This window comes from Neobacillus rhizophilus, assembly GCF_018343535.1.
In the GTDB taxonomy this organism is placed as follows: domain Bacteria; phylum Bacillota; class Bacilli; order Bacillales; family Cytobacillaceae; genus Neobacillus; species Neobacillus rhizophilus.
The window spans coordinates 57,672-288,357 of the sequence record NZ_JAGYPF010000006.1 but is presented as its reverse complement, the minus strand read 5'-3'; the positions used below and the strand labels follow the sequence as shown (position 1 = coordinate 288,357).

The window sequence follows — 230,686 nt, the reverse complement described above, 5'->3', positions numbered from 1 at the left end:
TGACTGATACTAATCGATCGAGGACTTAACCAAGTCATATTAAGTAAGGCGAACTCGTTTTTACTAAACTTCTTCTGCATTATCTAGTTTTGAGGGAATGAAACCTCAAATTCAATAGATCCGGTAGCAATGGCGAGAAGGTCACACCCGTTCCCATCCCGAACACGGAAGTTAAGCTTCTCAGCGCCGATGGTAGTTGGGACGCAAGTCCCTGTGAGAGTAGGACGCTGCCGGGCCAACAAAAAAAGACAACCTGAAAATGGTTGTTTTTTTTGTTGGCTATTTAGGATTGAATAATGCATGAGAACCGTCCCCATGCATCACCCCAGTATATAAATCAAATACCTCTTCCCAATTCCACTTTTCATAATAACTGCTTGGGACCGTAATGTTTTTAATCCAATGTTTTTCTCTTTTATTAAAGTGGGAAGTAAGTACGTCTGCTTTCTGTCGGTCAGTCCTTATCCAAAAAAGCTGTTCCTTTCTAACCATTGGTACAAAATCACCTTTATTTTTTGGAGGAAAGGTAATTTGCTTTTGTTTCTCGGTAAGGAGATTTACCTCTAATAACTGAGGAAAAGGCCGTTCATCCAGTCTGCCCTCCTTACTTTCGGCTGATCGGGAAACAATCACTACCGTTTCATTTTTCCAAACTAAATCCCGGTCGGCATATCCCTTAGCTGGCGTTATAAGCTCTTTTTTCAAAGTAGTAGGCCTTACCAGCAACAAATGCTTATTATAAGTCGCTTCCCTTCCGACTCCGCCAATATAAGCTAAATTAGTTCCGGCGGGCGCCCACTGCATCCATTCCGCATAATTCAGCATCTCATCCACTTTTTTAAAAACCGCCCCGTCAGCAGACAGAAGACAAAGTGTATTCGCATCTGCCGACATGGAAGCAGTCGGAATTAATAAAAAGCTAATCCAGCCCTTATCAGATGACCACTTAAACGAGCTTGTGCTGACAAAGTATTCATCCTCCCCAACTGGTATTGTAAACAGGTTCTTTAAAATCGGCCTTTGCCTGTCCACCTCTAACATAACCCTTGATAAATTAATATCAGAATGAAGCTGTTCACTTTTTTTGGCGGAGATCAATAAACCATCCCCGTTAGGAAGCCAAGAAAAGTTCTCCACGCCTTGAGCCAGCGTCGAAGCCACCAAGGATTTAGAAGGTTTAGTATCTACTACATAAAGAGTCCTGTTGATAAGATAAGCAAGTTTATTATTCCGGCCGGACCATTGAAAGTTTCTGTTAACTTTTGAAGCCATCTTAAAATGTTTATTAGTATGAAGATTACAGAGCCATAGCTCGCCATCATAAACGATATTTCCATCCTGTTTAACGGCCTTTAAATAGGCAAGCCATTGTCCGTCATAGGACCACTTTGGGTACCTTACATATTCACCTTTAGTTAACCGTCCTTCTTTATTGTTGATTTTTATCCATAAATCATCATGGCGAATAAAAGCTGCCTTTTCCTGAACAGTGGCGAAAGCATTACTTAGGAATGTAAAAGTAAGCAAAATGGCAAGCAGAACGGTTCTAATCACGAAATCACCCCATTTAACCTGATGCAAAGGGCCGGTTCCAGACTCCTGAAAAATACGACTTCTTGCACCGGTTTTTTTAAGATAAAAAAATGGCTGAGTGGAAGTTGAGATATCCATTATTCCCCTTCTTAAAAGACCATCATAAGGTCTTGAAGACCAAAATGGCTCACGCCAAGTGAAAAAATGGTCTTCATAAGGTCAATGAGGACCAAAATGGTTCACGCCAAGGAGGAAAATGGTCCTCATAAGGTCAATGAAGACCAAAATGGCTCATGCCAAGGAGGAAAATGGTCCTCATAAGGTCAATGAAGACCAAAATGGCTCATGCCAAAGAGGAAAATGGTCTTCATAAGGTCAATGAAGACCAAAATGGCTCACGCCAAGGAGGAAAATGGTCTTCATAAGGTCAATGAAGACCAAGATGCCTCATACCAAGGAGGAAAATGGTCTTCATAGAATCAATGAATATCAAAACGGTTCATGCCAAAGGGAAAAATGGTCTTTCATCAGCCCTTCTTTGGGAAGTGTTTTTTATTGTCTTGAATGGTTCTTTTGCTTCAACTTCACGGCTTTTTAAACGAAAGAACCGTCCCCATGCTTCCCCATGTTTCAATATTTTCCCCCAAAAATAGTAAATCCTGCGATTCTTTGTAAAGAATAAGGATAGGCGGGGTGAAGTGATGCACAAGAACCGTCCCCATGCTTCACTGGAGGTGGAATGATGGCATGGTTTGATTGGCTTGATGAGTATAAATTGACGAGTATTTTTTTTGCTGCTGTGATTGCTTGGTTGGGTGTGTTTGTGATTAATCGGGTTATTCATAAGTTTTTTCAGCAGACGCATTTTATTGAGGAGCGGAAAGAGGAGACGATTGCGAGTATGGTCCGCTCCTTTACTAGGTATTTTGCGACGATTGGGGTTATTTTCTACGCTCTATCTCAATATGTCGATAACTTTGGGAGATTTCTGGCCGGGGCGGGGGTAGTCGGGGTTATTGTTGGTATTGGTGCGCAAAGCCTGATTAAAGACCTCCTCTCGGGGACCTTTTTAATTTATGAAAAACAGCTTCATAAAGGGGATTTTATCACTGTTAATAATACCTTTAGCGGTAATGTTGAGGAAATCGGCCTGCGGTTTATTAAAATCCGTGAGTGGAGCGGGAAGTTGTTAACGATCAGCAATGGGGAAATCAAACAAATTCATAATTATAATATTGAACAAATGCGCGTGATTGAAAACGTGGTGATCAGCTATCGGGAGAACCCCGAAGAGGTTTTATCGATCTTGGAGCTGGCCTGTGAAAAAATAAATGAAGTTAATCAAGACTGCTTAAAGATGGACGGAGAAAATTGTATTGTAGAGCCCTTTAGTGTTTTTGGCATTACGGCTATCAACGCTAACTATCATGGGATTGAGTATACCATCACCGGACTGGTCGATGACGCTTTTTATTGGGAAGCCGGTATTAAGGCAAGAAGGATTATAGCCCAAACACTTTTTGACCACGACATCATGCTTGCGGAAGATACGCTGTTCATTAAACAGGCAGCGAATCGGCTTGCCAGGGAAAAAGCGAACGTCCCTTCTGACTGACCTTGATTTGATGAATATGTTAAAGTAGGGGAAGCACCGTTTAGGAGGGCATTCGTATGTTGGAAAATAGTTTTTTTATGGTGGCAATTATCCTCATCATTAATATTGTATATGTGTCTTTTTTTACTATAAGGATGATTCTAACTTTAAAAGGGCAGAGGTATTTGGCTGCGTTCCTTAGCATGATTGAGGTAGTCATTTATGTGATGGGGCTGGGCCTGGTTTTAAAAAATCTAAATGAGATTCAGAACCTGATAGCCTATGCAGTCGGTTATGGGATTGGCGTTATTGTCGGTATGAAAATTGAAGAGAAGCTGGCTCTCGGCTATATTACCGTCAATGTCATCACAGCAGAATATGATAAGAATTTACCGAAGCTGTTAAGGGAAAATGGCTATGGCGTGACCGACTGGGAGGCGCATGGGCTGGAAGGAAACCGGATGGCACTGCAGATTCTTACGCCAAGAAAGTTTGAGTTAAAATTATATGATACGATTAAAAATATTGACCCAAAAGCCTTCATCATTGCCTATGAGCCCAAAACCATTCATGGCGGTTTCTGGGTCAAATCCGTGAAACGAGGTAAATTATTTAAATGAGCAAAAAGAAAATGCAATTTGAGGTTCAGGATAATGAGAGTATTGAGGAGTGTTTATATCGGATAAAGGAGCAGGGGTATACGCCTGTAAGCCGAATAGAGAAACCTATTTTTCAAGAGGTCAAGAAAGGCAATGAAACCGTTTACGAACCAGCAGGGAGGAAAATTATCTTTGAAGCAAGAATTATTGAGTAAAACACGAACATTATAGTAGTATTTAAAAATAATGTTCGATTATTGGTTGACAGCCTACTAAAATGCTTGGTAAGATAAGTTTAGAAATTATGAAATTATTCTTACCCTCATATATCCATGGGAATATGGCCCATAAGTCTCTACCCAATAACCGTAAATTATTGGACTATGAGGGAAAGTCAATATGTTCGGCACATAAGGGGCATCCCCCTTAGATTTGTGTTCTTGATTTTCCATGCCCGGACAAATGGCTTTCTCTTCTAGAGATACCATTTGTTCCGGGTATTTTATTTTTCTAAAAAAGTTTTATAGGGGGACCAGCGGAATGAAGAACTTGGTCGGCGTAATTATGGGAAGCAAGTCGGACTGGGAAACTATGAAGCATGCATGCGATATTTTGGAAGAGCTTGAAATCTCATATGAGAAGAAAGTCGTTTCTGCACATCGGACACCAGATTTGATGTTTTCATACGCAGAAGATGCCAGACAAAAAGGCTTAAAGGTAATTATCGCTGGAGCAGGCGGGGCAGCGCATTTGCCGGGGATGGTGGCTGCGAAAACAACCCTTCCTGTCATCGGTGTTCCTGTCCAGACAAAGGCTTTAAACGGACTCGACTCCTTGCTGTCAATTGTGCAAATGCCGGGCGGCGTACCGGTTGCGACAGTCGCGATTGGCAAGGCTGGTGCAATGAATGCCGGGCTTTTGGCGGCACAAATTCTCGCTGCCACTGACATGGAGTTAGCGGACAGATTGGAAGCAAGACGGGAAGCTACTAAAAACGCAGTGTTAGAAAGCAGTGATGAACTTGAATAATAAAGTTATTTTACCAGGGGCGACAATCGGTATCATCGGCGGCGGCCAGCTTGGCAGAATGATGGCATTGGCAGCCAAGGCTCAAGGCTTTAGGATCGCCGTTTTAGAACCGACAGCGGACTCTCCTTGCGGGCAAGTGGCGGATGTGGAAGTCATCGGCGCTTATGATGACCGCGAGGCAATCAGCCGGTTAGCTGCGGTAAGTGACGTGATCACGTATGAATTTGAAAATATTGATGCAGATACATTAAGCTGGCTTTGCGAACAGGCCTATGTTCCGCAGGGACCAAAGCTATTGACCATCACCCAGAACCGGATTACTGAAAAGGCGGCGATTCGGCAGGCTGGGGTGGAAGTCGCTCCATACGAAGAGATTTACAGTATGGAAGATTTATTTTTAAAAATTGAGGCCATTGGTTATCCTGCTGTATTGAAAACGGCAAGAGGCGGCTATGACGGGAAAGGCCAGTTGGTTATAAAGGACCACAGTGACTTGGAAAAAGGGGCAGCCCTTATCAATCATGGTGATTGTGTGCTGGAGAAATGGGTGCCATTTAAAAAAGAAATTTCCGTGATTGTGACGCGCAGACTGGATGGGGAAACAGCGATTTTACCAGTAGCAGAAAACATTCACGTAGACAATATATTGCATCAGACGATTGTCCCGGCGCGGATTTCGGAGGCAACACAGGCTTTGGCGATTCAAAAGGCAAAGCAGATTGCCGACTACCTAGGATTGGCAGGAACGCTGGCGGTGGAGATGTTTGTGACTGCTGACGGTGAAATTTATATTAACGAATTGGCGCCGCGGCCGCACAATTCCGGGCACTACTCCATTGAGGCCTGCGAAACATCGCAATTTGAGCAGCATATACGGGCAATCTGCAGCTGGCCATTAGGGAGCACTAAGCTATTAAAACCAGTTGTTATGGTCAACCTATTAGGGGAGCATCTTGAAAGCTTATATCAAGAAATTCCGGCCATGAACGATTGGAAGGTTCACTTGTACGGAAAAAAAGAACCAAAGGTGAAGCGAAAAATGGGCCATGTTACTATCTTGCGTGATAATGTAGAAGATGCCCTTGTTGAAATCCAAAAGAGCAGCATTTGGGCGGCTGCCACAGTGAAGATCGGAGGATAAAAGATGATTGATCGTTATACTAGACCAGAAATGGGAGCCATTTGGACGGAGGAGAACCGCTATAACGCTTGGCTTGAGGTGGAAATTCTCGCATGTGAAGCGTGGGCCGAGTTAGGCGAGATTCCAAAAGAGGATGTTCAAAAGCTGCGCGAAAATGCTTCCTTTAATATTGACCGGATTAAGGAAATTGAGGAAGAAACAAGGCATGATGTTGTTGCCTTTACCCGTGCCGTATCTGAAACACTAGGCGAAGAGCGTAAATGGGTGCATTACGGCTTAACTTCTACAGATGTTGTTGATACAGCCCTCTCCTATGTTTTAAAGCAGGCCAATGCGATTTTATTAAAAGACATAGAAAACTTTATTGAGATTTTGCGAAATAAGGCAATCGAACATAAATATACGGTTATGATGGGCCGGACGCACGGCGTACATGCGGAGCCAACAACGTTTGGCTTAAAGCTTGCCCTTTGGTATGAAGAAATGAAGCGGAATCTTGAGCGTTTTAAGCAGGCTTCCCAAGGTGTGGAGTTTGGGAAAATCTCCGGTGCTGTTGGAACGTATGCCAACATCGACCCGTTTGTCGAACAGTACGTTTGTGAAAAATTAGGAATTCAACGAGCGCCGATTTCTACACAGACCTTGCAGCGTGATCGTCATGCTTATTACATGTCGACGCTTGCGTTAATTGCCACTTCTATTGAAAAATTTGCCGTAGAAGTCCGCGGCTTACAAAAAAGTGAAACGCGTGAGGTAGAAGAGTTTTTTGCAAAAGGACAAAAAGGGTCATCTGCGATGCCGCATAAGCGTAACCCGATTGGTTCCGAGAACATGACAGGGATGGCCCGCGTCATTCGTGGCTACATGATGACGGCTTATGAGAATGTTCCGTTATGGCATGAGCGCGATATCTCCCATTCTTCGGCTGAGCGGATTATTCTGCCGGATGCAACAATTGCATTGAATTACATGCTAAACCGCTTCGGCAATATTATTAAGAATTTGACGGTTTATCCGGAAAACATGAAGCGCAACATGGATCGCACGCTTGGCTTGATTTACTCCCAGCGCGTGCTGTTAGCACTGATTGATAAAGGCTTATCCCGCGAAGCGGCTTACGACACGGTCCAGCCAAAGGCAATGGAAGCATGGGAAAAACAGGTTCCCTTCCGCAGCTTAGTCGAAGCGGAAGAAAAAATCACCTCTAAGCTGTCTGCTGACGAAATTGCTGATTGCTTTGATTACAGCTATCATCTCCAGCATGTAGATACCATTTTTGATCGATTAGGATTAAATGTTTAAGGCGACAAGTTAACGCGAAAAAAAATTAAACAGGGGCATCACTAACATGGTTATGCCCCTTTACTTATTCCGAAGATTCCCAATATTGAAAATAAGGAGCGATCCATGATGAAAGAAATGCTATATGAAGGAAAAGCGAAGCGTATCTACACAACGGACGACCCGCAAATTGTCTTAATCGAATATAAAGACTCTGCCACCGCCTTTAACGGCCAAAAAAAGGCAGACATTACTGGCAAAGGCCGTTTGAATAACGAGATTACTAGTTCGCTATTTTTAAAGCTTAAAGAACAAGGAATAGACTCGCATTTCATCAAACGCGTATCCGAAACAGAGCAATTAGTTAAAAAGGTCTCCATAATCCCGCTTGAGGTCGTCGTCCGCAATACAGCTGCAGGATCCTTCTCAAAACGTTTGGGAGTCGAAGAAGGCCGCCCTCTATCAGCGCCGATCGTGGAATTTTATTTAAAAAACGATGACTTGGGTGACCCGCTCGTCACAAAAAGCCACATCCTCGAACTGAAAGCCGCGACTGCTGATGAAATCGGTATTTTACGTGATAAAGCACTGCAAATAAATGAAGTGTTAATAAACTTTTTCGATAATCTTGGTGTTAATCTTATCGACTTCAAGCTTGAATTTGGCAAAGACCAAGAAGGGCAAATTTTATTAGCCGACGAAATTTCTCCTGACACCTGCCGCCTGTGGGACCAGAAGACGAACGAAAAGCTTGATAAAGACGTATTCCGCCGCGATTTAGGAAGCTTAACCGAAGCCTATGAAACTATTCTTAAAAGACTTGGAGGACATCAGCATGTATAAAGTTAAGGTATTCGTCACATTAAGAGAGAGCGTATTGGACCCGCAGGGAAAGGCCGTTACCCATTCCCTCCACTCATTAAATTATCCAGAAGTAGCGGACGTCCGCATCGGTAAATACATGGAACTGACACTTGAAAAATCAGAACGCGATATCGATGAAGTCATCAACGAAATTTGCAGCAAGCTGCTCGCCAATCCGGTTATCGAAGACTACCGATACGAAGTAGAGGAGTGTGTCGCACAGTGAAATTTGCGGTCATCGTTTTTCCGGGATCCAACTGTGATATCGATATGTACCATGCCGTAAAAGACGAACTCGGTGAGGAAGTCGAATACGTTTGGCATGATACAGACAACTTAGATGAATTTGACGGAATTCTCCTCCCAGGCGGTTTCTCCTATGGGGATTACCTCCGCACAGGTGCGATTGCCCGCTTCAGCAAGGTCATGAAGGAAGTCATCAAAGCGGCCGAGGCCGGCAAGCCGGTAATGGGTGTATGCAACGGATTTCAAATACTCTTAGAAGCAGGCCTGCTGCCAGGGGCAATGAGACGAAACGAAACTCTTTCATTTATATGCAAACCAGTCGAATTAAAGGTAGAAAATAACGAATCAATATTTACAGGTGAATACGCACAAGGGCAAACCATCACCATTCCAGTCGCCCACGGCGAAGGAAATTATTATTGCGACGAAGCAACACTCGAACAATTAAAGGCAAACAACCAAATCGTCTTTACCTATCAGCAAAACCCGAACGGAAGCCTCGCTGATATCGCCGGAATCATCAATGAAAAAGGAAACGTGCTCGGAATGATGCCGCACCCTGAACGCGCTGTTGACAGCTTGCTCGGAAGCGCGGACGGTCTGAAAATGTTCCAATCAATCGTAAAGGCTTGGAGGGAAGCACATGTTGTTAAAGCTTGAACCAAATCCAGAACAGATTAAGCAAGAGAAACTATATCAGCAAATGGGTTTATCCGATGGGGAATTTGCCTTGGTTGAAAATATCCTGGGCAGGACACCGAATTATACCGAAACAGGCCTGTTCTCTGTCATGTGGTCTGAGCACTGCAGCTACAAAACCTCAAAGCCTGTATTGAAAAAGTTCCCAATCAGTGGCCCAAAGGTTCTTCAAGGTCCTGGCGAGGGTGCAGGTATCGTTGACATTGGCGATGGTCAGGCGGTTGTATTTAAGATTGAAAGCCACAACCATCCATCCGCGATTGAACCGTACCAGGGTGCGGCAACCGGAGTCGGGGGGATTATCCGTGATGTATTTTCGATGGGCGCACGTCCAATTGCCCTATTAAACTCGCTTCGTTTTGGCGAGCTGGATTCTTCCTCCAGAGTCAAATACCTTTTTAAAGAAGTCGTTGCCGGGATTGCCGGTTATGGAAACTGTATCGGAATCCCTACTGTTGGCGGCGAAATCCAATTCGAAGATTGTTATGAGGGCAACCCGCTCGTTAACGCAATGTGTGTCGGCCTAATTGATCATAAGGATATTAAAAAAGGCCAAGCGCACGGTGCCGGAAATACCGTTATGTATGTCGGCGCGAAAACAGGCCGCGATGGCATTCACGGGGCAACATTTGCCTCTGTAGAATTGACGGAGGAATCCGACAAAGACCGTCCAGCCGTACAAGTCGGCGACCCATTTATGGAAAAACTTCTTCTAGAAGCATGTCTTGAGTTGATCCAATCAGATGCACTTGTCGGCATTCAAGATATGGGTGCAGCCGGTCTTACCAGTTCTTCAGCGGAAATGGCCAGCAAAGCTGGAATGGGAATCGAGATGAACCTCGATCTTGTGCCGCAGCGGGAAACAGGAATGACAGCTTACGAAATGATGCTTTCAGAATCACAGGAACGGATGCTGGTAGTGGTGAAAAAAGGCCGCGAACAGGAAATCGTCGAGCTTTTTGAAAAATATGATTTAGAGGCTGTTGCAATTGGAAAGGTAACGGATGACAAGAAACTTCGCTTGATTCATCACGGTGAAGTGGTAGCCGACGTTCCGGTCGATTCCTTAGCGGAGGACGCGCCTGTTTACAACATGCCATCCATGGAGCCTGCATATTTTGCAGAATTCCAGGCGATGGAGAACGAAATTCCACAAGTAGAAAACTTAAAAGAAACACTGGTAAAACTATTAAGCCAGCCAACTGTAGCCAGCAAGGAATGGGTTTATCAACAATACGATTATATGGTTCGCACCAATACAGTCATCGCTCCAGGCTCAGACGCTTCCGTAGTAAGAATCCGCGGTACCCGCAAAGCACTAGCGATGACAACAGACTGTAATTCCCGCTTCGTCTATTTAGACCCGGAAACAGGCGGGCAAATTGCTGTGGCGGAAGCAGCAAGAAATATCATCTGTTCTGGCGCGGAACCACTAGCGATTACCGATAACCTTAATTTCGGTAATCCGGAAAAGCCGGAAGTATTTTGGCAGATTGAAAAAGCGGCGGACGGTATCAGTGAGGCCTGCCGGGTGTTAGAGACACCAGTTATCGGTGGAAACGTCTCTTTATATAACGAAACAAGCGGTACTGCGATTTATCCGACACCTGTTATTGGGATGGTTGGACTCGTCGAAGACCTTGACCATATTACAACCCAGCACTTTAAAACCAGCAGTGACCTGATTTATTTAGTTGGTGAAACGAAGGGCGAATTTGGCGGCAGCGAGCTGCAAAAGCTCCTTAACAATGGCCGGATTTTTGGAAAGGCACCGGAATTAAATATTCAAATCGAAAAAAACAGACAACAGCAAGTTCTTGCGGCGATTCGTGCCGGAGTGGTTCAGTCTGCTCATGACTTGTCAGAAGGCGGCCTTTCAGTCGCTTTAGCAGAATGTCTGTTTGAAAATCCACAGCTTGGGGCGAGAGTGAATGTCGCTGGAAACCTAGTTTCTGCCTTATTCAGTGAAACGCAGTCCCGTTTCCTTTTATCTGTGAAAAAGGAACACCAAGCTGAGTTTGAAAGTTTAGTAGAAGCTGCCTTGATTGGCGAAGTGAATAATTCAGGAACAATGAGCGTGGTATCTGGAGAGCAAACAGTCCTTGAGTCGTCTGTGGAAGAATTAAAAGCTGCCTGGAAGGGGGCAATCCCATGCTTGCTGAAATCAAGGGATTAAACGAGGAGTGCGGAGTCTTTGGCGTTTGGGGTCATAAGGATGCAGCCCAGCTGACTTATTACGCGCTGCATGCCCTGCAGCACCGCGGCCAGGAAGGAACCGGCATTGTCGTTAATGACGGCAATACACTGAAAGTGGTCAAGGGCGAAGGACTGGTTACAGAAATTTTTACTGCTGATAGAATGGCAGAGTTAACTGGCAACACAGCGATTGGTCATGTCCGCTATGCAACAGCGGGAGGAGGGGGCTACGAGAATGTCCAGCCCCTCCTGTTTCATTCGCAAACAGGGAGTCTGGCACTTGCCCATAATGGCAATCTAGTAAATGCGAATTCTTTAAAACATCAGCTCGAAGCCCAGGGCAGCATTTTTCAAACGAGCTCAGATACAGAGGTTCTCGCCCACTTAATCAGAAGAAGCGGATTTCCGAACATGAACGACAAGGTGAAAAACGCTCTTTCGATGCTAAAAGGAGCCTATGCGTATTTGATTTTGACCGAAACCGAATTAATGGTGGCACTTGATCCGCATGGATTACGGCCGCTTTCGCTTGGCTGCCTTGGCGATGCTTATGTGGTAGCTTCGGAAACATGTGCGTTTGACGTAATTGGCGCCGAATATATTCGTGATGTTGAGCCAGGAGAGCTATTAATCATCAATGAAAATGGAATCAAGTCAGAAATGTTTTCGGTCAGTTCAACAAAAGCGATTTGTACGATGGAATATGTTTATTTTTCAAGACCGGACAGCAACATCCAAGGAATAAATGTCCATACGGCCCGCAAAAACATGGGCAAGCGATTGGCCATGGAGGCGCCGATAGAAGCAGATGTGGTGACTGGTGTCCCAGATTCCAGCATTTCAGCCGCGATTGGCTATGCGGAAGAATCGGGCATTCCTTACGAAATGGGCTTAATTAAAAATAAATATGTCGGCCGGACCTTTATCCAGCCGTCCCAGTCGCTCCGTGAGCAAGGGGTAAAAATGAAGCTGTCGGCTGTCCGGGGGGTAGTCGAAGGGAAGCGTGTCGTCATGGTCGATGACTCGATTGTCCGCGGAACAACAAGCAGAAGAATTGTCAAAATGCTAAAGGAAGCAGGGGCGACCGAGGTGCATGTTGTCATCAGCTCACCGCCAATCAAAAACCCATGCTACTACGGAATCGATACATCCTCAAAGGAAGAATTAATTGCTTCGGATAAATCGGTTGAGGAGATCAGACAGCTGATTGGCGCAGATTCCTTAACGTTCTTAAGCCTTGAAGGGATGCTTGTCTCCCTTGGTCAGACGGAAGGAACAAACGGATTTTGCCTTGGCTGTTTTACCGGAAATTATCCGACTGAAATCTATCCAGATACACTTCAATACTACTACCAAAAGGGGTGACAGCAGTGGCTAATGCATACAAACAAGCTGGTGTTGATATCGAAGCTGGCTATGAAGCCGTAGCAAGAATGAAAAAGCATGTCCAAAAAACAGCCCGGGCCGGCGTCTTGGGCGGCCTCGGCGGTTTTGGCGGGATGTTTGACTTATCGACCCTAAACTTAAAAGAGCCGGTCTTGGTGTCAGGAACGGACGGGGTAGGAACTAAACTAAAGATTGCTTTTGCGATGGACCGACACGATACAATCGGCATTGATGCCGTGGCAATGTGCGTCAATGATATTGTCGTCCAAGGTGCAGAGCCATTGTATTTCCTTGATTACATTGCAACGGGCAAAGCGCTCCCTGAAAAGATTGAAGCAATTGTCAAAGGGATTGCCGATGGCTGTGAGCAGGCCGGCTGTGCCTTAATTGGCGGAGAGACAGCGGAAATGCCGGGACTCTACCGCGGAAATGAGTATGACCTGGCAGGTTTTGCGGTCGGAGCGTGTGAAAAGTCCAACTTGATTACCGGTGAATCGATTAAGGCAGGCGACGTCCTGATTGGTCTTGCGTCAAGCGGTATCCATAGCAATGGCTATTCCTTAGTACGGAAGGTATTTAACGATTGGTCATTGATTGAATTTGTGAATGAACTTGGCTGCACCTTGGGAGAAGAATTGCTGAAACCGACAAAAATCTATGTAAAGCCAATTTTATCAGCATTGAAAAAATTCAACATCAAAGGAATGGCCCACATCACTGGCGGCGGATTTATCGAGAATATCCCAAGGATGCTCACCCAAGGACTAGGGGCGGAGCTCGATGAGAAAAACTGGAATATTCCATATGTGTTTAAGCTGATCTCCGAGCTTGGACAAATTGACTATAAAGAGATGTATAATATTTTTAATATGGGAATTGGTATGGTAATAGCGGTGAATAAGGAAGATGCTGCGGATGTACTGGAACACTTCCGTCAAAGTGGCGAAACCCCTTATGAAATCGGAGTAGTAACTGATAGCGAAGGCATCAAAATTAATGGCAGGGGTGGACGTCGATGAAAAATATCGCAATTTTTGCATCCGGAAGCGGAAGTAATTTTCAAGCGATTGTCGACGCTGTCCAAGCGAAGCAGCTCTCTGCAAATCTCTCCCTGCTTGTTTGCGACCAACCGGGTGCTTATGTGATTGAACGGGCGCGGGAGGCTGAAATCTCTACATTCGTTTTTAACGCCAAAGACTATCCAAACAAGGAAGCTTATGAATCAGAAATCGTCATGTTATTGAAAAATAAACAAGTCGAATTGATTGTGCTGGCAGGCTATATGAGGCTGGTTGGCTCTACCTTGTTAAGTGAATATGAAGGACGGATTATCAATATCCATCCTTCATTGCTTCCTGACTTCCCGGGCAAGGATGCGATTGGCCAGGCATTAGCTGCACACGCCAAATGGAGCGGCGTGACCATCCATTTTGTCGATGAAGGAATGGATACAGGGCCGGTCATTGTCCGGGAACGGGTACGAATTGAGGAAAATGAAACGAGAGAAAGCCTACAGTGGAAGATTCAGGAGATTGAACACAAGCTATACCCATCCATTCTGCAGATGTTATTGACAAAAGGAGATGCATTACAAAATGAAAAAGCGCGCGCTAATTAGTGTATCAGACAAAAACGGGGTAAGCGAATTTGCAAAGGAATTGATCAATCTAGGATTTGAGATTGTTTCGACTGGCGGGACGAAAAAAATGCTCCAGGATCAGGGGCTGCCTGTTCTTAGTGTAACGGACGTTACCGGATTTCCGGAAATTTTGGAAGGCCGTGTTAAAACATTAAATCCATTTATTCACGGCGGCTTGCTGGCGAAACATGGCGAAGCAGACCATCAAAAGCAGCTAGAAGAGCATCACATCGATCCAATTCAGGTTGTTTGTGTCAATCTTTATCCATTCCAGCAGACAATTGAAAAGCCGGATGTGACGGTTGATGATGCGATTGAGAACATCGATATCGGCGGACCAGCAATGCTTCGCGCTTCTGCAAAAAACCATCAATATGTTACCGTGGTTGTCGATCCTGTTGACTATGAAACCGTGCTTGCAGAATTAAAAGCCAGCGGGGAAACAACGCTTGAAACAAGAAGAAAGCTTGCGGCTAAGGTATTCCGTCATACTGCCGCTTATGATGCGTTAATTGCGGAATATATGACTAACCTTGCGCAGGAAGAAAATCCGGAGAAATTAACGGTTACCTATGAATTAAAGCAATCGCTTCGTTACGGAGAAAACCCTCATCAAAAGGCTTCTTTTTACAAAAAGCCGCTTGGTTCCAAATTCTCGATTGCTTATGCCGACCAGCTTCATGGCAAAGAGCTTTCCTATAATAACATCAACGATGCTGATGCAGCGCTGCAAATCGTGAAAGAGTTCACCGAACCAGCGGCAGTTGCAGTTAAGCATATGAATCCGTGCGGAGTCGGCACGGGAAAAACTGTATTCGAAGCCTTTGAAAAGGCGTTTGCTGCGGACCCCGTTTCCATTTTCGGCGGAATTATTGCCTTAAACCAGGAAGTGGATGCAGAGACAGCCCGCAAGCTCCATGAAATTTTTCTGGAAATTATTATTGCCCCTTCTTTCTCGAAGGAAGCATTAGAAGTTTTAACCTCTAAAAAGAACTTGCGTCTTTTAACCATTCCATTTGAATTGGGGCAAAAAGCAGAACGGAAAATGACTACGATTGAAGGCGGACTGCTTGTACAGGATCAGGACCGATATAGTCTGGAAGATGCGAACATTACAATTCCAACGAAGAGACAGCCGACAGACGCTGAGTGGGCTGCGTTAAAGCTGGGCTGGAAGGTTGTTAAACATGTGAAATCCAATGCTATTGTCGTTTCTGACAAGGACATGACGCTTGGAATCGGTGCTGGACAGATGAACCGTGTCGGCTCTGCAGAAATTGCCCTTAAGCAGGCAGGTGCAAAGGCTGAAGGTGCGGCGCTTGCTTCCGATGCTTTCTTCCCAATGGACGATACCGTCGAAGCTGCAGCGAAAGCGGGGATTACAGCGATTATTCAGCCGGGCGGCTCCATCCGTGATGCGGATTCAATTAAAAAAGCGGACGAATATGGAATTGCCATGGTGTTTACTGGCGTCAGACATTTTAAACATTAATCGGGGTGAAGAACAGTGAAGATTATGGTAATTGGCCGCGGTGGTAGAGAGCATGCGATTTGCCGGAAAGCGAGCGAAAGCCAGCAGGTGGAGAAAGTGTTTGCTGCCCCTGGCAATGCTGGCATGACAGATGTGGCAGAACTTGTTGCGATTGAGGAATCCAGCCACGAACAACTGATCCAGTTCGCCAAGGAACAGGGCGTCGCATTGACGATAATCGGTCCAGAGGTGCCGCTTCTTGAGGGATTGGCCGACAAGTTTTCCGAGGCAGGGCTAAGGGTATTTGGACCGCGTCAGGCGGCGGCTGAAATCGAAGGAAGCAAGTCATTCGCCAAGGAATTAATGGAGAAGTACCAAATTCCAACGGCTGATTATGCTGTTTTTACTTCTTATGACGAGGCCCGTCAGTATGTTGAAGAGAAGGGTGCTCCAATTGTCATAAAGGCTGATGGGCTGGCAGCAGGGAAAGGTGTTACCGTGGCCATGACCATGGAGGAAGCACTGGAAAGCCTCAAAAGCATGTTATTGGATAAACAGTTCGGCGCTGCTTCTGCCCGGGTAGTAGTTGAGGAATTTTTGGACGGAGAAGAATTTTCCTTAATGGCTTTCGTCAATGGCGAGGTAGTGGTTCCTCTTGAAATCGCCCAGGATCATAAACGGGCTTTTGACGGCGATAAAGGACCGAACACCGGCGGGATGGGTGCCTATTCACCGGTGCCGCAAATTGGCGCAGAAATTGTTCAGACAGCCGTTGAAACTATCCTGAAACCAGCGGCCAAAGCCATGGTTCAAGAAGGTAGAAGCTTCTGCGGGATTTTATATGCAGGTCTGATTAAAACGGAGAACGGTCCGAAGGTAATTGAGTTCAATGCCCGTTTTGGCGATCCGGAAACTCAGGTAATTTTACCGCGCTTGAGATCAGACTTAGTTCAAGTGGTGAATGAATTGTTGGATGGTGGCACTCCTGTTCTTGAGTGGGATGAAGAGGCTATGCTTGGAGTGGTGGTCGCTTCCAAAGGATATCCTGGGGATTACGTAAAAGGTGCTGTTTTGGAGGGCTTGGGCGAACTAGATCCTGAGAAGGTTTATGTATTTCATGCTGGAACCGCTAAAAAGGAAGCCGGTGAGTTTGTGACAACTGGAGGCCGCGTTCTTTTGGTTGGTGCTAAGGCTGGGAATTTGGCAGAAGCCCAGGAAAAAGTTTATGCTGAGCTTGAAAAATTAACGCCGGATGGTGTTTTTTACCGGAGGGATATAGGTTTTAAGGCTATCGCGCACGTCTTCTAGATTCAAGGGCTGCCGCACTTGCGGACAGCCCTTTTTTAAAACTTTACTAATTTAAAAATCAGGTCGGATTATACGGCATGGCATCCCCGGTCAACCCTTCAACCCCATCAGCGGCATCAATGTTTCCATCAACAGATCCGCCGAGTTTCCCTTCATCGACCATGCACTGACACTTTTCAAATAATGCCGTCATCGGACAGTAGCGGACAATTCCTTCCGCCACCTTCATGGCCCCGCAAAGAGCGACGAACAAGTAGGAATCTCTCCATGGCTGCTTCACCAATTTAGCAGTGCACCAAGAAAGCAAGGTAAGTCCAACGGTAATACGGATTAGGGCGTTTAAAATCCCTATGTTTGGTGTTATTTTCATTTTTGTTCACTCCTTCACAAAAATTTTACAATATTTATCATTTTCTTTACTGCTTTAAATTACAAAATATGATAGTATAATAACTAAGAAATTTGTAAGGGTTTTCTTTATTGTAAAATCAACCAATTTATAAATAGATACGTTTCATTTTAGGGAGGGATTTTGTATGCTGGAACAGCGCTACCGCTGGAAAAACAGACAATTACGCATGCATGTATCCGTTTTGGATGGGACAACAGCCCCCACCATTCTGTTAAAAAACGCCTTATACTTAAATCAGACGTTTAAGAAATGGATGCGTGCCAATATTTGGATATATGACGATCGGATTGTTTATGTTGGCGAGAACCTGCCTGCCAACACAGAAAACTGTGAAATCATTGATTGTACGGAACAAATCCTTGTTCCTGGTTATATTGAACCGCATGCCCATCCGTTTCAATTATATAATCCCCATACTCTTGCGGCCTATGCATCACAGTTTGGAACGACGACATTAATAAATGACAATATGGCCCTGGCTTTGAATTTGCCAAAAAGGGAAGCGTTTTCATTATTGCGCGATTTCCGCTCGATTCCATCCACGATGTTCTGGTGGTGCCGGTTTGATTCGCAAACAGAAATTTTGTATGAGGAAGAAACTTTTTCACACAGTAAGATTAAGTCCTGGCTAGAGCACGACGCGGTCCTTCAGGGCGGGGAGCTGACGGGTTGGCCTAAGCTTTTAAACGGCGATGATATGATGCTTCATTGGATTCAAGAAGCAAAACGGATGCGCAAGAAAATTGAGGGCCATTTTCCGGGCGCTTCGGAAAAAACCTTGGCAAAGATGATGCTTTTGGGGGCTGATTGTGACCATGAGGCAATGACGGGTGAGGAAATATATAACCGCCTCATGCAGGGCTATATGGTTTCCCTCCGCTATTCGTCAATTCGCCCTGATCTGCCTAAAATTCTTGATGACATGAAACGGATGGGAATTGACGCATATGATAGATTAATATTTAATACGGACGGGGCTACTTCGACTTTTTACGAGCAGGGAATAACCGATGCCATGATTCGAATTGCAATTGAAAAAGATGTTCCGGTTATTGATGCCTATAATATGGCCTCAGTTAATATTGCTAGATACTACGGTATCGACCACCTTCTCGGGAACATTGCCACAGGCAGGGTAGCAAATATTAACTTCTTATCAAGCGTTGAAAATCCGACACCGGTTTCTGTACTGGCTAAAGGAAAATGGGTAAAACGGAATGGAATGAAGGTTGAGGATGCCTACCCTTCTGTTGATTGGTCACAGTACGGTTTAAAGCCGATGGAATTAGACTGGGAATTAACAATGGACGACTTGCAATTTTCCATGCCGTTCGGAATCAAAATGGAGAATTCTGTTATCACGAAACCATATTCCATCGCCATTGATGTTTCAGGAGATGAATTGACAACTGATCATGATGAGTGTTTCTTTACCTTGATTGACCGCAAAGGAAAATGGCGGATTAACACGATGTTAAAGGGATTTGCCAATAATTTATCTGCACTGGCGAGTTCTTTTTCCAATACAGGCGATATCATTTTAATTGGAAAAAACAAGCAGGATATGCTTATGGCATTTAATAGAATGAAAGAATTGGACGGAGGAATCGTCCTGGTCGAAGAGGGGGAGGTTATTTGCGAGCTGCAGCTGCCATTGGCTGGAATTATGTCAAATCTTCCGATGGAGGAGTTAATGGTCCAGGAGAAACGTCTGCTTGAGGAATTGAAAAATCGAGGCTACAGCTTTTCCGATCCGATTTATAGCTTGTTGTTTTTCTCAACCACTCATTTGCCGTATATTCGGATTACCCAGCAGGGGATGTATGATGTGATGAACAAAACAGTACTCTTTCCATCGATAATGCGTTAAACTATAATTAAGTTAATGATTTAACGCACGAAAGTAACTGGATGTATGGAGAGGAAACAGGGGTGTTGACTGGATGAAAAAATGGGCTGTTGCAGCAGCAGCGCTTCTTTTACTGTTCTCCGGATGCAGTAAGAAAGAAGAAACGGTAAAACCACTGGAACCAAAAGAAAAAGTGGTTGACAAGGTAGTGGAAAAAGAAGAAAAGAAGGAAGAAGTCGCCTACTATTTTCCTCTTACTGGCGTAAAATCAGAAACGAAAACAGATGGAAGAGCAGTCGCAGTCATGATTAATAATCACCCAAAAGCTAGGCCGCAATCAGGCTTGTCTAAGGCGGATATTGTTTATGAGCTTATTGCAGAAGGGGATATGACCCGTTTCTTAGCTGTCTTTCAAAGTGAAAAGCCGGCAAATATAGGTCCGGTAAGAAGTTCACGAGCCTATTATATTGAACTGGCAAAAGGTCTAAACGCTCTTTATATCGCCCATGGGTACAGTGAAGAAGCAAGGCAGATGCTTGAGAGCAACTATGTTGATAACTTAAATGGAATGCAATATGATGGTACATTGTTTAAGCGGTCCAGTGCCCGCCAAGCACCGCACAACTCGTACATTACGTACGAAAACATTTTAAAAGGTGTTGAACAAAAGCACTATACGATGGACAAAACACCACCAAGCTTTACATTTTTAAAAGAGGACGAAAAGAGTATGGTCACAGGAAATGAAGCAAAATCTGTCATGATTTCCTACTCAAGAGGAGGCATCTCTGATTCGACCTTTACGTTTGATCCCCAGTCAGGCAAGTACAAACGCTTTTCTGGCGGTGAACAGACCGTGGATTTAGAAAATAATGAGCCAGTCTTACTGGATAATATTTTTATCATCGAAGCAGTTCACGAGGTTTATGATTCGGCAGGCCACCTGAAAGTGGATTTAAAATCCGGAGGCAAAGCCTACCTGCTGCAAATGGGAAAAGTAAACGAAGTGAATTGGGAGAACAAGGACGGACGAATTGTTCCGGTGAAGGATGGGCAAGAGGTTCCTCTCGTTCCAGGAAAAACGTGGGTCAATGTAGTGCCGGCTAAACCAGGCCTTTCTCAAAGCGTCTCATTTGATGTACAATGACTTATACGGTAAAGGGGAAATTATATGCAAATTAATAAACTACGTGGTAAAGAGCTAGACCAATTATTTACAGCCATTCTTTCATTGAAGGATTTGGAGGAATGCTATCGTTTTTTTGATGATTTATGTACAATTAACGAAATTCAAGCTTTAGCCCAGCGCCTGGATGTAGCCAGAATGCTCCGTGAAGGAAACACGTACCACAAAATTGAATCGGAAACCGGAGCAAGCACAGCGACCATTTCACGCGTAAAACGATGCTTGAACTTTGGAAACGACACCTATGAAATGGTCTTAGAGCGGATAAAGGAAGAAAATAGCCAGGCATAACCTAAATATCAAAAGACCGGAGTGAGAGACTTTCCGGTTTTTTTCTTTTTTAGCTAATAGGAAAGTATAAATTCAACTACGTCTCTGTCTTCGTTCTATCGGACTCGCCAATCGGCGAGTTTTCATTTATCGTTCCGGTATTTTCCAAAAATAGTTTCATTGTATTGTTTTTGTATCGAATGCTCTAGTGCTATAATGGTTTAATGGAATTATGAATTGGGGGCCTAAATAGATGTATGATGTTCACGCGTGGCGCCACGTGTTTAAACTTGACCCAAATAAAGAAATATCCGATAAACAGCTTGAAAAAATTTGTGAATCTGGCACGGATGCTGTGATTGTTGGCGGAACGGACGGAGTCACACTTGAAAATGTTCTTGATTTGATGGCTAGAATCCGTCGTTATACTGTGCCTTGTGTACTTGAAATTTCAAACATCGAAACGGTAACCCCCGGCTTCGATCTTTATTTTATCCCAACCGTCCTAAATAGTACCGATACAAAATGGATTACCGGCCTCCATCATCAAGCAGTGAAGGAGTTTGGCGAAATTATGGATTGGGGAGAAATAGTCATGGAGGGCTACTGCATCCTTAATAGAGATTGCAAAGCAGCTAAACTTGCCTCCGCCAATGCCCAATTGACCATTGCTGATGTTAAGGGCTATGCGATGATGGCGGAAAAAATGTTTAATCTGCCCATTTTTTATCTAGAATACAGTGGCAAATACGGCGACGTGCAATTGGTTGCTGATGTGAAAAAGGTTCTTAATAACACGAAGCTGTTTTATGGCGGCGGCATTTCAACTCCTGAACAGGCTGCAGAAATGGCCAAGCACGCGGATGTAATTGTAGTAGGAAACGCTATTTATGATAACTTTGACCTAGCATTAGAAACCGTGAAGAGTGTCCGTTAAAATTTGCTTAAGGGCACAGAATCCGTTATGATAAAAATAAGAACAAACGTTTGTATTTGGTGGTGGATAGATTGCAATATTTAACTGATAAACTGCTAAACGGCTTGAACCCGGAACAGCAAAAGGCTGTAAAAGCCACGGACGGACCGCTGTTGATCATGGCCGGGGCCGGAAGCGGCAAGACAAGAGTGTTAACACATCGTATTGCTTATTTAATTGTGGAAAAACGGGTTAATCCCTATAATATTTTGGCTATTACATTTACGAACAAAGCTGCCCGAGAGATGAAAGAACGGATTGCGAAAATGATGGGCGGCGCTGCAGAAGAAATTTGGATTTCTACCTTTCACTCGATGTGTGTCCGCATTTTACGCCGTGACATTGACCGCATCGGGTTTAACCGAAATTTTACGATTTTGGATTCAAGCGACCAGCAATCCGTCATTAAAGGGATTTTAAAGGAAAAGAACATTGATCCAAAGAAATTTGACCCGCGGGCGATTTTGGGTTCCATCAGCTCGGCTAAAAACGAACTCATCGATCCGGAAGAATATGCAAAAACTGCTGGGGGCTATTTCGAACAGGTTGTCAGCGATGTGTACGAAGAATACCAGAAACGCCTCCGGAAAAATCAGGCCCTGGACTTTGATGATTTGATCATGAAGACGATTCAATTGTTCCAGCGTGTGCCGGAAGTATTAGAGTACTACCAGCGCAAGTTCCAGTATATTCACGTGGATGAGTATCAAGATACGAACAAAGCGCAATATTTACTGGTCAAACTGTTGGCAAACCGCTTCAAAAATCTTTGTGTTGTCGGTGACTCCGACCAGTCTATTTACCGCTGGAGAGGTGCGGATATTGCCAACATCCTTTCCTTTGAAAAAGATTATCCAAATGCTACAGTCATTCTTCTTGAACAAAACTACCGCTCTACCAAAAGGATACTTCTGGCAGCCAATAAAGTGATTGAAAAAAACTTTAACCGTAAGGCGAAAAATTTATGGACGGAAAATCCTGAAGGAAACAAAATAGTTTATTACCGTGCCGACAGCGAGCAGGGCGAAGCACAGTTTGTTACAGGCAGAATTAAGGAACTGACCCGCGACGGGAAGTACAAGCTTTCGGACATCGCCATTTTGTACCGTACGAACGCCCAGTCCCGTGTAATGGAAGAAGTCCTGCTTAAATCAAACATTGGTTATGCCATTGTCGGCGGTACGAAGTTCTATGATCGAAAAGAAATCAAGGATATGCTTGCCTATTTGCGATTAATCTCCAATCCAGATGATGACATTAGCCTGCAGCGGGTGATCAATGTTCCGAAACGCGGCATCGGTTCAAGCTCGCTTGATAAAATTATTGATTTTGCCGCGATGCATGATATGTCGATTTTTCAAGCGCTTGAATCCATTGATTTAATTGGTTTAAGTCCAAAAATTACAAAAGCAGCAGCAGAATTCCGCGATTTAGTCAAAAATTATACGAACATGCAGGAGTTTCTATCCGTAACTGAATTAGTGGAGGAAGTCCTCGATAAAACCGGCTATAGCGAAATGCTAAAGGCAGAAAAATCCATAGAAGCGCAAAGCCGCTTGGAGAACCTTGAGGAATTGTTATCTGTTACGAAAAATTTTGAAGAAACAAATGAAGATAAAACCCTTGTTGCCTTTTTAACTGATTTAGCTCTTGTTGCTGACATTGATTCCATGGATGATGACGGGGAAAAGGCAGACTCAGTTGTTTTGATGACCTTGCATTCCGCAAAAGGACTCGAGTTCCCGATTGTATTCTTAATTGGTATGGAAGAAGGAGTTTTCCCGCATAGCCGCTCCCTGATGGAAGAGGTGGAAATGGAGGAGGAACGCCGTCTTGCCTATGTAGGAATTACAAGAGCAGAGCAAAATCTGTTCCTTACAAATGCCCAAATGAGAACCCTGTTTGGACGGACTAATATGAATCCAGCGTCTAGGTTTATTAGTGAAATTCCCGAAGACCTTTTGGAAGCCTTTGAACCGGAAAGGCGAAATTCGCCGTTTGGCTCAAGAGGTTCTTCCTTTTCATCGGGCGGCAGTTCATTTGGCTCGAGCCGTTCTTCCTTTGGAGGAGCCCGTCCTTCCTTCGAATCAGCCGGGGCATCAGGAACCGGCCGGAGTACATTTGGAACTCCATCATCACCACGTAAGCCAGTTATGCGCCCAGTTTCAGCTGCTTCCGGCGGTGAGGGAGCTGACTGGAAGGTTGGCGACAAAGCTGAACATGGAAAATGGGGCATTGGGACCGTTGTCAGTGTGAAAGGACAGGGAGAAGGCACCGAACTTGATATTGCTTTCCCGAGTCCAACTGGCATCAAACGCCTGCTTGCCAAATTTGCACCGATCAAAAAAGTGTAACGATTTTTCCTGAAAAATCGTCTTAAAATAAGTGAAAAATAGGTTTCCTCTGTTTTATTGGGGAACTTGCTGCAATTAGATGAGGAAAGGGTTGGATATATGGACCTTCAAACCGCTGAACAAAAAATATCCGAAGTGCGGACACTATTAAACCAATACGGTTATGAATACTATGTCTTAGACAAACCATCCGTACCGGATGCGGAATATGACCGATTGATGCAGGAGCTATTGGAGCTTGAAGAAAAGTTCCCCCAATTAAAAACACCTGACTCTCCGTCTGTAAGGGTAGGCGGAGAGGTTCTCGATGTTTTTGAAAAAGTCGAGCATCGAACACCGATGCTGAGCTTGGGCAACGCTTTTAACGAACAGGACTTAAGAGACTTTGATCGCCGCACCCGTCAGGCTGTAGGGGATGACTTTTCATATGTCTGCGAATTAAAGATTGACGGTCTTGCAGTTTCTTTACGTTACGAAGACGGTTTGTTTATCCAGGGGGCTACCCGCGGTGATGGTACGATTGGCGAAGATATAACTGCTAATCTAAGAACAATTAAATCCATTCCGCTCCGCCTCACAGAACCTGTGTCCTTGGAGGTCCGCGGTGAGGCCTTTATGCCGAAGCGTTCCTTTGAAGCGCTGAATGAGGCAAGGAAAGAGCGGGGGGAGGAGCTATTTGCCAACCCAAGAAATGCGGCGGCAGGCTCACTCCGCCAGCTTGACACGAAAATGGCGGCTTCCCGGAGACTGGATATCTTTTTATATGGAATTGGAAATCCAGGGGACCTCGGCGTCGTCTCGCATAGCGAAGGCTTAGATTACTTGGACAAACTTGGGTTTAAAACAAATAAAGAGCGGAGAAAGTGCGTCAAGATCGATGAGGTAATTGACTATGTAAATGGCTGGGTGGAAAAGCGCCCGCATCTGCCTTATGAAATCGATGGGATCGTTATTAAGATTGACTCCTTAGAACAGCAGGCTGCCCTTGGAACGACTGCCAAAAGCCCGCGCTGGGCAATAGCATATAAGTTCCCTGCTGAAGAAGTTGTAACGACATTGAAGGATATTGAATTAAGCGTCGGCCGCACTGGCGTTATTACACCTACAGCGATTTTAGAACCAGTTAAAGTGGCTGGAACAACTGTGCAGCGTGCTTCCTTGCACAATGAGGATCTAATCCGAGAGAAGGATATCAAAATTGGCGACAAGGTCGTCATTAAAAAAGCCGGCGACATAATCCCGGAAGTCGTCAATGTTTTGGCTGATCAGCGCACCGGAGAAGAGGTCGATTTTCATATGCCGACACACTGTCCGGAATGCGAAAGCGAACTAGTCCGACTAGAAGGTGAAGTGGCCCTTCGCTGCATTAATCCGAAATGTCCGGCGCAAATCCGTGAAGGTTTAATCCATTTCGTTTCACGGGATGCGATGAACATTGATGGCCTCGGGGAAAAGGTCATCAGCCAGTTGTTTGCAGAAAAATTAATCAGCGATGTGGCTGATATTTATAAGCTATCCTATGACCAGCTTATTGCCCTTGAAAGAATGGGAGATAAGTCGGTTTCCAATCTGTTAAAAGCGATTGAAGCCTCTAAGGAAAACTCGCTAGAAAAACTGCTTTTCGGGCTTGGCATCCGTCATGTCGGGGCAAAAGCGGCAAAAACATTGGCCCAGGAATTTGGGACAATGGAAAGATTAGCGTCTGCTTCCAAAGAAGACCTGATTGCCATCAATGAAATCGGTGATAAAATGGCTGATTCCATCGTCAGCTTTTTCGAACAGGAAGAAGCAACGGAACTGCTTCAGGAATTAGCTTCTTTTGGAGTGAACATGGAGTTTAAAGGGGTAAGAAAGGTATCCGCCGAGGAATCCAATTCTATTTTTGCCGGCAAAACGGTGGTATTAACCGGTAAACTTGAACGCTTATCGAGAAATGAAGCAAAAGAAAAGATTGAGACGTTAGGCGGAAATGTGGCGGGAAGTGTAAGCAAGAAAACCCACTTGGTCATTGCTGGTGAAGATGCAGGCTCCAAGCTCACAAAAGCACAGGAACTGGGAATTAAAGTCTGGGATGAAGAGAAGCTCCTTGAAGAATTAAATAAGTAAGAGGTGTCAGTTTTGAGAAAACTCTCATTGCTCGCGCTTTCCCTTGTCTTTTTGCTAAGTGCCTGCGCACCTACTTTTCAAAAGCAAAACGAAGAAGTGCAAACAAAGGAGAAGGATAAAGGGAAGGCAATTATTCCGAAATATAATATTTCAGATAAATATTACCGGACCATTCTGCCATTTGAGCCTGGACAGGCCCGCGGATTGGTCGTCAATAATATCAATACAAGATATGATTTAAACGAGTTTGAAATGGGTTTAATGCGTATTGCCCAAAATAGCTTTGATACCGATAAATATTATTTCCGTGAAGGACAGGAAATCAAGGATAAAACGGTAAGACAATTGCTGAGCCGACAATATACAGAGGAGCAGCTAAAGGCAAAAAGCCTGAAAGCAACGGATAATATCGGATTAAACCCTGTTGATACAGGCCCTCCGGGTGAACCGAGCAGTCCGATTTATCTGGCCCATATTTTGGAGCATGATTATTTAACAAAAGATGATAAAGGTAACGTTTCACTTGGGGGAATTACCATTGGCCTCGCTCTTAATTCAACCTACTATTACAAGGTTCAAGTGGATGGCGGTACAGTTGAAAAAGAGCAGCATATTGACTTTGCAGACATGGATCGCGAAGGAAAGAAAATAGCAGAAGAAATGGTAAAACGAATTAGGACCATAAAAAATGTAACCGACGTTCCAATCACGATTGCATTATTCGCCCAGCAAAGCAAATCTTCGGTTGTACCAGGGAATTTCTTTGCTTATACAACCGTTGATAAAGGCAGCACAAGTCTAAACTCATGGGAAAAAATCGACGAAAAATATTATTTATTCCCATCTAGTGATGCCCAGGAAGCGCACCGCGATGATACAATCGCCTTTTTAAACTTTAAACAGGATGTTGAAGAATATTTTCCTAACTTCAACGGCGTTATTGGCAGGGCGTTTTACGTCGGCGATCAGCTGCAAAATTTAGATATCACGATTCCAATTCAATTTTACGGAAAGACAGAGGGAATTGGATTTACCCAATATGTCACAGGATTGGTCATGGAGCATTTTCCTGAATACATTTCGGTATCAGTAAATGTGTCCTCCGTGGACGGCCCTGAAGCATTGATTGTCCGTAAAGCCAATGAAAACGAACCGTTTGTGTATATCTACCAATAAGATTCGGCCGCTATAGCGGCCGGGTCTTTTTTTGGTTAACATTCTAGTTTTCGAGGCAAAATAGGATTGTTTATCGCGAAATTGGCCGCCTCCCGAATGAGGGGGTTTTCAGTGTATTTTTAGACAACCTATTATTTTTTCCGCAAGGATTAAATAATTGATTACATAGGAGGGGTTTTAGCATGGTACAACCATATAAACATGAGCCATTAACAGATTTTACTGTGGAAGAAAACCGCCAAGCCTATCTTCAAGCCTTAAAAACAGTTGAAGGCTATTTAGGACAGGATTATCCCTTAATCATCGGCGGTGAAAAACTGACTACCGAGGAAAAAATTGTTTCCTATAATCCCGCCAACAAAGAAGAAGTAGTCGGCAGTGTGTCAAAGGCCAATAAAGAGCTTGCAGAAAAAGCGATGCAGGCAGCTGTTGAGGCATTTAAAACATGGAGAAAAACCAAGCCGGAAATCCGAGCAGATGTACTTTTTAAAGCGGCTGCGATTATCCGTCGCCGCAAGCACGAGTTCTCTGCCTTGATGACGAAAGAAGCGGGTAAGCCTTGGAGAGAAGCAGATGCGGACACAGCCGAAGGAATAGACTTTTTAGAATTCTATGGCCGGCAAATGCTTGTCTTAAAAAATGGTGTGCCTGTTCAGAGCCGTCCCAATGAATTTAACCGTTATGATTATATTCCGCTTGGTGTAGGCATTATCATTTCACCATGGAATTTTCCATTTGCGATCATGGCTGGTACTACCGTTGCCGCGATTGTTTCTGGCAACACGGTCTTGTTGAAGCCGGCTTCCACTACACCAATTATTGCAGCTAAATTTGCGGAAGTAATGGAAGAAGCAGGACTGCCGAAGGGTGTGCTAAACTTCGTACCAGGCAGCGGCGCTGAGGTGGGCGACTACTTAGTTGATCATAAGGATACACGTTTCATCAGCTTCACTGGTTCCCGCGATGTCGGCCTGCGCATTTTCGACCGCTCTTCCAAAATCAGCGAAGGACAGCTTTGGATGAAGCGATTAATTGCCGAGATGGGCGGAAAGGATACGATTGTAGTTGATTCTGAAGCAGACCTTGAATTGGCTGCACAATCCATCATGGCATCGGCATTCGGATTCTCTGGTCAGAAGTGTTCTGCATGTTCTCGTGCCGTTATTGTTGAGGATGTATATGATCAAGTATTGAATCGAGTCGTGGAATTGACTAATCAAATAAAAGTCGGCGAGCCATCTGAACAAGATACTTTCATGGGCCCTGTTATTGATAATAATGCTTTCAAGAAAATCATGGAATACGTTGAAATCGGTAAGTCAGAAGGCAAATTGATGACTGGTGGCGAAGGAGATAGCTCCAAAGGTTACTTCATCAAGCCAACTGTATTTGCCGATTTAGATCCGAAGTCCCGCATCATGCAAGAGGAAATTTTCGGACCGGTGGTAGGTTTCTCAAAGGCGAAGGATTTTAATGAAGCACTTGAGATTGCCAACAATACCGAATATGGCCTAACTGGTGCGGTTATTACCAAAAACCGTGCCCATATGGAGCAGGCACGTGAGGACTTCCATGTCGGTAACCTATACTTCAACCGCGGCTGTACAGGTGCCATTGTCGGCTACCAGCCATTCGGCGGATTCAACATGTCTGGAACCGACTCTAAAGCCGGCGGCCCAGACTACTTGCTTCTTCATATGCAAGGTAAAACAACATCGGAATTGTATTAATTATAAACGAGACCTCTTCCCCACAGATGGTGGGAGGAGGTCTTTGTTTTGTGAAGGACAAATTAGTTGTTTTAAGCTGGAAAAATGTCCTTCATCGGGGTTATGATGAGGTTAGTCTAAAAAGTGGACACGTAAAAATGAGATTTAGTTTATAATACAATCATCATTTAAAAGGACGTGTTCACATGGGTCAACATCATTCTCAAGAGTATAAAGAGTATGTTGCAAAGTTAATCGTTGAGGAGGGGAGAAAAGCCTCCCAGGTAGCTTTTGAGCTCGAGCTCTCCCCTAAAACTGTTAGTCGATGGGTGGCAGCTTACAGGGCGAAAACAACCCTTGGGAAACCTGGAGAAAACTATCTTACACCCACAGAACTTGAAAAACTGAAAAAGCAACACGAAAAAGAGATACAAAAATTGAAAGAGGAAAACGAAATCCTAAAAAAGGCCATGCACATCTTCACGAAAAACCAAGCGTAATATATATCTTCATTCAAGCCCACTCTGATGAGCACGCCGTGGCGAAGATGTGCAAAGTTCTGAAAGTATCATCAAGTGGCTATTATAAATGGCTAAGGATCCAGAATAAACCTCAATCTGAGAAAGATGCTTACCGTAAAGAAATCAAGCAAAAAATAAGTAAATCATTTCACGAGAGCTTTGGTACGTATGGGAGTCCCAGGGTCCATGCCGACTTGGTGGAGTGGGGTTATACCATTTCTCAAAAGACGGTTGCCCGTATGATGAAAGAGATGGGTTTAACAGCTACACCAAAAGAAAAGTTTGTCGTTACCACTAATTCCAATCATGATTTACACATCTATCCTAACCTGCTTAATCGCCAATTTAATGTTGAAGAGCCCAACCGAGCATGGGTAACTGACATTACGTACATTTGGACGATTGAGGGCTGGGTTTATTTATCATCCGTTATGGATCTATTCTCAAGAAAAATCGTAGGCTGGAGTATGGCTTCACATATGAAAAAAGAGCTATCCATACAAGCATTGAATATGGCGATTGTTACAAGGCAGCCTAGTGAAGGGTTAATCCATCATTCGGACCGTGGGTCCCAGTATTGTTCAAATGATTATATCGACATCCTGAAAGGGAAAAACATGCATATCAGTATGAGCAGGAGGGGCGATCCTTACGACAATGCATGTATTGAGTCTTTTCATGCCACGATCAAGAAAGATTTGATCTACAGAAGACGCTTTAAGACCAGGGCTGAAGCCGTAAAAGCTATTAATCATTATATTAGTAGTTTTTATAATGAAAAGCGTAAACACTCTACTTTAGGGCACAAATCACCGAATCAATTTGAGAGAAACCACCGGCAAGATGAAGTTGCATATACCTCATAATATAGCCATTTGGTGTTAGGAAATGAGCAGTCATGCTTTTCGACTGATCATTTCTAATACCGTACCAAACGAAGTGCGGTAGTAGTTTTATTTCTAAAAGTCTCAAATTTTACTGTCCACTTTCTTGACAGAAGACCAATGAAGGACAAAATTGAGTGTGATAAAGCTGAAAATGTCTTTCATCGGGCTTATGAAGGACAAAATCGGGTGTGATGAAGCTAAAATGTCCTTCATCGGGCTTATGAAGGACAAAATTGAGTGTGATAAAGGTGAAAATGTCCTTCATCGGGCTTATGAAGGACAAAATTGAGTGTGATAAAGGTGAAAATGTCCTTCATCGGGCTTATGAAGGACAAAATTGAGTGTTATAAAGGTGAAAATGTCCTTCATCGGGCTTATGAAGGACAAAATCGGGTGTAATAAAGGTGAAAATGTCCTTCATCGGGCTTATGAAGGACAAAATCGGGTGTAATAGAGGTGAAAATGTCCTTCACTAACTATAATGCAATCTTAAAAACTCTTTTATTTTCTCATTAATTACTACCAACTGTTCCTCTGATGGGATATGCCCCATATTAAACACTTCATAGTTTGCTAGATTGGGGATGATTTCCTTAGCTGCCGGGCCTATTTTTTTCTCTGGAAAAAACACATCCTTATTGCCGGCGATAACAATGGTAGGAGCGGTGTAGCGCAGCAACTCCCTCTTTTCCGTCAGCTTAGGCATATCCTGTTCAAGTTTTGTATAGTTGAAGATGCTGCCGATAATCTCTTTATCTATTTCTTTCATAAAGCCATCAGACATATTATCCGCTATTTTCTGCAGTTGGACTGCGGACTTTGTTCCCTTGAAAATTATTAACGGAACCAAGATTTTTGTAATCATCTCAAATTTTGAACCAAGCGCAATCCCAGCAGGACAAATCAAAACAGAACAAGCTATTTTCTGAGGCATAGAAGCAGCTAGCCTTAAAAGGATACCTGCACCGTAGGAAGGTCCTGCAAAAGCAGCTTTTTCTACACCGAAATAGGTCATTAACTCTGAAATCCAGTGGGCAAAACTATCATCTTTCGCCGAAATCCTGTTCTCTGCACTATACCCGGGATGACCAATCGTATCAGGTGCATAAACCCTGTAGTGTTCAAAAAGAGGTTTAAACCATGACAATGTCATCGGGTTGATGCAATTTCCCCCTTGAAAAACAAATAACGGTTTCCCGTCTTTTGGGCCCGTAATCAATACATGTGTCCTGCCAAAAGAAGTCCCCACATAAGCTCTTTCCATTTCGAACCCAAATGAATTCAAGTAATTCTCATAGAATCTAAGAATATTTTGTTTACCTTCATCACTTTTATAAATCGTGTGTTCCGCCATTTCACACCTCAATCACCACAGATTATTCCAATATTATCCATCAACAAACGGTTTTATGACAATAATGTGAAATTATTCACAAACAACTACGGATTGTGACGAATCTCACAAATTTTCAAAAGACAGGAGTTTACAATTTAACTATAAATGAAACCTTAATAACCATTAAAAATAACTAAACAAAACATATAGGGAGCGACCCAACATGAAAAAATTGGTAATGATTGGTAACGGAATGGCTGGAGTCAGGACAATCGAAGAAATTCTTAAACTAGTACCTGAAAAATTTGAAATCACCATTTTTGGAGAAGAACCACATCCAAACTATAACAGAATTAAACTATCAAATATTCTCCAAGGCGATACCAGCTTTGATGAAATCATTATTAACCCGTTGGATTGGTACAGAGAAAACAATATTCAATTATATACTGGTGAGTCGGTTGTTAAAATTGATGCCAAAGCGAAACGGGTCATCAGTGACCAAGGCCGTGAAGTAGAGTACGATGAATTAATCATCGCAACAGGATCCAAGTCTTTTATTCTGCCAATTGCAGGTGCGGATAAACAGGGTGTGACCGGATTTCGTGATATCCATGATTGTGAAATGATGATCAAATCATCAAAGGAATACAAGAAAGCCGTTGTTATCGGCGGTGGTCTGCTTGGCCTTGAAGCTGCAAGAGGCTTGCTAAACCTCGGAATGAAAGTGGATGTCGTTCACTTAATGCCGGTGCTAATGGAACGCCAACTGGACCATATTGCAGCATCTATGCTTAAGGCAGAACTAGAAGCCCAAGGTATGAACTTTTTAATGGAGAAAGAAACCGTCGAAATTCTTGGAGATGAACGGGTAACCGGACTACGCTTTAAAGATGGTTTTGAAGTAGAAGCCGACCTAATCGTAATGGCAATAGGCATCAAATCAAACACAGAAGTGGCCAAAAACAGTGGCATCTATGTAAATAGAGGCATTGTCGTAAATGACTTTATGGAAACCAGCGTTCCCCACATTTACGCAGTCGGGGAATGTGCCGAACACAGGGAAATTGTCTATGGTTTAGTGGCGCCATTGTACGAACAAGGGAAGGTCCTGGCGAATCGCATCAGCGGTTTCGAAGCGGAGCCATATAAAGGTTCAGTAACAGGAACCCAGCTTAAGGTGGCAGGGGTTGACCTTTTCTCAGCGGGAGAAATTTTTGAAGACGGTACAACGAAATCAATCATGGCCTACAACGAATATGACGGCAATTATAAACGGATTCTAACAAGAGACAACAGGATTGTCGGGATTGTCCTTTACGGTGATACAAAAGACAGCACAAAACTGTTTCGGATGCTGACGAAACAAGAAGACATCAGCGGCATGACCAGCGTATCGATTCTTCAGTCAGAATGCAGTGCAAGCGGCACCTCCAGCGATGACATTGCCTCTATGCCCAACGATGAACTTGTGTGCGGGTGTAATGGCGTTACCAAAGGAGCCATTGTCGAGGCAATCAAAACACAAGGACTGACCACGCTTGACCAAGTCAGCCATTGCACAAATGCCGGCCGCTCATGCGGACGCTGCAAGCCGTTAGTCAGCAGCATCCTTGCCCATACTCTCGGCGACCAATTTGACGTATATGCAGCTCAAAAAACAAGCATTTGCGGTTGTACAACCTTAAGCCGGGAGGAATTGGTTGAAGAAATCAAGGCAAAGGGCTTAACAAGTGTCAAAGAAGTCATGAACGTTTTAGGATGGAACAACGAGGAAGGCTGTACCAAATGCCGCCCGGCCATCAACTATTACCTCGGCATGATTCACATGGACGAGTATAAGGATGACCGCGATTCCCGCCTTGTTAATGAAAAAATGCACGCCAACATCCAGAAGGACGGAACCTATTCTGTGGTGCCAAGAATGTACGGCGGGGTGACAACCCCACAGGATTTAATTAAAATTGCAAAAGTGGCCGAGAAATACAATGTTCCATTAGTAAAACTAACCGGTGGTCAGCGGATTGGCTTGTTTGGCATCAAAAAAGAAGACCTGCCAAACATTTGGGAAGAGCTTAATATGCCATCAGGGTATGCTTACGGAAAGACGCTTCGCACCGTAAAAACCTGCGTCGGTGCACAATTCTGCCGCTATGGTACACAAGACTCGATGGCACTTGGCATTGAGCTTGAAAAGAAATTTGAGCGTCTTGATACACCAAACAAAGTGAAGATGGGGGTATCTGCTTGCCCTAGAAACTGCTCTGAAGCAGGAATCAAGGATATCGGTTTCGTCGGCATTGATGGCGGCTGGGAGATCTATGTCGGAGGCAACGGAGGTGTTGATCTTCGCGCCGGCGACCTCTTCTGCACAGTGAAAAGCCAAGAAGAGGTTATGGAAATGACCGGGGCCTATCTGCAGTACTATCGTGAGACAGCAAACTATCTGGAGCGTACTTCCAAATGGTTAGAGCGCCTGGGCTTGGAACATATCCAAGGGGTCATGGCAAACGAGGAAACACGCAAAGCTCTAAACGAACGGATGGACAAAACTTTGAAAAAATATATCGAGCCATGGGATGAAGCCATTCATAGTGAAGAAATTCAAGAGAAATATTATACTAAACATACCATTAAGGTCGGGGAGTGAAGCAAAATGCTGCAAACAATAACTCGTATACCTGTTGCAAACTATTCAAACCTAAAAGCTAGAGCTGGTTATTCCATTAAAATCGATGACAAGGAAATTGCGCTCTTTAAAACAACTAATGGCATTGTTTATGCCTTGGAAAACCGCAGTCCCCATCCGAAGGGTGGTGTCCTTTCGGAAGGGCTTGTCAGTGGTGATTATGTTTTTTGCCCTGTCTATGATTGGAAAATCTCCTTAAAAGACGGGCTTGTGCAGGCTCCGGATACCGGCTATGTCAAAACATTTAACATAGAAATAGAAAAAGATATTATATTTGTCGTATTATAGAAGGAAAACATGGAAGGATGCTGCACGATGGGAACTGGAAAGGTTTTTTTAGTAGGAGCAGGGCCGGGCGACGTTGGTCTAATTACTGTGAAAGGGCTTGAAGCCATCAAGCAGGCCGGGGTTATTCTATATGACCGGCTAGCCAACCCGAAGCTTTTGGAGTTTGCTCCGGACAATTGCGAACTGATTTACGGGGGGAAATTGCCGGACCGCCATTTTTTAAGGCAAGAAAATATAAATGATGTTTTGGTCGCTAAAGCATTGGAAGGTAAAACTGTGATCAGGCTTAAAGGCGGCGACCCGGGTGTATTCGGCCGGGTTGGCGAGGAAGCGGAAGCCTTGGCGAACCACCAAATACCATTTGAAATTGTCCCAGGTATCACATCGGGAATGGCTGCCCCTCTTTATGCTGGAATCCCTGTTACCCATCGGGAACATGCGGAATCATTTACGGTCGTAACGGCCCACGATAAGTCACAGGAAGGCAAGCCGCTCCTTGACTGGGCAAGTCTTGCCCGCGGGATGGATACAATCGCTTTTTACATGGGAGTCCGGAACTTGCCATACATTTGTGAAAACTTGGTTGCCCATGGAAAGCCAGCCGAAACCCCAGTAATTTTAATTCAATGGGGCACCTTCGGCCGTCAGAAGACATTGCAGGGGACATTGGCTGATATTGCTGCCAAGGCTGAAAAGGCGAAGTTTAGCAATCCGGCGATTATTTTGGTAGGATATGTCGCATCTCTCCGTGAAAAAATAAGCTGGTTTGAGAAAAAACCATTACATGGCCGGCAGATTCTTCTGGCGCGCACGAGTGAAGGCGAGAGCGAGTTAGCGAAGGAACTGATGCGTCAAGGTGCCGATGTTATCGAGTTTCCAAGGTGGAAAAGAATCGCAGCCCCTGTTAATGAAGAGATTATGGGTACTATATCCAGTTATCAAAAAATCTTATTCACATCGCCTGAGAGTGTCGAGGAATTTTTCACGGCGTTAAAGAATCATGGGGTGGATATACGGAAAATTACAGCAGACCTTTTCGGTTTTTCCATCAAAACCATCAATGCCTTAAAAGAACGTGGATTCATTCCCGGCTTGATCGATGAAATGTCCGATGGGGGAAAAATGCTTGTAGTTGGAGATGGCAGGGCCCAGGTACAAAAATATGAAAACGCTGATTTTTGGAAAACAAGCGACAAAAAAGTAGATGAACAGTTCTTTTCAATTTTTAAAAGAATGATGGACGATGCGGATGTAAATACAGTCGTTTTCCCTTCGAGCGCATCTGTTGAGCCATTTATAACAGCTTTGCAGAAATTCGGCATCGAAACAGAATCCTTTTTGAAAAATGTCCAAGTTGTCGGAATGGGCAAACAAACGATGGGCGAAGTGGCAAAACTAGGTCTCTTGGGTAGCGGCATGCCAAAAAAGGCCACTAAAGAGGCGCTAGTCGAGTATTTAACTGGTCCTTGGCCGGAAAAGACTCCTGCCAATAGGTAATGGAGGGGCAGTATGAACGGTTATTACCCAATTATGCTTAAGCTTGAAGGAAAAAAGGTAGTCGTGGCCGGCGGCGGCAAGGTAGCTGAGCGGAAGGTAAAAGGCTTGCTGGAAACGGGAGCAGCCATTACTGTCATTAGCCCGGAAAGTACTCCTGTTATACAACATTTGGCCCACGAAGGAAAAATAACCTGGAAGCAAAAGTCGTTTGCCAAGTTGGACATCCAGGAAGCGTTTCTCATCATAGCGGCCACGAATGACCCACACACCAACAATCTGGTGAAGGAAGAAGCGGCAGAGCATCAGCTTGTATCCATTGCGGATAATCCGGAGGAGTCAGACTTCCATCTGCCTTCTCATCTGAAGCGGGGCCGCTTAAGCATTGCGGTGTCCACGGGAGGAGCAAGCCCAATCCTAGCGAAACAGATCCGCAAGCAGCTTGAGCAGCAATTTGACTCCCGGTACGAGAATTATCTAGAATTTCTTTTTTCAAAACGGAAATGGATTTTGAAAAATGTTGAGGATGCGGATTTAAAAAGAAAATTGTTAACAGTCATAGTCAGCCCGGAATTTTTGAACAGCGGCGACTGGGATGAGATGTTTCAGCGTTTATATGAACAAATGATTTAAAGCAGGTACCTAAGTAAGAGGTATCTGCTTTTTTGTCGTGTTAAGAATCTAGTAATATTAAGGTTTTTTTTATCTACATAGGGGAATTTTACCTATTTTTAAAAAATTTTCAGAAAAGTAGTTCCATTTTCTAAAAGTGTGTTATATAATACAAAACGAGGATAGTTACTGTATTATAACAAAGAGGTGATCAAGTTCGTGTCGACGCAAACAAGGGGGATGGAAGTGGTTGGGGCCTTGAAAGCCCAATACGACGGGATTTTAACACTAGATGCTTTGGAATTTATTGAAGAACTTGAAACCAAATTTGGCCCAAGACGGGTTGAACTGTTACAGTCCAGGCTTAAACGCCAAGAGGAAATTAATAACGGCAAGCTTCCTGCTTTCCTTCCAGAGACAAAGGAGATTCGAAATGGTGACTGGACCATTGCCTCCCTGCCGCAAGATCTTCAGGATCGCCGGGTGGAGATTACCGGGTCGACAGACCGAAAAATGGTCATCAATGCATTAAACTCTGGTGCCAAATTGTTCATGGCTGATTTCGAGGATGCCACGTCACCAACATGGGAGAACCTCGTTGAAGGGCAAATCAACTTACGGGATGCCGTTAATCGGACGATTAACTTTGAAAATCCAGACGGAAAAAAATACGAACTGAATGAAAAAACAGCTGTACTAATTGTCAGACCCCGCGGACTTCATCTCGAGGAAAAGCATGTGTTATTAGAAGGCAGAGCCATTTCAGGAAGCTTTTTCGATTTTGGATTGTATTTTTTCCATAACGTAAAGGAACTACTGGCAAGAGGAACTGGTCCTTACTTTTACCTGCCGAAGCTTGAAGGCCATTTGGAAGCACGGCTATGGAATGACGTATTTGTATACGCACAGGAAAGGCTCCGGATTGCCCAGGGCACCATCAAAGCAACTGTGTTGATTGAAACCATCCTGGCAGCTTTTGAAATGGAAGAGATCCTTTACGAATTAAGAGAACACTCAGCCGGATTAAACTGCGGCAGATGGGATTATATTTTTAGTTATTTGAAAAAATTGCGTGACCAAAAAGAAGTTATATTACCGGATCGTTCGCAGGTGGCGATGACAGTGCCGTTCATGCGTTCGTACTCCTTACTTACGATTCAAACCTGCCACCGCCGCAAGGCACCGGCAATAGGGGGAATGGCAGCACAGATTCCAATCAAGGATAATCCCCAGGCAAACGAAGAGGCATTTGCTAAGATTCGCGCTGACAAAGAGCGTGAGGCACGGGACGGCCACGATGGGACGTGGGTTGCCCACCCTGGACTTGTTCCGGTGGCGATGGAGGTTTTCAACCGCGAAATGCCGACTCCAAACCAAATCCATACGATGAAACAGCAGAAGATTACCATTACAGCTAGTGATTTATTGGAAGTGCCAACGGGTACGATTACTGAGGAAGGTGTCCGTACCAACATCAATGTTGGTATTCAATATGTGGCTTCCTGGCTTTCAGGCCGCGGTGCAGCACCGATTCATAATTTAATGGAGGATGCAGCAACCGCCGAAATATCACGGGCTCAGCTGTGGCAGTGGATCCGCCATCCGAAGGGTATCTTAAAAGACAACCGGAAGTTAACTACCGATTTGTATGACCAGTTTAAGGTGGAAGAACTTATCAAAATCAAGCGGGAAATTGGGGACCAAGCCTATTTGAACGGGCGGTTCGACGAAGCCGTTAAGCTGTTTGACAACTTAATCTTAAATGACGAATTTGCAGATTTCTTAACTATTCCAGGTTACGAGCGATTATAGGGATTTGAGAGTTTTTAACTCTTCAAAAATATATTTTTAAAAAATACTTTAATAGGTTGATAGGAGGATTTTAAAATGACTGATGCAAGAGTAGCGCAATTACAAGAAAGCTGGGAAATGGATGCACGTTGGAATGGGATTACACGTCCTTATACTGCCGAGGATGTGATCAAGCTTCGCGGTTCTATCGATATTGAACATACATTGGCACGCAAAGGTGCTGAAAAGCTTTGGAAACTAGTAAACGAAGAAGACTATATCAACGCTCTTGGCGCCTTAACTGGTAACCAAGCGGTTCAGCAGGTTAAAGCTGGTCTTAAGGCTATCTACTTAAGCGGCTGGCAGGTTGCTGCAGACGCTAACCTTTCCGGTAACATGTACCCTGACCAAAGCTTATACCCTGCAAACAGCGTTCCGGCTGTTGTTAAGCGTATCAACCAAGCACTTCAGCGTGCTGACCAAATCACTCATGGAGAAGGCGACAATTCTATCGATTGGTTCGCTCCCATCGTGGCCGACGCAGAAGCAGGCTTCGGCGGCCAGCTCAACTGCTTCGAATTAATGAAAGGCATGATTGAAGCAGGTGCTGCCGGCGTTCACTTTGAAGACCAGCTCTCTTCTGAGAAGAAATGCGGCCACTTAGGCGGTAAAGTATTGCTTCCTACACAAACTGCGGTTCGCAACCTGATTGCTGCCCGTTTAGCAGCTGACGTAATGGGTGTTCCGACTGTACTAGTTGCCCGTACAGATGCTAACGCTGCAGACTTAATCACAAGCGATATCGATGAAAATGATGCTGAGTTTATCACTGGCGAACGTACAGCTGAAGGCTTCTTCCGTACAAAAGCAGGTCTTGACCAAGCAATCAGCCGCGGATTGGCTTACGCTCCATACGCTGACCTAATCTGGTGCGAAACTTCCGAGCCAAACCTTGAAGAAGCACGCCGCTTCGCAGAGGCAATTCATGAGAAGTTCCCTGGCAAACTGCTTGCCTACAACTGCTCACCTTCCTTCAACTGGAAGAAGAAGCTTGACGATGAAACGATTGCAAAGTTCCAACAAGAGCTTGGTAAAATGGGTTACAAGTTCCAATTTGTTACTCTGGCCGGCTTCCATGCTCTAAACCATAGCATGTTCGAACTTGCCCGCGGTTACAAAGAAAATGGCATGGCTGCTTACTCTGTCCTGCAACAGGCTGAGTTCGCCAGCGAGCAATACGGCTACACTGCAACACGCCACCAGCGCGAAGTTGGTACTGGTTACTTCGACCAAGTATCTATGGTAATCTCCGGCGGTACTTCTTCAACTACTGCGTTGAAAGGTTCTACTGAGGAAGAGCAGTTTACTGGTTCAAAATAATAATAGTTCGGGCGTGAATCCTTCTCTCCTTAATGGAGAGAGGGATTTTTTCTTTGTGGCTGGGGTTACTCTCGGATAAGGTGTGAATACTCTCGGATAAGGTGTGAATACTCTCGGATAAGGTGTGTTTACTCTCGGATAACGCGGGAATACTCTCGGATAACTGTGATTTACTCTCGTAACCGCAAATTACTCTCGGATAGGAGGGGAATACTCTCGGATAAAGTGAAAATACTCGCGGATGGCCATCATTTATTCTCAGATATGCTGAGATTGGAACGTTTTCTTTACAGAAATCATACAAAGTAAATAGCCCTTTAAATGGAGTTGATTCTTTTTGAAAAAGCCAACCGTTGACGAGGTCTTGCAGCAAGGCATCTATGGAACGATTGAAACCAAGCCTGAGGAAAGACGGAAATTTTTAGGATCTTTACGCGAACGAATTATTGTCGCTCTTACGAAAAAACAAGTAGGCGAAACCGACGTGTACCCTCAAGTAGGGCAGTTAATGAAGAAAAATCCTGGTGCACATCTTTTTCTAAACGGAAACATGGGCTACGCCCAATTATCCAAATATGTAAAAGTGGCATCCAAACACAATATTGGCCACACCATTGTCACCAACAAGGAGCATGACACCGACATCGGCTTAGTTTTAGCAATGAATCATGCTATTGATAAAGAAGATATTTACCTTACAAAAAAGGAAATTGTGATTCCAAAGCAAAATAAGAAGAAAGGACTTTTTTCAAAGTTATTTAAAAGAAAATGAAGCTTATCAGCTCATGGAATGAAGGTGCCATGGGTTTTTTTTATCCAAAAGTAAAATCGTGGTAATATTTAGAAGGGGGGCGAATCATGATTATTCATGGAATAAACCACATTTTGTTTTCCGTTTCCAATCTAGAAAAATCCATACAATTCTATCAAAGTGTTTTTGACGCAAAATTGCTAGTGAAAGGAAGGACCACAGCCTATTTTGATCTAAACGGCTTATGGCTTGCCCTTAATGAGGAGAAGGATATACCGAGAAATGAAATACAACAATCCTATACCCATCTGGCTTTTTCAATCGAGGAGGCAGACTTCCTTAAGATGTTTGAAAAACTGAAACAACTCCAGGTCAACATTCTGCCGGGCCGCCAAAGAGACGAAAGGGATAAACGATCACTATATTTTACCGACCCTGATGGACATAAATTTGAGTTTCACACAGGTACACTTCAAGACAGACTAGCTTACTATAAACAAGAAAAAAAGCATATGGAGTTTTTCAATTGAAAAAGGGGCCCAATAGCCCCTTTTAGTTTGCCGCCTCGACCGCAGCACGCAATTCAATCTCCACATTTCCCTGCACCGCTCTGCTGATCATACAGGAGGTTTCCGCTTTCTTGGCGAGCCTGTGCGCTAATGCAAAATCCTTTTCGGAAGCATCTGCTTTTAAAACGATATGCGGCCGATGGATAATTTTTTTATACGTAATAACCCCTTTGGTTACATCGACAATCCCTTCGGATTCCATCGTTAAGCCCGCCTTATCAAGCCCACTGCGCTGCATCATTGCGGCAAGCGTGATGATATAGCAAGTCGCAGCTGCACCCAGCAGCATTTCATCAGGGTTCGTCCCGACCCCCGGGCCGTCCATTTCCGGCGGGATCGATACCTTTGTTTTTAGGTTTGCGGTTTCAATCTCACCTACATCATTCCGAAGTCCAGGCCAGTTTGCCTTTAATAGAAATCGATGTTCAGCCATCCAAAAACCTCCAGTGAAATATTTCTTGTTTAAAAACCCGATGATTTTTAAAATATGGTATGGTTAGTTTATTAATTATTATGGAGCAGCAAAAAACATGAACCTAATAAAAAAACTATTTCTGTTTTTAGTACTTTGCCTTTATCTGGCCATTCTAACAAAACTCGTATTATTTAAATATATCCCGCTATCACAGATTATCAATCATTTTAATTTCACCTATGACGGATACCACTGGCGCTCAAACAATTTTGTTCCCTTTAAAACCATTAACTTTTATTTGTTTATAGCCGATGTCAATTTCGATATTCGAGTGAAGAATCTAGCTGGAAATGTGATTGGATTTATCCCGCTCGGCTTTATCTTACCACTCTTGGCAAAAAAGTTTCAAAGACTTAGGACCGTTACGCTAGCCGCGTTCAGTTTAAGTCTGTCCTATGAAATACTGCAGTTGGTGTTTGAATTTGGCAGCTTCGATGTGGATGATTTGATTTTAAATACTTTTGGCGGAATTCTGGGTTATATCCCGTTTAAAATTTGGCAGTTGTTTTCACGCCCCAAAAGGAAAGTAAAAAGATAAGGCAAACCGAATTGAAATATGTTGAAATCTGCAACGTTTTTTAAAAATTTGCAGATTTTTTAGTTTAGTAGAAAAAAATGTGTTGTAAGGGTTTACAACGTATAGTAATATAAAAATTGAAATCACATACATGATATAGAATCACATATGTGATTTCGAGGAGGATCCGAGATGGCTGTTAAATCGGCAGAGCGTGTGTTAAAAGTGTTTGAGTTACTTGCGCAGCATCCAGAAGGATTAACAATCAAAGAAATAAGTGAGACACTTGCCTTTCCACAAAGCAGTACGTCAGGTTTGATTGAGACATTATTTCAAGCAAACTATTTGACGGTCGATTTTTCAAAAAAATATAAGCTGGGACCAAAGCTTATACCCCTGGGAAGTATAGCAATGAATTGTCTCGATGTTGCGGCCCAAGGTTTGCCTTTTCTAAAAAGATTAATGGAAGAGGTACAGGAAACTGTCTTTATGGCTGTTTTATCAGATTCTGAACTTATCTATGTGGCGAAGATCAACAGCAATCGATCAATTCGTACCACAGCGGAACCAGGGAAAAGCAAGCCATTGTATTGCACGGGATTGGGAAAAGCCTTCTTAACCTTTCTGCCAATTGAACACAGGGAGAAAGTTCTAAGAGACTTAACACTCAAGCCCATTACCTCCAAGACAATAACGGACAAAACATCTCTCAAGGAGCAATTGGACATGTTCGCCAAAATAGGCTATGCCATTGATGATGAAGAGAATGAGGATGGGTTATATTGTCTGGCTGCTCCTATATATGGAGTAGAATGTACGATTCAGGCCGCAATTAGCGTAGCAGGCCCTAAAGAAAGAATGTTAAAAAATAAAGAACGAATTGTTGAAAACTTGCTCCATACCTCAATGGGAATTTCCGACAGTATTGGGTACAGATAACCACAATGCTTTGTTTTATTAAACCTTTGAAAGGGGGACTTGCATGTAGGAAAAGGGTCATTATGATTCTATTCATTATATTAAGAATGCTGTTTATCTATAGGTTTTTTGAAAACGCTTTAAAACGATAACGCAACAATCGTGTAATTTAAATGCTTAAGGAAAATTGCATGCAAGAGAATTTTTAATTTTATTATTCTACCAAACTATTATGCGTATTATGGGTCTACAATTTAAAATGAAACCGTTATCACTTTTGTGAAAATAACAGCAAGGGGGAAAATTATGAAAAAGAATTTTGTAGGTTTTAAAAAAGCTGCTGGTGTTCTTGCTTTAGCTGTTGGTCTTAGCTCTGCACTTGCTGGCTGCAGCGGTTCAGATTCCTCAACAGGTTCAAAGGCACCTGAGAAGACTACTGAGAAAAAGGTTCAAGAAATCCGCTTGGTTGCTGCTAACCATCCTTGGACAGAAGCAATTAAAGCACAATTGCCAGAGTTTGAGAAAGAGACTGGCATTAAAGTAAAGATTGACAGCTATTTTGAAGACCAATTAACACAAAAAACTTCCGTTGAGTTTGCATCTAACTCTAAGAACATCGACGTTGTTATGTTCCGTCCGCTTCAAGACGGTAAGATGTTCCATAAGAGCGGCTACTTTGCAGACATGACAGGTTATATTTCTAAAGAAAAAGACTATACAAAGGATTTTATTCCTTCTTCCCTAGGAAGCGTGCAACAAGACAAAAAATACTTTGGATTACCGCTTGTAACAGAGACGGAAGTTCTTTACTACCGTAAAGACCTGTTAGAAAAAGCCGGCATCGAAGTTCCAAAGACATTAGAAGAGCTTGAAGCAGCGGCTAAGAAGTTAAACGACCCTGCAAATGGCGTTGCTGGATTTGTTGCCCGTGGTAAACGTGCTGCTGCAGTTACACAGTTTTCCAGCTTCCTATATGGTTTTGGCGGCGACTTTATGAAGGATGGAAAGTCCACCCTTACTTCACCTGAGGCATTAAAAGCATTTGAATATTATGGAAACCTATTAAACAAGTATGGCCCTAAAGGTACTTTAAACATGAGCTGGCCTGAAGCAATGGCTGTGTTCACTCAAGGAAAAGCAGCTTTCTATACTGATGCATCTTCCTTGTTCACAAACGCAACTGACCCATCAAAATCTGCTGTGGCTGACAAAGTTGGTTTTGCTCCGTTCCCAGCTGGTCCTAATGGTTCTAAGCCATACAATGTAACATCTTGGGCACTTGGTATTGGCGCTAACTCTGAGAAGAAAGATGCGGCATGGGAATTCATTAAGTGGGTAGAAAGCAAAGAAATGGTTACGAAGCTTCAAGCTGAAGGAAATCCTGGTGCGCGAATTTCTGTTTGGGATTCTGCAGAAGGAACGGCTAAATTCCCGAAAGATTTAGCAGAATCTATTGCTGAAAATGGTAAAACTGGTACTTCTTATGACCGTCCAGTCGTGATCAACGTAGGAAGCGCACGCGATTCCATCGGAGATATCATCATTGCTGGTATCGAAGGCAAAGATGTTAAGGCTGCTGCAGAAAAGGCTGACGGAGAATTCCAAAAAATTCTGGACAGTGAGAAGTAATCCGTTCTAATTAGCACAAATTTTTAATCGGCTTTCGGTCAGCAATCTAGGTTGTAATACTGGATCATGCCCGAAAGCCGTTTGTTTTAACAAAACCATAATCTTTTCCGGGAGGAACAAAAGAATGACAAATTGGATTGACCGTCACATCAAGTGGGTTTTTACCTTGCCGGCTGTGCTTTTTGTAGGATTAATGATGGTCATGCCTGTGGGCTATACGTTTTGGCTGAGTTTTCATGAGTGGAGCATGTCGAATGTGACTCCTCCGTTATGGGTGGCTTTGGATAATTATATTGCATTATTTAAAGATGAACTTTTTCTTAAATCACTTTGGTTAATGTTCTATTTTACAATTGTAGCTGTGTTGATTGAAACGGTATTAGGGGTTGGGATTGCGATTCTTATGAATCAGAATATCGTTGGAAAAGGCGTTGTCAAAACCTTATTCCTGCTCCCGATGGTAGCAACTCCAGTTGCGGTCGGCTTAATTTGGGTACTGATTTATGAACCGAATATCGGGATTGCCAACATATTCTTAAGCAAACTCGGAATTCCGGGTCAGGAATGGTTAACCTCACAAAGTCTCGTTATGCCTTCGTTAATTTTTATTGATGTTTGGGAATGGACCCCGATGATCGCCTTAATCGTTCTAGCAGGTCTTGTTTCCCTGCCGAAGGATCCTTACGAAGCAGCGATGATTGACGGGGCGACTCCTTGGCAGTCGTTTACAAAAATTACGCTTCCGTTGTTAAAACCGACGCTATATTCCGCTGTTTTATTAAGGATGATTGACGCGTTAAAAACATTTGATATTATTTATGCTACTACTCAGGGCGGACCGGGGACTTCATCCCAAACGACCAACATTTACGGGTACGTTTTAGGCTTTCAATACTTCAAGATTGGTCAAGCTTCCGCGTTATTGATGATCTTCTTTATCATCGTTCTATCGATTAGTATTTTCACGATTCTTTTACGGAAAAGGGCGGGTGTACAGCTATGAGTGAAAAGCAAAGTCCGATTAAATCCATTTTCACCCATTTCGGCGTTTATTTTGTACTGTTTTTGTTCTTACTCCCGTTCCTGTGGATGTTGCTCGCTTCATTTAAAACACAAGTACAAATTCTTAATACGGAAAAAATATTTGAAATTACAGCAAACTTTAATAACTATATTAATGTTTTTAAAGAATACAACTTTCTTAGTTTTATATGGAACAGCTTTGTTGTTGCAGCAGGGGCGACCCTATTTGGTCTCATCCTTGGCCTTCCTGCCGCTTATTCAATTGCAAAATTCAAGCAGCAAGGCTTTGGTCTTTTAATTCTTGTAGCAAGGATCGTACCAGGAATTTCTTTCCTTATCCCGTGGTTTATTATCTTTTCAAAACTTCAATTAATTGACACATACACATCGCTGATTCTCAGCCATATGCTTGTGACCATGCCGTTCATCATTTGGGTTATGATTCCGTTTTTTGAAGGACTACCACATGAGCTCGAGGAATCAGCACGCGTCGATGGCTGTTCCATTCCAGGGGCGTTTGTCAAAGTTATGCTGCCAATCTCAGGGCCAGGAATTGTGACATCATCCATTTTGGCGTTCATTTTCTCATGGAATAACTTTATGTTTTCACTGATTTTAGCAGGTGATAACACGAAAACCTTACCGATTGCCATCTTTAATTTCCTATCCTATTCGGAAATTAACTGGGGTGGTCTGATGGCTGCATCTGTCATCATTACGGCACCTGTACTAGTAATCGCACTATTTGCCCAACGTTATATCATTGCAGGGTTAACAGGCGGAAGTGTGAAGGGTTAATAGTCTTAGCATAAGCGTGATTTAAAAAATAATATAAACGAGGCGAATTTACTATGAAAATCACGAACCTAACATTATACAAAGTCCCACCACGCTGGCTCTTTCTAAAAATTGAAACGGATAATGGCTTAGAAGGCTGGGGCGAACCAATCGTTGAAGGCCGGGCGAGCACGGTTGAGGCTTGTGTAAAGGAACTTAGTGACTATTTAATTGGTCAGGACCCACGGAAGATTGAAGATCTTTTTCAGGTGATGTACCGTGGAGGGTTTTACCGCGGCGGTCCAATCATGATGAGTGCTATTTCGGGAATTGAGCAGGCACTGTGGGACATTAAAGGGAAATTCTACAATATGCCTGTTTATGAAATGCTTGGCGGGGCGGCACGTGATAAAATCCGCGTCTACTCTTGGATCGGCGGCGATCGCCCAAGCGATGTAGCCAGCGCGGCTAAGGAAAAGATTGATGCCGGCTTTACAGCAGTGAAAATGAACGCCACTGAAGAAATGGACTATATCGATAACTTCTCAAGTGTGGAAAGTGTCCTCAACCGGATTGCCGCTGTTCGTGAAGTAGTCGGTAAAGACGTGGGCATCGGCATTGACTTCCACGGACGTGTCCATAAGACAATGGCCAAAATCCTTGCCAAGGAATTAGAGCCGTATCGACCAATGTTTATTGAAGAACCAGTCCTTCCGGAAAATAATGAGGCATTACGGGAAATCGCCCGATATACTTCAACGCCAATCGCAACTGGCGAAAGACAGTATACACGCTGGGGCTTTAAGCAGCTCTTGATGGATGGATATGTTGATATTATCCAGCCGGATGTTTCGCATGCTGGGGGAATTCTCGAGATGAAGAAAATCGCGGCTATGGCGGAAGCATTTGATGTAGCGGTTGCTCCTCATTGCCCGCTTGGTCCAATTGCTTTGGCTTCATGCTTACAGGTGGATTTCTGTACGCCAAATGCAATTATTCAGGAGCAAAGCCTAGGAATTCATTACAATCAAGGTAGTGATTTGCTTGATTACGTTAAGGATCGTTCAGTTTTCAAGTATGAAGATGGCTATGTGAAAATACTGGAGGGCCCAGGCTTAGGCATCGAGGTAGATGAAGAGCATGTAAAAGAAATGGCGAAGATTGGCCACGATTGGAAAAATCCAATTTGGCGCAACAAAGACGGCAGCATTGCAGAGTGGTAAAAGTTAGGGGGAGAAACAATGGATGTTCTTACATTTGGTGAAACAATGATCCTATTAAACCCCTCAAAAGCAGGGCCGCTAAGATATGTCAGTCAATTTGAAAAGACCATCGGCGGGGCAGAGTCCAATGTGGCCATCGCTCTCGCTAGACTTGGCCATCGGGTAAGCTGGGCGAGCCGTCTCGGTGAGGATGAATTCGGTCTATACATCCGTAACTTTATTCGCGGTGAAGGGGTCGATACCAGTTTGGTAGCCTTTGACCCTGCCTCCCCGACAGGAGTATTTTTTAAGGAACGGCAAGATGGAAGAGATCCGAAAGTAAACTATTTCCGGGCCGGATCGGCGGCAAGCAGAATGGGAAAAGCTCACTTGCAGGAAAGTGAAATTGCCAAAGCGAAAATCCTTCATATTTCAGGTATCACACCAGCGTTAAGTCCATCCTGCAGAGAGCTTGTCTATCATGCGATTGATGCAGCCAAACGAAATAAGGTGGCGATTGTTTTCGACCCAAATATACGCCTGAAGCTTTGGACAAAGGAAGAAGCGCGTGAAGTGTTAATGGATATTGCCGGTAAATGCGATATCGTTTTGCCGGGTATTGAAGAGGGTCTGATTCTTACAGGAGAAAAAACACCGGAGAAAATAGCTGAGCGATTAATTAAAAATGGATCAAAGGCGGTCGTTGTGAAACTCGGGGATTCCGGAGCCTATTACAATGATGGAGACAAGCAGGAATTCGTCGACGGGTACAGAGTTGAGAAGGTAGTCGACACTGTTGGTGCGGGCGATGGGTTTGCTGCCGGCTTCATATCGGGCTTGCTTCGCGGCTGGTCCTATAAGGATGCCGTTTCCCTAGGAAACCGGGTAGGCGCTTCTGCTGTAACAGTGGCGGGTGATGTGGAGGGTTATCCATATTGGGCTGAAATAGCTCCCGATCGCTCTGAAGAAATCTTGAGATAGTAGTGGGAAGGAGAGATTTTCGTGATACCGAAAGTACAGCTGCTGCAAAAATTAGTCGAAAGCGGCATTATCGCAGTCATCCGCAGGGTGCCCGAGGAGATCGTCGGACAGGTGATTGAAAGCCTTGTTGAGGGCGGAGTGACGGCACTCGAAGTTACTGTAGATTCACCACATGCATACCGAACAATTGAAAAATACTCGCAGATGTTTAAAGGTCAAGCTCTTATCGGAGCGGGAACGGTTATTGACCGTGAATCCGCTCATCGTGCTATCTCGGCAGGTGCAGATTTTGTTTTTAGCCCTAGCCTTTCTGAAGAGGTGATTAGAACTGCACTGCGTTATGGCAAAATAGCGATTCCGGGTGTGATGACCCCAACTGAAATGATTCAAGCGGTTGAATGGGGTGCGGATGCCGTGAAGGTTTTCCCAGCCGGGAATCTTGGACCAAAGTATATTAAGGATGTCGGGGCACCGTTTCCTCATATTCCTATTATCCCTACAGGCGGCGTCTCGTTAGAAAATATTGAGTCCTATATTAAAGCCGGCGCGGTAGCTTGTGGAATCGGAGGAAGCTTAGTCAATTCTAAATTAATAGAAGAACGCAACTTCAGCGAACTAAAAGAAAAAGGAAATGCATATGTCGAGGCAGTAAGAGCTGCGCGTAATATTATCAGTAACAAGGCACCCATCGCCTGAATAGGGTGCTTTTTCTTTTTGGAAAAGGCACTTTCAATGTCCGAATTGAACTAAAATTAAAAACTCTTGTCCATACTTAAAGAGTAATCATTGCGGTAAAGCGAAAAAGTTTGGTATCATCAATATTAAATGACAATAATCGGAGGTAACTTAGACATGTCGCGAATTTCAACCGACCAGGTGAAGCACGTGGCCAATTTGGCGCGTCTTGCGATTACCGAGGATGAGGCAGAAAAGTTCACCAAGCAGCTTGATGCCATCATCACATTTGCTGAACAGTTAAATGAACTGGATACGGACAATGTGGCTCCTACATACCATGTGCTTGATATGAAAAATGTTCTCCGCGAGGATATCCCAAAGCAAGGATTGCCGCGTGAGGAAGTATTGAAAAATGCGCCGGAGCATCAGGACGGCCAATTCAAAGTGCCATCTATTTTAGGGGAGTAGGAGGATTATTAGTGTGAGTTTATTTGACCATAAAGTTTCAGATCTTCATGAGCTTTTACATAAAAAAGAACTGAAAGTCTCTGACCTGGTTGACGAATCCTATAAGCGGATTGCCGAGGTCGATGATAAAGTTCAGGCGTTTTTAACATTAGATGAAGAGCGTGCCAGACAAGCTGCAAAGGCCCTGGATGACAAACTGGATGCCACAAAAGGGTTGCTGTACGGCATGCCAATCGGCGTGAAAGACAATATCGTCACAAAAGGTCTCAGGACAACCTGTGCAAGTAAAATATTAGAAAACTTTGATCCAATCTATGATGCTACAGTAGTTCAAAAACTGCAGCAGGCAGAAACGGTAACGATCGGTAAGTTAAACATGGACGAGTTCGCGATGGGGTCTTCTAACGAGAATTCCCGCTTCCAAAAGACTCGGAATCCATGGAATCTTGACCGAGTCCCAGGCGGTTCTTCAGGCGGTTCAGCGGCATCCGTTGCAGCTGGAGAAGTGCTATTTTCACTGGGCTCTGACACAGGCGGCTCCATCCGCCAGCCAGCTGCTTTTTGCGGTGTTGTCGGCATGAAGCCAACCTATGGCCGGGTTTCCCGCTTTGGGCTTGTCGCTTTTGCGTCATCGCTTGATCAAATCGGTCCAATCACACGGACAGTCGAGGATAATGCCTATTTATTACAGGCCATTTCCGGACTAGACCCAATGGACTCCACTTCAGCAAACGTGGATGTTCCAAACTTTGTTTCAGCCTTAACGGGTGATGTGAAGGGTCTAAAAATCGCTGTACCGAAAGAGTATCTTGGCGAAGGTGTGCAAGAATCCGTCCGCCAATCTGTATTGGATGCAATTAAGGTTCTTGAAGGTCTTGGTGCTGAGTGGGAAGAGGTTTCACTGCCGCATTCCAAATATGCCCTTGCTGCCTACTACTTAATTTCTTCATCAGAAGCATCTGCCAACCTGGCCCGCTTCGATGGTGTCCGCTACGGTTACCGAACACCTGACGCAGAAAATTTACTTGATTTATATAAAAAGACGCGGGCAGAAGGCTTCGGCGAGGAAGTAAAACGCCGGATTATGCTCGGAACCTTTGCATTAAGCTCCGGTTACTATGATGCCTACTATAAAAAGGCGCAAAAGGTACGAACATTGATTAAGCAGGACTTTGAAAATGTTTTTGAAAAATATGATGTAATTATTGGACCGACAACGCCAACTCCTGCCTTTAAAATTGGCGAGAACATTGATGATCCGTTAACGATGTATGTGAACGATATCCTGACAATACCAATGAACCTTGCCGGTGTGCCGGGAATCTCAGTTCCATGCGGCTTTGAAGGCGGACTGCCGTTAGGTCTGCAAATTATTGGCAAGCATTTTGACGAAGCAACTATTTATCGTGTTGCCCATGCGTTCGAGCAGGCAACCGACCATCATAAAAAGAAGCCGCAATTGTAGGGGGTGAATAGAATGGAATTCGAAACAGTGATTGGACTTGAGGTCCACGTAGAGCTAAAAACAGAATCAAAAATCTTCTCGTCCAGCCCAAACCACTTTGGTGCTGAGCCGAATACAAATACGACTGTCATCGACCTTGGTTACCCAGGGGTGCTGCCAGTTCTGAACAAAAAGGTAGTCGATTATGGGATGAAAGCAGCAATGGCGCTGAATTGCCAAGTTGCCACACATACGAAGTTTGACCGGAAAAACTATTTTTATCCGGACAACCCGAAGGCTTACCAAATCTCACAATTTGACCAGCCAATTGGCGAGCATGGCTGGATAGAAATTGAAGTGGACGGTTATACAAAACGGATTGGCATAACCCGGATTCATATGGAAGAGGATGCCGGCAAGCTGAACCATGAAAAAGGCTATTCATTAGTGGACATTAACCGTCAAGGAACGCCGCTGATTGAAATCGTTTCTGAGCCGGATATTCGAACTCCAAATGAAGCTTATGCCTATTTGGAAAAATTAAAGTCCATTATCCAATATACAGGCGTTTCCGATTGTAAAATGGAAGAGGGTTCACTGCGCTGTGATGCCAATATTTCGATTCGTCCAGTCGGGCAAGAGGAATTCGGAACAAAAACTGAGTTGAAAAACCTGAACTCGTTCAACTTTGTACGAAAAGGTCTTGAATATGAAGAAAAACGTCAGCGCGAGGTTGTCTTGGGCGGCGGAAAAATCGATCAGGAAACACGCCGCTTTGATGAGGCAACGGGTGCGACCATTCTGATGAGGGTAAAGGAAGGCTCCGATGACTATCGCTACTTCCCGGAACCTGACCTTCTCGAATTATATATTGACGAAGACTGGAAATCCCGGATTCGAGCCGAAATTCCTGAACTTCCAGATGAGCGTCAAAAGCGTTATATCGAAGAGCTTGGCCTCCCAGTTTATGATGCAAAAGTACTGACTGTAATTAAAGAAACCGCTGATTTCTTCGAAGCGTCAGTAGCAGCAGGTGCTGATGCAAAAATGGCGTCTAACTGGATCATGGGTGAGGTTTCCGCTTACCTGAATGCTGAGGGCAAGGAACTTCACGATGTTTCGCTAACGCCAGAAGGCCTAGCCGGTATGATCAAATTGATTAATAATGGCACAATATCCTCGAAGATTGCCAAGACTGTCTTTAAAGAGTTAATCGAAAACGGCGGAGATGCCGAGCAGATTGTCAAAGACAAAGGGCTTGTGCAAATTTCCGATGAAGGAACACTCTTGAAGATTATTGGTGAGATTCTTGATAACAATCCGAAATCGATTGAAGATTTCAAGGGTGGTAAGGCAAAGGCTACTGGCTTCCTTGTTGGGCAAATCATGAAAGCGACAAAGGGACAAGCCAACCCGCAATTGGTGAATCAGTTGTTAGTGCAGGAATTGAATAAGAGATAAGCTTGCAAGCCGGTAGAATTTTTCTGCCGGTTTTTGCATGTTGTAAAGGAGTTTCTTTGCAGATAATGTCGGGGCAATATTCGACAATCGCTGCACCATTTCCCGGGAAAAAATCCTTTGTTGAAAAGGCTTTGCTCTTGAAATAACCAAACGTTTGAATGATGTTGTAGATTGGAATTAAGTGTCGAAGGATGGGAAATAAGTCGAGATGCTTTATTTTTCGAGTTGATTTGAGATTTTCAAATGAAATACAAGGTATGTGATACGACATTGTTCCGCCCTTGTTGAAGAGAAAAAGCTATATTTTTCTAAGAAGAAGCGGTGATTCAATCAAATGTTTGATTTAAGGCATATTTTGGCAGATTTTTTAGGTGTTTTTTTTATTTAATCCTTATTTTAAAGGTGTTTAATGCTATTTAATTAAACGTTTGATTGACATGGAAATATCAAATTTAGATGAGTCTTAGGGAAATTTGAAAATACCATCTGCCAAAAGGCGACTGCTTTTTGAACAAGTCTTAGGGAAACATTGATTTACTGGTATTCATGGAATTTAATCAAACGTTTGATTGGGACGCATCTTTTCGACAAGAAATTAAGGTTAATTTTATCTGAATCCTTTAATTAATAAGGATTATTATCTTTTTAATTAAACGTTTGATTAGCAGGGGAGAGGGAGAGAATTTGTGGGTGATAGAAGTCTTATAATAGTGTTGCATTTATGGCTTGCTTAAAACAAATGCTAATAGTTGAGAGAGGGGTGTAATATGTTAATTCTCCAATTGGCTATCATTTTAATTGCTTCTAAAGTTGCCGGAAGTCTAAGTGTCAGACTTGGACAGCCATCCGTTCTCGGCACCCTTTTGATTGGCATTGTTTTGGGACCTTCCGTATTGGGGTTGGTCAATGAAACGGAGACCTTATCGGAATTCAGTGAAATTGGTGTTATCCTGCTTATGTTTATCGCTGGATTGGAAACGGATCTGGACGAATTTAAGAGGACAGGAAAAGCATCAACCTACGTGGGATTTGGCGGTATAATTTTTCCACTTGTTTTCGGGTATGGTGCTGGGTTTATGCTTGGAATGACAGCTTTACAATCTTGGTTCTTAGGCTTGGTGCTTTCAGCCACCAGCGTCAGCATCTCCGTACAAGCGCTAAAAGAAATGAATCAGCTAAAAACCCGGGAAGGCACTACTATCTTGGGAGCGGCAGTAATTGATGATGTAGTAGTCATTATAGCGTTGGCATTTTTAATGAGCCTTTCAGGCGGGGATGTTAATCTAACTGTTGTCATCTTAAAAAAGGTAGCATTTTTCGCAGGGGCGCTTTTAATTGGCTGGGCAGTCGTCCCGTTATTTTTAAAAAGATTCTCTGTTTTAAAGGAATCAGAAACGGTTATATCGTCAGCCCTGATAATTTGCTTTGTTTATGCTTATTTAGCGGAATTTACAGGAGTTGCGGCTATTATAGGTGCCTATATCGCAGGTGTTGCAATCAGTTTAACGGATTTCAAACATGAAATCTTTGAAAAGGTCGAAACCATCAGTTATTCCATCTTTGTACCAGTGTTCTTTACCTCAATTGGTGTGACCGCACAGTTCGGCGGCATTGGGGAAAACATTATTCCAATCGTATTATTGAGTATTTTAGCTGTTTTTACGAAATTAATTGGTGCATCTCTTGGTTCTGTTTTAGCGGGATTTTCTTGGGGCAGTGCTTTGGGAATTGGTGCTGCGATGGTATCCCGCGGCGAGGTGGCATTGATTATTGCCGATATTGGGTTGGAGACCAAGCTTCTAAGTCAGGACATGTTCGCCATAATTGTTGTTGTGACTTTGGTGTCCACATTGGTTACTCCGCCGATGATGAAATTATTTTTTAAGAGGAAGGCGGCAAGTCAGAATATTGGATAAGCAATGGCGGGGAAGGGCCAGCCACTGGCTCGACTGACTTTCGGGCGTTATGCCCGAGGTCCAGGTAGTTATGAAGAGTTCATAACGGCCGGAAGGCAGTCGAGCCCGAGGTCCAGGTAGTTATGAAGGGTTCATAACGCCCGAAAGGTAGTCGAAACCGTGGCTTAGGTAGTTATGAAGGGTTTATAACGCCCGAAAGGTAGTCGAACCCGTGGTTCGGGTAGTAATGGAGGGTTTATAACGACTGAAAGGCAGCTGAGCCTGAGGACTAGGTAGTTATGAAATTTTCATAACGCCCGAAGGAGCCCGGAATCCGATGCCAGGGAGTTATCAAGTGTTCATAAAGCCCTAAGTAGACTAGGCTCAGATTCCAGGTAGTTATGAAAATACCAAATCAAAATAATTAGAAAGAAATCATAGCCCCCTGCTCATCAAACACCGAGCTCGGGTTCCAGGCGACTTCCCAAAGGTTATTCTCAGGATCGGCGAAGTAGGCTGTCCGTCCGCCCCAAAAAGCATCGCTTGGCTCTCGTAAGATTTTTGCCCCTGCTTCACGAATTCTTCCCATCACTTCATCTACCTGTTCCTTATGGTCCACATTAATCGCCAAGGTAACAGGTCGATAATGTTCAACAGAGCCTCCAAATTCAATCCCGGCATCCTTCGCCAACTCCTCAATTGGAAACAGAGAAATAAGCACCCCAGCCGTCTTAAAAACAGCATACTGGTCAGAACTAAACTCGGTTTCCTCCCAGCCCAAAGACTTATAAAAAGCACGCAGTGCAGGCAGATTATAGGCACCAATAGTAACCAGGCTTACTCGTTGTGGAATCATCAATAAAACCTCCCAAAAATGTTTATTACTTATTTTTTCTCTAAACTTCCAAAAAACTCCTTCCCAAACCAGTTCAATTCGTTTATCCATGATAAGAAATGGTAAGATTGAAAGAAAAGCGGGAAAAAGTGAGGGGCTTAATATGACCATTTATATTGCACTGTTAAGAGGCATAAATGTTGGCGGGCACAATATTATTAAAATGGCAGACTTAAAAAGTCTATTGGAAGAGCTAGGGCTAAAAAAGGTCAAAACCTATATTCAAAGCGGGAACGTCCTATTTGAATCAAACGAGAAGCCGGAAAAGCTTACCCAACTGTTGGAAGATGAAATCGCCAAGAAATTTGGATTTCCGGTCCCCGTTGTTTTAAGGACAGCGGAGGGTTTTGAACGAATCATCCGGACATGCCCATTCCCGACGGAGTCTTTAAAAGAGGAAGAAAGTATACAGGTGGCATTTTTGGCAGGTCAACCTTCACAGGAGGGTGTTCAGCAATTGGGCTCCATCCAAAGTAATCAGGATGAATTTAAAATAGAGGGAAAAGATGTCTATTTGTATCTCCGTCAAAGCATTCGGACCTCCAAGCTGGCACAACAGCTTCCGAAGTTAGGTGTTCCTGCGACTGTGAGGAACTGGAAAACGGTAGTTAAACTCGATTCCCTAGCAAAAGCATTCAAAGAGTAAAAAAACGCCCGGATATTATTATCCGAGCGTTTTTAAATATCTATTCTATTACTGTTTCAACAACCGTACGCTTTCCTCAAACTCTTTCTCAACCACATCATTTTTCTTATACGTGATCATGCTGATAACAACAGATACGACAAGGTTGAAAACAAAGCCTGGGACGATTTCGTAAAGCGTATCGCCGAGTCCGGTATTTTTCCAAACGATAACTGTGACAGCCCCTACTATCATTCCAAACAGGGCGCCCCAGTTTGTCATCTTTTTCCAGAACAAGCTTAATAGGATGACTGGACCGAACGCGGCACCGAAGCCTGCCCATGCATAAGCAACAAGGTCAAGGATTGTGCTGTTTTGCTTAAAGGCAAGTGCAGAGGCAACAACAGCTACGATAAGTACTGCCATTCTCCCTAAGAAAACTAAATGTTTATCAGATGCCTTTTTGTTCACGACTACTTTGTACAAATCCTCAACCAGCGCACTGGAAGTAACGATCAACTGAGATGAAATTGTACTCATAATCGCTGCCAGAATCGCGGCTAAGGCAAATCCGGCAAATAACGGATGGAAGAAAATCTGGCTCAGCGAAATAAAGACTGCTTCTGGATTTTTTAACACATGCTCAGTATGCTCATGGAAATAAGCAAGTCCAATGAATCCAGTGAAAATCGTGCCAATTAGCGAGAAAATCATCCAGCCCATACCAATTCGGCGAGCGCTTTTTGTTTCTTTAACTGTTTTGATGGCCATAAAGCGGACAATGATATGCGGCTGGCCAAAGTAGCCAAGTCCCCAAGCCATTGCTGAAATAATTCCTAGAGTAGTAGTTCCTTTAAAAAAGTCAAGTAAGGTCGGATCGATGGCGCGAATCGTATCAAACGTTTCTGCTGGGCCACCTGTTTTAAAAATCCCAAGTGCAGGGACGAGAAGTAAAGCGATTAACATCATTAAGCCTTGAATGAAGTCGGTATAACTTACGGCTAAGAATCCGCCAAACAAGGTGTAGGCCACAACAACGCCGCCAACAATATAAAGTCCAGTATGATAGCTTGTACCGAAGGAATTTTCAAAAAAGACTGCTCCAGAAACCATCCCTGATGAAACATAGAAAGTAAAGAAAATAAGAATAACAATACCTGAAACAATGCGGAGCAATTTCGTGTTGTCTTTAAAGCGGTTTTCTAGATAGCTAGGAATTGTGATGGAGTCATTTGCTACTTGCGTATAAGAGCGAAGGCGCGGTGCAACTAATAACCAGTTCAGGTAAGCACCAATTGTTAAACCGATAGCAATCCAGGCATCGGCTAAACCGGTTACATAAATTCCCCCAGGCAGTCCCATTAAGAGCCATCCGCTCATGTCGGCAGCACCGGCACTTAAAGCGGTTACAGCAGGACCCAAAGAACGTCCTCCGAGCATGTAATCAGTTAAGTTACTTGTTTTTCGATAGGAATACCAGCCAATAAACAGCATCGCGGCCAAGTAAATTCCAATCGAAACAAGTTGTAAAGTTTCATTGGACATACATTTACCCCCTTTTTTTAAAAACAGAAAATATTTAGAATAATATTTTCTGCAGTATTTATATTTTATCTGTTTGCGGTATAAAATTCCACTACCAAAATATTGATTTACTAAAATAATGATTAATATTTTTAGAATAATATGATAGTCAGCTGCAAGCGGTGTTTTTGTAATTAATATTTAAAATGTTTATCATAAAAGAAAAAGGAAAGGTTGGGAAATGATGAATTTAAATGATTGGTTCGAAAAAGGAATGTCGGTCAATGAGTACATTGGCGCGATGACTCGAAATAAGGAACAAATGCTATCCATTTATGAGAAGTTTGCTTTAAAGGAAGAGGATTCAACCAGAATGGAAACGCTAAAGCCTCGGAAGTTGAGGGCAATTGTTTTGACAGAGGATTGGTGCGGGGATGCGCTGCTGAATAATCCGGTATTGCTGCGAATTGCCGAGGCAGCGGAAATGGAAGTACGGATGGTCCTGCGCGATCAAAATCTGGAATTGATGGACCAATACTTGACCAATGGAACATCAAGGGCGATTCCAATCTTTATTTTTATCGACCAAGAAGGAAATGAAATAGGAGTCTGGGGTCCGCGCGCACCGGAAGTGCAGGCGAGGGTGGAAAGAGAACGTGCTGCCCTGCCGGACAAGGATGCAGAGGGTTTTCAGGAAAAACAGCTTGCTATGTATAAGCAACTAGCTGCCTCGTATCAAACGGATGCCTCCATTTGGCAGACGGTTGCAAACAGCATCATGGCTGTCTTATTAAAGTAAAATGAAGGGCCCCGGCGACAAATACGGTCGATTCGGAGCCCTTTTTTAGCTAATGAGAAGAATAATTTCAACTACGCCTCATGAACCGTCCTAACGGACTCGCCAATCGGCGAGTTTCCATTTAAAATTTAATCCCGCCATTTTTAGGGGGAATCCGGTCTTTGCTTAAATTTTTGTCATTAATCTTTGGCTCAATCCCTAGAATGAAGTTTCTAATATTAGAACGGTGCAGGAAGATTAGCAAGAAGAAGAATAGGAGAAATATCAGTTCAAAATCCAGTTTCGGCGACATCAGATCAACGACCAGCAGGCTGAGTCCGACAGATATGGAACCGAAAAAAACATACTTGGTCAAAAAAATAACGGCAAAGAAGGTAATGTAAGCAATCGCGAGCAACGGAAGATTGGCAACCAACAAAGCGCCAGCGGTTGTGGCAATGGCCTTGCCTCCGCGAAAGCCGGCAAAGATGGGAAAGCAATGGCCAACTACTGCTGCGAGACCAAAGTAAAGCGGTTCTGCATCAAGCTGGAAAAAGTACGGGAGTGCCGCAGCCAATGCTCCCTTGGCTAGGTCGATCACCAGCACAAAGGCGGCGGACTTTTCACCTAAAACTCTCAGCGTATTGGTAGCGCCCGGGTTTTTACTACCGTGGTCACGGATATCAATACCGTAGACCAGTTTTCCTATAATCAATGCAGTTGGAATACTTCCGATAATATAGGAAGCGAGCAGCAGCCACGAGAACATTAGAATCATTCCCTTGTAATAGAATTTTTCTTTTATTCTATCATAAATAAATGGTGTTATTTTGATTATTTTTCACGAATTGGAAACAGCGTATGTATGAAAGCTTTCGGGTCAGGGGCCGTCCATTTTTCCTTTTAAATTTAGTCCGCTTATTTTTTGCAAAAAAATAAAACAAAGGTATTATAGTAAAGGGACGTTTTTGCCTAAAAATAGGATGTAAGGCATAATTGTAACGCACCGCATAAATTGGTAGAATATAGAAATAATAAGCTGATATTAAAATTAGGATGATGATGGATGAAAAAAGCAAGACTGATTTATAATCCTACTTCCGGACGCGAATTGATCAAACGTCATTTACCGGAAATCCTTGAAAAATTAGAACTCGCCGGATATGAAGCATCTTGCCACGCGACAACAGGTGCGGGCGATGCGACAAAGGCGGCGCGGATTGCTGTGGAACGTCAGTACGATGTGGTCATTGCTGCCGGCGGTGATGGAACAATTAATGAAGTGGTTAACGGCATTGCTGAGCAGGAGTACCGCCCGAGGCTTGGGATTATCCCGGCCGGTACAACTAACGACTTTGCCAGGGCTTTGCACATACCGCGTGACCTTTCTGCTGCAGTTGATATTATCACACGCGGGGAGCTTATTCCTGTTGATATTGGACGGATTAATGACAAATACTTTATTAATATTGCCGGCGGGGGCAGACTTACCGAGTTGACCTATGAGGTTCCGAGCAAACTAAAAACCATGCTTGGTCAGCTTGCCTATTACTTAAAAGGAATGGAAATGCTGCCTTCGATTAAGGCATCCGACCTCAAGATTGAATATGATGGAAAAATATTCGAAGGGGAAGCAATGATGTTTCTCATTGGCTTGACCAATTCCATCGGCGGATTTGAAAGGTTGGCTCCGGATGCCTCTATTAACGACGGGTTGTTTTCGCTGCTGATTTTGAAAAAAGTAAATCTGGCTGAATTTATTCGGGTTGCGACACTGGCCGTCCGCGGTGAGCATGTCAATGACCCAAATGTGCTCTATACCAAAGCAAACCGGGTAAAGGTGTATTCTGATGAAAAGGTGCAGTTGAATTTAGACGGTGAATTTGGCGGCTTGCTTCCTGCAGAATTCGAAAACCTATACCGCCATTTAGAGGTCTTCGTGCCCTATGATGATATTCGTCCGAATGACCGGCCGACGGATTGGGTTCCGGGAAAACGATATAGCTAGAGGAAAAAATATATACAATCGCGAAAGTTCGTTCCAGATGGAGCGGACTTTTTTATAAATTTTTAATTGTGTGAAAAGGTTTCAAACACTGTGTATAATGAATTAAAGACATAAGTCATGACACGGTTAAAAGGAGCGATTTCACATGGGTAAAAGGGCGTTAATAAATATTGATTATACGTTTGATTTTGTTGCCGATGCCGGGGCATTAACCTGTGGCGCACCAGGGCAGGCTATTGAGGGGAAGATTGTAGAACTGACAAAAGAGTTTATTGCAAGCGGCGAATATGTTGTTTTTGCTATTGATGTTCACGACCAAGGTGATGAATTTCATCCGGAAACAAAGCTATTTCCGCCCCATAACCTGCGCGGCACCTCGGGAAGGGATTTATTCGGGGCGCTGCAGGAAGTATATGAGGAAAATAAGGAACGGAAAAATGTCCAGTATATGGATAAAACAAGATACTCTGCCTTTGCTGGGACAGACCTTGAAATCAAGCTGCGCGAGCGGGGAGTCACGGAGGTTCACCTAGTTGGTGTATGTACCGATATTTGTGTCCTCCATACCGCCGTTGACGCCTATAACAAAGGCTTTAAGATTGTTATTTACAAGGATGCGGTTGCTTCCTTTAATCCAGCGGGGCATGAGTGGGCTCTAGGCCACTTCGAACAGTCGCTAGGCGCTGTGGTTATATAGACTTATTAATGGTAATATGGGATATAATAGTAAAAAGCTGTATTAGTACCTCGGAGGTCAATTATGAAACACATTTATCATGATGATAGTTTAAGTCTGCATACAGATCTTTACCAGATTAATATGGCAGAGACGTATTGGAGGGACGGCATTCACAATAAACGGGCTGTCTTTGAATTGTTTTTCCGCAAGCAGCCGTTTGGAAATGGCTATGCCGTTTTTGCCGGTCTTGAAAAAGTCATCCAATTTATTCAGGGCTTTCGTTTTAGTGAGGAAGACCTCGAGTATTTGAAAAATGAAGTAGGCTACCAGGCTGATTTTTTAGACTATTTAAAAGGGATGAGTTTCACTGGAACCATTCGGTCCATGAAGGAAGGCGAACTTGTTTTTGCCAGTGAGCCGATTTTGCGAGTGGAAGCACCACTTGCGGAGGCGCAGCTCATTGAAACAGCCTTGCTTAACATTGTGAACTATCAAACATTAATCGCCACGAAAGCATCAAGAATCAAGCAGGTTGTCGGCACTGAAGTAGCGATGGAGTTTGGATCAAGACGGGCTCAGGAAATGGATGCCGCTATTTGGGGAACGAGAGCTGCATATCTAGGCGGCTTCGAAGCTACCAGCAATGTTAGAGCGGGGAAAATGTTCGGGATCCCTGTGGCCGGGACACATGCCCATTCCATGGTGCAAGCCTATAAGGATGAGTATACTGCTTTTCATAAATATGCCAAGACCCATAAAGATTGTGTTTTTCTAGTGGATACGTATGATACGCTTCGCCTTGGCGTGCCAAATGCCATCAAGGTGGCAAAGGAACTGGGGGACACGATTAATTTCATCGGAATTCGCCTAGACAGCGGGGACCTTGCCTATCTTTCCAAGGAGGCAAGGAAAATGTTGGATGAGGCAGGTTTTAAGGATGCAAAAATCTTTGCCTCGAGCGATTTGGACGAATATACGATTATTAACTTGAAGGCGCAAGGCGCGAGAATCGACAGCTGGGGAATTGGCACGAAATTGATTACTGCCTATGACCAGGCTGCATTAGGTGCTGTTTATAAAATCGTTTCGATTGAAAACGAAGCGGGTGAAATGGAGGATACGATTAAAATTTCTTCCAACCCTGAAAAGGTAACAACCCCGGGCCTGAAAAAGGTTTACCGGATTATCAATAATACAAACCATCATGCGGAGGGGGATTATATCGCGATGGAGGGTGAAAAGCTTCCAGAAAAGAAGCTGCGCATGTTCCATCCGACCCATACGTATTTAAATAAGGTGGTCACGAATTTTACAGCAAAAGAACTTCATGAGGATATTTTTGTAAACGGGGAGTATGTTTATGAAATTCCTTGTTTGGAGGAATCCCGGGATTATTTAAAACAAAATTTGGCTGCTCTTTGGGACGAATACAAGCGGATGCTGAATCCAGAGCATTACCCAGTGGATTTAAGCCAAAAATGCTGGGATAACAAAATGAGAAATATCGAAGAAGTGAAAGAAAAAGTAGAAGCGATGAAAGAAGAAGAATAACAAAAAGGCTGCCCCCGAAGTTCATCATGATTGAGGGGGCAGCCTTTTTGTTATTTTTACTTTTGTTTAAAGAAATCGATAAAGGCATGGTAAATTTCGATGCCTTGGAAGGTCAGAAGCCCAGCTGCTGTTAAGGAAAAGTAACCAATCATTAATAGTCGGAACCACATTGCCATTTATATTTCCTCCCTTATTTTTAAATTTATTTAAAAAAGGGAGGCTTTAATCACATAGTTAGCTTGATAAAAAATGGGGATAAGAAAACTTTGCTTTCTGCTGAAGTTGGTCTGGAACAATTGGAGAAGTATTGCTGCGAAAGGCATGATAGATATAAGCAGGAAGAATAGATGCAGGTCAAATGGCTGTTTTTTCTCATCGTCCCATTGATGCTTCGCTGTCCAATCATCTAATTGAATGATTGCCTTGCTATCTGGATGGTGGTGGGGAGGCGAATTTGAAGAATGCAAAAAGGTGAAGGCCAGAAAGGCAAGAAACATGATGATCGAGAAGCCTTTTATCATCTTCATCGCGATCCACTCCTTCCAAAAGGGATAATTTAATCATATACACTATCATTATATTTTAAAACAAAAATATTCTGACAATTTTTGTGCCTATTTTACAATATTATTTTTTCAAGGACAAACTCGCATCTAAATCAGATGAAAATGTCTTTGATATGCCGGATCAAGGACAAAACTGGTTAAAAACCAAAAGGAAATGTCCTTGATAAGCGTTATGAAGGACAAAACCGGTTAAAAACCAAAAGGAAATGTCCTTGATAAGCGTTATGAAGGACAAAACCGGATGAAAACTAGAAGGAAATGTCCTTAATAAGCGCTATGAAGGACAAAACCGGATGAAAACTAGAAGGAAATGTCCTTGATAAGCGTTATGAAGGACAAAACCGGATGAAAACTAGAAGGAAATGTCCTTGATAAGCGTTATGAAGGACAGAACCGGTTGAAAAGCAGAAGGAAATGTCCTTGATAGGCGTTATGAAGGACAAAACTGGTTGAAAAGCAGAAGGAAATGTCCTTGATAAGTGTTATGAAGGACAAAACCTGTTAAAAAGCAGAAGGAAATGTCCTTGATAAGCGTTATGAAGGACAAAACCGGATGAAAACTAGAAGGAAATGTCCTTGATAAGTGCTATGAAGGACAAAACCCGGTTAAAATCAGTAGGAAATGTCTTTGATAAGCCGGACAACGGTGCTTTTCGCATTTGATACTGCTTTATGTTAAAATCTTGCTAGTAAATAGAGACGTAAAGGAAGAAGCAAATGAGCAGAGCATTACCAGTCAATAAAAATGATTTTATAGATGTTATATTTGAAGACTTAACTCATGACGGGGCAGGGGTGGCGAAGGTGGAAGGCTATCCGCTGTTCATACCGAACGGTCTGCCAGGTGAAAAGGCGAAAGTCAAAGTCATCAAGGTTAATAAAAGCTACGGGATTGGGCGATTAATCGAGCTTTACGAAAGAAGTCCGTATCGGGTGGATATCCCTGACAGTGAGAAACCGAAATACGGAGGCTGTCAGCTTGAGCATATCAGCTACGAGGGGCAGCTAAAGTACAAGGAAAATCAAGTCAGGCAGGTACTCACACGGATTGGTAAATTGGAGGATGTGACAGTTCACCCGATTTTAGGAATGGACAACCCATCGCATTACCGGAACAAAGCCCAGGTGCCTGTCGGTGAAAAGGATGGCAAGCTGGTTGCCGGCTTTTTTAAGCCAAGAAGTCATGAAATTGTTGATATGGACGAAAGTGTCATCCAGTTGCCTGAAGTAAATGAAGCGGTTCAGACAACCAAGGAAATCTGCAGCCAGTTTGGGATTCCGGCTTATAATGAGGAAACACATAAAGGTGTTTTAAGGCATATTATGGCCCGGTATGGAAAACAAACTGGGGAACTCATGGTTGTGCTGATTACCAGAACGCCGGAAATCCCGCATAAAAAGGAGTTAATTGAAGAACTCATCGTCCGTCTTCCAAAGGTAAAGTCGATTGTCCATAACGTGAATTCAAAGCGGACAAATGTCATCCTTGGCGAGAAGACCAACCTTTTATGGGGCAGCGAAGTGATCTATGATTATATTGGCGATGTGAAATTCGCAATCTCAGCGTTATCCTTTTATCAGGTTAATCCTGTTCAAACGAAGGTGCTTTACGATAAAGCATTGGAATATGCGGATTTAGACGGTGAGGAAAGTGTCATTGATGCTTATTGTGGAATTGGTACAATCTCTTTATTTTTGGCGCAAAAGGCTCGGAAGGTTTTTGGTGTCGAAGTGGTTCCGGAAGCGATTGAAGATGCGCGCAGTAATGCGGCATTGAACGGAATGACTAATGCTGAATTCGCAGTAGGGGAAGCCGAGGTTGTTATACCAAAATGGTACAAGGAAGGCAATAAAGCGGATGTGCTGGTCGTGGACCCGCCGCGCAAAGGCTGCGACGAGGCCCTCCTTCAAACCATCATCGATATGAAACCAAGAAAAGTGGTGTACGTCTCCTGTAACCCGGCAACATTGGCAAGGGATTTAAGGATATTAGAGGATGGCGGCTACAAAACACTGGAAGTCCAGCCTGTTGATATGTTTCCAATGACAACGCATGTTGAGTGTGTGGCGCAACTCATTTTAAAGTAAGGCAACTAACCGAATATTTATATTTCTAACCGTGAAAGGATTTATTTCTATACCAAAAAACCACTTCCTATAAAAATAGGAAGTGGTTTTTTATTGATAATCTTCGTGAATGAAGGTAAAATTAATCATCTGATTACGATAAATTGTATTTAAAAATATAATTCACGAACATTGGGTGTAATTATAATATGCATCATTCGTATTTTGTGTTGCCAAAGAGAAATTAATAAATTATAATACTCAATGGAAGGAATACAACTTATACTTGTTTACCAGCATGAATAACCCTTTTTGAAAGTGAGGCCAGAAATGACACAGCGAAGAATCCCTTACATCATCTTGGCTCCAGGATTGATTCTTTTAATTTTATTCTTGGTGTTACCTCTTATTTCCGCCATTTACCCAACCTTCTTTGATGGAGGATTCACCTTGGCGAACTATACTTCGTTCTTCTTGGATGATTATAATTTTGGTATTTTTTGGCGGACGATAAAGATTTCACTGATTGCGACTTTGATTTGTGTAGTGTTAGGAGTTCCAACCGCCTTTTATATTTCGAAAAGTCCAAAAAAATGGCGTGGCCTGTTAATGTCGATTACATTGTTTCCGTTGTTAACGAATTCGGTTGTGCGAAGTTTTGCGTGGATCACCATTTTAGGACAAGACGGAATTGTAAATAATGCTTTAAAGAGCATGGGGTTAATATCAAAACCACTTACTTTGCTTTATACGGAATTCGCTATTGTGATTGGCTCTGTGTATCTCTTCTTACCTCTAATGGTTATTACTTTAGTGGGGATATTAGAGAACATTGATTCGGAGATTATGGAAGCTGCAGAAACGTTAGGCGCCAATCGCTTGGTAGCATTTATGAAGGTGATATTGCCATTAAGTGTGCCGGGAATTATTGTTGGGAGTATTTTAGTTTTTACAGGAAGTTTGACAGCCTATACTACCCCGCAATTATTAGGCGGAAACCGGAACATCATGTTAGCAACCTTCCTATATCAAAATGCGACTGCATTAGGAAACTGGCAGGGTGCCAGTGTCATTGCTTTGATTATGATTGCCGCGACTTTGATTGTGATGAAGCTATTCAACTGGGTTGCGGGCCGCATGGATAAGCGAGGTGAGGCAAGTGCGTAAAAATGTTGGTTTAAAAGTCTTTACGGGTTTGGTATTTGCATTTTTGCTAGTGCCTTTGCTGATTATTATCGTGACTTCTTTTGGAACTAATTCAACTATTCAATTTCCAATTAAAGGTTTTACCCTTGATTGGTACGGCAAGGTGTTTAGCAATGAGGCCTTTATGGACAGCTTTTTTCTTAGTTTAAAAGTAGCTTTTATTGCAACACTCTTGGCTTTGATTATTGGTGTACCAGCCGCCTATTCTTTGGCGCGTCATAAGGTTTTTGGACGAAATTGGATTAAGAGTTTCTTTCTTTCGCCAACAATCGTGCCTGGATTGGTTGTTGGGTATGCGATGTATCAATTTATCGTGATTAAGTTCCAATTCCCGATTATCCAAGGACTGTTGTTAGGCCATTTCTTAATTTGCCTGCCATACGTAATCCGGGTTGTGGGCTCAACGATAGAGCAGTTAGATTTTTCAATAGAAGAGGTTTCATGGACGTTAGGCTGCACAAAATTACAGACGTTTATCAAAGTGGTGCTGCCAAACATTACTTCGGGAATTTTTGCTTCCTTTATGCTTGCGTTCATTAACTCCTTTAACAATATCCCTGTTTCGCAGTTTTTATCAGGACCAGGTGTTACCATGCTGCCAACCAGCTTAATGAATTATATTGAATACAACTACGACCCATCCGTTTCGGCATTATCTGTTGTATTAATGCTTGGGACGATTGTTTTGATGTTTATTATTGAAAAAACATTGGGGTTAGCCAGTATTTCATAGGAACAGACAGAATCCAACAGCGACGGGGGTAGAACAGCATTATGTCCTATGTTGAATTAAAAGATATTCGTGTAAGTTATGATAACAAAGCTGATATATTAAAAGATTTAAATTTATCGATTGAAAAAGGAGAATTGGTCTCCTTATTAGGACCATCCGGATGCGGGAAAACAACCACTTTAAGAGTGATTGCCGGCTTAATTGAGCCAAATGATGGCGAGTTCGTGGTTGATAATAAAAACTTAACAAAAGTGCCCGTTCATAAACGGGAGTTTGGAATGGTCTTCCAAAGCTACGCCTTGTTTCCCCATTTAACAATTAAAGAAAATGTTGCGTTCGGTTTGAAATTACGCAAGGAAAAAAAGCAAACCATTGAAAAAAAAGTAAATGATATTTTAGCCATTACGGGGTTAGAAGAGCTGAGCAATCGTTATCCAAAGCAGCTCTCCGGCGGGCAAAGACAGCGTGTAGCTTTAGCTCGTGCCTTAGTGATCGAGCCGAAATTATTATTATTAGATGAACCTCTCAGTAACCTGGATGCGAAATTACGACTGCAGATGCGGATAGAAATTAAACGAATCCAAAGTCAATTGGGGATTACATCCGTGTTTGTCACGCATGATCAAGAGGAGTGTTTCTCAATTTCGGACAAGGTGGCCGTTATGAATAAAGGCGTAATCGAGCAGTTCGACACACCTGAAGAAATTTATAAAAACCCAAAAACGGAGTTTGTGGCCCGCTTTATCGGGTTTGAGAACTTCTTTAAGCTAGCACCTACTGAAGACTGGAAGTATAAAGCAGTCGATGGAACGGTATTCGAAAGTACCCGCCAATGGGGGCCGGCAAAACGTACAGGAACCATTCGTCCAGATGATATTGAGATTTCAGAGGGTACAGAGCCAAATGCCAATAATGCTGTATCAGGCAAGGTCAAGGTCCGTACGTTCCTGGGGAAATCCTACCAATATGAGGTTGAAACCCCGATTGGAACATTGCTGGCAAATAAAGCGGATGATGTCATCTACCAAGTAGGAGACATAGTTACATTATCTATCCCTGCTCACAAGCTAATCATAGTTTAATAGGCAAATAAATTTATTAATAAAAACTTACATCTAAGAAAAGGGGACATGAAAAATGAAAAAGACAATTGGTTTAGTAGGCTTAACTCTTGCAGCTGCTAGTGTACTGGCTGCATGCGGCGGCGGAGGCAGCACTGCAAGCAAGGAAAAACCAAAAACATTGGTTATCTCAACCTTTGGCTTAGAAGAAGATAAAATGCAGGAAGATGTCTTCAAACCCTTTGAGAAAAAATACAATGTAGACATTGTGTTAGAAACAGGTACAAGCTCTGAGCGTTTAACAAAGCTTAAAAGCAATCCAAACTCAACGGTTGATGTAATCGAATTGTCCCAATCCAATGCGGCTGAAGGTGTAGCAGCAGGTTTATTTGAAAAAGTAGACAGCTCCAAGGTCCCAAATATGGACAACTTAATCGATAGTGCAAAAGAATTAGCTGCGGATGGTTCTGGCCCAGCCTACACGTTAAACAGCATCGGAATTGTCTATAATAAGAAGACAGCAGGGAAAGAAATCAAAGAATGGAATGATTTATGGGATTCCTCTTTGAAAGGGAAAATTTCCATTCCAGACATTGCGACCACCTTTGGTCCGGCCATGCTTTATTTAGGAAGTAATCACGTAAATACTGAGATTTCAAAGGATAATGGTAAGGCAGCGTTTAAAGGAATCACTGATATAGCACCAAACGTGGTAAAAACGTATAGCAAATCATCCGATTTAGCCAACATGTTCCAGTCAGGAGAAATCACAGCAGCGGTTGTCGGCGACTTTGCTGTTCCGATGATTACCGAATCCAATCCGGATGTCGCTTATGTTGTACCGCAATCTGGGACTTACGCCAACTTTAACACTATCAATATCAACAAAAATTCTAAAAATAAAGATTTAGCTTATAAGTATATCAACTGGAGATTAAGCCAGGAAGTTCAAGAAAAAACTGCCGTATCTCTAAATGAAGCACCAACCAATAAAAAGGTTGAGCTAAACGAAGAAACAGCAAAAAATAAAACATATGGTGATGTGGCAGCTCGTACAAAGAAAGTGGATTCACTATTAGTCAATAAGAACCTTGAATCTTGGATCAATCAGTGGAATAGAATTTTGAACAAATAGTTACAGTTAAGGAAAAGGGCTGAGGATCATCTTGGCCCTTTTCTCTTTAACGGTTTATCTAAAGGAGGGAATGGGAAATGAAAGCTGACTTAGTCATTATAAATGGACAGGTTTTTAACACGTTTACGAAAAAGTTTGAGCAGAAAAATGTGTACATTGTTGAAGATAAATTTTACTATGTAACAGCTGACGAGGTGGAGAATTTACAGGCCTGTGAAGTAGTCGATGCAAGAGGTCAATATTTGGTCCCGGGTTTAATGGATATTCATATGCATATTGAAAGCTCTATGACGTCCCCTGCCATTTTTTCAGAGGCTGTCCTAACCCATGGAGTGACAACAGTTGTAGCTGATGCTCATGAGATCGCCAATGTGTTTGGTATGGAAGGGTTGGAGGCGTTTTTTTTTCAGCCAAGTGTAATGGATATATTCTATGCGATTCCTTCCTCTGTTCCTTCGACGACCCCAGAGCTGGAAACGACAGGCGGTTATATTGGTGTTGAAGAAGTGAAGCAGCTCCTCAGGCATCCCAAAGTAATTGCTTTAGGGGAAGCGATGGACTTCAACGGCATTGTCAATCACCAGGATTCCTTGATCCGGCAGATTTTACTTGTTGTTCAAACCGAGAGGCCATCTATGCCTTTGGAAGGACATGTGCCGCGTGTTTCGGAATTGGAATTGGCCAAATTTTTATATGCGGGCATTACCGCTGACCACACCCATCAGTCGCCCCAATCGATTTATGAGAAAATCACCGGCGGGATGTTTTTAGAGTTTCAAAAGAAATCAATAACGCCGGAAAATATGCGTGTTATTGTGGAAAATCAATTCTATGAATATATGGCAATCATTACAGATGATGTGATGGCGGACGACTTGCTTGAAGGACATTTGGATGCAAACGTACGTTTAGCCATTTCATGCGGCATGCCGGCGGAACAGGCGCTATACTGTGCTACCTATACCCCTGCAAGACGGATGGGATTCCAGGACCGCGGCGCCATTGTCCCGGGATTTAAAGCTGATTTTCTATTAATAGATAATGTAGAACGCCTGGATATAGCGGCAGTTTATAAGGATGGAAAATTGGTACACGAGCGGGGAAATGCGATAAAGTATCCGGCTGTGAAACCTGCTTTTCCTGATCACTTCTATCAATCGATACAATGCCGGGCACTAACTTCAGAGGATTTGCGAATCAAAGTGAATTCGGCTGAAAATGCTGTCGTCAACGTGATGCAAATTTCCGAAGTGGGTACCTTTACTGAACATGTACAGCGGGAGATGGCCGTTACAGATGGTTATTTAGATTGGGAGAATAGCGGGCTGGCCTTAATTGTAGTGATGGAACGATATGGGAAAACAGGGGACATCGCCTATGGGTTTGTTGAGAATGCATTATCTGAAAAAGGAGCTGTAGCCACTACTTGGGCACATGATCATCATAATTTGATGGTAATGGGGACGAGTGCGGCAGATATACTTGCAGCACAGAAACAATTATTGGACATGCAAGGCGGATACGTCGTGACACAAGCGGGACAGGTGCAAGCCGTATGTCCATTGCCAGTCGGCGGGATTATCAGCGATGCACCGATTCAAGAACTAGGCAAGCAATTAAAAGAAGTACGCCAAGCGATGATTAAGTTAGGCTATCGCAACAGTAATGAGATTATGTCTTTTTCAACTTTATCTTTGCCGGTTTCACCTGCAATCAAAATTACCGACAAAGGGATGATGAATGTACGTTCGCAAATGATGATCCCATTGGTGGAGGGTGAGGAAGTTTGAATTTACTCATTAAAAACGCCTGGATATTGACGATGAATGAAAAAATGGAGCAGTTTCAAGCCGGCTATTTAATAGTAGACGATGGTAAAATTGTAGAAGCCGGTCCAATGGATTTGCTCCCAAAGAAGATGACCTTTAACCAATGCATTGATGCCAGAGGGGCGATTTTGCTGCCGGGTATGGTCAATACGCATACTCACATCGGGATGATCCCGTTTCGTTCTTTAGGTGATGACTATCCTGACCGGCTCCGCCGCTTCTTATTTCCATTAGAAAACGAATGTATGAATGAACAGCTTGCCTATACCAGCGGAAAATATGCCATTGCTGAAATGCAGCTTGCCGGTGTGACAACCTTCTTTGATATGTATTATTTTGAGCAGCAATTGGCAGAAGCCGCAGAAGAAATGCATAGCCGCGGCCTTTTGGCTGAAACAGTCATTGACTCCGTAACGGTCGATGTGCCGGAGCCAATGGGCGGATTGAAATACGCCGAAGGGTTTCTGCCAAGATGGCATGGAAATAGCAGGATTCGGGCAACGGTAGCACCGCATGCACCTTACACGAACACCATCGAAGTGCTCCAGCAAGCGGACACTTTGTCCCAAAGGTACGATGTGCCGTGGATGATGCATGTTAGTGAAATGGATTTTGAAATGGAGAAGTATCGTAAAGAACGCAATCAAACGCCGATTGAATTCTTAGAAGAGATTGGTGTGCTAAGCTCAAGGCTGGTAGCTGCCCACTGTATTCATTTGTCTGATCATGATATTGAATTGCTGAAGAGGTATGATGTAAAGGTTGCTCATTGTATCGGCGCCAATACGAAATCCGCTAAAGGAGTGGCCCGTGTCCAGGATTTATTGTCTGCGGGTGTGACAGTTGGGCTGGGAACAGATGGCCCAAGCAGTGGGAATACGCTCGATTTATTCAGCCAAATGCGCTTGTTTGCAAATTTCCATAAAACTTCTTTACATGATCGCAGTGCCTTCCCAGCTGAAGAGATTGTGAAGTTAGCGACCATCGGGGGAGCGAGGGTTTTAGGTATGGAGGACAAAATTGGCTCGATTGAGGCGGGAAAACAAGCTGACTTCATTCTAGTGGAAGTCGATTCAGTCAATATGTTTCCTATTTTTGATCCGTACAGTGCTTTGGTGTACTCTGCAAATTCCGGAAATGTAAGAGATGTATTCATTGATGGAAAGCAAGTTGTGGCAGAAAAACAATTAGTAAATTTTGATGCAACGAAATTAAGAGCAGAGCTTACAACCGCCATGGAAGAATGCGGATTTAAAAAAAGGGCTCTAAAAGCAATGGAGGGAAAATAGCCTGTTTGCAGGTAACGCTAATGAAGAAGTGGTAACCGCAGAACAAAAGGCCGAGCGTTTTTAAAGTTTAAATAAAGGTTTATGAAAAGGATAGACTGAGCATTTTTAAGCTGCCGGCTATCTTTTTACGTTAAACCTTGAAGCGCCAATTTTCCCATTAACTGCACTAGTTAGTTGCAAAAGTTGAGATATGGCAGTGAAACGGATTAGCTTTTGGTGAAATGTGGTATCCTGTTGTTAGGAAATAAAGAGAATAAAGGAGAGATGGAAATGTCCTATATCGTTGATTTTAAAAATGTTTCTACGGTTGGCTTAGAGTCTTCACCGGCAGCAGAAGCGCTTGCTGGTTTACGTGCTCATGAAGCTCGTTACTTTATGAACAAATACAAGCATGAATTTACGGTTGTACCAGCTGGCGAAAGTGGGAAAACCCTTGATTATGTGAACCGAATTTTGAAAGAAGAACGTGATATTGAGTTTGCGGCTAAACCTCTAGAGACGTCGCGTTTTCAAGTGGAAAATATCGATTGGACGTACGTCTTTTATGAGGACGGTCTTTCGGTCAACGTCCTGTATACAGTTGATAATCCTAAGAAGCGGGCCGTTGGTTTTAAGCTTTCTGAGGGGATGGAAGTACCAAAGGAGTTAGAAGGAAAGTTTAAGTTTGCAAGGCAGAAGTCTAAACTAGCTGGAACAATTCGTGGCTCATTTTTTGTAATTAAAGGTGAATATTAAAATATCTAAGCTGGGAAGTTCTAGTATTATCTACAGATATTGCTAACAACGTGTTCTCCTTATATCATTAGTTATATAGAGAATGTTAAAGGGGGGAATACGTTTATGATCCCAGCAAAAATAGATCCCTTATCTATCACTACAATAAGGGAAAAAAGCCCGGAATCCATCGTTGATTGGTTCGACCAACATAAACAATCGTTCTATACTCTGGGCTGGTCTTATCTTAGGACTCAGCAGCAAATGGAAGAACTTTTTTACCGGTCCATTATCAAAGTGCACAAGGAATTACCTCGTTTTAAAAGTGAAACAACTTACGAAACGGGGGTTACATCCATTTTTATACATACCTGCCGAGAACTTTCTAAAGATAGAAGTTTACAAGACTCAGAGGAAAGTGAACCACGTCAGGAATTATTTAAAGCGTTTGATCAGTTGAAAGAGGATGAGAAAGAAGCGGTGGTCCTTACATATGTAAAAGGAATCTCCCGGGAAAATGCGGCACATCTTCTCCAAGTCTCAGTGGATAAGATGAAAGAGCTTTTGTTTTCTGGTATCCAGTCACTTAGAAAAGAATTGGGGTACGGATCTGTCTTTAATGGCTGTAAGGAGTATCATAAAAATTACATCGATTACTTGGAAAGAACGCTGGAGCGATCGAAAAAGATTGATTTCGAGGTACATATTTATCATTGCCAAGACTGTCAGGAGGATTTGGGTACCTTTCAGGATGTCATGTTAACCATGGTAAATCTTACTGAAAGGATGAAGGATTTCCGTGTGCCATCTGAATTCATGGAGAACGTCAAAGCTAGGCTGGCAGAAAGGGAAAAGCAAAGACAACAGAAGAATAAGAAACGTAAAAGAATGGGCATTGTTTTTGCAAGTGTTTTAGCATTATTAATGGGTATAGAAGTTTTTACAGGGTCTTTTACCAACCTATACTATACATTAACAGAAGAAGATCAAGAGTTGCGTGCCGTACTGCAACAGGGCCTAGGTGAAAGGCTGAACCTGGAAGCGGAGAGCGCGGGGGTGAAAATTAAGATCAAGAGCGCGATTGCTGATGATGTTCAAACGCTTATCCTTTATGAAATAGAAGATACAGAAGAAAACAATCAATATGTGATGGATTATAATGAAGGTTTTTTTGTAGAGAACGAACATGACATCATGAGCCGTGAAACATATCCAAGGTATTATCCTCCTGACCTTAAATCGGCGGAAAATAATAAAGAAAAGAACGTGTATCGTGGGAAGATTAGTCTGCTGCCACTAACATCGGATAACGGGACAATCAAACTCAAGATCACTAAGCTTCAGAAATTGATTCGTGATTCCTCTGGTCAGAATAGTTTTAGGCCTTACGGGAACATGGAGAATAAAACTGGGGAGTGGAACTTCGAGATTCCTGTTACAAAACAGCCATCTACCGAATATGCGCTGAATGAAGAAACAGACATCGAGGGGATCCCAATTCGATTTGATAAACTAACGATTGCTCCAACAGCTACCATTCTGCAATATGCTATTAATAATGAACAGCCAGAAAAACGGATAGATCTTCTTAATTTTGACAATCTAGAAGTGAACGATAAAAAAATGAAAGCTGATATGTATGGCAGCAATTATTTGGATTTACACCAAGATATGAATTGGACTACTTTTCAAACATATTTTAACCCGCTTTTTGGAGAAAAACCTAAAGAGATCAACGTTCAATTCAAATCTGTTCTTTTAACGTTTGAAGACCACAAAACCATTGAATTACTGGATGCTGCTAAGGAATATCCTCAAACCTTTGAGTATGCAGGCAGTACAATCTCCATCGACCAGGTAGAAGTTGGAGAGCCTACCAATGTTGTGATAAGCAATCATGAAATTAAGAATCGGGCATATGAGTCGCTTAACTTCAATATTGTGGGTAAGGATGAAAATGAAATTAGTTCAATGGAGATGGATTCAGAAGGAGTGCTCGTTGATAAAAATGGGAAAGAATACGGTATGAATGAAATCCCTGTCGCATATGAAGAAATCGAACAGCCCCGTAATTCTTTTACAGTTCAAAGAATGAGGTTACACGGTAACAACCCTGGGGACAAAGTGATCCCTAAAAGGCTGGAGATTTATGGGTATAGCACTACGAGATATTTAGATGATGTTGTGAGGGTTTCGTTGGAATAACGTTTTGTATATTTTTCCAAAATAAGTCACTCTCATGTACAAATCATCAGGGATATGCTATGTTTTCATTAGTCGGAAAATTTAAACTAATAGTTTAATAGGAGGGAAATAATGGAACATATTTTAGTAGAAAAACAGAATGGGGTTCGCACCTTAACACTAAACAGGCCAGAGCGTCTCAATGCTGTCAATGATAAACTTAGTGCTGAGATTATTCAGGCTATTGCAGAGGCATCTGCTGACGATGAAGTTCGAGTCATTGTGATAACTGGGAGTGGACGTGGTTTTTGTGCGGGTCTTGACCTGTCTGACTATGCCAAGAGAGATAGATCCACTTTTTCCCGCCATGAAAAATTAGATGACTTGGGTTGGGTTGGTCATCAGGCGTTAGGAATCGTTCATTGTGATAAACCTGTCATCGCCGCGATTAACGGAATTGCAGCTGGTGCAGGACTCGCTCTGGCTCTTGCCTGTGACCTGCGTTTTATGTCTGCTAGTGCAAGGGTAACTGCTGGATATATTCGCCGTGGTCTTAATCCGGATGCGGGAATGACCTACTTTTTACCACGTTTGGTAGGACAGGGGAAAGCAGCGGAATTGATATTTACGGGTCGCGATATCTATCCTGAAGAAGCCGAACGGATTGGTTTGGTGAACGGAATATTCCCAGACGAAGAATTTCATGATAGGGTTATGAATTTTGCCAAGGAGTTAGCGGAAGGACCGCCTGTTGCGCTGACCCTTTCCAAAAGATTGCTTGCAGCAAGCCCTGACTCGGATCTTACAACAATTCTAAAACAAGAGTTAGCTTCAATTAAAGTTTGTTTTGGAACAAAAGACGTCCAAGAAGGGGTAAAAGCTTTTGCCGAGAAACGGAAACCTGTTTTCCGGGGAGAGTAGTAACAAGTAAATTAAAAGAATGAATAAGTTTCGGGGGCCATCCCCCGTCTTTTTTTTGCCAATTTTTCTACAACGGTTTTCCATGATAAAGTATGGTAATATGGAATCATGTACTTAAGTTGTAGATAGTAATAACCATTTTTTTTTGGAGGGTTGTAAAGATGAGTCAAAATGGAATACCTTCCGCACTGAAAGGCAAAAGTGCTGCTATTTCAAATAATCGTTCCGGCCTTATGGCTGATATAAAAGCTCTTTTTAAGGGACCTGTCTTAATAGCCAATGTACTGCCCGTCTTTACTGGGTTTTGGCTGGCACTTTATTTTACCAGCGCCTCTTTTTCTGATTACTTGAATGTATTTTTGCTGACCATTATCGGCAGTACGCTGGTCATGGGCGGAGCACTTGTCATCAATAACTGGTATGATGTCGACATCGATACTGTCATGGATAGAACGAAGCATCGGCCGACCGTAACAGGGCATATTCCTCTGAACGTCGTGTTAATAATAGGAATTGTCCTCACAGTACTAGGCTTCATTCTTTTGTCTTTTACAAGATGGGAAGCAGTGATTTATGCTTTCGTAGGCTGGTTTACTTATGTCATCTTATATACGATGTGGTCCAAACGGAGGTATACACTTAACACCGTGATCGGCGCCGTTTCTGGTGCTGTTACCCCGCTAATCGGCTGGACGGCAATTGAGCCTGGGACCCATATTGTTCCGATTATGTTATTTCTGATTATCTTTGTTTTCCAAATGCCTCATACCTTTGCGATTGCGATGAAGAAGTGCGAGGAATACCGTGCAGCAAAGGTAGCGATGCTTCCTGTGGTACATGGGTTTGAAATGACGAAGCGGCAGATGGTGGTCTATATTGCCTGCCTATTGCCATTGCCGTTTTATTTAGGCTCGCTCGGGCTCACCTTTGTTGTCATTGCGACAGTGATGAACCTTGGCTGGCTAATTGTGAGTATCAGCGGATTTTTTACAAAAGATGACCTGAAATGGGCCCAGATTAATTTTCTGTACTCCGTAAACTATATCACCATCCTGTTTCTTTTGATGATTGTGGTTACATTGCCAATATTTAAATAGGTTATTTAGCAGCTGTCCTTATGAAAAATAAGGACGGTTTTTTTGTTTTTTTAAGATGATTTTACTTTATTTCACAAATTTGTCATTTTTGAATTCTCCCCCCTTTTTTCACTCTTTTTTTCTATTCCACTATAGAAATATTTCAATTAACAAGTTAAAAACAGTGAAAATACAGCTATTTTCCATACTCTTTTTCATAAACTTTCGGATTTTAGAAAAAAAGTACAATAATTTTCCCTTTTTTCTTCCGATTAAAATCACTTATGAAATGTGATGCAGTTCACTTCGCTGAGAATCGTTCCTAACTATGATAGAAGTAAGAAAACAGAATAAATCAAAAGGGGGATTCACAAATGGCATCTGCAAAAGCAAATCGCAATAATAAGCCAGGCAAGCAGCATGAAGAACCATTAAAAGGTACATGGATTTCCGTAGGTGTGGTTGGCGTCGTTATTCTCGTTACTTATTTAACTTTATATGGACTTTATATGACTAGAGTATAGGGGGGAAAGAAATGAAGATGCATCTTGATGAAAAAATATGGCTGGCATTAAGCTTCGGTATAATGATGATTTTCATGTTAATCACGGGCTATCAGGCTGTTGCTGAAGGAATGGCACCGCCAAGTAATATCCAAACTATCGATTCGCAAAAAGTAGATCAAACAGCGCCTTTTGATAAGCCTGGAATTAAACAGATTGGCGATCATGAATACGAAGTAGTCATGACATTGCAAGTATTTAGCTTTAATCCTGGAAATATTGAAGTTCCAGCTGGATCAACAGTGCATTTTATCTTAACATCAAAAGACGTTGTCCACGGCTTTGAAATTGCCGAAACAAACGCTAATGCAATGGTAACACCAGGTTATATCTCAAGAGTTACCCAAAAGTTTGATAAACCGGGAAGTTATTTAGTGCTATGTAACGAATATTGCGGTGCCGGTCACCAAATGATGAGTACTACAATTACGGTTAAGTAAAGGGGGGAAAGGCTATGGAAACAGCAATAAATCAAACGTTTAAAACAAAAGCAACTAAATTGCTAGGTGTTAATAAAGAAGACGCAAAAATTTCGAAAACATATTTATTTGTATCATTTGTCATCTTGTTAGTTGGTGGATTTTTAGGGTTAGCACAGGGTTTAAACCGTGCCGGTCTTCTTGAACTGCCATCGTGGTTAAACTATTATCAGGTTCTTACGATGCACGGTGTGTTCATGCTTCTTGCCTTCACTACTTTCTTTACATTTGGTTATCTGTATGCAGGTCTTTCACATGAACTGGGAGGGCTTCTTCCAAAGGTTAGAAAGTTTGTCTGGACTGCGTTTGCATCCAAGATTATTGGCGCTGTATTGGTTGTTATTCCAATCCTCATGAATGAAGCATCAGTAATGTACACATTCTATCCGCCTTTAAAAGCACACCCAATGTTTTATATCGGTTTAGTATTCTTCGCAGTGGGTATGTGGTTGTGCAACGTTGGCGCATTTATCCAAGTAGCCAATTGGCGGAAAAATAATAAAGGAAAGCATGTTCCAATCTTCTCTTACTTTGCAACCGGTATCAACGTTCTAATGTTTTTTGCACTTATTCCTGTAGCAATTGAAGTTTTATATCTAATTCCTTGGTCTTTAGGCTGGGTTAAGACGGTTAATGTTATGGTTTCTCGTACATTATTCTGGGCCTTTGGACATACGCTCGTAAATATCTGGTATTTAACAGCTACTTCTGCATGGTATGTCATTGCACCGAAATTAATCGGCGGCAGACGCTGGAGTGACACATTAACCCGTGTCGTTATTATCGCTTTGGTAATCATGAACATTACCGGTGGATTCCATCACCAAATCATTGATCCAGGTATTTCTTTACCAGTTAAAATGATGCACGTATTTATGAGTTTAGCAATTGGTTTCCCATCATTAATGACCGCTTGGGCCATGTTTGCAGTATTTGAAAAGACTGCAAGAAAGCAAGGCGGAAAGGGACTGATCGGCTGGTATAAAAAAATGCCATGGGGCGATGTTCGTTTCCTAGCGCTATTTATCAGTATGGCTTCGTTTGCTCCAGCGGGTGCCGGTGGTATTGCGCAAACAACCAACCAATTGGACACAGTTGTTCATAACACGATGTGGATTGTCGGTCACTTCCACTTAACGCTTGGTGTAACTGTCGCATTGGCATTCTTTGGGATTAGTTATTGGTTAGTTCCATATATTTCAGGACGTGTTCTAACACCACAAATCAATAAATTAGGCGTCATCCAAACTTGGATCTGGACAATCGGCATGATCTTTATGTCAGGTGCCATGCACACAGTCGGATTATTTGGCTCACCACGAAGAACTTCATTTACAACATATGGCGATCATGCAACAGCATTAGGCTGGAACCCATATATGATGGCAATGGCTGTCGGCGGTACTTTGTTAATCATCGGTGTTATTCTTCAAGTGTATGCGGTAATTAATATGATGTTCTTTGCACCAAGAGGGGAAACAGAATTCCCAATTGCGGAAGCAGAAGAAAATGCTTCTCCAACTCCTTATTGGACAGAGCGCTGGGGACTATGGATTGTGGTTATGCTATTAGTCGTCGCAATGGCATATGTCGTTCCACTAACAGAATTTATTGTCAATGCACCTCCAGGATCACCAGGGTTCAAGACTTGGTAATTAGAAAAGCGGAAGCGCCTTGCACAGGGGCGCAAGGCATAAGACGAGTTGGCGAGAAGGCTGCTCTTTAGCCTTCTTGACGGATTGGCTGTAGACCTTCGAGCCCCTAGGCGCTGAAGCTGGACAGTTTTGATAACAAAAGAGATAGCTCGTTTGCTGGGCTATCTCTTTCTGCTAAAAGAGAGAGAACTTTTTTAAAAATAGGTTTGGGAAGTGGTCGTTATGATCAAAAATCGGCATCAGGTAATTTCACTATTAGTCGTATTTGTGTTTGGATTTGTTTTATTTTATACAGGCACAGACGGTTTTCGAGCCTTTACGGCGGAAACAGCCAGGGTCAACAGGCTGCTGGACGAGAAGCCGAAATTTCCTAAAATAACATTGGAGGACAGCAAGCAACGGGAATATTCCATCTCTGAATTCAAAGGGAAGTACGTATTTATTACCTTTCTTTATACGTCTTGTACATCTGTCTGCCCGCAGTTGGAAATGAACATGTCAAAGGTTTACGAACAGATCCCGAAAAAATATTTGGGAAAGGATATCGTATTTTTGAGCATCAGCTTTGACCCATCCAGAGACACTCCACAGACGCTGGAAAAATACCGCACTTATTTTAAAAGTGATGGGGAAACCTGGCGGATGGCAAGGGTTCCGGACAAGAATGAATTGGATGCTTTGCTAAAAGAATTTGGAGTGACTGTCATTCCTGACGGATACGGGAATTTCACTCATAATTCAGCATTTTATTTAGTAGACCCGAAAGGCAGTCTTCAAGATGTGATGGACTATAAAAAAATAGATGAGGCAGCCGATAAGGTTGTCAAGATTCTAAATCAGGAAGCGGGGGAATAATCAATGCAACAATTTATATATGGATTATTGTTACTTATTGCCCTAGCTATTCCGCCTATTGCCCATTTTATGGAATCTGTGATGATTATTCATATGCATATGCAAATGCCAATGGTGGTGTTTGCGGGATTCCTGATGGCACGACTTTTTATGGACCGCTTTCCGAGATTTTTTGATAAATGGAACGGGAATGGCGTTCCGGGAATTTTATTGTTTGTCATAATTGTAGGCTTCTGGACGCTGCCGCGTTCGATGGATGACGCTTTAACAGAACAAAGCGTAGAGGTATTTAAGTTTGTGAGTTTATCGCTTTTAGCTGGATTTCCCTTGAGGGACAGCTGGAAAAGGCTAAATTCACTTGGAAAAAACATTCTTTTTATCTTCTTCACCATTCTGTTTCTGGTGGTAGGCTGGCTTTATATTGATGCACCTGTCCAATTATGCAATAACTACTTGGTTATCGAGCAAATCACGCTAGGCTGGGGCTTCTTGACTACGGCAATATGTATAGTTATATACTTGATATATATTACTTTTACGGACCGGACGAAATATGAATAATAGAAAGGCAGCCGCTTGGAGTGATTTCCGGGCGGCTGTTTTTTGGCAAATAAAGAGGGATGTTTAATGGCAGTGTAGAAGTAGATGTTTGGAAGATAAAGAGGTGATTTAATAATGATTGAAGTGTATTCAAAAGAGGATGTTATCTGTGTTGAAGGGACCGTGGAAAGGTTTGGCCGCAAAATTTATGCTTATTTAGTAGACGGCATGTTAGTTGATACGGGTCCTCAATCCATTGAAGAGGATTTTATTTCTTTTTATAAAGAACATTCATTTGATAAGGTTGTTTTAACCCACAGCCACGAGGATCATTCTGGAACCGCTCCGTGGATTCAGGAAAATCGCGATATTCCAATTTATGTCCATCCAAAAGGGGTCGGCGTTTGTGCGGAGTTTGCTCCCTATCCGAAATACCGCCAGATTACCTGGGGGGTACGCAGAGAGTTTCAGGCATTGCCGCTGGGAGAATCAATTCAATCGCACAAATCAACTTGGAAAGTGATTTACACCCCGGGCCATGCCGATGACCATGTTGCACTTCTAGATATGAAAACTGGACGGCTTTTTTCCGGAGATTTATTTGTTGCTCCCAAGACAAAGGTGATTATGTCGAGTGAATCGATTCCGGTCATCATGGATTCGATTCGGACTCTATTAAATTATGATTTTGGTTCGATGTTTTGCGCCCATGCAGGCTTCATACCGAATGGAAAAGACACGCTGAAGCAAAAAATGGAAAATCTCGAGAATCTTAGCGGGGAAGTGGAGCATCTCTATAAAAGCGGGCTTTCCGTAGCGGAGATTAATGAAAAGCTGTTTCCAAAAAAATACCCGCTTATTACTGTTTCGGGAGGAGAATGGGACTCAATTCATATCGTTTCTTCAATAGTCGCGGACTTTTCGAAAGGTGTTATCAATAGTGGAAGACAAGATTAATAGACTGGAAACCTATATGGACTCATTAACCGCCAACGAGTTTTTTAACGGCGCAGTGCTTGTCGGACACAAAGGGGAAATTTTATTAAAAAAAGGATACGGTTATGCATCGTTCCAATATGATATTTTCAACTCTTCGACCACAAAGTTTAGGGTAGGTTCGTTAACAAAAGCCTTCACCGCGATAGGGATCATGCTGCTGCATGAAAAAGGAAAGTTAGATATCGATCACCAGATTGATAAAATTCTAGCGGATTATCCGAATGGTTCTGTCATTACAATTCGCCACTTATTAACCAATACCTCGGGAATTCCTAACTTTACCTCCAGTCCGGAGTATTGGGTGAAAACAATGAGATTGCCGTCAAATCTTGATGCGGTTATAGATTCGTTTAAAAATTTGCCGCTGGAGTTTACTCCCGGGACGGATATGAACTACAGCAATTCCGGTTATTTGGTACTGACAAAAATAATTGAAAAGGCGTCAGGACAATCATACGCAGATTTTCTACAAAATGAGATTTTTGAAAAATTAGGGCTTAAGTGTACGGGAATTGACGATGGCCGCAGTATTGTAAAGTCAATGGCGGAAGGCTATACGGTATGGGGGGACATTATCCATACCGAGCATATCGATATGTCATTCCCGCTCGGCGCCTATGGCATGTACTCCACTTTGGAAGATTTATATATTTGGTGTCAGGCACTTTTAAAAAGCACCTTAGTAGACCAGTCGCTGCAGGAGCAAATGTTTACGAATATTAACGGGTATGGATATGGCTTCGGTTGGTTTATCGATGAGGGTGAATATAAAACTTGTAGTCATTTCGGCGATGTGAACGGTTTTGTTAATCATTTAGTGATGTATCCTAATGAGGACCTTGTGGTAATCGTATTAAGTAATCTCAATATTACTCCTGTTACGCAAATCAGCAGTGATTTAGCAAAAATAATATTTGGTGAAGAAGTGAACAGTGTTTCTCTAATTGTTCCGCTCGAAGGGGATTCGCTTCCACTGGGATCGTTAGAAGGGACCTATAAAAGTGATAAGGTTGAGATTACTGTTAGACATGATGATAATGAACTGTTTGCGGTCGTTCCAAAAATGTATGGTGTTCCCTATAAGTTCCGTTTGCAGCCAATTCAAGTTGAGGCCGCGAAGATGATTTGTAAAAGTGACTTTATCAATGATACATATACTTTTTTTCTTTATAACAATAGAGCCCCTTACAGGCTTGAATTTACTGATTGTTATGGTCAGGTATGTTTACTTGAACGGCAGAAACTCTGAAACAGGGTTCTAAGCAGTTTCTAAAAATATAGACATTAATAGACAAATATATAATTTTTTACATTATACTTTAATGTATTAAAAATGTATGCAGAATGATGAGGATTCCAAAATTTAGGGTAACTATTTTTATCAATTTTAATAAAAGTACCTATTATTATCCAAACCTATCAAACGAAACTATGTAACATCCCATTGAATCATAATTTGACATCGGAAATGTACCTTTCAGAATATGGCCGATTTTTTGGCATGCTGGAGCGGAAATTATTTGTTCAATCCCCACATTAAAGGGATGCCAACCACATCCCTGAAGAAGTCTTTTTCCAAACAATTTGGCCTTACCGCCAGACAATTCAACTCCCTGAGGATGCAGCTGGATGGGAAGGTTTCTTCTATTTTAGAAAAAAGGAAATTTGATATTCAACAACTAGAATCCAAAATTGAATATTTACAAAAAAGCATCGTTAAGAAAACCACTCAAAAAGATAAGCTTCTGCAAAAACTTCTGAGAATTCCTCAAACTAGTCCGGCCTTCCCGAAACAACATAAAAAATACCGAAACATGAAATTTTACCTCCACCAAAAAAAGCGAAGGCTCCGAAATATACAGCACAAATTGGAAAAATTAAAATCAGATGAACTAAATCATAAAATTCGCATTTGTTTTGGGTCCAAGAAGTTGTTCCATAAGCAATTTTATTTGGAAGAAAATAAATACAAGGATCATGCGCAATGGAAGGAAAAGTGGCTTGAGTCCAGAAGTTCCCAGTTTCTTGTGGTGGGTTCCAAAGATGAAACGTATGGAAATCAATCAGCCACCTATGATTTACAAAACGCCTTAAGACTCCGGGTGGCCGATCATTTTATTTCGAAATATGGCAAATATATCACCTTTCCGGAAGTGCATTTTCCCTATGGCCAAGAGGTCATTGATCAGGCAAAGATTCCTTATATGGGCTTCACCCGAAACGGCAAACCGCAAAAATATTTTTCCTCCATTACTTATCGTTTTTTGAAACAGGAAAAAGGGTGGTATGTGAACGCAACCCTTGAAAAAGAGACTCCAAAAATAGGAACATCCAACCTGAATGGATTGATTGGAATCGACCTCAATGCAGGATTTTTGGCTATTTGTGAAATTGACCGGTTTGGCAACCCAATCAAAAGCTGGACAGTGGATGTTCCGATGTATTGCCGGAGAAAAGAACAGTTGCAAGCTTCTTTAAGCGATGCGTTAAAGGAAATTCTAGCCCATGCCGTTTCCGTACAAAAAGATGTCGTGATCGAGAAATTGGATTTTTCCAAAAAGAAAGCCAGTTTAAGAGAAATGGGCACTAAATATGCGCGGATGCTTTCGGGGTTTGCCTATTCCTCCTTTCAACAATTAATCGAATCAAAAGCAAAAAAAGCGGGAATTTATGGCGCGTTACGGACTAAGTTCCCATGGTTCCGCTGCTTGCATGATTGCAAGAAGAGGCTATTATTTTAAAACGGAAAAACCAAAATATGACTCTGTGCTGTCTTTCCCAAAAAAATTCGATAAACAAAAGGCTAATTTTAATAATTGGAGGTCGCTCACGAGACACTGGGGAAAATACTACTATTTTCAGGATAAGATTGAACTATTAAAAGCGGATATTTGAAAGGAAACAAGAGAAATTGGAGCAACGCTTCCTGTTTACCTGAAAGGAAGAATAGGACCACGTACTCCAATTTTATAGGCAAGATTGCAATAATAGTGTGGCTTACAGCCAAACTAGAGTATCGAAAAGGTATCCTGTGCCGTGGATATCATTCGAAAGGATGAAGAAAATGACACTGTGACGGAAACGATGAAGTTTGGATTGGTCGAAGACTCATCCAGACGGATGTATCCATTCTAGTATTAGGGCGTGATTCCCTAACGCGATTCGCAAAAAGCTCTGTTCGTTTTGCGTGCTAAATGGAAAAGCAACAATCCATTTAGAACATATAGACAGTAATATCCATAAATGTCTATATTTTTAGGAACGGTACTGCCGTTTTATTTTTTTAAAAAGAATGGTAAATTTATCGTAAACATTATTTTAATCAGCAGATGGGTGATCAACATGGAGTTGCCAAAGGATTTTCTCGAAAAAATGAAGAACCTTTTAGATGAGGAATATGAGGATTTTGTAAAAAGTTATCACGAGAATAGATCGCATGGGTTTCGGGTGAACCCTTTAAAAATCTCGGCTGAGGAGTTTAAAAAAATCAGCCCTTTTAATCTGGAAAAAATCCCATGGGTGAAAGAGGGGTTTTTCTATGGAACAGAGGACCGGCCCGGGAAGCATCCGTACCATGAGGCAGGCTTGTACTATATTCAGGAGCCAAGCGCGATGGCGGCAGGGGAGCTAGTCGACCCGCAGCCGGGTGAGCGTGTCTTGGATTTATGTGCAGCTCCGGGTGGGAAAACCACTCATATTGCGGGGAAAATGCAGCAACAGGGATTTTTGCTCACGAACGAAATTCACCCTGCACGGGCCAAGGTTCTTTCGCAGAATGTCGAGCGGATGGGGATTAGGAACGCCGTTGTAACCAATGAAACTCCGGCGAGACTAGCCCAGCGGTTTCCGGGGTATTTTGACCGGATCATGGTCGATGCACCGTGCTCTGGAGAGGGGATGTTTCGCAAGGACCCTGATGCCTGTGCTGAATGGAGTCCTGAGAATGTAGCGGTATGTGCCGCTCGGCAGTTTGATATTCTCGAACACGCTGGGACGATGCTTCGCCCGGGGGGCAGGCTCGTATACTCGACCTGTACATTTTCACCTGAAGAAAATGAAGGTGTCATTAGTAAGTTTATAAAAGATAACCCTAACTTTGAGATAGAGGACGTTCAGGTTTATGAGGGCTTTGGAAAAGGCAGGCCGGACTGGATTTCAGATGGTGCTTCCGGTCTTGGAAAGACAATCAGGATTTGGCCTCATCAATTACAGGGTGAGGGCCACTACATTGCCGTTCTAAGAAAAAAGGATGGTGACGAAGCGGGCGGCAAGCTGAAGTACGCCAAAACCTTGTCTGACCAGAAAGTTTTAAAAAGCTATTATCAGTTTACGGAGGAGACTTTACTTGAGACGCCAAAAGGGGAATTTCTTTTATTTGGCGAGCAGTTGTACTTGCTGCCGAAGGAGATGCTGTCATTGGAAAATTTGAAGGTGGTCCGGCCGGGATGGCATCTGGGGACGATTAAGAAGAACCGCTTTGAGCCGTCACATGCCTTTGCTTTGGGTTTAAACGGAGAACAGGTGAAGCATAAATGGAGTTTGCTAAGTGATTCCCGTGAAATATCGGCCTATCTAAAAGGCGAGGCGCTAACGGCAGAGGGCCCGAAAGGCTGGTATTTGATGGAGGTAGACGGCTATTCCATCGGGTGGGGCAAGCTGTCAGATCATATTTTGAAAAACCATTTCCCAAAAGGGTTGAGATGGACGGGGATTGGTTGAGGGACATGAAAGAACATTATTATGATAAGCTATTAAATATAAAGACAAGAGCGGAGCAGCAGGGATTTCACCAGTCCCTGCATTACCATCGCTATGAGCCAACCCCCTATAGCGGACTGGAAGAATTATTTAAAACCTATGAGCTGAAACCGGGTGACCGGGTCGTGGACTTTGGCTGCGGCCGGGGACGGCTGAACTTTTATATCCACTATTTTTTTCATGCATCAGTGGTTGGAGTTGAAATGGACGAGGGGCTGTTTCAGGCCGCTTTGGCAAATAGCGAAAGCTATATTAGAAAAACAAAGAATCGCAGTGACAAAGTTGAGTTTCGTTGCTGCCTGGCAGAAGAGTATCCGGTAGCTCCTCGGGATAATCGGTTTTATTTTTTCAATCCGTTTTCGATTCAGGTCTTTCAAAAGGTTATTAATAATATCTTAGTTTCGCTGGAAGAATACCCGCGGGAACTTGATGTGATTTTATATTACCCCTCTGAGGATTATATTTATTTTCTGGAAAACCGAACGGCGTTTGACTTGATAGAGGAAGTAAAAGTGCCATTTGTTTACCGGCATAATCCAAACGAGCGGTTTTTAATTTATCGGCTGTGATTTTAAAAGTAGGTGTCCACCCTAAGAGGACAAATGTCCACGGACGGTGCTTGATACCTATTTGGAGGTGATTTTGAATGGAGAGTATAACGGTTGTTTCGCTGTTAGATGTAATTAGTGAGTTGTTTTCGGATGAGATTTCGATTGCGGTTTCCAACACTAGTGAGTATATTTATTACCGTCCGAGCAAGCGGATTGATTTGAAGATTCGCCGTGGTGATCCTTTGAAGGATGGCACGATTGCCTATAAGGCGGTGAATACTGGGCAGAAGGTTTCGGAGTTTATCGACCGTGACGTTTTTGGGATTCCATACCATGGGATGGCTGTGCCATTTTTTCATGATGGTAAGATTGAAGGCTGTGTGACGGCAATATTTCCGTCACTAACCAGCGGCAAGTTAGTCGTCACCATTAAATCAGAAGATGGCTGGATTCCAGTTCCGTTTTCACAGGTGATCTACCTCGAAGCTAAGGAAAAAAAGACCTTTGTTTACGCCGAGGGGCACAGCGGCACCCATAAATATTCGCTGCAGGAATTTGAATTTCTACTTCCAAAGGATGACTTTATCCGCTGCCACCGCTCGTTTATTGTGAATGTCAATCATATAAAGGAGATTCACCCGGACACCCATTCAACCTTTATTTTAACGATGAAAAATGGCGACAGAGTGCAGGTCAGCCAATCTTATTCGAGCTATTTTCGTAGATTGTTAGGATTTTAGAAAAATAATTCTGCTTTAGCACGTAGATTTTCTGTTTTATCCGAAAATTTCATAACTAGTCCCCGATTTCTCTAACTGAAAACCTTTATCGGTTACAATTAATATAAAATTCCATTGGGGAGTGGGATGAAATGTTGGATAGCAAATACGAACGGATTAAAGATTCAAGACTTTGGGACCGTGTAGTGACGCCGGAAGAGGCAGCATCTTGGATTCAAGACGGCATGACGCTGGGATTAAGCGGCTTTACACGTGCCGGTGATGTGAAAGCGGTTCCCTTTGCATTGGTGAAACGTGCCGAGCACGAGTCGTTTAAGGTAAATGTTTATACGGGAGCATCATTGGGCTCAGACGTTGACAAGCTGTTTGCAGAGGCTGGAATTATTGGAAAAAGGCTTCCTTTCCAAGCAGACCCGACGATGCGCGGAAAAATCAATAGCGGTGAGTTATTGTTTGTCGATCAGCACTTATCACACACTTCGGAACTAGTTCGAGCTGGAGTAATGGAGCCTGTCGATTACGCTATATTGGAAGCGTTCTCAGTTACCGAGGATGGAATGGTGATTCCGACCACTTCAGTAGGAAATTCACTATCGTTTGCCTTAAATGCAAAGTCGATTATTATCGAGATTAATTTGGCACATCAGGTGAACCTGGAAGGCTTGCATGATTTATATGAGCCTGGGAAGCAGGGCGAGCGCGGCCCGATTCCATTGACAGGGGTAAAAGACCGGATTGGCACGATCGGAATCCCGGTTGATATCGATAAGGTAAGAGGGATTGTATTTACTAACCAGCTTGACTCGCCTTCAACGATTGTTCCTCCAGATGAAGAAACGGTCATCATGGCCAACCATTTAATCGATTTTTTACGTACCGAAGTGCAAACGGGCCGTCTGACAAACCGGCTTGCACCGCTTCAGTCGGGGATTGGCTCGGTTGCGAATGCCGTTCTTCATGGCCTCTTGGATTCAGAGTTTGAAGACCTTGAAGTTTACTCTGAAGTATTGCAGGATGCCGTGTTTGATTTAATTGATGCCGGGAAGGTTAAGTATGCATCATGCTGCTCTATTACATTGTCTGAGCAGAAGATGAAAGAGGTTTATGGCAATTTTGAAAAATACCGAGATCTGCTTATTATGCGGCCGCAGGAGATTTCCAATCATCCGGAAATTATCCGCCGTCTTGGATTAATTTCCATTAACACTGCGCTGGAATTAGACATTTACGGCAATGTCAACTCCACCCATGTACTTGGAACAAAGATGATGAACGGAATCGGCGGTTCCGGGGATTTCGCTCGCAATGCTCGCCTTGCGATTTTTGTAACGAAATCCATCGCTAAGGGCGGTAAGATCTCAAGCATCGTGCCTTTCGTTTCCCACGTCGACCATACCGAGCATGATGTCGATGTCATTGTGACGGAACAGGGGTATGCAGACTTACGGGGACTTGCACCGAGACAGCGGGTAGAATTGATTATCGAGCGCTGCGCGCATCCAATGTACCGTCAGCAGCTGCGCGAATATTATCAGGAAGCTCTCACAAGAGGCGGGCAAACGCCTCATGTGTTGGAAAAAGCATTTTCCTGGCATACCAATTTTGCAGCCAATGGAACCATGCTGCAACCTGTATTGGAAACGGTATAAAATATTATATTGCAAAACGAAAGGAGAGCCTGAGCATGCTAGGGCTCACCTTTCATTTTGCTGGGTTTTCTCGTTCTTTTTTCTGTGAAAAACATAACTTTATGAAATTTGGGGGAATTTAGTGGATGGAGGGATAAAAAATGACTGAAAAAGTGGAAAATGTCAATCTAACAAGTGCTGAAATATCCTCGTTATGGGTTACATATCTGAACATCGGTGTCGCAAGCTGTCTATTAACACACTATGCGGAAACGTGTAATGACCCAGAAATTCTTGCTATCGTTGAGGAATCTCAACATTTTGCCAAAAAACATTTGAAGCTGATAGTAGATTTGTTTCATGAAGAAAAAATTGCTGTACCTGAGGGCTTCAAGGTAGAGAAACATGTTATCCCTCGTGCACCGAAACTATTTTCCGATATATTTTATATCCATACGATACTGCATATGTCCAAGTACGGGGTTACCTCCCATAATGTTGGAATGATTCTGGCAGCACGAGAGGATGTGCGGCAATTTTATAAGGAGATGTTTGACGATGTTTCTTATCTCCATAATAAGGTTGTAATTTGTATGCAAGAAAAAGGGATTTTTATAAGAATGCCATACATGAACTATCCAACAAAAATTGACTTTGTCAATAAAGAAAGTTTTTTAACCGGCTGGTTTGGCAGAAGGCGTCCATTGTTAGGTATTGAAGTAACCCATCTAATGGTCAATGCCAACCAGAATGAAATTGGAAGAGCACTTTGTGCTGGATTTTCTCAAGTAGCCCAAGACCAGGAGATTAGAGAATATTTTCTTCGTGGCAAACACATCTGCAAACATATCCTAAGCTCCATCCATGATGTGTTAATAGAAAGTGAGGTACCAGCACCGATGTCGTGGGATCAAGGTGTAACCGACTCAACAGCTGCACCATTTTCGGATCAACTAATGCTTTATATCGTGGGGGTTCTTTCTAATCTTGGCATTTCCTCTTATGGTGCTGCAATGTCAGCTACCATGCGCAGGGACATAAGTGCCATGTACACCGGCTTTATCGCTAAAACAGGAACGTTTGGCGAGGATGGTTTGAATTTAATGATTGAAAGAAGATGGTTGGAACAGCCGCCGCAATTTGAAGATCATGATAAATTGGCTAAAAAGGAATAAATGATGAAAATAAATGATTGAAAAAAGGGAATCAACCTGGAGAATGGTTAATTCCCTTTTTTGTATGGAGGAGATACCAGGAGAGCGGCGAATTAAAAGAAGTGTTTGTTTTTAAGGGGGAATGTTTAATGGAAAAAAAGGTGTACGTGATTAGGCATTGCGAGGCGGAGGGACAGCCAAGGGAAGCACAGTTAACAGAGAGGGGGATGCAGCAGGCGAAGGGGCTGGTTGAATTTTTGGCAGGTGTAAAGATTGATAAAATTATATCAAGTCCGTTTCGGCGTGCTGTTCAGTCGATTGAACCATTGGCTTTTTCGAAAAAAATTAGAATAGAAGTGGATGAGCGCCTCTCAGAGCGTATTTTAAGTACAAAGGCATTGGAGGATTGGCAAGAAAAATTAGAGACGTCATTTGTGGATCTAGAGGCCAAATTTGATGGCGGGGAGTCCAGTGCCGAAGCAATGGACCGAATTGTTAGTGTCGTAAAGGAAGTTTTGGCTGTGGAGACCGAAAATACGGTTATCGTCACCCATGGGAACTTGATGTCATTGCTATTAAAATATTTTCAACCGAATTTTGGATTTGAAGAGTGGAAGAACCTCAGTAACCCAGATGTCTACCTTTTGACCTTTTGCCATCAGAATGTCAGTATTAAGCGTGTGTGAGAGTAAGAAAAAGGTGTTTTTGCCTCTGTTATACGTTAGAAAGAGTAATTGAGGTGTCAGACACCATTAACAGGAGAATTCAATGGGGTTAAATAAACGAATCGATGTGCTTGATTATTTGCGTGGATTTGCGTTGCTGGGAATCATTTTGGTAAATATAGGGCCGCTGCTTTCTGTCGAGGAACCTTCCCAGAACTCAATGGACGCATCCTACTGGCGGTTTTTATATTTATTTGTAGAAGGCCGCTTTTATACCATTTTCACCTTTTTGTTTGGGGTCGGGTTTTATATTTTTATCACAAGAGCCAACGCAAAGGGCATGAACGGATATGTCTTATTCTTGAGGCGAATTGCTGTATTATTCCTCTTTGGCTTGATTCATGTCCGGTTTCATCCGGGAGAGGCATTAACCGTTTATGCAGTCTGTGGATTGATACTTTTGCCTTTTTATAAGATTAATAAAGCGGTGAACCTCATCATAGGGTTTGGTTTGTTAGTCATTATTGGCATTTCCGCCATAAAAATTTTAATGGTCGTTCCGGTAATGCTGTTAGGGATTTCGGCAGGGCAGTTCGGTTTGTTTGAGGTTGTAACCAAAAGGGTTAACCAGATTGCCGTTTTCACTATGATTATGTTCGGGTTAAGCGCAATAGGACTGCTTTATCAATACCAATATGCACCGGTTTTTTCCGAGGGATGGTCTGGGCCTTCAGGTAGAGAGGCAGCGAGGTTTATTGATATTGGCATCACAATAGGTCCGATTGTTTCGGCTTTTTATGCTGGCCTTTTAGTACTATTGCTGCAGATTCAGATTATCCAAAAGCTGCTGTCACCTTTAAAAAGCTACGGAAGGATGGCACTGACAAACTATCTATTGCAAACAGTGTTTATCTATCTGGCAGGCTATACCTTTAACCTGTTCGGAAGGGTTTCTTACATAGAAACTCTTTACATATGTCTGGCTATTTACGTTATTCAAATGACAGTTAGTGTCATTTGGCTGCGATTCTTCCGATACGGCCCGCTCGAATGGATTTGGCGGGCACTAACCTACCTAAAGGTCCCGTCAATGCGGTAACGCGCTAAAGTGCCGAGGGCCTGACCCTCGGAGCCCATTCTATGCCACAAAGGACAAAGGAATCGGGCTTGGCCTAACTGTCAGCAACAAAATTATCCAAGAACACCAGGGCACCATGAAAATCGAAAGTCATATCGGCCATGGCAAAACAGTAAAAGTGGAACATATTTAAAAAAGGTGTCAGGCACCGCTCGTGGACAAATGGGCAATTTGTCCACCGGGGGTGGACACTTTTTTTGCTGTTTTTAGCATTATTTTGTATAGCGATTGGCATAGCTTGATGCGACAAAGGCGTCGGGTTTTATTTTTGGTTCTACGCCCATAGATTCCATTCGCATGACCATTTCTTTAACAAACTCACTCGTTTTGTTTCGAATTCCCGCCCCGATGTCGATATGGCCCTCTATCGTAAAAGTAGCCCCTTGATAGACATTTGGCAGAACAATATTGATTAACTCATTTTTCTTATCCTCTGTAAACAGGGAGACGACTTCCTCCGTCAAAGATAATTCCAGTGAAATCCGCTCGTGCAGCTGAGTCATTTTTCTTGGAACAATCACCTTTTTTATACACGCCCATACGCCATTCCCCACATTTTGAATGACAATGCCAGTAATGAAAATTGTATGTGACCTGTGAACCTGAGAATCCGTTCCGACCATTAAGCGGTAATTCCCGCATGGGTCGCTTTTCATAAATTCAGTTATACGCTCGAAAACCTGTTCAAACTCCATCTTGCTCTCTTGAAGATTTTTAAATGTATGGCCTGCAGGCCTGGGATTTACCATCATGAATCCACCACATCTTTCCCTTCAAATCTTTGATGTTATTATTCTAGCTTATGGAAAAATAAGGATTGGCGTGCAGCGATTGAAATGATTCTAGGGATGGGCTTTAGAGAATTTCAGATTTAATTTCCTTTATTTGTTCAGTATGCCGCTGATCGTGCAAATAGACGTTTTCAATCCATTGGTAAAGAGGTAGATAACCAAAAAGAGGATGTTTAGCGGATTTCTCTGTCAGAATGGTTTCGTCTTTTATTCCATCCATAACATCGAGTAATAATGTTCTTGATTCATCTAGCAAATTGAGAATCTGCTGTAATTCGAAAGTTTCAGAAGAAGGGACAACGATACTAGGTGCATCTGCTTTCTTAGTACGGTCTAATAAAAATAGGTGTATCGGCTTTGGCTCGGACTTTTTACTAGTTTCAGAGTTCAGGCCATAGACAACCCCGCTGGTAAACGCCTTTTCAGTTAAATAAAGATGGTGGCAGACCTGGGCCACACTCCAACTATCTTCGCCAGGTGATTTGTTTAATTCCGCAAAACTGAGAGTCTTTATCTCATTTAGCAACTGCTGGCGTGTCTCCGCCAGTCTTTCACGATGTATCTCTAAGTCAACCATAACCATACCTCCTAAATTGGACTAACAAAATATGTCCCACTATGTTTTATATTCGGCACCAAGCCAAATATTCCTTTTCCGGCCAATCAACAATGGTGAGAAGTTGCCCGCCAGAGGTGGACAGGGTTCAAGAACGGTGCCTGATCCCCTTACAAAACAAACGATTATTTTTCAAAAACCTTAAAGGAACGCCTATTTACTAGAAATTGGACAAGTACCGTTACCATTTTTTAATAGTTTCATAACTTATTTAAAAAGCTATGAAAGGGTGAGAAAATAATTGTTTGGTTATTCAATGGTTCAAATGGTGCGTACTCATGCCCATAAATTGGACAGACATTTGCGGGAAGAAGTTTTAAATTTGTACAAGCCGTTTACATGGACGCCGTGCTTTTTGCATAAACATTTCGAGGGATTCCTTAAATGGGGCCGCAAAATGTCCGTTATTATTGAATTTGAGGAAGGCTGCTTTGAAAAAGGTTGCCATCAGGTATCCGAAGTGATGAAACAGTATTCCCGAAATAGCATGAAACGAAGTTTATCAAGTATGTCCTGCCATAGTGCAGATGTGACTCCAAATGGCTTAGAAGGGATCCTGTCGAGCTGCCATCATGTCAAAAAGGTTTATTTAAACAGGGAAGTGAAGGCGTTGCTTGATGTTGCTGTCCCTGCCGCTAATGCTAAAAACATCAAAAGAAATAACACTGTACTTACAGGGGAAGGAGTAACAATCGCGATTATCGACACTGGCATTTATCCACACAAGGACTTAGGGGATAGAATTAAAGGCTTTGTTGACCTCGTCAATAATGACCCAGACCCTTATGATGATAATGGCCATGGAACCCACTGTGCCGGTGACGCGGCTGCCAATGGTCCCTATGCAGGACCAGCCCCAGGAGCTCATCTGATTGGCGTAAAGGTGTTGGATAAATTGGGCTCGGGGTCTTTGGATACCGTCATGGAAGGGGTGGATTGGTGCATTAATTACAATGCCGGTAATCCGCCTGAAAAAATTGATATCATCAGCATGTCATTAGGCAGCACAGCTCAGCCGGGTGAAGATCTAATGGTTAAGGCTGTTGAAAAGGCCTGGGCAGCAGGTATTGTCGTGGTAGTGGCGGCTGGGAATGAAGGTCCGAATTATGGAACCATCGCAAGTCCTGGTATTAGTCAAAAAGTGATTACCGTTGGAGCTCTTGATGATAAAAATACAGTGGACCGCGGCGATGACGATGTGGCCAGCTTTTCAAGCAGAGGGGCAAAGGATGTTAAAGATGAGCTAAATAAGCCGGATATTTTAGCGCCCGGGGTGAATATCATTTCACTAAGATCCCCTAATTCCTATTTAGACAAGCTGCAAAAATCTGCAAGGGTAGACAATGATTACTTTGTTTTATCTGGTACTTCCATGGCAACACCTATTTGTGCGGGTATATGTGCATTGATTAAACAGCGCGTGCCTGGAGCAACACCGCAGCAAGTAAAAGACCTATTGAAGAATAACACAGATTTATGGAAGGACCGCGAAAACGCGATTTACGGAGAAGGCTATATTAATGCGGATAGATCTATTCCGGAGTAAGCAAATAAAGCGGAATAGGGAGATATCTCATTAATTATGGTAGAAATCAGCTGTTTTTGTTAACTTAAATCAAATTTTGGTTGACAAATAACCACCCGCCCATTTATTTTTAAACTATCAGATATCAGAATTTAATTTAGGGTGGGGAGAAAATGAGAAAGTTAAGAGCGCTGGACATCACGCTTGTCGGGATGTTCGTGGCCCTGATGGCGGTCGGGGCAAACATTACGACGATTGCACCATTTTTGCAGGTTGGCGGAGTGCCAATCACGCTGCAAACTTTTTTTGCTATTTTGGCAGGGCTAATTTTAGGAAGCCGATTGGGAGCCATTGCGATGATTGTTTATACGTTGGTTGGCATGGTCGGAGTACCTGTTTTTGCCGGCTTTTTTGGAGGACTCGGAATTATCCTTCGTCCAACCTTCGGCTTTATTATTTCTTATATTTTTGTAGCTTTTATCATTGGAAAAATCGTCGAAAAGAAAAAAAGCTTGCCTGCTTTTATTATAGCGGCTTTAATTGGAATGGCGGTCAATTATCTGTTTGGAACCAACTGGATGTACTATGCCTACAAGCTTTGGGCTGCAGCGCCGGAAGGTTTCACCTATAAAATGGCCTGGCTATGGATGGTACCGCCGCTACCGAAAGATATCATCCTGTCCGTATTTGCCGGCATCATGGCCCACCGCCTAGAAAAAACCGTCCTCTCTAAGGGACAATTCAAAAACTTAAAACGGGCATCCTAAGAGCAAAGGCAAAAAGGAAATAATCTTGAAATGTGCACCCCATATGGACAAATGTCTTTTTGTGGTGCATGACACCAAAGGAAATACCAAAAAGTGATAACAAAAAGAAGTGGCAGTACCTATTGTTAGGTTACTGCCGCTTCTTTGTTTATGAGGCCGTTTATATAGGATACATGATTTTTTCCGAGCTGCTTGGATTCGAACATTAATTCGTCGGCGAGGATATAGGCTTTTTCCATTGATACATATTCATTAACCTTATAGTAGTATAGTCCGAAAGATGCGGTATAAAAAATCAGAATGTTTTCCCTGTTGTATTCCGCATTTACTGACCCTTTTTCAATCCCATTGCGAATATCGTTAACCAAATCAACGGTTTGTTGGAAATTCCGATTTCGGAGGCAAAGTGTAAATTCCTCACCGCCGCTCCTAAACAGATAATCCTCCGGTCCAAGATAACTCTTTAAAGTGGCGGCAAACTGCTGAATGACTTTATCACCCACAGCGTGGTTATAGCTATCGTTTATTCCTTTGAATTTATCAATATCGGTTACGACAATCCCGATATTTTCATTAGATCGACTGAGCTCGGCTAATTTTTTGTCCATAAAGGTCCGGTTGAAGGCACCTGTCAAAAAGTCTGTATAGGCCATTTGCTCGAATTGGTCACGCTCTAATTTCGTTTGAATGTTTTGCGATTTTAAATAGAAGGAATGACTGACGATGTAATTCAAAATAAAGACAATGATTAACATTTCCCATTTTTGATCCTGAAGGAAATGGAAAAGAAGGCCGTTTGATATGGCAACTTTCCCATAATCCAGCATGCTGATGTCTTTAAAAATAAAATCGATGGCCTTCTTAAAGGATAATTTCTCACCCAAAAGTAGAAACAGGATGACCATCGTTGTGCCGGAAAGGTAAGAGGTAATGCAAACAATTAGAAAGATTAGAATCCAATACCCAAATGGAATGGCTTGAAAGCTTTCATGTAGGTACTGGAATAACAGGTAGGCTGCCGAGTTAGTGATCACAAAGGTGCCAGTATTATAAAAGGCATCAAAAAACTCAGTCGAGTCTGCTGTTTTTGTCCATTTACGATAAATATAAATAGAAAAACGGTAAATCGTTTCAAATATAAACAAGCCGAGCGGCCCGGCAAATAGGACAAAAGATAGGTCGTAACTAATACCATATTCAATATTGGTATTGCCGTTTTTAAAGAACACTCGAAGACGGAAGTAAAGAATGGAGAAGAACCAGTATACAATTAATATTTTTAAAAAAAGGGAATGGTCTACTAAAATACCGGAAGAACTTAAAACTGCCAAAAGTGCCGCGGTAAATAAGGAAATCTCGTATAGCTTGGCTTTATGCATGATCGTCAGTCCTTCCAAAAGGTTTCAAAGAAGAGGCAATGAATTCGCTGAATTAGTAAAAAAGAATGATTATAGGCCAAGCGAATGGATAATCATATTTTACAAAATTTCTATTATATAACCTACATTTTTTTTGAAAATATCCTGACTCAATTTTAAGTGGGAAAATAAGTCATCATTCTTTTTTCTTAAAAAGGATAATAAATTGAAGGGAAGAGATAATGTCATAGAGTTGGGGGAAATTTATGAGGGACGAAAAGTTTATGAAAATGGCCGTTGATGTGGCGCTTGATAATGTACTCCGTTATAGCGGCGGTCCGTTTGGGGCGGTTATCGTGAAGAATGGCCAGATTATCAGTGTTGGCAGCAATCAAGTAACCTTGAAGAATGACCCCACCGCCCATGCTGAGATGCAGGCGATTAGGGAAGCCTGCAAGGCTTTAAATAGTTTCCAATTAACTGGCTGTGAACTATATACAAGCTGTGAACCCTGCCCGATGTGTTTCGGCGCCATCTATTGGGCCAGGTTAGAGAAGGTGTATTATGCCTGTACACATGAAGATGCTGCGAAAATTGGGTTCGACGACCAATTTATTTACGAACAGCTTGAAGTGCCTCCTGAAAAACGCACCATTCCTTTTATACAGCTGCTCACAAACAACACTTATCAACCCTTTACTGCTTGGGTCAACAAACCAAACAAACAACAATACTAATAACAAATGTCCACCCTGGGTGGACATTTGTCAGATTGTCGAGAAAGGGTATTTTTCTCGGCAATTTTTTATTTTGTCCAAACCTAAATTACCAAACTTTTATGTTTATCCCTGCTAACTGGCCTGTTGATTTCCGCTCCGGGCAGTCGCTTTCCGCGGGGAGGTCCTGGAGCCTCCTCGGCGCTGAAAGCGCCTGCGGGGTCTCCAGTGACCTCTATATCCCACAGGAGTCGACTGCCCTCCGCTCCAATCAACAGGGAGGCAAAAACAACTAAGTATTGCACTACACCTTATCAAACTTTGAAAAGTGTACTGCACTCTTAAATGAATTTTGGCAGGCTCTAGAGAGGAGAACGTTCATATGCATTACCATTGTCTAGAAACATTTTGTCTTAATAATTAATTCACTTTTTATTTTTATTATGTATTGTGAGGTTGAAGATCTTTTTTAATTACACCTGTTGATTGGCGCGGAAGGCACGAAGACTCCTGCGGGAGTACGGGGCAGGGGAGACCCCGCAGGAGCGAAGCGACGAGGAGGCTCCCCGTCACGCCCTAAGGTGCGCGAAGTGCCTGGAGCGCCAATCAACAGACTTGTTGAAATGCCTTATATTAATAATATTTTAATATAATTAACGCGGTGAATTGTTAAAGAAAATAAGTAAAAAAAGCTGTCGATAGTTTCTCGACAGCCTAACACCGTTTCGATTATTTTGCTCCTAATTTTCTGGAGATGCGCAGCCCGAATTCAATTACTTTTTCAATCAAAAAGCTTTTCCTTTCCTCCGTTACATTGAAATTGACATAGCCGACGCTGATGGCCCCGATTAGTTCATTTTGGTGGTTGAAAATCGGAGCGGCGACGGATGACGTACCAGGTGTCCTTTCCCCGTGACTCTCTCCATACCCAAGCTTTTGAACACCCCGCAATAATTGTAAAAACGCCTCGTGTTCATTTTCAGGTACTAAAGAAGAAACAATTTTTAGCTTATCTTTTGGAGGCATGTGAGCAAGCATCACTTTATTGGCTGCCCCAATGTTCAAAGGTATCCGAATACCAAGCTGATCATAAATTCGAATCGGGTTATTCAGGCAGTCAATTCTTTCTACAACTAAAGACTCTAAACCAATAGGCTTACTAAAATAAACACTTTCCTCTACCTCATGCATTAATTTTTCCAATTCCGGGCGGATCTGCGCCACAAAGTCAAAGGTATCGTACATTTGCAGGCCATACTGGAGCCAGGCATTTCCCATTGAATAGAACTTTGTCTCAAGATCCTGTTGAATAAGCCCATGCTCCTTCATGGATTGTAATAGTCGATGCAATGTGCTGACAGGCAGTTCGGATTCCTTCGATAATTCCGAAATGGCGAACCATCTTTTTGTATCACTTCCCGCAAGAACCTTAATAATTTGCATTGCTCGATCAATTGTTTGCATGTATTTCCCTGCCTTATTTGATTTTTTAAAAATGTCTACGATATTCAGTAAATTCTAAAAATATTGACATCCACTTTATAAGCCTATAATATCATATTATAAGTTTTCCTGTCACAGGAAACCCATTCCACTATTCGGAAAAAGGAGGCGGTTTTTTGTTAACATCTATGTATAAAAAGCTCAACAGGGTCATTGTCAAACATCCAAACGATGCATTTATCAGTCAGGAGCATTTAAGTAAGGAATGGAAAAGATTCAACTATATTAATGAACCTGATTTCGCAAAAGCACAACAGGAATATGAGCAGTTTCTTGCCATTATCAAGGAGCATGTAGGGTATGTTGAGTTCTTGCCGGAATCAGAACGGGTTGGATTAGATTCACTCTATGCCCATGATCCCGTTAAATTTACGCCAAAGGGCGCCATCATTTTGAAATCAGGAAAAACATTGCGTCAGCCGGAGGCAGAGGTTTACAAAGATTTTTTACAAGAAAAAGAGATTCCGATAGTAGGAGAATTGACGGGCCAGGCAGTTGCCGACGGGGGAGACCTTGTCTGGCTTGATGACCGCACACTGTTAATCGGCCGCGGCTACCGGACAAATGATGAAGCTATCCAGCAAATTAAAGAGATGGTCGCAGATCAAGTCGATGAGGTAATCGTGGTACAACTCCCGCATGACCAAGGGGAGGACGAGTGTCTGCATCTAATGTCCATAATCAGTATCGTGGACGAAGATTTGGCAGTAGTCTATTCACGGCTGATGCCTGTGTTTCTCAGACAAATGCTGATTAAACGAGGCTTCCGGCTGGTTGAGGTACCCGAAGATGAGTACATTAGACTTGGCTGCAACGTGCTCGCGCTGGCACCTCGGGTTTGTATGGTGGTTTCTGGAAACCCTTTCACAAAACAGCAATTAATCGATGCCGGAGCAACTGTCTATGAATATGACGGAAATGAAATCTCTTATTTAGGGACGGGCGGTCCGACCTGCCTGACATGCCCAGTGGAACGAGATTAAGAAATTGGAGGATGAAAAAATGCTAAAAGAATCTGCGTTGAAATCAACAGAAGGAACAAAATTGTTCCATCATACAATTGTCAAAAGACCTGGAACAACTTACGTTAATGGCTTAACTACCTCAGACCTTGGCAAACCAATTTTGGAAAAGGCATTTGAGCAGCACGATGCTTATATTGAAGCACTTAAAAAGTGCGGTACTGAAGTAACTGTCCTGCCAAGCAATGATCAATTTCCGGACTCCACCTTTGTGGAAGATACAGCTGTTTTAACCCCGGAATTTGCGGTTATTTCCAATCCGGGGGCTGAGTCAAGAAACGGCGAAATCCAAGACATGGAGCCTGCCATCAAATCCTTCTACGATAAAATTTACTATATTAAAGCGCCTGGCACACTCGATGGCGGCGATATTTTACAAGCTGAAGATCATTTTTATATCGGTATTTCCGAGCGGACAAACCAGGAAGGTGCCGAGCAGCTGAAACAAATCTTAGAATCTGAAAACTATAAAGCTACCATTGTACCGCTTCAAAAGTTTTTCCATTTAAAAACCGGAATTGCTTATTTAGGAAATCAAACAATTGTGGCGGCTGGTGAATTTGTCGATCACCCTGATTTCAATTCTTACAAAAAAATTATTGTGCCACAGGAAGAAGAATATGCGGCAAATTGCATTCAGGTAAACGACTATGTGATCATCCCTGCAGGTTACCCGCAGACAAAACAAAAAATTGAGGAAGCCGGATATCAGACAATTGAAGTTGATACTTCGGAATTCCGAAAATTGGACGGCGGTTTGAGCTGCTTGTCGCTGAGATTTTAAAAATTGCGTGTGAAGGAGTTTGGGAGCGATGAGACAGCTTAAGTGGGGGACACCGAAGGCTTTGCGGGAGCTATTATGCGAAGTAGTAAGCTGGAAAAGTATGACATTGACGGAGGGAGAGCGTGAGTTTCCTTCCAAGGTGGCGGCGAAGCTTAAAGATTTGGCATATTTTCAAGAAAATCCAGAACACTTGGGTCTTCATAATGCCGATCTGGGCCGCCGTTTTGTAACCGCTTTATATAAACACCCGAGTGCCGCGGAAACGGTTGTATTGATTAGTCATTTTGATACGGTGAATACCGAAGAATATGGAGACCTTCAGGAGTATGCATACCGGCCAGAGGAATTAACGAAGCTTCTCCATTCCCGAATCGATGAATTGCCGGCGGAAGCCCGGGAAGATCTTTTATCAGGAGAGTACCTATTTGGCAGGGGCACGATGGATATGAAAATGGGTCTGGTCATGCATATGGGGCTGATTGAAAAAGCTTCGGTCGAGCAATGGCCGATTAATCTTTTGCTGCTGACGGTTCCGGATGAAGAAGTGAATTCTTCGGGAATGCGGGCAGCGGTTCCGAAATTATTGGAATTAAAGGAAAAGCATCAGCTTACCTTTAAGCTTTTCCTAAACGGTGAGCCGGTCTTTACCCAAGAGCCGGGTGACCGAAACTATTATGTGTACTCAGGTTCAATCGGCAAGATTATGCCGTCTGCCCTTTTTTACGGAAAAGAAACCCATGTAGGGGAACCGCTTAGCGGCATTACCGGACCGTATATTGCTTCATTTTTAACACAGAGGATGGAGTGGAATTTAAGCTTGCAGGAAAAGGTGATGGGAGAAAGAACGCCCCTTCCAGTAACACTGCAGCAAAAGGATTTACGGCTGGAGTACTCTGTTCAAACACCATACCGTTCAGCCGCTTTGTATAACGTATTTTTAATGCAGCGGAATGCGGAAGAAATTATGAATATGTTCGAGAAAGTCGCATTAGATGCAGCTAAATCATGTAACCAGGCCTATTCTGAGATTTGCAAAGCGCAGTCGGTTACTCCGGTAGGGCAGGTACGAGTGCTGCGCTATGACGAACTGGAAAAGCATGCGCTTCGAAAATTTGGTGCAGATTTTGTTGCGGGGATCAAAGCATCCGTTCATAAAAGGGAGGAGTGGGATGACCGTGAAAAATCTTTCCGTATTGCGGATGCCTTAATCATTGAGTGTCAGGAGCTTGCACCAGCGATCGTCCTCTTGTATGCACCGCCTTATTATCCTGCTGTAAACTCGTCGGAAAATGAATTGGTGAAAAAGTGCATTGCCTACGTGAAGGAACATGGTTTTGAAAAGTTCGGGCTTCCTGTCAATCAAGTCCACTATTTTAATGGAATCAGCGATTTAAGCTATGTCAATTACCAGGATGCCGGCGAAGGCTGGACCGTTTTTAAAGAAAATACACCGGCTTGGGGAACAACCTACAGCATCCCATTCGATGAAATGACCCAGCTCCATGCACCGGTTCTAAACGTCGGACCGTTCGGCAAAGATGCCCACAAACGAACCGAACGCCTTCACATCAAAAACGCCTTTGAAGAAGTGCCGGCACTCGTCGAAGGCATGGTCAAAATGCTGGTGGAGAAAGAGGTTCGCTGCTAGGAATTAATTAATGTTATTGGAACGGGTGTCAGGCACCGCGCGTGGACAAATGGGTGTTTTGTCCACGTGGGGTGGACACCGCTAAAAAAGGGGTGGGTAAAGATGGAACAAGAAGGTCAAAAGAACCAGTTAAGCAGGTCAATGAAACGGCGTCATTTGTTTATGCTTTCATTAGGTGGTGTAATTGGCACCGGGTTATTCTTAAATGCGGGCTACACGATTAACCAGGCAGGAGCAGGCGGGGCGTTAATAGGTTATTTATTTGGCGGCCTTATTTTGTATTTGGTAATGGTGTGCCTGGGAGAGCTTGCGGTCTATATGCCGGTTACAGGTTCCTTTCAAACATACGCCAGCAAATTTATTAATCCAGCAGCCGGTTTCTCGTTAGGCTGGATGTATTTCATTGGTTCCGCTACCACTGCGGGTGTGGAATTTACAGCTGCGGGTATCCTGATGCAGCGGTGGTTTCCGGGTGTTTCAGTGTGGATTTGGTGCGCCATTTTCATCGCCTTGTTATTTGTCCTTAATGCCTTGACCACAAGGGGCTTTGCTGAGGCCGAATACTGGTTTGCGGGTATTAAGGTTATAGCTGTTATTTTCTTTATCATTATTGGGGCAGCAGCTATTTTTGGCATTATTCCACTTGAAGACAGACCGGCACCATTTATGGAAAACCTCGCTCCCAAAGGGCTGTTTCCAGCAGGTCTGACAATTATTTTTGTCACCATGATGAATGTTATTTTTTCCTATCAAGGCTCAGAATTAATCGGCATTGCCGCCGGCGAAAGTGAAGAACCTCAGAAGAATATACCTCGTGCCATTCGAAATGTCCTTTTTAGAATTATTGTCTTTTATATCGCTTCTATTATTATCTTATCGGCTATTTTTCCAACGAAGGAACTTGGCCTGCTGGAAAGCCCGTTCGTTACGCTGATGGATATGGCGGGAATCCCATTTGCTCCTGATATTATGAACTTTGTTATTTTAACCGCAATTCTTTCGGTGGGGAACTCCTGTATTTATGCTTCCACCCGGTTGCTTTGGGCGATGGCGCATGACGGCATGGCACCAAAGTATTTCGGAAAATTATCCAAACGGAAAGTGCCGTTCGCAGCCCTTGTGTTTACGATGATTTTCTCGTTATTGTCGCTGCTTACAAGCGTGTTGGCGGCAGATACAGTGTTTGTGCTGCTCATGTCCATTGCCGGTATTTCTGTTACCATCTCGTGGATAGGGATCGCTCTGTCCCAGCTTATGTTCCGGCGCAAGTTCTTGCAAGCAGGCGGAAAATTGGAAGACCTGCAATTTAAGGTCCGCTACTATCCTCTAGTTCCGCTCGTTTGTATCATCTTCTGTGTATCGATATTAATATTCTTGGCCTTTGACCCAACTCAGCTGACCGGGCTCCTGATTGGACTAGGCTTCTTATTAATTTGCTATTTGTTCTATTACTTTAGAAATAAGAAGTTGGAGAAACTCAGCACAACGAATAACGAAATAAATCCACTTTAAGAAACATTGTTATTTAACTGACTTGCTTGGAAGCAGGTCAGTTTTTTCTTTAGCTAATAGGAAAGTATAAATTCAACTACGGCTCATGAACCGTCCTATCGAACTCGCTAATCGGCGAGTTTCCATTTAAAAAATTTATTTCATTAAGTTGTTTTTGTAATGGAATTTTAACATTCTTCTATACATATTTATTAATATCAAACGTTTGATGATGTAAAATCGGAATTCCGACTTGGCGCATTGGAATGTATTGTTTAGAGTTTCCCAAAAACTTAAATAGGGAGGACTAACATGAATACCATTCTAATCATTGTAAACATTGCTGTCCTGTTGTTGCTTATGTTCGGGTTGTTCCAGATGCAAAAGAAGCATATATCATTTTCGAAGCGTGTTTTCACGGCGCTTGGTTTAGGTATTATTTTTGGGATTATTCTTCATGCCATCTACGGTACGACATCTGAAGTGCTGGCCCGTTCCATTGAATGGTTTAATATTGCCGGAAACGGTTATGTCAAACTACTGCAAATGGTAGTAATGCCGTTGATCTTTGTCTCGATTGTCGGGGCGTTTACGAAGCTGAAATTATCCAAGAACATTGGCAAAATCAGTGTCCTTGTCATTGGTATCCTGCTCGGGACGACGGCGATTGCGGCAGCCATCGGAATTGGCTCTGCCCTGGGATTTAATTTAGACGGCGCTCAGTTGACCCAGGGCGATGCAGAGAAGGCTCGTATTGCACAATTGGAGGAACGGGTTCCGACAGTGGAAAATATGACACTGCCGCAGCAAATCGTTGATTTCATCCCAAGTAATCCGTTTCAGGACCTTACAGGCGCCCGGGCAACTTCAACGATCGCGGTGGTCATCTTTGCCGCCTTTATCGGGATTGCCTATCTCGGGGTAAAACGAAAAGAACCGGATCATGCGGAATTCTTTTCAAAAATTATTGATACCATCTATTCAGTCGTTATGAGAGTGGTCACCTTGGTGCTCCGGCTGACACCATATGGGATTCTTGCGATTATCACGAGGGTGGCTGCAACAAGTGATTACGATGCGATTATGAAACTAGGGACGTTTGTGGTCGCCTCCTATGTAGCCCTTATCATTATGTTTATTGTGCATCTGTTGCTTTTAATGGCTGCGAAATTAAGCCCATATAACTATGTGAAAAAAGCACTGCCTACGTTAACCTTTGCGTTCACTTCACGAACGAGTGCGGGAACGCTCCCGATGACGATTAAAACCCAGTCGAAGGATTTGGGTGTATCTGAAGGGATTGCAAACTTTGCCGGCTCCTTCGGACTGACCATTGGGCAAAATGGCTGTGCCGGGATTTATCCAGCCATGCTGGCGGTCATGGTTGCACCGGCTGCCGGGGTCGATCCGACGAGTCTAAGCTTTATTCTGACTCTTATTCTTGTTGTGGCAATTAGTTCTTTTGGTGTTGCCGGTGTTGGCGGCGGTGCGACCTTCGCAGCCCTCATCGTGCTATCCGTGATGAACCTGCCAATCGCCATCGTCGGCCTGCTCATCTCCGTTGAGCCGCTTATCGACATGGGCCGAACCGCCCTAAACGTCAGCGGTGCCATGACAGCTGGAGTCCTCACCAGCAGAGCAACAGGCGAATTCGATAACGACACCTACAAACAGCCGGACATCGTGGAAGCATAAGCACGGGTGTCAGGCACCGCACGTGGACATTTGTCCGCCTCTGGTGGACACCAAATATAAAAAGCCGAGCCCCAAATGTTACGGTTGGGGTTCGGCTTCTTTTTTTTCCTTATTAAACCTCTCTAATTTATGCTTGCAGCGCCAGTTGGATCATGAGTTCGATAGCGGTTGGGATGGCGTCTTCGTCAATATCGAATTTCGGGTGGTGGTGCGGATACTGGCTTTTTTCACTTTGCATCCCGACATTGATGAAGGCCCCGACCTTTTCTTTTAGGTAATAGGAGAAATCCTCGGCTCCTAATACAGGATCTATTGGCAAGAAGGCATCTGCTCCGAAGGTATTTTCAATGACACCGCGAGCAAATTCACATGCCTCCGGGTGATTGTACAACGGAGGGGTTCCCTCGATAAATTGATAATGTCCTTTAGCCCCAAAGCTTGCGCAGATGGACTCTGTCAACTGGGCCGTTTTCTCATGCATGAGCTCGGCTGCCTCAAAGGTCAACGCCCGGATTGTCCCCTTCAACGTCACCTCGTGAGGAATGACATTGTAGGAATTTCCTGCCTGCATCCCACCAAATGAAATAACGCCTGCATGCAATGGATGCAAATTCCGGCTGACAACGGATTGGAAAGCCTGAATTAAGTGGCTGGCAATATAAATCGGGTCGACCGTATCATGCGGATAGCCGCCATGACCGCCTTTACCTTCAATTTTAATATCAAAATCATTACAGGAAGCCATCGCATAGCCAGTGGCAAAGCCAACTTTGCCCATAGGCATGCGCGAAATCAGATGGATTCCATAAATCGCGTCAATCCCGTCCAGCACTCCTTCTTTCACAAGCTTTTGGGCGCCGCTTGGGGAGGCTTCCTCTGAGCTTTGAAAAATCAAGCGGATATTATTTTTTACCAAATCAGGATTGTTGCTCATCCATTTTGCCGCCGCCAGCAAAATCGCCGTATGGCCGTCATGGCCGCAGCCGTGCATGACGCCAGGAACCTTGGAAATATAAGGCTTGTCCCCTTCCTCCTGGAGTGGCAGGGCATCCATATCGGCTCTTAGGGCAATCGTCTTGTTGCCTTCTATTCCTTTAAAAAAAGCCACCACGCTAGGGCCTGAAAATCTGTCATCCAAAGGGATGCCGAATTCCGCCAATTTTTCTTTTACATATGCGGAGGTATTGTATTCCTGCCCGGACAGCTCCGGATTCATATGAAAATGTCGGCGCTGCTCGATGGCCCAAGCCTTTAACTCTGAATCTACATTTTTTGTCGGTAACATGATGTAACTCCTTCGATTCTATGTGTATTTTTATGCAATCAATTTTAAGATATATTCAACTGTATTACAAGAATCAAATACTGGATGGAAAAAAATACTGTCATGACGCGGTTGTCCAGGAATTAATAGATAGTTCCCAAGGACCTAAACCGGAAAAGAAATCCACTAGACTAATAACCTAATTAAGAGCTATAGTAATTGTAATATTTTTAAAGAAAACTCGCCGATTGGCGAGCCCCTTAGGGCGAAGACAGAGGAGTAGTTGCACTTATGCGTTAAGAAAGTATAAAGCTTTCGACAGAAAGTTTATACTTTCTTATTAGCTGAAAAAAGGAGAACCGGATGAAAAACAATAAAGTACTTTTTAATGCAGGGGAAATGGACCGCACAGAATTACCTTTCTATTACGATTATGGAAAAATTATTTCCGCCATTCAAATGCATCTTCATGATGAAGTGGGCGTGGACTTCAACATGTATTCCGATGAAGACACCTCCAATGAAATTTGGGAAATTCTCGAGGAAGATTTGAAGGTGGAATCACCTGAGGTACGGCTTTTAAGTTATATTTACAAGGAAGGCGAGACCCGGACGATTTCCTCCAACCATACTGACAAAGCCCTGGAGTTTATCATCAAGCCGCGGATTGCGAATGGTCTTTACTACTATCCAGCCTATCGGGTTGCCTTATCCCGGGTGCTAACCTTTCAAAGCGACGGCGAGCTCCACCGCGATCTTATTTTTGCTGAAAATGACGCTTGCTTGGTTTCCTTTCTGCAATATGTTCTTAAAAGAAAGCGCGATTATATTAAAAACTACGTGACTGTCTATACGGATACAGAAGATGGTGTAGAGACGGACATCGAAAGCATTAATAGTTTGGTAAGAAGAGAGGACGTTTTCCTTGAAGAACCATTGAAAAAGGAAATCTTCCGGTCGATTGACGAATTCTTCTCAGATAGCGGTGAGTTTTTCAAGACGTATGATATCCCGTACAAGCGGGGGATTCTTTTATATGGCAGTCCTGGGAATGGCAAAACAACACTAGTAAAATCAATTGCCAGCAGCATCAATGCTCCGGTGGCTTATTGGCAGATTACCGAATATACCTCGAGCTATACGATTAAAGAAGTGTTCGGTTCTGTTTTGAAGCTGGCGCCAATGGTACTGGTGATTGAGGATATTGACTCAATGCCGTCCGGAGTCCGCTCGGTATTCTTGAATACGCTCGATGGAGCTACCTCTAAAGAGGGTGTTTTTTTAATCGGTACGACGAATTATCCGGAAAAAATTGACCCGGCACTAATGAACCGCTCCGGCCGGTTTGACCGCGCTTATGAAATCAAACTGCCGACAAAAGAGCTTCGCTATCAATATCTAATGGCTAAAAAGCTTGACCGAATCTTATCAGAGGCAGAAATAAGGGAGGTCGTCGAGGCATCGAAGGAATTTTCCTATGCACAGTTGAACGAACTGTACGTCTCCATTACACTTCAATGGCATTACGAGCAGCAGGTCGACATCATCCGCCTCTGTGCCGATTTAAAATCCATCCAGCAAAAACAGAAAAAACAATCGTGGGACGACAGCGATTCGACTGCTTCGGTGGGATTTATCGGATTCCATGAAGAATAATTTTTAAAGCGGATAGCCTTAATTGGTTATCCGTTTTTATTTATCAAACTGTCTAGTGAAATCTTGTTTAGCTGGACTATAATTAAAATAACTGAATATTCCTGTAATGTTTAAGGAGCATTTTTCAAACAAAAGCATTTCTTCTCCAAGAGATTTTTAAAAACGATATCAATCTATAAGGGGAGTGTTTAAATGCAAAAACAAAAGCTGTTGATTAATGGAGAAAGACTTAAAGAAGAATTGGAACGTTTTGCTCAGTTTGGCCGAACGGAAAACAATGGTGTCACCCGTCTTTCTTTATCGGAAGAGGACCGTAGGGCAAGAGGTTATTTCCGCAAATGCTGCGAGGACTTAGGGATGACAGTCAAGGTTGACGACATGGGCTGCATGTACGCGACACTGGCCGGAACGGAAAATAAGCCTCCTATCCTGATTGGCTCCCATTTAGACTCCGTTAAAAAGGGCGGCCGGTTTGACGGTGTTTTGGGTGTCTTGACGGGACTGGAGGTCGTGCGGACACTCGTCGATCATAAAATCCAACCTAAATACCCGATTACAATCGTAAACTTCACAAACGAAGAGGGAGCAAGATTCGAGCCTTCGCTGATGGCTTCTGGTGTGCTCGCCGGCAAATTTGACAAAGCCGTCATGCTGCAAAAGAAAGATTCAGAGGGTATAACCTTTGAGGAGGCCCTTAAGGCAATTGGATACGAAGGCAGTGAAGAAAATCGTCTCAAAGAAGCAACAGCCTTTTTGGAAATGCACATCGAACAGGGCCCGATCCTCGAAAAAGAAGGCCTTACAATTGGTGTCGTCGAATGCGTCGTTGGCATGGCCTGCTTTGAAATAGAGGTAACCGGCGAATCGGACCATGCCGGAACAACCCCAATGCCCATGCGCAAGGATGCCCTGTTTGCCACCAATAACCTAATTAATGAAATCCGCAAAAGGTTAAGCGTATTGGACTCCGAACTAGTTTTCACCATCGGCAGGGTAAACGTGTATCCGAGCATTCATACCGTCATCCCGAACAAAGTTGTCTTTACGCTCGAAGCACGCCATAAAGACATGGAAATCGTCAATACTTTTAAGGATTTTGTTCAAGGTCTGCCGCATCAAGGCCTTAACGAAGGCTGCGAAATTGAGGTGAAAAAACTTTGGGAGCGCGACACGGTCTGGTTTGCGCCTGAACTGTGCGTTTCTTTAGAACAATCCGCCCAATCACTTGGGTATTCTAGCAAACGAATGGTCAGCGGCGCTGGGCATGATGCCCAGTTTATTGCAAGCTACGTCCCAACAGCCATGCTGTTTGTTCCAAGCATCAATGGGAAAAGCCATTGCGAGGAAGAACTGACTACCTGGGAAGACTGTGAAAAAGGGGTCAATGTCGTATTGGATACGGTTCTGAAGCTGTTAAAAAAGTAAAATAGGAATGAGGAACAGACTCTTCCGTAAGTGGTGGAGTCTGTTTTAATGTTAATTTTAGGAAAAACTATATTGCTAAACGGATCAACAGAGTGTAAAATTACACTAAAATATATTGAGAGTTCTATTTATAAAGGGGGGCTGAAAATGGGGAAAAAACTGCTTTTCTTCATTTTGTATTTTGGTGTAGTGCCACTAGTGATTTCTTTCTTAGCACTTCCGTTAATGGGGAAATTTGAAATGCTTATGGAAACCCTGCTGTCTGTTCTGATTGCGGGCGGTGGTCTGGCAGGATTTTTTGTTAGCAAGAAACTGCTAAGTTCGTGTCAATTAAAAGGGTATATAGCTCTAATCCCGCTCCCACTTACCTATACTGCAGTTTTATGGGCCGTTTTTATGCTGATTAACGGAGGATTTTACGGAGCGGATTCATGGTTATTCTATTGCATCTTTCATATCGCCTATGCGCCGATTTACTTTGTCGCTATGTTTGGCGGTGAAGGAAGGCTGTTTTTATGGGCGCCTCTTGCTTATGAACTTTCATTTGCTATTGGAGTAGTTATAGCAGCGGCTTCTCGGAAGGTACAATTCGCTTCCGTTTTCAACATGAGGAAGCAGTTATTATCCATATTGGCAGTTTTCCTTTTTGCAATAGGAACTGGTTCAGCTGTTCATTGGTATCGCAGCCAAACTGTTTTGCCATCCTACGGCTTTAAATATGCTGGCGGCTATTCAAGTACGGACTTAACTCCTTACGATGTGACAAATCCAAATAACAAATTACCGAAGCTTAACACAAAATCAACTTTTATCATAACGAACCCAATGGAAATGCCCGTGCTGGATGGTGCAGAAGCGGCTTTTCCGGTTTATTCTGCCTTTGCTAACGCTACATACGAAAATATTCATCAGTTAATGGGAAATGGCCAGGAAATCGTCAGTTTTATGAATACGATATATGCCTATGAACGGCTGCTATCAGGGGAAGTGGATATATATTTTGGAGCAGAGCCTTCAAAAGAACAGCGGGAAATGGCGAAGAAGGCTGGAAAAGAGCTGGTGATGACCCCGATCGGCAAGGAAGCGTTTGTCTTCTTCGTCAATCCGAAAAATGAGGTAGATAGTTTAAAGGTTTCTGAAATTAAAGGAATCTACTCGGGAGAGATCAAAAACTGGTCCAAGCTTGGAGGAGACTCCGAGAAAATCATCGCTTTCCAGCGCCCGAAAAATTCCGGCAGCCAAACCCTTTTGGAAAAAATAATGGGCGAAACAAAAATTATGAAGCCGCTAAAGGAAGATGTTCCTGAAGGAATGGGCGGGATTATCGAACAAGTGGCCGACTATCGGAACTATCAAAATGCAGTCGGATTCTCATTCCGCTTTTTTGCCACCGGAATGAAAGAAAATCCGGACATCAAACTGTTGGCAATAAACGGGATAGAACCAAGCTCAGAAAACATCGCAAGCGGCAAATATCCATTCACCGCAACACTTTATGCTATCACACTCAAGGACAATCCAAACCCAAACATCCAGCCATTCCTCGACTGGATGCAAGGGCCTCAAGGCCAGGATCTAGTTGAAAAGGTAGGGTATATTAAACTGACTCAATGATAGTGTCAGGCACCGACCATGGACTTTTATATTAGTTAATAATAGTAGAAAACCAAGATATTCGTTATGGCTCCTCCGTTTTTTGCGGGGGAGTCATATTTTTTTGATAAAAATTTATAGCATGTCCATTCTTTCACCAAGTTTTCACCAAACTCTTATACACTTCAATCATCAAGAACGAAAGGAGGCAAGAGTTTGATGAATACGAAAGTGAAAAAAGGAGTTTTATGGGGTGTGATCATTGCTGCAATGGTGTTTGTGGTAAATGTCCTCCATTATCTGTTTGGAGGAGCCAGCGCCATGGCCCGCGGTCCACATGGGCCAGGAATGGGACAAGGAGGGCCAGGCGGCCGTGGCGGCATGGCCGGAATGAACCCGCAAGGCGGTTTCAGACATGGACATTTCATGAACGGGCCTCATCACGGTGGCGGCTTCCACTGGCTTGGCACCCTATTATTCATTGCGATCGTACTAGCGGCCGTTTACTTCTTAGTGAAGTGGCTAAGAAAACGGGCTAAGGCTTCTTCGATGCAGCAGTTTATAGATACATCTTTAATAAGTTCACATAAACCTTTAATCAACCAAAATGCAAACCTTTTAGACCAATGGGAAAAAAATCTTACTATTAAAAAGGAGAATCAGTAAAATGGGTATTTTTAAAAGAATTAAAACAATCGCGAAGGCAGATATCAATGGTTTGTTAGATAGCCTTGAGGATCCAATTGCCATGTTAAACGAATATTCAAGAGAAATCGAACAAGAATTGGTTAAAGCCCAAAAAGCTCTGTCCCGGCAATTTTTTGCGGAAAATAAACTTGCGGCTCTCATTCTCGACACGAAGGCATTAGTTGAAAAAAGAACCCGCCAAGCGAAGCTTGCGATCGAGCAAGGCGAGGAAACGATGGCGAAATTGGCCGTGCAGGAAAAACTAACCCAAGAAAAGCAGCTAAACCTGTATGAGCAGCAATATGAAGCCATGAAAGGCCAGACTGAAGTTCTGAACGGAAAAATTCAGGAGCTGCAACAGTTCTATCACGACCTTCAGCAAAAGAAGCTTGTGCTGGCATCCCGTGCGAATGTAGCTCTGTCTATGAAACAAATTCAAAAAGCAACGGTATCCTTCCAAACCGACACAATTGCAAGAGGAATTGCCCGCGCTGAAGATAAGATTCTCTTAATGGAAGCAGAAGTACAAGTGCAAGCCGGCAGCCAATTTGCCTTGCCAGTAACTCAGTTCAATAGCTTTGTTAACGAGGATGAACTGAATAAAGAAATTGAAAAACTCAAAACGGAAAAAGAACTTCTTGTATAGTACAGGCAGGAAAGAAGTACCTTCGGCTAGGCAGTCCGGGTGCTTCTTTTTTATGTGTCATTGCTGAAACCTATTGCCCAATTTTAAGTAAAAGTTAAGCTTCCAGTAGTAGATTCAGGCTGTAACGGACATCTGTCCAACAGAATTGGATGCCTATTTAACGCGAAAGGGGCTCTTATTACCAATGAAGATTTTATTAGCCGAAGATGATTTTAATCTAGGAGAACTGGTTGTCTATATGTTAGAAAAAAAGGCCAGCGCCAAAGTCGAGTGGGTCCAGGAAGGGGAGGATGCTTTTTATTATGCTTCCTCCTGCCACTACGATGTGTTAATTCTCGATTGGATGATGCCAAACGGAGACGGAGTCGATGTCTGCCGCCGTCTTCGCAAACAAGGCTATCCGGGCGCCATTTTGATGTTAACGGCAAAAGATTCTGTTCAGGATCGGATTGATGGCCTGGATTCAGGCGCCGATGATTATTTGGTGAAGCCGTTTGAAATTGATGAGCTTTTAGCCCGGCTGCGTGCCCTTTCTCGTCGCAACTATGCGCCAATACTGGAAGAGGAAACCCGGATTCAAGATTTGGTCCTGAACCGAAACAGTCATACCGTCCGCTCACAGGACGGTGAAATTCAGCTCAGCCCCCGTGAATTCCAGCTTTTGGATCTACTAGTGCAAAACAAGGGACAGGTCCTGCCACGTGAAGTCATTTTGGAACGAATTTGGGGCTATGATGCGAATGTCGCCCCAAAAACGATTGATGCCACTGTGAAGTTAATCCGCAAGAAGCTTGTCCCAATTGGCAAACAGGAGCTGCTGCAAAGCGTAAGAGGGGTAGGTTATAAGCTTGTACACTAATTTCCTTTTATTTATCCGCCTTTTTACCAACCGAAACGAGAAGAATGTTTTTAAAAAAACACAAGGGCAATTGGCACGGATTTATAGCGGGCTGTTGATTCTATTTCTTGCCATCTTTATTGTCATCGTGTTTTCCGTTCTTTATCTCGTCATATTAAAAACGCAGGAACGAGACCTGCAAACATTGGTGAAGCAGGAAGCTGCTTATATAGAAAATTATTTATGGGAGAACGGAAAAAACAGTCTCCAGGGAATTCAAAATCAAGAAATTGTTTTTGCCGGTGCCGGGCAATCCTTTTATTATGTGGTTGACTCAAAAGGAGACCTCATCATGGGAAATGAAACGGATTACCGGCTTCACCCTGACTTGCTTCGAATGGTGAGCGGTAAGTTTCAAAAGACGGCCGAGATTCGTAATGTAAAACTGCATGTGGAAGGCAATCCAAGGGGAAGGGGAAAACCGGGTGAATTCCGGCCTTCGCAGGAGCCCCAGGATGTTCGTCTTCTGACTGCAAGCCGGCCTATTTATGTGAAAGGTCAGCTTGTAGGCCAGCTTTATATAGGAAAAGACATTTCATTTGCCTATCAGATGTTCTACTTGCTGCTGATTGTGTTTGCTGTCTTAGGGTTTGTTTTTATCGGAGTAGCCCTCTTCATCAGCTCGAATATGTCAAAAAAAGCCATGGTTCCCATCAGCCAAGCCTTTACAAGGCAGCAGGAGTTTACCGCGGATGCCTCTCACGAGCTGCGGACTCCTTTAAGCGTCCTGCTTTCTTCGATTGATGCCATGGAAATGACCATAGAACCACAAAGGGAGGCTTTTCTGGACAGGATCCTCGCGAACATGAGGCAGGAAGTCAAGCGGATGAATCATTTGGTCAGTGACCTGTTAACATTGGCCCGTTCGGACTCGAATGCGATTGAATTGCGGGCAGAGCAATTTGACTTCCGGCCGCTTGCTGATAAAGCCATCGAATCTGTTGGAGCCCTTGCAGCTTCCAAACAAATCATTCTTACGCTGAATGCGCCGGAAACCTTGAAAAGCATCGGCGACCCGCACAGACTTTCACAGCTTTTATATATACTATTGGACAACGCCATTAAATACACCCCAAACGGCGGGAAAGTCCATCTCCGTCTTGAAAAAGACGGGCAGGGGATGCGAATGAACGTCGAGGACACCGGGATAGGAATTAAAAAGGAAGATATCCCCTATATTTTTGAGCGCTTTTACCGGGCTGATAAATCAAGGACTCGGCAAATAGGAGGGCATGGCTTGGGACTTTCGATAGCCAAATGGATTGTGGAAACACACAGCGGGAGCATAAAAGTCGACAGCGAACTGGGAAAAGGCAGCCGCTTTATCATTCAGATTCCTCAAGATTCCTCAAGTATTAATTTGGAAGAATAATGGATGTGGAGATTCTTCATTTTTTTGGAAAATTCCACCTAAAGGTAACTATTCCAATGAAAGACAGTCTGGTTTATGATATGAATATACTAGTTTTTAGGTGGGAGTCCGTTGATTCTATTAGATTACATTGTTAATCTGTCACTGTTTTCTGTCCTTATATGTATCCCTTTGGTGCTTCGATCTTTTAATATCATGAAACAGATGAAGCATACAACTATACTATATGGTCTTTATGCGGGAATTGTAGCGGCCATTCTTGTTGCAATTTCAATCCATCAGCATGGCTACGTTTACGATATCCGCTATGCTGCTGTAATTATCAGTTTTGCTTATCTGGGGCCGGTCGGCGGATTGGTTACGGCCGTTTTTTCATTAACTGCAAGACTGATGGCTGGAGGGCAGTGGGTTACACCTGTCATTGGCTGGCTTATCATTATGGCAGGTTTTTGCATCAGCCATTTGTTTATAGCCCGCTTTTCTGCAGTGAAAAAAAGCGCTATATTATTTGTCATTTATGCTGTTGTTTATTTCATAGATGTACCAATCCTATTTAATATTTTTCGAGATAAGCCCTTGTTTCATCTTCAATATGTTCTGTTCGTGATGCTCGGGGTCATTTCGGGCGTGATCCTGATTGAATCCTATCTGAAGCTTTATCGATTAAATAAAAGATTGGCAGAAACGTATAAGATGATTGAAGAAAGCGAAGCAAAGTATCGGCTGATTGCCGAAAATACATCGGACCTAATCAAAGTAATGTGGAAGGATCACTCGATTACTTATTTTTCCCCGTCACATGAGCTGGTCCTGGGATATCAGCTTTCAGAATTGGAAGGGAAAGAACTATGCCAATTCATTCACCCTGATGATGTTGGATTTTTTAGAAAAACCGTCCAAAGGCTGTTTGAAAAAGAAGAAGCACAGTCAATGGAGGTCCGATTCCTTCACAAGGACGGCCGCTGGATTGAGTTTGAATCCCGCTGTATGCCTGTTAGAGGAAAATATAATATAATTGAGCACCTTGTCATTGTCAGCAGGGATATTTCAGAACGGAAAAAGGCCGAAGAGATTCTCTTGCAATCCGAGAAGCTTTCTATTGTTGGAGAGCTGGCTGCAGGGGTAGCCCACGAAATACGGAATCCCCTTACGACCATTAAGGGCTTTGTTCAGCTTTATAAGGCTGGTAACAATAACCTTGAATATAGTGATTTGCTGCTGGGGGAACTTGAACGAATTGAAACGATTACAAGTGAGATGCTTTCGTTAGGTAAACCACAGGCGGTTAAACTCACCCAGGCGGATTTACGGGAATTAATTGAAAATACGATTGAATTTCTATCTCCTCAGGCTCTTATGAACGGTATTCAAATGAACACTTTGTTCGAGGAATCACCATTCCCGATTATTTGTGAGAAAAATCAATTGAAGCAGGTATTCCTGAACATTTTAAAAAACGCCATGGAGGCGATGCCCCAGGGCGGCAATATCGAGATTTATCTCCGTAAAGGGGATGACGACGAATGTATTGTCCAAATCAGGGACCATGGCTTCGGGATCCCGGAAGAGCTTTTGCCGCGGTTAGGTGAACCGTTTTATAGTTTAAAAGAAAAAGGAACCGGACTGGGTGTCATGATTTGCCACAAGATCATCAAGCAGCATAAAGGAAGTATTTCGTACTCAAGCAAACAAAACGAAGGAACATTAGTAGAAATTAAACTGTCGCTGGCAGAATGATTGTTATAAGGGACTGTCTATTCAGAGAGTCTCTTTTTTGTTGGGAAAACTAATTAAACGTTTGATTGAAACGCTGGAATTCTTGGCACATAAGGGCTGGGGGAACTAATTAAATGTTTGATTGGATTTTTTTGGTCGAACGGAAAAATTAATTAAACGTTTGTATAGATTTAAGAAATGAGAGGAAAAAACTAACCAAACGTTTGATTGAATCGCTGGAATACTTGATACATAAGGTTTTGCGAAACTAAACAAACGTTTGATTGAGTTTTATCAAGAGTATGGTGGATAAGGTGATAAACCGTTAAAATAGGAGAAGGGAAATTCTTCAAAAAGGCTGTGATGATTCGTGTGTTTAATTCTTTTTGCGTATAAAGTGCACCCTAAGCATCAGCTGATTGTGGCTGCCAATCGAGATGAGTTTTATAAAAGATCGACTGCCCCTGCCCATTTTTGGAAAGATGAGCCTGATATCCTTGCCGGCAGGGACCTGGAGAAAATGGGAACCTGGATGGGCATCACCCGGGGAGGGCGGTTTGCCGCATTGACCAACTATCGCAATCCAAAAGAGGTTGCCGAGGGAAAACGGTCAAGGGGGGAACTGGTGGCGGATGCCTTGAATTACAATGGGACCATTGAAAGCTATATGCAAAACCTGTCAGAAACAAAGGAGCAATACCCCGGCTACAACCTGCTGGCTGGAGATGCCGAGGGGCTTTATTATTATTCTAACATTGGACAAGAGCTTCAAAAGCTTGAGCCGGGCATTTATGGGGTCAGTAACCATCTTCTTAATACCGAGTGGCCAAAGGTGATAATGGGGAGGGCAGGCCTGGCAAACATCGTAACTGAAGACCCGAAGGATCTCGAGGAGCAGCTTATGACTCTTCTCAATAATGCTGATCCTGCACCGGATGAACGACTGCCGAATACGGGCGTGTCATTAGAGATGGAAAGAATGCTTTCACCAATGTTTATTAAAAGTGGGAATTACGGGACAAGAAGTTCGACGGTTATGCTTTTGTCTAATAATGAAATAAAATATATAGAACGAGTTTTTTCAACCGAAGGTACCAATGATCAAAAATATATCATCTCCTATTAATACAGCGGATCATGCATCTGCTGTATTTTTTATGTGCGCCCGGCATGGGCGATAACTTGGTGGTGAAAGTCCACTACAGGCTTGGCAGTAGGAACTGTTAGCCAATAGCAAGGGTGTCCACCGTGAGGTGGAATCTGAAGGAAGCTGGAGGCAAATTCTCGAACTGACGAACAGAAACTATATACAAGGCTGAATTGGGGCGGATGAATCTGCATAGCAAGATAAAGTCCAATACTGCCCGAGTCCCATACAGTAAATATAGCAGTTACATGAGAAGAAGGTTATCGCCCTTACCCGGGGAGGTCTCACGGACGAGCAAACTCGCTCGGTTGAAACAAGATTTATCGTGAGAAGTCAGCAGAGGTCATAGTAGTTTCCTATGGAAATGAAGGACTGAACAATCTTAAATCTTGGGAAACAAGGAGGTGTAGGCACCCCGCCTAATCGCGGAAAACATCGCGGTATACACCAAAAGATGGCTACCTATGATGAAATAGGTTGGAAACCGAATGATTCATAGGAGTGCGTAGGGATGCCAACATGGGTATGAAAGAACAAGATGGTATCAAATTGATCAACAAAGTTATCGCAAACGAGAATCTTTGGAATGCATATGAAAAAGTGAGAAGTAACAAAGGCGCTCCCGGGATTGATGGAATTACCGTATATCAATTGAAATCACATATGGAAAAATACTTTCAACCTCTTAAACAGAAACTTATGGAGGGGACTTACCAGCCCCAACCGGTCAAAAGGGTTGCAATTCCAAAACCAGATGGTTCCAAAAGATATCTGGGAATACCTTGTGTATTGGATAGAGTGGTACAGCAAGCCATTCTCCAAGTAATTGAACCAATCATAGACCCATACTTCTCTGAGAATAGCTTTGGTTTTCGTAAAGGCAGGAATGCTCACCAGGCAATCCAACTTGCCGAAAAGTATTATCAAGAAGGATACAGAGTAGTAGTGGACTGCGACTTGAAAAGTTATTTTGACACAATTCACCACCAAAGAGTTAGAGCGTATTTGGAGGAGTTCATTTCGGATAAAATTGTCCTTAAACTGATTTGGAAATTTCTTCGTTCAGGCATTCTCGACAAAGATATTTATATTGAAACCAAAGAAGGTGCACCGCAAGGTGGTCCATTATCGCCCATTTTAGCAAATGTATATCTAAACAAACTGGATAGAGAACTAGAAAAGAGAGGACACCGTTTTATTAGATATGCGGATGACTTCGTCATCTATGTCAAAAGTAAACGAGCGGGCGAAAGGGTAATGGCTAGTATCACTGGTTACATCGAAAATGACCTTGGTTTAATTATTAACCAAAGGAAAAGCAATATCTGTGGTGCAACCTCAGCTACATTCCTTGGATTCAACTTACATAATCTCTTGGGAAAGTCGGGTGCCGACCAAGCGAGTCGGCAAAACTACGATTTAAGGATAAATTAAGAAAGTTGACTAGTCGTAAACAGCCAGGAACTTTTGAGGAAATCATCAAAAAATTAAACCAAGTAACCACTGGATGGATTAACTACTATGGGATAACACGAATGAAGAGATTTATCATAAAAACCCAACAATGGTTAAATCACCGACTTAGGCAACTCATCTGGAAAAGATGGAAAAAGCCCAAGACTAGATACAGGATGCTTAGAAAATATGGAATCAACCATGAAGATGCAAGGAAACTAGCTAATTCCCGTAAGGGATATTGGCGAACATCAAGAAATGAAATCCTGCACCGAGCGATAACAAAAGAAAAACTCACAAAGTGGGGATTGAAAGATATCTCCCAACTTTATGAGTTACGATACTTAAAAGATTGAACCGCCGTATACGGAACCGTACGTACGGTGGTGTGAGAGGTCGGGGACTAAAATTCCCCTCCTACTCTATTGGTTTTAGATTTTTTAGAATAATTTTATAAAACTACTAAAATAACAATTTATTTGCGGATAATGGGGTAAATGTTTTGAAAACGTTTACCTGAAGAATGGAAAAATTATAAATTGACCGAAAAATAAAATTATATTATTATTCTTATAATAACAATAATTTAGCAACACGAAATATTAATATTCCATCTTAGAGAAAGTGAAGTGATTTTATGTCACAAATGCTAGCCTTAGTCATAGTAGTATTCATTTTATTAGTAGGAGACCTGGTTGCCGTACGGACAAAAGCATGGGTACCATCGATATTTGTCAGTGCAGTGTTATTCCTTACTGGTTATTGGACCTTTTTTCCAAAAGATATCGTAGCGATTTCCGGTGTACCGCCCGTTGTTGCCACGATGATGATGTATTTACTCATCACCAATATGGGCACATTGCTATCTCTTCAAGAATTGAAAAAGCAATGGAAAACGATTGTCATTGCCCTTTCTGGAATCCTTGGGATTATTGCCATGTTGATGACTGTGGGCAGCCTTATTTTCGGTTTTCAGACAGTCGTTGTGGCGATTCCTCCATTAGTCGGCGGGGTAGTTTCTGCGTTAATCATGTCTGAAGGGGCAAAGGAAGCAGGCCTCGCATCTTTATCCGTTTTTGCTATTGTTATCTATGTTGTTCAGGGATTTGCAGGTTATCCGATCACCTCAATCGTATTAAAGAAAGAGGGAAAAAGACTTTTGAAGCAGTACCGCAGTGGGGAAATTGCTGCAGTTAAGGAGCAGGTAACTGCGGCAACAGAGGTTGCCGCCGCTTCCGCCGTTGCCAAACCAGAGCTAAAGCTCTTTAAAAATTTACCCGATAAATACAACACCGATTTCTTTAAGTTTTTCAGACTTGCGTTGGTTGCTTATCTTGCCTATCTTGTTTCAACGTTAGCTGCACCGGTTGTTTCGATCAGTCCGTTTGTTCTATGTTTGCTGTTTGGGGTTATCGCCTCAAGTGCTGGCTTTTTGGAAAAACAGGTCTTGCAAAAAGCCAACGGTTTTGGTTTAGCCATTATGGCGCTGATGCTGTTTATATTTGACGGCTTAAAACAAGCGACACCAAGCATGATGATGGAAATTCTATTCCCATTGGTGGGAACCATCATTTTAGCCGTCATCGGTATGTATATCTTCTCATTTATCGCCGGCAAGATTTTGAAGGTGAGCAAAGATATGGCGTTTGCCGTTTCCCTGACTGCCTTATACGGATTTCCGGCTGACTATATCATTACCAATGAGGTAATCAAGTCGCTAACAGATGACGAGGAAGAACGAGAAATGCTGACAAGCCATATGCTGCCGCCAATGCTGGTGGGTGGTTTCATCACAGTGACCATCGTATCGGTCATTCTAGCCGGCATCTTTGTTGGATTCTTGAAATAATTGGAGGGAAAACATTGAGCGATTTACAGCAAAGAATCGAAAAACATATTGAGATCTTGAGTCAATTTACTGCCACACCGGGAAAAGGGACGACCCGGTTGACATATAGTGAAGAGGACTTGCAGGCTCGTAATTATATCAAAGAAATTATGAAGGAATACGGACTCTCGGTTCGTGAAGATGGTTTAGGCAATATTTTTGGTAAACTCGAAGGCACGTTAAAGGATGCACCTAGTGTCCTAGTCGGTTCCCACTTTGATTCCGTGCCGAACGGCGGGTCCTACGATGGTCCTGCCGGTGTGGTGGCAGGGCTTGAGGTAGCGGGTCTTTTTTCGAAAAATAACCTAAAACCTAAATACCCATTGGAAGTGATCGCCTTGATAGAAGAAGAGGGAGCAAGATTTGGCGGCGGTCTGATGGGTTCTAGGGGGATTGTCGGCTTATTGACAGAGGAAGAGTTTTTTAACATTACCGATAAAGATGGGAAGACGACTGTCGAGGCAATGACGGGAATTGGCCTCGACCCGTCTTTGCAGAAAAAAAGGGACCCAAAAACGCTGAAGGCCTTTTTGGAATTGCATATTGAACAGGGACCAATCCTGGAAGAAAAGGGCATTCCGATTGGCATGGTGGAAGCCATTGTCGGTCTAACCCAATTGGAAGTAACCGTTGAAGGACGGGCAGGGCATGCGGGCACTACTCCAATGGACCGCAGGGCGGATGCTTTAGTAGCGGCTGCACAAATGATTGCTAAATTCCCGGAATTCGCTTGCAAGGAAGGGGATGGAACAGTCATCACCACCGGCCGGCTCAATGTTTGGCCGAATGGTGCAAATGTGATTCCTGATAAAGTAGTTTTTACCGTCGATATCCGCTCCGGAAAAGAAGAACGCGTCCTTGAAGCGGTCGAGAAGGTAATGGAATGGGTAAAATCCTATAATGGCCATGGGATCAAGACCACAGTCCAGCAGCAATTGTACATGCCGCCAAAAGTGATGAATCAACAGATTGTTTCACTTTTAAAACAGAAATGCAGCGAACTGAATCTTTCCTATTGCTCCATCAACAGCGGTGCGGGCCATGATGCGATGGTCCTTTCGGATGTGACCGACGTGGCTATGTTATTTATTCCTAGTAAGGACGGGCTCAGCCATTGTCCGGAAGAGTGGTCCAGCAGTAAAGATATCGCCAATGCAGTCGAGATTCTATACGAAGCAGCAAAAACGTTAACGGAGGCAGAATAGCTATGATTCATGCAAAAATTAAAGAAGCGATTCAAAAATATAACGAAGAATTAGTAGAGTTGCGCAGAAAGTTTCACCGTGAACCGGAATTGTCCTGGGAGGAATTTAAGACAACCGCCTTTATTTGCGAGTACCTTGAGAACCTTGGGATCCCGTACCGGAAGACAGAACCAACGGGAGTCATTGCCACGATTGAAGGCGGGAAGCCTGGAAAAACCGTGGGGCTGCGGGGGGATATGGATGCCTTGACGGTGGAGGAATTAAATAAGGAACTTCCGTATGCGTCCCTAGAAGATGGCAAAATGCATGCTTGCGGCCATGATGCCCATACAGCGATGCTGTTGATTGCCGCTAAGGCTCTGAATGAGATTAAAGAAGAACTGCCTGGTAATGTCCGATTGATTTATCAGCCGGCCGAGGAAGTGGCGACAGGTGCGAAAGCAATGGTGAAACAAGGAGCGATGGAAGGGGTCGATAATGTTTTCGGCATCCATATCTGGTCACAGATGCCAACAGGAAAGGTTTCCTGCAATCCTGGTCCATCCTTTGCGTCCGCAGACCTATTTACCGTCACGTTCAAAGGCAGAGGCGGTCATGGGGCGATTCCACAAGCTTGTATTGATGCAGCGGTTGTGGCTTCCTCATTTGTGATGAATGTCCAATCAGTAGTCTCACGCACCGTCGATCCGCAGCAGCCGGCAGTTCTAACGGTTGGGAAAATGGTTGTCGGGACGCGGTTTAACGTGATTGCTGAAAATGCGTACATTGAAGGAACGGTCCGCTGTTTTGACCCGGCAGTAAGAGATCATATTGAAACCCAGCTGAAGCAGTATGCCAAGCAGGTCGCTGCTATTTACGGTGCGACGGCGCAGGTTGACTATGTTCACGGCACCCAGGCGGTCAACAACGACGAGTACAGTGCGAAGCTTGTTCAAAAAACCGCTTCTGAAGCATTTGGCGAGGAAGTCGTCTACTTCGAAAAGCCAACCATGGGCGGCGAAGATTTCAGCGAATACATGATGGAGGCCCCTGGCAGCTTTGCTCTTGTAGGCTGCGGCAACCCTGAAAAAGACACACAATGGGCCCACCACCATGGCAAATTCAACATCGACGAAGACGCCCTCGCAACCGGCGCCGAACTCTACGCACAATATGCATGGGCATACCTGAATGATAAATAGAATAGGCGAATAAGAAAACAAAGTGCCTGGCACCTTTAGTAATGGGTGCATGTATAGAAACAGTTCAAATACCAATAATCGAAAACCAACATAAAAAAGCTGGATAATCCAATAAGGGTTATCTAGCTTTTTTTCATTTTATCTACCTCAGGTGGATAATGTCCACGCGCGGTGTCTGACACCTTTTGTAATCTTTTACGTATATTTTCCAAATTAGTGCTTCCCTTTTGGAAACGGATGGAATATAATCATGGTGTACTATGTATGATAGTACAGTTAATACAGATTGGGGGCACCCAGTTATGTTTGAGCTGGATATGAGGAGCCGAAAGCCGATATACGAACAGCTGGTGGACAAAATGAAGGAACTGATTATGAATGAGCTGCTCAAGACTGATGAACAGCTTCCATCGGTCCGGCAGCTTGCAACTGAGCTTTCCATCAACCCAAATACGATTCAAAAGGCATATCGAGAGCTTGAAACGCAGGGGTTTATTTATTCTGTCAAAGGAAAGGGAAGCTTTGTCAATCCTAACCAAAAAGCTATTGACAAGGAGAAGATTGTGGAAATGAAGAAGGAACTGGAGAAATTAATCTTGGAGGCCTTATACCTCGGGATTCCTGCCCAAGAACTGATCAGTCTCATTCAAGACCTTGATGCTTCAAAGGGGGGAGCCTGACAGCCATGATTGAATTTAAAAACGTAACGAAAAAATTTGATCGATACACAGCCATTGAAAACGTCAACCTGACCATTCAAACGGGTTCAATATATGGATTAATCGGATCAAACGGAGCAGGAAAGACAACAATTATCAAGCTGCTCGCGAGTATTTACCGACAGGATCAAGGGGAAGTCACGATTGACGGGCAGCCCGTTTTTGAAAACGTTCACCTCAAAGAAAAACTTGTTTTTATACCAGATCATCCATACGTTTTCCCGCAATATACCACGAGGCAAATGGCCCGTTTTTACCGTAACTGCTATCCGAGTTGGGATGAGGAACGCTTTAAGAATTTGGCTCAGGCGTTTGAGGTGGATGTAAATAAGAAAATTCAATCCTTTTCCAAAGGCTGGCAGCGGCAGATTGCCTTTATCATGGCCCTGGCGGCAAAACCGGACATTCTCATCCTTGATGAACCAATGGATGGCCTTGACCCGGTTGTTCGAAAAAAGGTGAAAAATCTGCTGATTCAAGATGTTGCGGAGAGGGAAATGACGATTCTCGTTTCGTCCCACAACCTTCGGGAAATTGAGGACATTTGCGACCATATCGGTATCCTTCACAAAGGGACACTATTAATCGAGAAAGAGCTGGATGATCTAAAGTCCAATGTCCACAAAGTCCAAGTTGCATATAAGAATGGCTTGCCGGATAGACTGCTCGATAAACTAAAGCCGCTTCATGCGGAAAAACGTGGAAGTGTCCATTTGCTTATCGTCAGGGGTGAAGAGGCAGCAATAGCAAAGCAAATTATCGAGACTCATCCCGTCATTTTTGACCTGCTCCCACTAACACTTGAAGAAATCTTTATTTACGAAATGGGGGATATCGGCTATGCCATCAAAAATGTCGTTGTTTAATAAAGAACTAATGCTGCAAATGGGCCGGAGTACAGGATGGATTTCCGTTATTTATTTGCTAGGGTTGCTATTTGTCCTTCCGATTCGTATTCTATTAATTCTATATTCAGATTCTGATAATTTCTTATACTATCAGTCTCGTAACAACCTTTATCAATATGACTACGAGATTCAGGTTTTCCTGATTGCGATTGCCCCTGTCATTTTGGCTGTCTTTTTGTTTCGGTTCCTGCACGTCAAACAAGCAGCGGACCTCATGCACAGTCTTCCGTTAAAAAGGAGTCGAATTTTTCACCATTACGCCCTGACAGGAATGGTGCTGCTCATCCTGCCGGTTGCCATCGTAACAGGAATCGTCTACATCATGCATTTCACCTATGACCTCGGCAGCTTGTTCACTATACATGATTTACTCTACTGGTCAGGCACAATCATCGTTATTACGCTGCTCCTGTATATAGCAAGCGTATTTGTTGGAATTATGACGGGAATCTCGGTAGTTCAAGCCGTACTGGCGTATGTTTTTCTATTTTTCCCAATCGGGATTACCGTATTGCTGTCCTATAATTTGAAAATCTTGCTTTATGGATTTCCGAGTGACTTTTTCTTAAACCGCCAGTTGGAAAAATTATCACCGATCACCTTTGTCACCGTTCTTGAAAGCCGAGCTTTTCAATGGAAGGATGCTGTGCTGTATATCGTTATGACACTTGTCCTGTACGGGCTGTCCCTGTTTTTTTATAAAAAAAGAAACCTGGAGTCGGCCTCCGAAGCGATCGCCTTTCCGAAATTGCGTTCCGTCTTTAAATATGGGACTGCCTTTTGCTTCATGCTGCTGGGAGGGTCGTATTTTAACGATGTTTCCTTTAAAAACCTTGGCTGGACCCTGTTTGGCTATGGAATCGGGGCAGGCATTGGCTACTTTGCGGCTGAGATGGTGCTGCTTAAGACATGGCGGGTATTCACCCGGATTAAGGGCCTTTTTGTTTATTTAGCTGCTATGGCCCTGTTTGTGCTAGGGGTCCAGGCGCTTGGATTCTATGAAAATAGAGTTCCCGAACAAAGTGAAATTAAGAATGCCCTGCTGACGGACAACCCGAATTTTTATATGAGATATGATGGGTTTTACGGAGATGTTTTTGACCCAAAACCGATGAAGGAACCTGAAAACATAGATGCCGTCCTGAAATTGCATAAACAAATCTTAGCCAATAAAAAAGTTAATCAGCAGGAAAATAATAAAGCTGATCGAGACTTTTTTATCGTTTATGAATTGAAAAATGGCCAGAAGGTTGTCCGCCAATACCGTGTCATGACGCGCCTATATGAAGATTTCTATAAGCCTATTTACGAATCGAAGGAATTTAAAATGACTTCAAAAGAGATTTATATGATGTCTGAAAAGAAAGTAAAATATCTGCAAATCAGGGCAAATGGGCCTTTGAACAAAGTTGTCACTCTTTCCACGCCGGAGGACGTAAGGCAGGCGCTGTCTCTATTAAAAGAGGATGTTCTTGCGGAAACGTATGACGATCATATGTATTATACAAACGGGGGTGCCTTTATAGAATTTAACTTAGGAAAGGAGCAATCTGTTGTTTTAGATTATATGCCGACATATGTGAAATTTACAAACTGGCTGAAGGAAAGGGAAATGCTGGAGCAGGCGAGGCTAACCGCTGCTGATATTTCACATGTCGTGGTAGCAAAGGGTGATTTCTCCGAGATTAATGATTCTGATTTAGGCCTAGAATCGGCTATTGAAAAGAGCAAGAATGCATTAAAAATCACAGATAAAGGCCAAATTGAGCAAGTATTGGAAAAGGCCGGATCCAATCCTCGCCACGAATATGCGGCAGTTGTGTATTATAATGGCGGAAATTTCAAGGAAATTATGTTTTTTGATGAGGAGCATGTGCCAGAGTTTATTAAAAATCATTTTAGATAAGCGGGAGCGAGAAATGAACGCGGTAAATTTTAATGAGGTCTATTCCAAACACGCAAAACGGCTATATTATATTGCCTATCAGTATACTAGAGATGAGTTTTTGGCAGAGGATATTGTCCAAGAATCCTTTTTAAAGGCGTACCGGAAATTGGACACGGTCGAGGACAATGGCAAATTAGGAGCATGGCTCTCGGCCATTACCGCGAGAACCGCGATTGACTTTCTTAGGTCGGAGAAAAGACGCCATTGGACACCGATGGACTATGCCGAACTAGAACCGCTGCACTGTGTCGGATCGAGCAGCGGTTCTAGTACAGAGGAGGCAGCCGTCATCCGGCTTTTTCAGGAGGAGATCGGGGGCTCAATAGAGAACCTCTCCAAGGAATTCCGGGAAGTACTGATACTCAAAATGCAGTACGGACTAAAAGAAACTGAAATTGCCAGCAGACTCAACCTCAAATCCGCCACCGTCAAAACTCGGCTTTACCGGGCAAGGAAACAGCTGCGGCGGATTTTGGCGGCAGGATAGGGTGTTTTAGGGTGTCAGGCACCACGCGTGGACATTTGTCCACGTGAGGTGGACACTCTTTTTTTATTTCTACTAAACCGACTGAAAATAAGATGGTTTGGTAGTTATAAGAGCTTCATAACACCCGGGCGAGAAGGAAAAGGAGGCTTAGGTAGTTATGAGAGGGTTCATAACGCCCGAGCCAAAAGAAAAGGTGGAGTTCCGGTAGTTATGAGAGCTTCATAACACCCGGGCGAGAAGGAAAAGGAGGTATCGGTAGTTATGAGAGCTTCATAACGCTCGAGCGAAAAGAAAAGGTGGAGCTCCGGTAGTTATGAGAGCTTCATAACACCCGGGCGAGAAGGAAAAAGGAGGCTTAGGTAGTTATGAGAGGGTTCATAACGCCCGAGCCAAAAGAAAAGGTGGAGCTTCGGTAGTTATGAGAGCTTCATAACACCCGGGCAAGAAGAAAAAGGAGACTTCGGTAGTTATGAGAGGGTTCATAACGCCCGAGCAAGAAGAGAAGGTGAAGCATCGGTAGTTATGAGAGCTTCATAGAGTTCCGGCAAAGGTTCAAAGCGCAAAACTTCATACGTTGTTAATGACCTCGGCCATTTCTTATGAGGAAATGAAGTCCCCGCCATTAACATGTAAGGTTTGCCCAGTGACGTATCGCGAGTCATCGCTCGCAAGATAGACATAGGCAGGTGCGAGTTCGAAAGGCTGGCCGGCACGTTTCATTGGGGTGTCGGTTCCGAACGTCGAAACCCGTTCTGCCGAGAATGACGAAGGAATGAGCGGTGTCCAAATCGGACCCGGTGCCACGGCATTGACACGGATCCCCTGGTCAACGATAGATTGCGAGAATGGCCTCGTAAAGGACACGATGGCCCCTTTTGTGGCGGAATAATCAATCAGTGTTTTTTCGCCGCGATAAGCTGTGATAGAGGCGGTATTGATAACCGAGCTGCCATCTTTTAAATGTGGCAATGCTGCCTGGGTCATAAAAAAATACGAAAAGATATTCGTTGCAAAGGTATGAATCAGCTGCTGCTCAGAAATATCCGTCAACTGCTCTTGAGGATACTGTACCGCACAGTTGTTAACTAAAATATCCAGTTTTCCGAACGTCTTAATCGTTTTTTTCACAACCTCCAGACAATTTTCTTTATAACGGAGATCGGCCGGAATGGCCAAACAACGCTTTCCAATCTCTTCCACTCTGGCTTTCGTTTCCTCAGCATCCCGTTCTTCATAAAGATAAACGATGACAATATCTGCACCTTCCTTGGCAAAAGCATATGCGACTGCTCGGCCAATCCCGCTGTCCCCGCCAGTTATAATAGCCACTCTGCCCGCCAATTTACCGCTTCCATTGTAATCCCGATTTTCTGAAATCGGCCTCGGATTCATTAAGTATTCAAGTCCCGGCTGCTGGTCCTGGTGCTGCGGAGGAAAGGAAATCGGCTGCTCCTCGCATTTCGATTCCTTGCTGTAGTAAGGATATATCGGATAATTTCTCATGAAAGTACCTCCCTAACATGGGCATTAAACTAAGACACTATATGCGGTCGAGTCAAGCGGGGTTACCAGATAGCAAAATCCATAAGTAATTCTTATCCTTTTTCATAATAACTGCGAAATTTATTTATCGAGGGGATAGGAATATACTGGTAGTGAAGTAACAAGGGGGTGTAAAGGATGGAATATATCTTGCTTTACATGATTGGAATCTGTGCCACAACGCTTGGGACGCTTGCAGGCGGGGGCGGACTCATCAGCCTCCCCGCCATGCTGATATTAGGGCTGCCAATCCACTCGGCTATTGGTGCAAACAAAGTATCCAACACGGTCAGTTCTTTTTCGAGCTTTTACCATCTTTATAGAAAAAAGGAAATTTCCCTAAAGGAAGCCATCTGGATTATTCCTGTCAGCCTCGGTGGCGGGGTCACCGGCGGCTTCATCGCATCCCATATATCGGGGAAAAATATGTACATCATCGCCATTATTCTGCTTATTTTCGCTTTTATCGCTTCCTTTAAGGGAAAAGGAAATTTCGCCGGCACGGAACCGTTAAAGATGAACAAGGTCAGTGTGCCAGGCTTGTTCGGAATCGGATTGTATGACGGCCTGTTTGGCCCGGGACAAGGAACGTTGATGCTTTATTTGTTCGGTTATTTGAATATTGCCTACCTTCGGGCTGTGGCTTTGGTGCGGATCGCGACTTTTTCCAGCTGCTTTGGCGCCGCCATTTCCTATATCTCAACTGGAAAAGTCATTTGGCCGATGACGATTGCGTTGCTGCTTGGTTCCCTTTCCGGAGCGCAAATCGGCGTCCGCATTGCCGAAAAACTAAAACCAAAATATGTGAAACCCATCTTACGAGTAGTGACAATCGGACTGATTTTCCAAATATTCGTAGATAAAGTTATATGATACATGGGGACGGTTCTTTTGTTTCTTTCTTAAATGAAACAAAAGAACCGTCTTCGCGTTTTATGAATACTTTAAAGGAGCGGAATTTTGTGGTGAGGGGTGATATGGTGGTTGTTGGCAGTACTGAGTGGAGTGGTTATCTTGATGCGATTGATGCTGCCTTGGAACAGGGGATGGCGGCAAAAGAAGTGGTTTGCTCGATTACTACCGGGTTTCGAGTGCTTCCCTCGCTGCGGAATGCGCCGGGCCTGAACCCGTATCATGCGTCTGTAGCGGATGTCGGGTACGGCTTTGACGCGGTCAGGGGGACGATTGCCAGATTGAGGGGCGGCGAAGCGATTCCTCTAGTAAAAGAAATGCTGGTCCTCGACCTCGATACGCTTCGGATCAGCGAAAAACAATTGAGCCCCAATTTTGAGATGGTTGCCCAAGTGGCGGGACCGGATACTTATTATTTGATTGAACAAGGCCAGCATTTACACCGGCAGATTGCTAAAAAAATCAACGAGGCCATTGGGTACGGTAAGGCTCTTTTCGGTCCTGAATGGAATGTGATTTTGAAACGTGTGCAAAAAGTTCAGGCCATTCCACGTCTTTAATAGAACCAGTGATAGGGAGGGATGGGAATGCCAGGTGCTCAAATGAATGAAGAGGAACGACAGCGGCTGCTGGAATGGTGGGAAACAACCGAGCGGGGAACAGTTGTGGTAAAAAGACTAATGTCGTATGTGACAGAACTCCGGCTGCATCCGGAGTCAAGACGTGCCGATGGGATGATTTTGTTTTATCGGGCTGCATCAGAGGTTTCGTATGGGTACGCGGGGATGAGAGGCTGCATTCGCAGAGCGTTCACACCCGAATATTTCGAATTCCTCCGCCATAATATTGTCAAATGCCACAGCTTTGCAAGGAGATTTTCAGTCGACACAAAGGTCCTTCTCGAGCGGGTCGCCAAACAAATCAGCGGGCAGGAAGCTCTCGCAATAGTCCAACGCATTCGCGAAACCCTTCGTGAAAATGACACGGTTTTAGAGGAAATAGAAAATAAGAAGAATGCTTTTTTGGGTGTGATTCAGGTGTGACACATGGGGACGGTTCTCTTGCCTCATTTTTAAAATGAGGCAGAAGAACCGTCCCCATGCACTCAAACACAAGCTTCGTATTCTCTCATAATGTTACTAATAATGGTTTTGACCGGCAGGATTTCCTTGATTTCATGGACCCTTGCACCAGCAAAAACAAGGCCGTTCTCACAATCCCCATTCATGGATGTAATCAACGAATCCAGTGTGCAAAAACGATAAGAACAATTCTTCAGGCAATCAATGCACTGCTTTATTTTCACCTTTTTGTCATCTGAAATGAGTTCGGTAAAATGGTTTTTAATCATACGTCCCTGGAGGCCAACTGTGGTTTTGAGCAAAATCGTATCTTCCTGCCGAGCATGAACATATTTTTCTTTAAATGATGATGGTGCGTCACACTCTTCGCTGGCTACGAACCTAGTACCCATTTGGACTCCTGATGCCCCCATTTTTAAGGCGCGGGCGAGATCCTCTCCTGTCAAGATACCGCCAGCTGCAATGACGGGAATCTTCACTGCGTCTATTACTTCTGGCAGGATTTCGAATAAAGGCCTGTCGGTACCTAGGTGCCCGCCGGCTTCAAAGCCTTCAACCACAACAGCGGAGGCCCCAAGGCGTTCAGACATCTTCGCAAGCCTTGCTGAAGAAACAATCGAAATGACGGGAATACCTTCTTCTTTGCCCCAGGCATACATATCCCTTGAAATTCCGGCCCCTGATATGATGAAATCAACCTTTTCTTCAATGGCTGCTTTCATTTTTTCAGCAAAGTCATTCATGGCAAAAAGAACATTAACACCAATATAGCCAGTGCCCGTTATACTCTCCCTCGCCTTTCTTATATGCAATCTCATATCCTCGACCGTAATCCCTGTACCTGAGATGATTCCAATGCCTCCTGCGTTGGCAACTGCTGATGCCAGCTTACTTAAAGAAATTCCTACTCCCATACCGCCTTGCAAGATAGGAAATTTGGGCAACATATGACCTATTTTCAATTGTGGGAAATTCAAGAAAAAACCCCATTTCATTATTATTTGAAGGACCTTAACACCTTCTCATTGTAACAATAGGGTTTCCGTAGGGCAGTGAGATGTTTAACACCTGGTGTTAATAGTTGATAATATTTTGGCATTTGTCACAAAATGTTCAAGCTTTTCATAAAAATTGGATCTGTTAATATTCATTGTTGATTTTCGTATAGGTACGAGAATTCATAGGCGGAGAATTTCCGGCTAATGTATTAAGAGGAAGCTTAACAAGCAAATATAAGCGAAGAAATTCCGATTAACTGCTCTAAATAAGGCAAAATTCAAAGATTTGGATCAAATAAACGGAAAAACTTCCTTTATTTTTAAGGAAATAAGGGTATTTCTCAATTTAAACGGAATTTTTCCGTTTATTTTTCAAACACAGTAAAATCAACATTCAGTTATCAGAGCCAAACATTAATGAACCGAATCAGAAACAGCCTCATGATTTTTAACTTTAAGTATGCAGGCCAACGCAAACAGCATACTTACCGCAGCTGCAAAGAATAACATCCTAAAACCAAAGTGGTCAATCAGCAGACCTAAAACTGGCGGGGATACGATGGCAGAGAGGGAGGAAACCAAATAATATAAGCCGGTTCGGGTCCCGTTTCTGTGTTCACTACCTGTTGAAACCACATAAGGATAAGCATTGATATTGATGCAGGCCCAAAACATTCCCCCGGCGACGAGAAAGAACCTCAAGATAAACACGGAGTCCACCCAATTTAAGAAGAGAAAGACAAAGAATAACCCGATGACTCCAATTAAGATCACCTGTTTCTCCCCATATTTAGCGCCAAAAAACCCGCTTGGAATGGAGGACAGTACAAAGCTTAATGAAAAGAACGCTAACGAGAAGGCAGAATCACTTCTCGACAAGCCAAGCTCTTTCACCCCGTACAAGGTAAACAACGCTTCCATCCCCTGGATTGCCATAAACCAAAAGAAAATGGCCGCCAGTAAAAAAATCGTGGGTGCGTTCAGTTCACCTTTGTAATCTATCTTAGAAGCGATCGTCATGGTTACCGGTAGAGAATCGCGGTTTTCCTTTATATTTTTTAACAGAACCCATAACGTAACGATTAAAACCATCCCCACCAGCAGAAATGGCAAGGATTCATGAAGATTAAACAAAAATGCTCCCACACTGAAGGCTAAGATGGCCCCTAGGCCGCCCATGAAATTAATGATCCCGTTCGCCTTGGTGCGCTGATGTTCTGGTGTAATGTCGGGCATCAGGGCAATGGTGGGTGAGCGGAAAATAGCCATTGATAAGTTCATACCAACCATGAAAAGGATTAACGTGAAAAGGTTATGATGGAAAGGAATTAGCGCGATAAAGAGGGCTGCGAGTGGAATGCCGATAAGCAGGTAGGGCATGCGCCTTCCGAAGCGTGTCTGGGTCCGGTCACTGAGGCTGCCTACATAGGGCTGTATAAAAAGGGCGAAATAATTATCAATTGTCATGAGAAAGCCGATTAAAGCCGTGCTTTCCAGATAATCGTTCAGAAAGAACGGGACAAAGCCGTTATACAAAGACCAGCCGATACTAATGCTGAAAAATCCGAACCCTAACAGCCATGTTTTTCGCAAGAGAAAACCTCCCCTCGGCAGCTGAATCTTTTGTCCTATATCGAAAGCATGCCTCATAAACCATTAATAGGAATGTTATTATCATATGCCGCACCTTCATTCTTTTGCCTGATTTTTTCATAGCTTGATAGGGAAGAGCCCGATAAAAGAAATTTTTTAAAAAGCAATTGACAGATATTAGAAAAGATATTATTATCATTATCGAGAATGATAATAATAAAAACAGAGGGTTCAAAGGGGAGATTGAAATGGTAAGTACGGCAAAGATTATTGCGATGTTTGTTCCAATTATCTTTTCGTTTGTATTATTTATTGGATTGATTTTGTTTTATAGAAAGAGAACTGGGGTGTCTGCAAAGCCTGTAATTTTAGGGGCAGTTGGTTTTATTGTGTTCACCCAAGTGCTCGAGAAGATTTTGCATGTGGTCGTAATCACAAGCTTCCCAAATTACGCCGACCATCCTTTGGCATGGGGAACATACGGCGCCTTGGCGGCAGGGCTTTTTGAAGAATTAGGTAGATTCATATTATTTACATGGCTTTTGAAAAAATTCCATGACTATAAAGGCGGTATTTCGTTTGGAATTGGCTGGGGAGGCATTGAGGCAATTCTCCTTATGCTGGTGGTTTGCGGTCAGGCTTTGGTTTTTTCCTTTATGCTCAATGCCGGAACGTTTGAAAGCTCAATGGTTCAGCTGCCAAGCGACCAGGTGGCAGCCATTAAAGAGGGTATTCTAAGTCAAGGAATAGACTTTTATTACTTTGCCATCCTTGAACGTTTCTTAGCAGTCTTTATGCAAATGGCTTTTAGTTTATTAGTTTTATTGGGTGTTACAAAAAAGAAATTTTCATATGTAATTTTGGCAGTTCTCATCCATGCAGGAGTAGACTTTCCAATCATATTTGCTCAAGTCGGCAAGATTACTAATCTGTGGATCATTGAAGGATACTTGGCGGTTATCGCTGTATTCTCAATCATCTTTATCAAAAAATCCAAAACGATGTTTACAGACGACGCTAAATAGAATAATAGAAAATGAAAGACTTGTACCCAGCGCGGCTCAAGTCTTTTTTTATTTAAGGAAAAGTTAAGGAAGGGACCTGATAATAGGCTTATCCAAAAATATGTTTCCGGCTGGGCTCTACCGGATATGAAAAGGAGTAAGCAAAGATGAAAAAATGGATCCTTATTGCAGTTAGTGTGCTTATTGTGGGGTATGTCGGTTATCAGTGGTATAACTCCAAAAATGCCACGCAAACCGCATCGGCGCAAGTCCGGACTGCGACCGTACAAAAAGGTAAGCTAGAAGTGAAAATCAGCGGATCGGGTGCGGTCCAGCCGGTGACAAGTACTGACATTAAGTCAAACGAAAACAATAAAATAATCGATGAAGTATTGTGGTCTCCCGGTGAGGAAGTAAAAGCAGGTGAAGAATTAATCACCTATACGGATGGAAGCGACCCTGTCACGGCACCTGCAGATGGTATGATCACTTCTTTTTCTGTTGCTGCAGGTGATCGGGTTACACAAGGACAGGTTGTTGCCCACTTAACGAACTATAAAGACTTACAAACTGTCGTACAGGTCGATGAGCTGGATATAACCAAGATTCAAGTAGGACAAGCGGTAAACATAAAGGTAAATGCGTTGCCTGATCAAACTTTCACAGGAAAAGTATCGGCGGTGGCTAATGAAGGGACATCATCCAATGGTGTGTCCACATTCGATGTCACCATCCATTTTGATCAAATCGATAACCTGAAGGTTGGCATGAGCACAGAGGCAAGTATTCTGACTGCAAGTAAAGAGGATGCCCTCTATGTTCCACTTGATGCGGTCCATACAGCAAATGGTGAAAAATATGTCATCGTTGCTTCAAATAACTCTAACGGTCAATCAGAACAAAAAACGGTAAAAACAGGGTTAGCAAATGAAGATTACGTAGAAATCACAGAAGGTGTTTCAGAAGGTGATATCCTTCAGTTACCTCAATTAGCGACAGACAGCTCGTCTACCACGAATACCCGCGGAATGATGCAAGGCGGATTTGGAGCAGGCATGGGCGGCATGGGCGGATTTAATCGCAACGGAGGTGGACAATGGCGGTCCGGCGGAGAAAGGAGCGGGAACTAATGAGCAAGCAAATGGTTCCGTTCCGTAATTTTACGGCCTCAGAAGGGAGCAGTCAGTAATGGGTCAACCTATCATTCAAATCACCAACCTAATGAAAACCTATAAGCTTGGCGGCGAAACAGTTCACGCCTTAAATAATGTATCTATCAAAATTGAAAAAGGGGAATTTCTAGCGATCATTGGCCCGTCTGGTTCGGGAAAGTCAACCTTGATGAACATGGTCGGCTGTCTTGACCGTCCCCAGTCCGGAAAATACTTGTTGGACGGCAAGGATATTGGCAAGATGAATGATAATCAGTTGGCGGTAATCCGCAATCAAAAAATCGGCTTTATTTTTCAAAACTTTAACCTGTTGACCAAATTAACGGCGCTTGAAAATGTGGAACTGCCCTTGTTGTATGCAGGTGTTCCGGCAAAGGAACGGAAAGCAAGAGCAATGGAAAGCCTAAGCAAGGTTGGTTTGAAGGAACGGGCCGGGCACCTGCCTACCCAGCTATCCGGCGGTCAGCAGCAGCGGGTTGCAATTGCCAGAGCATTGGCCGGAAATCCTTCCATACTTCTTGCCGATGAGCCAACTGGTGCCCTTGACAGCAAGACAAGTAAGGAAATTCTTAGCTTAATGAAAGAACTTAACGAATTAGGCCATACCATAATTTTGATTACACACGATTTGGCGATCGCGAAGCAGGCAGGGCGAATGGTCAGCATCCAGGATGGACAGCTATTGGAAAATGGGGGTGAGCTGATTGGGAATATGGCAATCTATTAAAATGGCACTTCGCAGTATCCAAAGCAATAAGCTCAGATCGGCCCTCACCATGCTGGGGATGATTATCGGGGTATCCTCGGTGATTGTGCTTGTGTCGATTGCTCAAGGTTCGGCCCAGAATGTAACCAGCAGGATTAATCAGCTTGGTACAAACCTGTTAACCATCAATACGTTTGGAACGGATTTAGCTTTAACGGAAGATAAAATCAACGAACTTAGTAAATTGAATGGTGTCAAAGCCATTTCTCCTGTTGTTTCGGGCCGTGTCAATGTGAAAAAGGATAAAACCGCTTCGCAGGTATCCGTGACGGGGACTAATGCCGCTTATTCGGATGTGCGAGACACAAAGGTTAAGCAAGGACGTTTTATCACCGACCTTGATATTGAATATCGGCAAAAAATTGCTGTGATCGGCTCGGAAACAGCTTCCACCTTATTTGGAGCGGAAAACCCAGTCGGGCAATACATTCAGATAGAAGGAACTTCTTTTAAAGTTGTCGGGGTGCTCGCATCAAAAGGAAGTTCAATGGGACAGGGCGGCGACAACACCATTATCGTTCCGCTTAGCACTGGTCAGCGATTAGTGAAAAGCACAACCATTAACCAGGTCTACTTGCAAGGAAAAAGCGAGGACCAAATGGATGTGGTCATGAATGAAGTGAAACTGGCGCTTGCTGGCATGTATCCAAACAAAAGCGATTCGTACAGCGTCACTAACCAAAAGGATTTGATGGATACGATGAGCTCCGTAACGAATACGATGACGATGATGTTGGGCGGAATCGCCGGAATTTCTCTGCTTGTTGGCGGGATTGGAATCATGAATATCATGCTCGTCTCGGTTTCAGAACGGACGAAGGAAATCGGGATCCGCAAGGCGATTGGCGCCAAACGGCGTGATGTACTTTTGCAATTTCTGATTGAGGCGGTTGTGTTGAGCGGTGTCGGGGGATTGATTGGGATCCTTGCTGGAGTAGGATTAGGAAAAATGCTGTCATCACTGTTTAGTTTAACAGTGTCATTCACCTCTTCAGTGATGATTGGTTCGTTCCTTTTCTCGCTGGTGGTTGGTGTCATCTTCGGAGTGTTCCCGGCCAATAAAGCGTCAAAACTAAACCCTATTCAAGCCTTAAGGTACGAATAAAAGTATGGATTTAAGCGGCCTTTCTTTTGCGGCCGCTTTGTTTCCTATATAATAATTTTAATAAATATTTTGGGAGCGTTCATTTATGCGTTTATTAGTGGTAGAGGATAATCTCTCCTTGCTGGAATCCATTGTCCAGCTATTATCCGATGAATTTGAAGTGGATCAGGCATCAAACGGGGAAGATGCCTTGTTTTTGGCGATGCAAAATATACATGACGCGATTGTACTCGATGTGATGATTCCAGAAATCGATGGTTTTGAAGTGCTGCAAACCATTCGTAGGGAAGGCCTAAAAATCCCAGTTCTTTTTCTAACGGCACGGGACTCCTTGGAGGACCGCGTAAAAGGACTAGACAGCGGCGGGGACGATTACTTAGTGAAGCCGTTCCAAGCAGCGGAATTAAAGGCGCGGATCCGTGCCCTATTAAGACGAAGCGGGAGCTTAACGACCAACCAAACCATTCAATACCGGGGAATTGAATTACTGGGCCGGGAACGGGATATTGTGGTGGACGGCAAACCCATTAAGCTCACGGCCAAGCAATACGAGCTGCTTGAATTTCTCATCCAGAACAAGGGAGCGATTTTAACAAAAGAACAAATCTACGATCGAGTCTGGGGCTTCGATTCAGATACTACCATCGCCATTGTTGAGGTGTTTATGCATCATCTTCGGAAAAAATTAGAACCCCATGGCTATCATGCGGATATAAAAACCATTCGCGGTGTCGGCTATATGCTGAACGAAGAATAAGGGCAGCATATGTTTCGACGTACACATATTAGGCTCACTTTGTTAAATTCGCTGGTTTTCATCGTCTTAATCAGCATTCTTGGAAGCATTATTTATTTTTACATGGACCATCGATTATATCAGGACGTAAACCGGTCGTTACTGGAATCTGCAGCCCATTTTCAACAGCAGCCGGACGACGATGATGATCATGGCGCTCCCGGTCCTAGGTTCATGAGGCGAGATCCAAGGATTATGACCTTGTTATGGCAAGGGGAAGATAAACAGCTGCTCGGGGAACAAGGCCGTGAAACCGAGTTATTTACAGGTAAAGAGGAGCAGATCCGCCCGAAAAAATTAAATTCCTTGCAGGATGTGGAGGCAGGAGGATTTTCTTACCGATATATCGCTTTTGAAGTGAATACGACTGCCGGAAAAATCACCGTGCAATTCATTCGCAACGTCAATTCGGAAAAAGAATTATTAAATAGGCTGTTATTAATTATCTTAATCGGCTGTGGTATTGGTGTCGTTTGCGCGCTGGCTTCCGGGTATTTCCTGGCTGGCAGGGCTCTTGTCCCGATTAAGAAGGCTTGGGATAAACAGCAGGAATTTGTCTCGGATGCCTCTCATGAGCTGCGGACGCCGTTGGCAGTCATCCAGGCTAAAACCGATGTGCTGTTCCGGAATCCAAAGGCTACCATCCAGGATAAAATTCACGATATCTCCACTATTTCGAAGGAATCACGCAGGCTTTCCAAGCTGGTGACCAATTTATTGACGCTGGCGAGATCGGACTCCAATCAACTGGAAATGAAGAAGCAAGAGTTCCAAATCGATGAGCTTTTAAAAGAAATCCATTTGCAATTTGAAGACATTGCTTTATATCAAGAAAAATCAATCCATTTAGACGCCCCTGAGCCTGTTGCTTTTTGCGGGGATAAGGAAAGGATCCATCAGCTCATTGTTATATTACTGGACAACGCGATGAAGTATACAAATGAAGGCGGAGAAATCCAGCTTTCTTGCCTGCAAAGCCACTCTTCCGTTATCCTTTCCGTAAATGATAACGGGATTGGCATTCCCGAGCAAGACATCCCGCGAATATTCGACCGCTTTTTCCAAAGCGATAAAGCTCGGACATCTGCTGAGGGAACAGGGCTTGGCTTATCCATCGCTAAATGGATTATCGACAAGCACCATGGCAAAGTAAAAGTAAACAGCTCGCTTGGTAAAGGAACATTGATTGAAATTGTCTTTCCAAGAACCCAAAAAAATTAATTTGGGTTCTTTAATTTTTTTAAGAATATCTTAAGGAAAGCTCTTCATAATGAGGGTATCTAATGGGTACAAGCATATTGAAGGGAGAAAACTATAAATGAAAAAAGTGAGAAAAACGCATTTATGGATTGGTTTGATAGCTTCTGTGTTAATCTTTATGGAGTCGCTCACAGGGTTGCTTATGAATGAACCATGGCTGATCGGACAGACCCAGATGGGGGAGCGCGGCAATTTCCAGCCTGGTCAATTTAGACAAGGTTTTACAAACGGCGCTGGACAGACTCAAGGAGGGTTTAATCGCCAAATGGATGGCCAAGCAGGCGATAACAACCAAGGACAAACAAATGGGCAATTCGGAAATCAAATGCAAGGGCAAGATGGTAATCAAATGCAGGGGCAGAACAGAAACGGCCAATTCCAAGGAGGAGCTGGCAGGTTTAACGGAAACGGAAACTTCACGAGAGGGTTCCGCGGTGAAGGCATAGGCCAAACATCCGCTATGGGCATCATCAGGGGACTTCATGAAGGCCGAATCGGAAATACCGATGTCAAGTGGCTGATCGACCTGACTGCCATTGCGATGATGTTCCTAACAGGTTCAGGCATCTATCTTTCTCTTAAAGTCCTTGGCGCGGAGAGAAAAAGGAAAAGACGTGAGGAAGATCCTTATAATGCGGTGCTCTAATTAGGAAAAGCTAACATGATAGATTTTTAAGATGGAAGAGGCACACCCGATGCGGGGAGTGTCTCTTTATTTTTCAGAAAATTAAACAGGACTTCGAATGGTGAACGCCGAATAGTAGGGAGTAGAATTTTTCGGACAGCGGAGGAATGCGAATTTGATAAAAGACATGGATTCAATATTAATCATTGATCAAAAGGATGGGCTGGGGCCAGAATTCAGCAAACTAGTTTCAATGATGGACTACGCAAGGGCCACAACGATTGAAGAAGTAAAGGATCTTACCGTCGAGGAGCTGGATTTTCTTTATGACGAGGATGCCAATTCCATCGGTATGCTGCTCGCGCATTTTGCAGCAGTTGAAAAAGTGTACCAAATCGTTACCTTTGAAAATCGGGACGATTTAACCGATGAAGAAGTTGCCCGTTTAAATCCAGCACTAGATCTGGGAAGACCCGCACAAGAAATCAAAGGTTATCCCATTGATTATTACTTAACGGAATTAGCAGAAGTCCGGGCTGCCACCGTTGAAAAATTTAAAACCCTGCCGGACGAATGGTTATTTGAGCAGACTCCATTTTGGTGGGACCTTCCGGCCAATAACTATTTTAAATGGTTTCATGTTTTTGAAGATGAATTGAATCATAGGGGCCAGATTCGGCTCATAAAAAAGATGACCAAAAAAGAAAAAAACTAAGAAATTAGAGGTGGAGATAGTTGAATATTTATGTTATCCGTCACGGCGAATCAGAGCATAATGTCGACAGGAATGTGATGGCGCACACGCACGATTCCCAGCATAGTTTGACAGAGCTTGGCCACAAGCAGGCCGACGTAACGGCCGATTTTATGAAGACAATTGTGAATGGAAAGACCGTACTATACAGTTCCCCTTATTTACGGACGAAACAAACTGCCCAGGCGATTCATTCCTTGCTGCCGGGGGAGGTTCCATTTTTCGAAAATCCTCTTTTGAGAGAATGGGAGCTTGGCAATCTTTATGATTTCAACAACCGAACTCCGGAGGCTAAAAAGGAATATAAAGCGGCGGGCCAATTTTATTTCCGTTTTCAAAATGGGGAGTCCCTTGCTGATGTATACCTGCGTGCGACCATGTTTATGAATACGGTGGTTGACCGCCTCAAGCGGCAGCAGCGCTATGATAATCTTGTGATTGTCACGCACGCCGCCTTTATCCATATGTTGCTGGCATTCCTAACGGAGACGCCGGTTGAGGATTTATTGAATTTCAAGCCGATTGAAAATGCCTCCGTCATCAAGATTGATGAAGCGGATGGGGACTATCAATACGAAAAAATATTTGTACCAAAAGTTCAAATCTAAGCAATCAAATGACAAATGGCCCCGCCAAAAAAGGATGAGGGCCATTTCCTAATTAAAGTGCTTCATTGATAACTTTTTTGTAATAAGAAACCGAAAGGACACCAAAAATGGAGTAGAGTGCCGCATACAACAGCATCACAACAAGCATCGGTGTCCAAACCTCTGCACCAAACAAAAACCAACCGGATTGAACCGCAAAATAACCGTGTGCCAGGCCAACCGCTAACGGAATGCCAAAGCTAAAGAGCTGCTTTCCTTGAATTCCTCTTAACAAATTCCCTTGTGTAAAACCAAGTTTTCGTAAAATCGTATAATTTGGCTTTTCCTCTTCACTTTCTCCCATCTGCTTAAAATAAAGAATACAGCCGGAAGTAATCAAAAAGGTTAACCCAAGGAAGCCAACAATAAACATGGCCAGCCCCATATTCTTTTTCTGCTCTTTGATCAGGTCGAGACGGGAATCATTTCCATGCTCACTGCTAAAATGCAGACTAGAGAAGATCTTATTGGCTTTTTCAAGCTGCTGCTCATTTTTTAAATTAATACCTATGAAAAGGGATGATTTTTGTTGAACTTTTGGATCCAAATCCTGTTTCAATCGCTGAAAAACAGGATCATCAACAATGGCAGTCGGTGAACCTCCAGCTGTGTAGTACCAGGAAATGACGAACTCTTTTTCCAGTCCCGAGTATTTTAACGGAATCACTTGATGAAGCCCCTTAAATTCAATCGTTCCTGAATCCTTTAAGGTCATAAACTTCTGCAGCAAATCACTATAGCCGGTAAAAATAGTTTCACCCGGTGCTGCATCAACATTTTTTACAGATCTGTCGCTGATGACTGACATAGGCATGTTGGCAGGGTCAACCATCATTCCTTCCAAATTCCGTTCTAGGATTGGCTTCAAGTTTGCGCTGACCTGAATAACCTCAATACGTTTTTCATGAAAATCGATTCCTGCATTGTCCAGGGCGGTCTCAAATGTCGTTGCATCCCCTTCGGTAATAAAAGCAAAATCAGCGGCCACATTATTTTGGGCTGTTTTGTCAACAGAATAATAGGAGATATAGCATAACGATAATAGACCGATTGCCAGCGCCGATACAGTCGTGATAATCGTTAATAACATGGCATTCGATTTCATTCGGAACATGATGGAGGACAGCGACATCACTTCATTAATTGATAAGTAGCCGTCTTTCCGTTTGCGGATGAGTTGGAAAATGAAACTGACCGAACCCTTATAAAACAAATACGTTCCGATAATGACTGATCCCAGAATTCCCGTCATCGCCGCAAATAATGCCGGCATGGTGGTAAAATCTCCGCCGAACAGCTTGGAAGAAACATAATAGCCGGTGGCAATCAGCACCAATCCAAGAATCCCAATAAAGTTTTGAAACATGGATAATTTTTTCACTTTGCCCTCTGTCGATGAAATGACCCTAAACAAAGCTAAAATGCTTTGGCGTTTGATAAATAGATAGTTCATCAATATGATAAACAGGTAAATCACGATAAACACGATCATTGTTTGCACGAGTGCCTCTGATGAGAAATGAAGACTGGCTACTGCATCAACGCCGGTAATTTTAAATAAAATCATCAAAATTAGCCGTGACACCGAAAACCCGAGAAAGATGCCAATCACCAGGGAGCCGAAGTAAAGGATAAAGTTCTCGGCACTGAGAATCCGGAAAATCCGGCCTTTGGTCATTCCGATTAACTGGAATAATCCGATTTCTTTGCTCCGCCGCTTGATGAAAATGTTATTGGCATACAGCAAAAAGATGGAGACAATTGCGACAAGCAAAATCGAAGCGGTCCGAACGGCGGCGGCCCCTTTGATGGTCCCTTTCGCCTCCGTCATCGCCGGGTCATACTGCAGCGTAACAAACGCGAAATATAAAGCTACACTAAAGACCAATGCAAACACATACAAAAAATAATTTTTCAAGTTCTTTTTCAGGTTGCGAATGATCAGTTGATTAATGTTCATATTGAACACCGCCCAACACCGCTTGTGTTTTCATAATGTCTTGAAAGAAGGCCTGCCGGGGCTGTTCGCCCTTATTTAACTGGGTGTAAATCTGCCCGTCCTTGATGAAAATGACCCGGCTGCTGAAGCTGGCCGCAACAGGATCATGGGTGACCATCACAATCGTAGCGTTACGCCGTTGATTTAATCCGCTAAGCTTATTCAATAGGTCTGATGCCGACTTGGAATCGAGCGCACCCGTCGGTTCGTCCGCAAAAATAATACTTGGTTCATGGATAAACGCCCTTGCAGCAGAAGTCCGCTGTTTTTGACCGCCGGAAATCTCGTTTGGATATTTGTCCTTGAGCTCGTAAATACCGAGTTCTTCAGCAACTTCGGCAAACTTTTGATCCGCTTCTTTTTTCGGCATTTTCGTGATGGACAGGGGCAGGAGAATGTTTTCCTTTACAGTCAATGTATCTAAAAGGTTATATTCTTGAAAAATAAACCCTAAATGATGTTTCCGAAACTCAGCTAGCTGTTTCTCTTTCATCTGGGTGATTTCGTTTCCTTCAATTTTGATAGACCCGTTGCTTGCTTTGTCAATCGAGGAGAGGACATTCAAAAGCGTTGTTTTTCCGGATCCAGAGGCACCCATGATGCTGACGAATTCTCCTTTTTCAATACTTAAATCAAGTCCCTTTAAAACGTCCTGCTTATTCCACTTATTGCCGTAGCTTTTATAAATTTTACTAGCTTCTAAAATTGTCATTTCGACACACTCCTTATTTGGATAGCTTTAGTATAAAGGTGCGTGTAGATCACTTCCTTCGTTTCGCCGAACAAATGCGGCAAAGCATGTGACAATGTTGTCACATGCCTGATATATGAAGGAATTCATTTCTTTTTGGAAAAATTAGCGTAAATGTCGTGCCTTCTCCTAATTTGGATTGCACCTCGATATGGATGAATAGCGGCTGGGAAGCCTTTTTTGCAAGATAAAGCCCCATGCCGGTAGCCGCGCTGTCTTGATGTTTGGTGGTCGAGGTGAAGCCCTTGTCAAAAATGCGGGGCAGATCCCGCGGGTCAATGCCTCGGCCAAAATCGGTGACTTCAAGTATGGTCCGTCCATATTGAAGGTGGCTTTTTATGAAAATATCCGAGGCTTCGCTGTATTTCACGGCATTGGTTAATAACTGTCTGAGAATAAACGCCAGCCACTTGGCATCCGTCAGTACATCGGTGATACCCAGCTCTACATCAAAACCGATCCCTTTTTGCATACACCACGATTGCAGCGTTTTAATCTCTGAATAAATAATCGGCTTTAAATCTGTTTTTTCGATATATAAGTCATTTTCCATAAATGGTATCCGCTTTTGGTGAAGCTGCTGGTCAAGCAACAGATGAATTCGCAACCACTCAAATCTTAGGTTTGCCCTCAGCTTGCTATCCTCCATGCGTTCAATCATTAAAGACATAGCTGTTAGCGGTGTTTTTACCTCGTGTATCCAGGATAGCAGTTCATCCTTTTCCTGCTCCAGCGTCATCCGATTAGAGGAAGCCTCTATCTTGAGGGAATCGGTTTGGCTGATGACGCTCCTTTCAATAATTTTTTCAAAAGGGCTTCGGCCTTTCGGCAGGCCAGTTAGATCAAGGCTGCTTTCCCAATCCTCCAGGCCTTTATAAAAGTGAGTCTCCTTGTGGTAACGAACGGTTAGGAAAATCGCAAAGATGATGAGCGACAGAAAAACCATATACAGGACGGGCAAAAACGGGATAGCAGAATCAATGTAGGCGATAAAAACGATGAGAAATTCTAAGGATAAAATGAGTAGAATCCAGCTCCGCCGTTCTTTTAAAAAATGTTTTATCATGGCAGCTGCGCCTCATCGGCCGCCATATAGCCTTGTCCCACCTTCGTTTCGATAAAATGACCGATGCCAATCTCATCGAGTTTTTTGCGGAGCCTATTGACATTGACTGTTAGGGTATTGTCGCTGACAAACCGCTCGTCGTCCCACAAGCTTTTGATTAACGCTTCGCGCGTGACGATTTTATTCTTTTGATTAATAAGCTCCCTCAGAATAAACATTTCATTCTTGGTCAACTCGATTGAACCTGCGTCGTTGGCAATTGTGTTTTTTTGATAATCGACTGTCGCCCCGCACCAGGTTTTCAGTTCGATTTGGCTGTCACTGCTGTAATCATAAACCCGGCGCAGCATCGCCTGTATTTTTGCAATCAGGACATCGAAATGAAAGGGTTTTTGGATGAAGTCATCCGCGCCAAGCTGCATCGCCATCACCATGTCGGATGGATGATCCCGCGACGATAAAAATAAAATCGGGACACTCGAATGGGAACGAATCATCCGGCACCAATGGAACCCGTCAAATTTGGGCAGCTGGATATCAATGATGACCAAATCAGGCTTGGTAGCAGTGAATTCCTGCATGACTTGGGCAAAATCTGTTATTCCATACACGTCATAGGACCAGCCGGATAGCCGTTCCTTCACTTCATTGAATAAAGTAGCATCGTCTTCGATCAATAAGAGTTTAAACATTGGTATCACCAACTTATCTCGGTTTTTCCTCAATTACATAGTATAGCAAAAATTTCCTTTTATCTATAAAAAAAGAGCCAACTTCAGTGGCTCCTTTGTAAATTATGGCTGGTCGGCTGGGAAAACGATGCCTGCGTCCTTTCTAGCTGCAACTAGCATCTTCATGACTGAGTAACTGTAATCGAGTAGTTCATAGCAGCGGTCAAAGTCCTGATTTTTATACGTTTCTTTGAAGGCAAGCAGTTCATAATAAAGCTTGTTCGTTGTCGTCTGATTGTTTAAGGTGACGGCTGTTCCATCGGTTTGTAAGATGACGTTTTGACACCCATTTGCCCCATGTTCAACATGAATATATCCTTTTTCACCTTGGATAAGGACAAAGTTCAGGCCTTGTGTATCCTTGCTTCCCACGCACTCGGCGATAAAGTCGGGATATTTCATGACAAGTACCCCTGAGGTATCAATTCCGTTCGCATGCTTATTTGCCGTATAGCGGATGGATTCTGGTGTCCCGAACAGGTTCATCACGAAATGCAGGTTATAAATGTTGATATCAACAAGGGCGCCGCCGGAAAACTTCGGATTAAATACATTCGGTGTCTCCCCTGCAAGCAGGGCATCATACCGGCTAGAGTATTGGCTGTAGTTGCCCTGGATCATCCTTATTTGCCCTAGGCTTGGCAGGTTTTCTTTAATGAGTTGATAGTTGGGCAGGTGAATGGTTGTGATGGCCTCAAACAGCATTAAATTCTTTTGTTTGGCGAGTACCTTCAAGCTTTCAAGCTCTGCGACGGTCGATGTGAACGGTTTTTCACATATGACATGTTTTCCATGTTGGAGAGCTTGGGTCGCCTGTTCGTAATGCAGGCTGTTTGGGGATGCCAGGTAAATAAAGTCGATGCCTGGGTCCTGGTACATTTTTTCTATGTCGGTGTAGATAGCAGGGATTTGATATTTTTCGGCTAACGGTTGGGCAGTTTCCTGTTTTCGGGAATACATCGCCACACATTGGGCGTCTTTTATATTATTTAATGCAGAAAGGAAGGTATCCACAATCGAACCCGTTCCAATAGTAGCAATATTCATATGCTCAAGTCCTCCAATAACAAAATACTTCTAACATCATAATGTATTTTGGCAGGCTTGCCAAATAAGTAATGAGGCATGGGGACGGTTCTTGTGCATCACTTTTGAATAGTGGGGAAGTTTAGCTCTTCGTGAAGAAAATAAAAGACAAAACCGAAACTTTGCGCCCGTAAAATGTCCAATAAAAGGCCATTAAAGGACAAAACGGAGAGCCCGAGCTGGTAAAGTGTCCAATAGAAGGCATCTAAAGGACAAAAGGGAGATCCCGAGCAGGCAAGGTGTCCAATAGGAGGTCTCTAAAGGATAAAACGGAGAACCCGCATCCGTAAAATGTCCAATAGGAGGCCTCGCTAAAAAAAGCGTACCAAAGAACGATTCTTTCAGTTAATGGAGAGAATGAACGGGCAAAAGCCCTTTATCTTCAGGAAGGCTTTGAGCAAGTAGAGGGCGTAGCGTGATATCAATATGATCTATAAATGTTTCAAATTGAAAACAATTAAATTATATTAATATAATAAAATACGTTATGAGGGCGCCCTTCGTTAATAAGGAGGGCGCCCCTTATTTATAGGATTATTTGGTGAAAACTTAATTGCTTTAAAGGATTAATAATTCCGACTTGACTCATAGGATTTTATATATTAAACTTTGAAAGTATTAAATAGGGGGTTATGAAATGAATAACATATTAATTATCGTGAATGTTGTCGTTCTTCTCTTACTGATGTTCGGCTTGTTCATGATGCAAAAAAAGCATGTTTCTTTTTCAAAACGTGTGTTTACCGGACTTGGTTTAGGTCTTGTATTTGGATTTCTCATTCATCTTATTTACGGTGGAACACATGAAGTAACAACACAGTCGATTAACTGGTTTAACATTGTCGGCGGCGGTTATGTTAAACTGCTGCAAATGGTTGTTATGCCATTAGTGTTTATATCCATTGTGGGAGCTTTTACGAAATTAAAGCTGACTAAAAATATTGGGAAAATCAGTTTTCTTGTCATTGCCATCCTGCTTGGGACAACGGCGGTTTCCGCAGCAATCGGTATTGGATCCGCGCTCGGATTTGGACTTGATGGAATCAAGTTAACGGCAGGGGATGCCGAAAATGCCCGTAATGAGCTATTGAAAGAAAAAGTGGCTGGTGTAGAAACTATGACGCTGCCGCAGCAAATCGTTGAACTTATTCCAGGCAATCCGTTTCTAGATTTAACAGGCGCTCGTCCAACATCAACGATTGCCGTTGTTATTTTTGCAGCTTTCATCGGCGTGGCATATCTTGGGGTAAAACGCAAGGAACCTGAGAAAGCTGAATTTTTTGCAAAAATAATCGATACGTTATATTCCATCGTCATGAGGGTGGTAACGCTCATTCTCAGATTAACACCATACGGTATTTTGGCTATCATTACAAAGGTGGCTGCTGTAAGTGATTACGACGCGATTGTAAAATTAGGCAAGTTTGTCGTCGCTTCTTACGTGGCGCTTATCTTGATGTTTATTGTACATTTATTACTTATAACATTTGCAAAATTAAGCCCTGTAAACTATGTGAAAAAAGGGATGCCTACATTAACGTTTGCCTTTACGTCACGTTCAAGTGCAGGAACATTGCCAATGACCATTAAGACGCAAACGAAAGACTTTGGTGTGTCTGAAGGGGTTGCCAACTTTGCTGGTTCTTTCGGACTTTCCATCGGACAAAACGGCTGTGCAGGAATTTACCCGGCGATGCTCGCAGTCATGGTAGCGCCGTCTGCAGGTATTGACCCGACAAGCATTTCTTTTATCATCACTCTGATTATAGTAGTTGCAATCAGTTCATTCGGTGTAGCCGGTGTAGGCGGCGGGGCAACCTTCGCAGCCTTAATCGTTCTATCAGTCTTGAACCTGCCAGTTGCAATTGTTGGTCTTCTTATCTCTGTTGAGCCTCTAATTGACATGGGACGTACTGCCCTAAACGTCAGCGGTTCAATGACTGCCGGTGTGTTAACAAGTAAGGCAACCGGTGAATTCGATAGTGAAGTTTACAAGCAGCCTAACGTAGCGGAAGCATAATATGGTAATTAAAAAAGCAGAATGCTGGGATGGCATTCTGCTTTTTGTATATAGTAAACGCACTTGCTGTTAACCAATCGAGTGCAGTAAAAAGTTCGTCAAGAAAAGAATCGAAATAATATAGATTGATAGGGAAAGCTGATGTTTCTTGTTGGTAAACAGCTTTACCAGCGGATAGGCGATAAATCCGAAGGCAATTCCATCAACGATGCTGTAGGTTAACGGAATCATGATAATCACGAGAAAAGCCGGAAAGGCTTCCGTAAAATCAGTGAAATCGATATTTACGATATTAGTCAGCATTAAACCGCCGATAATAATTAGGATTGGCGCGATTGCTGTTGCCGGAACCAGTTTGATGAACGGCATGAAGAAAAGCGATGCCAGGAAAAGCAGCCCCGTGATAATCGAGGTTAAACCTGTTCTTCCGCCTGCGGTAATGCCTGCTGCCGTTTCAACCGTTGATACAGATGGACTAGTGCCGAATAATCCGCATACGATTGTGGAAATCGAAATGGCCTTTAAGGATTTTCCGTTTTTTTCAGGCGCTTGCAGCATCCCGTCTACTTGGGAATGAAGCAGGCCGATATTTTCAAAAACAAGCACCAATACCAGTGAAAAAGCCGCTGTCCAGAACGGAATGGTGGTTATATTTCCAAAGTCTGCACTTAGGAAGACGTTTTTATAGTCCGCAAAGGAAATAAAACTGGTGTGGGTTTTCGAAAAGTCTACCAATCCGAAAAGATAGGACACGAACGTTCCTAAAATAATGCTGATCAGGAAATTCCCAGGTACTTTCTTTAAAAATAAAAATAACGTGATAATCAGATTAATTATCGACGCCATTACAATCGGGGACGCCAAATTGCCAAGCGCCACAAAGTTCGTCGGATTCCCAACAATGATGCCGCTTTTTTGCAGGCCAATAAAGGCAATAAATAAGCCAATTCCGACTGAAATGGATTCCTTTAAAGATGACGGAATCGCTCTTGAGATGATGCCCGATAATTTCGTGAAAGCCACAATCACAAAGAGAATGCCTGATACAACTACGGCTGCCAGAGCCTCCTTGTAGTCCAGCCCCATCGTTCCGACAATTGTATAGGTGAATAGGGCATTAATCCCCATTCCTGGTACGATGATTAATGGTGCGTTGGCGATAAATGCCACAAGCACGCAGCCAATCAGTGAAGATAGTACGGTTGCGATAATTCCGGCTTCGAGTGGTATGCCTGCATCCTGCAGGATACTTCCATTGACAGCGATAATATAGACAATGGAAAAGAATGCCGTAACCCCCGCAATAACCTCCTTCTTCAAGCTTGTTCCGTGCTCCTTAAGTTTAAAAACTCCCTTCATTTTCTTATCACACTTTCTAGTGTGTCCCTCTCCCGCCCGCATCAAGTTAAAATTCTATGAATCAACTTATGCCGGGGAATATTATAACACAGAAAATGACAATGACAAGAGAGGAGGTTGCTTCCAGCTACTGCCTGCAGCACCCACCGTAACGCTCTAGAATTCGATCACGCCGGCTAAGTGCTGCAGTATTACAAAATTTAGGATAGAGTATGAAACGCGTTTCAGGTCAAGGGGCTAAATGTAATTTTTGAAAAAAAGACCTAGTTACAGTCACATCAACCGGCCGGAAGTCTTGAGATTAGATAGTACCCCGTTTAATCAATCTTACAGGTATCTCCTGATATGAAATTTCCTGGTTTTCCGCAATTCCTTGAAGGAAGAGCTTTCTGCCAATTTCTACAAGCGGGATTTCAATCGTCGTGATATCCATTATTTTTGCAATGGGTTGGTTATTAAATCCAATCAGCGCTAGATCATTCGGAATAGAAATCTGCCGATTCCTTGCGCAGGTGACAATTCCGGCAGCGACATCATCATTTGTCACCAGGAGGGCCGACGGAGGATCGTCCATACTTGCAATCGTATCAACGACCCGTTCGCCATCCTCAAAATAAAGACAATTATCGAAAACGTAAGCAGGGTCAAATGGCAAATGATTTTTTTTCAGAAAATCCTTATAGGCCATTTCTCTAAACTTACTGTTTGTACCCGTTTTTCTCCCGATGGAATAACCAACTTTTCGATGTCCGTTTTGTATTAAATATTCAAGCGCATAGATGAAGGTCTGATAGTGATCCACAAAGGTAGAAGACACTTTTTTGCCCCTGGTGTCCTCACACAGGACAATCGGCCCATAAGGAAGAAACTCCTCAATCAACGGCCAGCTGCTTGCTCTTGAACAAATGATTAACGCATCAATTTGTTTTTGCTTTAACATTTGTAAGGCGTCTAATTCTCTTTCTTCCTTATAGTTGGTTTGAAAAAGCACCAGATTATAATTGTGTGTCAATGCCTCATGGGAGATTCCTTTAATTAACGATGCGAAATAAGGGTGGTCAATGGATGGAACCATCACACCGACAAGGAAGGTTTTTCCCATGCTTAAATGAACCGCGTTAATATTTGGCTGGTAATTGCTTTGCTTAATGGCATCAAGAACAGCCTTGCGCTTTTCCTCTTTGACATAAGGGTGATTATTGAGCACCCTAGATACCGTCGTGACGGAAACGCCCGCCATTTTTGCTAAATCTCTGATATTAGTCAAGGTGTCAGACACTCTCCATCGATCCTATTATTAGGAAGAGTATAATACTTTTTATAAGGAAAATGAAGAATGAATAGCATCACTTCGTTAGGGTGTTATACGTGAGTAGGCTCTAGTTCAGGGGTGTTCAGCTTCATATACTTCCTGCCTCTGTTCGGATAAATCCCCTCTGTGTGATACCATTCCCATGCTTTTTCGCCCTTTTTGCGGCCGATGGAACCGTTCATTATGAGCCCCGGACTAATCAAGTGGCGGGGGATTCCTTTGATGTAATAAGTCCGGTTGGTGTTGAATTCGGTTAGCACAATGGTATCTTCAATTCTACTGGTCACTTCAAACAGACTGTCCTTCCGTTCAGAAAACTGGTCAAACTTATATTCGACTTTTTGCATCGCCAACTCGAGATTAAATTCACTGTGGTGAAGCCGAGGGAAATCGCATAAAAAGAGGTAATTTAGCAGGCGTTCGCAGGTTTTAAGGTCAGAGCGGGCCTCATTCGCATATTGGTTAACAAGACCATACCAAGAAGTGCCAACCTTTCGATCCAGCCAGCGGACGAAATTTTTTAACTGCATCAGGAATTTTTCGGTTTCTTTTTCTTGCGGCGTAATTTTCATACAATGAGGAAAATGAGTGAAGATTAATTCTTCCCAGAACGGGGAGTCGCATTCTTTCCATGATGGAGGACAAGAATCTTCTAACGTATCGGTCATAAAGCTTGAAAAAATCTCGAGAAATTCATTGCGGAGCTTGTTGGCAGGCTGTTCACGTTTGTAGGAGAGAATGTCTTTTCCATAATAGTGGACGTGCGCTCTGAAACGCAGGTGAAATTGAGAGCCTATCGCCATGTTCTTTAAAAATTCTTCCCGTTCCTCAGGATTAGCGAAAGGTTGTATAAATACATTCATTTGCAGCTTATCACCGCAGCATTTCTTCTGAGGTTTGCCGCTGCCGCACGGACATAAAGATTGTTTTTTCATAGAACGAATCAACCAGCTTTCTTAGTGGATTTTTTTGAAAGGGGCAAGAGAAGATATTCTAGGGGTGACAACCGTATTATAACTTATCTATGAAAAAATGAATCTGAAAATTGTGTGAACGCGGCCGATTTGTAAAAATTGGATTTAGTGTCAGCCTGAGGTAAAGTAGAATTAGTGGATTTTTTACGGGAGGATTTTGATATGAAAAAAGCAAAAGCAAACATCAAGGCCATATTAATTGCGGATCAGGATGGCACATTTGTGACCAGAAGGATTCCGGAAGTACAACTTGAATTTGGCGGAATACGAGGGGACAGACATTTCGGGGTAACGTGTGCGGCCGATTCCAGGCAGCCAATGTATCCAAAGGGGACGGAAATTCTGAACCGCCGGCAGATTACCGTCGTTTCAGAGGAAGACTGTGCCGAGATTGCGGAAGAGTTAGGGGTGCCGCATGTTCTGCCGGAATGGCTGGGAGCAAACCTATTGGTGCAAGGCTTTCCGGAGTTGACCAAATTAACGCTGGGCTCACGGATATTGTTCCCAAGCGGGGCTGGGTTGATCTGCATGGGGGAAAACCTGCCATGCATCTTCCCTGGTGAGGAGATTCAAAAGCATTTTCCGGACCATGCTAAGCTGGCCGCACGTTTTGTCCGTGCCGGGTATAAGCGGCGGGGTATCGTTTGTGCAGTGGAGAGACCGGGGGGCATTTCTGAAGGTGAAGAGGTACAAATATTGGTAAATGATTATATGAATCCATTGCAATAGGTAATGCCATGAGAACAAAACGAGCAAATAACCCAGTGGAATTGTTCTCATAAAAGGCATATGGGGGCTAATACCACATTTACGGAATGAAGCCGATACACTGAAATGAATTTTTCAAAAAGGGGACCTATTCACATGCAATTAGCTTTCGACCATTTGGTTTGGTTTTTCAAAAAGCCAGAGGAGGCTATCGCTCCTCTGGAACAAGTAGGTTTAAAAGTGGCACCTGGTGGGCGCCATGAGTCTTGGGGAACGTATAACACATTAAGTTATTTTGGATTAAGTTACTTAGAGTTTTTGGGGATTGAGGATTGGCAGCGGGCGGAAACGCATGAGGCCAACCGCTTGATTACCCATATTGTGGAACAGCTTCCGAAGGATAATGGGGAGGGGCCGGCCAGAATTGCGATTCGTACAAATGAGATTGAAGCATTGGCAGAGCAGCTGAAACAGAAAGGGTTCACGGTTTATGGACCAATTCCAGGAGAGCGAGTCCGCGGTGACGGCGAGATTATTAGATGGTCGCTGCTATTTCCGGAATATGAAGGGGCGGAATTGAGGCTTCCCTTCTTTATTCAATGGGAAAAATCGGACGAGGAACGGTTGGCGGAACTAGACCAGCAAGGCCTCATTGACCTCCATCCGGCGGGGCATGTCCGATTTGAGGGTGTTGCTTTTGCGATCCATAATTTGGACGAAACCTTGTCCGTTTGGAAAAAACTCCTCGATATGCCCATCAGTGAGGAGTTCATCGACCAAGAATTAAATGCCCGCTGCGGAAAAATAGCATTGGAAGGAACAGAGCTTTTGTTTTGCAGTCCTATTGGGGAAGGGATGGTCGCGGAAGTGCTGAAGGAAAAAGGGGAAACTCCATTCTTAGTAAACCTTTCCGCTACAAACCAAAGACGTGTCTTTGAAATGCTAAAGGGATACTGGAGTTTCAAATAAGGGAAGCGTTAAACAGGGGGTCAGGCCCCCTGTTTTCGACTGTTAATTGATAATTCCTGAGTTAATAAGCTCCAAATCGAGTTTAGCCTTTATTGGAATGTTTTTAATGTCCGCATTTTTGTACTTTTCCTTCCAAAGTTGATGATGATGCACCCTTATTTCTTCCTCGATTCCAAACCCGTCACAATTTGCCGCTTGCAATTTGGCTATTGTTTTTTCAGCTTTCTTTGTTAATCGTTTCTGGATGGTTTTATTTAATTTTTTTAAAAGAATCGGGTTGGTTAATTGATCTTTTGGATATTCGGTAATTCGATATTGAAGCTTACTGGACAATATGGAGGTAACCGCCTCGTTTTTTACAGATAGCTTTGTTTTTTGGCGGTTATTCAAAATCTCTATCACAATAAACTCCTTTTGGCTATCTTGATTGTTCGTGTTCAATAAAAATGAAACCTTTTGCTTTTTTTCTCCATTAAGCAGCAAAAACATCTTTGATTCGGAAACATTTAGTTTGCCGGTCATCTTTTCATTATTAAACAGTGCCATGCCGATGGAACGAGCACGATGCCGTTCAGGGCTGATTTTTAGAAGAGGCAGTAATGGATCTTTGGTGTGCTTCAGTAATAACGGGCAGACCGATTGCACGTTGTAGTTTGTAAAAAAGCCGGTTGCCTCGCCGCTTTTTAAATATTCATCATAATATTGTCCGTTTAAATTTGCTTCTTCCTGTTTAATGCGGACAGCATCCCTTGCCTTTCCTTCAATGATAGCCACTTTTGCCCCGAGAGCCCCTTTTGGGTTTCGGTAGATATGGTCAAGTTCTTTGTATAGCCCTTGTCTAGCCATTTCTTCACCGAAAAGAACGACTTGGGCTTTGGATATGTCGATTTTCTCGGAGATATTTAGATCGGCATGCAGCAAGGTATCTAAAGCTGTTTCCCCCTCCGTTGTCAGAATAGTGCTCTTAGTAGTAGAAGCAGAATTATTTTGGACTCCTTTGCTTATCGGATAGTCGGTGTTAGAGATGATCTTTCCATTGTGGCCTTTATCGTAACCGATGAGCAGGATTAATTTTTGTTCCTTCAATAGCCGTTGATCCCAACAGCCTGATAAAAGGAAAGGAATAGTTGTAAGGACGATGAACCGTTTAATAATGTTCCGCATTAACCTCACCCTTTGACCTTTTTTTAAAAAGAAAGGAAAGCAGTAAAAGAAATACTGGAATGGCCATAAAGAAGATATAGCCAGAGTAGGTTGCAGTCTTTGTCACTTTCTCTATTTCATTTTCTCCATTAAAAAATAGGGCAAAAACAAAGCAGGTAAAAGCGGACAGGTATACCCACGCTTTCCTCGGCCAGCGTTTTATGAGAAAGGTCCCTGCCAGGGAGGCACCGTAAAGATAGCTGATAAAGGAGGTTCCTACAAGGATAATCCATAATGAAATGATGAATAAGTCCGGCCTCTCAATAATTTTAAAAGAAAAAGATTTTAACAAATAAAGGACTGGTTGAGGCAGTAGTTTCATTACCTCATTGTTAAAGTATATTAAACAAACAAATGTCAGGAATGAGTAAAAAAAGGTAATAAAAATATTGGCTAAGGTAGCGGCTTTAAACTTTTCCCGTCCGCTTGCCAAAACAAAGGGAGATATTAATAGAATAAATTCAATCCCCTGCCAGGCTAACGTTACATTGGACGCTCCTTTTAAAATATTCATCAACCCCGATTGGCCAATTGGCAAAATATAATGGATATTCTCATCTTTAAAAGCGACAGGCGTGATGAATAAAAATACGAGCAAAGCAAAAGTGGCGATGAAGTAAAACCTTGCGATTACCTTTAAATTATCGATGGCGATGTAAATGCCGACGGACGCCATCAAAAAAAGAATGACCCAAGCTGGGGTGTAGGGGAGCATCCACCTTTTTAAGATATGGACAAATAAAACAAGTATGGTTGCCCCTGTAAATAAGAAATAACCCATATAAAGGAATGTAATGCCTTTTCCGATAGCATTTCCAAACATCGAATGCAGAATTTGAAAAAGGTCTTGGTTAGGAAACCTGCTGCACAAAATAAGGTAGAAAAGGACAAGAATCTCCATAAATAGACCTGTTAGAAGAAGAGATATCCAACTATCCCCTTTGGCTATTTGGTGGATTTCATAAGGAAGGGATAGAAAGGCAACTCCTATTTGTGTTTGTATTAAAAAAGTAATCATCTGGAGTTTCGTGATTTGAACTTTATTTTTCATTTTTTTCCCATCTTCTAGGTTGATTTAGTCGTTTTTTATTTTTCACATGCAATTCCCGAGGGCGATCCTTTAGCAGCCAAATCGGAAATCGAATAATGGCGTCCTTCATTCCCTGTAAATTAAACGGGGCAATTGGGGTGAAGTAAGGAGTCCCCAAAGATTCAAGCTTACACAGGTGGCCGACAATAAACATTAAGGAAAAGATAATTCCAGCAAAACCGAAAGTGGCCGCTGACAGCATGATTGGAAAGGTTAAAATCCGGACCGTATTGCTCATCTCATAGGATGCTACGGTAAAGGAGGAAATGGCTGTAAGAGCTATGACAATCACCATGATGTTGGAAACTAGCCCTGCAGAAACGATAGCATCCCCGATGATTAAACCTCCTACAATACCAATGGTTTGTCCAATCGGTGTCGGCAGACGAATTCCCGCTTCACGAATTAACTCGATGGTAAACGCCATAACCATGGCTTCAATTAAGGGCGGAAACGGGATGTTTTCTACCGAACTTTTCACCAGTACTAAAATTTCTTTCGGGATAATCTCGAAGTGAAACCCGATTACCGCAATATATAAACTAGGTAATAGAAGTGATAGCAGAAAACAGACCACTCTTAGAAAACGAAAAAAGGAACCGGTAATAATCCGGGTGTTATAATCATCCGATGTTTGGAAGAAGGAAAAGAATGATACAGGAAGAGCGAGTGCATCAGAACTACCTTCAGACAATAGGATGATTCTTCCTTCCATTAATTGTGCAATCGCCCGGTCGGGTCGTTCGGTATAAAGTAAATGAGGAAAAGGGGAGAATGGCTGGTCCTCTAGTAACTCTTCCAGGTACCCGGGGCTGAATGTCATATCGATGGATAGAGTTTGTATTCTTTCTTCTAGTCTCTTTACTAAAGCAGGGTTACAGATTCCTTCGATATAAACAAGCGCTATCTGGGTGTTTGTGTATTCCCCGATCTGGTGGTAGTTAATTTTTAGATGCCTGCTTTCAATCCCTTTTCTGATTAAGCCAATATTGGTTGATAGGTTTTCAACAAAACCAACATGCGAGCCTCTAACTGTTTTCTCACTATCAGGTTCTTTAAGATTACGGGAAATCTCTTTCATCGTATTAAAAGAAAAGATTTCGTCAAGGCCATTGAATATAACAACGGCATTCCCTTTTAATAAAGCCTTTACGGACTCTTGCAGCGTTATTTTATCTTGTGTTTCGGCAGTGTAAGGAATATCCGCAGCATTCAATTCGCCAAATTTTATTAAAGGGAATAAAATACTCTCTTGAATCTTTTCCGAGTCTGAAATTGTAGCAATATATATGACAAACCCTTTCCTGCTGTTATAGGAAACTGGGAGCATTAGTAAGTCTTCGGTATTAACGAACGAATTCTTTATGTATTCTATGCGGGCATCGAAAGTGGCAACATCCTTAGTAGAAGGTTGTCCATTCTTATCCTCAAAATCGGATGTCTGTTTCATAGATGAACCCCTCAGAATGAAATGTACATTTTATGTTTTACTAAAGTTTCCAATCCTATTCGTTTCAAATCTATAATAATTAAAGGGGTTGAGGGCAGCCTCAGCAGTTAGTATCTGTATAAAAAAAGGGGGTCAGGCCCCCGGCGCATTAATACTTTAATGCATCTGAAGCCTGACACCGTTTTTCCATTTCGAGTGCGGTAACGATATAGGCAAATCCGTTCATCAGAAAATATATGACATTGGATTGGGCTCGCTCGGTTTCCCCTAAATAGGTATTAATGATGGTGAAAACAGAATATAAGATGACAAAGAATAAGGCGATTTTGTTGAATATGACCATTGCTTCCAACCCCTTTATTTAGATGCTTATATTAGCTTATTTGCATGCAGGCGATTTTATGCAGTGGGACAGCCCCCAGCTTGTTAAGGTAATGGTGATTGAGGGACTTATACCTAGTGTATTAACGGTAAAAAGGAAGGTGACTCGGCACCTTCCTTTTTTGACGGGAATTTTTAGCGGTACATGGTCCACTTCCCAATATCTTTAAAGCCAAGCCGTTTATAAATACGGCCTGCTTCCGGGTTATCATAGAAGAGACAAAGCGTTTTACCTTCAGCTAGAACAACCTTAAATAACTTTTCCATGATAGCTGTTGCTAGACCTTGACGGCGGTTTTCCTTTCGCGTGCAGACTCCGACAATCATTGCTGATATGGAATTTTCCGCTGTTGTGGAAACACAGGCGGTCATCACACCTTGGCGGATGGTATAATAGGTTCTTCCTGTGTTGGATTCCATCGCATTGATTAACATCTTCCGGGCATCGCTTCTAATTTGAAATTCCTCAATGCTGCTGCGAAGCTCAATGATTTGATCAACGTCCTCAATTGTCGCCTTTTTAACATCTACATTGTTGTCACCAAGACAATCGTCAGAAAGGCACTCTGCAAAAAATGTTACTTGTTTTTTGCCAAGAGATAGTTCCTCAAAAACTTCGAATTTCTCCACGATGTCAGACTTCCCGGATAGATAAATAGGCTGGTTATACTGTTTCATAATAGAAACAAAACCATTTACATCAAATTCTCCCGTAGCATAAGGAATAAAAGATTGATGATATCTTAACAGAATAGCTTTAATCGTGTCCTGTTCATCAACCTCTGCCCAAAGCTCCTGAAACTCAGAGGAATATCCAAAAGCCTCGATATCCCCAATGATAAATAGATTAATAGACGGTTCTTCACTTAAAAAGGTAAGAACCTGCTGGTGGTCTTGTTCGGTAAGCTTCCTAATCACGCCATGATCCCCCCTTGTTTTAAATAGAGTACTCGTGCGATATGGAAAATTCAAGGATTTTTTTGAAAAGGCATGCTTAAAACTCGTAATCCTTAAAAGATATATAAATAAGGTAAAAAAGTGAAGAGATTCTCAAAATTGAACAGAAGCGAATTGAAATTCATTAAATAAATTAACAAGCAGTAGTTTGGGAGCATTCTCACGGCCGCTTTATTTGTTGACCAGAAAGCATTGTATTAAGCTAGAAAGTTTTTTAGCACTGGCTTGAGAAGGTTTGAGAGGTTCAAAACGCCAGAACGGTTAGAGGAATCAGTGAATCGGTAGTTATGAAGAGTTCATAACGCCTGAACGGATGGAGGAATCAGTGAATCGGTAGTTATGAAGAGTTCATAACGCCTGAGCGGGTTGAGGACCGAGTGAATCGGTAGTTATGAAGAGTTCATAACGCCTGAACGGATGGAGGAATCAGTGAACCGGTAGTTATGAATCGGTTCATAACGCCTGAAAGGATGGAGGAATCAGTGAATCGGTAGTTATGAAGGAGTTCATAAAGCCCGGGGGATGAAGGAATGAGGGTTTCAGTATTTATGAAATGCTCATAAGGCCCAAACATAGAAGGAAATTATCGCTCGGGTAGTTATGAAGAGTTCATAACTACCCAATGATGAAGAAAATGGGAGCTCCGGTAGTTATAAAGAGTTTATAACTACTAAAACGGTAAAAGGAAACCGCTGCTCCGGTGTGATGGAGTAAAACAAAAGGCGAACAGTCCCGTGTGTACTGTTCGCCTTTTATTTTACCAATTTTCTGGGTTAATGCGGGGTAAGCCCCTTTTAAGTAGTTTAGTAATCCGTTACGGTGAGATTTCTGTCCAGGTAGGATTCGATTAGCTCGCTTACTTGGTAAGAGACCTGCGGGGAATCGAAGTTTTCAAATGCATGTTCACAGCTGCCTTTATAGCTCATAGTTTCGTTATAATGGCTCATATGCCGTTCAATGACTTCCTCGCTATCCTGGCGCTTCTTATGTCTTTCGATGACCGTATCACGATCCGCGTACACAAAAATTCGTACAACATGATCTCCATACATTTTTTTAAGTTTTTCAGCGCCTTCAGGATTTAAGGTCAAATAAACGAAATCATGGTTTTTAAAGGCCTCCACAACATCTTGTTCACGAATCCCATAATGGATTCCATCAATCTCGACACTTTCGAGAAATTCTTGTTGGGCCTGCATGTTTTTGAAGGTTTCATCAGTTATAAAGTGGTAATCTTCGCCGTCTTTTTCATAATGCCGTGGGGAACGAGTGGTGTAAGAGAGAACAGTTTCCATGTCAAATGCGGTAGCAACATTTTTCGCAATGGTTTTTCGTCCAGAGCCATCAGGACCTGTGTATACGAAAATTTTTTCTTTCCCTTTGATCTGATACATCGAGGTACCTCCTTTTATTTTTATAAGATAACCCTTTTATCTGGAGGAAATTTTTCTGGATGTAGATAGGGTATACTATCATTATAGCAAAATGATAATGATATGGGAATGTGTGGATTGGGAGGAAAAAAATCTAGGTATTTCGGACGACTTTTCAAATAAGGGGAATCACGAGAATGATTCCTTTTGATAAATAGTTTAAAATGAAAAAATGCTAAAACGAAAGGAAGTATAGAATGGACAACTTCATGAAACGGGCTGTAGAGCTCGCACTTCAAAATGTCGCAGAAGGCGGGCAGCCATTTGGAGCAGTGCTTGTCAAAAATAATACAATCGTCTCAGAGGGTGTAAATGAGCTTCACAAAAAGTTTGATATCAGCGGCCATGCGGAGTTGCTGGCCATTCGCCGCGCCCAGGAACAATTTAAGACAAATGATTTATCAGGATGTATTATTTACGCCAGTGGTGAGCCCTGCGCGATGTGTTTAACGGCCATGTACTTTGCCGGGATTGAAAAAGTCTATTATTGTGCGTCGGTAGAGGACGCCGCCGCAGTGGGCTTGGGAAAATCAAAATCCATTTACGAGGATTTGAAAAAATCTCGATCCGAAAGGTCCCTGCAAATCATCCAAATGCCTTTAGAAGAAGGACAAGAAAGTCCAATGGAGCTTTGGAAAAAACGGCTTTGAAAAAATACAAAGTGCGGAACAGTTTACAAGGATATGATTAAAATGAAACTTTTATAGACATGTTACGTATATAAATATATACGATTACAAGGAGATGTATGTAATAAATGTTTCTAGCAGAACTTCAGCCTGAGGAGAAAAGGGCATTTCTTGAACTTGCGGCGATGATTGCCAATATTGATGGGAATTTGTCGATATTTGAAAGTTCCGTCCTTAGCAAGTTTCAAAAGGAAATGGGGCTGAAGGATTACCAAATAGAAGGTCTCGCAATCGAAGACATTCTAATAACTTTCAAAACTGAACGCTCCAAAAATATCGTTTTAGCAGAACTCTTACAACTGATTTATTCAGATGGGGTTTTTCAAGAAAAAGAAAGCGAAACCATCCAAATCATAAAGGAACACTTTGGATTCGATGCCAATGAATTTGGCAGCTTCAAAGATTGGATAGAAAAAATAAAAGAGTTATCAGTAAAATAAAAGGTGCCTGACCCCCGCGTGCGTTATCGCGGCGGGGATCAGGCACCTTTTCTATTGGTTAAACTTCTACAGCGCTCACTTTAACGGTCCAGTTGAATGGATCCTCGAGCTTGCCTAATTGAATGCCTGTGATGCCATCATAGAGGCGTTGGGATGTTTGCCCGATTTTGCGGTCGTTAATGATGATAGTTTTGCCGTTCCATGTTAATTCGCCAACAGGTGAGATAACGGCTGCTGTTCCAGCTCCGAAAACCTCTTCCAGTTCTCCGCGCTCATATGCCGCAAAAACCTCTTCAATGGAGATTCTTTCCTCGCGGACAGGTTCTCCCCAATGTTTTAAAATCTGAATAACAGAATCACGAGTTACCCCAGGTAAAATGCTGCCATTTAGCTTAGGTGTAACGACTTCACCATTAATTTTGAAGAAAATATTCATGCTGCCGACTTCTTCAACATATTTGTTTTCCTTTGCATCGAGCCAAAGAATTTGCGCGTAGCCGTTCGCTTCGGCCTTTTCCTGGGCTTTCAGACTTGCTGCGTAATTGCCGGAAGTCTTCACATGTCCAACCCCGCCAAGAACTGCGCGGACATAATGCTCTTCAACGTAGATGTTAACAGGATTTAATTGATCCCCATAATAGGCACCTGAAGGAGACGTGATCACCAGCAAGGTATACTGATGGGCTGGGTGTACCCCAAGTCCTGCTTCCGATGCATAAATGAATGGGCGAATGTAAAGCGATTGTCCGGCGCCTTCCGGAACCCAGTCTTTTTCAACTGTAACCAATTGTTTTATCGCTTTTAATAAGAACTCCCCATCAACTTGCGGAATGCAAAGCCTCTCGCAGGAGTCGTTCAGGCGCTTCATGTTTTTATCCGGACGGAAAAGCTGCACCTCGCCATCTGGAGTTTTATAGGCCTTCATTCCTTCAAAAATCGCCTGTCCGTAATGGAAAACCATGGATGATGGATCAAGTGTTAATGGCCCATAAGGTACAATCCTAGCATCGTGCCAGCCGTGATCAGTATGATAATCCATCACAAACATGTAATCGGTGAAATACTTCCCAAATCCAAGCGAAGCAGGGTCAGGCTTAGCCTTTAATTGTTCTCGTTGAATAAATGTAATCTCTTGTGTCATCTTCGCACCTCATCTCGAAATCTCTTATATATAGAGACTACGACTTTTTCAGAAAAAACACAATAATTTGAGTATGGAAAACTTGGTATTCAATGGTACTTTAACGCTTTAAATTAATTTGTACACCTTATGGTCCGTTAATGTGCAAAAATGGTGCTGGCAAATTACGTTCAAAGAGGCTTAAAAAATAGCGCTCCACCAATGGCAATCCAAATGAGCCCAAATGGCACTGACATCCAGGCAGTGAAGAATTGGTCATTAAAGAAGAGCAGGCATAGTGAACTTATTAATATGAAATAACTGATTGGGTCAGGCAGTGATTTTACCTTTATACTTCTAAGGCCGAACAGAAACAATCCTATAATTAACATAATGAAACCGACTGGTGCTGCCGGTTCCCACGCACCATTCAAGAACTGTCTTAGTGAGTGCCCGATAAAATAAAGGACGCTTCCAGATTGAATGAGGATAAAGGCGAATTTCGCAAGACCTTTATGGAGGAAAAGCTCCCGGTAAAAAATCACCATTCCACTTGTAATAAACAGCATTCCACCACTGAGCAGCGGCATCGAACCTTTTGAATCCCGGTAGATATCCAAAGCTGGGTTGCCAGGGGGACTAAGAGCCAGACGAGTTCCGACTATCACCCAAACAAGCCCGCCGATGAACAATAACAGAGCATGGAGACGAAACCTATTAACCTTCATTCTTTCACCTCTTTGTCATGATCGTTCAGATTGCCTTCTAAAAAAGCGTGTTAGACATCAAAATAGAAATATTGGGAAAAATATGAAATATATATATTCAATTATTTTTAAAAAATTGCTGTTTTCGTTAATATTGTTGTTTTTGCTCCTATAAGACTGAACCGCTGGTTTTTACATGCGTTGGGGTGTATAAAAGGCCATATGCGACCGGACCGCTGATTTTTTCAATCGTTGGGGCTCATAGGAAGGTTATATGCGACCGGATCGCTGATTTTTTCAATCGTTGGGGCTCATAGAAAGGTTATATGCGACTGGACCGCTGATTTTTCCAATCGTTGGGGCTCATAAAAAGGTTATATGCGACCGGACCGCAGATTTTTTCAATCGTTGGGGCACATAGAAAGGTTATATGCGACTGGACCGCAGATTTTTCCAATCGTTGGGGCTCATAAAAAGGTTATATGCGACCGGACCGCAGATTTTTACAATCGTTGGGGCACATAGAAAGGTTATAAGCGACCGAACCGCTGTTCTTTACAAGCGTTGGGGTTCATAGAAAGGTTATAAGCGACCGGACCGCAGATTTTTTCAATCGTTGGGGCACATAGAAAGGTTATATGCGACTGGACCGCTGATTTTTCCAATCTTTGGGGCTCATAAAAAGGTTATATGCGCCCGGACCGCAGATTTTTACAATCGTTGGGGCACATAGAAAGGTTATATGCGCCCGGACCGCAGATTTTTACAATCGTTGGGGCTCATAGGAAGGTTATATGCGACCGGATCGCTGTTTTTTACAAGCGTTGGGGTTCATAGAAAGGTTATAAGCGACCGGACCGCAGATTTTTTCAAGCGTTGGGGCTCATAGAAAGGTTATATGCGCCCGGACCGTAGATTTTTACAATCGTTGGGGCTCATAGGAAGGTTATATGCGACCGGACAAGTTATTTTACCAAGTGTTCTATCGCTTACAGCGAAGGCAATAAGTTATTTCTTATTAGGAAAGCAACAATCTTTTAAATAAGGGCTTAAAAAATTGTTCTCCAAAAACACGACAAAGACCTCCTGCTCTTTTGCCTAAGCCTAGTGCTTTTTCACTGCCAACCAAAATAGGATGAAGTAAGACGATAAATTAAGGGGAGTGGATGTGGTGCCAATAGAGTGGAATGAAGAGGATGGGATATTTCATTTATTTAATGACCGGACAAGTTATTTGCTTCAAATTGTACATAGAAAATATCCTGCCCATTTGTACTGGGGTAAGCGGGTTCACACATTGCAGCCTGCTTCGATCCTTTCCTTTAAAGGCAGGACCTTTTCGCCAACGGCGGAATCAACAAACAAACAATTTTCCCTGGACACTCTTCCCCAAGAGTATCCCGCGTACGGCAAAGGCGATTTCAGGAAACCGGCCTATCAGCTGCGCACAAGTGACGGTTCTACCATTACTGAGTTTGTTTATGACTCACATGAAATCTTTAAAGGAAAGCCATCTCTAGACGGGCTGCCTTCTGCCTATGTCGAGGATGATTCCGAAGCGGAAACCTTAAGACTTACGCTGGTTGATTCCAAGCTGGGGATAGGGGTTAACCTCTTTTACACTATTTACAGGGACCTCGATGTGATCACCAGATCGACTTCCTTCGAGCACCTAGGAACCCAGGCAGTGGAAATACACAAATGTACGAGCATGTCCTTGGACTTTCACCATTCTAATTGGGACTGGCTCCATCTTCACGGATCATGGGCAAGGGAGCGACATCTCGAACGGCAGCCACTCCATCATGGGGTTCAATCGATTTCCTCCTCGAGAGGCGCCAGCAGCCACCAGCACAATCCCTTTTTCGCACTGCTTTCAAAGGATGCCAACGAAGAGCAAGGAGAGGTCTATGGGATTAGTCTTGTGTATAGCGGTAATTTTGAAGCGTCTATTGAAGTCGCCCCGTACGAAACAACGAGGCTATCGATAGGAATTAATCCGTTTGATTTCATTTGGCTATTAAAGCCTGGGGGAAAATTTCAAACCCCAGAGGCCATATTGGTTTATTCATCGGCTGGTCTTGGCGGAATGTCGCGAACCTTTCATAAACTATTGCGAGCCAGGGTGTGCCGTGGAACCTATCGCGACAAATTACGCCCAGTTCTTATCAATAACTGGGAAGCGACCCGTTTTCATTTTTCCGAAAGAAAATTAAAGGAACTGACGGACGGGGCTGCAGAGCTTAAAATTGAGCTGTTTGTCCTCGATGACGGCTGGTTTGGGCACCGTGACAATGATAAAAGTTCACTAGGGGACTGGACTGTCTATCAGAAAAAACTGCCCCATGGATTAAAGGGCTTGGCGGACTATGTGCTAACGAAAGGAATGAAGTTTGGGCTGTGGGTCGAGCCGGAAATGGTCTCGCCTGACAGTGATTTGTACCGGTCGCACCCCGATTGGTGTCTACATGTTCGAGGACGGAACCGGACGCTGTCCCGCAACCAGCTGGTTCTCGATTTATCCCGGCAGGATGTATGCGATTGGCTCGTTGAAACACTCACAAACCTTTTCCGCAGTGCACCAATTTCTTATGTAAAATGGGACATGAACCGAAATATGACCGAAATTGGATCCGCTGCCCTGCCGCCTGAACGGCAAAAGGAAACTGCTCATCGTTACATGCTCGGCTTGTATCAAATATTAGAAAAATTAACCGAACGCTTTCCGCACATTTTATTCGAAAGCTGCTCGGGCGGGGGCGGCCGCTTCGACCCGGGCATGCTGTATTACATGCCGCAAACCTGGACAAGTGATAATACAGACTCAGTCGAACGGCTGAAAATCCAATATGGCACAAGCATCGTTTTCCCAGCCATCACCATGGGCGCCCACGTCTCAGATGTACCGAACCACCAAGTTGGACGGATAACACCCATTCAAATGAGATTGTCTGTGGCAATGGCTGCCAACTTAGGTTTTGAATTAAATGTCGACAAGCTGAGCACAGAAGAAAAACTGGCGGTACAAAAGGGAATCCAGCTCTATCGTAGAATTCAGGGTCTTATTAGCTTTGGTGATTTGTATAGGCTTCTCGACCCCTTCGAAGGACTGGAAACGGCCTGGATGTACGTCGCGGACAATCAGCAGCATGCGGCTGTTTTTTACTATCAAACACTGGCAACCCCTAATCCGCCCTTCCGCCGCCTTCTGTTACAGGGATTAAATCCGAAACAAAAATATCGGCTTAACAACGGGGAAAAGGTCTTTTATGGGGATGAACTGATGAAGATGGGAGTAACCTTGCCGCTCGTAAAAACTGATTTTTTTTCAGAGATATTCGAAATTCACGCGGAAAATTGAAATATTAGGCGAACCACTCCAAATTAGGTAAAATAGAAGGAATGAGAAATTTTCAATGAATTAAGTGAATAAACAAGTGGGGGTTAGTAAGTTGAAAAGAAGAGTAGTGATTACGGGTATTGGAGCGGTTACCCCTCTCGGTAATGACGCCCTGACGACATGGGATAAGATTAAAAACGGCATTTCAGGCATCGGTCCGGCCACCTTGTTTGATACAGAAAAAGTCGATATCAAAATCGCAGCGGAGGTAAAAGACTTCGCACTGGAAAACTATATGGATAAAAAAGAAGCGAGGAGAATGGGGCGTTACAGTCAATTTGCGATTGCTGCGAGTAAAATGGCTGCAGCGGATGCCCGCATTCAAATCGGAACAGATATTTATCCTGAACGGGTCGGAGTATGGATTGGTTCAGGCATCGGCGGGCTGGGCGAATTTGAGGAACAGCATAAGAAATTTATTGAAAAAGGCCAAAGAAGGGTTAATCCGTTTACGATTCCGATGTTTATTCCAGACATGGCAGCAGGACAGGTGTCGATCGAACTCGGAGCGAAAGGAATGAACAATTGCTCCGTAACAGCATGTGCATCCGGTGCTAATTCCATCGGCGATGCTTTCCGCGTGATTCAAAAAGGCGATGCCGAAATGATGATTGCCGGAGGAACGGAAGCTACCATCACAGAAATGACGGTTGCCGGATTCTCTAATATGACCGCCCTTTCAAAAAATCCCGACCCAAACACAGCAAGCCGTCCCTTTGATAAGAATCGCGATGGATTTGTCATCGGGGAAGGCGCCGGCATCGTGATATTGGAAGAATTGGAACATGCACTAGCCCGTGGTGCCCGCATCTATGGTGAAATTGCCGGGTATGGGGCTTCAGGTGACGCCCATCATATCACAACACCGGCACCAGATGGAGAGGGAGCCCAGCGTGCGATGAAAGCAGCCTTGGAGGATGCTGGAATTTCACCTGAACAAGTGGACTATATCAATGCCCACGGCACGTCCACTTATTATAATGACTTGTATGAAACGATGGCCATCAAAGAGGTATTTGGCGGCCATGCCAACAACTTATCTGTAAGCTCGACCAAATCGATGACGGGACATATGCTCGGGGCAACGGGTGCGATTGAGGCTATTTTTTCGCTGCTTTCCATCAAGGAAGGGGTCATTCCGCCAACCATTAATTACGAAACACCAGATGAAGGTCTGGATTTAGATTACGTTCCAAATACAGCGAAAAAGAAGGATGTTCAAGTCGTCCTATCCAATTCCTTCGGATTCGGCGGCCATAATGCAACATTGATTTTTAAAAAATATAATAAATAAATAGCGGATTTTTCTACATATTTAGCTAAAAATTCGCCTTTTCATGACATTTGTCATATCTAGTCCATGACACATGCTACTAACGCAATCGTTTTCAATTCCCTATACTTGGTTTAACGACATAAAAGAAGGGAATTTGAAAAATGACCTTAGAAAGCACGAAACAATTACGAAAACAAGTTGCATCTTTTGAAAAATCAACAACAAAGCAAAGTATAGTGCAAATCATCAATACAGTCGTGCCATTTATTATATTATGGTTCCTTGCTTATCAAAGCTTGTCAGTCTCCTATTGGCTGGCACTGGTACCAGCTATTCTGGCGGCAGGATTTCTGGTCAGGATGTTCATTATTTTTCATGATTGCACCCATTATTCCTTCTTGAAAAGCCGACGTGCTAATCGAGTCGTGGGGACATTTATGGGGGTTTTGACGTTATTCCCGTTCGACCAGTGGGGGCATGATCATGCGGTTCACCACGCAACAAGCGGCAATCTCGACAAGCGGGGGACAGGCGATATTTGGACGCTGACAGTAGAAGAATATAAGGCAGCATCGTTCAGACTTCGTTTAGGCTATCGTTTATATCGCAATCCATTCGTTTTGTTTGGATTGGGGCCAATTTATCAATTCCTGTTAAAAAATAGATTTAACCATAGAGGCGCCAAACAAAAGGAACGCAATAACACCTATCTGACGAATGTTCTGATCCTGGCGTTAGCAGGACTGCTTTGCTGGGCGATTGGCTGGCAGGCATTCCTTATTGTACAAGGTACGATTTTCATGATTGCTGGAGCAGCAGGCATTTGGCTGTTTTACATCCAGCATACGTTCGAGGATTCTTACTTTGAAGAAGACAAGGACTGGGAGTATGTAAGGGCAGCAGTGGAAGGAAGTTCGTACTATAAACTGCCAAAGCTTTTGCAATGGCTGACAGGGAATATCGGTTTCCATCACGTCCATCATTTAAACCCAAGGGTACCAAACTATAAATTGGAAGAGGCGCACAATAATACGCTTCCGCTGCAAAATGTTCCAACCATTACACTGGCTACAAGCTTAAAGTCACTAAAGTTTCGCTTATGGGATGAGGAAAAGAAGGATTTTGTAAGCTTTAAAGAGGCCAAAGAGGTAATGAGAAATAGTGTTTCCATTCACGCAAAACCGGAGCTATAAATGACTATTATTAGCTGACTCCCCGTTTCTTTTTGGGGAGTCTTTGCATAATGGCAGGTACCGTCAAGGAGGGAACAAAATGATCAGAATCGTCATCTTAGATGATCAGGAAAGTCTGTTAGGAGTCATTGGTTCCCTGCTGAACCTAGAAGAGGACATGGAAGTGGCAGGCCAGGCCAGCAACGGGGAAGAAGCACTGACACTCGTGCACTGCTTAAAGCCGGACATTTGTATTATGGATGTAGAGATGCCTGGGAAGAACGGCCTTGAAGTTGCTGAAGCTTTAATGTCGGCGGGCTGTAAGGTTATCATTCTAACAACTTTTGCAAGAGCCGGTTACTGGCAGCGTGCCCTAAAGGCGGGTGTAACAGGCTATTTATTGAAGGACAGCCCGAGTGAGGAGCTGGTCGGTTCTATTCGCAGCATCATGAGGGGAGAGCGGATTTACGCTCCGGAACTAAAGGATGAACCCGATACAAGGCTAGAAACAGAGGAGTCAAACTGTCTCGATGGTAGTCCAAACACAGACACCTCAAATCAGCCATCAAACAAAAAGGGAACGGTCCGGAACTACTTTTCAGCAATCATAGAAAAAATGAAATTAAACGCTGGATAAACAGTAAGAGACACCTGCCGAATTGGTTAGGTGTCTCTTGTTTTTTGGCTGCGAGTCTTTAGGCTTAGTCACATGACTGCACAACTAATCTTCCTCTTCGGCGTAAACCTCAGTCGTCTTCTTATCCCTGCACTCCCAGCATTCGGCCCTGTTGCGCTCCATGATTGATAATTCCATTCCGCAAGAAATGCAGACATCCATCAAAAAAATTCCCCCTTTCTACAGGAAAATGGTAATGGGTATATATTTATGCAAAAAACTGCTTTGATATATCAGCTTCAGTTCGACAAATACCGTTGTAGGAGCCTAGAGTCCCGAAAATACCAACTTATTCATTTTTTCTGTATCATTAAGGGGAAGGATAAAAAGTGAATGAGAAAGGGGAACACTATCATGGAATTAGGTTTAATAGGGAAATCCGCCATAATTACGGGGGCAAGCAAAGGGATTGGCTTGGAAACGGCCCTTTATTTAGTGGGAGAAGGTGCAGAAGTCACGATTTGTGCCAGAAACGAAGACCGTCTCCAAGAGGCGGCTGCCTTTATTTTTGAAAAAACCGGAAAAGAAGTACTGTACGTTGTGGCGGATGTTACGAAGGAAGAGGATTGTCAGAAAGTGGTACAAGCAGCTGTAGAAAAATATGGGCGGCTGGACATTTTGGTGAACAATGCCGGTACGTCACAAGCCCACTCATTCGAAAAAGTGGAAACGGAGCTTTGGAGGCAGGATCTAGATTTAAAACTATTCGGGGCGATTCATTGTTCCCGTTATGCTGTACCATATATGCGGCAGGCAGGAGGAGGAGCAATCGTCAATGTGACAGCCATCCTTGGGAAAACGCCGCCCGCTTCTTCATTGCCAACATCCGTCAGCAGGGCAGCAGGGATGGCTCTTACAAAAGCAATGAGTAAAGACCTTGGCAAGGACAATATTCGCGCCAATACCGTTTGTATTGGTTTAATTCGCAGTGAGCAAATCGAAAAAATGTGGAAAAATCAAGCGCCAGATCTGTCATGGGAAGAGTTTTCAAGGAAAGACCGGCAAATTCCACTAGGCCGCATCGGAAATACGGAAGAAGCAGCGAAAGTGATTGCCTTCCTTGTCTCAGATGCCGCCTCTTATGTTTCAGGGGTAGCGGTGAATATCGACGGAGGACTGGCTGGAACGTTATAATCGGAAAAAAGAAAAGGCACCTAAACCAAAATTCGGATTAGGTGCCTCTTGCTTCCTCAAGCTTTTTTTCTAACTTTACTTAATATGAGTAACAATAAAGGGATTAAAAGACCAAAAGGCAGGGAAAAGACTGTCCACCATTCGGCTTGTTGGTCGGATTCAACAATATTCTTATTGATAATAAGAGACAGAAATAGCGTGATGAACCCTAGAGGAAAGGTTAAAGATTTATATTCCTTTAGTTTTAAAATTTGGCCCATGCATATAACCGATCCATAGAAATAAAGGGTGATCTTAATATAAATGGTAATGAACCAGATGAATGCCATAATCGCTTCAATGCGCTGCCAAAATCCGCCGATATTAATGTTGAGCGCCAGGACATAGGTGATAAATTGCTGATTTTCAGAAAAAAAGGCACCAAAGCACAAAATGCTCATTAAAGTGACAAGCGCTAACACGCATCCCCCCAATACTGTCCCAAGCAAAAATGACCTTTTAGCGGGTTTTGTCTGGTTAACAGCAGGGAAGACCATTAAAAATAATACCAATTGCAAATAAGGGGTTCCAAGAGATTTCACAGTTGCTCCCAATACTGGTTTTATTCCATTGTCTAATATCGGAAGGGCGTTATGAAAATGAATCATTGGCATAATTGAAATGATAAATATAACAAAAAGTACAAGAATAAACGGAAAGAAAATTTCTATCGCACGAGAAAAGGGCTCTAGGCCGTAACGGACAGCCATGATCATAATGACTATGAGCAGAATATGCACTGCCAGAATAGGTGTCTCTCGGAGAAGCTGGATAATTACAAAATCACCGAACTGCCGTACAAAAGTAGCGGTACTAAGGAAAAAATAAAAGAAATATAAAAGGGAAACGAGTTTTCCAAGCCATTTTCCTAATACCTTTTCGCAATATTGAGCAAAGTCCATATTTGGAAAACTGCTACCCAGTGCATTTAACATAAACACGAGCAGCAGTGCGAGCCCGACCACAAGAATACTAGCTAACCAAGCATCTTGTTTTGCAGTATGGATAAGTCCTGCTGGGACATACAAAACACTGCCTCCGACTATAAATAAAGCAATCATTATGGTAAATTGATGAGATGATATTTTACCCTTTTCAAGCATGTTTGTTCCTCACTTTTCTCAAAGGGGTAACATCCTTTAAGACCTATTTCATATTATTAAGAGGCGAATTGCTGATAGTGCCGGTTTGCCGGATGGATACATCAACCTTAACGGTAACAGGCATTTCGGAAAATGTCTGGTCCCAATTCTTTTTATATTTCTTCCACGCATCGGGTTCTGAGCGATAAAGTGCTTCCCCGAAACCGAAAATATCGATTTGATAATTTTTTTGAACATGCCCTATGGTCAATTTAATTTTTTCTTTGAGAGCTGTTTCTGATGCTTTTTCTAAATAAGAAATAGAGTTGGGGTTTGTTAAATCTAATCCTTTGCATTCTACTTCTCCGACATTTCCTCGCACTTTAATCCTCACTGACCCTTGAGGCTTCCCCTTCATCATATTTGCAGCAAGTTTAGTTTTTATTCCCATTACCTCAATGACGGCATTTCCACCCTGCGGGCATTTTACATTCCCTACACTGCTCTTCACTTTTCCTAAGGCATAATGAACATCCCTGCTTTCACTTTCATTTAACCATCCAATCAGTTTATCCTGTTTAAAAATCGCCACTCCTTTATAGTCCAAGGTTGTTTTCGGTTTCGTCCGTTCGATATTCTTAAGATTTGCCCCCTCATTTACATTTCCTCGTATTTCAACACCGGTTAAAATAGGACTAATCCCATTACTCGTCATGTTATTAACAAGTGTAGCTAAAGTAACACCTTCGGTTGGCGCCCAAGATTTCGCTGATGCCTCGAGGGAGTTAAACAAATTATTAGCTGGAATTTTTTCTAACGGAGTTAATACCTTTAAAACATCTGCTGCTTTAGCATTCTTGGCTACTGTTATGTAAAAATCATTGCGCACTTCCGGTTCCCTTAAAAGAGCGTCAACGATTCCCCCGATTCCCTCCTTTGCCAATTTCTCTCCGAAGACAAGGATTCGCATGTGCGCAAAATAAAGCTTTCTTGGAGCAGCCGTTGTTACTTTCCTGGCTGCTTCTAATAATGTGTCTCCTTTGCTTTGATAAACGACCACTGGTGCTTTGCCGCTGCCGCCTTTCTTTGAGGCAATTTCACTTGGATTGACTACTTGTGCAGTCACCACATATTGGTCCTGCTCTTTATCAACCCCCAATCCAAGTAAAATGGATAGTTCATTTAATTCCCGTTTGTTCCAGCAGCCAGAAAGGAGGATAGAACTTAAAAGTATGAGTATAAGGGTTTTTCGTTCCATCTCATTCCTCCAATTTGATTAATCCTTCATTAAATTTAAAGGAGAGTTCTTAATCATTCCTACATCGTGTATTTTTACAGAAATTTCCACATTCACCGGCATTTTTTCAAAAACTTGCTGCCAATCATTCTTGACTGAATGCCAATAATCCGGGTTAACACGGCGCGCAGCTTCACCGAAACCAAATGGATCGAGCTTATATTTCTTTTGCGAAGCATGTAGAGCCTTAAGAATGTTGTCTTTCATTTTTTTCTCTGCTTTCCGTTCTAACTGGTTGATGGTTTCCGGTTTACTTAAATCGAGTGTCTTGCAGTATACATCTCCCAGCTTTCCAGCTGCAGTAATTTTTATGTTTCCTGTTGGCTCACCGCCTGAAACCTTTGTTTTTAACTCTGTTTTTGTGTGAATCAGCTTAATGCTGGCAAGACCTTTTTCAGGGCAGGGTATGGTTACGATGGTACTTTTTACATTCCCTAAAGCGTAGTTGAGGCCTTTGCTTTCGTCTGTGGTTAACCATCCTAGTAATTTATCTTTTTTAAATACGCCAACCTCATCAAATTGTAAGTAGGTTTCTGCTTGAGATTGCTGATATTTCCCCAGACTTTCTCCCGCTTGCAGCGGTCCTTTTATCATAAGCCCAGTTAATTTGACATCCATTCCTTCATCTATTAAATCTGAATTCAATTGATCCAACGTAATGGGCAGTGTTGGTGCCCACTGTTTCTCCGAGGTTAGGAGTGAATCGTATAATTGCTGAACGGGAATTTTTTCTATGGCCGTTAAGACTTTTAAAACATCGCCTGCCTTGCTGTTTTTAGCGATTGTAATATAAAAATCAGTCCGCAATTCCGGATCCCTTGTCAAAAAGTCTAATGATTTACCAATCCCTTTTTTCGCAAATTCTTCTCCAAACACGAGCAGACGAAGATGAGAAAAATATAGTTTTCGTGGTGATTCGGTTGTCATTCTCCTGATTGCCTCGAATATTGTAGTCCCTTCTTCTTGATAAACAACCACAGGAGTATTGCCGCCGCTGCCTATAGATGCTGCAATCTCACTGGGATTTACGACTTGTGTCGTCACTAGGAATTTACCATCTGCTTTATCAATTCCCATTCCAATCACAATGCCAAGCTGATTTAATTCTCTTCGGTTCCAACAGGAAGTGAGAAGGATAAGAGAGCAGATGGAAACAAGTAAAAGGAATTTTCGGTTCATGCCATTACCCCTTTAAGCCTGTAAGCTAGTTATATGCTCTCCAAAATCTGGTTTTTTAAGCGAACAACTGGAAGGATGTTTTATTTTTTAAACAAAAACCAACAAATGAGATTCGCACCGTTTATTATGTTTACAATAAGTAAAGAATGGATGGCGAGTGAATATGAATAATGAAACGAAGAGTAGAGAGTGCACAGAATAACAGTGAATGAGAGGGAGTCCTTCCAATGCTAGGTATTGCAGTAACGTTAGTGGCAGCCATTATCATCACTGCTTTTGAAGTTCCAAAAATGCGAAAAAAAAAATTAACGAAGGAATTATGGACATTTTTGATCCTAATGGGTATGGCTGTAGGATTGGGCATAGCAGAAAGCTTGCATTTGAATATTCCGAACCCTCTTAATGGGATTAGAATGGTTTTACAGCCAATGAGTGATGTTATTAACGGATTGCTGAAATAGGTTCGGTGAAAGTGAATGGAAAATGTTAAAATAAGTGCAAGGCAACTAGCGATTCTAGTTATTTTGTTTTCTGTGGGTACGACCATCTTGGTGATACCTGGAAGTCTTGCTAGTGTGGTAAAACAAGATGCCTGGATGGCAGCAATTTTCGGAACAGTCTCAAGTTTTTTGGTAGTGGCTTTATACATCGCGATAGGGAGGATATTCCCAGCGATGACACTGGCTGAAATCTTGGAATCGGTTCTCGGGAAGTGGTTAGGTAAATTCATTTCCCTATCGTTTGTGTTCTTTGCCTTCTTTGATGCATCAGATTTAATATATTATGCTGGCAATTTCCTAACTACCCAAATTTTGCTGTATACCCCGATTGAAGCTATCCATATCATATTAGCGTGCATCTTATTGATGGGAGTCCGCCTTGGTCTTGAGACGGTGGCGCGCGCTGCAGAACTCTTCTTTCCTGTATTTATTTTTTTGTTCGTATTGCTTGTAGGATCCGTATTATTAACCTCTGATTTATGGAAGTTACAAAATCTAGAACCCATACTATTCACGGGAATAAAACCAATGATCCGGGCTGTATTCATTTTTTTAAGCAGTTTTTCTTTTCCATTAATCGTTATATTGATGATTTTCCCTAGTTCTGTGAAGCAGCCAAAGAAGGCTGAGAAATCTTTATTTATTGCCATCAGTACAGCGGGTGTTTGTTTAACCATCCTCATCATATTGACTATTTTAGTTTTAGGTCCTGAGACCAGTGCTAGACAGATGTATCCAAGCTATAATTTAGCTCAGTCGATAAAAATTGGGGATTTTTTGCAACGGATTGAAGCTATCTTGGCAATAATGTGGTTAATCACAATTTTTTTTAAGATGGTGATTTACTTTTACGCAGCGATTATCAGTTTTGGCCAAACCTTAAATATAAGAGATTACCGTCCGTTTACATTCCCTTTTGGGATGTTGGTGGTAGTGCTTTCCCTGTATTCACACCCTAATGTTACCCATTCAGCAAAATTTGACTATGAAATTTGGCCAGTTTACTCTTTGATATACGGACTTGCTCTTCCTTTATTATTATTATTGATTTATGGATTAAAGAAATATATAAAACATGAAAAAAAGAGAAAGCTGCCTTTGGAGTAAAGGCAGCTTTCATTCTTTTTGGGGGGATTTTGGGAAGGGAGTGTCTTCGCGTACGATATTGTTTTGACTGAATAAGCGGGGCCGTGTAGACATTGCCCATCTTGGAAATCGGAAAATGGCATCCTTTTGGTCCTCTTTGATAAAGGGCCCGAAGGGGGCCATATAAGGCACGCCAAATGAACGCAAGCTGCACATATGAAGAACCATAGCAATTAATCCTACAATGATTCCGAATAAACCAAATGAGGCCGCGATAGCCATGAAGGGGAAGCGCAGCATCCTGATGGCAATCGCTAACTCATAATTACTGACTATAAAGCTGGCGATGGCTGTAATGGCAACAACAATTACCATGGCAGCAGATACAAAGCCGGCTTCAACCGCTGCCGTGCCGATAACAAGTGTTCCAACGATGGATACTGCCTGTCCGATCGCTTTCGGCATTCGTAATCCTGCTTCTCGTAATATTTCAAAACTAACCTCCATCGCTAATGCTTCAATAAAGGCTGGAAACGGAACACCTTCCCGCTGGGCGGCAAGGGTAATGAGTAATTGCGTTGGCAGCATTTCCTGATGAAAGGTGGTGATGGCGATATAGAGAGAAGGTGCTAACAATGCAATGAAAAAACCTACATAACGCAGGAAACGAAGAAGCGTTGTAATATCTGCTCGGTTATAATAATCTTCCGGAGACTGTAAAAACTGTGCGAACACAATAGGAACTGTCATGACAAATGGTGTGCCGTCAACTAGAATGGCAACACGTCCTTCAAACAAATCGGCTGCTATGGCATCGGGCCGTTCTGAGTGATACATGGTCGGAAAAGGTGTCCATGCCCCATCCTGAATTAATTCTTCGATATAGCCTGTTTCTAAAATACTGTCAATCTTAATCCTGTTAAGCCTCTTACGTACTTCCTCGACAATCTTGTCATCGGCAATTCCTTTTATATACATAATGGAAACTAGTGTTTTTGATACTTTTCCAATTTTCCTTGTTTCAATCCATAGGTTGTGATCTTTAATTTTCCTCCTAATCAAGGAAGTGTTAACCCGGATATTCTCAGTAAATCCTTCACGAGGTCCTCTAATTGTCGTCTCAGTTGTAGGTTCCTCCACTGACCGCTGATTCCAACCTTTCATATCAATGGTGAAGCCTTTCGAATATCCATCAAATAAAAGAATCACTTTACCGGATAAAAGAGAATCCAAGAGATTCGTAAAATCATCTAGATCTTGAATGTCTCCGACTGTTAATACCATATCCTTTAAATAGGATAAAAGGTTTAAACCAGTGAATGTTTCTGTTTCGGCATCTATCATTCGTAAATCAATCATTAACGATTCCATTATGAAGTTTTGTGCAGCATGGCTATCAACCAAGCCGTCTGTAAAAACGACGCAGGCTTTAATCCTGCCATCCTTGCCAATTCTGATTTCTCTCGTAATAATATCGTCGCTGTTACCTAATAATTCTTTTATCTTTTGGATGTTATCCGTTAATACAAGCTCTATCGGTTCACTTTTTTGTTTCGCTTGGCTTTGCGTGGCGGGCTGTTTCGCTGTTTCCTTTTGAATCTCTTTCCATTTATCTTTAATGGATTTTTTATTTTTATTTTTAAAAAAATTCAAGGTCATTTCCCTCATATTCCTATTATATTTTAGGTTATTATTTCCTCTTACATTAGGCATATTCTATTTAACGAGGGTCATCATAAAACAATTATGTGGAGGTTTAATTTACCAGCTGAAAGCTCACAATAATGAATATTCATTTTGGTTGTTAGGGAAGGACATTAACCTAATGGAAAAGGCGAAGATTGATGCAAGGCAGCTGTTTTCTCTCATGTTTCTATTTCAATTAGGAACCGGCATTGTGACGAGCATAGGAAAGCATGCAAAACAAGATGCTTGGATATCAATCACACTTGGTATGGCCGGCGCCCTCATTCTATTTTTCTTTGTATACTTTCAAATATTCAAGCGGTATCCAACCCTTCCTTTTACTGGGGTTTTAGTTCAGGTATTTAGTAAATATATCGGGCTTCCTCTTGGTTTAGTGTATATTTGTTATTTTTTCTTTGCCGGTGCATTTAACGTCCGGCATTTAGGAGATACAATGGGGACCTATATTCTATCTGAAACACCGGTCCCTGTTATTATTTTCATCAGTCTTTTATTGGTTTCTTATGGCTGTTATTTAGGAATTGAAGTATTGGGAAGGACGGCGGAGATCTTAATTGGCGCAATGGTTGCCTTTGGCGTCATTGGAAATATAACGGTCATTGCTTCCGGGATAATAAAAATTGAAAATGTAAAGCCAGTTTTAGAGTTCGGCTGGCTGCCAGTGCTTAAACAGGCTGTCCCCTTAACGGTCTTTTTCCCATTTGGGGAAATCTTTCTTTTCTTGATGATTTTCCCCTACTTAAATAAGCCCGAATTGGTAAAAAGAACGGGTTTATTGTCCGTCTTGTTAAGTGGTTTAGGTCTTTCCTGGACCTTTCTTTTGGTTATTAGTGTAATCGGCGTAAACGCACAGAACGTTGAAATTCCGCTCCTTTTTGCCGTTGAAAAAATTAATGTCGGCCATATTATCGAGAGAATGGACTCGATTGTGGTTGGGACATTTGCCGTTGGATTTTTCGCGAAAATATTCCTATATGTTTATGTCGTGGTGATTGGATTAGCCGATATTTTTAAGTTTAAAAGGTATCAGCCTTTGATTTTACCAGTCGTTGGCCTCATCTTTATTACCTCTATCTTAGGGGCGAAAAATAAAGTTCTCTATCAAGATTTTTTTTATTTTAAAATGTGGTATGTAATTGCTTTACCGCTATTGGTCGGGATTCCTGTCATAGTCCTTATTGTGATTTGGGTTCGAAATTATTTTGGTTCATCACAAGCCAATATTCCGAATCAGAAAAAAAGTTAGATAAAAAGGATCGATAAAATATGGTGATAAATTGGCAGCAGGTCTTGGGTTCTTCCGACGATCTTGTCGCGCTTGATCAGGCGACTAGTGATGTGACAAAAGTGCCTTTAGCCAATAAAAAGCAGGGGTGAGTTCGAATGGAAATCCTTCATTCCTTTCAGGATGTATCGAAAAATTGGATTATGAAGCAATCATGGCGGAATTTATTATTTGCCCATTGGCCCGTTCCTGTGGATGTGATTCGTCCGTTGGTTCCTAAAGCGTTACAAATCGATACGTTTGAGAGATATGCCTGGATTGGGATTGTTATGTTTGTGATGGATGGGATTTTTCTGCGCGGGTTGCCGAGACTGCCGTTATTTGCAAAGTTCCCGGAAATCAATGTCCGGACCTATGTGAAATATAAAGGAAAGCCCGGCGTCTATTTTTTATCACTTGATGCACCGCATTGGGCAACTTATACCATTGCACGGAAGTGGTACCGGCTGCCGTATTTTTATTCTGAGATTCATGCTTGGGAAAACCGAGTGGAGTTTTCTTACAATAGTGTAAGGAAAGATCGGAAAAGCCCTTCTTCTCCAGTGGGATTTGACGGGAAGTTTAGCGCTTCATCAGAAGTTTATTTTGCAGAAAGCGGAACCCTTGATCACTGGCTGACAGAACGATATTGTCTATACAGTATCGATGCAAAAGGGAACATTTTTTGCGGCGAGATTGACCATTCCCCCTGGCCATTGCACCGTGCAGAAGCAGATATCTACCAAAATACCTTAGTTTCTCCTTTTAAGTTTGACCTTCCAAAGATAACACCGTTCCTTCATTTTTCACCTGGGGTTGATTCTATTTTTTCAAATATTAAGAGAGTAAAGGAATGAGTGAAAGTAAAAAATGGCAAACAGTCCGGTAGACTGTTTGCCATTTATACTATTTAGGATCTTCTTAATACGATGTTTTCCGCACGGTCATATAGCCCGATGACAAATTCGCCTAGCTTATTAAAGATAGAAAACCTCGCAAATAGATAATGAACTAAGAAGGCTGAGCCCACACCAATCACCATTCCGCCAATGACATCCAGAGGGTAATGGACACCGGTCCAGACGCGTGACAAGGAAATGCCAGAGGCAAGCAGCAGCCAAATCCAGCCATCGCGCTTCCGCCAAATCCAGATTGAAGCGGCGATGACGAAGGCTGCCGCCGCGTGGTCGCTCGGGAATGAGGCATTTCTGGCATGATGAATCAGCCAATGAACATGATGCGAGACAAACGGGCGATTGCGGTAAAAAAACATGCCGATCAAGACGTTGATTCCTAGAGCAAGGCAGGCGGAAAAACAAGCTTCGACGACCATTCTACGATTCTTTGCTTTTTGAAAAAACCAATAGAAAAGAATTCCTACCATAAACAAATACTCTGCTTTTTCTGCTAACAACACCATTAATGGGTTAAACACCCGTTCGCTGACCGCTAGATGATTAATCCATTGAAACATGGTGTAATCTAGATTGGATAACATGATGACCCTCCTAATGATGTATCTGTAGATTACCCTTTAAACCGATACCCTGCACCCCAAACCGTCTCGATATATTGCGGGGTGGACGGATCGTTTTCAATCTTTTCGCGAATCCTTCGGATGTGGACCGTGACGGTGGAAATGTCGCCCATGGAATCGAGCCCCCATACCCGTTCAAATAACTGCTCCTTGCTGAAGACATGGTTTGGATTTAGGGCCAGAAAGGTTAATACATCGAATTCCTTGGTGGTAAAAATAATCTCTTCATCGTTTATATATACCCTTCTTGACGTTTGGTCGATGCGAAGGCCGCGGATTAGGATGCTGTCATTCTGTGGCACCTTGCCGATCAGTCTCTGGTAACGGGACAGATGCGCCTTTACTCGTGCCACTAGCTCGCTCGGACTAAACGGCTTGACGATATAATCGTCTGCTCCAAGCCCTAAACCACGAATCTTATCGATATCTTCCTTTTTCGCCGAAACCATCAGGATGGGGATGTCTTTCTCGGTTCGGATTGTCTTGCAAATTTGGAACCCGTCTACTCCCGGCAGCATCAGGTCGAGCAGCACGAGGTCAAAATCCTCCGCCAGTGCCTTTTTCAGTCCGGCATCTCCAGTGAAAGCAATTTCAACCGAGAAACCCTCTATTTCTAAATAATCCCGTTCAAGCTCGGCAATACTTTTATCATCTTCAATAATTAAGATGCGTTTCACTACTCAACACCCGCCTTTTTCAACGTAAAAAGTATCGTCGTTCCTTGTCCATCTTGGCTTTCCGCCCAGATGGACCCCTGGTGCTCTTCAATAATTCGTTTCGCAATCGATAGGCCCAGGCCGCTTCCGCCTTTGTCCGTCCCCCGCGCCGAATCAGCACGATAAAAACGGTCAAATATTAAGGATAAACTCTCCTTCGTGATTCCAGGTCCATTATCTGTCATTTTAAAACGAACATAGGAATCGTTTGTTGTTAAATGAAAGGACAGCACTTTGTCCGGTTTATCAATGTATTTCAAGGAATTATCGACAATATTGGTGATGACCCTTTTCAAATTCTCACGGTCTCCAATCACTAGATAATCCCCTGATTTTTCGATATTTAAGTTAATATCAACCCGTTTTCCTTCCACATCAAAACGAAGCTCTTCAACAAAATCCTCCAAATAGTGGTCGAAGTGAATTTTTTCAAAATGAAAAAGAAGCCGCTGCAGATCCAGTTTGGAGTACAAAAAGAGTTCTTCAATCATCCTGTCCAGCTCATTTGCTTTCGAAAGAATCGTCTGCATGTAACGGTCCATTTTTTCTGGGCTGTTGGCGACCCCGTCGCGTATCCCTTCCATGTACCCTTTGATGGTCGTAATCGGTGTTCTTAAATCATGAGAAATGTTGGCAATCAGCTCTTTACGGTTTTCCTCATACGCAAGCTGCGTTTCAATCGATTCCTTTAACCTAACCCGCATTTCCTCGACACCCAAGGCAAGTTGGCCGATTTCATCCTTGGAGTAAACAGGAATCGGGATGCTGAGGTCACCTTCCTTCATGCGCAGGGCAGCCTTTTGCAGCCCGCGGATTGGGCGGATAATGCTTTTGGAGACATAATAGGTCAGTAGTCCATTCGTTCCGATTAAAACCAGAATTAATAAGGTAAATAAAATCGGGAAGAAGGTCCGCACGAATTTGGTCACGCCGCTTGCGTCCTTAACAAAAAACAAGGAGCCCTCGGAACCATCAGGATAATAGAAATCCAGCTTTTTTATCGAAACGAATTGGTGATTTACCTGCTCAACCGGTTCGATTTCCCGGAAGAGGCCAAATGGCGGCAGTTCCTTCTTGTTTAAGTCTTTTAATTTTTCGGGCAAATATATGATCTGTTTTCCTCTTCTTACAATTAAGGAGGTATCGGCGGTTTGAGTTAATCGGCTGTCAAGATCTTTAAGATAAGAGGGATCCGTGAACAGCTCTGGATTTTTCATGGTTTCCTTGCGCAAATCAATAAAAAACTGATTTTGTTCCGATATTTTCTTGTAATGCTCCGGCGGGAGGTAGATCGCCCGCAATTCTTTAACATCCGTTTTAAACAGTAACGCGACTAACACGGCGGATAAGCAAACAAAAATAATCGGCACAAGAATCATGGCTAAATTGGAAATTACAAGCCTTAATTTAATGGACATCGATTCCACTGCTTTCTTTATTAAGATTCCTTTTGGCTTATAAAAGTCCAAAAACCAACCAGTTATTTTCCCGGGTTGATATTGATATTATCTTATACCATCAGCCTCTCCGCAATGAAACGGCGAACAAGATAATCATAACCAAACAGCCTAAACAGGCTATTAAGGAGGTATTAAAAATTTATTAAATTATGGGGGAGGGAGGGAGGAGAAGGTAGCGTATTAAAGTGATCGGTTAATTTGTTGATAGAACATGTGATTCGCCAATAGAAGTTCTCAATTCGCTGATAGAACAGCTTTATCCGCTGATTGGGTGTAATTTTACGCTAAATAGTTTTCTTTTAGGGGTGAAAAATGACATTCTTTTAGGCTCAATGCCAGTATTGGTGCCTAAATTGGGAAGAAAACAACCGAAAGGGTAACCAATAGAGGGTATTGGCGCCCGAACCGGGAGGAAAATCGCCGAAAGAGTCACCAAAGACAGGTATTGGCGCCCGAACTGGAAGAAAAATCGTCGAAAGGGTAACCAATAGAGGGTATTGGCGCCCGAACCGGGAGGAAAATCGCCGAAAGAGTCACCAAAGACAGGTATTGGCGCCCGAACCGGGAAGTACAACACCAAAAGGGTAACCAATAGAGGGGATTGGTACCCGAACTGGAAGAAAAATTGCCGAAAGGGTAACCAATAGAGGGTATTGGTGCCCGAACCGGGAGGAAAATCGCCGAAAGAGTCACCAAAGACAGGTATTGGTGCCCGAACTGGGAAGAACAAGACCGAAAGGGTAATCAAAGACAGGGTTGGTACCCGAACTGGGAAGAACAACACCGAAAGAGTCACAAATAGAAGGTATTTGCGCACCAAACCAGAAGGAACTAGATGGGTAACCAATAACCGGTATTAGTGCCCGGACCGAGAAGAAAACAACCTCGATGAAGGACGTTTATTCTAGTTTAGCCCCAAATAATATATTTAATAGGACTTATACTTGGCGTTAAAATAGTAAAAACCAGACCCATCTCTGAGTCTGGTTTTGCTATACCTTTTATGCAAGTCGCATTTTAAAATCTTGATAACCAAATTCACGTACAACTTTGCAATCGCCGTCTTTATCTTTTACTGCAATGGCTGGAAGTGCCATGCCGTTGAAGGTAGTATTTTTAACCATGGTATAGATGGCCATATCGCCGAACACCAAGCGGTCGCCGCTCTTTAATGGCTGGTCAAAAGAATAATCGCCGATCACATCGCCTGTCAGGCAGGTTTGCCCGCCAAGACGATATGTATATGGCTTCTCGCCTGCTTCGCCTGAACCAAAGAGAGGAGGGCGGTAAGGCATTTCTAATACGTCAGGCATATGGCAGGTTGCAGACGTGTCAAGAATAGCGATATCCATTTTATTTTGGTGTAAATCAAGGACAGATGTAATCAGATAGCCAGCGTTAAGAGCAATCGCTTCTCCAGGCTCAAGATATACTTTCAAGCCGTACTTTTCTTGCATTCTCTTAATACAAGCTTCTAGTCTAGGAATATCGTAATCTTCTCTTGTGATATGGTGGCCGCCGCCAAAGTTGATCCATTCCATTTGTGGAAGCCATTCTCCGAATTTTTCTTCCACTGCATTAAGGGTTGTTTCTAGGTCGTCAGAGTTTTGCTGACAAAGGGTGTGGAAATGAAGACCGGACACACCTTCAAGCAATTCCGGACGGAAAAGTTCTCTAGTCACGCCGAAACGGGAACCAGGTGAACATGGATCGTAAATCGCATGTCCAATTTGAGTGGAGCATTCTGGATTGATGCGCAAGCCCACTTTTCTGCCGGCTTTTAAGGCTTTATCTTTAAATCTTTCTAACTGTGAAAAAGAGTTAAAGATAATGTGATCACAAATCGAAATGATTTCATCGATTTCATCTTCACGGTAGGCAGGGGCAAAGACGTGATTCTCTTTGCCCATTTCTTCGTAGCCTAACCGTGCTTCGAACAACCCGCTTGCTGTAGTACCACTTAAATATTGTCCAATGAGGGGATACATTGTTGTCATAGAAAAAGCTTTTTGCGCTAAAACAATCTTCGCTCCGGTACGCTGCATAACGCCGTTAAGGATTTTAAGATTTTTTTCAACAAGCTCTTCATCGACTACATAACATGGTGTTGGTAGTTCTTCAAACCGCATTTTAGCGAACTAGCTCCGGTTGTTTTGAGTCTTCAGGTAGTTCATCAACAAGAACTGGATTGAAATCCTCTACCCATGGAAGTCCCCATTTGTTTAACTCTTCCATGAATGGATCTGGATCGAATTCTTCGATATTGTATACGCCCGCTTTGTTCCATTTGCCAGTTAAGATCATGGCAGCGCCGATCATGGCCGGAACACCAGTTGTATAAGAGATGGCTTGAGAGCCGACTTCTTTATAGCATTCTTGGTGGTCACAAACATTGTATACATAATAAGTTTTATCTTTGCCGTCCTTTTTCCCTTTGAAGATACAGCCGATGTTTGTTTTGCCGACTGTACGAGGTCCAAGGGAAGCAGGGTCTGGTAATACTGCTTTCAAGAACTGAAGTGGAATGATTTGCTTTCCTTCGAATTCGATTGGTTCGATAGAAGTCATTCCTACGTTTTCAAGCGCTTTTAGGTGCATAATGTAGCTTTGGCCAAATGTCATGAAGAAACGGATACGCTTAAGTCCTGGCATGTTTTTCGCAAGGGATTCAAGCTCTTCATGGTAAAGGAGATACATATCCTTTTCGCCAACTTCCTTGAAGTTGTAAACGCGTTTGATTTCCATTGGATCTGTTTCAACCCATTCGCCATTTTCCCAATAACGACCGTTAGCAGAAACTTCGCGGATGTTAATTTCCGGGTTAAAGTTTGTTGCGAACGGATAGCCATGGTCGCCGCCGTTACAGTCAAGGATGTCGATATATTCAATTTCATCGAAATAATGTTTTAATGCATAAGCAGAGAATACGCCTGTCACGCCTGGGTCAAAGCCGCTTCCTAAAAGGGCAGTAATACCAGCTTTTTCAAAGCGCTCTTTGTATTCCCATTGCCATTTGTATTCAAATTTAGCAGTATCTTCAGGCTCATAGTTAGCTGTGTCCATGTAGTGTGTTTTCGTTGCAAGACAAGCATCCATGATGGTTAAGTCTTGGTATGGCAATGCCAGGTTCATGACGATATCTGGCTTTACTTCATTAATTAACGCGATTAGTTCATCAACGTTGTCTGCATCTACTTGAGCAGTGGTAATTTTTGTTTTGGTTGTGCTATCTAATTTAGCTTTAAGCTCGTCACATTTTGATTTTGTACGGCTTGCAATACAAATCTCTTCGAATACTTCGCTGTTTTGAACGCATTTGTGAACGGCAACAGACGCTACGCCGCCAGCCCCGATAATAAGTGCTTTACCCATTTTCATATCCCCTCACTTAGTAATATTTTTCTAACAAAAAAAGCAAGTGTAATTCGCATATTAACGCGCACAACACTTGCTTTAGATATAATCGTCATATTAAAAAGCATAAGTATACCGTAAAAAAAACACACGGATACCTCTACCATAATGGTTAATTGGACATTATGAAGAAAGCTTCTAATAATCAAAATATATCAATTGATCAGAGTCTATATAGCAAATAATGCCTTTTTCCACTCTTATTGACCGTTTCACAAGTTGTGTGCATATGCACTGGTTGTAAAGTAACCAACTTATAAAATTTGAGCTTTTAACTCAATCAATAAGGCAACCAAGTTGCCACTCGGCATTTGACCCGGCTGTCCGTATGGCCTTAACTCCCTGAAGGAAGTGGTCAAAATTATCTGCTTGGAAAGACTCAAGATTAGATATATTTTAGCTTTCCAAAATAACGCTTCTTCATATTATCCGTATATGAGATAAATGTCAATAGATTTTTTTGCTTTTTTTGAATTAACATAAATTGGTGATGTATGGGGACGGTTCTGATGCATCACGTAAAGGAAAAGGGACGGTTCTTCAGCTTCAAAATGAAGCAAAAAAACCGTCCCTTTTGTTTAATTTCTGATCAGATAATCAAATGCGCCTAAGGCTGCAGTAGCTCCTGATCCCATTGAAATGATGATTTGTTTAAATGCGCTGTCGGTACAATCGCCTGCAGCAAAGACTCCAGAGAGGGTTGTAGCGCCGTGTTTGTCTACAATGACTTCACCGAAGCGAGTGCGTTCAACTGTACCATCTAACCACTCGGTGTTTGGAACAAGACCGATTTGAACGAACACACCTTGTAGTTCAACATGGTGTTCTTTGCCAGTTGCGCGGTCAACATAGGTAATACCGTTTACTTTGTCAGTACCGGTAATTTCTTTTGTTTGCGCGTTCTTGATGACTGTTGCATTAGGAAGGCTGTTTAGGCGGTCTTGCAGGACGGAATCAGCCTTTAGCTCCGGAGCAAATTCAATAACGGTTACATGCTTCACAATACCTGCAAGGTCAATCGCTGCTTCAATGCCGGAATTTCCGCCGCCGATAACGGCCACGTCTTTGCCGGCAAACAATGGACCATCACAGTGAGGGCAGTAGGCTACACCTTTGTTCTTGAATTCCGCTTCGCCAGGAACATTGACATTACGCCAGCGTGCACCTGTTGAAAGGATGACCGTCTTACTTTTTAGAACAGCGCCATTTTCAAGCTCCACTTCGACGAGGTCATTTTTTTCCAAGCGTTTCGCACGCTGCAGATTCATGACATCAACGTTGTACTCTTTCACATGCTCTTCGAGACTTGCTACGAGCTTAGGACCTTCCGTGTATTTCGTCCCAATTAGGTTTTCAATACCCAGCGTGTCCATCACCTGGCCGCCGAAGCGTTCTGCCACAATACCAGTACGAATGCCTTTACGTGCAGCGTAAATTGCCGCACTCGCACCGGCAGGGCCGCCTCCGATAACAAGCACATCGTATGGATCTTTATTGGCAAACTCTGAAGCATCTGGTTCGCTGCCAATCTTGGCAAGGATCTCTTCGAGTGACATCCGGCCGCTGCCGAAGGTTTCACCATTTAGGAAAACCGTTGGAACCGCCATGATGTCTTTGCTGTCAACTTCTTCTTTAAATGCCGCACCATCAATCATTGTATGAGAGATGTTTGGGTTAAGAACGCTCATCACGTTCAGTGCTTGTACAACATCAGGACAGTTGTGGCAGGTTAGGCTAACGTAAGTTTCAAAGTGATATTCACCTTTGATATTTTTCACTTGGTCAATGACTTTTTGGTCAACCTTCGGTGCTCTTCCGCTAACCTGAAGCAGTGCCAACACTAGGGAAGTAAATTCGTGTCCAAGTGGGACTCCGGCAAATGTTACCCCCGTATCTTCTCCAATCCGATTTACACTAAAGCTTGGCGTTCTCTGCAATTCTGTTTTCTCTACCTTAAAACGGGGTGACATGGTAGCTAATTCGTCCACAAGGGCTAGCATGTCACGAGAAACTTCATCAGATCCAGCGCTAACTTTAAGCAGCACATCGCCCTCCATCATTTGAAGATATTGGGATAATTGTGCTTTTATATCTGCATCTAAAATCATAGTTAGGACTCCTTAAATTTTGCCAACTAGATCAAGGCTTGGCTTAAGAGTTTGAGCTCCTTCTTGCCATTTAGCAGGGCAAACTTCACCTGGGTTGCTACGAACATACTGTGCTGCTTTAATCTTGTTAACGATTGTGCTTGCGTCACGGCCGATGCCATCTGCATTGATTTCCATAGCTTGGACAACACCGTCTGGATCGATGATGAAAGTAGCGCGTTGTGCAAGACCTTCTGCTTCGTCAAGTACATCGAATGCGCGAGTAATCTTTTGTGAAGGGTCGCCGATCATAACATATTCGATTTTGCTGATAGCTGGTGAGTGATCATGCCATGCTTTATGAGTGAAGTGAGTATCTGTTGAACAAGAGTATACTTCAACACCAAGATCTTTAAGAGTTGCATATTGGTTTTGCAGGTCTTCTAATTCAGTAGGGCATACGAATGTGAAGTCTGCTGGATAGAAGCAAAGGACGCTCCATTTACCTTTTAAAGTTTCTTCAGAAACTGAGATAAACTCACCATTTTGGTAAGCTTGTGCTAAGAATGGTTGTACTTCTTTACCGATTAAAGACATAATGATCTTCCTCCTGAGGGTGTATTAATAAATAGTTCACTATAGCAGTATAGCCAAAACTACAGGGAACTAATTATTTTCCTTTTAATTATAATTAGTTTTTTAAAATAATTCTAATACAAGAGATATTATTATATAAATATTGCCGTTTTGTCAAGGAGAATGAACTCTTATTTAAAATAATTGGCGCTAATCAATATACTGACAAAAAAACTCTAATTTTCAATTGTTATTAACATTTCTCAATTAACTGATTCACAGGGACGGTTCTTCTGCCTCACTGAGGCAGAAGAACCGTCCCTGTGAATCTTTTTTGGATACAATGAATAAATGAAGGGAGTGATACAAGTGGCTGCAGGTGAAGACTTTCAGTTGCGTTTACAACATATTGAGCTTTTATCATCTACTCTGTATTCGGGGATTGAAATTTTCCTTGTCCTGGATGGTGAATTAGTGATTGAAACCAATAGCCGGTTTTATCACCTTAAAGAATATGACTACCTTGTTATTAACCGAAATCAAATATATCAAGTCCGAGGTTCGAAGAAAAATACGGTTTTAACATTAAGTATTTCTGATTCTTTTATTTCGCAATATTATCCGGAGTACCGTCGTTATCAATTTGAGTTGTTTTCCCAGCAAATAGATAGAGGGAAAGAAAATTTGATGTCGGAAATGCGGAAACTACTTGCTCAATTAATGGTTATTTATTGCAGACAGGATGAAGGCTACCGTCTTGAAATGCACGAAATGCTTTGTAAGATTTTAATCACTTTAATTCGCCGATTTAAAAAGCAGGGAAGGATTTCTGAAAATATTCATGTCGAGGATACCAGGCTGAAACAGATTATCTTGTATCTTGAACAGCATTATGATGAACAGCTCACATTGGAGGACGTTGCTCATAAATTTTATCTGTCTCCCAGTTATTTCTCGCGATATTTTAAACAGCAATTAGGTACAGGCTTTATCAATTTTTTTATGAATATTCGTTTAGAACACAGCGTTAAGGATTTGCTCTATACAACCGAATCGATTACGTATATATCATTGAAAAATGGCTTTCCTAATACCAAATCTTTTTCAAATTTGTTTAAGAAGGTTTATGGGGAAACGCCGCATACTTTTCGTGAAAAGAACTCACAGGAAAAAGTTGCTCTAGTTGAAAGCCTTCAGCTGCAAGAATCAGAGACCCTTCTTAGTTCTCCAGATATATTAATGAAATTAGGCGCTCTTATAGCGGAAGGTGAAAATAACAAACCCTTTAGTAATACGGAAACCGGCTTTGAAGAGCTGGAAATTGATGTGAGTTCGGTAAATAGAAAAATATTAAATCATCCAAACCATATTTTAATGATTGGCGAACTAAGGGAATTACTAAAAAAACCCGTTCGAACACAAGTGCTGTTAGCGAAAGAAGATTTACATATCAAATATGTTGGAATTCAGAAATTACTGAGTGGAAGGACGATATCTCCAGCGGTAGAAACAGATGAATTAATACCAACGACATCACCGTATTATAATTCAGATGAAGTCATTCAGTTTATGAAAACGAATGATTTGTCTTTATATATTCAAGTAAACTACGCTGAAATATCATCCGATGAAAATGTCTATCTTCATAAACTACAGAACTTTTTAAAACATTGCTTACAAGTATTCGGTGAAAGTTATCTTGCCACATGGTGCTTTTTATTTTCAGAAACATTTGGTCAGGCTTTTGAGAGTAAACAATTAGAGAAATTTTATTTGAAACTGCGGAATTTAATAAAAACAGAAATTCCTTCGATTCAAGTAGGGGCGTTTTTACCTTTTTCATTTACCGTAGGTACAACAAATGACCAGTATAAATGGATTTTGCAGCAAGCTATGGAAATTGATTTTATCGCCTATAAAGTAAGCCCTAATGAAGTGATCGATTTTAAAGAATTAATCGACCATCATTATGGGTTAGCAAAAGATTTTATAAAGGAAAAAACGGATAAATTAAAGCAATATTTAAAATCGCATTCCATTGAGAAGCCGCTGCATTTGCTGACTTGGAACACCATTTCAGGAAATACCCGATATACGAACGGAACCTTTTTCCGGGGAGCTTTAATCTTGAATGATGCCATAAAAGTTTCGGATGACGTGAAAACGCTCGGTTTCTGGATTAATACCGAAACACACGAGCAAAATATCGGAGGAAAAGATATTCCCCTAGAAGGAATGGAGTTGTTTCATTATTTTAATGGTAAGCGGCCTGTCTATTATGCCATGTCATTCTTCAAAAAATTGCAAGGTAAAGTAGTCGCAAAGGGTCCATCTTATATCATGACAGAAAATGAACGCGGCTATCAGCTTGTATTAATGAACAGTAATATTGTGAACCCCTATTTTTCAATTGAAGAAACTTTTCTGCAAAAATTAATGAGAGAAATGCGGGTAACGATTAAAGGGATTCCCTGCGGTGAATATCAAATTCGCAAATATGTTTTTGATAAAGACCATGGGGCCCTTTATAAAAACTGGAGGGAAAACAATAGTAAATATGGTATGGACCAAGAGATTATTGACTATATTATCCGGACAAGCCATCCAAGTTTAGAGGTTTTTGATGAAATGATTGATGAGGAGTGGTCGTTTTACTCCTATTTAACTATAAATGCGGTTCACTTTTTTGATATAAGAAAAGTAATCCTATAAGGTAAAAAATTGACCGTAAAATTTTGTGTTCCTATTTTTTAAGTTAATAAATGCCTTTGACGATACCGTTATCTGCATAAAAAATGACTCCTTTTACAAGGGGTCATTTTTTTATAATAAAGGCACAAGATGATTTAAATCACCTGTTTTACTTTTAAAAGTTTGCAGTTTAACCAAGACAAAAAAAACAAATTATAATGGTCAAGGAGGAATTTATGATGACCTATAAAGGTACAAATAAATTAATTACCGGGATTGTGTTTGGCGTTATTACATTCTGGCTGTTTGCACAAGCAATGGTCAATGTCGTCCCATCTGTTCAAGCGGATTTAGGGGTATCACTTGAGGCGTTGAATATAGCGATTAGCTTAAGTGCTTTATTTTCAGGTATGTTTATTGTGGCTGCGGGCGGGCTTGCAGATAAAATAGGCCGTAAAAAAATTACCAATATTGGATTGATTTTAAGCATTATCGGATCCCTTTGTTTAGTTTTTGCCCAAGGGGCGGTTCTTCTTATTATCGGTCGGATCATTCAAGGCTTGTCCGCAGCATGTATTATGCCGGCAACTATTGCGTTAGTAAAAGCGTATTATGAGGGAGCAGATAGACAGCGAGCATTAAGCTTTTGGTCCATCGGTTCTTGGGGCGGATCAGGGGTTTGTTCATTTGCCGGGGGCGCGATTGCTACTTACATGGGATGGAGATGGATCTTTATCTTTTCCATCATATTTGCCCTTCTTGGTATGTTTTTAATTAAGGATACTCCAGAGAGTAAGGGTGAAACATCTGGTGCTTTTAAATTCGATTATGCAGGCTTAGTCATCTTCATTATTACCATGCTTGCGTTAAACGTATTTATCGCCTTTGGAGCAGATTTAGGGTGGACAAGCCCAACTACCATCATTCTTGCGGCTGTTGCGATTGTTGGAGCGATTGTCTTTTTCAAGGTGGAAAAAAACAAAAAAATCGTGCTAATTGACTTTTCTTTATTTAAAAATAAGCCATACGCAGGAGCGACCTATTCAAACTTCCTATTAAATGCAATCGCAGGCACACTTGTTGTCGCAAACACTTATGTTCAAGTCGGCAGGGGATTCACAGCCTTCCAATCAGGTATGCTGTCACTCGGCTACTTGGTTGCTGTGTTAGCCATGATTCGAGTCGGAGAGAAAATTCTTCAAAAAGTTGGCGCGAAGAAACCGATGATTTGGGGAACGATTATTACAACAGTTGGCGTTGCGATGATGGGATTAACCTTCCTGAATGACTTATCATATACGATTGCCGTGTTTATTGGCTTTGCCTTATTTGGCCTGGGACTTGGAATATATGCAACCCCTTCTACTGATACTTCAGTATCCAATGCTCCATCCAACAAAGTGGGGGAAGCAGCTGGAATTTATAAAATGGCAAGTTCGCTTGGCGGCGCCTTCGGTGTGGCGATTTCCGCGACAGTCTACAGCACAATGGCGGCCGTTACCAGCATTGAAGTCGCAGCAACCGCAGGCGTGATTGTAAATGTGATCTTTGGCGTGCTGGCGCTGTTATCAATTATCATCATGGTTCCGCAAAATGCAGGGAAAGAGAAAGAGCGTGGGCGTGTTCTAAAGACCAAACCCCAAGCAAGTTAATGTGCGGAGAATTTTTGCAAAAAAGATTGAATGGAGGAACTGGGAATGAAGAGCAAACTAATGCAAATGTTAGAAGAGCGTAAAGAAGAGATGATAGAAATTCGCCGATATCTTCATGAACATCCTGAACTATCGTTTGAAGAAGAAAACACAAGCAGATATATCGAAGAATTTTATAAAGGAAAGGATGTCAAGGTAGATCGGAAAGTGGGCGGCGGCAACGGGTTAATCGTGACGATTACAGGCGGAAAGCCTGGGAAGACGATTGGATTACGCGCTGATTTCGATGCTCTGCCAATATTTGAAGAGACAGATGTCCCGTTTAAATCGAAAAATCCAGGTGTCATGCATGCCTGCGCTCATGATGGACATACAGCCTATCTCATGGTTCTGGCCGATTGTTTAATCCAGCTAAAGGATGAAATTCCCGGTACAATTAAAATTATCCACCAGCCTGCTGAAGAGGTACCGCCAGGCGGAGCAATCGGCATGATTGAATCTGGGCTGCTTGATGATTTGGACAATATTTTCGGTATTCATTTACTGCCAATGGGACCTTCCGGGGTTGTTGGCTATAACAGTGGATACGTCTTTCCTGGACGTGCCTACTTTAAATTAAAGGTCCAAGGGGTAGGCGGTCATGGTTCTTCGCCACATTTAGCCAATGATGCGATTGTCGCCGGAGCTCATTTTGTAACGGCTGTTCAAACCGTTATCAGCCGCCGCTTAAACCCATTTGATATGGGCGTCGTCACCATTGGATCATTTGATGGGAAGGGTACCTTTAATGTCATTAAGGATAGTGTGGAAATTGAAGGCGATGTTCGGGCAATGACAGATGAAACCCGGGAGTTAATCGAAACAGAAATTCGCCGTATTTCAAGAGGGATTGAGGAAGAATTTAACGTCACTTGTGAGATGACATATACACCAGACTATCCGCCGCTCTATAATAATCCGGACCTAACGGAAATGGTGGCAGAGATTCTAAAAAATGCAAATGATAAAGATATTACGGAAGTACAGGAATTCCCGAAATTATCACCATCAGAAGACTTTGCACACTATGCAAAAAAATTCCCGGCCTGCTTCTTCTACATTTGCTGTACACCAAAAGGAGTAGAAAAACCATACTTCAACCACCATCCGAAATTTGACATAGACGAAGACGCCCTTCTAGTAGCAGCAAAAGCTGTCGGCCAGGTTGTTTGCGGTTATTATGGAATATGATGCATGGGGACGGTTCTTCTGCCTCAAAAAAATGAAGCAGAAGAACAGTCCCCGTGTTTTACCTTTTGTTTAGTCCTCTTTATAAAATCGCTCTCCGGTCTCCGGATTGAAGTAAACGACTAATTTTTTATTGGTGGTTGGATCAATGGATACTTCATTTGTTCGGATGAAGCCTTTAGGTACTTGCTGTCCATGTTTATTCTTGAAGCGACGGTCCCAAATGAGCCAGGAGAGGATGATTAGAATAATCAGGATGAAGATTTGGATGCCGTAAAATCCCAAAATCCACTTCATAGTTTATTCCTTTTCCGCAACAACAGCTGTTCCGTAAGCAACAATTTCACTCATATTCTGTCCGATTTCTCCTGAGTCAAAGCGCATCATAATAATCGCGTTTGCCCCCATTGCTGCAGCGTTTTTCACCATCCGGTCGATCGCTTGTTTTCTGGCATCTTCAAGCATTTCTGTATACTGATTGATTTCTCCGCCTACAAGCCCCTTTAAAGAAGCCATGATGTCTTTACCAATTCCTCTTGCCCTGACAGTTAACCCAAATACAGGACCTAACACTTCTGTTACTTTATGATTCGCAATATTCTCGGTTGTTACGATAATCATACCGATCCGCCCCTTAACAAAAATAATACCTACATGTCTATTTTACTTTCCGTTGGATATAAATACCATTACTTTTTAGTGTGCAAGGGGCCAGTTCTTCTGCTGAAAATTGAAGCAGAAGAACTGGCCCTTGGTCATTTTTAATAAACGATAACTGGCTGATAGGCACTGAGGTTATTGTATACGGTTTTCATCACGCTTGGCGGTGTGTTGACACAGCCGTGTGATCCTGCCGCAAGATAGGCTTTACTTCCCCAATTTGATCGCCAGCTGGCATCGTGGAATCCCTGTCCGTCATTCGTAAAAGGGGCCCAATAATCAACAGGAGTCTGATAAGTGATTTTTCCGTTTTCTCTGCCCGTTAGGGTGGCATGTGTTTGCTTATAGAGGATATACCACACTCCTGGTGATGTACCATGACCGGTGCTCTGTGTGCCTGTTACGACATTCGTCGTGACGACTAATTGTCCATTTTTGTATATCCAAATTCGCTGCTCGGCAATGGAGACTTCAGCATACGTATCTCCAATGCCATTGTTCGTAATCGTATCATATCCGTAGCCTTCACCTTTCCAGCCCTTACCGTAAATATTGGAGGCGGCAACGGATTTCTCCCCATTTTCAAAAGCTGCCTGAATCCGCGGTATTTCTTTATCAACGTTTATGGCCCAGCCATAGCCTTTGCCTTTTACCGATATCACTGAACCTGAATGAGTCTTGAATGAGAAATCTTTATTTAATGTGGATTGTGAATTATTAATTTCAGCGATCTTATTCTTTATATCACCAGCATCATCAATCTTAATCTGCAAATCTTTTGAAATGGACGCATTTTTAATTAATTCGCTGGCGTTTAACGAAAAAACTTTATCCTGAACCTTATATTCAACGGTCCGTGCAAGGAATTCCTCCAGCTTTTTCTGTTGACTTTTTACAAACTCGCTGTCTTCTTTAATGGGCTGTATGTATACAGGATTAAGGTGGACTTCACCAACATATTCATGCTTTTCGTAGTCCTTGAGAAGACTGGCGACATCATACTGTTCACCGTCAATGCTGTTAGAAACAACAATTTTACCTTGTTCCAAACGAACAACAGCATCTTGAGGCACCTTTAAACTTTGATTCATGGATAGCAGCTTTTCTTCCAACTGTTTTTTCAACGTCTGATTTCGATATTGGTCCTGAATTCCAGGCATTAATGAATAATCTTTTGCTTTTGAAGACGGTAAAAACGTCCACTGGCTTTTTAATAATTTTTTGACATCGGCCAAATCTTTGTCCGTAAATGCCATCTTCGTATCTTCACCATCTATAATTTGCTGATTGCCGATATAGACCACGTTTTTTAACTCGGTTGTTTTTAACTTGTCAAGTGCTTGCTCAGCACTCAGTCCATTGACTTTTACGCTATTAATCTTGATATTTGAATTAAAGTGGGTTGCCTGATAATAGCTGCCTGCCGCAATGACTGCAAGACCAACGATGATACTTCCTGTGATAAACTTCCAGTTTGCAAATCGTTTTGTTGGATTTGCGCGTTGTTGATTGATTTCATTAATATTTACCGTACTTTCCAAAAAGAATCCCCCCACCCTAGGTAATTTCAGCTATCCATCCTATAGACGTTAAGTATGTTGGTTATGTTTCAAGTTTTACTATTTTTTAACAAAAACATTAAATTGTAACTACTATTCTACTAAATGTAATCGTCAAACATTGTCGTTTTTTGTATGCACGTAAAAAATTCTGGGATAGGAAGGATGGGGAACTTAACCTTTCTTTTTTCATAAAGTAAATTAATGATGTATGGAGGAGTAAACAAATTTGAACCATATTGAAATGATTCCAGGAAGATTGTACGCAGGGGGGAGTATTTCCTCCGATGACTGGGACTTTGTTAAAAGAAAAAAAATATCGGCAATCGTAAACCTCTGCATAACCCCTGATCAGCCTGAATTTGATTTTTCAAGGAGAGTTATGATTTGGTCTCCCATCTTTCTTTGGGTTAAACCAAGTGTGGAATGGTTAGATAATTTGATAAAGCAAATAGACAAGTTGATGGACCGGGGACATCGAGTTCTAATCCATTGCAGGTTTGGCATACACAGAACTGGTTTGATTCTAACTGCTTTTTATATGTACCGATATCGGTTAGATCGTGAACTGGCACTGAGGAAAGTCAGGAGAAAGAAACCAGATGTCGCACCACCGCCCATTTATATGGAAGTATTATCAAGATACGAAAAATTTCTGGGCATAAAGTGATGCATGGGGACGGTTCTTCTGCCTCTGAGGCAGAAGAACCGTCCCCATGTTTCATTTAACTTCCCTTAAGCCCTTCCCGTCATGAATCTCTTGAATCCCTTCCTCACAAACTCCGTAGGAACGCCAGGAGCATGTTTCGCAGATGGTTTGAATATCGGCGGGGACGACAAACTTTCGGATGTGCGATTCGATCTCTTCCCAACTCAGAATTTGCCAGATTTTAAGCCCCATTTTCTCTAAAATAGCGGCGTCTCTTTCATATATATGCTTGTCTTCGCAGTGGTATTGCCCGGTGCTAGGATATTTTTCGCACAAATGGTCAGGTCCATTTACAAGATGAATTAAAGTTGTGGGATTTTTTCTCAAGTTTTCATGCAAACGTGTCATATTTTTCACGTATTCTTCGGAATAGCCCATTCCCCGATAGCCGAGAAGGCAAAAAAGATGATGACCTCGCAGCCTATACATAATTCTCCTCCTAATTTAATGTTAAAGGTAAACTTGAAATACATTTTGGTTAACACATTATGCGTATTATAACACGTTAAATGATGCACGGGGACGATTCTTCTGCTTCAAAAGCAGAAGAACCGTCTCCTTTTTTATATTGCTTATGATGCACCAGAACCGTCCCCATGCATCATCTCCTGTTATAATAAATATCATATACTTTTTAGCATATAGGGTGGTTGAATGGGATTTAAGAGACCGAGTTTAGAGGAGAAATTAAGTCAGCAGTCTAGTGATATTTTCGTTGGACGCGAGGAGATTTTACTGGATTTTTTTAGGGAGGATAGCCTGGCCCCGCTTTCCTTTGAAACATATAAGGTTCGTTCCTTTTATGGGGTAGGAGGCATTGGGAAAACAGCTCTCAGGAAGGAGATGGTCAAAAGAATCCAACAGAACTTGGATACTGTCGGCATTCTAAATTTTGAAACAAAGGAGCATCAAAAAATTGATAATGCTCTTATTCATTTAAGAAAATCTTTAGGGAAAAAGTACAAAATAAATTTCGCCTTGTTTGACATCGCCTATTCCTTGTACATGAATAAAGCATACCCAAATCTCGCTTTAAATGACTCATCCGCCCCGCTATTAGATGAAAGTGACTTCCTTTTAGATGTCATCAATACAGTAAAGGAAATTCCGGGCATTAGTCTTGTTCCTAAGATATATAACTTATATCATAAAGGCCATAAATTAGTAACTAGGTATTTAAATGAAAGGAAAATGAGCTATCTATCTTTGTTGTCTGATAAAGAAGCATCTGAACTCCTCTTATTGCTGCCGCAAATTTTCAGTGAGGATTTGCTGGAATATATCCAAAAAAATGCCGCTAAAGTTTATATTTTTATAGATACATATGAAGCTCTATGGGAAGACCAGCGTTTAAAAGGGGACGAGTTTTACGTAGATGAATGGATTCGCGAGTGGATTCAAGTCACCCCAGGCATAACATGGGTGATTTTTGGACGGGAACGGTTACGATGGGCCGAGAAAGATAAAGATTGGAATGATGTCATTGTTCAGACGCAGCTAACCTCATTAGGTGAAGAAGTTGGAGCAGAGATCTTACGCCGCCACGGCATTTATCAAGAAGAGGTCATCTCTACGATATTGGGCTACTCTAAAGGGCTCCCGTATTCGATTGAACTTTCCGTCGATTTATTTAAAAGAATTTTAAAAGAAAGGGAACCTGTAAAGGAAGATTTCCAATTTGAGAAAAATGTAGAAAAGCTGTTCACTCGTTTCATGAAATACCTGACAAAGGGTGAACGAAGAGCGTTAGAGTTGTTGGCTCTCACCCGTTCCTGGGATCGCGAGTTATTTACACTGCTTGTGAAACAATTTGATATTGGCTTTTATGCGGATGATTTTGATGACCTTATTCATTTTTCTTTTATAAAGATGGGTGCTGATGGAAGATGGGAAATGCATTCTTTGATGCGTGAAAGCTTGCGCGACCATATTGGTAATCATAAATTTATGGAAGGAAACCAGTTTTTATTTAAATATTTTTCATCACTGCTAAGTCGATATGAATTTAAATCAACGGTAGAAAAGCCCTCTTTTTGGCTGGATGAATCATTTTTTCATGGGTTTAGTTTGGCGGTGAAGAATTTGATGCCGTTAGAGGAGTTTGTGGAATGGTTCAGAGCGGAGGACTCGAGATTTTTTAATTACGGTAAGTGGGAGGTTTCCATTCCCCTGCATCAGCAGCTAATCAACTATCTTGACCCGATGCCAACAGACAAGGCAGGTCAGGTATTGGCAATCATTGTATATGACTTGGCCTTTATATATTTTAAACAAACAAAATATCAAGAAGCGGAAAAGCTGTTTAGAAAAGCAGTTGATCTTGCTGAGAAGGTATACGGGCCAAATAATAGCTTTACAGCAAAAACCTATTATGGCTTGGCTACCATCTTTCACAATCAGGGAAAATATGAGGATGCGGAGCCTTTATATTTAGAGTCATTAAGGATTAGGGAGCAGGTCTTGGGAGCAAATCACCTTGGCGTTGCGTTATCTGCCAACAACCTTGCGACACTTTATCAAGATATGGGCAGACTGGAAGAAGCGGAGCCTCTCTATTTAAAATCAATCGAAATCCGAAAAAGACCGGAGAATTTTGATGAGAGAAAGATTGCCGCAGCATATATCAGTCTTGTCTATTTTTATCACCATAAAAGGGAATACGAGGATGCGGCAAAGATGGGGCTTGCGGTGATTAAGTTTGGTAAAAAAGTCTTTGGTATGACCCATATTAACTTTAGTCAGGCTCTAAATCATTTAGGGAACGTATACATACGGCAAGGAAAGTATCGGAAAGCGCAAAATCTTTATCAAAAGGCTTTGCAAATCGTGGTTGGAAATTTGGGGGACTCCTCCGCGGAAGCAGCAAAGGTCTATCACAATCTTGCCGTGTTATCCTTTTTATTAAGTAAGCAGGCAGCCGTAACCGGATATATGGAAAAATGTCTAGAAATAAAGAAAGAAATCTTTGGAGACGCTCACTTTCGTTATCTTCAATCAGTAAAGGTCCGTGAACAAATCGATCATCAAGACATTATCCCAGACGGGGTATATCTTGATTTTTAGGAGTGATTTCATGTTAAAAGAACCTAGCTTTGTCAGGGATGTTCCTTTACAATTTTCCGAACCGTTAAAGAAAATTTCTGATGGGATAAAATATATTATTATTCATCATGCCCAGGAACGGGGCTGGGATATTTATAAGACCCACCACTTTCACCAAGCGGTACGTAAATGGAGTGGAATTGGCTATAACTTTTTTATAGAAGCAAACGGAGAGATTCTGAAGGGGAGAGGTTACCATGTAGGCGCCCACGCTTATCATTATAACGAAGTATCCCTAGGTATTTGTCTTACTGGAGATTTTGATGTCGACCATCCGACAAAAGAGCAATTATCGTCAGCGAAAAAACTTTGTCACTATTTAATGAGCGAGTTCAATATTCCTGTATCCGATGTTTTAGGTCATCGCGAGTTACCTGGCACAACCAAGACCTGCCCAGGGAAAAACTTCAATATGGACCAATTCAGAGAATTCATCAGTAAAAAATGATGCAAAGGGACGGTTCTTCTGCTTCACGAAGCAGAAGAACCGTCCCTTTGTTTCACACCACTTTAATATAAAAATAAATATCCTGCCCAACCTTTTTCGGTTCGGCTAGAAGTTTATAGCCGTGTTTGACGGCTTCCTCCGGCACACTGCGGAATGATTGCGGGCAGTCCGCGATGACCTGTAAAACTTCTCCGATTTTCATAGACTTTAGCGCATCCAGCGCATAAATGACAGGGTATGGTCATGGCTCGCCGCGAATGTCTAAAGTGTAGTTAACATCCATCACCTGTGACATGGATTAAGCCTCCTTTGTAACGTGAGAAATCCGTTCTTTCTTTTCGTGTTTGATTCCAGTCCCATAACGGAACCTTTTTTCCCACCAGTTTGAAAGTAAAAACCAAACAAGTAGCATAGCCATTGTACCAACCAGGGCTCCTGTAGGTCCCCATTGTTCAATTAAGTTTACCTTCGGCCAATTTTCCCCAAGGGCATGAAAAATCCCAAGGTGGTCCCAGCCGTATGCCAAGAAAGTAGCTCCGACGATATTTCCTGCACCGACAACCCAGAATAACAATTGACCTTCCATTGCCCGGTACATCATGCCGGTTTCACAGCCGCCAGCCAGAACAATACCAAATCCGAATAATAGCCCGCCAATCACAGTGCTTGGAGCAGCAATTTTGATGAGAGCAACAGAGCCGGTTTGAATGTAGATAAATGTTATCACGACACTAATCATCATGCCGACGGCAATGGCTTTTGACATAACGGCACGTCCGCTGATCCATAAATCGCGGAAAGCAGAAGTGAAACAAATTTGTCCGCGTTCAATGAGAATACCGAACAAGGCCCCCGCTATACATGCAACCGCCAAAAGAGTTTTGCCTGCTGCGAAAAAGTAAAGGATGATACCAATATAAAGACAAGCAAAGACTACACCCAAGATAGGCTGGATGTTCCTTTTTTGATCATGCTCGGTGACAACTGGATTCATCGTTCCTTTCGTCAGTGTTGGTTTGCCTCGCCACCATTTTGTGTTCACAACCTTAACGCCAAAAAAGGTCCCGATTGCAGTGGCAGCCATAAAAATCCATGAATGAAATGAAAACTGAGGGACGCCCGTGAAAAAAGCGGCCAAGTTACAGCCAAGAGCGAGACGGGCGCCAAACCCTGCTATAATTCCGCCAATAAATCCTTGTACCAACCGCCTTTTTTGTTTCGGAACCCGGATTTTGAAACTGTTGCTTAGGAGGATTGTAATGAGTGCGCCAGCCAGCATCCCGATGACAATCCAGCCATCTGTCCGGCTGACGGGAGTCCCTTGAAGACCGACCAGTTGAAAATAGGCCCAATCCGAAACATCGACACCGAACCATCCTAAAATATGTCCGCCCAATCTTGTGAATTCCCCAGTGACGGCCCAAACTGTACCGGTAATGCCAAAGTACAATGCACTTACTAATCCTGCAATACTGATAGCTACATAGGGATTCCAATATTCTTTGAAGATTTTTCCATAAAGCTTCATAAAGCTGCAACACCCCTATCATTATTTTTTTAAAAATACTTACACAAAACAAAAATGCCGAGGAATTTTCCAGGCATTTTTTAAAGGACGTATATCATTTATGTTACTGTTTTCTGGTAATTATGCAATACAATATATAGATATATCCGATTGAAAACTATCGCATTAATCAATAGTGATGTATGGGGACGGTTCTTCTGCCTCATGAGGCAGGAGAACCGTCCGAGACCACTGAAAATACATCCTACGAAACTGGAGCGCTATTTTTCTTAGGCTAAACGGAGTACCTAAGTGGCATATTTTTACCGGTGCGACACTTTTCTTGTGCCCACGGGCAGAATAGAACGGTTTATTTTTACCATTACGACACTTTTCTTGTGCCCACGGGTAGAATAGACCGGTTTATTTTTACCATTACGACACTTTTCTTGTGCCCACGGGCAGAATAGACTGCTTATTTTTACCGGTGCGGCACATTTCTTGTGCACACAGGCAAAATAGACCGGTTTATTTTTACCATTACAACACTTTTCTTGTGCTCATGGGCAGAATAGACCGCTTATTTTTACCGTTGCGGCACTTTTTCATGCACTCAGGGCAGAATAGATGGCTTTTTAAAAACATTCTACCCTAAACCGAGGACGTTTTGTCTTTAAGACCCCTACTTTGGAGTGTTTTTCAGTGATCTCGAACCGTCCCCATGTTTCACCAAATTTATGCAACGATTTTTGGATAATCAAAGTCGTATTATGTAGAAGGCTTTTCGAGGGAGTGTGTGCTGCTTGGCTTTAGAGAATGACGAATATAGAATCGATAGTCCGGGTGAATATACGAAGTTTTGTGAGATGGTGGGTCCCGAAGCATTTCGCTTGGCGTTGTATTGGACTAGAAATAGGAGTGAAGCAGAGGATGTCGTACAGGAGGCTTTCCTTAGGACATGGAAATCAGGGAAAGGTGTACGCGTTAATCTAAAGGGCTGGTTCTTCCGGGTATTGTGGCATGTATTTCTTGATAAAAACAAAACCAAAAATCGAGAGATGCTGCACGACCGGGATTGGGAGCAGGCAGATGCGCATTCTTCCTACCAGAGAATCGAAGACCGCGAGGAGATTGACTGGCTTCTTCAAACGGTTTCTGAGGAAGACCGCCATCTGCTTGCGATGCATTATTCAGCAGAATTAACCTTCCGGCAGATTGCAGAAATTACAGGAATGCGGGATGGAACGATTAAGTCGCGGATTCACCGGGCGCTGAAAACGATAAGGAAGCACATGCCTAAGGAATACACTCATCATTTTGGTAAGGAGCGGGCAAATCATGAACAATGACGATAAAAGGTTTGCGCCAGTTAGCAACCCCGAGGATATAGAAGTTGAAAACATGCTAAGAAACTATTATCAGAAAGAAATCAGTGAATATCCTGATTTTGCAAAAATGGCAGAACGGGCGATGGCAGAGGGGGATACATTAAAGACGGAAAGTACAATAAAAGCAAAAGCCTGGTATCTTACTGCTAAAAGAACGATATTAACTGCCGCTGTACTAGTATTGATATTGGGTCTTCTGAAATTTAGCTTCTACGCCATGCCAAGGTGGGAAGCATTTGCTTATGCTGCCGTCCAGTCAGTCCCATTTGCGGAACACCTCATTTCCAAGCAAGATGTAGGATTGCTTCAGGAGGCGAAAAAAGGGAATATTCAAGCTCAGGAGCTGTCGGCAACCGTTGATGGTTTTCGTATCGACATCGTCGGAACCTATGCAGATAGCAACCGTACGGTTATCTTTTTTCAACTGAACCCGCCCCCTGCTGATTCAGGGAGCTGGATGCCGGAGAGTATTAAGCTGGTAGATCAGTTTGGAATGTCCCGTTATAACTCTTATAGTGTAAGCATGGATTCCGATACCAATAAAGGAATGATTGAATTTCCTGCTGCGCCGGCTTGGCAGCGAGTATTGGGTGTCAGGTTCCATCTGGAAATAGGAGTCCTGAATTGGACGACAGCTGATTTTTCAAAGGAAAAGAGTGGACCTTGGACCATGGAGTGGGTCCAGGAATGGCAGGATGCAAAGGAAACGATTCATCCGGCTGCGGTTGTGTCTAATGAGGAAGTGGAAATAAAGCTAAAGAAAGTCATCTTGACCCCGAGTTCAACAAAGCTCGACTATACTGCTGAATTTAAAAAGTCAGTGGCACATGAAAATTTGGAGATGTATATTGAAAAAGCCTCAGATGGCACCCGTTATGAATTCCTTTCCGCAGGATTTAGAACAAGCGGGTTTTCCAAGGCTGGAACGGGGGATATCCTGTTTCCGCCGCTCGAAGGAGCAAGAGAATATCGGTTTGTCATCAAGCGGACAGACGGAATTGCAGGAAAATGGGTCCTTCCGTTTACAATACCGAAATGATGCACGGGGACGGTTCTTTTGCCTCATGAAGCAGAAGAACCGTCCCCGTGTTTCTTTCGTATGCATTTCACTGGAAATTACTACCTGTTCCAACGTAAAATAGACCTAACTACTGGATGAGGTGATCGTATGAATGCCAAAAACCAAGAACCTTGCAAGGCTTGTGGGGGTACTTCTTTTTCAAAAGGAAAAGTCAGCAATAATTATGCAAAGATTATGCCGATAAGCAAATTTTTCAGTACAGGTTCTTCCCTAATTTATACATTTTGTAAGGACTGTGGAGAAGTGTCATCAATAAAAGTTGAAGATACGAGTAAATTTTTTTAAATTTCAATTAGGCATCTAAAGAGATGGCTTAATTTTTTGAAAAGGTGTCCATACATAATGAGAGGTTGGTTGGATGACTAGGAATAAACAGAAAAACGTTAAACTGGCCCGAGTTAATATTCTTTTCGTGATTGTGTTTTTGTTATTTTCTGCCCTTATTTTTAGGATGGGTCTGGTGCAAATTGTATATGGTGAAGATTATCAAAAAGAGATTGCACGAACTGATAATATTACGGTCAATCACCCCGTTCCAAGGGGGGAGATTTATGACCGATTTGGAAGGCCAATCGTCAGCAATTTGTCGGTTAATACCATTTCCTATACCAGGGATGTCAATATCTCCAATCAGGAGGTATTGAAGGTTGCACAAGAGCTAGCAAAACTAATAGATAAAGAGACCGATAAATTAACAGAGCGGGATATAAAGGATTATTGGATCTTAACGCGTCCGAAGAAAGCTGAACAAAAGCTCACAGCAAAAGAAAGAAATAATAAAGATTTTACCAATAAAGAATTATACCTGCTGCAGCTAAAAAGAATTGATCCGAAAACAGATTTGGCTGAAATCAGCCAAGAGGAGCTGGAAATCGCAGCTATTTATCGTGAGATGGCAGGCGGCTATTTCTTAACGCCACAAATCGTCAAAAATGAAGATGTTCCATTAGAGGAGTTGGCTATCGTAAGCGAAAATTTGGACCGTCTTCCAGGTGTAGATGTCGTCACGGATTGGAAGCGAGATTATCCTAATGGAGACATCTTTCGTTCTGTTTTAGGAAATGTTACAACGGCAAAAGAAGGGCTTCCCGGAGACTCACTAGATTACTATCTTCCTAGAGGATATAGCCGCAATGACCGTGTGGGAAAAAGCCAAATTGAGTTATTATATGAGGATGTTTTAAAAGGACAGAAAGAAAAAATCCAATACCAGACGGATAGTTCCGGAAACATCATTTCGAGCAAGGTAATGAGCGAAGGGAAGCCAGGCAAGGACTTGGTGCTGACAATCGACATAGAATTGCAAAAGCGAGTGGAAGAAATTCTAGCGAATGAACTGATGTCCGCAAAGATCAATGGCGGAGGGCCATTCTTGGATCGTGCCTTTGTTGTCATGTTGAACCCAAAAACAGGGGAAGTTCTATCCCTGGCCGGGAAAAAACTAGAGCAAAAAGATGGGAAGTGGACAGTGAATGATTATGCTTTAGGGACCATTACCTCTTCCTATGCCATGGGTTCTGCAGTAAAAGGCGCTACTGTATTAACAGGTTTTAAGACAGGCGTGATACGGCCAGGTACCCCAATCCTGGATGAACCGCTAAACATTCAAAGTACACCTATCAAAAAATCGTATACCAACATGGATGTGATTGACGATTTAACAGCGCTAAAAAGATCATCGAACGTGTATATGTTTAAAACAGCCATAAAAATGATGGGGACAGAATATTACCCCAATATGAAGCTGCCTGGAGGCACAGAGGTTTTCAAAACCTTTAGGTATTATTTTAACCAATTTGGTTTAGGCGTTAGGACGGGAATCGATTTGCCAAACGAGGCAACAGGTCTTCCAGGTGAAACTTCCATCCCTGGTAAAGCCCTGGATTTTGCGATTGGCCAGTTTGACACCTATACTCCAATTCAATTGGCTCAATATATTGCCACGATTGCTAATAATGGAAATAGAATAAAGCCAACCATAGTAAAAGAAATTCGCTTATCCACAACGGAAAAAGAGCTGGGGCCCGTTTTTTCGTCCCTAGAGCCAGTTGTTCTGAATCGCATAGACATGGAACCTATTCATATAAAAAGAGTGCAAGAAGGATTAAGGAAGGTTTACCAAGAAGCTGGAGGGACTGCTACATCTTCCTTTGCTGAAGAGCCGTTTCGTTCCTATAATATTGCAGGGAAAACAGGGACAGCAGAAGCATTCTATTATGACCCAATCAAGAAAAAACTCATTACCGACAGACCCACTTATAATTTAACATTGGTCGGTTATGCACCATTTAATGACCCAGAGATTGCCTTTTCCATTGTCGTTCCCAATACACAAACAGATTCCCATCCAGTAAATAAAAAAATCGGGCAAGGAATACTAAAAGCATATTTCGATTTAATAAGCGCCAAGTAAGATATGTGGGGGCGGTTCTTCTGTTTCATCATAAAACAGAAGAACCGCCCCCATATTTCGTTAATTTTCAAAAAATATTGACTTCACTTAAAATTAGCTTATAATAAAAGAAAACGATTTAGTAAAACGTTTTCCTAAAACGATTTCAGAAAACGTTTTACCGAAATGTGGGTGGTAAGTTTCATGAGCGTAACAATAAAAGATATAGCGAAAAAAGCAGGGGTGTCCATTACTACTGTTTCTAGAATCATGAATAACAAATCAGAAGGAATTAGAAAAGAAACCTGTGAAAAGGTCCTAAAAGTAATAGAAGAGTTAAATTACAAACCTAATAGTATTGCTAGAAGCATGATTACCAAAAAAACTAATACGATTGGGCTAGTGATTCCCGATATACGAAATCCTTTCTTTCCTGAGCTTGTCAGAGGGGTTGAGGATGTAGCAAACAATGCTCAATATACCGTCTTCTTATGTAATACTGATAGCTCTCATCGAAAAGAGACCGATTATTTAACCATTATGAAAGAAAAAAATGTAGATGGAATTATCTTTAGTGGACCTCAAGAAACTCAAAGTAAGGAATTCTATCAAACTGTGCAAGAATATGAAATACCTGTTGTTTTATTAGACCGCGGTCAGGAGAATCGAGATTTTGGCGGCGTGTATATTGACAATGAGAAAGCAGGGTACCTGGCGACCAAACATTTACTAGAGTTATCCCATCGCAAAATTGGGTGTATTACAGGACCTGCTAACATTCCCAACTCAAACGAACGTTTCAAGGGATATACGAAAGCACTTTCGGAGTTTCAAGTTCCGATTGATGATTCGATAATCATAACTGGTAATTATCTAATGGAAGGGGGGTATCAGGCGGCAAAGACATTATTGAAAGAAAAAGATGTTACAGCTATTTTTGCATTTAACGATTTAATGGCATTTGGGGTTTATCAAGCAGCAGTAGAGTTAGGAATCAATATTCCTAATGATTTATCGGTTGTAGGTTTTGATAACTTAACCTATAACCAATTACTAATTCCCAAACTGACAACGATAGAACAATCTGCATATAAAATGGGGGAAATTGCTGCCACGATGTTGTTTGATCAAATCAACAACAAAAATATCAGTAAGGAACAGGTTTTTATGGAACCAAAGTTAATTATCAATGGCAGCACGAAAGAATTTTCATAGGGAGGGCTTAAGATGAAAAAAACGGTAATAATTGACACCGATCCAGGGATTGATGACGCTATAGCAATTTTTCTAGCTCTAACGTCTGACAAATTAGATGTGAAGTTGATTACCACAACTGCTGGTAATCAAACGATTGAAAAGGTGACATCGAATGCGTTAAAGCTCGTTAACTTAACCGGAATTAAAGGGATTGAAATAGCAAAAGGTGCTACAAAGCCCCTGATTAAGGAACTGTATACGGCGGAAGAATTCCATGGCGAATCAGGCATAGGGGGGGTGATTTTACCTGAGGGTGAGCAACAGGCAAGCGAGCGTACTGCTGTTGAAGCAATGAAAGATTTAATTGTTCATTCTAATGAAAACGTATCCATTGTAGCGATTGGCCCGTTAACAAACGTGGCAAACCTTATTACTGCCTATCCAAATATTACGCACAAAATTGAGCAAATTTCGATTATGGGTGGTGCATATGAGGGTGGAAATACAACCCCGGTTGCCGAGTTTAACATGTATGTTGACCCGGAGGCAGCACAGATTGTCTTTAAATCCGGTATTCCAATTGCCTTATTTGGATTAGATGTAACCTATAAAGCAGTCCTATTCAATGAAGATATTGAACAAATCAGGAGCATTGGAAATCGAATCAGTGATGCAGCAGCGGAAATGCTTGAATTTTATGCAAAGGGCAGAACAAACGGGCTGCCGATGCATGATGCCTGTGCAGTTGCCTACCTCATTAAACCGGAGTTATTTACGTTTATTCCATGTAATGTACAAGTTGAAACAAAAGGGGAATTTACTTACGGTCAAACGATTATTGATAAAAAGAGACTGACAGATCGTCCGATTAATGCAAATGTAGCTTTTGAAGTAGATCGGGAGGAACTTTCCAACATGATCTACGCTTCACTTAAATCATTCTAAAAAAATTACACCTACAACAAAGGGGAGAAAACCTATATGAAACGTGGACTAAAACATGACTTCTCATTAATTGCTATTATGTTAATTCCTATCGGTGTTGGTCTAAACGTCGTTATTGCTCAGTTGGTACAGATTTTAAGGCTTCCAATTTGGCTCGATGCCATTGGGACCATTGTTGCCGGTATGATTGCTGGACCTTGGGTTGGATTAGTAACCGGTGGTGCTACGAATCTCGTAAAATCAATCTTTACGCCAACTGAACTGCCATTTGCGATTTCATCCATGGCGATTGGATTTACAGTAGGTATGTTATCTAAAAAGGGTATGTTTAGTAATTTTGGTAAAACAATCGGTGCTGGTCTTATCGTAACTGTTATTGCTGTCATTATTTCTACTCCGATTATTGTTTGGGTTTATGGCGGTATTTCCGGAAGCTCTGCATCTGCTATGACTGCTGTGTTACTAGCATCTGGCCATCGTTTAGTACAAGCTGTTATTACTTCTATGGGGCTGCTTGAACTGATTGACAAGACATCCTCTGTCATTATTGCTTACTTAATAGTCAACAAAATGTCTGACCGTTACTTGTCCAAGCATAACTACGCTCAATCATTTATTAAAAGCAACAAAAAATCAAAAGCGGCTTAATCTATGAAATGGATAAGAATCTCAGCCCGGGGATACTGGGTTTGAGATTCTTATAAAAATAAGGAATACATTAAAGGAGGGAGAATGGAAATGGAGAAAAAGAATGCCGTTCTTAGTTTATATCCGACTACAAAACTACTGATGATTCTTTTATTCGCAATTTCTGTTTTTATAATTCCTAACTATCTATTTGGCTACGCAATCTTCTTTGTTTGTTTGCTGATTGCAGCTATAGGAAGTGTAACAAAGGAATTTGCCAATTTAACAATCAAAGGATTGTTCAGTTTATCAGTTCTTATTTTTGTTTTACAAAGCTTTTTCTACCCTGGTACACATGTATTATGGGAATGGAGTTTTCTCGCCATTACACAAGAAGGTGTTGATTTTGCTTTAGGTCTTACTTCTAAAATCATTGCCGTAGGGTCTTCGCTCATTCTATTTTTCAGGATTACCCCTGTTAAAGACTTTGTTTATTCATTAGAAGTTCTAGGATTATCACCTAAAGCTACTTATGTTGTGTTGTCTACATTAACGATTATTCCTGAAATGAAAAAGTCATCTCAGATTATAATGGACGCGCAAAAAACACGGGGAGTAGAGACGGAAGGAAGTTTAATGGTGAGATTAAAAGCACTGCTCCCAATGATTACTCCGCTAGTATTATCGTCTGTTGCGAGCACGGAAGAACGGGCAATGGCGCTTGAGGCAAGGGGCTTCACTGTAAACAAAAGAAAGACAAGCATTTACAGCATTGAAAAAACGGGAAGAGATTCGTTTATCAGGGTAATGTTACTAGTCATCTTGATTTTACTAATAGTTTGGAGAGTTGCCTTATGAGTTATATTGAAATGAAAGGAATCTCATACAAATATCCAGTTGGCGATGGAAAAGTATTAAAGGATGTTAACCTTTCGTTGGAAAAAGGCAAGGTCTATGCCTTAATTGGCGCGAACGGAAGCGGAAAAACGACGATCTGTAACCTGATTCGCGGCTTTATTCCCCATTTTTTTAAAGGCGATTTGGATGGGGAAATGCTGATTGAGGGGAAAGATATCCGTGAATGGGAAATGGGCGATCTTGCTCAAAAAATGGGGTACATCTTTCAAAACCCTTTTACACAAATAAGTGGTACGAAAGATACTGTATTTGAAGAAATAGCGTTTGGATTAGAAAATTTACGAGTGGAAGTTCCTGTCATAAAGGAAAGAGTAACAGAAATTATCAAGTTATTCGGTTTAGAGCCTCTTCAAAATAAAGATCCGCAACAGCTGTCAGGCGGGCAGCGCCAGAGAGTATCGTTAGCATCAGTAATGGTAATGGATCCGGAAATATTAATTATCGACGAACCAACTTCGCAGTTAGATCCGCAAGCGACTGAGGAAGTTTTTAAAATAATAAATATTATGAAACAAAAGGGTAAAACAATTATTCTTGTCGAACATAAGATTGAACTGATTGCGGAATACGCCGATTGGGTCATCCTTGTGGAGGATGGGAAGGTCGTTATGGAAGGGAAAACAAAAGATATTCTTTCTGACATAAAGACTGTGAACCATGGCGTCATGCTGCCGCAATATGCGCTATTGGGCTATGAGATGCGAAAAACCGGCCGTCTAAACGAAATCCCAATTACCGAATCGGAAGCAATAACAGTGTTTAATAACTGGATCGTGGGAAAGGAGGAGTAACAACATGGCATTTTTAACATTAAATAATATCACTTTTGCTTACCCAAATGGATTTACAGCCGTAGAGAATGTCAACATGTCCTTTGAGAAAGGCGAAGCTGTTGCCATTGTCGGTCAGAATGGAGCAGGAAAAACCACTACTGTTAAATTAATCAATGGGTTACTAAAGCCCACCGAGGGTGACGTCGTAATCGACGGCTGGAATACGAAAGACTATACAACTGCGCAAATTTCGCGAAAAGTAGGCTATGTATTCCAAAATCCTGATGATCAAATTTTTAATAGTACGGTTTATAAAGAGATTGAGTTTGGTCCGAAACAACAAGGACTATCACCGGAAGTAGTAAAAGATCTTGTATTAAAAGCGGCTGAACTTGTAGGGGTTACGAAATTTTTAGAAGAAAATCCATATGACCTGCCATATTCATTGCGAAAAATGGTCACCATTGCAGCTGTAATTGCGATGAATACGGATGTCATAATCCTTGACGAACCTACTGCCGGTCAGGATTATCCTACCATGATTCGATTAGGGGAAATTATTAAACATTTGATTCAACAAGGAAAGACGGTTATTACGATTACACATGATATGGAATTTGTCGTGAATAATTTTGAGCATGTCATTGTCATGGCAAATAAACGGAAGATTGCAGACGGGAATAAGCGGGATATCTTCTGGGATCTAGAAACGTTAGAAAAAAGTATGTTAAAGCAGCCTCATATTAGCGGGCTAAGTAATTCTTTAAAATTTGGCAATCAAGTATTAACCATTGAGGAAATGGTTGAAGAGTTAAAGGATGCAAAGAAAAGCGGCCATGTTCAAAAAGATAATTATGGGGTGGTCGTGTGAGTAAGGTATTAGTAATTGGCAGCCTAAATATGGACCTGGTTACCCATGTTCCACATCTCCCAAAAGCGGGGGAAACGATATCGAGTGAAAAGTTTCAAACCAATTTTGGCGGGAAAGGTGCAAATCAAGCTGTTGCCTTAGCAAGGCTTGGCGCCGATACCACGATGATTGGCAAGGTCGGAAATGATGATTATGGCCAATCACTGCTTAATAATCTAAAGCAGTCCGGTGTGAATACATCGTCTATACTGGAGGATGATGGCCCTACAGGAATGGCGTTCATCAATGTCAGTGCTGATGGCGAAAATAATATTGTTCTTGTTTCGGGTGCAAACCATAAGCTTCAGACCTCAGACATTAATCAAAATAGAGTCCTTATCGAACAAAGCGATATCATTATTATGCAGCTGGAAATACCGCTTGAGGTTGTCGAGTATGTACTGGAGCTTGCTTTTGAACTCCACAAAAAAGTCATTTTGAATCCTGCGCCCGCGCAAAAGCTGACGAAAGCTATGTTAGAGAAGGTACATACTCTCATTCCTAATGAAACGGAGTTGCAAATCTTAACGGGTATGCCTGTCTCAAACGAAGCGGAAATTTTAAGTGCCGGGTATTATTTAAAAACATTAGGCATCGAGAGATTAGTCATTACAGCCGGAGAAAAAGGAGCCTATGTCATCAACGATGAAGGCGAGTTTCATGTACCGGCCTTTAAAGTAAATGTCGTAGACACAACTGCCGCTGGAGACTCGTTTATAGCCGCATTTATCGTTGCCGAGACAAAGGGCTTAAGCGATGAAGAAGCAGCCCAATTTGCCAACAAAGTATCATCGATTGTCATAACAAGAGAAGGCGCACAATCCTCCATTCCAACCTTGGAGGAAGTGTGATGCATGGGGACGGTTCTTCTGCTTCAAAAGCAGAAGAACCGTCCCTTTTTTACATTGCTTTTTGATGCACCAGAACCGTCCCCGTGTTTCACAACAGATATTTGGAAATAACTAGATATGGGAGGTTTCGAGATGCCGAATTTAAGATATTTAGAGCCGACGGAGCTGCTTGAGAAAATTTATGCTACGCTTTGCTCAGAATATGAGGATGCGCAGCATTATGAAAGTGAGCAGGATCAAAAGGAAATAACAGTCACAAAAAAACGATTGACCAAAAAAATATTTAATGAATTCGTAGTGGATGAAGAGTATTTTTTAACGATGAATGAAAAAACCTTCAATGAGCGATATCAATTGTATGAAGTGGATTTATTAAAAATGATTCAAGAATGCAGTGAAAACCGGATTGAATACGAAACGTTTGTGCAAATCATCGATGACCTTATTGCTAGCGCGAAATTTCGGCTCCAAGCATTTGAGCAGCTTTCCGACGAAATACAAAAATTACAGGAGGAAGACGAGCAAGTAGAGCAAGAAGAGGATGAGGAAGAATAAACTATATCATGAGTATTTAAAAACCATTATGCAATACGCAAAAAAACTAGCGGGATTTTAACATTGAAAATGATGCATGGGGACGGTTCTTCTGCTTCAAAAGCAGAAGAACCGTCCTCGTGTTTTTGTTAGCTTCCAACTTTGATACAATCATAAAAGCAGCAAAGACAAGGGGAAGCAAATGACAACAACCAAAACCTATCTAAAAGAGTGGCAGCAAGCCCTTCTAAATGAGATTAATCACCTAAAAAAGTACGGCGGAAGCCGCTATATTGTGACAAATGGCAGGTTGTTATCAAACGATGACGCCTACAGCTATTATTTTGATACAGCCATTCCATTAAGGATACCCGTTGGTTCGACGATAAAGTTGGAATGGGGCGCGATGAAAAGCAGCGGAAAGGTGCTTTCTTCCGAGGGCAGGGGAGTCATCCTGGCATTGGAGCAAAGCTTTGGCGACCTCATTTCCGATGCTTTTTTGCTGCATGATCCCTGGGAGCTGCTCGAGCAATTAATCGAACGCTTGGATGAAATCAAAAAAAACAAGCAAAAGCGGCTGAGAGTAAAAAGATTGATGAATCCTTCGATGGAAACCAAGCATCCGGCAGACAAGATTAAGAGCAATGTCCACGAAGTGGTGTTGCGGTCAAAATACAATCCCGTCACGTTCGTCTGGGGGCCGCCCGGAACCGGAAAAACCTACACCTTGGCCAGAACGGCGGCCAACAAATATTTTCAGCAGAAAAAAGTGTTGATTCTGTCGCATAGCAATCAAGCTGTCGATGTCTTAATGGGCGAACTGACAGATTTTATTAAAAGGAAAAACCGATTCCGGGAAGGGGATGTGCTTCGCTATGGTGGTGGTGGCGGTGAAGCGCTATCGGCCCATCACGAAATTACCACAGGTCTGCTCATTGAAAAACAGGATCCGCTCCTAGCCCAGGATCGAGAGAGACTAATAGAAGAAAGACGTAACTTAAAGCAGGATTTGGCCTATTCTTTTAGCAAACGAGATTCGGATCATCTACTGGAACTTGAAACACAAATTGCGAGACTTCTGGAAAAAGTCCGGAAGAAAGAAGTCGAATTTGTAAAAGAGGCGTTCATTATCGGGACGACGCTGGCAAAAGCGGCCAGTGACAGCGCCGTTTATGACCAGGACTATGACGTAGTCATCCTCGACGAAGCAAGTATGGCTTATGTGCCCCAGGCTGCTTTTGCCGCTGCGCTGGGTCATCGGGTAATTATTTGCGGGGACTTCAAGCAATTGCCTCCGATTGCTTCAAGCCGGGACCTGCTTGTGGCCAAATGGCTGAAAGAGGATGTGTTCCATCATGCTGGGGTTGTGGAATCCCTGAACGAAGGACAGCTTCACCCGCAAGTTTTTTTATTAAAAGAACAGCGGAGGATGCACCCCGATATTTCTGCTTTTACCAACAAGTATATCTATCATTCACTGGTTGGAGATCATGAGAGTGTCTATAAAAGCAGAAACAGAATCACAAGCCATGCTCCTTTTAAAGAGCAGGCTGCCGTGCTTTTGGATACAAGTTTCACGGGCTTACATTGTATGAGTGATAAAACGACTAATTCAAGATTTAACCTATGGCAACTGCTATTATCTTTTCAATTGATTCATGAAGCTTACCTTGACGGGACTAAATCGATTGGGTATGTAACACCATACCGGTCTCAGGCGAATCTTATGGAAATGCTGCTTGAAGAGATTTACACGAATGAGCTCGGCCAAGCAGATATTATTGGGGCCACTGTCCACCGATTCCAGGGCAGTGAACGGGATGTGATGATCTTTGATACCGTCGACAGTGCCCCGCAGGACCGGGCTGGAATGCTCTTAACCGGAAAGGACAGTGAACGCCTGATTAATGTCGCGATTACGAGAACGAAGGGGAAATTTCTTCATGTCAGCAATCGAAATTTCATCCAAAAGCATGTGTACTCAGGAAAAACGCTAAGGCAGCTCGTTGATTATCAGGTCAGGCGCAATCAAGCGGTCACGACGAAGGAAATTGGTTCATGGATTCGCAGCCAACACCCCAAATTAAGGTGGATTCATGCACTAAAGCTAGAAGCTGTCTTTCGTGACTTGAAATCGGCCAAGTCGTCGATTACTATCTCCTTTCCAGAAGGGACTGAGTTATCTGAAGAATGGAAGGAGCAGTTAATGAACAGGGGAGAGCGGGTGAAATTAACCCTTATTTCAGACAAGGATAAGAACCTTCCGTTTCCGTATGTCATGGTAGACGAAAAGGTTTTGTGGCTCGGACTCCCGCTCGAAGGAGCCAGAGAAATCCGGCCCCCATATGTGGCAGCTAGACTAAGCTCAAGCAAAATTTGCGAATACTTGTTAAAACAGATATGATGCATAGGGACGGTTCTTCTGCCTCAAAAGCAGAAGAACCGTCCTTTTTTCGTGCGATTGATGCACAGGAAACGTCCCCACATCCCAACGCATTTGATGCACGAGAACCGTCCCCATGTTTCATTGTTTAAATAGTCTGAAATATGTCTAAACTGTTGGTGTAAATTATTTTGTTTGAGGTGGTATTTTGAAGAAGTTAATAGGTTTTAGTGTGTTGACTGTTGCTTTAGCAGCGGGGCTTGGGTATGCGGTGTTTTGGGAAGATAAAGATGATGCAAAAGATCCTGGCCAAAAACAGGGTTCCTTACAGCAGGATGCGAGCGAGGTAATGAATAAGGCTGTCGAGGTTGCAGTATCCAATGATGGCAGTGTGAATGCCAATCATTTATACATTCCTTGGACGATTAATAAAAATGGTGGTTTGTTTTTCTTAAGCCAGCGGGAAGGGTCGGTCATTCAAATAAATGGAGACCTCGGCTTGGTAGATGTCCAGAATGTAAAGACCTCTGAGAAGATCTTCAATAAAGGGGAAGGCGGTTTCCTCGGGTTTACGTTAGCACCTGATTTTGCCACAACAAAGAAAGCGTTTGCTTTTCACACTTATCAGAAAGACGGCAAGACCCTGAACCGGATTATTTCACTCAAGCTTGAAGATAAGACGTGGAAGGAAGATAAGATCCTGTTGGATAAAATTCCTGGCGGCGAGGTTAATAACGGCGGCCGAATCAAAATCGGTCCGGATGGCATGCTGTACGCGACTACAGGTGATATTGGCAAATCCGCCAATGCCCAAAATCTTGACAGCTTAGCCGGAAAAATATTAAGAATGACCGTGAATGGGGATATTCCAACTGATAACCCATATAAAAATTCTTATATTTACTCCTATGGCCATCGTAATCCACAGGGATTGGCGTGGGATAACGATGGAAATCTTTATAGTTCAGAGCATGGTGAATCAGGGCATGATGAAATAAATTTGATTCAAGCCGGGAAAAACTATGGCTGGCCTGTTGCACAAGGAGATAAAGAGGTACAAGGCATGATAAAGCCGATTCTTCAATCCGGGGATCAAACGTGGGCGCCATCAGGTATGGCTTTTAATGATGGAAAGCTCTTTGTTGCTTCCTTAGCCGGAAAGAAAATCTTTACGTATGATCTTGCCAGCAAGAAATTTGAGGAGTTTTATAGTGAAGCAGGCAGGTTAAGGGATGTGCTGGTCGATCGCAATGAATTGTATACAATTACCAGCAATCGCGACAAACGCGGAAATCCAACCGATAAAGATGATCGGTTAATTCATATTTCCTTAACAGAAAAAGCATCTGCCAACTAAAAAAGGTAATCGTCCAGTAAAACAGGACGATTACCTTTTTTAAATTTCGGGCTGCTATCATCCGCCGCCCAGGCTCTTTACATAATCAGCGACTGCATCTATTTCTTTGGTCGTTAAGTTATCTTTAAATGGAGGCATTTGACCTTTACCATTTTGCACCTGTCTAATAATCGCAGCCTTATCCATTTTGGTCTGTTGTAAATTCGGACCATTGTGTCCGCCTGCGCCTGCATCGCCATGACAGGCCATGCAGTTGCTTTTATAGACTGCTTCACCAGAGGCAGTGCCGGAGGTTTCTTTTTTCGTTTTGTTAGCTTGCTGCTTTTCCTTCACGTTCTGCTTGACTGGAGAGGTATTGATTTTGTTTTTAGGGATATCTTTAACCGATCCGTATTTGCCCTCCAATGAGAAGGTATAAATCTTATCACCATGCTTTGTTCCAGCCAGAGTATTTCCGGCAGCATAGATGGAGATATATTGCTTTCCGTCGACTTCATAAGTAATCGGCGGGGCGTTTGCACCGGCATCCATTTTAAACTCCCATAATTGATCGCCTTTAGAAGCATCGTAGGCAATAATCCGTCCATCATTATGGCCGGTAAATAACAGGTTCCCTTTTGTTGTTAACAATCCGCTGTAGGCGATGGCATCCCATTTCTTTTGCCAAACAATTTTATTCGTCTTCACATCAAGAGCGGTCACTGTGCCGCTGCTAGGGGAGTTTTTCACCGGCTGCCAGACGCTGCCGATATATTCTTTCCCTTCGGTAAACCGGTCCTTTTCCTCTTCTGCATAATGGGCATAGGCAAAATAATTGTCATTAGCCATTACGTAAAAATACTCTGTGTTCGGGTTATACGCAGATGGCGGCCAGTTGGCTCCTCCCTGCGGCGTTGGTTTAAGTGTGACTGGCTTATCCCAGAATGGAGTAAAGATACCGCCAATGTCACCTTTAAAGTCCTTCGGCAAATCGCGCTTCACATCTTCCTCCGTCACTGCTTGCGGTACAAATGCATCACCAACCGGAAACGGCTGAGTTGGTGATGTTTTTTGATTGGCATTTTGCGGAACCGGTTTTTCCTCAATGCCGATCAGCGGCTTCCCGTTAGTCCTGTCCAAAATATAAAGCCAGCCTGTTTTACCAGCTTGGACAATTCCTTTACGCATTTGTCCATTCATGTTTACATCAAATAAAACGACCGGATTGGCCGGGTCCATGTCCCAAATGTCATGATGCACCTCTTGGAAGTGCCATTTATAATCGCCTGTTTTGGCATCTAGTGCAAGAACGGAGTTGGCAAATAAGTTGTCTCCTTCCCGATTGCTGCCGTTCAGGTCCGGAGAGGTATTCCCTGCTGCAAAATAAATCATCCCTAATTCAGGGTCAACAGCTGGAGTGTTCCACACCGGCGCTCCGCCCGTCAGCCAGTCCTTGCTGCCGTTTGGCCATGTTTCGCTTCCTTTTTCACCAGGGGCAGGAAGCGTATAACTCCGCCAAATTTGTCTGCCAATTTCCGAATCATAAGCGGCTACGTACCCTCTGATCCCATATTCACCGCCGGCAATCCCCGTATAGACCTTTCCATCATAATAGAGCGGGGCGCTTGTAATCGTATAGCCTTTTTCCCAATCATCGACCCTCGTTTCCCAAACCACCTTGCCCGTTTTTTGATCTAAAGCAACCAGTCTGGCATCTAGTAATCCGACAAAGACTTTTCCATCCCCTAAAGCGACACCGCGGCTTAACCACCCGCAGCAGACAGTATTCATGCCGCTTGGGATCTGCGGCCGATATTCCCAAATCATTTTTCCGGTTTTGGCATCAAGTGCCTGAACCTGATTTGTTCCTGTAGTGGTGAACATGACGCCATCATAAACAAGCGGGGTTCCTTCACCCGAATATTTGAACTCAGTTCCTGAACCTAAACTTGTGACCCATTCTACTTTTAAGTTTTTTACATTATCAGCAGTGATTTTTTCAAGGGGAGAGTATCTGCTATTACGAATATCTCCGCCGTTTGTGAGCCAATTCCCTGATGGAGGGGCGGATAGCTCATCTGCCCTAAACTTTGGAGCAACCTTTCCCTTGTAAGTCATATGCTGATAAGCATTATAATCGGTGCCGGCCAATTGATCCTTGGTCTGATTATCACTAGCCCCAGGCTTGCTGTCCTCACCCTTGTTTTCTTTCTTTGCTTCAGACTGCGTCTGATGCTGTTTCTCAGGCTTGTGTGCAGTCGTACACCCGGCAAAAATCAACATAAATAACGTAATAAAAATCCAGCCAATCTTCTTCACCTAAATATCACTCCTTTCAAACCTTTTACAGTAATTTTCCCGTAAATGAATAAAAGGATGCACGGGGACGGTTCTTTTGCTTCTGAAGCAAAAGAACCGTCCCCATGTTTCATGATATACTTATAATTAAATTGGTAAGAGGAGATCGGATGGTACATGCCTGCAACAAAAAATGTTTCTTTAGTTAAAAATCGAAATTTCTTGATCGTTGCAATCGCCTTAGGTGTCATATTAAACCCTTTAAATACAACGATGATTACCGTGGCATTGCCAGAGATAAAAAATGAGTTTTTGCTTACTTCAAAAGATATTACGTGGTTGATTGCTTCCTATTTTATTGTAAGTGCTATTTTCCTGCCCCTCATTGGTAAACTTAGTGACACTTATGGGAGGAAAAGAATCTTTTTATTTGGCCTATTGTTGGTAGGTATTTCTTCATTTACCGCTCCATTATCGCCGAATATGCCATTTCTCTTAGGCATGAGAACGATACAAGCTATCGGTACATCCGCTCTATACCCTGCTGGAATCGGTATTGTTCGCTCCTATATTCAAAAAAATCAAAACAGAGTAATCGGCACACTATCGGTATTTGCCACCACGTCAGCCGCATTTGGGCCGACGATCAGCGGGCTGTTAATTGAACTAGGCGGCTGGCATGTAATCTTTTATGTGAACTTTCCAATTATCATTGTTTCAGCTATTTTGGCTGTTCTTTTTATTCCGAATGATGTGAGGAGTACAAATAATACATTCAAGTGGGATGGAATTGGGATCATATTGTTCAGTTTATTCATTTCTTGCTGGATGTATTTTTTCCAAACTCTCGCAAATGGCCTAAATGTATGGGCATTAATCGGTTCCTTGGCGTTAACATTTTTATTTTACTTTTTCGAGAAAAAGAAAGCGGGACCCTTTATCGATGTTCTTTTCTTAAAAAACAACCCCAATATTTCATTAGTGTATGTTCAGTATATTTTGGCAACAGTGATCTTTTTTGCCCTGCTGCTGTCCATGCCGATTTATTTGCAATCTGTTTTAAAGCTTAGCTCTCAACTTACGGGTATCATCATGCTCTCTATATCCATATTTTCCATTGTTACCACACCGCTTGCGACACGTTGGATCGATAAGTCGGGATATAGAAAGCCTTTACTAACAGGAGGGATTATTGGAGTAGTGGGAGGTGTCCTATTGCTGACAATCAATCATAACTCGCCGCTGTACTGGATATTTATCGTGTTAGCCACTATTGGATTAAGTAACGGTATTCTAAATATAGGTTTACAAACACGGCTCTATTCATTTGTTTCTGTAGCGGAAACGGGGACGGCCTCAGGTCTGTTTATGACATCAAGATTCATAGGCAATATCCTTGCCTCCAGCGTATTCGGCGTCATCTTCGCAGCCGGAGTCAGCGACACCAGCCAAAATTGGCTGACCATCATTTTACTCATCGTATCCTTCATATTACTGCCAGGAATCCTGTTCATCACAAAAAAGATGCATGGGGACGGTTCTGGTGTTTCAGCCAGTCAGTAGTTTCTATAAATTTTATTTAATAGTAAAGGTGTTAGAAGCAAGTAATGGATAAATACTTGCTTCTAACACCTTATTTAGATATGCCTGAAGTTTTAAAGAAAAGGACATTAGTTTGCGAAATAATATTATCTATTTCACAAAGTTACAAAGCTTACCAATCTGCTCTACTTCAACAACTACAACATCTCCGGACTTCATTGGGCAGCTTCCTGAAGGTGAGCCGGTAGCAAGAACATCACCTGGCTCCAGTGTCATAACCTGTGAAATCCAACTGATAAGGAAAGGGATGGAAAGGGACATCTGATTCGTATTACCATCTTGTACCACTGTTCCATTTAATTTTGTTACGATTCGTAAATTAGTGGGATCTAAACCAGTCACAATACACGGACCCAACGGGCCGAATGTATCAAAACCTTTGCCTCTTGTGAATTGGGGATCGGTTTTTGTAAGGTCCCTTGCTGTTACATCATTAAATAAAGTGTAGCCAAAAACATAATCCATTGCCTCTTCTTCTTTTATATTTTTGGCCCGCTTCCCAATAACGATTGCCACTTCCCCCTCCAATTCTACCTGCTGCGTTAAATCAGGTGATGGAAGGATGATTTCACCTTGGTCTGGGATCAAGGAAGAGGTCGGTTTTAAAAACAAAAACGGTTCTTTGAGATTGGCCGTTCCGCCAGTTTCTTTTGCGTGTCCAGCATATGTCCAGCCAAAATTAACGATTTTAGAGGGGACTACCGGCTCTAAAATCTTTACATCACTATATTTAACCCGTACACCATCAAATTTCAGATCATTATTTACAATTTCAGTGAAATCACTGGACAATTGTAAAATCTCACCATCTTCGACAATTCCATAAGAAGCTTTACCGTTAGGTTTCTGATAGCGAACTATCGTTTGTGTTTTTTGAAGCACCTGCATTACCATATGAACTCCTTCGCTAACTTGATGAATCTTACCTGTTGCTGATTATATCATATTGTTCTTTCTTTTTCTTATTGAAAATTCCACCTTTTTTCCTTGTGTTTCTCCATAAAAATTCTTCTTGATATGAAATGCGTTTCATCATTTATGCTTATTTTGTAATCATCAAGTAGCTAAAGGGGTGTTTATAAATGTCCTTTATTATTGGGATTTTGTGCTTAATTTTCTTATGTGGTTCTGTTGTGATAACAGCTTCATTCCCAATTCGTGAGTATCAAAAAAATAATCGTCATAGAAATAGCGCTAATAAAAAGATAAACGACTATTACGGCTTTTTGTTTGATGTATATTGATGGAGAGGTGAACCGTCCCTGTGAACTCCCTGATAGAACTCAGTTTAGATTAAGTGCCTGTCAACTTCACTTTATTGTCGATTTCTTCGACATTATATGGGGTGCATGACAGGCACTTTTTGTGTTCACAATATTGACAGGTGTATTAAATCCTGCTAAGGTAATATAGTTACCTTTGATAACAGTTATCATTGGTAACTAATTTTTAGGCGGTGATTTACATTAATTATTCACGGAAATTTTTCCATAAACTATTAATGCTGTATCGGCCTTTTGAAAAAAGGCTCAATACTGAGCTCGGAAAGCATGAACTGCACCGGGCGCAATGGACAATCATTTATTATTTGGAAAATTTCAATCCTGCCACCCTTGTTGAACTTTCCAATTATCAGGGCGTCGAGAAACCGACGATTACCAGAACAGTCGGCCAATTAGAAGAATTGGGCTACGTCGAGCATGTTCGTGGAAAGGATAAGCGTGAAAAGCGGATGCAATTAACGGAGGCTGGCAAACAGTTATACCAAGATGTCCGCGAGACGGTTGATGCCTATGAAGTAGAAATTTTAAGGGGGATTTCAGAAGAGGATCTGAAAACGGCCATTCGTGTAATGGATGATATCCGAAAAAATATAACTCAATCGGGAGATGGAGAAGTTGGAACAAGCGAGACCTAAATTGTGGACGAAGGATTTTATCATTATTTCGGCTGCAAACTTTTTCTTATACTTAATCTTTTATTTATTATTGGTGACCATCGCGGTTTACGCCGTCAATCATTATCATGCCAGTGAAAGTCAGGCGGGACTGGTGACGGGAATTTTCATTATCGGAACCTTGATTGGCCGACTCGTGATCGGCCGTATCATCGAATCCGTTGGAAATAGGAAAACGATGCTTTTTGGTCTCATCTTTTTTATTTTGACATCTTTATTATATTACATTGATTCAGGAGTAACCTTTTTACTATTTACCCGCTTTGTACATGGTTTAGCTTTAGGGGTAGCCAGTACCGCAACAGGAACGATTGTTGCCCAGATTATCCCGAACGCACGTAAAGGCGAAGGGATTGGCTATTACAGCATGAGTACCACAATGGCCACCGCCATCGGCCCATTCATTGGATTATACATGAGTCAGCATACAAGCTATTCAGCTATTTTTAGTTTCTGTTTAGCTTTAGGTCTCATCAGCTTCATCATTGCTTTGTTTATGAAAGTGCCTGAAGTCAAAGCATCTGCCAAAAAAGCGGCGGTTAAAGGAGGATTCAAGCTTTCCAACTATATTGAGCCAAAAGCGCTGCCAATTGCCTTGGTCACACTGATTGCCGGCATTTGTTACGCAAGCGTTCTATCTTTTATTAATTTTTACGCCATTGAAATTAATTTAGTAAGTGTAGCAAGCTTCTTCTTTATCGTCTATGCTGTAGCAATCTTGGTATCACGCCCAATCACGGGACGATTAATGGATGTGAAAGGCGCCAACTATGTAATGTATCCTACTTTTATTCTTTTTGCAGCAGGATTATTATTATTAAGCTCAGCAAGCAGCGGCACAATCTTCTTGCTTTCCGGTGTCCTGATTGGATTCGGATTCGGAAATATCCAATCTTGTTCACAAGCGATAGCTGTGAAAGTAACGCCGCTTGAACGGATGGGATTGGCGACATCTACGTACTTTATCGCACTTGATGCCGGCTTGGGATTCGGTCCATACGTGATTGGCTTCATCATCCCGTTAACCGGCTACCGTAACCTATATCTCATCATGGCCATCGTCGCCCTAGCCTGCACGGTACTCTACTACATCATGCACGGAAAAAGAAAAGAAACCCTTGCAGAAGTCAGACTGTGAGGCATAAGTTGAGGCATGGGGACGGTTCTCATGCCTCAATTTGCTTGTTTTCTCTAGTTTTCGATAAAATAAAGAAGAGAAAATAAAATAGAAAAGGTGAGAACATGAGTCAATTATCCGATTTTTTATCCAGCCAGCATAATCAAAATGTCGAGGAATTAAAAGAATTGCTACGGATTCCCAGCATAAGCTCGTTATCTGAGCATAAAGAGGACATCCAAAAAGCAGCTACATGGATTGCCCATAAATTAGAAGGCATTGGCATGGAACATGTGCAAATCGTCCAGACAAAAGGGCATCCGATTGTTTATGCGGACTGGCTTCATCAGGAGAACGCCCCGACTGTGTTAGTATACGGGCATTATGACGTCCAGCCGGTAGACCCAGTTCATTTATGGGAAACCCCTCCGTTTGAACCAACGATCCGCGATGAAAAGATTTATGCCAGAGGGGCAACAGACGACAAAGGACAGACGTTCTTACATATCAAAGCAGTGGAAACCCTGCTAGCGTTAAATGAAAAATTGCCGGTGAACGTAAAATTCTGTATCGAAGGAGAAGAGGAAATTGGAAGTCCTCATCTTCCGGGGTTTTTAGCCGATAATAAAGAAAAACTGGCCTGTGATGTGGTTGTGATTTCCGATTCGGACATGTGGGACAGAGGTGTTCCGGCCATTACTTATTCATTAAGAGGTCTATGTGCACTCGAATTCACTCTAAAGACGGCTAATTCTGATTTGCATTCAGGCATGTTCGGCGGTGGCGTTCAGAACGCCAACCATTTATTGGTGCAGCTGCTTTCTACGCTTCACGATGCCAATGGTAAGGTGAATGTGGACCATTTTTATGATGACGTCCAGGAACTGACAGAGTTTGAAAAGGAACAAATTAAAGCACTGGGCTTTGATGAAGAAAAGTTGAAAAAATCATTAGGGTTAACCGAATTAACGGGAGGGGAAAACAATTATCCTTATCCTGAGAAAATCAGTTCCCGGCCAACTTTGGAAATAAACGGCTTATGGGGCGGATTCCAGGGCGAAGGGACAAAAACGGTCATCCCGAATGAGGCTCATGCCAAAATCACCTGCCGTCTCGTCCACAATCAAAACCCTGAAAAAATTCAGGGCTTAATCAAAAATCATTTGGAAGAGCACGCACCAAAAGGCTGCACATTACAAGTGACTCTACAGGATACGGGTAATCCATTCTTAACGCCAATCGACAGCCCAATGATTCAAAAAGCGGCTGAAGCGTATGAAAAAGTGTATGGAAAGGCGCCTGTTTACAAAAGAGAAGGCGGCTCGATTCCAATTGTATCTGACTTCAACCAAGCCTTAAATGCTCCTGTTGTCTTAATGGGCTTCGGGTTACCGGATGAAAATCTTCATGCGCCGAATGAGCATTTTAACCTGGAGAACTTTGATAAGGGCATTTTGACAATTTGTTCGTTTTTGGAATTGATTTAAATAAAATAAGTGCCTGTCACCTCCGCATTTGTCTATTTCTTTGACATTATTCGGGGTGTGACAGGCACTTTTTTTAGATATAAATTTGGTTCATCAGAACCGTCCCCATGAACCGCCCATGAACTAAACCCATAGTATATCTTTAAACACTATATGATAATAAAGTGCGTACTTACTTAGACAAATTATCCAATTTATAATAAGTATACTAGGTAACGGTGACTTGTATATTGAAAGGAAAAATACAAGGAGGCAATCTATGATACGTTTTGGAATTATCGGAACAAATCAGATTACCGAGAAGTTTATTAAAGCAGCAAGTTTGGTAGAGGATTTTTCCTTAACCGCTGTGTATTCTCGAACTGAAGAAACCGCTAGAAAGTTTGCAAAAAAGTATGGGGTTACAACAATCTTTACGGATGTCTTAGAGATGGCAAGAAGTAAGGAAATTGATGCTGTCTATATTGCAAGCCCTAATTCATTTCACTCAGAACAGGCCATCATTTGTATGAACTATGGTAAACATGTTCTTTGTGAAAAACCGATTGCATCGAATATAGCAGAATTACAAACTATGATTACCACAGCAACAAAAAATAAAGTATTGTTAATGGAAGCTTTAAAAACAACATGTCTCCCCAATTTTAAAAGTATCCAAAATAATCTGCATAAAATTGGGAAAGTCCGCCGGTATATTGCAAGCTTTTGTAAATACTCTTCCCGTTATGATGCATATAAAGAAGGAACCATTTTAAATGCATTTAATCCTATTTTCTCCAATGGTTCTCTAATGGATATTGGCGTTTATTGTATATATCCTATGGTCGCTTTATTCGGAAAACCTTTACAAATAAAAGCAAATGGTATATTGCTTGAATCTGGAGTAGATGGTGAAGGAAGTATCCTTTGTAAATATAAAGAAAGCGAAGCTGTTTTAGTACACTCAAAAATAGCCAACTCCTATATCCCATCAGAAATTCAGGGCGAACTAGGAAGCATGATAATCGATCAAATTGAAACTCCGACAAAAGTGCAAATTCGTTACAAGGATGGAAGGTTTGAAGATATTACTCAATTTCAAGAAGAAAATTCAATGTATTATGAGGTTAAAGAATTTATTGATTTAATAAATCGTAACCAATTCGAGTCTAACATCAATTCTTTTAAAAATTCGCTAATTACACTAGAAGTTATGGACGAGGCACGGAAACAAATTGGACTTGTCTATCCTGCCGATCTGGCGGTGTCAACCAACTCAATTTGAAGTCCAGGAAGAAAATTTATAATGCTGCTAATAAAGGAGTTGTAATTATGCAATTAATAATTGATTCAGCCAATCTAAATGATATTAGGGAACTTGTTGAATATTATCCAATTGATGGTGTTACAACAAACCCAAGCATTATTGTAAAAGAAAAAAAGAATTTTTTGCTGTTACTTGAGGAAATCAGAGAAGTAATAGGATGTAATCGAGAGTTATTTATTCAAACACTAGCTGTTAATGCAGAAGAAATAGTGAAAGAGGCTAACTATATCCGTGAGAAT

At 42.6% G+C, this 230,686-nt stretch carries 205 protein-coding genes, 2 rRNA genes, 1 pseudogene and 1 riboswitch (2 of these 209 only partly in view); of the genes and pseudogenes, 157 read left to right on the top strand and 51 right to left on the bottom strand.

The features are described from left to right. Window positions 1–33, top strand: a 23S ribosomal RNA gene (locus KHA99_RS28635); its annotated part reaches 2,516 nt to the left of the window's first position; the annotation flags it as partial. Between the two features lie 86 nt (window positions 34–119). Then, window positions 120–236 (top strand): 5S ribosomal RNA (gene rrf, locus KHA99_RS28630). A 43-nt stretch (window positions 237–279) separates the two neighbouring features. Here rrf and KHA99_RS28625 read toward each other — a convergent pair. Further along, window positions 280–1,671 (bottom strand): TolB family protein, encoded by a 1,392-nt coding sequence (locus tag KHA99_RS28625; RefSeq protein WP_213120917.1) that lies wholly within the window; start codon window positions 1,669–1,671, stop codon window positions 280–282. Window positions 1,672–2,275: 604 nt separating this feature from the next. On the opposite strand from KHA99_RS28625, the gene KHA99_RS28620 reads away from it, so the two are divergent. The 15 genes from KHA99_RS28620 to purD all read left to right on the top strand — a co-directional run bounded on the left by KHA99_RS28620 (window position 2,276) and on the right by purD (window position 16,986). Beyond that, entirely contained in the window at window positions 2,276–3,148 is an 873-nt protein-coding gene (locus KHA99_RS28620) for a mechanosensitive ion channel family protein (RefSeq protein WP_249366990.1), read from the top strand. Between the two features lie 56 nt (window positions 3,149–3,204). Next, on the top strand, window positions 3,205–3,747 hold the full coding sequence (locus KHA99_RS28615) for a DUF2179 domain-containing protein (protein WP_213120915.1): 543 nt from the start codon (window positions 3,205–3,207) through the stop codon (window positions 3,745–3,747). Further along, the gene (locus KHA99_RS28610; RefSeq protein WP_213120914.1) at window positions 3,744–3,941 is read left to right on the top strand and encodes an NETI motif-containing protein; all 198 of its coding nucleotides are present in this window, start codon (window positions 3,744–3,746) and stop codon (window positions 3,939–3,941) included. Before KHA99_RS28615 ends, KHA99_RS28610 begins: the two co-directional genes overlap by 4 nt. 87 nt (window positions 3,942–4,028) lie before the next feature. Beyond that, window positions 4,029–4,130, top strand: a riboswitch (purine riboswitch). Between the two features lie 136 nt (window positions 4,131–4,266). Beyond that, window positions 4,267–4,755, top strand: coding sequence for a 5-(carboxyamino)imidazole ribonucleotide mutase (gene purE, locus KHA99_RS28605; protein WP_213120913.1), 489 nt, complete (start codon window positions 4,267–4,269; stop codon window positions 4,753–4,755). After that, window positions 4,742–5,896, top strand: coding sequence for a 5-(carboxyamino)imidazole ribonucleotide synthase (gene purK, locus KHA99_RS28600; protein WP_213120912.1), 1,155 nt, complete (start codon window positions 4,742–4,744; stop codon window positions 5,894–5,896). The genes purE and purK overlap by 14 nt, the downstream gene beginning before the upstream one ends. Window positions 5,897–5,899: 3 nt before the next feature. After that, on the top strand, window positions 5,900–7,198 hold the full coding sequence (gene purB / locus KHA99_RS28595) for an adenylosuccinate lyase (protein ID WP_213120911.1): 1,299 nt from the start codon (window positions 5,900–5,902) through the stop codon (window positions 7,196–7,198). Between the two features lie 108 nt (window positions 7,199–7,306). Further along, on the top strand, window positions 7,307–8,020 hold the full coding sequence (gene purC / locus KHA99_RS28590; RefSeq protein ID WP_372447645.1) for a phosphoribosylaminoimidazolesuccinocarboxamide synthase: 714 nt from the start codon (window positions 7,307–7,309) through the stop codon (window positions 8,018–8,020). After that, the gene (purS, locus tag KHA99_RS28585; RefSeq protein WP_213120909.1) at window positions 8,013–8,267 is read left to right on the top strand and encodes a phosphoribosylformylglycinamidine synthase subunit PurS; all 255 of its coding nucleotides are present in this window, start codon (window positions 8,013–8,015) and stop codon (window positions 8,265–8,267) included. The genes purC and purS overlap by 8 nt, the downstream gene beginning before the upstream one ends. After that, complete coding sequence (purQ, locus tag KHA99_RS28580) at window positions 8,264–8,947, top strand: phosphoribosylformylglycinamidine synthase subunit PurQ (RefSeq protein WP_213120908.1); 684 nt, start codon at window positions 8,264–8,266, stop codon at window positions 8,945–8,947. Before purS ends, purQ begins: the two co-directional genes overlap by 4 nt. Beyond that, window positions 8,931–11,162: a phosphoribosylformylglycinamidine synthase subunit PurL gene (gene purL, locus KHA99_RS28575; RefSeq protein WP_213120907.1), complete on the top strand. Its 2,232-nt coding sequence runs from the start codon at window positions 8,931–8,933 to the stop codon at window positions 11,160–11,162. Before purQ ends, purL begins: the two co-directional genes overlap by 17 nt. After that, a complete protein-coding gene (gene purF / locus KHA99_RS28570; protein ID WP_213120906.1) occupies window positions 11,138–12,547 on the top strand; it encodes an amidophosphoribosyltransferase in 1,410 nt (469 codons plus the stop codon). Before purL ends, purF begins: the two co-directional genes overlap by 25 nt. Window positions 12,548–12,552: 5 nt before the next feature. Then, a complete protein-coding gene (purM, locus tag KHA99_RS28565) occupies window positions 12,553–13,587 on the top strand; it encodes a phosphoribosylformylglycinamidine cyclo-ligase (protein WP_213120905.1) in 1,035 nt (344 codons plus the stop codon). After that, window positions 13,584–14,186 carry a phosphoribosylglycinamide formyltransferase gene (gene purN / locus KHA99_RS28560; protein WP_213120904.1) on the top strand — a complete coding sequence of 201 codons (603 nt, stop codon included), beginning with the start codon at window positions 13,584–13,586 and terminating at the stop codon, window positions 14,184–14,186. The genes purM and purN overlap by 4 nt, the downstream gene beginning before the upstream one ends. Further along, on the top strand, window positions 14,164–15,699 hold the full coding sequence (gene purH / locus KHA99_RS28555; RefSeq protein WP_213120903.1) for a bifunctional phosphoribosylaminoimidazolecarboxamide formyltransferase/IMP cyclohydrolase: 1,536 nt from the start codon (window positions 14,164–14,166) through the stop codon (window positions 15,697–15,699). The genes purN and purH overlap by 23 nt, the downstream gene beginning before the upstream one ends. Before the next feature lie 15 nt (window positions 15,700–15,714). Next, window positions 15,715–16,986, top strand: a complete 1,272-nt coding sequence (purD, locus tag KHA99_RS28550; protein WP_213120902.1) for a phosphoribosylamine--glycine ligase — start codon at window positions 15,715–15,717, stop codon at window positions 16,984–16,986. A 58-nt stretch (window positions 16,987–17,044) separates the two neighbouring features. On the opposite strand, the gene KHA99_RS28545 is transcribed toward purD, so the two are convergent. Next, on the bottom strand, window positions 17,045–17,356 hold the full coding sequence (locus KHA99_RS28545; protein WP_213120901.1) for a YgaP family membrane protein: 312 nt from the start codon (window positions 17,354–17,356) through the stop codon (window positions 17,045–17,047). A gap of 166 nt (window positions 17,357–17,522) precedes the next feature. Here KHA99_RS28545 and KHA99_RS28540 point away from each other — a divergent pair, with 166 nt between their 5' ends. From KHA99_RS28540 to KHA99_RS28495, 10 genes are all read left to right on the top strand, one after another. Beyond that, window positions 17,523–19,268 carry an adenine deaminase C-terminal domain-containing protein gene (locus KHA99_RS28540; protein WP_213120900.1) on the top strand — a complete coding sequence of 582 codons (1,746 nt, stop codon included), beginning with the start codon at window positions 17,523–17,525 and terminating at the stop codon, window positions 19,266–19,268. 73 nt (window positions 19,269–19,341) lie between these two features. Further along, the gene (locus KHA99_RS28535; protein ID WP_213120899.1) at window positions 19,342–20,394 is read left to right on the top strand and encodes a DUF3048 domain-containing protein; all 1,053 of its coding nucleotides are present in this window, start codon (window positions 19,342–19,344) and stop codon (window positions 20,392–20,394) included. A 24-nt stretch (window positions 20,395–20,418) separates the two neighbouring features. Next, on the top strand, window positions 20,419–20,724 hold the full coding sequence (locus tag KHA99_RS28530) for a YerC/YecD family TrpR-related protein (RefSeq protein ID WP_213120898.1): 306 nt from the start codon (window positions 20,419–20,421) through the stop codon (window positions 20,722–20,724). A gap of 232 nt (window positions 20,725–20,956) precedes the next feature. Further along, complete coding sequence (gene pcrB, locus KHA99_RS28525; RefSeq protein ID WP_213120897.1) at window positions 20,957–21,640, top strand: heptaprenylglyceryl phosphate synthase; 684 nt, start codon at window positions 20,957–20,959, stop codon at window positions 21,638–21,640. Window positions 21,641–21,711: 71 nt separating this feature from the next. Next, on the top strand, window positions 21,712–24,033 hold the full coding sequence (gene pcrA, locus KHA99_RS28520; RefSeq protein WP_213120896.1) for a DNA helicase PcrA: 2,322 nt from the start codon (window positions 21,712–21,714) through the stop codon (window positions 24,031–24,033). A 99-nt stretch (window positions 24,034–24,132) separates the two neighbouring features. Then, a complete protein-coding gene (ligA, locus tag KHA99_RS28515; RefSeq protein WP_213120895.1) occupies window positions 24,133–26,139 on the top strand; it encodes an NAD-dependent DNA ligase LigA in 2,007 nt (668 codons plus the stop codon). A gap of 12 nt (window positions 26,140–26,151) precedes the next feature. After that, window positions 26,152–27,315, top strand: a complete 1,164-nt coding sequence (locus KHA99_RS28510; RefSeq protein ID WP_213120894.1) for a CamS family sex pheromone protein — start codon at window positions 26,152–26,154, stop codon at window positions 27,313–27,315. Window positions 27,316–27,497: 182 nt separating this feature from the next. After that, on the top strand, window positions 27,498–29,045 hold the full coding sequence (gene pruA / locus KHA99_RS28505; protein ID WP_213120893.1) for an L-glutamate gamma-semialdehyde dehydrogenase: 1,548 nt from the start codon (window positions 27,498–27,500) through the stop codon (window positions 29,043–29,045). A gap of 185 nt (window positions 29,046–29,230) precedes the next feature. Then, window positions 29,231–29,524, top strand: a complete 294-nt coding sequence (locus KHA99_RS28500; protein WP_213118966.1) for a transposase — start codon at window positions 29,231–29,233, stop codon at window positions 29,522–29,524. Further along, window positions 29,461–30,411, top strand: coding sequence for an IS3 family transposase (locus tag KHA99_RS28495; protein ID WP_213119744.1), 951 nt, complete (start codon window positions 29,461–29,463; stop codon window positions 30,409–30,411). The genes KHA99_RS28500 and KHA99_RS28495 overlap by 64 nt, the downstream gene beginning before the upstream one ends. Before the next feature lie 493 nt (window positions 30,412–30,904). On the opposite strand, the gene KHA99_RS28490 is transcribed toward KHA99_RS28495, so the two are convergent. Then, on the bottom strand, window positions 30,905–31,786 hold the full coding sequence (locus tag KHA99_RS28490) for an alpha/beta fold hydrolase (RefSeq protein WP_213120892.1): 882 nt from the start codon (window positions 31,784–31,786) through the stop codon (window positions 30,905–30,907). A gap of 205 nt (window positions 31,787–31,991) precedes the next feature. Here KHA99_RS28490 and nirB point away from each other — a divergent pair, with 205 nt between their 5' ends. The 8 genes from nirB (at window position 31,992) to fosM (ending at window position 41,303) form a co-directional block, all read left to right on the top strand. Continuing rightward, entirely contained in the window at window positions 31,992–34,418 is a 2,427-nt protein-coding gene (nirB, locus tag KHA99_RS28485; RefSeq protein ID WP_213120891.1) for a nitrite reductase large subunit NirB, read from the top strand. Between the two features lie 6 nt (window positions 34,419–34,424). Continuing rightward, on the top strand, window positions 34,425–34,745 hold the full coding sequence (gene nirD / locus KHA99_RS28480) for a nitrite reductase small subunit NirD (RefSeq protein WP_213120890.1): 321 nt from the start codon (window positions 34,425–34,427) through the stop codon (window positions 34,743–34,745). A 27-nt stretch (window positions 34,746–34,772) separates the two neighbouring features. Continuing rightward, on the top strand, window positions 34,773–36,242 hold the full coding sequence (cobA, locus tag KHA99_RS28475) for a uroporphyrinogen-III C-methyltransferase (RefSeq protein WP_213120889.1): 1,470 nt from the start codon (window positions 34,773–34,775) through the stop codon (window positions 36,240–36,242). 12 nt (window positions 36,243–36,254) lie between these two features. Continuing rightward, window positions 36,255–36,872 carry an NAD(P)-binding protein gene (locus KHA99_RS28470; protein WP_213120888.1) on the top strand — a complete coding sequence of 206 codons (618 nt, stop codon included), beginning with the start codon at window positions 36,255–36,257 and terminating at the stop codon, window positions 36,870–36,872. Window positions 36,873–37,070: 198 nt separating this feature from the next. Next, complete coding sequence (aceB, locus tag KHA99_RS28465; RefSeq protein ID WP_372447644.1) at window positions 37,071–38,663, top strand: malate synthase A; 1,593 nt, start codon at window positions 37,071–37,073, stop codon at window positions 38,661–38,663. A gap of 75 nt (window positions 38,664–38,738) precedes the next feature. Then, window positions 38,739–40,022 (top strand): isocitrate lyase, encoded by a 1,284-nt coding sequence (aceA, locus tag KHA99_RS28460; protein WP_213120887.1) that lies wholly within the window; start codon window positions 38,739–38,741, stop codon window positions 40,020–40,022. A 337-nt stretch (window positions 40,023–40,359) separates the two neighbouring features. Beyond that, window positions 40,360–40,794 (top strand): YueI family protein, encoded by a 435-nt coding sequence (locus KHA99_RS28455; RefSeq protein ID WP_213120886.1) that lies wholly within the window; start codon window positions 40,360–40,362, stop codon window positions 40,792–40,794. Window positions 40,795–40,883: 89 nt separating this feature from the next. After that, on the top strand, window positions 40,884–41,303 hold the full coding sequence (fosM, locus tag KHA99_RS28450) for a FosM family fosfomycin resistance protein (protein WP_372447647.1): 420 nt from the start codon (window positions 40,884–40,886) through the stop codon (window positions 41,301–41,303). Window positions 41,304–41,325: 22 nt separating this feature from the next. Here the strand turns inward: fosM and KHA99_RS28445 are convergent, their stop codons facing one another. Further along, window positions 41,326–41,775, bottom strand: coding sequence for an OsmC family protein (locus KHA99_RS28445; RefSeq protein WP_213120884.1), 450 nt, complete (start codon window positions 41,773–41,775; stop codon window positions 41,326–41,328). Between the two features lie 97 nt (window positions 41,776–41,872). Between KHA99_RS28445 and KHA99_RS28440 the strand changes: the two genes are divergently transcribed. The 12 genes from KHA99_RS28440 to KHA99_RS28385 all read left to right on the top strand — a co-directional run bounded on the left by KHA99_RS28440 (window position 41,873) and on the right by KHA99_RS28385 (window position 54,831). Continuing rightward, complete coding sequence (locus tag KHA99_RS28440; protein WP_213120883.1) at window positions 41,873–42,355, top strand: VanZ family protein; 483 nt, start codon at window positions 41,873–41,875, stop codon at window positions 42,353–42,355. A gap of 171 nt (window positions 42,356–42,526) precedes the next feature. Continuing rightward, entirely contained in the window at window positions 42,527–43,273 is a 747-nt protein-coding gene (locus KHA99_RS28435; RefSeq protein WP_213120882.1) for an IclR family transcriptional regulator, read from the top strand. A 285-nt stretch (window positions 43,274–43,558) separates the two neighbouring features. Beyond that, a complete protein-coding gene (locus KHA99_RS28430) occupies window positions 43,559–44,881 on the top strand; it encodes an ABC transporter substrate-binding protein (protein ID WP_213120881.1) in 1,323 nt (440 codons plus the stop codon). Window positions 44,882–45,005: 124 nt separating this feature from the next. Next, complete coding sequence (locus tag KHA99_RS28425; RefSeq protein WP_213120880.1) at window positions 45,006–45,884, top strand: carbohydrate ABC transporter permease; 879 nt, start codon at window positions 45,006–45,008, stop codon at window positions 45,882–45,884. Next, entirely contained in the window at window positions 45,881–46,702 is an 822-nt protein-coding gene (locus KHA99_RS28420) for a carbohydrate ABC transporter permease (protein ID WP_213120879.1), read from the top strand. The genes KHA99_RS28425 and KHA99_RS28420 overlap by 4 nt, the downstream gene beginning before the upstream one ends. Before the next feature lie 53 nt (window positions 46,703–46,755). Next, entirely contained in the window at window positions 46,756–47,904 is a 1,149-nt protein-coding gene (dgoD, locus tag KHA99_RS28415; RefSeq protein WP_213120878.1) for a galactonate dehydratase, read from the top strand. An 18-nt stretch (window positions 47,905–47,922) separates the two neighbouring features. Next, window positions 47,923–48,864 (top strand): sugar kinase, encoded by a 942-nt coding sequence (locus KHA99_RS28410; protein ID WP_213120877.1) that lies wholly within the window; start codon window positions 47,923–47,925, stop codon window positions 48,862–48,864. A 21-nt stretch (window positions 48,865–48,885) separates the two neighbouring features. Beyond that, window positions 48,886–49,560: a bifunctional 4-hydroxy-2-oxoglutarate aldolase/2-dehydro-3-deoxy-phosphogluconate aldolase gene (locus tag KHA99_RS28405; RefSeq protein WP_213120876.1), complete on the top strand. Its 675-nt coding sequence runs from the start codon at window positions 48,886–48,888 to the stop codon at window positions 49,558–49,560. 156 nt (window positions 49,561–49,716) lie between these two features. Continuing rightward, window positions 49,717–50,010 carry an Asp-tRNA(Asn)/Glu-tRNA(Gln) amidotransferase subunit GatC gene (gene gatC / locus KHA99_RS28400; RefSeq protein WP_213120875.1) on the top strand — a complete coding sequence of 98 codons (294 nt, stop codon included), beginning with the start codon at window positions 49,717–49,719 and terminating at the stop codon, window positions 50,008–50,010. Window positions 50,011–50,023: 13 nt separating this feature from the next. Beyond that, window positions 50,024–51,475: an Asp-tRNA(Asn)/Glu-tRNA(Gln) amidotransferase subunit GatA gene (gene gatA / locus KHA99_RS28395; protein ID WP_213120874.1), complete on the top strand. Its 1,452-nt coding sequence runs from the start codon at window positions 50,024–50,026 to the stop codon at window positions 51,473–51,475. Window positions 51,476–51,487: 12 nt separating this feature from the next. Next, on the top strand, window positions 51,488–52,915 hold the full coding sequence (gatB, locus tag KHA99_RS28390; RefSeq protein WP_213120873.1) for an Asp-tRNA(Asn)/Glu-tRNA(Gln) amidotransferase subunit GatB: 1,428 nt from the start codon (window positions 51,488–51,490) through the stop codon (window positions 52,913–52,915). A gap of 767 nt (window positions 52,916–53,682) precedes the next feature. Continuing rightward, window positions 53,683–54,831, top strand: a complete 1,149-nt coding sequence (locus KHA99_RS28385) for a cation:proton antiporter (protein ID WP_213120872.1) — start codon at window positions 53,683–53,685, stop codon at window positions 54,829–54,831. Between the two features lie 403 nt (window positions 54,832–55,234). Here KHA99_RS28385 and KHA99_RS28380 read toward each other — a convergent pair whose 3' ends face one another. Next, window positions 55,235–55,666, bottom strand: a complete 432-nt coding sequence (locus tag KHA99_RS28380; protein WP_213120871.1) for a VOC family protein — start codon at window positions 55,664–55,666, stop codon at window positions 55,235–55,237. A gap of 142 nt (window positions 55,667–55,808) precedes the next feature. Here KHA99_RS28380 and KHA99_RS28375 point away from each other — a divergent pair, with 142 nt between their 5' ends. After that, window positions 55,809–56,351 carry a DUF1697 domain-containing protein gene (locus tag KHA99_RS28375; RefSeq protein ID WP_213120870.1) on the top strand — a complete coding sequence of 181 codons (543 nt, stop codon included), beginning with the start codon at window positions 55,809–55,811 and terminating at the stop codon, window positions 56,349–56,351. A 48-nt stretch (window positions 56,352–56,399) separates the two neighbouring features. Here KHA99_RS28375 and putP read toward each other — a convergent pair whose 3' ends face one another. Further along, window positions 56,400–57,875, bottom strand: a complete 1,476-nt coding sequence (putP, locus tag KHA99_RS28370) for a sodium/proline symporter PutP (protein WP_213120869.1) — start codon at window positions 57,873–57,875, stop codon at window positions 56,400–56,402. Between the two features lie 223 nt (window positions 57,876–58,098). On the opposite strand from putP, the gene KHA99_RS28365 reads away from it, so the two are divergent. Continuing rightward, window positions 58,099–58,653: a thioredoxin family protein gene (locus KHA99_RS28365; protein ID WP_213120868.1), complete on the top strand. Its 555-nt coding sequence runs from the start codon at window positions 58,099–58,101 to the stop codon at window positions 58,651–58,653. Between the two features lie 121 nt (window positions 58,654–58,774). Here the strand turns inward: KHA99_RS28365 and plsY are convergent, their stop codons facing one another. Continuing rightward, entirely contained in the window at window positions 58,775–59,401 is a 627-nt protein-coding gene (gene plsY, locus KHA99_RS28360) for a glycerol-3-phosphate 1-O-acyltransferase PlsY (RefSeq protein WP_213120867.1), read from the bottom strand. Between the two features lie 297 nt (window positions 59,402–59,698). On the opposite strand from plsY, the gene KHA99_RS28355 reads away from it, so the two are divergent. The 3 genes from KHA99_RS28355 (at window position 59,699) to KHA99_RS28345 (ending at window position 62,870) form a co-directional block, all read left to right on the top strand. After that, window positions 59,699–60,640: a diacylglycerol kinase gene (locus KHA99_RS28355; RefSeq protein ID WP_213120866.1), complete on the top strand. Its 942-nt coding sequence runs from the start codon at window positions 59,699–59,701 to the stop codon at window positions 60,638–60,640. A gap of 145 nt (window positions 60,641–60,785) precedes the next feature. Continuing rightward, window positions 60,786–61,337: a cysteine hydrolase family protein gene (locus KHA99_RS28350; protein ID WP_213120865.1), complete on the top strand. Its 552-nt coding sequence runs from the start codon at window positions 60,786–60,788 to the stop codon at window positions 61,335–61,337. A 63-nt stretch (window positions 61,338–61,400) separates the two neighbouring features. Further along, complete coding sequence (locus tag KHA99_RS28345; protein ID WP_213120864.1) at window positions 61,401–62,870, top strand: nicotinate phosphoribosyltransferase; 1,470 nt, start codon at window positions 61,401–61,403, stop codon at window positions 62,868–62,870. Between the two features lie 206 nt (window positions 62,871–63,076). On the opposite strand, the gene KHA99_RS28340 is transcribed toward KHA99_RS28345, so the two are convergent. Next, window positions 63,077–63,397, bottom strand: coding sequence for a hypothetical protein (locus tag KHA99_RS28340; RefSeq protein ID WP_213120863.1), 321 nt, complete (start codon window positions 63,395–63,397; stop codon window positions 63,077–63,079). Window positions 63,398–64,153: 756 nt separating this feature from the next. Here KHA99_RS28340 and rlmD point away from each other — a divergent pair. From rlmD to KHA99_RS31455, 27 genes and pseudogenes are all read left to right on the top strand, one after another. Beyond that, on the top strand, window positions 64,154–65,524 hold the full coding sequence (gene rlmD / locus KHA99_RS28335; protein WP_213120862.1) for a 23S rRNA (uracil(1939)-C(5))-methyltransferase RlmD: 1,371 nt from the start codon (window positions 64,154–64,156) through the stop codon (window positions 65,522–65,524). Window positions 65,525–65,833: 309 nt separating this feature from the next. Next, on the top strand, window positions 65,834–66,670 hold the full coding sequence (locus KHA99_RS28330; protein ID WP_213120861.1) for an ABC transporter permease: 837 nt from the start codon (window positions 65,834–65,836) through the stop codon (window positions 66,668–66,670). Further along, a complete protein-coding gene (locus tag KHA99_RS28325; protein ID WP_213120860.1) occupies window positions 66,663–67,442 on the top strand; it encodes an ABC transporter permease in 780 nt (259 codons plus the stop codon). Before KHA99_RS28330 ends, KHA99_RS28325 begins: the two co-directional genes overlap by 8 nt. A gap of 41 nt (window positions 67,443–67,483) precedes the next feature. Next, window positions 67,484–68,524 carry an ABC transporter ATP-binding protein gene (locus tag KHA99_RS28320; RefSeq protein WP_213120859.1) on the top strand — a complete coding sequence of 347 codons (1,041 nt, stop codon included), beginning with the start codon at window positions 67,484–67,486 and terminating at the stop codon, window positions 68,522–68,524. A 55-nt stretch (window positions 68,525–68,579) separates the two neighbouring features. Then, complete coding sequence (locus tag KHA99_RS28315; protein WP_213120858.1) at window positions 68,580–69,638, top strand: ABC transporter substrate-binding protein; 1,059 nt, start codon at window positions 68,580–68,582, stop codon at window positions 69,636–69,638. Window positions 69,639–69,715: 77 nt separating this feature from the next. After that, window positions 69,716–71,428, top strand: a complete 1,713-nt coding sequence (locus KHA99_RS28310; protein ID WP_213120857.1) for an adenine deaminase C-terminal domain-containing protein — start codon at window positions 69,716–69,718, stop codon at window positions 71,426–71,428. Then, window positions 71,425–72,756, top strand: a complete 1,332-nt coding sequence (locus tag KHA99_RS28305; RefSeq protein WP_213120856.1) for an amidohydrolase — start codon at window positions 71,425–71,427, stop codon at window positions 72,754–72,756. The genes KHA99_RS28310 and KHA99_RS28305 overlap by 4 nt, the downstream gene beginning before the upstream one ends. Window positions 72,757–73,026: 270 nt before the next feature. Further along, window positions 73,027–73,491 (top strand): DUF8821 family protein, encoded by a 465-nt coding sequence (locus KHA99_RS28300; protein WP_504740127.1) that lies wholly within the window; start codon window positions 73,027–73,029, stop codon window positions 73,489–73,491. Between the two features lie 105 nt (window positions 73,492–73,596). Continuing rightward, window positions 73,597–75,675: a DUF4179 domain-containing protein gene (locus KHA99_RS28295; protein ID WP_213120854.1), complete on the top strand. Its 2,079-nt coding sequence runs from the start codon at window positions 73,597–73,599 to the stop codon at window positions 75,673–75,675. Between the two features lie 111 nt (window positions 75,676–75,786). Further along, window positions 75,787–76,575 (top strand): enoyl-CoA hydratase/isomerase family protein, encoded by a 789-nt coding sequence (locus KHA99_RS28290; RefSeq protein WP_213120853.1) that lies wholly within the window; start codon window positions 75,787–75,789, stop codon window positions 76,573–76,575. Window positions 76,576–76,736: 161 nt separating this feature from the next. Then, complete coding sequence (gene cyoE / locus KHA99_RS28285) at window positions 76,737–77,672, top strand: heme o synthase (RefSeq protein WP_213120852.1); 936 nt, start codon at window positions 76,737–76,739, stop codon at window positions 77,670–77,672. A gap of 353 nt (window positions 77,673–78,025) precedes the next feature. Further along, window positions 78,026–78,175 (top strand): hypothetical protein, encoded by a 150-nt coding sequence (locus KHA99_RS28280; RefSeq protein ID WP_213120851.1) that lies wholly within the window; start codon window positions 78,026–78,028, stop codon window positions 78,173–78,175. Between the two features lie 11 nt (window positions 78,176–78,186). Further along, a complete protein-coding gene (locus KHA99_RS28275; protein WP_213120850.1) occupies window positions 78,187–78,654 on the top strand; it encodes a cytochrome c oxidase subunit II in 468 nt (155 codons plus the stop codon). Between the two features lie 14 nt (window positions 78,655–78,668). Then, complete coding sequence (locus KHA99_RS28270; protein WP_213120849.1) at window positions 78,669–80,348, top strand: cbb3-type cytochrome c oxidase subunit I; 1,680 nt, start codon at window positions 78,669–78,671, stop codon at window positions 80,346–80,348. Window positions 80,349–80,570: 222 nt separating this feature from the next. Next, entirely contained in the window at window positions 80,571–81,203 is a 633-nt protein-coding gene (locus KHA99_RS28265) for an SCO family protein (RefSeq protein WP_213120848.1), read from the top strand. A gap of 3 nt (window positions 81,204–81,206) precedes the next feature. Further along, a complete protein-coding gene (locus KHA99_RS28260) occupies window positions 81,207–81,764 on the top strand; it encodes a hypothetical protein (RefSeq protein WP_213120847.1) in 558 nt (185 codons plus the stop codon). A 114-nt stretch (window positions 81,765–81,878) separates the two neighbouring features. Next, window positions 81,879–82,700, top strand: coding sequence for an MBL fold metallo-hydrolase (locus KHA99_RS28255; protein ID WP_213120846.1), 822 nt, complete (start codon window positions 81,879–81,881; stop codon window positions 82,698–82,700). Next, window positions 82,684–83,991 (top strand): serine hydrolase domain-containing protein, encoded by a 1,308-nt coding sequence (locus tag KHA99_RS28250; RefSeq protein WP_213120845.1) that lies wholly within the window; start codon window positions 82,684–82,686, stop codon window positions 83,989–83,991. Before KHA99_RS28255 ends, KHA99_RS28250 begins: the two co-directional genes overlap by 17 nt. A gap of 271 nt (window positions 83,992–84,262) precedes the next feature. Next, window positions 84,263–85,483 carry a hypothetical protein gene (locus KHA99_RS28245; RefSeq protein ID WP_213120844.1) on the top strand — a complete coding sequence of 407 codons (1,221 nt, stop codon included), beginning with the start codon at window positions 84,263–84,265 and terminating at the stop codon, window positions 85,481–85,483. Window positions 85,484–86,084: 601 nt separating this feature from the next. Further along, the gene (locus tag KHA99_RS28240; protein WP_213120843.1) at window positions 86,085–87,461 is read left to right on the top strand and encodes an RsmB/NOP family class I SAM-dependent RNA methyltransferase; all 1,377 of its coding nucleotides are present in this window, start codon (window positions 86,085–86,087) and stop codon (window positions 87,459–87,461) included. 5 nt (window positions 87,462–87,466) lie between these two features. Next, window positions 87,467–88,069 carry an SAM-dependent methyltransferase gene (locus KHA99_RS28235; RefSeq protein WP_213120842.1) on the top strand — a complete coding sequence of 201 codons (603 nt, stop codon included), beginning with the start codon at window positions 87,467–87,469 and terminating at the stop codon, window positions 88,067–88,069. A gap of 77 nt (window positions 88,070–88,146) precedes the next feature. Further along, on the top strand, window positions 88,147–88,791 hold the full coding sequence (locus KHA99_RS28230) for a LytTR family DNA-binding domain-containing protein (RefSeq protein ID WP_213120841.1): 645 nt from the start codon (window positions 88,147–88,149) through the stop codon (window positions 88,789–88,791). A gap of 131 nt (window positions 88,792–88,922) precedes the next feature. Then, window positions 88,923–90,440 carry a succinyl-CoA:acetate CoA-transferase ScpC gene (scpC, locus tag KHA99_RS28225; protein WP_372447643.1) on the top strand — a complete coding sequence of 506 codons (1,518 nt, stop codon included), beginning with the start codon at window positions 88,923–88,925 and terminating at the stop codon, window positions 90,438–90,440. Window positions 90,441–90,580: 140 nt separating this feature from the next. Next, window positions 90,581–91,594, top strand: a complete 1,014-nt coding sequence (locus KHA99_RS28220; protein WP_213120840.1) for a DUF3231 family protein — start codon at window positions 90,581–90,583, stop codon at window positions 91,592–91,594. 128 nt (window positions 91,595–91,722) lie between these two features. After that, complete coding sequence (locus tag KHA99_RS28215; RefSeq protein ID WP_213120839.1) at window positions 91,723–92,259, top strand: histidine phosphatase family protein; 537 nt, start codon at window positions 91,723–91,725, stop codon at window positions 92,257–92,259. Between the two features lie 82 nt (window positions 92,260–92,341). Continuing rightward, window positions 92,342–93,337 carry a DUF418 domain-containing protein gene (locus tag KHA99_RS28210; RefSeq protein WP_213120838.1) on the top strand — a complete coding sequence of 332 codons (996 nt, stop codon included), beginning with the start codon at window positions 92,342–92,344 and terminating at the stop codon, window positions 93,335–93,337. A 46-nt stretch (window positions 93,338–93,383) separates the two neighbouring features. Continuing rightward, window positions 93,384–93,509: pseudogene (locus KHA99_RS31455) on the top strand (ATP-binding protein); the annotation flags it as partial. A gap of 79 nt (window positions 93,510–93,588) precedes the next feature. Here the strand turns inward: KHA99_RS31455 and KHA99_RS28205 are convergent. After that, complete coding sequence (locus KHA99_RS28205) at window positions 93,589–94,125, bottom strand: ribonuclease H-like YkuK family protein (protein ID WP_213120837.1); 537 nt, start codon at window positions 94,123–94,125, stop codon at window positions 93,589–93,591. 106 nt (window positions 94,126–94,231) lie between these two features. Then, the gene (locus KHA99_RS28200) at window positions 94,232–94,744 is read right to left on the bottom strand and encodes a DinB family protein (RefSeq protein WP_213120836.1); all 513 of its coding nucleotides are present in this window, start codon (window positions 94,742–94,744) and stop codon (window positions 94,232–94,234) included. A gap of 280 nt (window positions 94,745–95,024) precedes the next feature. On the opposite strand from KHA99_RS28200, the gene KHA99_RS28195 reads away from it, so the two are divergent. Beyond that, window positions 95,025–96,329 (top strand): S8 family peptidase, encoded by a 1,305-nt coding sequence (locus KHA99_RS28195; protein ID WP_213120835.1) that lies wholly within the window; start codon window positions 95,025–95,027, stop codon window positions 96,327–96,329. A gap of 152 nt (window positions 96,330–96,481) precedes the next feature. Next, window positions 96,482–97,075 (top strand): biotin transporter BioY, encoded by a 594-nt coding sequence (locus KHA99_RS28190; RefSeq protein ID WP_213120834.1) that lies wholly within the window; start codon window positions 96,482–96,484, stop codon window positions 97,073–97,075. Window positions 97,076–97,200: 125 nt separating this feature from the next. On the opposite strand, the gene KHA99_RS28185 is transcribed toward KHA99_RS28190, so the two are convergent. Continuing rightward, window positions 97,201–98,454 carry a GGDEF domain-containing protein gene (locus tag KHA99_RS28185; protein ID WP_213120833.1) on the bottom strand — a complete coding sequence of 418 codons (1,254 nt, stop codon included), beginning with the start codon at window positions 98,452–98,454 and terminating at the stop codon, window positions 97,201–97,203. A 245-nt stretch (window positions 98,455–98,699) separates the two neighbouring features. Here KHA99_RS28185 and KHA99_RS28180 point away from each other — a divergent pair, with 245 nt between their 5' ends. Beyond that, a complete protein-coding gene (locus KHA99_RS28180; RefSeq protein ID WP_213120832.1) occupies window positions 98,700–99,170 on the top strand; it encodes a nucleoside deaminase in 471 nt (156 codons plus the stop codon). 708 nt (window positions 99,171–99,878) lie between these two features. Here the strand turns inward: KHA99_RS28180 and KHA99_RS28175 are convergent. Beyond that, complete coding sequence (locus KHA99_RS28175; protein WP_213120831.1) at window positions 99,879–100,613, bottom strand: IclR family transcriptional regulator; 735 nt, start codon at window positions 100,611–100,613, stop codon at window positions 99,879–99,881. 167 nt (window positions 100,614–100,780) lie between these two features. Between KHA99_RS28175 and KHA99_RS28170 the strand changes: the two genes are divergently transcribed. The 5 genes from KHA99_RS28170 (at window position 100,781) to KHA99_RS28150 (ending at window position 107,292) form a co-directional block, all read left to right on the top strand. After that, a complete protein-coding gene (locus tag KHA99_RS28170) occupies window positions 100,781–101,635 on the top strand; it encodes a dimethylarginine dimethylaminohydrolase family protein (protein ID WP_213120925.1) in 855 nt (284 codons plus the stop codon). Between the two features lie 19 nt (window positions 101,636–101,654). Then, complete coding sequence (locus KHA99_RS28165) at window positions 101,655–102,458, top strand: dimethylarginine dimethylaminohydrolase family protein (protein WP_213120830.1); 804 nt, start codon at window positions 101,655–101,657, stop codon at window positions 102,456–102,458. A gap of 28 nt (window positions 102,459–102,486) precedes the next feature. After that, window positions 102,487–104,106 (top strand): M20/M25/M40 family metallo-hydrolase, encoded by a 1,620-nt coding sequence (locus KHA99_RS28160; RefSeq protein ID WP_213120829.1) that lies wholly within the window; start codon window positions 102,487–102,489, stop codon window positions 104,104–104,106. Window positions 104,107–104,208: 102 nt separating this feature from the next. Then, complete coding sequence (locus KHA99_RS28155) at window positions 104,209–105,618, top strand: amino acid permease (RefSeq protein ID WP_213120828.1); 1,410 nt, start codon at window positions 104,209–104,211, stop codon at window positions 105,616–105,618. 291 nt (window positions 105,619–105,909) lie between these two features. After that, the gene (locus KHA99_RS28150) at window positions 105,910–107,292 is read left to right on the top strand and encodes an L-cystine transporter (protein ID WP_213120827.1); all 1,383 of its coding nucleotides are present in this window, start codon (window positions 105,910–105,912) and stop codon (window positions 107,290–107,292) included. A gap of 127 nt (window positions 107,293–107,419) precedes the next feature. On the opposite strand, the gene KHA99_RS28145 is transcribed toward KHA99_RS28150, so the two are convergent. After that, window positions 107,420–108,577: a M20 metallopeptidase family protein gene (locus KHA99_RS28145; protein WP_213120826.1), complete on the bottom strand. Its 1,158-nt coding sequence runs from the start codon at window positions 108,575–108,577 to the stop codon at window positions 107,420–107,422. Window positions 108,578–108,919: 342 nt separating this feature from the next. Between KHA99_RS28145 and KHA99_RS28140 the strand changes: the two genes are divergently transcribed. From KHA99_RS28140 to KHA99_RS28060, 18 genes are all read left to right on the top strand, one after another. Further along, window positions 108,920–110,212, top strand: coding sequence for an ATP-binding protein (locus tag KHA99_RS28140; RefSeq protein WP_213120825.1), 1,293 nt, complete (start codon window positions 108,920–108,922; stop codon window positions 110,210–110,212). A 192-nt stretch (window positions 110,213–110,404) separates the two neighbouring features. Continuing rightward, entirely contained in the window at window positions 110,405–111,637 is a 1,233-nt protein-coding gene (locus KHA99_RS28135; protein WP_213120824.1) for a Zn-dependent hydrolase, read from the top strand. A gap of 147 nt (window positions 111,638–111,784) precedes the next feature. Continuing rightward, window positions 111,785–113,251 carry a PstS family phosphate ABC transporter substrate-binding protein gene (locus tag KHA99_RS28130; RefSeq protein WP_213120823.1) on the top strand — a complete coding sequence of 489 codons (1,467 nt, stop codon included), beginning with the start codon at window positions 111,785–111,787 and terminating at the stop codon, window positions 113,249–113,251. Between the two features lie 198 nt (window positions 113,252–113,449). Next, on the top strand, window positions 113,450–113,896 hold the full coding sequence (locus KHA99_RS28125) for a hypothetical protein (protein ID WP_213120822.1): 447 nt from the start codon (window positions 113,450–113,452) through the stop codon (window positions 113,894–113,896). Between the two features lies 1 nt (window position 113,897). Next, on the top strand, window positions 113,898–114,563 hold the full coding sequence (locus tag KHA99_RS28120; RefSeq protein WP_213120821.1) for a PspA/IM30 family protein: 666 nt from the start codon (window positions 113,898–113,900) through the stop codon (window positions 114,561–114,563). Window positions 114,564–114,747: 184 nt separating this feature from the next. Further along, entirely contained in the window at window positions 114,748–115,422 is a 675-nt protein-coding gene (locus KHA99_RS28115) for a response regulator transcription factor (protein ID WP_213120820.1), read from the top strand. After that, window positions 115,412–116,833: a sensor histidine kinase gene (locus KHA99_RS28110; protein ID WP_213120819.1), complete on the top strand. Its 1,422-nt coding sequence runs from the start codon at window positions 115,412–115,414 to the stop codon at window positions 116,831–116,833. The genes KHA99_RS28115 and KHA99_RS28110 overlap by 11 nt, the downstream gene beginning before the upstream one ends. 111 nt (window positions 116,834–116,944) lie before the next feature. Further along, window positions 116,945–118,570, top strand: a complete 1,626-nt coding sequence (locus KHA99_RS28105; protein ID WP_213120818.1) for an ATP-binding protein — start codon at window positions 116,945–116,947, stop codon at window positions 118,568–118,570. Between the two features lie 349 nt (window positions 118,571–118,919). After that, complete coding sequence (locus KHA99_RS28100; protein ID WP_213120817.1) at window positions 118,920–119,675, top strand: NRDE family protein; 756 nt, start codon at window positions 118,920–118,922, stop codon at window positions 119,673–119,675. A 540-nt stretch (window positions 119,676–120,215) separates the two neighbouring features. After that, window positions 120,216–121,130: a group II intron reverse transcriptase/maturase gene (gene ltrA, locus KHA99_RS28095; RefSeq protein WP_249366706.1), complete on the top strand. Its 915-nt coding sequence runs from the start codon at window positions 120,216–120,218 to the stop codon at window positions 121,128–121,130. A gap of 5 nt (window positions 121,131–121,135) precedes the next feature. Beyond that, window positions 121,136–121,507 carry a group II intron maturase-specific domain-containing protein gene (locus KHA99_RS31085; protein ID WP_249366705.1) on the top strand — a complete coding sequence of 124 codons (372 nt, stop codon included), beginning with the start codon at window positions 121,136–121,138 and terminating at the stop codon, window positions 121,505–121,507. A gap of 281 nt (window positions 121,508–121,788) precedes the next feature. Then, window positions 121,789–123,000 carry a hypothetical protein gene (locus KHA99_RS28090; protein ID WP_213120816.1) on the top strand — a complete coding sequence of 404 codons (1,212 nt, stop codon included), beginning with the start codon at window positions 121,789–121,791 and terminating at the stop codon, window positions 122,998–123,000. Between the two features lie 14 nt (window positions 123,001–123,014). Next, the gene (locus KHA99_RS28085; protein WP_213120815.1) at window positions 123,015–124,244 is read left to right on the top strand and encodes a Zn-dependent hydrolase; all 1,230 of its coding nucleotides are present in this window, start codon (window positions 123,015–123,017) and stop codon (window positions 124,242–124,244) included. Window positions 124,245–124,246: 2 nt separating this feature from the next. Next, window positions 124,247–125,425 (top strand): amidohydrolase, encoded by a 1,179-nt coding sequence (locus KHA99_RS28080; protein ID WP_213120814.1) that lies wholly within the window; start codon window positions 124,247–124,249, stop codon window positions 125,423–125,425. Between the two features lie 302 nt (window positions 125,426–125,727). Beyond that, window positions 125,728–126,105, top strand: coding sequence for a GntR family transcriptional regulator (locus KHA99_RS28075; RefSeq protein ID WP_213120813.1), 378 nt, complete (start codon window positions 125,728–125,730; stop codon window positions 126,103–126,105). Window positions 126,106–126,110: 5 nt separating this feature from the next. Further along, window positions 126,111–127,010 carry an ABC transporter ATP-binding protein gene (locus KHA99_RS28070; RefSeq protein WP_213120812.1) on the top strand — a complete coding sequence of 300 codons (900 nt, stop codon included), beginning with the start codon at window positions 126,111–126,113 and terminating at the stop codon, window positions 127,008–127,010. Further along, complete coding sequence (locus KHA99_RS28065) at window positions 126,985–128,958, top strand: DUF6449 domain-containing protein (protein WP_213120811.1); 1,974 nt, start codon at window positions 126,985–126,987, stop codon at window positions 128,956–128,958. The genes KHA99_RS28070 and KHA99_RS28065 overlap by 26 nt, the downstream gene beginning before the upstream one ends. Before the next feature lie 13 nt (window positions 128,959–128,971). Continuing rightward, window positions 128,972–129,487, top strand: coding sequence for an RNA polymerase sigma factor (locus tag KHA99_RS28060; RefSeq protein ID WP_213120810.1), 516 nt, complete (start codon window positions 128,972–128,974; stop codon window positions 129,485–129,487). A 597-nt stretch (window positions 129,488–130,084) separates the two neighbouring features. Here KHA99_RS28060 and KHA99_RS28055 read toward each other — a convergent pair. Beyond that, window positions 130,085–130,990, bottom strand: coding sequence for an SDR family oxidoreductase (locus tag KHA99_RS28055; RefSeq protein ID WP_213120809.1), 906 nt, complete (start codon window positions 130,988–130,990; stop codon window positions 130,085–130,087). Window positions 130,991–131,167: 177 nt separating this feature from the next. On the opposite strand from KHA99_RS28055, the gene KHA99_RS28050 reads away from it, so the two are divergent. The 3 genes from KHA99_RS28050 (at window position 131,168) to KHA99_RS28040 (ending at window position 132,984) form a co-directional block, all read left to right on the top strand. Beyond that, window positions 131,168–131,902, top strand: coding sequence for a sulfite exporter TauE/SafE family protein (locus KHA99_RS28050; RefSeq protein ID WP_213120808.1), 735 nt, complete (start codon window positions 131,168–131,170; stop codon window positions 131,900–131,902). Between the two features lie 89 nt (window positions 131,903–131,991). After that, entirely contained in the window at window positions 131,992–132,501 is a 510-nt protein-coding gene (locus KHA99_RS28045) for a hypothetical protein (protein ID WP_307852206.1), read from the top strand. A 27-nt stretch (window positions 132,502–132,528) separates the two neighbouring features. Then, the gene (locus tag KHA99_RS28040; protein ID WP_249366989.1) at window positions 132,529–132,984 is read left to right on the top strand and encodes a hypothetical protein; all 456 of its coding nucleotides are present in this window, start codon (window positions 132,529–132,531) and stop codon (window positions 132,982–132,984) included. A gap of 62 nt (window positions 132,985–133,046) precedes the next feature. Here the strand turns inward: KHA99_RS28040 and KHA99_RS28035 are convergent, their stop codons facing one another. Together KHA99_RS28035 and KHA99_RS28030 are read right to left on the bottom strand one after the other, a co-directional pair. Then, window positions 133,047–134,018: an NAD(P)H-dependent flavin oxidoreductase gene (locus KHA99_RS28035; protein WP_213120806.1), complete on the bottom strand. Its 972-nt coding sequence runs from the start codon at window positions 134,016–134,018 to the stop codon at window positions 133,047–133,049. Between the two features lie 417 nt (window positions 134,019–134,435). Next, window positions 134,436–135,614 (bottom strand): SLC45 family MFS transporter, encoded by a 1,179-nt coding sequence (locus KHA99_RS28030; RefSeq protein WP_213120805.1) that lies wholly within the window; start codon window positions 135,612–135,614, stop codon window positions 134,436–134,438. Window positions 135,615–135,862: 248 nt separating this feature from the next. Between KHA99_RS28030 and KHA99_RS28025 the strand changes: the two genes are divergently transcribed. From KHA99_RS28025 to KHA99_RS27985, 9 genes are all read left to right on the top strand, one after another. Then, entirely contained in the window at window positions 135,863–136,639 is a 777-nt protein-coding gene (locus tag KHA99_RS28025; RefSeq protein ID WP_213120804.1) for a YhfC family intramembrane metalloprotease, read from the top strand. Between the two features lie 146 nt (window positions 136,640–136,785). Continuing rightward, window positions 136,786–137,748 carry an efflux RND transporter periplasmic adaptor subunit gene (locus KHA99_RS28020; RefSeq protein ID WP_213120803.1) on the top strand — a complete coding sequence of 321 codons (963 nt, stop codon included), beginning with the start codon at window positions 136,786–136,788 and terminating at the stop codon, window positions 137,746–137,748. 58 nt (window positions 137,749–137,806) lie between these two features. Beyond that, entirely contained in the window at window positions 137,807–138,517 is a 711-nt protein-coding gene (locus tag KHA99_RS28015) for an ABC transporter ATP-binding protein (protein WP_249366988.1), read from the top strand. Continuing rightward, window positions 138,495–139,661, top strand: coding sequence for an ABC transporter permease (locus tag KHA99_RS28010; protein ID WP_213120802.1), 1,167 nt, complete (start codon window positions 138,495–138,497; stop codon window positions 139,659–139,661). The genes KHA99_RS28015 and KHA99_RS28010 overlap by 23 nt, the downstream gene beginning before the upstream one ends. 85 nt (window positions 139,662–139,746) lie before the next feature. Continuing rightward, window positions 139,747–140,418, top strand: coding sequence for a response regulator transcription factor (locus KHA99_RS28005; RefSeq protein ID WP_213120801.1), 672 nt, complete (start codon window positions 139,747–139,749; stop codon window positions 140,416–140,418). A gap of 9 nt (window positions 140,419–140,427) precedes the next feature. After that, window positions 140,428–141,678, top strand: coding sequence for a sensor histidine kinase (locus tag KHA99_RS28000; RefSeq protein WP_213120800.1), 1,251 nt, complete (start codon window positions 140,428–140,430; stop codon window positions 141,676–141,678). 97 nt (window positions 141,679–141,775) lie between these two features. Continuing rightward, window positions 141,776–142,363 carry a PepSY-associated TM helix domain-containing protein gene (locus KHA99_RS27995; RefSeq protein ID WP_213120799.1) on the top strand — a complete coding sequence of 196 codons (588 nt, stop codon included), beginning with the start codon at window positions 141,776–141,778 and terminating at the stop codon, window positions 142,361–142,363. Window positions 142,364–142,529: 166 nt separating this feature from the next. Continuing rightward, window positions 142,530–143,057: a DinB family protein gene (locus KHA99_RS27990; protein ID WP_249366997.1), complete on the top strand. Its 528-nt coding sequence runs from the start codon at window positions 142,530–142,532 to the stop codon at window positions 143,055–143,057. A gap of 20 nt (window positions 143,058–143,077) precedes the next feature. Then, a complete protein-coding gene (locus KHA99_RS27985) occupies window positions 143,078–143,704 on the top strand; it encodes a histidine phosphatase family protein (protein ID WP_213120798.1) in 627 nt (208 codons plus the stop codon). 52 nt (window positions 143,705–143,756) lie between these two features. Here KHA99_RS27985 and KHA99_RS27980 read toward each other — a convergent pair whose 3' ends face one another. From KHA99_RS27980 to KHA99_RS27960, 5 genes are all read right to left on the bottom strand, one after another. Beyond that, window positions 143,757–145,703 (bottom strand): FtsX-like permease family protein, encoded by a 1,947-nt coding sequence (locus KHA99_RS27980; protein ID WP_213120797.1) that lies wholly within the window; start codon window positions 145,701–145,703, stop codon window positions 143,757–143,759. After that, window positions 145,693–146,454: an ABC transporter ATP-binding protein gene (locus KHA99_RS27975; RefSeq protein WP_213120796.1), complete on the bottom strand. Its 762-nt coding sequence runs from the start codon at window positions 146,452–146,454 to the stop codon at window positions 145,693–145,695. The genes KHA99_RS27980 and KHA99_RS27975 overlap by 11 nt, the downstream gene beginning before the upstream one ends. Before the next feature lie 100 nt (window positions 146,455–146,554). Then, on the bottom strand, window positions 146,555–147,559 hold the full coding sequence (locus tag KHA99_RS27970) for a sensor histidine kinase (protein ID WP_213120795.1): 1,005 nt from the start codon (window positions 147,557–147,559) through the stop codon (window positions 146,555–146,557). After that, a complete protein-coding gene (locus tag KHA99_RS27965; protein ID WP_213120794.1) occupies window positions 147,556–148,251 on the bottom strand; it encodes a response regulator transcription factor in 696 nt (231 codons plus the stop codon). The genes KHA99_RS27970 and KHA99_RS27965 overlap by 4 nt, the downstream gene beginning before the upstream one ends. Before the next feature lie 102 nt (window positions 148,252–148,353). Next, on the bottom strand, window positions 148,354–149,337 hold the full coding sequence (locus KHA99_RS27960; RefSeq protein ID WP_213120793.1) for a Gfo/Idh/MocA family protein: 984 nt from the start codon (window positions 149,335–149,337) through the stop codon (window positions 148,354–148,356). Window positions 149,338–150,013: 676 nt separating this feature from the next. Here KHA99_RS27960 and KHA99_RS27955 point away from each other — a divergent pair. After that, entirely contained in the window at window positions 150,014–151,396 is a 1,383-nt protein-coding gene (locus KHA99_RS27955) for an L-cystine transporter (protein WP_213120792.1), read from the top strand. A 69-nt stretch (window positions 151,397–151,465) separates the two neighbouring features. On the opposite strand, the gene KHA99_RS27950 is transcribed toward KHA99_RS27955, so the two are convergent. From KHA99_RS27950 to KHA99_RS27940, 3 genes are all read right to left on the bottom strand, one after another. Continuing rightward, the gene (locus tag KHA99_RS27950) at window positions 151,466–152,755 is read right to left on the bottom strand and encodes an NCS2 family permease (RefSeq protein WP_213120791.1); all 1,290 of its coding nucleotides are present in this window, start codon (window positions 152,753–152,755) and stop codon (window positions 151,466–151,468) included. Window positions 152,756–153,056: 301 nt separating this feature from the next. Then, on the bottom strand, window positions 153,057–154,022 hold the full coding sequence (locus tag KHA99_RS27945) for a LacI family DNA-binding transcriptional regulator (RefSeq protein WP_213120790.1): 966 nt from the start codon (window positions 154,020–154,022) through the stop codon (window positions 153,057–153,059). Between the two features lie 95 nt (window positions 154,023–154,117). After that, window positions 154,118–155,002, bottom strand: coding sequence for an SEC-C domain-containing protein (locus tag KHA99_RS27940; protein WP_213120789.1), 885 nt, complete (start codon window positions 155,000–155,002; stop codon window positions 154,118–154,120). Window positions 155,003–155,203: 201 nt separating this feature from the next. On the opposite strand from KHA99_RS27940, the gene KHA99_RS27935 reads away from it, so the two are divergent. Together KHA99_RS27935 and KHA99_RS27930 are read left to right on the top strand one after the other, a co-directional pair. After that, window positions 155,204–155,770, top strand: coding sequence for an MOSC domain-containing protein (locus tag KHA99_RS27935; protein ID WP_213120788.1), 567 nt, complete (start codon window positions 155,204–155,206; stop codon window positions 155,768–155,770). 135 nt (window positions 155,771–155,905) lie between these two features. After that, a complete protein-coding gene (locus KHA99_RS27930) occupies window positions 155,906–156,718 on the top strand; it encodes a VOC family protein (protein ID WP_213120787.1) in 813 nt (270 codons plus the stop codon). Window positions 156,719–156,760: 42 nt separating this feature from the next. Here KHA99_RS27930 and KHA99_RS27925 read toward each other — a convergent pair whose 3' ends face one another. The 6 genes from KHA99_RS27925 to KHA99_RS27900 all read right to left on the bottom strand — a co-directional run bounded on the left by KHA99_RS27925 (window position 156,761) and on the right by KHA99_RS27900 (window position 163,193). Continuing rightward, window positions 156,761–157,882, bottom strand: a complete 1,122-nt coding sequence (locus tag KHA99_RS27925; RefSeq protein ID WP_213120786.1) for a Ger(x)C family spore germination protein — start codon at window positions 157,880–157,882, stop codon at window positions 156,761–156,763. After that, the gene (locus KHA99_RS27920; protein WP_213120785.1) at window positions 157,866–158,972 is read right to left on the bottom strand and encodes a GerAB/ArcD/ProY family transporter; all 1,107 of its coding nucleotides are present in this window, start codon (window positions 158,970–158,972) and stop codon (window positions 157,866–157,868) included. The genes KHA99_RS27925 and KHA99_RS27920 overlap by 17 nt, the downstream gene beginning before the upstream one ends. Next, a complete protein-coding gene (locus tag KHA99_RS27915) occupies window positions 158,962–160,461 on the bottom strand; it encodes a spore germination protein (protein WP_213120784.1) in 1,500 nt (499 codons plus the stop codon). Before KHA99_RS27915 ends, KHA99_RS27920 begins: the two co-directional genes overlap by 11 nt. A 148-nt stretch (window positions 160,462–160,609) precedes the next feature. Continuing rightward, window positions 160,610–160,804, bottom strand: a complete 195-nt coding sequence (locus KHA99_RS27910) for a hypothetical protein (protein ID WP_213120783.1) — start codon at window positions 160,802–160,804, stop codon at window positions 160,610–160,612. Window positions 160,805–160,977: 173 nt separating this feature from the next. Beyond that, window positions 160,978–161,760, bottom strand: a complete 783-nt coding sequence (locus KHA99_RS27905) for a GNAT family N-acetyltransferase (protein ID WP_213120782.1) — start codon at window positions 161,758–161,760, stop codon at window positions 160,978–160,980. A gap of 842 nt (window positions 161,761–162,602) precedes the next feature. Further along, window positions 162,603–163,193 (bottom strand): guanylate kinase, encoded by a 591-nt coding sequence (locus KHA99_RS27900; protein ID WP_213120781.1) that lies wholly within the window; start codon window positions 163,191–163,193, stop codon window positions 162,603–162,605. A gap of 236 nt (window positions 163,194–163,429) precedes the next feature. Between KHA99_RS27900 and KHA99_RS27895 the strand changes: the two genes are divergently transcribed. Together KHA99_RS27895 and KHA99_RS27890 are read left to right on the top strand one after the other, a co-directional pair. Next, the gene (locus tag KHA99_RS27895; protein WP_213120780.1) at window positions 163,430–163,882 is read left to right on the top strand and encodes a nucleoside deaminase; all 453 of its coding nucleotides are present in this window, start codon (window positions 163,430–163,432) and stop codon (window positions 163,880–163,882) included. Between the two features lie 107 nt (window positions 163,883–163,989). Continuing rightward, the gene (locus KHA99_RS27890) at window positions 163,990–164,361 is read left to right on the top strand and encodes a hypothetical protein (protein ID WP_213120779.1); all 372 of its coding nucleotides are present in this window, start codon (window positions 163,990–163,992) and stop codon (window positions 164,359–164,361) included. Between the two features lie 58 nt (window positions 164,362–164,419). On the opposite strand, the gene KHA99_RS27885 is transcribed toward KHA99_RS27890, so the two are convergent. Together KHA99_RS27885 and KHA99_RS27880 are read right to left on the bottom strand one after the other, a co-directional pair. Then, window positions 164,420–165,502, bottom strand: a complete 1,083-nt coding sequence (locus KHA99_RS27885) for a branched-chain amino acid aminotransferase (RefSeq protein WP_213120778.1) — start codon at window positions 165,500–165,502, stop codon at window positions 164,420–164,422. Between the two features lie 170 nt (window positions 165,503–165,672). Then, window positions 165,673–166,209, bottom strand: a complete 537-nt coding sequence (locus KHA99_RS27880) for a hypothetical protein (RefSeq protein WP_213120777.1) — start codon at window positions 166,207–166,209, stop codon at window positions 165,673–165,675. A gap of 1,150 nt (window positions 166,210–167,359) precedes the next feature. Between KHA99_RS27880 and KHA99_RS27875 the strand changes: the two genes are divergently transcribed. From KHA99_RS27875 to KHA99_RS27855, 5 genes are all read left to right on the top strand, one after another. Next, window positions 167,360–169,549 (top strand): alpha-galactosidase, encoded by a 2,190-nt coding sequence (locus KHA99_RS27875; protein WP_213120776.1) that lies wholly within the window; start codon window positions 167,360–167,362, stop codon window positions 169,547–169,549. 91 nt (window positions 169,550–169,640) lie between these two features. Then, complete coding sequence (gene fabF / locus KHA99_RS27870; RefSeq protein ID WP_213120775.1) at window positions 169,641–170,882, top strand: beta-ketoacyl-ACP synthase II; 1,242 nt, start codon at window positions 169,641–169,643, stop codon at window positions 170,880–170,882. A 143-nt stretch (window positions 170,883–171,025) separates the two neighbouring features. Continuing rightward, on the top strand, window positions 171,026–172,057 hold the full coding sequence (gene desA, locus KHA99_RS27865; RefSeq protein ID WP_213120774.1) for a Delta(5) desaturase DesA: 1,032 nt from the start codon (window positions 171,026–171,028) through the stop codon (window positions 172,055–172,057). Between the two features lie 79 nt (window positions 172,058–172,136). Beyond that, window positions 172,137–172,673 carry a response regulator gene (locus tag KHA99_RS27860; protein WP_213120773.1) on the top strand — a complete coding sequence of 179 codons (537 nt, stop codon included), beginning with the start codon at window positions 172,137–172,139 and terminating at the stop codon, window positions 172,671–172,673. A 393-nt stretch (window positions 172,674–173,066) separates the two neighbouring features. Continuing rightward, entirely contained in the window at window positions 173,067–173,846 is a 780-nt protein-coding gene (locus KHA99_RS27855; protein WP_213120772.1) for an SDR family NAD(P)-dependent oxidoreductase, read from the top strand. Window positions 173,847–173,902: 56 nt separating this feature from the next. Here KHA99_RS27855 and KHA99_RS27850 read toward each other — a convergent pair whose 3' ends face one another. The 3 genes from KHA99_RS27850 to KHA99_RS27840 are packed head-to-tail and all read right to left on the bottom strand — an operon-like array spanning window position 173,903 to window position 177,443. Further along, window positions 173,903–174,988 carry a GerAB/ArcD/ProY family transporter gene (locus KHA99_RS27850; RefSeq protein WP_213120771.1) on the bottom strand — a complete coding sequence of 362 codons (1,086 nt, stop codon included), beginning with the start codon at window positions 174,986–174,988 and terminating at the stop codon, window positions 173,903–173,905. Between the two features lie 43 nt (window positions 174,989–175,031). Then, on the bottom strand, window positions 175,032–176,225 hold the full coding sequence (locus KHA99_RS27845; RefSeq protein ID WP_213120770.1) for a Ger(x)C family spore germination protein: 1,194 nt from the start codon (window positions 176,223–176,225) through the stop codon (window positions 175,032–175,034). 18 nt (window positions 176,226–176,243) lie between these two features. After that, window positions 176,244–177,443, bottom strand: coding sequence for a Ger(x)C family spore germination protein (locus KHA99_RS27840; protein WP_213120769.1), 1,200 nt, complete (start codon window positions 177,441–177,443; stop codon window positions 176,244–176,246). A gap of 227 nt (window positions 177,444–177,670) precedes the next feature. Between KHA99_RS27840 and KHA99_RS27835 the strand changes: the two genes are divergently transcribed. Together KHA99_RS27835 and KHA99_RS27830 are read left to right on the top strand one after the other, a co-directional pair. After that, window positions 177,671–177,904 carry a hypothetical protein gene (locus KHA99_RS27835; RefSeq protein WP_213120768.1) on the top strand — a complete coding sequence of 78 codons (234 nt, stop codon included), beginning with the start codon at window positions 177,671–177,673 and terminating at the stop codon, window positions 177,902–177,904. Between the two features lie 15 nt (window positions 177,905–177,919). Next, the gene (locus KHA99_RS27830; RefSeq protein WP_213120767.1) at window positions 177,920–179,050 is read left to right on the top strand and encodes a GerAB/ArcD/ProY family transporter; all 1,131 of its coding nucleotides are present in this window, start codon (window positions 177,920–177,922) and stop codon (window positions 179,048–179,050) included. A gap of 9 nt (window positions 179,051–179,059) precedes the next feature. Here the strand turns inward: KHA99_RS27830 and KHA99_RS27825 are convergent, their stop codons facing one another. Next, complete coding sequence (locus KHA99_RS27825; protein ID WP_249366986.1) at window positions 179,060–180,688, bottom strand: spore germination protein; 1,629 nt, start codon at window positions 180,686–180,688, stop codon at window positions 179,060–179,062. Between the two features lie 166 nt (window positions 180,689–180,854). Here KHA99_RS27825 and KHA99_RS27820 point away from each other — a divergent pair, with 166 nt between their 5' ends. Together KHA99_RS27820 and KHA99_RS27815 are read left to right on the top strand one after the other, a co-directional pair. Further along, entirely contained in the window at window positions 180,855–181,982 is a 1,128-nt protein-coding gene (locus KHA99_RS27820) for a GerAB/ArcD/ProY family transporter (protein ID WP_213120765.1), read from the top strand. Window positions 181,983–182,119: 137 nt separating this feature from the next. After that, window positions 182,120–182,857 (top strand): YqjF family protein, encoded by a 738-nt coding sequence (locus tag KHA99_RS27815; RefSeq protein ID WP_213120764.1) that lies wholly within the window; start codon window positions 182,120–182,122, stop codon window positions 182,855–182,857. Window positions 182,858–182,910: 53 nt separating this feature from the next. On the opposite strand, the gene KHA99_RS27810 is transcribed toward KHA99_RS27815, so the two are convergent. The 7 genes from KHA99_RS27810 to ahpC all read right to left on the bottom strand — a co-directional run bounded on the left by KHA99_RS27810 (window position 182,911) and on the right by ahpC (window position 191,811). After that, window positions 182,911–183,498, bottom strand: a complete 588-nt coding sequence (locus KHA99_RS27810; protein ID WP_213120763.1) for an undecaprenyl-diphosphatase — start codon at window positions 183,496–183,498, stop codon at window positions 182,911–182,913. A 29-nt stretch (window positions 183,499–183,527) separates the two neighbouring features. Continuing rightward, window positions 183,528–184,214, bottom strand: a complete 687-nt coding sequence (locus KHA99_RS27805; RefSeq protein WP_213120762.1) for a response regulator transcription factor — start codon at window positions 184,212–184,214, stop codon at window positions 183,528–183,530. Continuing rightward, window positions 184,214–185,671: a sensor histidine kinase gene (locus KHA99_RS27800; protein WP_213120761.1), complete on the bottom strand. Its 1,458-nt coding sequence runs from the start codon at window positions 185,669–185,671 to the stop codon at window positions 184,214–184,216. Before KHA99_RS27800 ends, KHA99_RS27805 begins: the two co-directional genes overlap by 1 nt. 1,043 nt (window positions 185,672–186,714) lie before the next feature. Further along, window positions 186,715–187,842: a carboxynorspermidine decarboxylase gene (gene nspC / locus KHA99_RS27795; protein WP_213120760.1), complete on the bottom strand. Its 1,128-nt coding sequence runs from the start codon at window positions 187,840–187,842 to the stop codon at window positions 186,715–186,717. A 1-nt stretch (window position 187,843) separates the two neighbouring features. After that, window positions 187,844–189,085 (bottom strand): saccharopine dehydrogenase family protein, encoded by a 1,242-nt coding sequence (locus tag KHA99_RS27790; protein ID WP_213120759.1) that lies wholly within the window; start codon window positions 189,083–189,085, stop codon window positions 187,844–187,846. A gap of 620 nt (window positions 189,086–189,705) precedes the next feature. After that, entirely contained in the window at window positions 189,706–191,235 is a 1,530-nt protein-coding gene (gene ahpF / locus KHA99_RS27785) for an alkyl hydroperoxide reductase subunit F (RefSeq protein ID WP_213120758.1), read from the bottom strand. Between the two features lie 12 nt (window positions 191,236–191,247). Next, a complete protein-coding gene (ahpC, locus tag KHA99_RS27780) occupies window positions 191,248–191,811 on the bottom strand; it encodes an alkyl hydroperoxide reductase subunit C (protein ID WP_213120757.1) in 564 nt (187 codons plus the stop codon). Window positions 191,812–192,159: 348 nt separating this feature from the next. Here ahpC and KHA99_RS27775 point away from each other — a divergent pair, with 348 nt between their 5' ends. The 3 genes from KHA99_RS27775 to KHA99_RS27765 all read left to right on the top strand — a co-directional run bounded on the left by KHA99_RS27775 (window position 192,160) and on the right by KHA99_RS27765 (window position 197,363). Continuing rightward, window positions 192,160–194,502: a helix-turn-helix domain-containing protein gene (locus KHA99_RS27775; protein ID WP_307852204.1), complete on the top strand. Its 2,343-nt coding sequence runs from the start codon at window positions 192,160–192,162 to the stop codon at window positions 194,500–194,502. A 215-nt stretch (window positions 194,503–194,717) separates the two neighbouring features. Further along, window positions 194,718–196,133 carry an MFS transporter gene (locus KHA99_RS27770; RefSeq protein WP_213120755.1) on the top strand — a complete coding sequence of 472 codons (1,416 nt, stop codon included), beginning with the start codon at window positions 194,718–194,720 and terminating at the stop codon, window positions 196,131–196,133. 45 nt (window positions 196,134–196,178) lie between these two features. After that, complete coding sequence (locus tag KHA99_RS27765; protein ID WP_213120754.1) at window positions 196,179–197,363, top strand: amidohydrolase; 1,185 nt, start codon at window positions 196,179–196,181, stop codon at window positions 197,361–197,363. A gap of 69 nt (window positions 197,364–197,432) precedes the next feature. On the opposite strand, the gene KHA99_RS27760 is transcribed toward KHA99_RS27765, so the two are convergent. From KHA99_RS27760 to KHA99_RS27750, 3 genes are all read right to left on the bottom strand, one after another. Next, window positions 197,433–197,657 carry a hypothetical protein gene (locus tag KHA99_RS27760; protein WP_213120753.1) on the bottom strand — a complete coding sequence of 75 codons (225 nt, stop codon included), beginning with the start codon at window positions 197,655–197,657 and terminating at the stop codon, window positions 197,433–197,435. 3 nt (window positions 197,658–197,660) lie between these two features. Further along, window positions 197,661–197,981 (bottom strand): YbjQ family protein, encoded by a 321-nt coding sequence (locus KHA99_RS27755; RefSeq protein WP_213120752.1) that lies wholly within the window; start codon window positions 197,979–197,981, stop codon window positions 197,661–197,663. 140 nt (window positions 197,982–198,121) lie between these two features. Further along, complete coding sequence (locus tag KHA99_RS27750) at window positions 198,122–199,561, bottom strand: L,D-transpeptidase family protein (RefSeq protein WP_213120751.1); 1,440 nt, start codon at window positions 199,559–199,561, stop codon at window positions 198,122–198,124. Between the two features lie 247 nt (window positions 199,562–199,808). Here KHA99_RS27750 and KHA99_RS27745 point away from each other — a divergent pair, with 247 nt between their 5' ends. Continuing rightward, window positions 199,809–200,249, top strand: a complete 441-nt coding sequence (locus tag KHA99_RS27745) for a protein-tyrosine phosphatase family protein (RefSeq protein ID WP_213120750.1) — start codon at window positions 199,809–199,811, stop codon at window positions 200,247–200,249. Between the two features lie 51 nt (window positions 200,250–200,300). Here the strand turns inward: KHA99_RS27745 and KHA99_RS27740 are convergent, their stop codons facing one another. Next, window positions 200,301–200,717 carry a DUF1284 domain-containing protein gene (locus KHA99_RS27740; RefSeq protein WP_213120749.1) on the bottom strand — a complete coding sequence of 139 codons (417 nt, stop codon included), beginning with the start codon at window positions 200,715–200,717 and terminating at the stop codon, window positions 200,301–200,303. A gap of 225 nt (window positions 200,718–200,942) precedes the next feature. On the opposite strand from KHA99_RS27740, the gene KHA99_RS27735 reads away from it, so the two are divergent. Together KHA99_RS27735 and KHA99_RS27730 are read left to right on the top strand one after the other, a co-directional pair. Continuing rightward, complete coding sequence (locus KHA99_RS27735) at window positions 200,943–203,351, top strand: tetratricopeptide repeat protein (RefSeq protein WP_213120748.1); 2,409 nt, start codon at window positions 200,943–200,945, stop codon at window positions 203,349–203,351. A 10-nt stretch (window positions 203,352–203,361) separates the two neighbouring features. Further along, window positions 203,362–203,838, top strand: a complete 477-nt coding sequence (locus tag KHA99_RS27730) for a peptidoglycan recognition protein family protein (RefSeq protein ID WP_213120747.1) — start codon at window positions 203,362–203,364, stop codon at window positions 203,836–203,838. 52 nt (window positions 203,839–203,890) lie between these two features. Here KHA99_RS27730 and KHA99_RS27725 read toward each other — a convergent pair whose 3' ends face one another. Both KHA99_RS27725 and yedE read right to left on the bottom strand, forming a co-directional pair. Continuing rightward, entirely contained in the window at window positions 203,891–204,067 is a 177-nt protein-coding gene (locus tag KHA99_RS27725; protein WP_284037878.1) for a sulfurtransferase TusA family protein, read from the bottom strand. A gap of 69 nt (window positions 204,068–204,136) precedes the next feature. Then, window positions 204,137–205,366: a selenium metabolism membrane protein YedE/FdhT gene (yedE, locus tag KHA99_RS27720; protein ID WP_213120745.1), complete on the bottom strand. Its 1,230-nt coding sequence runs from the start codon at window positions 205,364–205,366 to the stop codon at window positions 204,137–204,139. A 782-nt stretch (window positions 205,367–206,148) separates the two neighbouring features. Between yedE and KHA99_RS27715 the strand changes: the two genes are divergently transcribed. From KHA99_RS27715 to KHA99_RS27650, 14 genes are all read left to right on the top strand, one after another. Further along, the gene (locus tag KHA99_RS27715; protein WP_213120744.1) at window positions 206,149–206,694 is read left to right on the top strand and encodes an RNA polymerase sigma factor; all 546 of its coding nucleotides are present in this window, start codon (window positions 206,149–206,151) and stop codon (window positions 206,692–206,694) included. Further along, a complete protein-coding gene (locus KHA99_RS27710; protein WP_213120743.1) occupies window positions 206,684–207,772 on the top strand; it encodes a DUF4179 domain-containing protein in 1,089 nt (362 codons plus the stop codon). The genes KHA99_RS27715 and KHA99_RS27710 overlap by 11 nt, the downstream gene beginning before the upstream one ends. A gap of 129 nt (window positions 207,773–207,901) precedes the next feature. Continuing rightward, window positions 207,902–208,099, top strand: a complete 198-nt coding sequence (locus tag KHA99_RS27705; RefSeq protein ID WP_213120742.1) for a hypothetical protein — start codon at window positions 207,902–207,904, stop codon at window positions 208,097–208,099. A gap of 73 nt (window positions 208,100–208,172) precedes the next feature. Continuing rightward, a complete protein-coding gene (locus tag KHA99_RS27700) occupies window positions 208,173–210,227 on the top strand; it encodes a peptidoglycan D,D-transpeptidase FtsI family protein (RefSeq protein ID WP_249366985.1) in 2,055 nt (684 codons plus the stop codon). A gap of 183 nt (window positions 210,228–210,410) precedes the next feature. Further along, on the top strand, window positions 210,411–211,421 hold the full coding sequence (locus tag KHA99_RS27695; RefSeq protein WP_213120741.1) for a LacI family DNA-binding transcriptional regulator: 1,011 nt from the start codon (window positions 210,411–210,413) through the stop codon (window positions 211,419–211,421). Window positions 211,422–211,433: 12 nt separating this feature from the next. Next, window positions 211,434–212,348 (top strand): nucleoside hydrolase, encoded by a 915-nt coding sequence (locus tag KHA99_RS27690; protein ID WP_213120740.1) that lies wholly within the window; start codon window positions 211,434–211,436, stop codon window positions 212,346–212,348. Between the two features lie 36 nt (window positions 212,349–212,384). Further along, entirely contained in the window at window positions 212,385–212,996 is a 612-nt protein-coding gene (locus KHA99_RS27685) for an ECF transporter S component (protein ID WP_213120739.1), read from the top strand. Window positions 212,997–213,086: 90 nt separating this feature from the next. After that, window positions 213,087–213,833 carry an energy-coupling factor transporter transmembrane component T gene (locus tag KHA99_RS27680; RefSeq protein WP_213120738.1) on the top strand — a complete coding sequence of 249 codons (747 nt, stop codon included), beginning with the start codon at window positions 213,087–213,089 and terminating at the stop codon, window positions 213,831–213,833. After that, the gene (locus KHA99_RS27675) at window positions 213,830–214,684 is read left to right on the top strand and encodes an energy-coupling factor ABC transporter ATP-binding protein (RefSeq protein ID WP_213120737.1); all 855 of its coding nucleotides are present in this window, start codon (window positions 213,830–213,832) and stop codon (window positions 214,682–214,684) included. Before KHA99_RS27680 ends, KHA99_RS27675 begins: the two co-directional genes overlap by 4 nt. Before the next feature lie 4 nt (window positions 214,685–214,688). Further along, window positions 214,689–215,537: an energy-coupling factor ABC transporter ATP-binding protein gene (locus tag KHA99_RS27670; RefSeq protein WP_213120736.1), complete on the top strand. Its 849-nt coding sequence runs from the start codon at window positions 214,689–214,691 to the stop codon at window positions 215,535–215,537. Further along, window positions 215,534–216,427: a ribokinase gene (gene rbsK / locus KHA99_RS27665; RefSeq protein ID WP_307852202.1), complete on the top strand. Its 894-nt coding sequence runs from the start codon at window positions 215,534–215,536 to the stop codon at window positions 216,425–216,427. Before KHA99_RS27670 ends, rbsK begins: the two co-directional genes overlap by 4 nt. 132 nt (window positions 216,428–216,559) lie before the next feature. Continuing rightward, on the top strand, window positions 216,560–216,982 hold the full coding sequence (locus KHA99_RS27660; RefSeq protein WP_213120735.1) for a hypothetical protein: 423 nt from the start codon (window positions 216,560–216,562) through the stop codon (window positions 216,980–216,982). A 181-nt stretch (window positions 216,983–217,163) separates the two neighbouring features. After that, window positions 217,164–219,365 (top strand): DEAD/DEAH box helicase, encoded by a 2,202-nt coding sequence (locus tag KHA99_RS27655; RefSeq protein ID WP_213120734.1) that lies wholly within the window; start codon window positions 217,164–217,166, stop codon window positions 219,363–219,365. 187 nt (window positions 219,366–219,552) lie between these two features. Further along, window positions 219,553–220,701 (top strand): PQQ-dependent sugar dehydrogenase, encoded by a 1,149-nt coding sequence (locus KHA99_RS27650; protein ID WP_213120733.1) that lies wholly within the window; start codon window positions 219,553–219,555, stop codon window positions 220,699–220,701. Between the two features lie 57 nt (window positions 220,702–220,758). Here KHA99_RS27650 and KHA99_RS27645 read toward each other — a convergent pair whose 3' ends face one another. Next, the gene (locus KHA99_RS27645; protein WP_213120732.1) at window positions 220,759–222,999 is read right to left on the bottom strand and encodes an outer membrane protein assembly factor BamB family protein; all 2,241 of its coding nucleotides are present in this window, start codon (window positions 222,997–222,999) and stop codon (window positions 220,759–220,761) included. A 156-nt stretch (window positions 223,000–223,155) separates the two neighbouring features. Between KHA99_RS27645 and KHA99_RS27640 the strand changes: the two genes are divergently transcribed. After that, window positions 223,156–224,541 carry an MFS transporter gene (locus KHA99_RS27640; RefSeq protein ID WP_213120731.1) on the top strand — a complete coding sequence of 462 codons (1,386 nt, stop codon included), beginning with the start codon at window positions 223,156–223,158 and terminating at the stop codon, window positions 224,539–224,541. A gap of 129 nt (window positions 224,542–224,670) precedes the next feature. Here KHA99_RS27640 and KHA99_RS27635 read toward each other — a convergent pair whose 3' ends face one another. Then, window positions 224,671–225,468 (bottom strand): fumarylacetoacetate hydrolase family protein, encoded by a 798-nt coding sequence (locus KHA99_RS27635; protein WP_213120730.1) that lies wholly within the window; start codon window positions 225,466–225,468, stop codon window positions 224,671–224,673. A gap of 613 nt (window positions 225,469–226,081) precedes the next feature. Between KHA99_RS27635 and KHA99_RS27630 the strand changes: the two genes are divergently transcribed. From KHA99_RS27630 to KHA99_RS27610, 5 genes are all read left to right on the top strand, one after another. Further along, window positions 226,082–226,498, top strand: a complete 417-nt coding sequence (locus KHA99_RS27630) for a MarR family winged helix-turn-helix transcriptional regulator (RefSeq protein ID WP_213120920.1) — start codon at window positions 226,082–226,084, stop codon at window positions 226,496–226,498. Continuing rightward, a complete protein-coding gene (locus tag KHA99_RS27625) occupies window positions 226,479–227,675 on the top strand; it encodes an MFS transporter (protein ID WP_213120729.1) in 1,197 nt (398 codons plus the stop codon). The genes KHA99_RS27630 and KHA99_RS27625 overlap by 20 nt, the downstream gene beginning before the upstream one ends. 104 nt (window positions 227,676–227,779) lie before the next feature. Continuing rightward, entirely contained in the window at window positions 227,780–229,141 is a 1,362-nt protein-coding gene (locus KHA99_RS27620) for a dipeptidase (protein WP_213120728.1), read from the top strand. A gap of 259 nt (window positions 229,142–229,400) precedes the next feature. Continuing rightward, window positions 229,401–230,405, top strand: a complete 1,005-nt coding sequence (locus KHA99_RS27615) for a Gfo/Idh/MocA family protein (RefSeq protein ID WP_213120727.1) — start codon at window positions 229,401–229,403, stop codon at window positions 230,403–230,405. Window positions 230,406–230,452: 47 nt separating this feature from the next. Continuing rightward, a protein-coding gene (locus tag KHA99_RS27610) for a transaldolase family protein (protein WP_213120726.1) crosses the window boundary here: on the top strand, window positions 230,453–230,686 show its beginning. It continues 456 nt past the right edge of the window; only the first 234 of its 690 coding nucleotides appear in the window; the start codon lies at window positions 230,453–230,455; its stop codon lies beyond the right edge, outside the window.

Bases quoted from the DNA above. Each gene is read 5' to 3' on its own strand.
- KHA99_RS28625 (WP_213120917.1), bottom strand. From the start codon at position 1,671: ATGGATATCTCAACTTCCACTCAGCCATTTTTTTATCTTAAAAAAACC.
- KHA99_RS28620 (WP_249366990.1), top strand. From the start codon at position 2,276: ATGGCATGGTTTGATTGGCTTGATGAGTATAAATTGACGAGTATTTTT.
- KHA99_RS28615 (WP_213120915.1), top strand. From the start codon at position 3,205: ATGTTGGAAAATAGTTTTTTTATGGTGGCAATTATCCTCATCATTAAT.
- KHA99_RS28610 (WP_213120914.1), top strand. From the start codon at position 3,744: ATGAGCAAAAAGAAAATGCAATTTGAGGTTCAGGATAATGAGAGTATT.
- purE (WP_213120913.1), top strand. From the start codon at position 4,267: ATGAAGAACTTGGTCGGCGTAATTATGGGAAGCAAGTCGGACTGGGAA.
- purK (WP_213120912.1), top strand. From the start codon at position 4,742: ATGAACTTGAATAATAAAGTTATTTTACCAGGGGCGACAATCGGTATC.
- purB (WP_213120911.1), top strand. From the start codon at position 5,900: ATGATTGATCGTTATACTAGACCAGAAATGGGAGCCATTTGGACGGAG.
- purC (WP_372447645.1), top strand. From the start codon at position 7,307: ATGAAAGAAATGCTATATGAAGGAAAAGCGAAGCGTATCTACACAACG.
- purS (WP_213120909.1), top strand. From the start codon at position 8,013: ATGTATAAAGTTAAGGTATTCGTCACATTAAGAGAGAGCGTATTGGAC.
- purL (WP_213120907.1), top strand. From the start codon at position 8,931: ATGTTGTTAAAGCTTGAACCAAATCCAGAACAGATTAAGCAAGAGAAA.
- purF (WP_213120906.1), top strand. From the start codon at position 11,138: ATGCTTGCTGAAATCAAGGGATTAAACGAGGAGTGCGGAGTCTTTGGC.
- purN (WP_213120904.1), top strand. From the start codon at position 13,584: ATGAAAAATATCGCAATTTTTGCATCCGGAAGCGGAAGTAATTTTCAA.
- purH (WP_213120903.1), top strand. From the start codon at position 14,164: ATGAAAAAGCGCGCGCTAATTAGTGTATCAGACAAAAACGGGGTAAGC.
- KHA99_RS28545 (WP_213120901.1), bottom strand. From the start codon at position 17,356: ATGAAAATAACACCAAACATAGGGATTTTAAACGCCCTAATCCGTATT.
- KHA99_RS28540 (WP_213120900.1), top strand. From the start codon at position 17,523: ATGCTGGAACAGCGCTACCGCTGGAAAAACAGACAATTACGCATGCAT.
- KHA99_RS28535 (WP_213120899.1), top strand. From the start codon at position 19,342: ATGAAAAAATGGGCTGTTGCAGCAGCAGCGCTTCTTTTACTGTTCTCC.
- KHA99_RS28530 (WP_213120898.1), top strand. From the start codon at position 20,419: ATGCAAATTAATAAACTACGTGGTAAAGAGCTAGACCAATTATTTACA.
- pcrB (WP_213120897.1), top strand. From the start codon at position 20,957: ATGTATGATGTTCACGCGTGGCGCCACGTGTTTAAACTTGACCCAAAT.
- ligA (WP_213120895.1), top strand. From the start codon at position 24,133: ATGGACCTTCAAACCGCTGAACAAAAAATATCCGAAGTGCGGACACTA.
- pruA (WP_213120893.1), top strand. From the start codon at position 27,498: ATGGTACAACCATATAAACATGAGCCATTAACAGATTTTACTGTGGAA.
- KHA99_RS28500 (WP_213118966.1), top strand. From the start codon at position 29,231: ATGGGTCAACATCATTCTCAAGAGTATAAAGAGTATGTTGCAAAGTTA.
- KHA99_RS28490 (WP_213120892.1), bottom strand. From the start codon at position 31,786: ATGGCGGAACACACGATTTATAAAAGTGATGAAGGTAAACAAAATATT.
- nirB (WP_213120891.1), top strand. From the start codon at position 31,992: ATGAAAAAATTGGTAATGATTGGTAACGGAATGGCTGGAGTCAGGACA.
- nirD (WP_213120890.1), top strand. From the start codon at position 34,425: ATGCTGCAAACAATAACTCGTATACCTGTTGCAAACTATTCAAACCTA.
- cobA (WP_213120889.1), top strand. From the start codon at position 34,773: ATGGGAACTGGAAAGGTTTTTTTAGTAGGAGCAGGGCCGGGCGACGTT.
- KHA99_RS28470 (WP_213120888.1), top strand. From the start codon at position 36,255: ATGAACGGTTATTACCCAATTATGCTTAAGCTTGAAGGAAAAAAGGTA.
- aceA (WP_213120887.1), top strand. From the start codon at position 38,739: ATGACTGATGCAAGAGTAGCGCAATTACAAGAAAGCTGGGAAATGGAT.
- KHA99_RS28445 (WP_213120884.1), bottom strand. From the start codon at position 41,775: ATGGCTGAACATCGATTTCTATTAAAGGCAAACTGGCCTGGACTTCGG.
- KHA99_RS28440 (WP_213120883.1), top strand. From the start codon at position 41,873: ATGAACCTAATAAAAAAACTATTTCTGTTTTTAGTACTTTGCCTTTAT.
- KHA99_RS28435 (WP_213120882.1), top strand. From the start codon at position 42,527: ATGGCTGTTAAATCGGCAGAGCGTGTGTTAAAAGTGTTTGAGTTACTT.
- KHA99_RS28430 (WP_213120881.1), top strand. From the start codon at position 43,559: ATGAAAAAGAATTTTGTAGGTTTTAAAAAAGCTGCTGGTGTTCTTGCT.
- KHA99_RS28425 (WP_213120880.1), top strand. From the start codon at position 45,006: ATGACAAATTGGATTGACCGTCACATCAAGTGGGTTTTTACCTTGCCG.
- KHA99_RS28420 (WP_213120879.1), top strand. From the start codon at position 45,881: ATGAGTGAAAAGCAAAGTCCGATTAAATCCATTTTCACCCATTTCGGC.
- dgoD (WP_213120878.1), top strand. From the start codon at position 46,756: ATGAAAATCACGAACCTAACATTATACAAAGTCCCACCACGCTGGCTC.
- KHA99_RS28410 (WP_213120877.1), top strand. From the start codon at position 47,923: ATGGATGTTCTTACATTTGGTGAAACAATGATCCTATTAAACCCCTCA.
- gatC (WP_213120875.1), top strand. From the start codon at position 49,717: ATGTCGCGAATTTCAACCGACCAGGTGAAGCACGTGGCCAATTTGGCG.
- gatB (WP_213120873.1), top strand. From the start codon at position 51,488: ATGGAATTCGAAACAGTGATTGGACTTGAGGTCCACGTAGAGCTAAAA.
- KHA99_RS28385 (WP_213120872.1), top strand. From the start codon at position 53,683: ATGTTAATTCTCCAATTGGCTATCATTTTAATTGCTTCTAAAGTTGCC.
- KHA99_RS28380 (WP_213120871.1), bottom strand. From the start codon at position 55,666: ATGATTCCACAACGAGTAAGCCTGGTTACTATTGGTGCCTATAATCTG.
- KHA99_RS28375 (WP_213120870.1), top strand. From the start codon at position 55,809: ATGACCATTTATATTGCACTGTTAAGAGGCATAAATGTTGGCGGGCAC.
- putP (WP_213120869.1), bottom strand. From the start codon at position 57,875: ATGTCCAATGAAACTTTACAACTTGTTTCGATTGGAATTTACTTGGCC.
- KHA99_RS28365 (WP_213120868.1), top strand. From the start codon at position 58,099: ATGAATTTAAATGATTGGTTCGAAAAAGGAATGTCGGTCAATGAGTAC.
- plsY (WP_213120867.1), bottom strand. From the start codon at position 59,401: ATGTTCTCGTGGCTGCTGCTCGCTTCCTATATTATCGGAAGTATTCCA.
- KHA99_RS28355 (WP_213120866.1), top strand. From the start codon at position 59,699: ATGAAAAAAGCAAGACTGATTTATAATCCTACTTCCGGACGCGAATTG.
- KHA99_RS28350 (WP_213120865.1), top strand. From the start codon at position 60,786: ATGGGTAAAAGGGCGTTAATAAATATTGATTATACGTTTGATTTTGTT.
- KHA99_RS28345 (WP_213120864.1), top strand. From the start codon at position 61,401: ATGAAACACATTTATCATGATGATAGTTTAAGTCTGCATACAGATCTT.
- KHA99_RS28340 (WP_213120863.1), bottom strand. From the start codon at position 63,397: ATGAAGATGATAAAAGGCTTCTCGATCATCATGTTTCTTGCCTTTCTG.
- rlmD (WP_213120862.1), top strand. From the start codon at position 64,154: ATGAGCAGAGCATTACCAGTCAATAAAAATGATTTTATAGATGTTATA.
- KHA99_RS28330 (WP_213120861.1), top strand. From the start codon at position 65,834: ATGACACAGCGAAGAATCCCTTACATCATCTTGGCTCCAGGATTGATT.
- KHA99_RS28320 (WP_213120859.1), top strand. From the start codon at position 67,484: ATGTCCTATGTTGAATTAAAAGATATTCGTGTAAGTTATGATAACAAA.
- KHA99_RS28315 (WP_213120858.1), top strand. From the start codon at position 68,580: ATGAAAAAGACAATTGGTTTAGTAGGCTTAACTCTTGCAGCTGCTAGT.
- KHA99_RS28310 (WP_213120857.1), top strand. From the start codon at position 69,716: ATGAAAGCTGACTTAGTCATTATAAATGGACAGGTTTTTAACACGTTT.
- KHA99_RS28300 (WP_504740127.1), top strand. From the start codon at position 73,027: ATGTCCTATATCGTTGATTTTAAAAATGTTTCTACGGTTGGCTTAGAG.
- KHA99_RS28295 (WP_213120854.1), top strand. From the start codon at position 73,597: ATGATCCCAGCAAAAATAGATCCCTTATCTATCACTACAATAAGGGAA.
- KHA99_RS28290 (WP_213120853.1), top strand. From the start codon at position 75,787: ATGGAACATATTTTAGTAGAAAAACAGAATGGGGTTCGCACCTTAACA.
- cyoE (WP_213120852.1), top strand. From the start codon at position 76,737: ATGAGTCAAAATGGAATACCTTCCGCACTGAAAGGCAAAAGTGCTGCT.
- KHA99_RS28280 (WP_213120851.1), top strand. From the start codon at position 78,026: ATGGCATCTGCAAAAGCAAATCGCAATAATAAGCCAGGCAAGCAGCAT.
- KHA99_RS28275 (WP_213120850.1), top strand. From the start codon at position 78,187: ATGAAGATGCATCTTGATGAAAAAATATGGCTGGCATTAAGCTTCGGT.
- KHA99_RS28270 (WP_213120849.1), top strand. From the start codon at position 78,669: ATGGAAACAGCAATAAATCAAACGTTTAAAACAAAAGCAACTAAATTG.
- KHA99_RS28265 (WP_213120848.1), top strand. From the start codon at position 80,571: ATGATCAAAAATCGGCATCAGGTAATTTCACTATTAGTCGTATTTGTG.
- KHA99_RS28260 (WP_213120847.1), top strand. From the start codon at position 81,207: ATGCAACAATTTATATATGGATTATTGTTACTTATTGCCCTAGCTATT.
- KHA99_RS28255 (WP_213120846.1), top strand. From the start codon at position 81,879: ATGATTGAAGTGTATTCAAAAGAGGATGTTATCTGTGTTGAAGGGACC.
- KHA99_RS28240 (WP_213120843.1), top strand. From the start codon at position 86,085: ATGGAGTTGCCAAAGGATTTTCTCGAAAAAATGAAGAACCTTTTAGAT.
- KHA99_RS28235 (WP_213120842.1), top strand. From the start codon at position 87,467: ATGAAAGAACATTATTATGATAAGCTATTAAATATAAAGACAAGAGCG.
- KHA99_RS28230 (WP_213120841.1), top strand. From the start codon at position 88,147: ATGGAGAGTATAACGGTTGTTTCGCTGTTAGATGTAATTAGTGAGTTG.
- scpC (WP_372447643.1), top strand. From the start codon at position 88,923: ATGTTGGATAGCAAATACGAACGGATTAAAGATTCAAGACTTTGGGAC.
- KHA99_RS28220 (WP_213120840.1), top strand. From the start codon at position 90,581: ATGACTGAAAAAGTGGAAAATGTCAATCTAACAAGTGCTGAAATATCC.
- KHA99_RS28215 (WP_213120839.1), top strand. From the start codon at position 91,723: ATGGAAAAAAAGGTGTACGTGATTAGGCATTGCGAGGCGGAGGGACAG.
- KHA99_RS28210 (WP_213120838.1), top strand. From the start codon at position 92,342: ATGGGGTTAAATAAACGAATCGATGTGCTTGATTATTTGCGTGGATTT.
- KHA99_RS28205 (WP_213120837.1), bottom strand. From the start codon at position 94,125: ATGGTAAATCCCAGGCCTGCAGGCCATACATTTAAAAATCTTCAAGAG.
- KHA99_RS28200 (WP_213120836.1), bottom strand. From the start codon at position 94,744: ATGGTTGACTTAGAGATACATCGTGAAAGACTGGCGGAGACACGCCAG.
- KHA99_RS28190 (WP_213120834.1), top strand. From the start codon at position 96,482: ATGAGAAAGTTAAGAGCGCTGGACATCACGCTTGTCGGGATGTTCGTG.
- KHA99_RS28185 (WP_213120833.1), bottom strand. From the start codon at position 98,454: ATGCATAAAGCCAAGCTATACGAGATTTCCTTATTTACCGCGGCACTT.
- KHA99_RS28180 (WP_213120832.1), top strand. From the start codon at position 98,700: ATGAGGGACGAAAAGTTTATGAAAATGGCCGTTGATGTGGCGCTTGAT.
- KHA99_RS28175 (WP_213120831.1), bottom strand. From the start codon at position 100,613: ATGCAAACAATTGATCGAGCAATGCAAATTATTAAGGTTCTTGCGGGA.
- KHA99_RS28170 (WP_213120925.1), top strand. From the start codon at position 100,781: ATGTATAAAAAGCTCAACAGGGTCATTGTCAAACATCCAAACGATGCA.
- KHA99_RS28165 (WP_213120830.1), top strand. From the start codon at position 101,655: ATGCTAAAAGAATCTGCGTTGAAATCAACAGAAGGAACAAAATTGTTC.
- KHA99_RS28160 (WP_213120829.1), top strand. From the start codon at position 102,487: ATGAGACAGCTTAAGTGGGGGACACCGAAGGCTTTGCGGGAGCTATTA.
- KHA99_RS28155 (WP_213120828.1), top strand. From the start codon at position 104,209: ATGGAACAAGAAGGTCAAAAGAACCAGTTAAGCAGGTCAATGAAACGG.
- KHA99_RS28150 (WP_213120827.1), top strand. From the start codon at position 105,910: ATGAATACCATTCTAATCATTGTAAACATTGCTGTCCTGTTGTTGCTT.
- KHA99_RS28145 (WP_213120826.1), bottom strand. From the start codon at position 108,577: ATGTTACCGACAAAAAATGTAGATTCAGAGTTAAAGGCTTGGGCCATC.
- KHA99_RS28140 (WP_213120825.1), top strand. From the start codon at position 108,920: ATGAAAAACAATAAAGTACTTTTTAATGCAGGGGAAATGGACCGCACA.
- KHA99_RS28135 (WP_213120824.1), top strand. From the start codon at position 110,405: ATGCAAAAACAAAAGCTGTTGATTAATGGAGAAAGACTTAAAGAAGAA.
- KHA99_RS28130 (WP_213120823.1), top strand. From the start codon at position 111,785: ATGGGGAAAAAACTGCTTTTCTTCATTTTGTATTTTGGTGTAGTGCCA.
- KHA99_RS28125 (WP_213120822.1), top strand. From the start codon at position 113,450: ATGAATACGAAAGTGAAAAAAGGAGTTTTATGGGGTGTGATCATTGCT.
- KHA99_RS28120 (WP_213120821.1), top strand. From the start codon at position 113,898: ATGGGTATTTTTAAAAGAATTAAAACAATCGCGAAGGCAGATATCAAT.
- KHA99_RS28115 (WP_213120820.1), top strand. From the start codon at position 114,748: ATGAAGATTTTATTAGCCGAAGATGATTTTAATCTAGGAGAACTGGTT.
- ltrA (WP_249366706.1), top strand. From the start codon at position 120,216: ATGGGTATGAAAGAACAAGATGGTATCAAATTGATCAACAAAGTTATC.
- KHA99_RS28090 (WP_213120816.1), top strand. From the start codon at position 121,789: ATGTCACAAATGCTAGCCTTAGTCATAGTAGTATTCATTTTATTAGTA.
- KHA99_RS28080 (WP_213120814.1), top strand. From the start codon at position 124,247: ATGATTCATGCAAAAATTAAAGAAGCGATTCAAAAATATAACGAAGAA.
- KHA99_RS28075 (WP_213120813.1), top strand. From the start codon at position 125,728: ATGTTTGAGCTGGATATGAGGAGCCGAAAGCCGATATACGAACAGCTG.
- KHA99_RS28070 (WP_213120812.1), top strand. From the start codon at position 126,111: ATGATTGAATTTAAAAACGTAACGAAAAAATTTGATCGATACACAGCC.
- KHA99_RS28065 (WP_213120811.1), top strand. From the start codon at position 126,985: ATGCCATCAAAAATGTCGTTGTTTAATAAAGAACTAATGCTGCAAATG.
- KHA99_RS28060 (WP_213120810.1), top strand. From the start codon at position 128,972: ATGAACGCGGTAAATTTTAATGAGGTCTATTCCAAACACGCAAAACGG.
- KHA99_RS28055 (WP_213120809.1), bottom strand. From the start codon at position 130,990: ATGAGAAATTATCCGATATATCCTTACTACAGCAAGGAATCGAAATGC.
- KHA99_RS28050 (WP_213120808.1), top strand. From the start codon at position 131,168: ATGGAATATATCTTGCTTTACATGATTGGAATCTGTGCCACAACGCTT.
- KHA99_RS28040 (WP_249366989.1), top strand. From the start codon at position 132,529: ATGCCAGGTGCTCAAATGAATGAAGAGGAACGACAGCGGCTGCTGGAA.
- KHA99_RS28035 (WP_213120806.1), bottom strand. From the start codon at position 134,018: ATGAAATGGGGTTTTTTCTTGAATTTCCCACAATTGAAAATAGGTCAT.
- KHA99_RS28025 (WP_213120804.1), top strand. From the start codon at position 135,863: ATGGTAAGTACGGCAAAGATTATTGCGATGTTTGTTCCAATTATCTTT.
- KHA99_RS28020 (WP_213120803.1), top strand. From the start codon at position 136,786: ATGAAAAAATGGATCCTTATTGCAGTTAGTGTGCTTATTGTGGGGTAT.
- KHA99_RS28015 (WP_249366988.1), top strand. From the start codon at position 137,807: ATGGGTCAACCTATCATTCAAATCACCAACCTAATGAAAACCTATAAG.
- KHA99_RS28005 (WP_213120801.1), top strand. From the start codon at position 139,747: ATGCGTTTATTAGTGGTAGAGGATAATCTCTCCTTGCTGGAATCCATT.
- KHA99_RS28000 (WP_213120800.1), top strand. From the start codon at position 140,428: ATGTTTCGACGTACACATATTAGGCTCACTTTGTTAAATTCGCTGGTT.
- KHA99_RS27995 (WP_213120799.1), top strand. From the start codon at position 141,776: ATGAAAAAAGTGAGAAAAACGCATTTATGGATTGGTTTGATAGCTTCT.
- KHA99_RS27990 (WP_249366997.1), top strand. From the start codon at position 142,530: ATGGATTCAATATTAATCATTGATCAAAAGGATGGGCTGGGGCCAGAA.
- KHA99_RS27980 (WP_213120797.1), bottom strand. From the start codon at position 145,703: ATGAACATTAATCAACTGATCATTCGCAACCTGAAAAAGAACTTGAAA.
- KHA99_RS27975 (WP_213120796.1), bottom strand. From the start codon at position 146,454: ATGACAATTTTAGAAGCTAGTAAAATTTATAAAAGCTACGGCAATAAG.
- KHA99_RS27970 (WP_213120795.1), bottom strand. From the start codon at position 147,559: ATGATAAAACATTTTTTAAAAGAACGGCGGAGCTGGATTCTACTCATT.
- KHA99_RS27965 (WP_213120794.1), bottom strand. From the start codon at position 148,251: ATGTTTAAACTCTTATTGATCGAAGACGATGCTACTTTATTCAATGAA.
- KHA99_RS27960 (WP_213120793.1), bottom strand. From the start codon at position 149,337: ATGAATATTGCTACTATTGGAACGGGTTCGATTGTGGATACCTTCCTT.
- KHA99_RS27955 (WP_213120792.1), top strand. From the start codon at position 150,014: ATGAATAACATATTAATTATCGTGAATGTTGTCGTTCTTCTCTTACTG.
- KHA99_RS27950 (WP_213120791.1), bottom strand. From the start codon at position 152,755: ATGAAGGGAGTTTTTAAACTTAAGGAGCACGGAACAAGCTTGAAGAAG.
- KHA99_RS27940 (WP_213120789.1), bottom strand. From the start codon at position 155,002: ATGAAAAAACAATCTTTATGTCCGTGCGGCAGCGGCAAACCTCAGAAG.
- KHA99_RS27935 (WP_213120788.1), top strand. From the start codon at position 155,204: ATGAAAAAAGCAAAAGCAAACATCAAGGCCATATTAATTGCGGATCAG.
- KHA99_RS27930 (WP_213120787.1), top strand. From the start codon at position 155,906: ATGCAATTAGCTTTCGACCATTTGGTTTGGTTTTTCAAAAAGCCAGAG.
- KHA99_RS27925 (WP_213120786.1), bottom strand. From the start codon at position 157,882: ATGCGGAACATTATTAAACGGTTCATCGTCCTTACAACTATTCCTTTC.
- KHA99_RS27920 (WP_213120785.1), bottom strand. From the start codon at position 158,972: ATGAAAAATAAAGTTCAAATCACGAAACTCCAGATGATTACTTTTTTA.
- KHA99_RS27915 (WP_213120784.1), bottom strand. From the start codon at position 160,461: ATGAAACAGACATCCGATTTTGAGGATAAGAATGGACAACCTTCTACT.
- KHA99_RS27910 (WP_213120783.1), bottom strand. From the start codon at position 160,804: ATGGTCATATTCAACAAAATCGCCTTATTCTTTGTCATCTTATATTCT.
- KHA99_RS27900 (WP_213120781.1), bottom strand. From the start codon at position 163,193: ATGTATCAGATCAAAGGGAAAGAAAAAATTTTCGTATACACAGGTCCT.
- KHA99_RS27895 (WP_213120780.1), top strand. From the start codon at position 163,430: ATGGACAACTTCATGAAACGGGCTGTAGAGCTCGCACTTCAAAATGTC.
- KHA99_RS27890 (WP_213120779.1), top strand. From the start codon at position 163,990: ATGTTTCTAGCAGAACTTCAGCCTGAGGAGAAAAGGGCATTTCTTGAA.
- KHA99_RS27885 (WP_213120778.1), bottom strand. From the start codon at position 165,502: ATGACACAAGAGATTACATTTATTCAACGAGAACAATTAAAGGCTAAG.
- KHA99_RS27880 (WP_213120777.1), bottom strand. From the start codon at position 166,209: ATGAAGGTTAATAGGTTTCGTCTCCATGCTCTGTTATTGTTCATCGGC.
- desA (WP_213120774.1), top strand. From the start codon at position 171,026: ATGACCTTAGAAAGCACGAAACAATTACGAAAACAAGTTGCATCTTTT.
- KHA99_RS27860 (WP_213120773.1), top strand. From the start codon at position 172,137: ATGATCAGAATCGTCATCTTAGATGATCAGGAAAGTCTGTTAGGAGTC.
- KHA99_RS27855 (WP_213120772.1), top strand. From the start codon at position 173,067: ATGGAATTAGGTTTAATAGGGAAATCCGCCATAATTACGGGGGCAAGC.
- KHA99_RS27850 (WP_213120771.1), bottom strand. From the start codon at position 174,988: ATGCTTGAAAAGGGTAAAATATCATCTCATCAATTTACCATAATGATT.
- KHA99_RS27845 (WP_213120770.1), bottom strand. From the start codon at position 176,225: ATGGAACGAAAAACCCTTATACTCATACTTTTAAGTTCTATCCTCCTT.
- KHA99_RS27840 (WP_213120769.1), bottom strand. From the start codon at position 177,443: ATGAACCGAAAATTCCTTTTACTTGTTTCCATCTGCTCTCTTATCCTT.
- KHA99_RS27835 (WP_213120768.1), top strand. From the start codon at position 177,671: ATGCTAGGTATTGCAGTAACGTTAGTGGCAGCCATTATCATCACTGCT.
- KHA99_RS27830 (WP_213120767.1), top strand. From the start codon at position 177,920: ATGGAAAATGTTAAAATAAGTGCAAGGCAACTAGCGATTCTAGTTATT.
- KHA99_RS27825 (WP_249366986.1), bottom strand. From the start codon at position 180,688: ATGACCTTGAATTTTTTTAAAAATAAAAATAAAAAATCCATTAAAGAT.
- KHA99_RS27820 (WP_213120765.1), top strand. From the start codon at position 180,855: ATGGAAAAGGCGAAGATTGATGCAAGGCAGCTGTTTTCTCTCATGTTT.
- KHA99_RS27815 (WP_213120764.1), top strand. From the start codon at position 182,120: ATGGAAATCCTTCATTCCTTTCAGGATGTATCGAAAAATTGGATTATG.
- KHA99_RS27810 (WP_213120763.1), bottom strand. From the start codon at position 183,498: ATGTTATCCAATCTAGATTACACCATGTTTCAATGGATTAATCATCTA.
- KHA99_RS27800 (WP_213120761.1), bottom strand. From the start codon at position 185,671: ATGTCCATTAAATTAAGGCTTGTAATTTCCAATTTAGCCATGATTCTT.
- nspC (WP_213120760.1), bottom strand. From the start codon at position 187,842: ATGCGGTTTGAAGAACTACCAACACCATGTTATGTAGTCGATGAAGAG.
- KHA99_RS27790 (WP_213120759.1), bottom strand. From the start codon at position 189,085: ATGGGTAAAGCACTTATTATCGGGGCTGGCGGCGTAGCGTCTGTTGCC.
- ahpF (WP_213120758.1), bottom strand. From the start codon at position 191,235: ATGATTTTAGATGCAGATATAAAAGCACAATTATCCCAATATCTTCAA.
- ahpC (WP_213120757.1), bottom strand. From the start codon at position 191,811: ATGTCTTTAATCGGTAAAGAAGTACAACCATTCTTAGCACAAGCTTAC.
- KHA99_RS27770 (WP_213120755.1), top strand. From the start codon at position 194,718: ATGATGACCTATAAAGGTACAAATAAATTAATTACCGGGATTGTGTTT.
- KHA99_RS27765 (WP_213120754.1), top strand. From the start codon at position 196,179: ATGAAGAGCAAACTAATGCAAATGTTAGAAGAGCGTAAAGAAGAGATG.
- KHA99_RS27760 (WP_213120753.1), bottom strand. From the start codon at position 197,657: ATGAAGTGGATTTTGGGATTTTACGGCATCCAAATCTTCATCCTGATT.
- KHA99_RS27755 (WP_213120752.1), bottom strand. From the start codon at position 197,981: ATGATTATCGTAACAACCGAGAATATTGCGAATCATAAAGTAACAGAA.
- KHA99_RS27740 (WP_213120749.1), bottom strand. From the start codon at position 200,717: ATGTATAGGCTGCGAGGTCATCATCTTTTTTGCCTTCTCGGCTATCGG.
- KHA99_RS27735 (WP_213120748.1), top strand. From the start codon at position 200,943: ATGGGATTTAAGAGACCGAGTTTAGAGGAGAAATTAAGTCAGCAGTCT.
- KHA99_RS27730 (WP_213120747.1), top strand. From the start codon at position 203,362: ATGTTAAAAGAACCTAGCTTTGTCAGGGATGTTCCTTTACAATTTTCC.
- yedE (WP_213120745.1), bottom strand. From the start codon at position 205,366: ATGAAGCTTTATGGAAAAATCTTCAAAGAATATTGGAATCCCTATGTA.
- KHA99_RS27710 (WP_213120743.1), top strand. From the start codon at position 206,684: ATGAACAATGACGATAAAAGGTTTGCGCCAGTTAGCAACCCCGAGGAT.
- KHA99_RS27705 (WP_213120742.1), top strand. From the start codon at position 207,902: ATGAATGCCAAAAACCAAGAACCTTGCAAGGCTTGTGGGGGTACTTCT.
- KHA99_RS27700 (WP_249366985.1), top strand. From the start codon at position 208,173: ATGACTAGGAATAAACAGAAAAACGTTAAACTGGCCCGAGTTAATATT.
- KHA99_RS27695 (WP_213120741.1), top strand. From the start codon at position 210,411: ATGAGCGTAACAATAAAAGATATAGCGAAAAAAGCAGGGGTGTCCATT.
- KHA99_RS27690 (WP_213120740.1), top strand. From the start codon at position 211,434: ATGAAAAAAACGGTAATAATTGACACCGATCCAGGGATTGATGACGCT.
- KHA99_RS27685 (WP_213120739.1), top strand. From the start codon at position 212,385: ATGAAACGTGGACTAAAACATGACTTCTCATTAATTGCTATTATGTTA.
- KHA99_RS27680 (WP_213120738.1), top strand. From the start codon at position 213,087: ATGGAGAAAAAGAATGCCGTTCTTAGTTTATATCCGACTACAAAACTA.
- KHA99_RS27675 (WP_213120737.1), top strand. From the start codon at position 213,830: ATGAGTTATATTGAAATGAAAGGAATCTCATACAAATATCCAGTTGGC.
- KHA99_RS27670 (WP_213120736.1), top strand. From the start codon at position 214,689: ATGGCATTTTTAACATTAAATAATATCACTTTTGCTTACCCAAATGGA.
- KHA99_RS27660 (WP_213120735.1), top strand. From the start codon at position 216,560: ATGCCGAATTTAAGATATTTAGAGCCGACGGAGCTGCTTGAGAAAATT.
- KHA99_RS27655 (WP_213120734.1), top strand. From the start codon at position 217,164: ATGACAACAACCAAAACCTATCTAAAAGAGTGGCAGCAAGCCCTTCTA.
- KHA99_RS27640 (WP_213120731.1), top strand. From the start codon at position 223,156: ATGCCTGCAACAAAAAATGTTTCTTTAGTTAAAAATCGAAATTTCTTG.
- KHA99_RS27635 (WP_213120730.1), bottom strand. From the start codon at position 225,468: ATGCAGGTGCTTCAAAAAACACAAACGATAGTTCGCTATCAGAAACCT.
- KHA99_RS27630 (WP_213120920.1), top strand. From the start codon at position 226,082: ATGCTGTATCGGCCTTTTGAAAAAAGGCTCAATACTGAGCTCGGAAAG.
- KHA99_RS27620 (WP_213120728.1), top strand. From the start codon at position 227,780: ATGAGTCAATTATCCGATTTTTTATCCAGCCAGCATAATCAAAATGTC.
- KHA99_RS27615 (WP_213120727.1), top strand. From the start codon at position 229,401: ATGATACGTTTTGGAATTATCGGAACAAATCAGATTACCGAGAAGTTT.